Consider the following 166,108-nt stretch of genomic DNA (forward strand, 5'->3'; position numbering starts at 1 on the left):
GGGCGACCAGCGCCGCGGGCGCCGGGCCGCCCCCGCCCGCCACGCCCCCGCCCGCCGCGCCGCGGACCGTCCTCAGCTCCGGGTGAACGTCCGCACCGTGGGCAGGAGCCGGTCGTCGAACCCGAACAGCGCCTGGTTCTCCCAGCCGTTGCCGGAGGAGGGGTCGGCCGGATCCCAGCCGTTGCCGGGCACGCCCGTCCAGGTCGCCTCCCAGTAGAAGACACCCAGGCCCCGGCCGCCGGGGACGGACCGGACGGCCTCGATCACCTGCCGCATCATCGCGGCCTGCCCCTCCGGCGTGGCCGGGTAGCCGGGGTAGGGCTCGGCGGAGGTGACGATGTTCTCCCAGCCGTCGTCGTCGGCGGTGGTGAAGGGGTGGGCCGTCTCCACGACCACGACCGGCTTGGCGTAGCGGGCGGCGACGTCGTGCAGGTTGGCGCGGAACGCCTCCAGGGTCCCGTGCCAGTAGGAGTAGTAGGACAGGCCGATCACGTCGTAGCGCACGCCGTGGGCGGCGGCGGTGTCGAACCACCAGCGGTACAGGTCGTTGTCCGCCCCGTCGGCCAGGTGGAGCACCACCTTCGTCGAGGAGGACACCTCCTTGGCCGCGTCGTGGCCCGCGTTGAGCAGCGCGGCCAGGTTCGGCCAGTTGTCCCAGCGGCCGTCCGGCCAGAGCAGCCCGCCGTTGAGCTCGTTGCCGATCTGCACCATGTCGGCCGGGGTGCCCTGCGCCTTCAGCGCGCCCAGCACGTCACGGGTGTGGGCGGCGACGGCCTGCTTGAGCTCCTCGAACGGCAGGTCGGCCCAGGCGGCGGGCTTGTTCTGCTTGCCGGGGTCGGCCCAGCTGTCGGAGTAGTGGAAGTCGACCAGCAGCCCCATGCCCCGGGCCTTGGCCCGCTTGGCCACGGCCAGGACCTGCGTCTTGGTGTTGTAGCCGTCGGCCGGGTTCACCCACACCTTCAGCCGTACGTAGTTGAGCCCGGCCGAGCCCAGGATGGCCAGCGCGTCGCCGCGCCTGCCGTTCTCGTAGCGGTAGACCCCGCCGAGCGCCTCCGACTTGGCCAGGCTGGAGACGTCGGCGCCCATGATGGGCGGACTGTCGGGGTGCGGGCCGGTCGCGGCGTGCGCCGGCTGCCCGGTGGTGAGGGCGGCGGCGCAGAGCAGCAGCGCCGCGAGAATCCTTCGCATGGTTCCTCCGGTCAGGTGAGGACGGGTGGTGTTCCTGAGGGGTGCACGGCTCCCGCGGCGACGATCGCGGCGGCGCTCGCGGGAACCGTACGGGTCATCGGTGGGCGAACCGGGTCAGCCCACCGGAGGAGTGGTGCGGACAACCCCCGAAGACCCCCGGTGACGCGCCGTGGTCGGGTGGCCGGCGCGGCACCGGGGGAGATCATGCGTCCCCGGCGAGCGCGACGACCGTGACGCCGCCGGCCGGCACGGTCGCCGAGCCCGTGTGCTCGGCACCGTCGAAGACCCCGGTCCCGCGCACGCCGGGAACCGTGACCGGCTCGTCGCCGTGGTTGACGAGGAAGAGGTGGCGGCCTCGCCGGACGAGCTCCAGGGTGTCCGGCAGGCCGCGCGGCCGGGACACACCCGCCCGGTCGAGGGCCGAGCGGAGGACGTCGCGCAGGTCGCCGTGCGACTCCGTGCCCGGTACGCCCGGCTCCGTACCCGACCCCGCGCCCGATTCCGCGCCCGACTCCGCGCCCGACTCCGCGGCCGGCTCCGGGTCCGGGACCGCGCCGGGACGGGCGGCGGCGCGGGCGTCCGGAACGGGGTCGAGGGCGGTCGCGACATACCAGGCGGTTCCCGCGCCGAGATCGTGGCGGGTCACCGCGGGGTGTCCCGCGTCGGGGCCGTCCGCGAAGGTGTGCACGACGCGCGCTCCGGCGAGGCGGACCCGCTCGGACCAGATCCGGCCGGTGAGGCGCCCGCCGCCCAGCGGGACCGTCCCCTTCTCGGGCAGCGGGTGGAACTCCTCCACCGAGATGCCGAGCACGTCGCGCAGCGCTCCCGGGTAGGCGCCCGGGTGGATGGTGTCGTTCTCGTCGACGATGCCGGAGAAGTAGGAGACGACCAGGTGGCCGCCGGCCTCGACGTAGCGGTGCAGGTTCTTGGCGGAGGACTCCGCGAGCAGGTAGGAGCTCGGCACGACGACCATCCTGTACGCCGACAGGTCGGCCGACGGGTGGACGAAGTCGACGGTGACGTGCTCGCGCCAGAGCGCCTCGTAGTAGGCCTCCATCCGCTCGCGGAAGTCCAGGTCCACCGAGGGGTGCCAGCCCAGCCCGAGCGCCCAGAACGACTCCCAGTCCCACACGAGCGCGACCTCGGCCTCGACGCGGGAGCCGCGGACCCCGGCCAGCCCGCGCAGGTCGGCGCCGAGGGCGACCACGTCGCGCCAGAGCTCGGAGCCGGTCCCCGCGTGCGGCACCATCGCCGAGTGGAACTTCTCCGCGCCGTAGCGGGAGGCGCGCCACTGGAAGAACAGCACCGAGTCCGACCCCCGCGCGACGTGGGCCAGGCTGTTGCGCCGCATCTCCCCGGGCCGCTTGGCGAGGTTGCGCGGCTGCCAGTTGACGGCACCGGTCGAGTGCTCCATGAGCATCCACGGCTCGCCGCCGGCGACCGAGCGGGTGAGGTCGGCCGCCATGGCCAGCTCGATGTGGTTGTCGGCCCGCCCGGCGTCGAGGTAGTGGTCGTTGGCGACGACGTCCACCTCGCCCGCCCACCGCCAGTAGTCCATCGGCTCGCAGTTGGGGACCATGAAGTTGGTGGTGACCGGCAGGTCGCTGAAGCGGCGGATGATGTCGCGCTCGCGCCGGAAGTTGGCGATGTGGGCGTCGACGGAGAAGCGCGCGTAGTCGAGCTGGAGGGCCGTGAGCTGCCCCGGCGCGGCCCGCGGGGGCTCCACCTCCTCGAAGGAGCCGTAGGTCAGCCCCCAGAACGTGGTCCCCCAGGCCGCGTTGAGCGTGGCCACGTCGCCGTGGCGCTCGCGCAGCCACTCGCGGAACGCCTCGGCCGACGTCTCGCAGTAGCAGCGCGCGTTCGCCCAGCCGTACTCGTTGTGGACATGCCACATGACGACTGCCGGGTGCCCGGCGTAGCGCTCGGCGATCCGCTCGGCGATCCGGGCGGAGGCGGCGGCGTACTCCGGTGAGCTGGGGCAGAAGCCGTGCCGGGAGCCGCCCCCGACGACCCGGCCCTCGCGGTCGACGACGCGGCTGCCGGGGTAGGCCTTCCGGAACCACGCGGGCGGGGACGAGGTCGGCGTCGCCAGGTCGGCCTTGACGCCCGCGGCGTCGAGCAGGTCGATGATCCTGTCCAGCTTGCCGAAGTCGTACACGCCCTCGGCGGGTTCCAGCAGGCTCCAGTTGAAGATGCCGAGGCTGACCAGGTTGACCCCGGCCTCGCGCATCAGCCGGACGTCCTCGCGCCAGACCTCCTCCGGCCACTGCTCGGGGTTGTAGTCCCCCCCGTACGCGATTCCCTCCGGCAGGGCGGGATATCCAGGCAACAGCTCCCCCTTGGACGAATTCTGTGAACGTGCACAGTAGCGGACGGCACACAGGCGGGGAAGAGCTGCTGTGAGATCACCTCATCTGAGCCATATTTAACGAGAACGTAACGGGCATTGACAGTGCGCTATGCCGGATTTCACTCTGTGAACGCTCACAGAAGTCGTCCACGGGCAGGCCTCGCCCCTTCCCCGCCCTCCCCCGGACTCCGGCATCCACGACACGGAGGAACGCATGCATAAAAACCGGCTCGCAACGGCGGCGGCCGTCCTACTCTCCGCCGCCCTGGCCGCCGGGTGCTCCGGCGCCGCCCAGGAGCCGGCCGCCCCGGCCGCGCAGAACTCCGCCCCCTCGGGGCCGGTCACGTTGACCTACTGGACCTGGGTCCCGAACATGGACAAGGTCGTGGCGGTCTGGAACCAGGCCAACCCCGACATCCGGGTGACGGTCAGCAAACAGGCCGGGGGCGACGACGCGGCCGCCAAGTTCCTGACCGCCGCCAAGGCGGGCAACCCCCCGGACCTGGTCCAGGCCGAGTACCAGATGCTGCCGTCCTTCGTCGCCGCCGACGCGGTGGCCGACCTGAAGAACGAGGTGGGCCAGGCGAAGGCCGAGTTCGGCGAGGGGATCTGGGGGCTGGTCACGCTCGGCACCGACGGCGTCTACGCCGTCCCCCAGGACAGCGGGCCGATGATGCTCTACTACCGCAAGGACCTGTTCGACAAGTACGGCATCGAGGTCCCCAAGACGTGGGACGAGTACGCCGAGGCCGCCCGCACCGTGCACAAGAAGGACCCCAAGGTCTTCCTCGGCACCTTCTCCAGCAAGGACCCGGGCTCCTTCGCGGGCCTCGCCCAGCAGGCCGGCGCCCAGTGGTGGTCCATCAGCGGCGAGGCGTGGAAGGTCGGCGTCGACGACGAGGCCACCAGGAAGGTCGCCGACTACTGGGGCGGCCTCGTCAAGGAGGGCGTCATCGACGACCAGCCGTACTTCACCCCCGAGTGGAACAAGGCACTCAACGACGGCACCCTGCTGACCTGGCCGTCGGCGGTGTGGGGGCCGGGCGTGCTGTCCAGCAACGCGCCCAAGGGCAAGGGGAAGTGGGCCATCGCGCCGCTGCCGCAGTGGAGCGCCGGGGAGAGCACCACCGGCTTCTGGGGCGGCTCGTCCACCGCGATCGCCACGAAGTCCCCCCACAGGGCCGCCGCCGCGAAGTTCGCCACCTGGCTCAACACCGACCCCAAGGCGCTCGGACTGCTGGTCGAGGAGGGCGCGGTCTACCCGGCCGCCACCAAGGGCGCCACCCTGCTCGGCGACGCCCCCGAGTACTTCGCCAACCAGCCCGGCTTCTGGCAGCAGGCCGCCGCGATCTCCGCCACCGCGCGGGGCTTCACGTTCGGTCCCAACGTCAACGTGACCTACAACGCCTTCAAGGACGCCTTCGACAAGGCCGTCCAGAACCGGTCGCCCTTCTCCGACGCCGTCCGCACGATGCAGGAGGCGACCGTCGCCGACATGCAGAAGTCCGGATTCCAGCTCGCCCGATGAGAGTGCGACGCAGCGGCGGCGCCCGCACCGCGGGCGCCGTCCCCTACCTGTTCCTCACCCCGGCCCTGGCGCTGTTCGCGCTCTTCACGGCCGTCCCGATCGTCTACACGGCCTACCTCAGCCTGCGGCGCACCAAGGTCTCCGGGCTGGGCCTGGGCAAGGGCTCGCGCACCGAGGTCTTCGCCGGGCTCGGCAACTACGCCGCCGCGCTCACCGACGGCGAGCTGTGGGCCGGCTGGCTGCGGGTCCTCGGGTACGGCCTGCTGGTGCTGGCGGTCATGCTCGGCCTCGCCCTGCTGTTCGCGCTGCTGCTGGACTCCGCGCACGTGCGGCTGGCGCGCTTCTCCAGGATCTCCGTCTTCCTGCCGTACGCGGTGCCCGGCGTGGCCGCCACCCTGCTCTGGGGCTTCCTCTACCTGCCGAGCCTCAGCCCGATCCGGCAGGTGCTCGACGCCGACCTGCTCGGCCCGGGCACCGTGGTGTTCTCGATGGCGAACGTCGCGGTCTGGGGCGGCGTCGGGTTCAACACGCTGGTGCTCTACACCACGCTGCGGGCCGTGCCCAGGACCTACTACGAGGCCGCCCGGATCGACGGGGCGGGCGAGGTCCGGATCGCGCTGCGGATCAAGATCCCGCTTCTGCTGCCCGCGATCATCCTGACCACGGTGTTCTCGATCATCGCGACGGTCCAGGTGTTCACCGAGCCGACCACCCTGCGGCCGCTGACCAACACGATCAGCTCGACCTGGAGCCCGCTCATGAAGGTCTACCGGGACGCCTTCGTCACCGGCGACCTCTACTCGGCCGCCGCCACCTCGATCGTCATCGCGGTGATCTCCCTGGTCCTGTCGTTCGGATTCCTGCGCGTCGTCCGCGACCGCGCCTTCGGGGAGGGCTGATGACCGGCGTGCCTCTCCCGGCGATCCCCACGGTGCTTCCCGCGGTGCCACCTGCGGTGCCCCTCGCAGTGCCGCCCGCGGTACCTCCCGCAGTGCCACCCGCGGTACCTCCCGCGGTGCCTCCCGCGGTGCCTCCCGCGGTGCCTCCCGCGGTGACCGTCCCGGCGACCTCCGCAGCGATCCTCGCAGTAAGGAGTGCGGCCCGGTGACCGCCACGACCCTGACCGCGACACGCCACCGGGCCGCGCCGCGGCCCCGCCGCCCGCTCGGGATCGCACCGACCGCGATCCTGCTGCTGGGCGCGCTCTACTGCCTGCTGCCGGTCGGCTGGGTGCTGGTGGCCGCCACCAAGTCGAAGGCGGAGCTGTTCTCCACCCCGGCCTTCGCCCCCGGCACCGGGCTGCTGTCCAACATCACCGACCTGGCGCAGTACCGCGGGGGCGTGTTCTGGCTGTGGATGCTGAACACGCTGCTGTACGCGGGCGGCGGGGCGCTGCTGTCCACGGCCGTCTCCGCGGTCTCCGGCTACACCCTGGCCAAATACCGCTTCCCCGGCCGGAACCTGATCTTCAACCTGCTGATCGGCGGCATCCTGGTGCCCGCCGTGGTGCTGGCGATCCCGCAGTACCTGCTGTTCTCGAAGATCGGGCTGGCCGACACCTACTGGTCGGTCCTGCTGCCGCAGATCCTGCACCCGTACAGCATCTACCTCGCGCGCATCTACGCCACCGCCGCCGTCCCCGACGCGCTGCTGGAAGCCGGGCGCATCGACGGGGCCGGGCACTGGCTGCTCCTGCGCCGGGTGGCCCTGCCCCTGATGGTCCCGGGCATGGTGACGATCTTCCTGTTCCAGTTCGTGGCGATCTGGAACAACTTCCTGCTGCCGTTCATCATGCTCGGCGACGACCAGAAGTTCCCGCTGACCGTGGGGCTGTACACGCTGCTCGCGGCGGGGGCCAACCAGCCGTCGCTCTACAACCTGATCCTCACCGGCACGTTCCTGTCGATCATCCCGCTGATCGCGCTGTTCCTCACGATGCAGCGCCACTGGCGGACCGACCTGGCCGGCGGGGCCGTGAAAAGCTAGTGGGCGGGCCGTTCGACGGCCGGCGGACCGCCGGCCGAGGGGACAATGGCAGCATGGCGAAACGTCCGACCATCCACGACGTCGCGGCGGCGGCGGGAGTCTCCCGGGGCACGGTCTCCCGGGTGCTCAACGGCGACCGGTACGTGAGCACCGCGGCGCGGGTGGCCATCGAGCGGGCCATCTCCGAGACCGGCTACGTCGTCAACCGCAACGCCCGGAGCCTGGTCACCCAGCGCTCCGGGTCGGTCGTCATGGTGCTGTCCGAACCCCACGAGAAGGTCTTCGAGGACCCGAACTACAGCACCACCATCCGTGTCGCCATCCGGCGGCTGGCGGTGCGCGACATGTCCATGGTCATCATGCTGGCCGGGGACGACGGCGACCGCGACCGGGTGGTCCGCTACGTGCGCGGCGGCCACGCCGACGGGGTGCTGCTGATGTCCACCCACGCGGGCGACCCGCTGGTGGACGCGCTGGAGACCATGCGCATCCCCGCGGTCGCCTGCGGCGCGGTGATCGGCAAGGAGAACGTGATCCCGTACGCCGCCGCGAACGACCGGGAGGGCGCCCGGCAGATGACCCGCTACCTGGTCGAGCAGGGCCGCAGGCGGATCGCCACCATCACCGGCCCGCTCGACACGCCCGGCGGCGTCCAGCGGCTGGAGGGCTTCGCCGACGTGCTCGGCCGCAAGGCGTCCAAGAAGCTGATCGAGCACGGCGACTGGACCCAGCTGAGCGGGGAGAGCGCCATGGCCCGGCTGCTGGAGCGCGCCCCCGACCTCGACGCGGTCTTCGTCGCCTCCGACCTGATGGCCGCGGGCGCGCTGTCCACCCTGCGCGCGGTCGGACGGCGGGTGCCGGACGACGTCGCGGTGGGCGGGTTCGACGACTCGGCGGTGGCGCTCACCACGCACCCCCCGCTGACGACCATCCGGCAACCCCTGGAACGGGTCGCCGAGGAGACCGTCCGCCTGCTGCTCGCGCGCATCGACGGCACCGAGCACATCGAGCCGGTCGTCCTGCCCACCGACCTCATCGTCCGCGAGTCGGCCTGACCTCCGGGCCGCCGGATCGCCGCGGGGCGCGATCCCGGTGGCCGAACCGCGGGCGGAAACCCCGGGCCGGCGGCCGTCAGCGGCCGGGGGACGAGCCGTTCACGGTGAGGACCTGCTCGGTCTCGATGGCGGGGAAGGTGCCCGTGTCGACGATGCCGTGCTCGTTGTAGGCGGCCTCCAGCAGCGCGTGCGCCTTGGGCTCCAGCTTCCACAACGCCCGGTACTCGCGGGCGGTGGCCAACGAGATGCCGACCTCGTGCGCGATGTCGGCCGCGCGGGGCACGAACTTCCGCTCGATCTGCTTGTCCCAGTACTCCCGCGCGGCACGCATCAGGGCCGCGCGCTGCGCGGTGTCGACGACCGGCGGCGGGGTGTCGTCCACCACGTGCGGCTCATCGTCGTCGTCATCGTCGATCGAGATCGCCACGGACGGGTCGGCGGACACGGCCGGGCGCAGGGGCACGACCCGGCGCGCCGGAGGCTCCTCCCGCTCCGGCTCCCACGGCACCGGCGGGGTCAGGTCGATCAGGGCGGAGGTGTTGTAGAGCGCCCCGATCTGGGAGAGCAGCGCCTCCTGCCGCGCGGAGTCGACCGCGAGCCCGCTGTGCTCCACCGCCTGGTCCATGGCACGATCCAGCTTGGCGAGCGCCGCGCGCATCTTCCGCTCCGAGGCCCCGGAGGCGCGCAGCGCGCGGGCCCGCTTGGCGGCCAGCGCGACCCGGGTCAGCCTGCGGTGGGCGTCGACCTCGCTCGCCGTCCGGTCGCTGACCTCGGCCAGCCCGATGCGGACCAGCGCCCGCTCCGGGGTGATCCGCCAGTTGATGCGGGCCCGCCCCGTGATGCGGTGCCGCTCGATCGCCATGCCCCGCTCCCAGAGCCAGGCCGCCACCAGCGGCGCGGCGAGCCGGAAGACGGCCTCGGCCGGGCTGCGGGCGTCCATGCTCGACAGCACCGCCGTCAGGCCGGTGAGCACCCACACGGCGACCCCGTCGATGCCCGCGGAGAAGTTCTCCCTCATGTTGCGGCGGGCCCGGACGGCGCTGGTGATGACGGCGACCTCGATGAAGGCGAAGAGCAGCAGCCGCAGCGGCCCGTCGAAGCCGAGGACGTCGCTGGAGAAGCGCCACATGCCCTGGGCGGAGACGCCCGTCGCGATGCTCGCGGCGACGATGGTGAGGATGTCCTCCACAGGACGGGGCGCGACGTGGCGCTGGTAGACGTGGACCGCAAGACGCAGGAGCGCGCGGAGCGCGAAGTAGGCCACGGCCATGAGGACCAGGCCGAACACAGCGATGATGATCGTTAAGACCGGCTGGTCCGCGGCGAAGGTAGTGATTTGATCGATGGGGGGCATCAGTCACTGTCCGTCAGTCTCGGTGTCCGACAGATATCCAGCCGATCATTCCAGAATGTCGGCGGCTTGTTTGCGAAACGGACGCTCATTGTGTGACGGGAGTGAACATCCCCACGAGGATGAGATCACCGTAACAGAACGGGACCATCCGATCGTGGCGAGCCTCGCGGCCCCGGGGGGGCAGGAGATCGCTTCTGCCGTTCTGACCTGGTCGGACATCCACGGTCGGCCCTCTCGGCGGTCAGGGGGTGCGGCGCAGCGGTGGACGGCTGACCCAGGTGGCCCAGCGCCAGAGCCATTCCAGGGGGCCCTGACGGTAGCGGCGCAGCCAGAGCGTGGACCCCAGCCACTGGGGGACGAGGATGGCCCCGGCGATCAGGAGCACCGTCCCCGAGGACCAGCCGTCCGGCGAGCCACCGACGAGGCGGGTGGCCACCAGGACGAGGACCGTGGCGGACAGGTAGTTGGTCAGCGCCATTCGGCCCAGCGGCGCGAAAACCCCCTGGAGCACCGGCCGGAGCGGCGTTCTGAGCAGGAGCAGCAGGGCGCACACGTAGGCGCCCGCCATCAGCAGTCCGGCGACGGCGAACCAGGAGCTGAAACCACCCGCGCCGGCGGCCCCGGACTCGACCTGCATCCACAGGGCGGGCACCGCCCCCACCGCGAAGACCGGGCCCAGCACGGCCGGGACGCGGGTGGAGCGCTCGATCCGGTCGATCGCACCGTACCGGGTCAGCACCGAGCCCAGCAGGAACAGCCCGGGCACCAGCGGCACGCCGTTGCTGCCGAGGATCGGCGGCAACGCGATGAGGACCGCGGCGAGCCCCGCGACGGCCCGGCGCGGCAGCCACGTCGAGGGCAGCAGCACCAGCAGGCCGACGACGGCGTAGATGGTCAGGATGTCGCCCCGCCACAGCAGGAACATGTGTGCCAGGCCCAAGGCGAGCAGCGCCAGAAGCCGGCGCAGCAGGAGCAGCCGCGGGTGGGGGACGCGGCCTTCCGCGGAGTCCAGCAGCAGCGAGAAACCGATGCCGAACAGCAGGGAGAAGATCGGGAAGAAGCGCTGGTCGACGAACAGCCCCAGCCAGGCGTCGTCCCGGCCCGTCGTCACCACGGGCTGTGTGGCCGACACGACGTCGCCCATGTGGGCGATCGGTTTGACGTTGGCCAGCAGGATCCCGCACAGGGCGAACCCCCGGATGACGTCGAGTGCGGCGATGCGAGGGCGGGCGGCCGAGCGCGGCTCCCCCGGGGCGGCGGCGTGGTGTCCTGCCCGGGAGGGGGAGGCGTGGTGTCCTGCCCGGGAGGGGGAGGCGGGGCCGGGCAGCTCCGGTACGGGAGCGGCAAGGCTGTCGGGCTCGGGGTGGCCGGGCCGGTGCCGGGCTCGCCGTGCCGGGGGGAATTCCTCACGTGACATGGGGACACATCCTGCGGATCCGGGTCCGGAGCGGCACGGGTCGAAAGCAGGGTTCGCGCCGGGTGAGATCGTACTTTCGGCCGGTTCGAGGACGGGGGCCGACGGCCTAGCCTGAAGCGCGTGAACGGCCGGGATCGACTGGGCGGGCGCCCGGCGGGCGAGACCGGCGCCCGAGGTGCGCGGATGGCGGCCGAGGCCGGGCTCGGGGCCGTGTTCGCCGGTCTGCTGGTCTTCTGGGCCTACCGGGTCGCGGACAGCTGGGGCGGCGGTTACTGGCGGTTCGGGTGCGTGGCCGGGGCGATCGTGTGCGGGCTCGCCCTGGTGCGCCGGCGCGGCCGGGTGTGGGCGGCGCTCGCCGGCCTGGCCGTCGCGGTGGCCGCCAACCTGGTCTCCCGGTTCGCCGACCTGCCGGCCGAACCCGGCCCGGCCATGGCACTGGCCCTGTCCGTGCTGGTCGGGTCGGCGGTCAGAGCGCTCCCGGTCCTCCCGGCCTGCGCCGTCGCGGCCGGTGGGCTGGTGGTGATCGCCTGCGGCCTGCTCACCGCCCGCCCGTCCGCCTCCGCCCTCCCGCCTGTGACAGCGCTGAACGCCGGCGCGTGGCTCGCCGGGGTCGCGATCGGGCTGTGCTCACGGCTGCTGGCCGCCCGCCGCCGGGCCATGGCCGAGGACGTACGCCGCCACGAGCGCCTCCGGCTCGCCAGGGAACTGCACGACGTCGTCGCCCACCATGTCACCGGCATCGTGCTTCAGGCCCAGGCCGCCCAGATCCTCGCCCGCAAGCAGCCGGACCGGCTGGGCGGCTCCCTGTCCGGCATCGAGACCGCCGGCTCCGACGCGCTGGCCGCCACTCGCCGTCTCGTCGGCCTGCTGCGCGAGGCCGCCCCGCCCACGCCGCCTCACGAGAGCCTCACCGACCTGGTCGAGCGCTTCCACGGACCCGAAGTACGCCTGCGCCTGCCCGGCGGTGAGGACGAACCGGCCTGGCCGCCCGAGGTGAGCAGCACCGTCTACCGGGTGGTCCAGGAGTCGCTGACGAACATCTCCCGCCACGCCCCGCGCGCCCGCCGCGTCGAGGTCACCGTCGCCAGGGAGGGCGACACGGTCACGGTGGAGGTCTCCGACGACGCCCTGCCCACCCCGGCACGGCGCCACCGCCGCGGCGGGTACGGCCTGCTCGGCATGCGCGAACGCCTGGAGGCCCTGGGCGGCACACTCCGCGCCGGTCCGCGCCCGGAGCCGGGCGGCTGGTCCGTGCTCGCCACCCTGCCCCTGCCCGCCCGCCCGGTCACCCGCCGGCCCGCCCGGAACGTCGACGACCATCCCGGGGAGCGACTATGACCGTCCCGGAAGGGCCGATGACGACCCGGCGGGGGCGCCCATGACGATCAGCGTCCTGCTGGCCGACGACCAGGCGATGGTACGCGCCAGCCTGCGCGTCATCCTCGAGGACCAGCCCGGCATCGAGGTCGTCGCCGAGGCCGCCGACGGCGACGAGGCGGTCACCCTGGCCCGGCGGCTGCGCCCGGACGTGTGCCTGGTCGACGTCCAGATGCCCCGCCTCGACGGCATCGCGGTCACCCGCGCCCTGGCCGGGCCCGGCGTGCCCGCTCCGCTGCGGGTGGTCGTGGTCACCACGTTCGACCTCGACGAGTACGTCTACGGCGCGCTCCGCGGCGGCGCCGTCGGCTTCGTGCTCAAGGACGCCGGACCGGACCTGCTGGTGGGGGCCGTACGGGCGGCGCACGCCGGGGACGCGCTCATCTCCCCGTCGATCACCCTGCGGCTGCTGCGCCATGTGACGTCCTCCGGCGCCCCGGCCGCCCGCCGGCCCGCGCAGCCGCTGTCGGAGCGGGAGACCGAGGTCGTCCGGGCGATCGCCAGAGGCCGCACCAACCAGGAGATCGCCGCCGAGCTGTTCATCTCGCTCAGCACGGTCAAAGGCCACGTCTCCACCATCATGGCCAAGCTCGGCGTCCGCAACCGGGTCGAGATCGCCTCCTGGGCCTGGGAGAGCGGCCTGATGGGCGCCTGGTGAAAGGCCCCACCGCCCGATGACCCCGGTGTGCCCCGGTGAGGAAAGCTCTTCCCCGCCGGGGCTCCGCCCTGGCGTGCCCCGACCTGCCCGGGACTTCCCCGGGTGCCCCGTCAGGCAAGGCGTCGCCCGTCCGGCGAAGCGTCCGGCGCGCGACGCCCGTACGCGCCCCCGCGGCGCGTACGGGCACCGGAACGCGCACGGACGCCGGAACACGCACCGACACCGGAACAACGTATGGACACCCGGTCAGAACGGCCAACCGGCGCTGCGGCCCGCCTCCAGCAGCGGGATCAGCCGGAACGTCGCGTCGGAGAAGCCGCCGAACTCGTGGCGGTTGCCCGACCCGGTCGGCATCGCCGCGCGCCGGTAGCCCTGCAGGTTGAACCCGTACATCGGCACGTGGCTCGGTGCCGTGTCGGTCACCTCGGCGCCGTAGTAGCCGCTCATGGTCTGCATGTCCGACAGGATGACGACCCGGTCGTGCCCCTCGTAGGTGCGGCGGACGGAGTCCGCGATCTGCGTGCCGTGTCCCACCTCGCCGATCCGCTTGCAGAACCGGTCCATCTCCTCCAGCACCGGCGCCCCGCGGCCGACCTCGTGCCGGAACACGCCGTCGGCGAAGCCGTACAGGTCCACCCGCTCGCCGCGGGCGGCGAGCGCGACGCCGAACAGGGCCGCGGCCTGGGCGGGCGTGACGGTGGAGCGCCTGGAGACCGCGCCGCCCGTCATCGACGACGAGGTGTCGACGAGGACGAGCGTCCGGCCGCCGAACGACGGCACGTTGCCCGTCGCCAGCGTCAGCGCCCTGTCCAGCGCCCGGCTCCAGCGCCCCGACGGCGCGTTCCGGTACGCGGAGTAGAACCGGAACGGCAGCTGCCGCGACCGGGCGACCTGCTCCGGGTCGGCGATCCGGGCCGCGACCCGCTCGGCGACCTCGTCGGAGACGCCCGCCGCGTCGAAGTTCCTCAGGTTGCGGATGAGCGCCATGTAGCCCATCGACGGGATGACCGCCTCCCACGCCTGCCGGTCCATGGGGCCCTGGAGCCACCCGGCGAGCGCCTCCCAGGTCATGCCTGCGGCGGCGAGGCGGCCGGGGTCGGCCAGGACGGCGCGGCGCTCCTCGACCGGCAGTTCCGCCAGCTCGGCGCGGGCCCGCAGCACCGTCAGGGAGTCCGGGATCGGTTTGCCCTCGCGGTCGTGCCTGCGGTCGAGGGCGTGCGCGAACAGCTCGCCCTGCCATGCCTTGTCCGCCGCCGGGGCGGGGTGGACGAGGTCGATGACGTCCGCGAAACGGAAGCCCTTGCTCGCGGTGTCGTACTTGAGCAGGCTGCGCTCGTTGTAGAGGCGCCGGACGGCGTCGGCCAGGCCGCGCTTGACCGGCTTGGGCACCGCGCGGCCGTACCGGGACGTCCAGTACGCGAGCGCCTCGCCCGGCTCGTCGGCGCGCTGCAGGACGCCGTCCACCAGCTGCCGGTTGAGGCCGTGCAGTCCGGCGGCCAGCCGCGCCCTGACGGCCTCCAGGGCGGCGACGACCGGGGCGGTGCGCATGTTCGCCGTCGTCCGCAGCCACGGCAGGAAGCGGGACAGCCACTCGCCGTCCTCGACCGCCACCTGGTGGACGAGGCGCTCGAAGCGGTCGTCGCGGTCGCGTGCCCTCTCGTAGAAGGTGTCCTCGCCGACCATGTTCGACACCGCGAGCAGGAACAGCTCGCCCTTGGCGTCCCGGACGTATCCGGGGGCGCCCTCGTGGGTGACGCCGGACGGCCGGCGCTCGGTCTTCACCGGGCTGGAGCCGGACGCCCGGGAGGCCGTGGTGTTGAACTTGGACATGGACACGGGCCTTTCTCTACGAGTTCCGCGCCCTCCACGGAGGGCGCGGCGAGGGGAGCCCGTCTCCACGTGGGCGTGCCCGAGGTCGAGGGCGCGGAAGGCACATGGCGCTCTGGGCCACTGAGCTACGCGGCCGGAGCCGCGACCGGATTCGAACCGGCGGCCTCCCCGTTGACAGCGGAAGTAGCCCTCCCCTGCGCACCGGGCACGCGCGTGGAGCCGTGCTCCTCCCGAGATCGGAACGACCGCGGTCCGCCCGGCCGATCGGGCGGCGGCCCCGCTGAGAAGGGCCGCCAGGAATCGAACCTGAAGTAACCGCGGTCCGCGCACCGGGAGGCGCGTGGACGTCTTCCGGGACCTCCCCGAGTTCGGAGCCGACGACGGTACAAAGCACGCTGCCGTTACGCCACACCAGCCGGGGCTGGAGCCGGGAGTCGAACCCGGGCCGCTCGATTCGCAATCGAAGTAACCGTTGCCTTCGCACCGGGGAGGTCCCGGTGGATCATGGGCTTCCCCGAGATCGAGATCGGCTGCGGGCATCGACGGTATGTTGCCGTTACCACCACACCGGCCGAGGCCGGAGCCGGGAGTCGAACCCGGGTCACCGTCTGGAAGCATGAAGTATCCGCGGCCTGCGCACCGGGGAAGCGAATATTGAGTTGTCGTCGCCTCCGATTTGCGAAAACGGCTCCGGCCCGCCCTTTTCCGGGGGCGTCATCTCCCGGGAAAGGACCGCCGGGGTCGTCTCCGTCCCCCGAGGCGTCTCTCACTGTAGTGATCACCACCACGCGTCGCATCCCGTTATCCGCACCGGGAGGTCGCCGGGCGGCCCGCCCTCGCTCGGGGCGGGGAATCGTGGGGAACACGTCGCAGTCCGAGCAGGGGCAGCTCTCCGACGTGCGGGGCGGGAACGGTCGGCGTCCCCGAACGGCTCGTCCTGGTGACGACGGCCCCCACCGCGCCGTACCCGGGCCGCTGCTCTCCCTGTGCTCTGACCGTGCGGGCTTGATGTGCCGCAAGTGCGTCCCAATACCCCACAAAAAATCCACAACCAGCTTCAAGTCATCGCCTAAGCAGCCTTACAAGATTGTGCGGCATGAGTGTCAAAAGCATCATGCGATCGGCGGCATTACTCGCCCTGGTAACAGTCCTCACCTTCCCGGCCGGCCAGGCGCAGGCGGCGTCCCCCGAGAACTTCGACTTCAACGGCGACGGCTACAACGACCTCGCGGTGGGCGTTCCCGCAGCCCGCGACTATTCCGGTGCCGGCAACTCGGGTCTGGTCACCGTCCTGTACGGCGGGCCGGGTGGGCTCAGCGGACACCTGATCAGGTCACCCGAGCGCTGCCTCAGCGGATGGGACCCCGAGGGCAACCCGTATCCCTGTACGTCCTGGGGCAGGTCGTTGGCCGCGGCGGACATCGACGCCGACGGCAGGACCGACCTCGTCTTCAGCGGTGAGCGCGACGTGGAGGTCGACTCCTGGAAGTCGGGCGAGGGAACCCCGATCAAGCGCTACATCGACACGCCGACCGGGAAGCGTGGGCTGCGGGCCGGCCAGTTCGACGACCGGCCGGGAGCCGACATCGTCACCTCGTGGCTCGACGGCGCACAGAACAAACTCGCCGGCTGGTACGACGGCGCCGATCCCGTCGCGCATCTCCTGGGCGACGGCACCGCCCAGGTGAAGGAAACCGACGCCGGTGACGTCGACGGCGACGGCAAGCAGGAGCTGGCGGTGATCGCCACCAAGTGGGTCGGCGGCGCCCAGCAGGCTTTCCTGTGGCTCGTCGACGACCCCGGCCAGGCACCGCTGAAGATCAGCGAACTCGGCTCGCCGACCATGTGCACCGCGTCGTCTCCGAACCCACTCGGCTGCCCGAAGCCCGAATCGAACGTCGCCATGGGCGACGTGAACGCCGACGGGCGTCTCGACCTCGTGCTGGCTACCCCGAGCACGGCCACGGTGCAGATCTGGTACGGCTCAGCCTCCGGCCTCTCCCGCGCCCCCAACCGCGCGCTGAAGGACCTCACCTGGCTGTGGCGCCTCCCCGATTCCGGCAGCCTCCTCGCGGTCGGCGACGTCACCGGTGACGGAGCCGCCGAGATCGCCCTCGGCGCCCCCACCGCCACGGTCCACGGTAAGGCGGGAGTCGGCGCGGTCGCGCTGATCCCCGGCTCCCCCGCCGGGCCGGTGGTCTCCGACGTCCGGTTCGTCTCCGAGGACGGCATCGGCCCGGTGGTCGACGGAACTCCCGCCCCGCCGGTCGCCGACCCGCTCAGCGGGCAGGGCAAGGCCGGTGACCGCTTCGGAGAGGCCGTCACGATCATCGACGTCACCGGCGACGGCAAGGGCGAGCTCATCGTCGGCGTGCCCGGCAAGAACAACGCCAACGGCATGGTGGCCGTGCTCCGCGGTTCGGGCACCGGCGTGTCCCCCACCGGCGCCCAGGTCATCGACCTCGGCCAGTTCGGCATCCCGTCGGGCCTCAACCGTTACGGCGCGGTCCTCCTGCGCTGAGACCGGGATCACCGCCACACCTCCCGGCCCGTCCCTTCCGATCTCCGCCTACCGGCGGCCGGCGGGCGGAACACGCCCTGTGACCTGGACGGGTCGCTCCCGGCCGCCGGCTCCGCCATTCCAAAAGATCACGACCTTGCCTGCTTCCTCGCTCGTCGTCGGCGGTGTCGGCGGCGGTGTCGGCGGCGGCGGCGTCAACCTCAGCACCCTGATGGCAGCGGTGGCCGCGAGCCGTTCTCCGGTCGTCGCCGAGCACACCGCCCCCGCGTCGAGATCCTCGACCGGCGCAGGCCCCTCCCGGACCGCGAAGATCGCCTCGCGGATCTTCCGGCACCATGAACTCCGACCCCGGAGACGGGAGCCCGGGCGCCGGGAAATGTCGGTGCCGGGAGCGATGATGGAGGGGTGAACACGGGCTGACCGATCGACGGGGGCGTCGCCGAGGTTCCAGGGCTCGGAGTCCCCGGAAAGGGGCATGCGATGACGACCACGATGAGCGTGTCCGACCTGGCCCGGGTCCTCTTCGCCTCCCCGTTGCAGGCGTCGGAGAACCCCTCGCCCGACCAGGTCCGGGTGATCATCGAAGACCGGATCCGTGCCTGCCACGAAGACCTCTCCGGCTGCACGGCGCTCGTCGCCCAGGAGGCCGGCGACCACCCCGAGGCATACGAGACCCGGATGCGCTGGGCCCTGCGCGAGGCCGACCGGGTCTACCCGGTCCTCGCGTCCGCGACCTGACCCGTGGCCGCCGGGCGGCGCGTGTCCTTCCGCGGCGGTGCTCAGGAGCGGTACGCGCGCCGCAGGTGCTCGACGGCCCGGTCGAGCGTCTCGACCGGGGCGGTGTACGGCACCCGGAGCCAGTCGGCCAGGGTGCCGTCCGGCGAGAACGCCGTCCCCGGGAGCAGGCTGAGCCCCGCCTCGGCCGCCCGCCTGGCCACGGTCTCGCCGGTCACCCCGTTGAGGCGGAGCCACAGCGCCAGGCCGCCCTGCGGGAGGGAGAAGGTCCAGCCGTCGTCCCCGCTCAGGGCGCTCGCCAGGTGGTCGCGCTGGCGCCGCAGCTCGGCCCGGCGCTGGTCCAGCAGCCGGTCGAGGAGGGGAAGGACCTCGCAGGCGACGAGCTGCTCCAGGGGCGGCGGGGTGTGCAGGCCGCTGACCGGGTCGAGGAGCAGTTCACGGACCAGCGCGGCCGGGCCGCGGATCCACCCGACGCGCAGCCCGCCCCACACGGTCTTGCTCATCGACCCGATCGTGACGGCCCGGCCGATGCGGGGCTCGGGCACCGGGTGGTCGCGCAGGTCGATGTCGCGCATCGTCTCGTCCGCGATCACGGTCACCCCGTGCCGGACCGCCAGCTCCGCGACCTCCCGGCGGACCCGCGGGTCCATCAGCGCCCCGGTCGGGTTCTGGAAGTCGGGGACCAGCAGGGCGACTCCCCCGGCGGCCTCGCGGAACGCGGCGGCGAGCCGGCCGGTGTCCCAGCCTCGCGTGGTGACCCGCACCGGGACGGTCCGGGTGCCGGAGCGCCGCAGCGTGGCGAGGGTGTCGAAGAAGCCGGGGCTCTCCACCACCGTCCTGCGCGGGGCGAGATGCGCGACGAGCAGCGCGAGCGCGGCCCGCGCCCCGGAGGTGACCAGGATCTGCTCCGGCCGGGTGGCCAGCCCTTCGGCGGTGTGACGCAGGGCGATCAGCTCCCGCAGCTCGGGCAGGCCCGCCCCGGGCTCGCCGCTCTCCAGGAGCAGCCGGGCCGACCTGCCGAGCGCGCGGGTGACGGCCTCGGTGACGATCGCGCGTGGGGCGGCGGGGACGGCACGGCGCAGGTCGAGGGAGCCCCGCCCGTCCACCGACAGGGGCGCGTAGCGCTCCCCCAGGTCGCGCGGGAGCCGCACCCTGCTGCCGCTGCCGTGCCCCGTCACCAGCCAGCCCTCGTCGCGTAGCGAGGACAGCGCCGCGACGACCGTCCCCCGGCTCACCCCGAGTTCGGCGGCCAGGCGCCGCTCCGAGGGAAGCCGGTCGCCGACGCGCAGGCGCCCGTCGAGCACCGCCTCGCGCACCGCGCCGGCCAGCGCCCCGGCGAGCGGCGCCCCGGGCCGCCGCCAGCCTGCCAGAACATCCGTGAACACTGGTCCAGTTTGCCGCAAGTGGACCAGGACACGGCCACGGTCTGCGCCCTAGCGTCGAAGCATGAACACCCGACCCCACGCCCAGAACACCCAGAACAGCCGGACCGACACCCAGAACAGCCGGACCCCGGAACCGCCGCAGGCCGGAAGCACCCGTGCCCCGGAGCCACCGGCGGCCACGCATATCCCCGCGCCGCACACCGCCGGGCCGGCCGGCACCGCCGCATCACCCGGCCCCGGCCCCCTCGGCCTCGACCGCGCCACCGGATCACCCGGCCCCGGCCCCCTCGATCTCGACCGCGCCACCGGATCACCCGGCGCCGATCTCGTCCGCGTCCCCGAACTCCTGGAGGCCACCCGCGCGTACGCCGTCCGCATCCTGGGCGGGCTCGACGACCGGCCGGTGGCGCAGGCCCCGGTGCGGCCCCGGCCCGTGCCGCTGCCGGAGAGCGGGACCGGCCTGGCGGGGGCGATGGAAGCGTTCGCGCGACGCTGGGAACCGGGGTTCTCGGGTAGCGCGGGCCCCCGTTACCTGGGCTTCGTCACGGGCGGCGCGACCCCGGCGGCGCTGGCCGGCGACTGGCTGACCTCGGTCCTGGACCAGAATCCCACGTCGGCGCTGGACTCGCGCGCCCCCGACCTCGAACGGGAGGCGGTCGCCTGGCTGCGTGAGCTGTTCGGGCTGCCCGCCGAGCACGAGGGCGCCTTCGTCAGCGGGGCGACGATGTCCAATCTCGCGGGCCTGGCGATCGCCCGTGAGTGGGTCGGCGAGTCGCGCGGCGTGTCGGTGGCCGAGGAGGGCGTGGCCGCGCTCGGGCCGGTGCCCGTGCTGTCCGGCAGCCCGCACTCCAGCATCGGCAAGGCGCTGTCCGTGCTCGGCCTGGGCCGCTCGGCGATCCGGTACGTCGACGTCCTGCCGGGGCGCGAGGCGGTGGACGTGGACAAGCTCGCCGGGGAGCTCGACCGCCTGGACGGTGCCCCGGCGATCGTGGTCGCCAACGCCGGCACGGTCAACACGGTCGACTTCGACGACCTGCGCGCCGTCGCCGCCCTGCGCGAGCGATACCCCTTCTGGCTGCACGTGGACGCCGCGTTCGGCGCCTTCGCCGCGCTCTCTCCCGGGCACGCCCACCTCGTCGCCGGGCTGGCCGGGGCCGACTCGGTCTGCGTGGACCTGCACAAGTGGCTGAACGTGCCCTACGACAGCGCGGTCCAGTTCACCCGGCGCCGGGACCTGCAGGCCCGCGTCTTCCAGAACGCGGCCGCCTACCTCGGGCCGCTGGGACCCGACCCCGACTTCGTGCACCTGACCCCGGAGAACTCCCGCCGCCTGCGCGCGCTGCCGGCCTGGTTCACGCTGGCCGCGTACGGGCGCGAGGGGCACGCGGAGGTCGTCCGGCGTGACATCGCCCTCGCCGCCGAGCTGGGCGAGCGGATCGGCGCGATGCCCGCCTACCGGCTGCTCGCCCCCGTCCGGCTCAACGTGGTCTGCTTCACCCTCGCCGGCTCCCCCTCCCCCGAGCGGGTCGGAGAGGTGGTCCGGGCGGTCACCGACTCCGGCGAGGCGTTCCTCACCCCGACCGTCTACGCCGGGGTGCCCGCGCTGCGCGCCGCGTTCAGCAACTGGCGCACCACCGAGGCCGACGTCGACCGCGTCGCGAAGGCCCTCCGGGCGGCCGCCCCACGGTCGTGAGACCGGCCCGGACCTCGGTTCGCCGGACGGGCGGACCGGCATCGTCGGCGTCACACGTTCGCGCGGTCGCGCTGGAACGTGCGCACGCCGGCGACCCCGAGCGGCAGGAACAGCATCGTGAAAGCGGTGCCGATCACGTACGTCAGGTGGATCGGGATGAACGTCATCGCGACGAAGGCGCCGAGGTAGACCGCGGTCAGCCACCAGCCGACGACGCCCGCGCGGGCGAGCCCGACGCAGAGGGCGAGCAGGCCCAGGAAGGCCAGGAGCTCCGTGCCGCTCCACAGGGGCATGAACGACGACGCGTCCACGGTGTCCGAGATCCGCACCGCGGTGTCCAGCGGGAGCTGCCGGCCGGTGACCATCCGCCACCAGTCGTCGCGCACGGCCCCGGACACGTTCAGCATGCCGAGCGCGGCGGCCAACGCGCCGAACACCGCCAGCCCGTGACCCTTCCGGCCCCGGACCAGCCCGGGTACGGTCAGCACGCCGAGCCCACCGGCGATCAGGCCGTAGTGCAGCAGCATCGCCGACAGCTCGGTCAGGAAGGTGTCGCGGGCGAGCGAGGTGATGTAGTCCGCCGCCGAGCCGGAGTCCTGCGGCGGGCAGGCCATCATGCCGGCGAACATCAGCACGGGGCCGGCGATCAGGGCGGCGCCGCCGGCGCGCCGCATGAAACGGCCCGCCCGGTCGGTGTTCTCTGGGTCCACCGCCGGGGTGGCCGTCGGAGTGCGGGTGAGGGGAGTCATGTCGTACCTCCTGGTTGCCTGTCGTTGCGGGCAGAACCCTCCCGCGGGGACGTGCGGCGGCGCGTCAGCCATCGCGCACCGTGATGGGTCCGCGCTCCGGCGGAGCGGATCCCGGTCGGGTCCGCTGTTCGACGGACCCGATGAGCTGCGGGGGTCCCCCATTCGGGGGAGCCGGCGGAGTCCGGGCGCGATTACGATCGGTGGCTATGACGATGACCCGGCTGAGGGACGTGCGCCTCATCCCGCTGGCGTTCGGGCCCCTGATCGGCGCGCTGGCCGTGCTGGAGATCCGGTTCGACGATTTCTTCGGCGCCACCGCCACGGCCGTCTCCTTCTCCGGCGTCGCGATGGGGGCCGGCCTGACGGTCGCGGCCTGGTGGCCGCTGGTCGGCACGGTCATCGCGGCCCTCTGCCTGCCGGTGGGCGTGGTCGTGTTCGGGGCTCCGGGGGTCAGCGGCGCGACGATGATCGGCATGATCGGGGCGGTCGCCTGGGCGGGCTGGCGCGAGCCCCCGCGCCGTTCGGCCGTGGCGCTGTGCGTCGCAGGAGCGTCCTTCGCCGGTACGGCGCTCGTCGGAGCCTCACCGTGGGAGCTGTTCTTCGTGCCGACGATCCTGCTGCCGGGCTGGTCCATGGGGCTGCTGGCCCGGCGCAACGGCGAACGGGCCGTCAAGCTGGCCGAGCTGGCCGCCGCCCTCGACGCGGAGCGCGAGGTCAACGCCCGGGCCGCGGTCGCGCAGGAGCGCACGCGCATCGCCCGGGAGGTGCATGACGCGGTCGCGCACTCGGTCAGCGTGATGACCCTGCAGCTGGGCGGCCTGCGCCGGATGCTCGCCGACCACCCGGCCGAGCGGGAGATCGTGGCCGGGCTGGAACGTCTCGGACGGCAGACGGTGGAGGAGATGCGCGGCCTGGTCGGCATCCTGCGGGAGCGCGCCGACGGCGAGCAGCTCGCCCCCGTGCCGTCGCTGGCCCGGCTCGACGCGCTGATCGCGGATGTCCGCGCCGCCGGTCTCACGGTGACGCTGGACGCCCCGGCCGATCTGCCCCGGTTGCCGCCGGTGCTGGACCTCACCGCCTACCGGGTGCTCCAGGAGGCCCTGACGAACGTGCTGCGGCACGCCGACGCCGCCCCGGCCGCGGTCGCCATCGACTACACCGATCAGGCGCTCACCGTGGAAGTACGCAACGGACCCGGGCCCGCGCCGAGCGAGCCGGCGGGAAAGCGGGCCGGTCACGGCCTGGTCGGCATGCGGGAGCGGCTGGCGATGGTGCACGGCAGCCTGCACGCCGGTCCCGAACCGGACGGCGGTTTCGCCGTCCGCGCCCGATTCCCCATCCCCCGCACCCGGTAGGGACGACAACATGACGATCTCCGTAGCGCTCGTCGACGACGAGGCCATGGTCCGGGTGGGCCTGCGGATGGTGCTCAGCGTCGAGCCCGACATCGAGGTCGTCGGCGAGGCGTCGGACGGGGCCGAGGCCCTCGGCCTCGTCGCGCGCACCCGCCCCGACGTCGTGCTGATCGACGTGCGCATGCCGCACATGGACGGGTTGGAGGCGTCGCGGCGGCTCGTACGCGACCACCCGGACAGCAAGGTCATCGTGCTGACCACGTTCGACGAGGACGCGTACGTCGCCGCCGCGCTCCGCGCGGGAGTCAGCGGCTTCCTGCTGAAGGTCGCCCCGCCGGAGCACCTGGTCGAGGCGGTGCGGACGGTCGCCGCCGGCGGGGGACTGCTCGATCCGGCCGTCACCCTGCGGGTGATCGCCGCGTTCGCCGGGCAGCCGGACCCCGCCCAGGCCACCGGCCGAGCGGCCGAGCTCGACATGCTCACCAGCCGGGAGACGGATGTGCTGAGAATGCTGGCGCAGGGCCTGACCAACACCCAGATCGCCGCCCGGCTCTACCTGGGCGAGGCGACCGTCAAGACCCACCTGTCCCGAATCCTGCTGAAGCTCGGCCTGACCACCCGCGTCCAGGCGGTCGTCTTCGCCTACGAGAGCGGGCTGGTCCGCCCCGGTGAGAGGGAGGTCTAGAGCTGTGTTCCTCGAAGGATGCGGACGAACCGGCGGCGCAGGCGTCGAGGGGCCGGTGGTGGCCGCCCCGAATCCGGGGTAAAGCATCTCTACGCCGTCGCGGTGGCAGAGCTCGTTCTCGCGAGTAGTGATCTACAACCCGTTTCCCAGTGGTCCAGCGGATACCTGGGGGTGCAGTCCGCCAACTGGACGCGGCAGCCGAGGTACAGCGGAGCCGTCCGCCTTGAGGCGCTGGGCTACGGAAACCCGTTCTTCGAGGCCCTGTATCCCATCCGCTGCCAGGGCTCACCCAAGAAGTGATGCTCTTCTGCCCGGTCTGGACGTAGCAGCGCTCGCGCGATCGACCCGATCGAGCGCATGACCCGCGCTCCTGGTCCACCCGCCCATGCCCGGGCATGGGCCTGTCGATCTCCAACCGCATGGCCGCCACCCGGACGGGGCCGATCCGGACCCGCTCGCGCAGCGGCCGGAGCGGATCGGCCCCGTCCGGGCACGTCCTGTCACCGGCGCGGCGGCGACCACCTCGCCGTAGCGTTCCTTACACGCGGCGATCCGTTCCGGCACGCGGTCGCGCCTGCCGGCCGCGTCGCCCTCCGGCACGGCGCCCCGGCTCCCGGAGGCGGGCGGCGCCAGTGCCGCGCCGGTGAACGCCCGGCCACGTGCTGCGACGACCCGGCCAAGGTGACGCATGGCGAGGAAAGACATACGTATGCTCCTCCCGATGACATCGGTGGCGTCACCCGAGCCGGCCGGCCACTACCGCCAGGCGACCAGTTGGAACCAGACGGACTTTCCATAGGGGTTGAGGGTCCAGCCCCAGTCATGGGAGAGGTCCTGGACGATGGCGAGGCCCCGGCCTGACGCTTCCAGGTGGCCGGCTCGTCTCATTCTCGGGATGGCGATGCACGAATCGTAGACGTCCACGGTCAGCAGCTCCCTCTCTCCGCTGACCGTGATGCGGATGGGGATCACGGCGGAACCGTCCCCCGAGCCGTACGCGATGGCGTTGGTGACGAGTTCCGAGGCAAGAAGCTCGGCGATTTCTGGGACGTCTCCCGCCGCGTTCCAGTCGGCGGCGATATCGCGGACGAACCGGCGCGCGGAAGCGACATTTCTCGCCTCGTGCGGTATCCACTTCTCGCCCAGCAGAGAAAGAGCGGGGTTCATCGTGTAACGGCATCCGGTCAGTGCCGCGCCCGCCTTGACGACCTCTTCCATGACTTCTCTTTCCGTCTCGGAATTCGTATGGTCAGCGCGCCGGGACATGGCTACTCTTGGTAGTCGAATGATTACGAAGGTCGCAGGTTGGAGTTCTCCAGCATTTTGTTGAACTCCGGCGAGGAGGGCGTCATGGGCAATCTCTACACACCCCAGGCGATCTGGGGCAGGGAGCTGCGTCACTACCGGAAGGCGGCGGGCCTCACCCAGGGCCAACTGGCGGAAAGGATCCACTTCAGCGAGTCCCTTATCAGCGGAGTGGAGACCGGGCAACTCCCCGCCAGCCCGGAGTTCGCCGAGACTTGCGACAGGATTCTCAACACGGGTGGCGCGCTGTCCAGACTCCTCGACTGGCGGAAAGGGCGCTCTTTCCCCTCCTGGTTCGGAAAGTGGCACGACAAGGAGCAGGTTGCGACTACTCTCCGGACCTATCAACCGTTGGTGATTCCCGGCCTGCTTCAGACCGAGGCGTACGCCCGGGTGGTGCTGCGCGGAGACGAGGCAGCGGTGGAGGCCCGTCTACATCGCCAAACCATCCTCTCCCGTGAGGATCCCCAGCCTCCTACCTACCGATGTGTGATTGACGAAGGAGTTCTCCACCGTCCGATCGGCGGCCCCAAGGTGATGAAAGAGCAGTTGGAGCACCTCGCATCAGTGGTGAACCCACGGCTGAGCGTTCAGGTGATTCCCCATGGAATGCACTCGGGCTTGATGGGCGGGTTCGTGATCGCCACGCTGGACGGAGGAAACGACGTACTGTACGCGGAGACAGCTGTACGAGGGCTCACCACAAGCGATCATGAGGACGTCACGGCGGCCGTGGATCGTTTCGAGGCCATCCGGACCGAGGCGTTGCCGCTGAGTATGTCCGTCGAACTCATTCAGAGAACGGTAGAGGAAAAATGGACCTGACCAACGCCAAGTGGTTCAAGTCAAGCTTCTCCGGAGACAACGGCGGCGACTGTGTCGAGGTCGCGGAGTTGAAGAACACCGCCGACGGCCCCGCCCACAAGGCCGGGCACCCCGATCTGATCGCCGTACGCGACTCCAAGGACCCCGACGGCCCCACGCTCTTCTTCACCCCCGCCGAGTGGGAGGCCTTCGTCAACGGCGTGAAGGCCGCCGAGTTCGACCTCCGCTAGACCGGCAAGGCCCCCGGCCGCCGTGGCAGCCGCCTCGGCGGCCGGTCGCCTTCCTCCCGTGGTCGACACCCTCGAACGCGCCGGGCGGTGGCTACCAGATTCGCGCGGTGCCGCCGGACTCGTCTCGCCGTGACGGCGGGAATCTCATCACGGTCGACGATGTCGTCGTCAATCCGCCCGGCATGGACTGGTTGCGTATCGTGTTCCCGTATCCTCGTCGCTCCCACCGAGGCCGAAGGCCGACCGATGTGACGCAGGACGAAGCCTTCCGCTCCGGCACGGACAAAACAGGAGCCAAGGAAATTTACCTGGCCTGCAGCCGGGTCAGCCACTAAGGTTCCTCCGTGAACACCATAAACACCGGAGGAATATTGGGAATTTTTCCCTTTTCATCTGTTCTGCCATGGTGTGCGGCCACAGAACGATGACCCGTCCCGCTTTTCAGCCGCACTTATGGACATTCCCAGGGCGACCGTAGTACGTCCCTCCATCAACGGATCAGCCGTCGACTCAGTTCAGATCACCGGCGGGCGGCTCACACGAGACGACGGGTTGACCGTAGTCCCATGAGATCGGCTCCTCCCTCCGGCAGCCAGAACAACAAGAAAGCGTGTGACCGATCAGATACCGCGGATGACATAGGGGTGAATCGATGAAGTGCGGTCACTGCAACGAGATCAACCCATCGGGTTCCACAGTCTGCGAGCGCTGCGGACGACACCTCGGAGGTGATACGCCGGCCGGATCCGATGCCGGCCCGAACCCCGTGCCGCAGCCGCGTGCGACCGCGTCCGCCGCCCCTCCGCCTCCCGCGGGCTCCGCCCGGCAACGGCGGGGAGCCACGGACTCCGCGCCGGCCACGCGATCGGCCCTCGACGTGACACGGTATCTCTGCGTGGCCATGCTGCTGGACGGCAAACTCTCCAGTTCCGCCGTCTTCCGCGTCCTCGAGGAGAAGTACCGCGCCGTGGCCACCTCGCCCGGCGTCGACCTGGCCGCCGTCCTCAAATACGCGCTGGCGGCACGGCGGTGGCAACGCGTGCGTGACGGGGTGCTGGCCCTCCTGATCCTGGGGGTGTTCGTCATCCCCTACGGAATACTGGGGCTTCTCATACTGGCCTTCACCGTGGTCGCCGTCGAGATGTATCTGACGTACAAACTAGTGATCTTCCCTCTGCTGAGCCGTGACGCCTTCGACCCCGCCGCCGCGCCCCGGCCCGGTTCCTCCCGCGTGGAGGAACGGATCGCCGACATCGCGTCCAGGGCCCGTGGAAACGTCTCGGTGTTCGCCAACTACCTGCCGTTCACCGGACACGGCGAAGTGATCAACAAATGGTCGTTCGCTCTCAACGTCGCCAAGCCCGAGGAAGGCAAGCAGGTCATCCCCTTCCAGGTGAGCGAGCTGTACGATCACGTGGCCGCGGAGGTCGGCAAGCTCGGGCTGCCGGGGGTCTCGGTCGAGAACAAGCTCTTCGTCAACGGACTCGACCTGCGACACGGACCGGACCCACAGGTGCGGCAGGCGGTCCTTCCCGATCCGATGGCCGCTCCGGTTCCGCAGGTCGACGAGAGTTTCATCAAGGCATTGCGTGACGATCCGGAGAGCCACGCCCGCCCCTACCTCGTCATAAGCGTGATGGGCTGGGACGGAGAGCTCGTCCTGTCCGTCTTCCTCCGGTTCGCGCTTCTTCCCCGCCGGGACCTGCTCTTCGTCGAGGCCGGCTATTCCTTGCTGCCACCATTGCGAGAGCGCTACCGGAAGGTGGACGATCTCGTCAACTGCTCCCCCCTGCGGCAGATCGGCCGGATAGCGCAGCAGGCCGTTCTGCGCACCCCGGTGGCGCTTCTGCTCAGCATTCCCAACACCCTCAACGAGCTCGGCGGCCCGTTACGCCGGAGGCGGAAGAACAAGGAAGACGCCAAAGCCATCAGCGACCGGACGTTCAACTACGGGTCGACCTGGAGCCCGCGGGAATCGGCGGCCGACAACCGCTACCACCGATACTTCCAGCAACTCGACAAGGAGATGTACGTCAAAACGGCCGAGTATCGGATCATGGACGCCGTCGCCGAGTTCATGACCAGCCACAACATAGACGTGAGTGACCTCGTGCAGCGGCAGACGACCATTCTGAACAATGGCATCTACGTCAGCGGCCAAGCGCAGGTCAACGCCCAGAGCATGGCTGCCGGAGTCGGCGCCATGGCGCGCGCCGGGAACATGATGAAGCAGGAAATCGGATAGGCCGAGGGCACCGGAAGATCCAGGAGCGGAGGCGCACCGTGAACGAGAACAGCGGCATCTACATCGGGGGCAACGCGCGCGTCCAGGCAGACGCCATGGCCGCGGGGCCAGGTGCTCGGGCCACTTCGAACAAGAGTGACACCGGCCGGTACGAAGACCTGCACGCGCAACTCGACGCTCTCCTCGTCGAGCTGAGGAAACTCACCGCGGCGGATCCCGGCCTCCAGGAGGCCGTCGACGCCGGCGAGGCCCTCAGCCAAGAGCTTCAGAGCCCGAACCCGGAGACCGGGAGGCTCATCGGGCTGCTGCACCGCCTCGGCGCCGCAGCGGAGAAGGTAGGCCCCCTCGCGACCGCCATCGCATCAATCGCGACAGGCATCAACGCCCTTCCGTAGAGGGCGGCCGGTGCTCGCCCTGGACGGGTCGCACGGCTGTATGAGCCCAAACGCCCGCGGCCACACCTGCTCACGGTGGCCGGACGGCTGGTGCGCGGGGGACGCCGCGTCCGGCTGCGCATCGCCGAACGCCGGCCCCGGGCGATACAGATCGCCGCCGTCACCCGCCCGCAAGCCCTGCCCACACCGACCTGACCAGCGAAAACCCCTGCCCGCGACGAGCGGGAAGGATCCGGCGGGCCAGTGGAATCCCGCCCACCCGGTGCGACAGCCGGGCGGTCATGCCGGCCAGATCGCGGAAACAGACCGTAGCCGCACCGTTCAGCCGACCCGCTGGCTCCCATTAGATCGAGGTCAGGCGATGACGGAGCCGGAATGGCCTGCTCGGAGTGTCAGGCCATTCCGATCCGCGATGACCCGCCGGCGATGGCTCACATAATGAGCGTTATGCGCGTTGATCTCCGGGAGAAGGCAGTCAAGGAGCCGACTCAGCAGAAAATCCGCCCCGGATCGGCGTAAACGCCGATCCGGGGCGGATCTTTCAGCGATTTCTAATAGAAGAGGTAAAGCGCGAAGCGATTACCGGCAAGCTCACACTTGAAATCCTGGACGATGCCGCCACTGGTGATGGCCTGGAACCCGGTCCTGACGCACTCGTTGCGATACTGGTAGTAACCCGCGAGGTGCCATGAGGGGTCAGCCTGTGCGACGGTGGCCGTGGCGGCTACCGCGGGACCGGACGTAACGCCGGCGACAAGTCCACCGGCCATCAGCACCGCTGCGACCAGACGACGAGCTCTCATTTTCTCCGCCCTCCGTGAAAAGCACGTGCCGCACGAACGGCGATTCCGGTGAGAATCGCGCCCCGGGCACGTGGCGTCCTGCCATCAGGGTGCAGGGACGCGCTTGGAATCAACTTGTGGAGTGCCAGGAATGCCGCCAGGAGTGCCGGGGCCGCCGTGCAGCCGCGCGTCGCCGGACGCCGTCGAAGTCCTGCGGCCGGCGCCGGACGTCGGCGACGGCTCGCGGTCAGCGCCGGACGGCGGCGTGGAAGGCGGGGAGCGCGGTCCCGAGTTCGGAGACGCCGATGCTCGTGCTGTTTATCGCCCCGACCGTGCCCTCGTCCGCCCAGACGCAGAGGCCTTCCTCCGACCCCGGCCTCTTGATACCGACGCAGGTGGCATGCCCGGCGGACGACTGCAGCGGGACGTCGAACCTCCGGGTCGGGTCTTCGCCTTTGAGGAGCTGCTTGATGATGTGGTCGACGGCCAACCGCCACCGATTGCTGCCGATCTGCATGGTGTACCCGTAGAAGAACATGGGCCTGGTCCACTTCCCGCCCCGGGACTCAGGGGTCTCCCGGTACCGCGCGTTCACCGCGTCGTGCACGGGGATGGTGCCGGGGAGTTCGTCGATGAACACCCGATTGCGCAGCATCTCCTCCCGGTCGACGAACGGCCACATGCCGTCCTCGTCGAGGACGAAGGATCCCGCTTGCCGGGGCGGCGGGATCACCAGCCCGTGCGCCCGCGGCGTGGGGGACGGCGCCGGGCGGGAGTCCGCCGTACACCCGGAAAGCACCACGACGGCGAGCAGTGCCGCCGCGGCGGCCGACGCGCCGCGGGGGCGCGGCCCGGACGACGGCCGGGACGGGCACGCGGGCCGGCGAAAGAACACGGCCGTCCGGCCGAGCGCTGCCCGGATGAGGACAAGAGCAGACATGGACCATCCTTCGTACGCGTGCGATGCGAGGGGCGGAAGGGGGAACGGGAGGGAGCGGTAGGGGGTGGGAGACGACAGGCCGCCGGCGCCGGGCCCCGGCGGCGTTTCCCGGCGGCGTTTCCCGGCGCGGGTGGCGGGGGCTGGGTCACCCGGTGGGCGAACCGGTCGAACCGGGCGCACACCCGGGCCGGCGACCCCGCCGGCAGCCTTCGCCGGCTCAGGCGGTGAAGGTGAACCAGGAGGAGAAGAAGGCCCAGGCCGGGTTTACGGCGGGGCGCGGAGGCCGTGTCCTGCCCGCCCGGGCCCGGCTCCGGCCCCGCGGCCGGCGTCTTGGCCGGGCTCGCCGCGTTCGCCGGGGCTCCGTCCCGAGCCGGCGCCGGGGTCGCCGAGCAGCCCGCCAGCCCCAGGGTGATCGCCAGCGCGATCGCCACCCGTCGCGTGAACGCGACCGCGGGCCCGCGGCCTTGCCGTTGCCCCGGCCGGGATCCGCGGGAGCCTTCCCCGGGAGCGGACCCCGTACGGGAGAAAGGGATGACAGCCCTTACGCCCCGACCGGTGGTGCGCGGGGACCTCGGCTCCCATGGGCTGGAAACCCGCATCCACTCAAGGCGCCGACCAGCCCTGCCGGCCCTTTCCGGCGTACGCGCTCCGCCTCCGGACAGCGCCACCGACCGCATGATCTTCTTGGCGTTCACGGTCCCTGAGTCTGATGGGCCGGGGCAGGACGGACATCACCCGTAAGGGCGACCGTTCATCCGTTGCGTGACGGACACCGCCAGTTCACGCCGTGGCCGCAGCCGGAAGACCGCCCCGGATCGGAGTGGATACCGCCCGGAGAGGAGGGCCGCCAAAAGTGGCCGGGTCCGCTTGCCGGAACGCCGGGTATTCGGTTACCGGCCCTCGACCCGTTCCGGGGTGACGGTGACGGGAAGGGCCTTTCCCATCCGCGGATTACGGATGGGAAAGGCCCCTGGCGCGGGCGGTGCCGTGGTCCCGGCCCGTTACCGGCGGTGCCGTGGTCCCGGCCCGTTACTGCGGGATCGTGGTCTCGGCCCGTTACTGCGGGATCGTGTCCGCGCCGCCGACCCCGGCGCCCGCGGCCGGCGGGGTGGCGGAGGCGGAACCGGCCGAGTAGCTGTACGGCGGCGGCGCGACGCTGCCGTCGGCGCGCAGCCAGTCCTCCTGGGTCTTGCCACTGTCGTTGGCCCGCCGGATCGTGGCCGGGTCGTAGAAGTTGCTGCTCGTCCACGTCAGCTTCGTGTCGCCGAAGTCCTCGGTGATCGTCTTCGCGCTCTTCACGTGGTTGCTCTCGGCGTAGACTTTGCCGCCCTTGCCCAGGCCGATGAAGTAGTCGTCGACCTCCACGTAGTTGGCGAACACGTGGGCGTACCCGAACCGTACCCGCGGATGGCGGGTGTTGGACCCGTCGAACCAGTTGTGGTGGTACGTGGCCCGCAGGTAGCCCGTGTCCTGGGCGCCGTTGCTGTCGCTGTGCCCCAGCAGCATCGACTTGTCCGTGCCGATGTACCGGTTGTACGAGACGGTCACCAGATCCGATCCGCGCTTGACGTCCACCGAGCCGTCGGCGGACGGGTGGAACGTGTTGTGGTCGATCCACACGTGGTGCGAGTAGCACTGCACGTTGACCGAGTCGTCCGCGGAGTTGGTGAACGTCAGGTTCCGGATGATCACGTTCTGGACGTGGGTGAACCGATCCTTCTCGGCGGGGTCGCAGAGGTCGCCGCCCCACGCGACCTCCTCGGGGCCCCATCCGTTGACGTCGAACCCGAACCCGTTGATCGTCGCGTTCGACCCGACACCGATGATGGTCTTGTTCGACCCGACGTCCAGCATGGCCGCGCCGCCGCTGTTGATCGTGCCCGACACCCGGACGATCCGCGGCGTGTCGTCGGCGACGGCCGCCGCGAGCTGCGCGTAGGTGCTGACGGTCACCGTCTGGCCGCCGGCGCCGCCGTTCGTGCCGGTGCGGCCGTACCCGCTCAGGGTCGCGAAGCCCACCAGGCCGGCGGCGCTGCCCGGGGAGCCGGTCGGCGTCACCGTGGGACTCGCGGTGGGACTCGCGGTGGGACTCGCCGTCGGGGACGAGGTCGGGGTCGGGGTCGCGGAACCGGCCGGGACCAGCCGCCACTGCTTGGTCACCGCCGAGTCGCAGGAGTTCTGCTGGACCAGCGCGCCGGAGGCCGTCGAGTTGTCCTTGGTGTTCAGGCACTTGCCGCCGTTGGCGTTGACCACCCGGTAGTTCGCCCCGGAGGCGGTCAGGCTCCACGTCTGGGAGGCCGCGCCCGTGCAGCTCTCCTGCTGCACGGGCTTGCCCGCGGAGGTGCTCGCGTCCTGGACGCCCGCGCACTTTCCGCTGTGCGCGGCCTTGAGCTGGAACCCGCCGCCGGCGGCGGTCAGGTTCCAGGTCTGCCCGGCGGAGCCGTCGCAGCCGGACTGTGCGAGCTGCACACCGTCGGAGCTGCCGGCTCCGGGCACGCCCAAGCACAGGCCGCTGCCCGCGTTGACGAGTGCGTAGGCGCCGGGTGCCGGATCGGCCGCGGCGGCGGATGCGCCGACCGCCCATCCGGACACGGCGAGGGCGCCGATGACGGCGACCGCGGCGGCCTTCCTGTCGAATCTGCTCTTCACGGGCCGAGCTCCTTGCTGGTCCGGCAGGTCGGGGACCTGCGGTTCCGGATTCCCCCCAGCGAGTGCGCACCGCTCACATCTGTGAACACGTCCGCGTGAGCGGACACTCTCACCATAGGAAAGCGCTTTCCACCTGTCAATGAACCGTGAAACTTTCATTTCGCACCGGCGTAGACGGCTGGAGGTTAACTGAACGGTTCCGCTCGGAATCGTCACAGACCCGGGCGCTTCCCACGCCACGCCCGCAGGCCCGCACGCTCTCCCGGACGGTGGCGCGAGCCTGCGCCAATGGCATGATCAGCCGCCTGCCGACCCGTGAACTGGCAGGTCCGGCCGTCACGGACCGGCGGCCGGCCTTCTACCGTGCTGTCATGAAGACCCCGGAGCCGCTGTCATGAACACTCCTGAGCTGCTCGTCCGGAACGCCACCCTCCGTGGACGCCCCGGCAGGTGGATGCTGGCCGCCGCGAACGGCCTCCTCACCGTCGTCGCGGAGGACGACCCCGACGCCGCCCCGGCGACCGGCGTGACCCTCGACGCCGACGGCGCCCTGGTCACCGAGCCGTTCGTGGACGCCCACCTGCACCTGTGCAAGGTCCACACCCTCGACCGGGCGGGATCGGCCGCGCTGTCGGACTACACGGGGGCCACGATGGGCGCGGCGATGACCGCCATCGAGACGGCCGCCGCCGTCAAGCGCGGCCAGACCGCGGAGGCCGTCCGGGAACGGGCCCGGTCGGTCCTGCTGGAGTCCGTCCGGCACGGTGTGCGGGCCGTGCAGGCGTTCGCGGACGTCGACCCGGAGGCGGGGCTCACCGGCGTCGAGGCGCTGGTGGCGCTCCGCGAGGAGTTCCGCGGCGTCGTCGACGTACGGGTGGTGGCGTTCCCACAGGACGGCCTGCTCCGCGCGCCCGGCACCGAGGAACTGATGGCCGCGGCCGTCCGGCGCGGCGCCGACGTGGTGGGCGGCATCCCGTGGATCGAGTGGACCGACGCCGACGCCGCCGAGCACGTGAACCGGATGACCGATCTCGCGCTCCGGCACGGGCTGCGGGTCGCCATGCTGGTCGACGACGCGGGCGACCCCGGGCTGCGCACCACCGAGATGCTGGCCCGGGCCCTGATCGCCCGCGACATGGTCGGCCGCGGCAGCGCCCAGCACGCCCGGGCGATGGCGCTCTACCCCGAGCCGTACCTGCGCCGGCTGACCGGGCTCTGCCGCGCGGCGGGGCTCGGGTTCGTCAGCGACCCGCACACCGGACCGCTCCACCTGCCCGTCATGCAACTGTCCCGGGCGGGCGTCCCGGTCGCGCTCGGGCAGGACGACGTCGAGGACGCCTACTACCCGTTCGGGCGGCACAACCTGCTGGAGGTGGCCTTCCTCGCCGCGCACCTGCTGGACGCCCGCACCGATCCGGACCTGGAGCGCCTGTACGACATGGTGACCGTGGACGCCGCCCGCGTCGCCGGGCTGCCCGCCCACCGCCTGCGCCCGGGGGCGCCCGCCGACCTCGTCGTCCTGGAGGGACGCACCGTCCGCGAGGCGCTGACCCGGCACGCGCCGCCCCGGCACGTGATCGTCGCGGGCCGGGTGACGGCCTCGTCCACCCGGCGCACCTCCTTCGGCGCGGACGTCCCGCACTGACCTCCGGCACGAACCCGCGAAGCGGCCGTTCGCGCCCGGGGCACCGGGGACCGCCGGGGAAGGCCGGAGACCTCGCCGGCGCGTGCCCGCGCGGGTTCAGCCGGATTCAGCCCTGGTCGCCGACCGGTCCTCCTGCCCCTCCTGCCCTGCCTCTTGCCCCTCTTCCTCCGCCTCTTGCCCCTCTTCCTCCGCCTCTCGCCCTTCCTTCTCCGCCTCGCCCTCCGGTCCGGCGCCGGCCCGCGCGACGCGCGCCCGGAGCACCATGGCCGTCACCAGCATCACGACGCCCAGCACCGCGATACCGGCCCCGCAGAGGATCACAATGTTCGCCACCTCGGGTTCCACCGGTGACGAGCTGCCGTACCTCGCGCTCTTGGAGAGGCCCAGCGCCCTGAGGAGGAGGCTCAGCCCCGGGAGCTGCCTCAGGACGATCAGGATGATGCACAGAATGCCGACGCAGATGGTGGTCACGCCGGCATTGCGGAGCCAGGCGATCGATCGAGGAGTCACCCGAGCGATATTACGGAGGCGCGGCGGTGCACTCCTCGTCATGCACCCGGCCGCCCGTGCACAGGCCCCGGCACAGGACTCTGCCGCCCCTGCCCCCGTCCCGAACTCGAACCCGGGCTCTCACCCGGCCTCGTGCGCGTCAACCAGCCGTTTGGGGGCCGTCAGGCACCACGCCTCGGTGACCAGCTCGAACAGCTCCTCCGCGTCGATCCTCGCGAGGTGCACCACGACCCAGCCGAACCGGCCCGCGGTGAACTGGACCTCGAACACCTCCGGGCGCTCCGCCACCAGCGCGATCTGCTCCTCGATCGTCGCCTTGAGCCCGACCGTCTCGGTCTTCTCCCACAGGTAACCGAACCCCTTGCCCCGCACCTTCAGCGAGACCCAGTCACCGCCGTCGCTCTGCTCGACCTCCGGCAGCTTGTCCAGCATCTCCAGGAACTCATCGACACTCACGCCCATGGCCCACATGTATCAGAGCGTTCCGACACTTTCCGCGTGCGTTCGCGGGGACGGACACACCCGGCCGTCAGGCGGTCCGGCCCGCATCCACCGGTCCGCCGCCGCGCCGGGCCGCGCGACCGGGCTCACTTGTCCTCGCCGGTCTCCCTGACCTCCGGATGATCGAGGACGATGTCGTAGGTCACCGGGATCAGCCGCCGCAGACCGGTGTCCACACCGGGGCCGGGAAGCTCGAACACGATCTTTCCCTCGCGGGTCACGTCCCTGATCCGGTCGACGACGTACTCGTGAACCTGGTCTCCGGCCTCATGGACCGCTTCGGGGGTCTGCAGGCCCTCACGGTCTTCCGGCACGGCGGCCTCCCCTGTCCTGTCTCGAGCACGCCCTGCCCCACGCTAACCCGCGAGCGGCCCGTCGCGACACCACCGGCCGGGTGAGGCGCGCACGCCACGGGTGGGTGCCGTGCTCGGTGACCGGAGCCTCATCGGGCCCGGCCTGGAGAACCGCGTCCAGGCGGCGATCCTCGCTCACGGGGCGGGCCTGCTCGGCAGGTGATCCACCGTCCCGGAACATGGGAAAGCCCTCGACACCGGGGTGCCGAGGGCAGGTGATGCCGCGATCAGGGCATCCGACGCGTGACGGTCAGCATTTCACGAGGTCGGCGCAGGCCGCCTCGTTCGCCAGGCCGCGGAGCTGGGCCTCGGTCGCGAGGTCGCGGAGCTGGTCGGCGAACGCGAGTGCCTGCTCCGGCGTCATGCGAGGCTCGGTGCCGACGTAGAAGACCACGATGTCGCCGCTCGGCGAGGTCATGGCGATGAACGGTAAGGACGGGGAAACGGTCATGATGCGATCATTCTTCCCTGCCCCACCGACAATTCGCACGCCCTTTACCCCCGCCGCGCGGGCCGTACCGATCACGGTCGCGACGCCCGTCGGCGGCATGGTGGCGATGAGGGTCTTCGTCCGGCCGATCCGGTCGTTGGAATGCCCGAAGACGGGCCCGCCGACCGGGTGGGCGGGGAACGCGACGAAGCAGGTGGGGAACGCCGGCGGCATCCCGGCGCTCCGGTCTTGCTCGGGAGAAGGAGACGATCGGGTCCGGACGCCACGGCCCGTTCGCCCCGCTCGGCCTCCCGCACTTCGCCCCGCTCGACCCCGGATCGGCCTCACATACCTCCGCCCCGCTCGGCCTCCAGCACTTCGAGTCGGCGCGACCGGGCGCCGGGGAGCTCGAACCGGAATCGCAACCGCCGCCCCACACCCCCGAGAGATCTTGTCTTTTAGGCAAATTTATTTGCCCTACAGGTTGACCGGTGTCCAACGGTGAACAAAGCTGTGTGCCCATCGGGTGATGCGACCTCGAAAGGACCCCGATCATGGCGACATTCGTTCTCGTTCACGGTTCATGGGCCGGCGGCTGGATGTGGGAGCCCGTCCGTCTCGCCCTGGAGGCCGACGGCCATCGCGTGCTGACCCCCAGCCTGACCGGCATGGCCGAGCGCCACCACCTGGCCGCGCCCGACGTCGGAGTCGCGACGCACGTCCGGGACGTCGCCCGGCTCCTGCAGTACGAGCGGCTGAGCGATGTCATCCTGGTCGGCCACAGCTACGGCGGCATGGTCATCACCGGCGTCGCCGCCGCCGTCCCGGACCGGATCGGTCGCCTGGTCTACGTCGACGCCTTCCTGCCCGATCCCGGCGAACGCGCCTGGGACCTGCTCCCCTGGCAGAAGGACGCCTTCGAGACCCTGCGGCTGCCCGACCGGCCCTGGCTGGTCCGGCCGGTCGAGGCGACCGTCTTCTTTCCCGAGCTCGAAGCCGACTACGACGGCGGGCGCCTGACGCCCATGCCGATCCGCACCCATGAGGAGCCGCTTCCCGCGATGGGAGACTGGGCCGCCGCGGCGTCGATACCGAGCACCTATCTCCACTGCACCGGGGAACCCGCCTACTTCGACGAGGTCGCCGAGCGTGCCCGGACCCGCGGGCACGAGATCGTCACCATCGACGCGGGCCACATGGTCATCGTCAGCCATCCGCATGAGGTCGCGGACCTGCTGCGCCGGGTCGCCGTGCCCACCCCGGCATAAGACTCCCTCAACCCCGGTCCCGGTCCCGGTGTAGAACACCCCCGCACCGTCACCGCCTCACGGCCACTCCGGCGGAGGCGGTGGCGGCCGCCCACCGCGCCGTCTCCGTTCCACACCAAGCATGATCGGATCGATCACGGGTAGTCCCCGCCGACCCCACCGGATCGAAAGGACCCCCATGATCACCCTCATCCTGCTGGTCTTCGCCCTCGCCTGCTTCCTGCTGGCCGCGTTCAACATCGGCGGTGCCCGGATCAACCTCGTCGCGCTCGGTCTGGCCCTGTGGGTCCTGAGCGAGCTGATCCCGCAGATCGGCGACCTCTGACGCGAACGGCGGATATCCCCCACCGGAGACCGGCAAGGGCTCCCTCACCTACCGCAGAGCCAGGCAAGGGCCGCTCTCACCGGCACGCCGATCCGTCACCGCCCTGCCACCGGCGCGGCCCGGCCGCCGGGCAGCCGGAAGACGCGCTGCGCGGTTCCCCCCAGGAAGTCGGCCCGGGCCTCGTCCGCCAAGCCGAGGTGCTCGATCTGCGCGAGAGCGCGATCGTGCGGGAGCTGCGGCCAGTTGGTGCCGAACATGACCTTCCCACGGCCGTAGGTGTTCATGTAGTGCACCAGCTGCGGCGGGTAGTAGCGGGGCAGGTAGGCGGAGGTGTCGATGTAGACGTTGTCGTGTTTCCACGCGACGCCGATCATCTCGTCCGTCCACGGATGCCCGATGTGGCCACCGACGATCACCAGCTCGGGGATGTCCAGCGCCACCCTGTCCAGGTAGGGCACGGGCCGCCCGGTCTCGGAAGGCTTCAGGGGGCCGGTGTGTCCGACCTGGGTGCAGAACGGGATGCCCAGCTCGACGCAGGTGGTGTAGAGGGGATAGTAGAGCCGGTGGTCGGGTGGGAGTTCCCACAGCCAGGGAACCACGCGCAGCCCGACGAAGCCGAGCTCCTCCACCGCGCGGCGCAGCTCCCTGACGGCCCCGACCGGATCGGCCAGATCCACCGAGGCCAGCCCGGCGAACCGGTCGGGGTGGGCCCGGACGAAGACCGCCACGTCATCGTTGCTGATCACCCATCCGCCCGGCCTGTGCCACGCCGACAGCAACAGCACGTCCACCCCGGCCTCATCCATGAGCTCGACGAGCTCGTCGGGACCGACTGGCTTGTCGATCAGCCCGGCGCTCCCCGACTTCTCGAACAGCCGGGTGATCTCGGGCATGGGCAGGCGGCCGGGGCGCCCGCCAGGTGTGGGCTGGGCCCAGACGTCGACTATCACGGATCCACCGTGCACCGCCCCTCCCCGGCGATCAACGCCGGAAAGGGTGGCTATCGTGCAGTGTGGCTCATCAATCGGAGGCGTCGTGGAGCTGGGCGAGATCGAGGCGTTCCTCACCCTGGCCGAGGAGTTGCACTTCGGACGCACCGCGGCGCGGTTGCACATGTCGCAGTCACGGGTCAGCCAGCTCATCAGGTCCCTGGAGCGGCAAGCCGGTGGACCGCTGTTCGAACGCACCAGCCGGCGGGTCGCGCTCACCGCGCTGGGCGAGCAGTTCCGGGAGAGCGCCGCACCCGCCTACAAGGGACTGCGGGACGCGCTGACCAGGGCGCGGGAGACCTCCCGGACCATGAGCGGCGAACTGCGCGTCGGGTACCTGCCGAGTCTCGGGGGCGCTCCGCTCACCGACATCGCCGACGCCTTCCGCCGCGCCCACCCCGGCTGCGCCGTCACCCTGCGGCAGATCACGATGACCGGACTGGCCAGGGCGTGGAACGGCGAGGTGGACATCCAGGCCACCCTGCTCCCGGTCGACGAGCCCGGCCTCACCGTCGGCCCCGCTCTCGGAACCTACGAGCGGCTGCTCGCCGTGGCCGACGACCATCCCCTCGCCGCCGCCGGACAGGTGCGGCTGGAGGACCTGGCCGACTACCACCTGCCGGCCATGCCCCCCGGCATCCCCCCGGCGCTGCACGACTCCTACTGGCCCGCCCGCACGCCGAGCGGTCGGCCCATTCCCCGGATCACCGTGCACGGCACCTACCGCGAGGCCCTCCACCTCGTCGCCCGCGGCCGGATCGTGCTTCCCACCGACAGCGGCACCGCCCGCTTCCGCCGGTACCCGGGGGTGGCCTGGCTGCCCATCGCCGACATGCCCCCGGCCCGCGCCGTACTGACCTGGCGCACCGCGGCGGAGAACGCGAGGATCCACGCCTTCGCCCGGCTCACGGCCGGAATGGTTCAGCCGCGTCCGCAGGTGCGAGGAGGCACTCTGCCTTGAGCCCTTCTCATGTGGACGGGCCGGCGGCCGCGGGTTCAAAGGTCGTCGGCGTCGGCGGGGATCTCACCTTCCCAGCCCCACCATATGTGGCTTCTCAGACCGTCCCGCAGTTCCTCCGCCACCTCCGCCGAACCGGCGGAAGGCAGCGCGCCTTCGATGATGCGGATGGGGGCGGTACCGCGGAGCCAGCGGTCCAGCGAGACGTGCCACTCCTCGCCGTTGTCCATCGTGTGCGGGAAGCACCGGACGAGCTCCTCCGGGGCGACGCAGTGGTCACACGCGACGCTGTCTTCCGGAAGCGGGTAGCGCGAAAAGGTCCCGTAGAGCTTCTCCAGTGCCGCATCAAGATCATACTTTGCGTCCACGGGTCGGAGGGTACTGCTCTCGCCCGTGGGCGGCAGCACGGTTTCCGGACGGGAGCGCGGCGGCCGGCGCCGATACGAAGCACCCGAGGGACTGGTGATCATACGGTGGCCGCGTTGCCCGGGGGCGGAACAGCTCACCACCGGATGTCCGCAGACCGGGCCGGATGCCGTGTTCCCGCGGACGGCCGAGGCATGTGCCCCGTCATCGCCGGATCTTGAGTGGCCACGACGCTCGGACACCGCCGGGTCGCCGTCAACCACCGTCATGATCGAGTGAGGTTCCGCTCGATCGCCTCTCGGGCCACGTCGAGGATCGCGGCCCGGCTGGGGACAGGGGTGGCCGGAGCGGTGTGCGCGGGCGATCCGGCGTCACCGGAGCGGCCCACGGCCGGAGCATCGGGGGCCCGGTCGGCCGCGGCGTCGATCAGTGCCGCCGGCTCGTGGTCGCCGAGTCGGCGCAGCAGGTCGGCGAGGTTCCGCAGGGTGACCCACAGGTGAGTCCAGTTGCCACTACGGGCGAAGTAGTCGATCACGTCGCGGTAGCCGCCCAGCGCCTGGTGGGCACGACCGGCTGCGGCGCGCACCGCGAGAAGACGGTGGTACGCCGCTTCCGCCGCGGCGCCGAGCACCGCGCTCGCACGTGGATGGGTGGCGAGCCCCGGATCATCGGCCAGTTCCTCAGCCCAGCCGCGAATCTCGATGAGGTCGCGGTAGGCGATCGCGTCGAACAGCCCGATGACCATCGCCGCGGCGTCGTCCGACGATCCCCGGCTGCGGGCCAGCCGCCACGCGGCCCGCAGATTCGGCAGCTCACGGCGGAGGACGGCGTCGGCCTCGGGCTCACGTTCGGTGGTCATCGTGGCGCTCAGCCACCCGGTCAGCTCGACGGCCCACCGGAGCATACGCTCGGCGGCGGCCCGGTCCTCCCCGGCCGCCGCCAGCCGGTCCAGACCGAACGCCCGCAGCGTTTCCAGCATGTGGTACCGGGTGCCGCCCTCGAAACGGGCGTCGATCATGGAGGCGTCGACGAGGCGGGCCAGAACGCTTCCGGGATCGCTCTCCAGCCCCAGGTGGGCGGCGAGCCGCTCGGCGGTGTCAAGGTCCACGCCGTCGACGAAGACCGACAGGTGCCGGAACAACCGCCGCTCGTCGTCCGTGAGGAGCCGGTAGGACCACTCGATGGTCGCGCGCAGCGTCCGGTGCCGGGTGTCCCCGCTGGGCCTGCCACCGCCGAGCAGGTCCAGCGCACGGTCGAGCCGGCCGCGCAGGTCGGTCAGGGAGAAGGTGGACAGCCGACCGGCGGCCAGTTCGATGGCCAGCGGCATCCCGTCGAGCCGGCGCACGATATCGGCCACCGTGTGCAGCTCCGCGGGCGTCGGCGGGGAACCCGGACGGACCCGGCCGGCACGATCGAGGAAGAGCGCCACCGACGGAACCTGCGGAAGATCCTGGCCGGTGCGGGGCAGCGGGAGCGGCGCGAGCCGTGAGACGTATTCGGCTGCGAGGCCGAGCGGTTCGCGGCTCGTGGCCAGCACGGACAGTCCGGGACACGAAGCCAGGATCGCGTCGATCGTGTCGCGGACCGTGTCGAGGAGGTGCTCGCAGTCGTCGACCACGAGGAGGCCGGGGCGGTCGCTCAACACGGCGAGGCAGGCCGACAGGACGTCGCCCCGGACGACCTTCAGGTCCAGGGCGGCCGCCAGCGCGTGGGGGACGGCGGCGGGATCGGTGACAGGTGCGAGAAGAAGCACCGTTGCCGCCCCGGACTGTCGCGCGACCTCCAGTGCGACCCGGGTCTTGCCCACGCCGCCCGGCCCGACGAGCGTGACCAGCCGCTCGGCCGTCAGCAGCCGGTGCAGCGCCGCCACCTGCGCCTCACGGCCGAACAGCCGGGTCGTCGGCCGGGCGGGCGCCTCAGGCCGGATGCGCGCCGGGCCGACGACCCCGCTGACGACGTCGCGCTCAAGATCGCCCAGAGCCGGGGACGGATCGAGACCGGTCTCCTCGACCAGCCGGTGCCGGTATTCGCGCGCGACGCGTAGCGCTTCCGGCGCCTGCCCGGTTGCCGCCAGCGCCCGCATCAGCAGTGAGACCGCGGGCTCGCGCAGCGGGTCGGCGGCCAGGGACGCGGCGGCGAGACCCAGAACTCCCTCCGCCTGGCCCGCGGCGATCGCGCTCGCGATCAGCGCGTCAGTCACCTCGCGGTGCACCTGCGCGAGCCCCTCCACCGCCGTGGCGATCGGCATGGTGTCGGTGAGGTCGGCCAGCACCGGCCCCCGCCACAGCCCGTGCGCCTCCCGCAGCGGGGCGGACGCGCCGGCCGGGTCTCGTTGCGCGGTCGTGCGCGCCGTGGCGAGCAGCGCTCGCGCCTGAGCCACATCCAGTTCGTCGCGTCCGAGTGCGAGCCGGTAGCCGTCATGCCGTGTCTCGAGCCGGGCCGAGGTGCGCGCGCAGCCGGGACACGTGGTTGTGCAGGGCCTGACGCCCCGACTCCGGCGCCTCCGCCGGCCACAGCGCGTCCACGAGGCGATCGGCTGTCACGATCCGGCCCTCGGCGAGCGCAAGCAGCGCGAGCACCGCGCGGCGCTTCGGACCGGGTACGTCCACCGGGGCGCCACCGACGAGGAGCCGCAGCGGCCCGAGCACCTCCACCCGGACCGGCGGCGACGCGCGCCCAGCTCCCATCGTGCACCTCCGGTGTACGGCATACCCGCGGCGAAGGCGGAACAGAAGCCTGCCCGCGCTGTCACCGGGACGGGAGCCGCGTGCGACAGCCGTGAGAGGCCTGGCGCCGACTCTGTCTCTGGTGACCGGCGCGAGCCGGCAGGACCCGCCGGCGCGAACCGGCAGGACTCGAAGGAGGCCCTGGATGGACCGGAACAAAGTCACGGAGTTCCTCGGCCAGGTCACGGCGGACCTGGCGGCGACCGACGCCGCCGGCTCGGTGGTGGTCGGGCAGCGGCTGGGACTCTACCGGGAGCTCGCGAAGGGCCCGGCGACCTTCCGGCCCGGCTACGTGGCCGGGCTCGTACCGAGCTGGATCCCCGCCCTGGACGGGGTCGACGCGAAGCTCACCGCCGGCGCCCGGGTGGCCGACGTCGGCTGCGGTCTCGGCTCCTCGTCGATGCTCCTGGCCGAAGCGTACCCACGCGCCACCGTCGTCGGCTCGGACTACCACCCTGAGTCGATCACCCTGGCGCGGGAGCGGGCCGCGGAGGCCGGGTTCACCGGCCGAGTGCGCTTCGAGGTCGCCACCGCGCAGACCTTCACCGGAACGGGCTACGACCTGGTGACGATGTTCGACTGCCTGCACGACATGGGCGACCCGCTCGGAGCCGCCCGGCGGGTGCGGGAAGCGCTGGCTCCGGACGGCACGTGGCTGCTGGTGGAGCCGTTCGCCTCCGACCAGGTCGAGGAGAACTTCACCCCGGTGGGACGCCTGTACTACAGCGCCTCCACGTTCCTCTGCGTGCCCAGTGCCCTGTCGCAGCCGGGAGGCTACGCGCTGGGCGCGCAGGCCGGTGAGGCCTCGATCCGTGAAGTGGCGGCCGCGGCCGGCTTCACCCGATTCCGGCGGGCGGCGCAGGCACCGTTCAACCTGATCTACGAGATCCGGCCGTAGGAACGGTGAGCGGCGGTCGTGGCTCTCCACGGCCGCCGCCGGCCAGCCGTGCGATCACCACCGCGATGCACGCGGCCGCGGTGGTCAGCAGCCAGATCACGAATGTCGGGTAGAGGTAGGCCACCTGGATCCAGGCGGCGTCGCGGCCCCGGGCGAGCAGGCGGAAGATCGGGGTGATCGCCGCGCACAGCGCGAGCGGCGCCAGATAGGGCAGCAGCCGCCACCGCTGCCGTCCCGTACGGCGGGTGGCCCACCGCCGGGCGCGAACCACGCCGCGCACGGCCAGTCCGATGGTCGCCAAGGTCAGCAACGTGAAGAGGAGGTCTGTGACGAGGTAGGGCGACAGCCGGGAGGGGACCTGCGGTGTGCCTCCCTCGATCATGGCGACGACGCCGTCCATGAGGGCGTCGGCGTCGGCGAAGGCCGTGCCGGTGTTGGCCATGACCGCGACACCGTACCCGGATCGCGGCATCAGCAACTGGCCGGCCGTGGAGGTGAAGAGATCACCGTCGTGCTCGACGACGGGGGTGCCGCGCTCGGTCCTGCGGATCGACCAGCCGAGGGCGTAGGTGTCGTTCTGCGCGGAGGGGGTGCGCATCTCCTTGACGCTTCGGGGGGAGAGAATGCCGTTGTTCTGCGCGATCAGCCAGCGGGCCATGTCGTGGGCGGTGCTGAGGACTCCGCCGGAGCCGTTGCCGAACCCGGTGGGCTCCGGCAGGGCGACGGCCTGTCCGAGGATGTACAGATGGCCGCGGGCGCTGCCGGGGAGGTCGCGGTCGGTGTCGATCGTCGTGCTGTTGCGCATGCCGAGCGGCGCGAACACGTGCGCGTGGAGGTAGTCCCGGAACGGCCGGCCGCTCACGACTTCGACAAGCCGCGCGGCGACCTGGTAGTTGGTGTTGTGGTAGCTGAACGCGGTTCCCGGCTCCGCGGCGAGTTCGGCCGTCCTGAGCCGTGCCACCGCGCCTTCGAGCGTGCCGGGCTGGGGCAGGCTCTTTTCGCGGAAGGTCGAATCGGCCATGCCGGATGTCTGGTTGAGCAACTGCCGCACGGTGATCTTCGCCGCTCTGGGGTCCGCCATGGTGAACTCCGGCAGGTACCCGCGCACCGGCCTGTCGAGGTCGATTTCCCCCCGCTCCACCAGTTGCATGACGGCGAGGGAGGTGAAGGACTTGCTGACCGACGCGACGGCCATGGGGGTGTCCGCGGACACGGGGTCACCGGACGCGGTCCTGCCGTACCCGGCGGCGTGGATGACCTGTCTCCCCTTCGTCACCGCGACCGCGACGCCGGGTAGCCCCGTCGCCTCGCGGTATCGCGTGATGAACGCGTCTACCGCCGAAGGCGTGATGTCGGGTGGCGGGATATGAACGAATGAGGGGATAAATGCGAGGCAGACAGCGGCGAGGGCGTTTTTGAGCACCTGCCGACGCTAGTTACGAGCTTCTTCCCGGACCATTGCGGATTTCCCTCGCGTTCCTTACGGGAAACCGCCATGCCGGCCCGCGCCCGCGCGATGTCTAAACTGCGGGCCGTGTCAGGTAACCGAATCGCGCGCACCCTGATCGGGGTAATCGCGGGCATGATCCTCGGTGGCGTCGAACTGGTCTTCCTCAGCGTGGCCTGGCCGGCCCGCCTGATCCCGGCCGCCCGGCCCGTCGCCGACCGGTGCCTGGCCGGGCTGGTGGCGCTTGAGCGGATTCGGCTGGCCACCTGGCTGGACCATGACACGTCGCAGAGCAGCGGCGGTTACGGTTTCCTCACGGCCCGCGCCGCTCTGGGCGTGGTGGGCGGGTACGGCTGCGCGGCCGGCCTGTTCCTCGGCGGGCTGTTGCTGTTCGGCGGGCTGTGGGACCTGCTGCGGGGCGAGTCCGATCCGGTGCCGTTGAACCTGCCCGGCGTGAAGGTGATCACCGACAGCGGGGTGCTCGGGCTGACCAGCGCCGTGGCCGTGCTGGCCGTGGTGACGCTCGGGGTCGTCGCCGTGGGAGCGGCCGAGCGTCGGCTGGCCGACCGGTTGCTCGGGCCGAGCAGCCGGGAGCTGATGCGCAGGCGCATCGCCGAGCTGACCGCGACCCGCTCGGGCATCGTCAAAGCGGTGGACGACGAGCGCCGCCGGATCGAACGCGACCTGCACGACGGCGTGCAGCAACGGGGAGTGGCACTGGCGATGCTGCTCGGCCGCGCCCGGCACAGCCCCGACCCGGTCCGGACCGGTGAGCTGGTCGCCCAGGCCCACACCGAGTCGCGCCGGCTCCTGGACGAGCTGCGCAGCGTGGCCTGGCGGATCTACCCCACCGCACTCGACGAGCTGGGCCTGCGCGCCGCCCTCGCGGGCGTCGCCGAACGCTCCGGCGTCCCGGTCACCGTGCGTTACGGGCTGGCCGAGCGGCCCGTCTCCGAGGTCGAGACCGCCCTGTACTTCGTGGCCCGCGAAGCGATCACCAACGCGATCAAGCACGCGGGGGCACATGACATCCTGGTCGTGTTGACCGAGGACGATCGGACGGTGAGCGCGGTGATCTCAGACAACGGCGAGGGCGGCGCCGACCCCTCGGGCGGCGGACTGTCCGGGCTGGCCAGGCGCGTCCTGGCGCTCGACGGAGTGTTCAGCGTCGACAGCCCGGCAGGCGGCCCCACCACGATCACCGCCACGCTGCCCAAGGACCCGCCGTGCGGTTGATCCTGGCCGACGACTCGGTGCTGCTCCGCGAGGGCCTGATCCGGTTGCTCGACGACGCCGGGCATGAGGTCGTCGCCGCCGTCGGAGACGCGCCGGCCCTGCTCGACTCCGTCGAACGGCACCGGCCCGACGTGGCGGTGGTCGACGTGCGCATGCCGCCGACGCACACCGACGAAGGGCTGCGGGCGGCCGCGGAGATCCGCCGACGCCGGCCCGAGGTCGGCGTGCTCGTCCTGTCCCAGTACGTGGAGAAGACCTACGCCGCCACACTCCTGGCGGGAGACACCAAAGGGCTGGGTTACCTGCTCAAGGACCGGGTCTCGGAGGTGGCCGACTTCCTGGACTCACTGGAGCGGGTGCGCACGGGCGGCACGGTCCTCGATCCCGAAGTGGTCCGCCAACTGCTCGCCCGCACCACCCGCGCCGACTCGCTGAACAGGCTGAGCCCACGCGAGACGGAGGTCCTACGGCACCTCGCGCAGGGCTACGTCAACGCGGCGATCGCCGAACGCCTGCACGTGTCGCTCAGCACCGTCGAAAAGCACGTCAACGCCATCATGGACAAGCTCGACCTGCCCCGCGATCCCAGCTACAGCCGCAGAGTCCTGGCCATCCTGCGCTACCTCGACGACTGATCGCGCACCCGGGACGGGCGCCCCACCGGCCGGCGGGACCTGTGGATCCCAGCCACCGGCCCGAGGAGTCGTCCGAGCTCGCGCGGAGCGGATCAGGACCGTGTGAGCGGAGGGTGGGTGGCGTCGTAGCGACGCCGGTTGTCGTCGATCTCGCGTCGATGCGCGACGGCCCATTCTCCCAGGGCGACGACGGAATCCAGCAGCGTCCCACCGAGTTCAGTGAGGGCGTAGTCCACGCGTGGGGGAACGCTGGGATGGACGGTACGGGTCAGCAGGCCGTCGCGTTCGAGCTGCCGCAGGGTCAGGGTGAGCATGCGCTGGGAGACGCCGGTCACGGCGCGGTGCAGTTCGCCGAAGCGCAGGGTGCGGTCGCGGAGTTTCCCGATGATGAGGATGCTCCATTTGTCGCCGATCAGCGAGAGGATCCGGAGCACCTGCCGACAGGCCTCCTCATCCTGCTCGCCGGGTTCGCCGTCGGCCAGGTCCACCGTGGCGGGTCGCCCGGAATCCGGCTGCTGCGAGGCCGAAGAGATCGTCCTGCGGTGCGGCAAGGGTTACCTCCGTGTGCGTTACTGAGATGAATGTGCCGTCTTGCCACTGTCCTTGCAGTGAAAAATCATGATGTTACGAACAAACAGTAAGTGGTCGTGAGGCCGAGGTGAAGCACCACCGGCCTGATCGCTGTGCTCGGAGAGGACTGCAGTGGGGAAGACACTCGTTGTCGTCGGTGCCGGCCCGGGGTTGGGCATGGGCGTGGCTCGCGCGTTCGGCCGCCACGGTTTCCAGGTCGGGCTGATCGCCCGCACCAGGGAGAGACTGGACACTCTGGTCGGCGAGCTGACCGGGCAGGGCGTCACCGCCGCCGCGTTCACCGCCGACATCCATGACCGTGACGCGCTCGCCACCGCCCTCACCGCGGCGAGGGACACGCTGGGGCCGATCGACGTACTCGAATACAGTCCCAGCCCCACCGGGCCGATCACCAACGCCGCACAGACGACAGTCGAGTCCGCCACCGCGCAGTTCGAGCTGAATGTGCTGGGCGCGGTGAGCACCGTGAGCCAGGTGCTGCCGGACATGCGTGCCCGGGGCGACGGCGCGGTGCTGCTGACCACCGGCGTCTCCTCGACGATTCCCACACCGTTCCTCGCCAACGTGGGTCTCGCCATGGCCGGTTTGCGGAACTGGGCGCACACCCTGCACGCCGAACTCAAGCCTGAGGGGATCTACGTGGGAACGGTGACGATCGCCACCGGTATCGTCCCCGGCGGCGGCGAGGCCGATCCCGATGCCATAGGCGCCCGCTACTACCACATGTACCGGCAGCGAGACCGCGCCGAACAGGTCATCGGCGACCCGGACGCGTTCCGCGCTCTCGTCGCCCGGCACGCGGGCGGGCCCGGTGAAGCGGCCGCCACGTCGGACACCGCCGCCGGCCAAGCGGCTTCCCTCCGGTGACAGCCCGCTCGCCGGGCGATCCGGGCAGGGCCCGGCCAGGACCTGCGGCTACGGCTCCTGACCGTCCGCTGCCGCCCGGCCCCGTCCGTGGTCGTCGCCACCCCCGGCCGGTCACCCGCGGAGTCAGAAGTTCTCGTTCCACAGGTACCAGGGGCCGTAGTAGTGCTCGACGTCGGGCTCGTACTCCTCCTCTTCCGGCAACGGCGGCTCACCGCGCGGGCTCCATATGACGCCATGCTGGTGGATGCCGTTTCCTCCGCCGACCAGCGCGAAGCGCACCGTGTTCCCATGCCGCGCGGCCCAGGAGACGTCAAACAGTCCCAACCTGCCGGGGCCCATCTTCCAGTCGGCGCTTCCCGCCACCGCCGACCGCGCGACCTTCTCGAAGCTCTCCGCGGACAGAGCGAACCTGGACTCCTCCAGCGGCAGCGTCAACGCCAGAATCCCGATGAGCGGCGGTGCCGCCCAGCGCAACAGGTTCCGCCCGACACCCGACCGGCCCGCCGGGTCGACGAGCGCCCTGACGAGGCGGACGAACCAGGCCACACCAAGTCCGAAGAACACCAGGAGGGCGGGCAGCACCCAAAGCGGGCCGATGCCGGGAAAACTCCCCGTGTACAGGAGTAGGAGACCGAGGACCACCAGCGAGCCGATCAGCGGGATACCCGGCGCACCGGTCGAACTCCCCAAGAGCCGCTCTTTCAACATCCCGGTGACTCCCATCGCAGTCGATCAAGGCACCTCATGATCAACGCGAATCCTATCCGCGGATCCCGGCGGGCACAGCGCTCCGGGAAGCGGAACACCTCACGGTCTCCGTCGGATCCGGGGCGGTTCACTCCCTCCTCTGCGGGGGGACGGAACCGTCCGCGCCCGACATCTCCGCGCCGGGACGGTGCTGTCGGTTCCCGTCGGCATCTCACAGCCCTGTGACCGACGAAGCGCTGCCCGAACCCATCGACAAGCGGGGTCATTCTCGCCTACGGAGCCAGGCGACTCGATGGCCGGGCCGGTCCGGGCGACGAAGCCGTCGAGCGTCGGGTGGCGGCACCGGGCCGCCTTCCCAGGTACCAGGGGCCGCGGTGGTGCGCGAAGGCAGGTTCGTGCCCCGCTTCCGCGGGACACCGCGCACCGGACCAAGTGGCCCCAAGCAGTCGACAAGCGAGGGTCGTTAGCCTCCGAGGGGTGAAAAAGCGATCTTCTGCTCTGGCCGTCCTGTCCGCCGCCGCCGTACTGGCCGCTCCCGCCGCGGCCTCGGCCGCCTCGGGGGCGCCGGCGGCCGGGATCTCGGCGGGGCCGTCCGCCTCGGGGACCACGACCCTCTCCTTCCGGGGGATGAACCTGCAGATCCCGTCCACGTGGAAGGTGCACCGTGACGGGGACCAGGTCGTGGTGGCGACCGGCGCGTGCCCCGAGGCTTCCTACTTCATCAACAAGAAGCCCTGCAAGGGGTTCTGGTTGTTCGGCCCCGAGGCGATCAAACGCGGCGACGAGTCCTTCGGCGCCTACACCGGCAAGAAGCCGTTCTATCCCTCGACCGGCGTCCAGTACTGCCCCTTCAACAGCAAGAGCGAGCAACACCTCGGCAAGGCCACCGCGAGAGGGCTGCGGCAGGTCGGGCCCGCGCGCAAGGCCAAGTACACCGCCTGGGCCGGCACGTGCGAGGATCCCACCGGTAACCGGCGGACGGCGACCTACACCCAGCGGGAGTGGTTCCTGCCCGGCTCGAAGATCCTGGTGGTGGACCTGTGGAACCACAAGAGCCTGCCTGACCTGCTCAAGCGCGCCACCTGGAGCTGACCTCGGAGCGCGCTCCGGACCGCGCCCGGTGCGTCCGGCGTGCCGGGCCGGCACGTCCCGCGTGTTGGACCGGCGGCCGGCAGCCCGCGTGCGACAGTCAGGCCGCCCGGGCGCCTCTGACAAGCACCTCCATATCCCCTCCGAGAAACGTTCATGGATGACCGGTCCCCGACGGTCGATCTGGTCGCCGCTCTCGTCTGTTGCCGCCGCCTCGCCGAAGGAGACGGACTCACGGTGGACGTGAGGGTCGGGCCCGGCTTCCGAGCCGGGCGTAGGCCGCGGGTGGCATGCCGACCGCGGCGGTGAAGTCGCGGGTCAGGTGGGCCTGGTCGGTGTAGCCAAGCTCGGCGGCCAGCGTGGCGAGGTCGAGGCCCTGGTAGACCCGCTCCGCGGCCTCGTGCAGCCGGAAGCGGCGGATCACCCACTTGGGACCGACGCCGACATAGTCCCGGAACAGCCGCTGCAGCGTGCGCACCGACCGCCCCGATCTGGCGGCCAGCTCGTCGACCCTGGTCACGGACACATCGCTCTCCGCCATCGCCACCAGCGCCGCGGCCTCTTCCGCCAGCGGGTCCTGCTCCGGCCCCAGACTCAGCAGGAACGTCTCGGTGAGCGCGATGGCGGCCCGGGTGTCGGGCTCGGCCAGGACGCGCTCGACCAGGGTCGCGCCCGCTGCGCCGTACATCGCGCCGATCTCCACGAAGCGGCCGGTCAGCTGGGACACCGGACCGCCGAGGAACGGCCGGAAACCGCCGGGGCGGAAGCGCGTACCGAGCACGCGGCCGCTGCCGCGCATCGTGTAGGAGAACCCGCCTTTGATCACTCCCGCGATCCGGTGGAAGTTCCGGGCGATCGTCATGTTCACGGTGGGGTGGGAGACGATGCGCTGTTCGTACGGCTCGGCGAGGTCGGTCCATGTGACGATCCAGAAGTGCTCCACATACGCCGAAATTTCGGGTGATGGCGCATGACGGGCGAAATCGAAGGCTTTGAGCCCCGCGTACGGGTTGACCCAGCCGCGCTGTCGCGTTTCTACAAGCCGCGCCTCGCGCAGGTGGGGCACGATGGCTGCCATGGAAAACATGATGCCGCTGATGATGCGCGCCACTGAACGGACCGCGGGATTGGTCCGCGCGGTGCGGCAGGAGCAGCTCGGGTTCTCGACGCCGTGCGCGAAGTTCGACGTCAAGGACCTGATCAACCACCTCGAGTGGGTGGCGGAGATGTTCGAGTCGCTGGGGCGTGGGGGGTCGAGCGTCGAGCAGGGACCTTACGCGGGCGACTTCCCCGAGCGGGCGGAGCGCACGCTGGCCGCCTGGTCGCGGCCGGAGGCATGGGAGGGGACCAGCCCCGCCATGGGCCTGCCGATGACCACACTGGCCCACATGTACCTCGTCGACATGGTCGTGCACGGCTGGGACCTGGCCAGAGCCACCGGTCAGGAGTACGAGCCGGACTCTGAGGCCGTCTCGCGGGCGCTGCACTTCACTGACCGGATGGTGGAGACGGGCAGGCAGCGCGGCGCCTTCGGCCCGCCGGTCGCAGTGCCGGACGACGCCCCGCGGTTCGACCGCCTGCTCGGCGTCATCGGCCGGGATCCCGCCTGGACACCGTGATCTGCTCCGGTCCCGGCAAGACCCTTACCGTCCGCGGTGAGCCACCGGCGTCCGGCCCCGTCCGTAGCCGTCGTCACCCAGTCGGTCGCTCAGGAAGCCACTCCCTGAGACGGCCTTACCGCGCCCTGCCGACTGCCGCCCAGCCCATGCTCTGCCCGGATACGCTCATAGTCCTCGGGGGTGTACTCCTGGATGTCGGTCCCGTCGGGAAAGTCGTCGGGGAACAGAGGGCATCGAACCTCGCGACTCATGACTCCCACGATGAAGTCCAGCAGGGAGCCCTGGAAGTGCCACCACGTCGCCCCGTTCGTGATCACGATCGTCCATCTTCCGGGATCGGGATCGGTGAGCCAGAGGAGGTAGTCCCCGTTGTCCGTCGATCCCCAGGGATACACACCGCCCGGTTCGGGATAGATCGGGAAGGGGGGCGCCTCCGTCTCCGCTCCCTCGTCGTCCACCAGATCGATGGTTCCCCACTCCTCCACTAACGGGCGGAGCTGATCCAGCCGGGCGATCGCGTCCCGTCTCTCACCCGGTTCGGGGCGGTTGACATAGAGGAAGCCGTTCAGCCGGATATCCGCGTACCGGGCAGCCCACGCCTTGTAGTCGTCGGGGAAGACCAAACCGGTTTCCGCTTCGAACGCGGCCCAATCCACCACAGACGCGCGTTTGCTCGGAGGGCCAACGATCGCCGTCAGATCAGCGATATCGGCCATGGGTGTCCTTTCCGGCCGAGCAGTCTTGAGACCTGTGGATCGGCCGGGGAGGAGTGTATCTTCCCAGTGATCGTTTAAGGCCTCCGCGCATGGCCGACGCGCCAACGTCGGCCGGGAAGGTCGGAGGGCATACGCTCCGGATTGAGCCGGCTCTCCCGGAGCACCAGCCGTCACGTCCCCGAACCAGGCATCTTGCTCCACACCTGCCCGCCCGCCGCGTCGTCGGGGTTCTCCACGCGCCGGTAACGCGCCCAGTGGCCGGTCACCTCCGGCTCGGCCGTGTCACCGGCCACGAAGACCGTGCATCCCAGGGCGGAGGGCATCAGGCTGGTGGTGGTCAGGGCGGACGGCTCGGCCTCGTCCTCTCCCACGTCGGCGCCGTCGGTGTCGGCGGCGTCGTCCATCAGATCGGGCTCGATCACCTCACCGTCCGGGGCGAGCCTGCCCAGGATGTAACGGTCGGTCGGCCGCTCCCTGAACTCCTCCTCCTCGTCGCCGAAGGGGCCGTGGAGGTCATGGACGACCAGTTTCTCCAACTCGTCCCGGATCCGGGCCTCGTCGGGACGTTCGAGCACCGTCTCACCGCTCATGCCGATCACTGTAGGACCAGACTGCGACGTTCCGCCGGTACGCCAGGAGATCCTCGGCGGCGACGCGGCGGTGCCTTCCCACCATCCGGTAGGGGATCGCGCCGGACTCCAGCAGCCCGATCAGGTGGGGCCGGGACACGTTCAGCAGGTCCGCCGCCTGCTGGGTGGTCAGTTCGGCGTGCGACGGGACGACCGAAACGCCCCGCCCCTCCGCCACCTGGGTCAGGACGTAGGCGAGCAGGCTCACGGCCTCGCGCGGGAGGATCAGGGGTTCCTCGCCGCCTGACTCCCCCATAACCGGAATGACCTGCCCGCCGGGGTGTCTTCTGAGGCATTCCTCGATCCGCCTGGCGGCGCGGGCCGCGACCCGGGCGTCTATCGCTCCCGGTTCGATCGATCGCTTGACGTGAATGGCGGCCACGTCTATCTTCCCCTCGTAATCGCATTATCCGAAGCAGACGAAGTAAACGAAACAGCGGCGACAGGAGTACGGCACGGGCGGGGCCGGGTCTTGTCGACATGAATATTCAGCATTTAGTGTGATATCCGGCTTTTTCGTGCATAACGGGGTTCTGGAGAAGACGGGGGCGGCGTGGCCGAGCGGATGGTGCCCAACCCCCGGCGCGAGCGGCTGAGGCAACTGCTCGTGGAGGCCGAAGACCGGTCCCACGAGATACGGCAGGCCTACCAGCGCGCCTTCGCGGCGATGCGGGCGGGAAAGGTCTGGACCGGGCCGACCGCCGCCGCGTGGACCACCGAGCTGGAAGAGCGACACCACCGGCTGGGACGGCTCGCGCGGCGGGTGGTCGACGCGATCGAGGAGGAGCTGCGCCGGCACCCTCCGCTGGTGACCGAGACCGAGGCGAACGCCATGCGCCGGGAGATGGCCGGGCGTCTGTGACCACCCGGACCACCGGGACCACCGTGACCTCGAAGGGGGACGACACTCCGTGGCACCCACCGGCGAATTCTGCGGGATCGACCCCGGCGAGATGGGACGGCTCGCCGACTCCCTGCGCGGCGCGGCCGACCGGCTGACCTCGTTCAGCAAGGAGTTCGAGGCGAAGCTCGGCCGGCACGGGATCGGCACCCCCGCGCTGCGGGAGATCGCCGACATCGCCGAGTGGGGCAAGACCCAGGTCTCCATGCTCCACGGCCGGGCCGAGCTGATCCAGGCCCTGGACGCGGGAGCCGGACCGGCGTCGGCGGGAGACGGCGCCCAGGGGTTCGTCCGCCTCCCCGACGAGCTGGCGGGCTTCGAGTTCGCCCAGGGCCTGGCCCGGATGTACGGCAACGACATCCTCGTCAACCACAGCGGCGAACTCCAGGCCGCGCTCATCCACGAACACGCCGACGAGATCGCCCAACTGGCGGAGAACCCCCAGGCCGCCGCCGCCTTCTTCGCCCTGCTGCCCTCGAAGGTCCGCGACGCGCTGCCCGCCATCATCGCGAGCACCGGCAGCAAGACCGCCAGGCAGGACCTGGCCGCCTTCAGCAAGGCCCTCGGCGCGGCCCTGCGCGCCCCCACCCTCGTCCCGGCGTTCGCCAAGGTCAGGAACGACCTGGTGAGACCCGTCGAAGGAAAGATCGTCGCGTGGAACCGGCTCGCGCTGCTCAGAGGCGCGAACGCCCCCTCCGGCGTGCGCAGCGCGGCGGCCCGTGCGCTGGTCCTGGACGACTTCCTGAAGAACCCCCGCCAAGACTGGCGCGCCGGGTCCATCGAGTCCCGGACGTACGGCACGCCCCCCGACCTGGTCGCCATGGGGCTGGAGGTGCTCGCCGGCGACGGCGCGGCCGTCCGGGACGCGTTCGCCAAGATGGGCGGGAGCGACCTCAAGCTCAGCCAGACCGAGAAGATGAAGCGGTTCCTCGACCACGCCAAGGGCGCGGGCGGGGACGACGTCGCCGACGCCTTCGGCCGGGCGATGGAGGCGGGCACCGGCGCCACGACCGAGAAGGCCGGACAGCACAGCCCGGAGGCCGCCGCCTTCACCCTCGACCTGATGAAGGTCGCGGGCTCCTTCGGCGCCGACCTGCCGAAACCGGCCAAGGACTCCATGGGCGTGATCGCGAAGTCCTACATCCACGAACTGGCCTCGGGCGCCCGCTTCGACAAGGCCGCCTACCGAACCTCCGGAATGGGACTCCCAGAGAACTGGATCACCCTTCCCGGGGTGACCCCGGCGTTCTACCTCAGTCCAGGTGATACTCATCGCTTCCTCAAGTCCTTCGTCGGGGACAAGCGGCTCACCGACGACTTCGACGCGACCGCGGCCCGGTTCCGCCACGACACGCTGACGGCGGCGGCTCATCTGGACGCGCATACAGATGACGGTTATTTCGAACTCGCTTCGAGCATGTTCGGCGACTTCGCCGGTCTGGAGTTCAAGGCGACGCTGGACGTGCGCGGCGAGCTGGACGCCACCGACGAACTGATCCGTGACATCACCAAGAGCACCCTCGCACTCGGGATCGACCGGATTCCCATCGTGGGCGGAATCAAGGAGGCGGGGTGGGAACTGGCCAAGGCTTACGGCGCGAGCAAACTCCTCGACAACTGGGCCGACAGCTTCGAGACACGGGTCGAGGAAGCCACTGGGAGTCGATCTGACTTCGTCCTACGCCTCAAATACGACACGGCACACCTTCTTCACAGCGCTGGCTATCCGGCGAGTGAGCCGCCTGCGGAGATCATCAGTAGAACCACCGGTGGTCTCCAAACCTATGACGAGCTTGTCTCCGCAGCGAAGAAGGAGACCAGCGGCAGTGGCACAAGATGGGAGCAGGCACTTGGCAAAAAGCTGATCGCCTACGAACGATGGATGGACAGCAACAAAAAGCTGGACATCAAGCTTGAAAACTCTTCCAGGATCCAAGCCAGCGAAACCGCCCAAGAGCAAATACGCGTGTGGGAGTGATTCAACTGTTTCTCACCTGGGCAGACAGCGGGTCTCTGCCTGCAGTCGCCACGTAGGGGCTTCCGGAGTCACATATACCGCAACCACGATGCCGATGTCCTTCTTGACTCCGTAGATGAATCGCCCTACCTCGTCATCGCCCGCAGTGAACGGGGGCTCCAGCTTGTAACCGAGTTCATGGACGAGAGTCCCCGTCATTATCCCTTCAGCCTGATCGAGATGGCCGTCCACATCCGGAGAGTTGTTTTCATCGTCAGCGGTAACCCGCATAACCCTCTTGAATTTTCCCTTGTCGCAGGGGATGTCCTTGTCCGGACGCTGTAGGAAGCGGAGCTTCATCAGCGGGTTCTTAAAGAGGTCGTCGGTCTCCAGCCGCTGCGTGTCCTTCTGAAGCTCTGCCGCCGCGTCCTTCAGTGAAGGCTCGGAAGTGCATCCCGATGTCACCATTACCAGCGCCGCGCCGATGGCCAGTAACCGGATGACGCGCATGCCATACCTCCGAGGGCGATCGACACCGAGATATATCGATCTTCACTCAATCGGCTGGCCGCCGCCACACTCTTCGCGTATCCGCGCGTCAACATTCGGCCACCAGGAACCAGACCGAGCCGCCGGCCTCGCCGTGGTGTGACCCCCACGCGGTCGCGAGCAGGTCCACCAGCCATAGGCCCCGCCCGCCGTCCTCGTCCGGCTCCGGCACGCGCACGGCCGGGGCGCTGACGGCCGACCCGTCGTCGGTCACCTCTACGTGGACGTCGCCGGAGGCACAGGTCACCCGCACCGTCACCCGTCCACCCGCCGTACGCCCCGAGTCCGAGTGTGTGATCGCATTGGTGACCACCTCGCTCAACAGGAGCAGCACGTCGTCGAGGAGCGGGGCGGCGATTCTCCCGGCCAGAAGTTCACGTGCCCATTCGCGGGCGACGGGAACGGATATTTCCTTTCCCGGGAAATCCCGCCGCCAGGTGCCGTGTGACGCGTTCACGGGTGCCTCCCGCGACGGGCCTCCGTGACGACGGATCGGCCCTCGCCCTCTCATTCGCCCACCTCCGCGAGGATGATGTCGGCGGCGTTGTCGGCATGGGCCACCACCCACTTGTCCCGTCGCCATAATCGCGCCCACCACGGACGCCAGGTGAAGACCCAGCCGCAGTAACGCCGTATGACGGTGACGCGGACCTGGACGCCGGACGCCGACCGGATCTCCAGGACCGGCTGCCCGGCCACGGGGAGGACCAGCAACGTGCAGACGCCGAGGCCGTGCAGCGCCCGGCTCAGCCGGACCAGATGGTCGAACCTCTCGTACCGCTCGCGCGCCGTCATGGCTCACCTCCAGGGTGCTTCGCATGCGCGCCACCGAGACATGGAACGGCGTCGCCATATTCACAGGAGGCACCGTTGTCACCGATTAAAAGGGCGGTGACGCGCTTTCTTTATTTCGCTTACCGGATGAGAAGGCGTGCGTTTAGAATGCCCTCCTGGCATCGGTTCGACGACCGGTTCGGCAACCCGGAGCAGAGGAAACGATGACAGCCTCCGGGCTGTCGCGGGCTGAATTCGGTTTCACCGATCGGGCGACAGGTCCGTTTTTTCTAATTCGGGAGGAAATGCGATGGAAGTGGTGCCGTCTCTCGACCCCGGTTCCCCACGCGTGCGGTTCGGCGTCGAGATGCGCCGGCTGCGGGAGGCCGCGCAGCTCTCGCAGGCCGCCGTCGCCTCCCGGCTCGGCTGCACCCAGACCCAGGTGAGCCGCCTGGAGAAAGCCACCCGGACGCCGTCGAAGTCCGACGCCGAGCGGCTGGACCGGCTCTTCGGCACGGCCGACGGCGTCTCCTTCACCCGGCTCTACCAGCGCATCATCGCCCAGCCCGGCGGCCCGGTCTGGTTCCGGAGCTGGGCCGAGGAAATCGAACCCACCGCGCTCGTCCTCCGCTCCTGGGACCCGCTCCTGATTCCGGGCCTCCTCCAAACGGAGTCCTACGCCCGGCATCTCTTCAGCCAAGCTCCACAGATCACTCCCGACGAGGTGGAGGAGCGTGTTCGGGCTCGCATGCGACGCCAAGGAATCCTCGATCGGGACAATCCTCCGCTTGTCCTCGTACTCATCGACGCAGGAGTGCTACGCCGCAAGGTCGGTGGAGCCGAAGTGATGCGTGAACAGCTCAGTCACCTGGTAGAGGTCACACAGAGGCCAACCGTTTACATCCAGATCGTCGACCCGGAATGCCTGACGGGCTTACTGAGCGCATTCATGATCGCTGAGCTTCCGAACGGACAACCCGACGCCGTCCAAGTGGACTCTTCTGCTGTGGGACAAGTTACGACAGAGCATGACATCGTGACCGCAATCTGGAAGCGCTATGAGGCGATTCGCCAGTGGGCCTATCCTGACCCCATGTCCGTCAAGATGATCGAGGATGCGAGGCAGGAATGGACCTGAGCGCTGCGGTATGGCGGAAGTCGTCACGCTCCGGAGATAACGGCGGCCAGTGCGTTGAAGTAGCAGCCAACCTGCCCGGGGTGGTGGCCGTCCGCGACAGCAAGGACCCGGACGGCCCCAAGCTGCTCTTCACCCCCGCCGAGTGGAGAGCGTTCGTCGGCGGCGTCAAGAACGGCGAGTTCGACCGCTGACCTGGTCCGGGCGATCACGGAAAGTCGGTAGCCCGGACCAAAAGGCCAATTCAGCCTGAATCGCCCCAGTTCCGGTGGAGACTTGATCTCTTGAGAGGATCGAGTCCCTGCCAGGCAAGTCTCCCTACCCTGCCGAGCTGCACAGACGAGCGATTCGGATGGCCGCCGAGGTGCGGCCGGATTACCCGACCGAGTGGGCCACGATCAACGCGGTGGCCACCAAGCTCGGTATCGGCACCGCCGAAACGCTGCGCACCCGGGTCCGCCAGGCGCAGGCCGACGAGGGCAGCCGGCCCGGCCGCACCGCTGATGAGTCGGCCGAGCTGAAGCGGCTGCGCCGGGAGAACGCCGCACCGTCACGGAGCCGGACCCGCAGTTCCCAGACCGGCCCTTCGCGATGGTCCGACCATGGACCGCCAAGCTCGGTTCCCTTCTCCGCCAGCAGACCGGCCACTTCGTCAACCTGCTTGAAGTCGCTGTCGCTCAGATCGTCAAGCCACTCTCGGACCTCGGGCTCGATCTCAAAGCCGTACAGCTCACGCGCCCAGGTCTCCTCCCACACACTCATCACTCAGGGTAGCGAGATCTCGCCATCCGTGATGACTACGAAGGCTTGATCCGCCGATGTCCGACCACGTGCAACACGGCATCAGCGTCCCCATTCCGGACGAAGGGCCTTCTCGTGCCGCTCAGCCAGATCAGCGTCACTCTCGGACAAGGTGAAGAGCCGGAGGCTCCGGCTCAGCCCTTTCGCGCTCATCCAGACGACCACAGATCAGCTTCAGCGCCGGAGGCAGCTCCGCCTCCGGCAGCCGGTTCACCAGGCGGTGTGGTCCCTCGCGCATACTGCTCACGCCGACGTCGGGAGGTCTCGCATTGATCAAGTGACGAGACGCCAAGATCGGTTCCCGCGCCACTCCCAGCTCAAGGGCCAACGGCACGGTAATGGCACAGAGCCCCATCCAGGGATCCTGGACGGGGCCATTGTGACTGGTGGGCGCTACCGGGTTCGAACCAGTGACATCTCGCTTGTAAGGCGAGCGCTCTACCGCTGAGCTAAGCGCCCGGGAATCCCGTCGAACAGACGGGATAACACCTTACGCCACGCGGGGGGATTTCAGCACATCGAGAGACCACTCGGTGCCCGCGTCGGTGAATCCGGCGGCGCGCCAGCCGAGGAGGGCGGCGCCGAGCATGCCCGCGTTCACGCCCAGGGCGGCCTGGCGCAGGGGTGGGGCGTCGCGGAAGGTCAGGCGATTCCGGAGGCGTTCGGTGAGGGGAACCGAGAGCAAGGGGCCCGCCTCGGCGAGGCCGCCACCGAGGATGATGGCGGAGGGGTCGAGCAGCAGCGTGTAGGTGGCCAGGGCGAGGGAGAGCGCCTCGACGGCGTCGTCCCACACCTGGCGGGCCACGGGGTCACCGGCGGCGGTCAGCGCGGCGATCCGCTCGGCGGTGGCGGGAGCCGGGGGAACAGCCTCATCGGTGGGAGCGGCCGTGCCGGTCAGAGCGGGGGCGGCGGTCCCGGAAGAAACCGCCGTTCCGGCGGGGGCGGCGGTCCCGGAAGAAGCGGCCGTTCCGGCGGGGACGGTGGTCTCGGGAGAAAAGGCCGTGCCGGTGGCCGTGTTCCCGGAGGAAGCCGCGGCCAGGCGGGCGGCGTAGCGGCGGGCCACGGCGGAGGCCGAGGCGTAGGTCTCCAGGCAGCCGACCTGGCCGCAGGCGCACGGCTCACCCTGCGGGAAGACCGGAATGTGACCGATCTCGCCGCCCCAGCCCGCGGTGCCGCCGTACGGTTCGCCGTTGACGATCACGGCGCCCGCGATGCCGGTGCCGATGGGCAGGAACAGGAAGTCGGACAGTTCTCGGCCGGCGCCGAGGACGCTCTCGGCGAGGCCGCCGGTGCGCACGTCGTGGCCGAGCATGACGGGCACGTCCAGCGGGACGAAGTCCGCCGCGGGGACGCCACGCCAGCCGATGTTGGCCGAGTAGAGCGCCGTGTCGGCGGTGACCAGGCCGGGGACGGCGAGGCCGACTCCTTCGGGGGTGCCGCCACCCGCCGCGGCGAGATCACCGATGAAGGAACGGATCTCCTCCACCACGGCGGCAGGGCCCCTGTCGCGCGGGGTCGCGCGGCGGTCGATGCGGAGGATCTCGCCGGAACGGGCGACGAGGCCGCCCTTCATCGACGTTCCACCGACGTCAAGGGCCACAACGAAGGAGCTCATGCACCTGTCCAGCGGGTCGAGGGAAGCGGGGCCGAGCCCGACCCTAGCGCACGCGGAGATGGCGACATACGCCGATATATGCCGTGATATCGACAGGCCGGTGCGGGGGAACCCTGCGCAGTGTCCTGGCAGGGGTAAGGACGGCAGCGCCGCGGAAATCTTCCGCGGAAAGCGGCGTCAGGGAACCCTGCACAGCACCCTGGCAGGGATAAGGACGGCAGCGCCGCGGAAAGCTCCCACGGAAGACGGTGTCAAAATCTTCCGCGGAAAGCGGCGTCAGGGAACCCTGCGCAGCACCCTGGCCAGGGCGGCCTCCACCTCGTCGGCCAGGCCGGGCGCGCAGGACGGGGGTTGCTCGTCTCCGCCGCGCGCGAGCCACACCGCGCCGCACGAGCGGCACTCGACCTCGCCGAGCCTGCAGATGAGGGCGGCCGAGCTGCAGGAGGAGCAGGTGTCGAGGTCGAGATCGTGCATACGCCGGCAGTCCGGGCAGATGAGCACCTGCGCCTGGTGGCGCACCCCGCGCGTCCACGGACTGGCGCCGCGGACCGGGTCGGTCTGCCTGGCCCCGCAGGAGAAGCAGGGCATGATCGCCTCCTGGAAGGTCGAGCCCGGTGGGCGCCGGGTGGGCGTCCGCCGGATCACCGCTCAGGGAAGGTCGGCGAGCACCTTGCGGTACTCGGCGATGTCTCGTGCCTGCGAGGCCGGGTTCACGACGTTCCAGCGGACCGCGCCCTCACCGTCGATGATGAAGGTGGCCCGCTTCGCGACGCCGTTCTCCTCATCGAACACACCGTACGCCCGCGCGACCTGCCCGTGCGGCCAGAAGTCGGAGAGCAACGAGAAAGCGTATCCCTGCTGGTCCGCCCACGTGCGGAGAGCGAAGGCCGAGTCGACCGAGACGGTCAGCACCTTCACGTCGTCGGGCAGCCCGGCGGTGAACTCGTCGCGGAGGGCGTCGAGCTCACGGCCGCAGACGCCGCTGAAGGCGAGTGGATAGAAGATCAGCACGATCTTTTTACCCCGGTACTGCGAGAGCTTGACCGGGGCGCCGTGCTGGTCCCTCAGCTCGAAGTCCGGGGCCTGGGCCCCCACCTCGACGGCCATACCCGAAGGTCCTTTCCTTGATGGCGGCGGGCACCATCATCCTGCCGTACGGCTCGCCCGAGCCGTACGGCAGGGCGGACCCTTAGCGGCGCGCCCTGGGCGTCGCCAGGCGCGTCCCCGACCAGTCGGGGGCGGCGCTGATACTGCTGGTCTGCGACAGACCCGCGGTCGCGGCGTCCTCCCCGATGTCGCTCGGCTCCACGTGCCCGTCCCGGCCGGCTTTGGGAGTGAGCAGCCATATCTGACCACCGTCGGTCAGGTTGGTCATCACGGTGCTCAGGGTGTCGAACAGATCACCGTCACCATCGCGCCACCACAGCAGCACGACGTCGACGACGTCCTCGAAGTCTTCGTCGACCAGCTCGTTGCCGGTCAGCTCCTCGATGGAGTCGCGCAGATCGTCGTCGGCGTCCTCATCCCAGCCGACCTCCTGCACCACCTGACCCGGCTTGAGGCCGAGTCGTTCGGCCAGGCTGCGTTCGCCCTGCGCCTGACCCGCGGTCGCGCTCACGTTTGTCCCTCCTGCTTGAATGGCCCCGCAATCACACGGTGCTCAGAGTGCTTCGGCACAGTCCACACGCTGTGACCCTCAGTCGTCAACGGTCGCCACGGCAACGACTGGGCTACGTATGAACTAGTCCGACAAAAATGACAAACGGACCTGGCGTTCCCGATTGTCGACGTTGAGATCCACCAGAGCGACGGACTGCCAGGTGCCCAGCGCGAGCCGCCCCGACAGGACCGGGACGGTGGCGTACGGCGGAATGAGGGCGGGCATGACATGTGACCGTCCATGCCCCCTGGAACCGTGCGCATGCTTCCATCTGTCGTCGGCCGGAAGAAGATCTTCCAGGGCCGCGAGCAGGTCGTCGTCGCTGCCCGAACCGAGTTCGAGCAGCGCGACCCCCGCCGTCGCGTGGGGGACGAAGACGTGCAGCAGCCCGTCTCCCCCACATGACCGGACGAAGCTCTCGCACTCGGAGGTGATGTCGTGCACCCGCTCTCGGGCCCCCGTTACCACCTCGATCGTCTGAGATCTCACATACCGATCCTACGATCCATCCTGAGCTGGGACGACGGCCGTGCCCGGTCTGTGACACACGGAGGCCCGCCCTCCGCGAGCCCCGGGGGGCGGGCCTCCCTGGCACAGGGTGCCGGGGAGGAGAGTAGCGCGTTACAGGCATGGAGAGTTTTACGTACATATGGAGAGCTCTGCGCGCACCGGCGAGCTCGGGCGCGCCCGTCGGCGGGCGCGCGGGCGCCTCCACCGGCGCGCGGGGTTTGCCCACCGGCGAAGAGGCGGAGGCCCCGGCGGGTACGCGCACCCGCCGGCGGGTAGGTACGTTTACCGGTGGGCGCGCATACTCACCTGCGGATACACGCGGGTGACGCCCGCGCGTCCGGGCAGGCGCTCGCGGCGTGCGGTTCCTCACCCGCCGTCGGGCCCGGCTTCTTCCCCGTCCCGGCCTCTCGGGACGTGCGGCGGGGGCTCCTGACCAGAGGGGACGAGGGGAGGGAGATTCCCAGGGAGGGGAACTGTAAAAAAGGAGGAACCTCGTTGTAACCTTTGGTGGCAATTCGTCCTACCATCGGTGGTCTAGGCCACTTATATACCCCTGCCAGCAGGGATATCCTGGTTACCGGTCAGTAGAGATGCACTTTCCGGGGTAAGCGACCAGGATGGAAGACGACCTACACCAGACAAAAGTCCATCCTCGGAAGGCGAGACCCAGTGGCTTCCGGACGCCAGCGTTTCTCGATCATCAGCGACGGCCTACCCAGCCAGCTTCCTGATGTCGACCCCAGTGAGACCCAGGAGTGGCTCGAGTCGCTCGACAACGTCGTCAAGACGGAAGGTCGCACCCGCGCCCGCTATCTCATGCTCCGGCTGTTGGAGCGGGCTCGCGAGCACCAGGTCGGCGTGCCCGGCCTGCGCAGCACCGACTACATCAACACCATTCCCCCGGAGCGCGAGCCCTGGTTCCCCGGCGACGAGTACGTCGAGCGCCGGATCCGCGCCTACACCCGGTGGAACGCCGCCGTCATGGTGACCCGGGCCAACGCCCGCACCAACGTCGGCGGGCACATCGCCACCTACGCCTCGGCCGCGTCGCTCTACGAGGTCGGCTTCAACCACTTCTTCCGCGGCAAGGACCACGGCGAGTCCGGAGACCAGGTCTTCATCCAGGGTCACGCGGCTCCGGGCATCTACGCCCGCGCCTTCCTCGAGGGCCGTCTCAACGAGAATCAGCTGGACGCCTTCCGGCAGGAGCTCTCGCACGGCTTCCGCGGGCTGCCCTCCTACCCGCACCCGCGCCTGATGCCGGACTTCTGGGAGTTCCCCACGGTCTCCATGGGCCTCGGCCCGATCGGGGCGATCTACCAGGCCCGGTTCAACCGTTACCTGCTGAACCGGAAGATCAAGGACACCAGCCGCAGCCATGTCTGGTGCTTCCTCGGCGACGGCGAGATGGACGAGCCGGAGTCGCTCGGCGCGATCGGCCTGGCGGCCCGCGAGGAGCTCGACAACCTCACCTTCGTCATCAACTGCAACCTGCAGCGTCTCGACGGCCCGGTACGCGGCAACGGCAAGATCATCCAGGAGCTGGAGTCCTACTTCCGCGGCGCCGGCTGGAACGTCATCAAGGTCGTCTGGGGCCGCGACTGGGACCCGCTGCTGGCGGCCGACGTCGACGGCGTGCTCGTCAACAAGATGAACACCGTTCCCGACGGCCAGTTCCAGACCTACTCCGTCGAGTCGGGCGCGTACATCCGCGAGAACTTCTTCGGCGACGACCCCCGCCTGCGCAAGATGGTCGAGCACCTGTCGGACGAGGACATCCGCAAGCTGTCGCGCGGCGGTCACGACTACCGCAAGGTCTACGCGGCCTACAAGGCGGCCCGCGAGCACGTCGGCCAGCCGACGGTCATCCTCGCCCAGACCATCAAGGGCTGGACGCTCGGCAAGGACTTCGAGGCGCGCAACGCGACGCACCAGATGAAGAAGATGTCCAAGGCCGACCTGAAGGAGTTCCGCGACCGGCTCTATCTGCCGATCCCCGACTCCGCCCTCGAAGGCGACCTGCCGCCCTACTTCCACCCGGGCGAGAACGACCCGGAGATCCAGTACATGAAGGAGCGCCGCGCGGCCCTGGGCGGCTTCCTGCCCAAGCGCGTGGTCCGGGCCAAGCCGCTCGCGCTCCCCGGCGACACGGCCTTCTCGCAGCTGAAGAAGGGCTCCGGCAAGCAGAACGTCGCCACCACCATGGCGTTCGTCCGCCTGCTCAAGGACCTCATGCGCGACAAGGAGATCGGTCACCGCTTCGTGCCGATCATCCCGGACGAGGCGCGCACCTTCGGCCTCGACGCGATCTTCCCGACGGCGAAGATCTACTCGCCGCACGGCCAGACGTACGAGGCGGTCGACCGCGAGCTGCTGCTGTCGTACAAGGAGTCGACCGAGGGTCAGATCCTGCACGAGGGCATCAGCGAGTCGGGCTCGATGGCCTCGACGATCGCGGTCGGCTCGTCGTACGCCACGCACGGCGAGCACATGATCCCGGTCTACATCTTCTACTCGATGTTCGGCTGGCAGCGCACCGCCGACCAGATGTGGCAGCTGGCCGACCAGATGGGCCGCGGCTTCCTGCTCGGCGCCACCGCCGGCCGCACGACGCTGAACGGTGAGGGCCTCCAGCACGAGGACGGCCACACCCCGCTGATCGCCTCGACGAACCCGGCCGCGGTCTCGTACGACCCCTCGTGGGCGTTCGAGGTGGCCCACATCGTCCAGGACGGCCTGCGCAGGATGTACGGCGAGCAGGCGGAGAACGTCTTCTACTACCTGACCGTCTACAACGAGCCCTACGCCCAGCCCGCCGAGCCGGCCGGTCTGGACGTGGACGGCCTGCTCAAGGGCCTGTACCGGTTCGCCCCCGCGCCGCAGATCCAGGGGCCGCGGGCCAACATCCTGGCCTCCGGCGTCGCCGGGCCGTGGGCGATGGAGGCCCAGCGGATGCTGGCCGAAGACTGGGGCGTGGCGGCCGAGGTGTGGTCGGCCACCTCCTGGTCGGAGCTGCGCCGCGAGGCGCTCGCCGCCGAGGAGCACAACCTGCTCAACCCCGAGAGCGAGCAGCGCGTGCCGTACGTGACGCGGGTGCTCTCGGCGGCGCAGGGGCCCTTCGTGGGCGTCAGCGACTACATGCGCGCCGTACAGGACCAGATCGCCCAGTGGGTGCCGGGCGACTGGAGCTCCCTGGGCACCGACGGCTTCGGCCTGTCGGACACGCGGTCGGCGCTGCGCCGCCACTTCCACGTCGACGCGGCCTCGATCACCCTGGCCGTGCTCACCCAGCTGGTCAGGCGGGGCGAGCTGAACGCGGCGGTGCTGAGCGACGCGATCGCCAAGTACCACCTGAAGAACGGCGTGACCGAGGCCGGCGGCGCCGAGAGCAACGACACGCAGTCCATGGGACTCTGACCGTTTCCGGGCGGGCTCTTCTTTGTTTAGAAGAGTCCGCCCGGTTAGTGTGGAATCGCTTCCCCCGGCGACCGAGACCAGGGGAGCAGTTCATGCCCGTGAAGCTGAAGGGGGCCGCGGCGGTCGCGGCCCTGTCCACCGCGCTCGCCGCCTGCGGCGGAGGCACCGGCGGGGGCGGCGTCGTCGCGGACGCCTCCGGACCGGCCGACAGCGGCACCCCGACCACGGCCCCGGCGGCCGGATCCATCGCCTGGGGCCCGTGCACCGACATCAAGCGCCCCGGCGGGCAGACCCCGGCCCAGGGAGAGCCCGCGCCGGAGTGCGGCAAGCTCAAGGTCCCCCTCGACTACACCAAGCCGGACGGCGAATCCGTGGAGATCGCGCTCATCCGCCTGAAGGCCACCGGTCCCGGTGAGCGGATCGGCTCGCTGGTGTTCAACTTCGGCGGTCCCGGCGCCTCGGGAGTCGACACCCTCGCCCAGGCCGGCAAGGTCTTCGGCACCCTGAACGCCCGCTACGACCTGGTCAGCTTCGACCCGCGCGGCGTCGAGCGCAGCTCCGGCGTCCGCTGCGGCGGCACCGCGGTCATGGACAAGTTCACCTCCATGAACACTCCGTCCGTCACGGCGGCCGAACGGTCCGAGACGGTGCGGACCACCCAGGAGTTCGTGACGGCCTGCCGGCAGACGTCAGGCAAGCTCCTCCCCCACGTCGGCACCGTGAACGCCGCCCGTGACATGGACCGCATCCGCGCCGCCCTGGGCGACGCGCGGCTGCACTACTTCGGCATCTCGTACGGCACGCAGCTCGGCGCGGTCTACGCGACCCAGTTCCCCAAGAACGTGGGCCGGTTCGTGCTGGACGCCCCGCTGGACCCGAGCATCACCCTGGAGCAGCGCGCGATCGCCCAGACAAAGGGGTTCCAGCAGGCCTACAGGGCGTTCCTGAAGGACTGCGTGAGCGAGCCCGGGCAGTGCGAGATCGGCAGCGACGTGGACGTCGCGAACAAGAACATCGACCAGCTCCTCGACGATCTGCGGACCGACCCGCTCCGGGTCGGCGACCGCGTGCTGACCCAGGGACTGGCCGGCACCGCCGTCTCCGCCGCGCTGTACTCGAAGCTGACCTGGCCGCTGCTGGACCAGGCGCTCGGCCAGGCGATGAAGCAACGTGACGGGCGGATCCTGCTGGCTCTGGCCGACAACTACAACGGCCGCCAGCCCGACGGCAGCTACACCACCCTGATGAGCAGCTTCCCGGCGATCAGCTGCGTGGACACCGCGGAGCGGCCCACCCGCGCGGAGGTCACCCAGACCGAGACCAGGACGGTGAAGATCTCCCCGCTGTTCGGCGGCTCGGGCATGGGCGGGATCTGCTCGATGTGGCCGGTTCCCGGCAGCGACGAAGCCAGGAGGATCGACGCTTCGGGCTCCGCCCCGATCGTGGTGATCGGCGGCAGCGGCGACCCCGCCACCCCGTACGAGTGGGCGCCCAAGCTGACCGAGCAGCTCAAGACGGGCGTCCTGGTCAGGTACAAGGGTGAGGGGCACGGCGCCTACCTGTCCGGCGACGCGTGCGTCAAGAAGGCCGCCGACGACTACCTCCTCAGCGGTAAGGTCCCGGCGGCGGACACCACCTGCCCCAGCTCGTGACCCGCCCCTGCCGCAAGCCGTGACCTGGCCCCGTCCCGAGCCGTGACCTCGCCATGCCGAACCACGACTCCGCCGTACCGAACCGTGGCCTCGTCGCTCCGCACCCGCGGCGGGGAGCGACGGGGCGGGCCGTCTCTCACCGGGGGGAACGCCTCTCCCGGAAGACCGCTTCCCCCCGCCGGCGCGCGGACATAAAGACAGGTTAAACAAATTCGCTTAAGGAGTTTTTAACAGGGTCTTCGCTATACCTGTTCCCCAGTCGAAGGGAACGGGAATGAGAAGATATTTGGCAGCGGCGGTCGTCTCCCTCGCGGCGCTGACCGCGTGTGGGCAGCCGCAGACCTCCGAGGTCGTCTCCGCCGGAGGGGCGGTCCCCTCGGCCGCGTCATCGCAGGAATCCTCGGAGGAGGATGGCCTGAAGTTCGCCCAGTGCATGCGCGAGCACGGCATCGACATGGCCGATCCCGAGCCCGGCGGCGGCGGCAGCGTCATGATCCGCAGGAAAGCCGATGCGGAGCGGTTGGAGGAGGCCGGAAAGGCCTGCGGAAAATACAGCCCGTTCGGCCCGGAAAGCACATACTCCAACGACCCGGAAATCCAGGATGCGTTTCTCGCGCTGGCCCGGTGCATGCGCGGGCACGGAGTGGACATGCCCGACCCCGACTTCTCCGGTGGCTCGGTCAGGTTCAGCGGCAACGGGGTCGACCCGGACTCCCCGAAGACCGAAAAGGCGCTGGAGGCCTGCCGCGATCACCTGCCCTCACCGGGGAACCTGCCGTGAGGCGCGGCAAGGTCCTCACCGGGACCGCGACCGCCGTCCTGCTCGCCGGCGGCGGTGCGGCGGCCTTCGCCCTGACCGGCCAGGACGGCGGCACCCCCGCGGCCGCCGCCGCGGCGACCGCGGAGATCACCCGCTCCGACCTGGCGGACACCAAGGCCGTCGACGGCACACTCGGCTACTCCGGTCGCCGCGCGCTGCCCAACCACGCCCGGGGCATGGTCAGCCGGGTCCGGAAGGAGGGATCCGTGGTACGGCGGGGCGGCTGGCTCTACCAGGTGGACGGCAGACCGGTGATCCTGATGTACGGCGACATCCCGGTCTACCGCACGCTGTCGGCGTCCGCGAGCGGCCAGGACGTCCGGCAGCTCGAACGCAACCTCAAGGCGCTCGGCTACGACCCCGGAACCGTGGACGGGGACTTCTCCCGGCTGACCGGGCGGGCCGTACGGGAGTGGCAGGACGACGTGGGCCTGGCGAAGACCGGCATGGTCGACGCGAGCCAGGTCGCCGTCGCGTCCGGCCCGGTACGGATCGCCGAGGTCACCGCCGAGCCCGGAACGCCGGCCGGGCAGTCCGCGGTCGTCACGACCGGCACCCGCCGGGTCGTCCACGTCGACCTCGACTCCGCCGACCAGCGGCTCGCGAGGATCGGCGCCCCGGTTACGGTGGAACTGCCGGGCGGTGACGGCGTCAGGGGCCGCATCTCCGCGGTCGGCACGGTCGCGGAGCCCGTCGAGCGGGACGGCCGGTCCACCGGCGAGTCCACGGTCGACCTGGAGGTCACCCTGGCCGCCTCCGCGGACCTCGGCCGCCTCGACCAGGCCCCGGTCACCGTGAACCTCCGCAGCGAGGAGCACAAGGACGTCCTGTCGGTCCCCGTCGAGGCCCTCCTCGCCCTCCGCGAGGGCGGCTACGGCCTCCGCCTGGCCGGCGGCCGGGTCATCGCCGTCGAGACCGGCCTGTTCGCCGCCGGCCGGGTCGAGGTCTCCGGTGACGGCGTCACCGAGGGCGCGAAGGTCGAGGTCCCCGGAACATGACCGCCCACACCAGCGTGATCGAGCTGCGGGGCGCGGAGAAGAGCCACCCGGGCGGGATCCGGGCGCTGCACGGCGTGGACCTGCGGATCGCCGCCGGGGAGATGGTGGCCGTCCTCGGCCCCTCGGGATCGGGGAAGTCGACCATGCTCCATCTGATCGGCACCCTCGACCGCCCCTCGGCCGGGACCGTCCGCATCGCGGGATACGACGTCGGAGAGCTGACCGACCGGGAGCTGTCCGCGCTGCGAGCCCGGCACATCGGGTTCGTCTTCCAGCAGTTCCATCTCGCCGACGGGGTCACCGCCCTCGACAACGTCGCCGACGGCATGCTGTACGGCGGCGTGCCCCGCGGCGAGCGGCGGGAGCGGGCCGCCCGGGCGCTCGAACGGGTCGGGCTCGCCCACCGGCTGGGCCACCGGCCGAACGAACTGTCCGGCGGGGAGCGCCAGCGGGTGGCGGTGGCCAGGGCGGTGGTCGGGGAACCGTCCCTGCTGCTCGCCGACGAGCCGACCGGCAACCTCGACACCGCTTCGGGCCACGACGTGCTGGCCGTCCTGTGCGACCTCAACGCCTCCGGAACCACCGTCGTGATCATCACCCACGACGCCGAGGTCGCTGCCGCGGCCCCCCGCCGGGTCCTGCTCCGCGACGGCCGTATCGTCTCCGACGAGCGGGACCCCGCCGGCGCTGGAGACCGGGCGTCCATCGGCCCCGACGGGCGGGATCTCACCGCTCCCGGGAAACGGGCGTCCACCGGCTCCGGCAGGCCGGCGTCCGCGGGAGGCGCGCTGTGAGCCGGCCGGGCACCGCGTACGGCGACGGCCCCGGTCCGGCGTGCGCCGGGCGGAACCGCGGCCGGCCCGCGCGAGGACTCGCGCCGGCCCGGCTGAGCTGGACCGATCTACTGAGAGTGGGCGCCTGGGGGCTGCGTACCCGGCCGACCCGGGTGGTCCTGTCGGCGCTGGGCGTCGCGATCGGCGTCGCGACCATGATCGCCGTTGTCGGGATCTCGTCCTCCAGCAAGGCACAGCTGCTCGACCAGCTCGACCGGCTCGGCACCGGCCTGCTCACCGTCACCGCCGGCCGGACGCTGTTCGGCGCCGAGGCGAAGCTGCCGAAGGAGTCGGTGGCCATGGCCGCCGGGATCGGCCCGGTGACCGCGACCGGCGCGACCGGCGACACCGGCCGCAACGTCCGGCGCACCGACAAGATCCCCCAGGAACGCACCGGTGGGCTCGTCGTCCGGTCGGCCTCGCTCGACCTGCTCGGCACGCTCCGGATGGAGGTGTCCGCCGGCACCTGGCTCAACGAGGCCACGGCCGGGCAGCGCGCGGTGACGCTCGGCGCGCTGGCGGCCCGGCGGCTGGCCGTGCAGGAGGCGGGCGACCAGGTGTGGATCGACGGCCGGTGGTGGACGGTCACCGGCGTCCTGGCGCCGTCCCCGCTCGCACCGGAGATCGACCGGTCGGTGCTCGTCGGATTCGAGGCGGCCGAGCGGTTCCTGGGCTTCGACGGTCACCCGACCACGATCTACGTCCGCTCCGCCGACGAGGCGGTCGGCGACGTACGGGCGGTGCTTCCACGGACCGTCAACCCGGAGAAGCCGGAGGAGGTCGAGGTCGGCAGGCCGTCCGACGCGTTGGCGGCCAGGGCCGCGGCCGACGGGGCGTTCACCGACCTGCTGCTCGGCGTCGGCGCGGTCGCGCTGCTGGTCGGCGGGGTCGGCGTGGCCAACACCATGGTCATCTCGGTGCTGGAGCGCCGCCGCGAGATCGGCCTGCGCCGTTCCCTCGGCGCCACCCGGGGACAGGTGTGCGGCCAGTTCCTGACCGAGTCGCTGCTCCTGGCCGGCCTGGGCGGCATCGCCGGCGCGGCGCTGGGTTCCCTGGTCACGGCCGGCTACGCGGCCGTGCGGGACCTGCCGGCCGTCGTCCCGATCTGGGCGCCGGCCGGAGGTCTCGCGGCGACCCTGCTGGTGGGGACCGTCGCCGGGATCTACCCCGCGATGCGCGCCGCCCGGATGTCCCCCACCCTCGCCCTCGGCACCCCCTGAAGCCACGCGCGCGAGGGCCGGGGCCTCGACCGGGTCGAGGCCGAAGGCGGTCAGGTCGGCGCGGTGGCCCGGCGCGGACCGATCACCCTTTATCTGGTGTTTAGCCGCCGGAAAGCAGGATGGCGACCATGCGGGTGCTCATTGCGGAGGACGAGCGGGTGCTCGCCGAGATCGTGGCGACCGGCCTGCGGCGGGAGACCATGGCCGTGGACGTGGTCCATGACGGCGACGCGGCCCTGGAACGGGCCGCGGTCAACGACTACGACGTGATCGTGCTGGACCGGGACCTGCCGGTCGTCCACGGCGACGAGGTCTGCCGCCGGCTGGCGACCGGCCGGATCCCGGCCCGGATCATCATGCTGACCGCTGCCGCGGACCTGAAGTCGAAGGTCGAGGGCCTGTCGATCGGGGCCGACGACTACCTGTCCAAGCCCTTCGACTTCCCCGAACTGGTGGCCCGGCTGCGCGCGCTGGCCCGCCGCGCGCCTCAGTCGACGCCTCCGGTGCTCAGCCGCGCGGGCATCACCCTGGACCCCGCCCGCCGCGAGGTGTTCCGGGACGGCCGGTACGTGTCGCTCAGTCCCAAGGAGTTCGCGGTCCTGGAGATCCTGATGCGAGCCGAGGGTACCGTGGTCAGCGCCGAGGAGCTGCTGGAGAAGGCGTGGGACGAAAACATCAGCTACTTCACCAACTCGGTGCGCGTCACGGTGATGACCCTGCGCAAGAAGCTCGGCGCCCCGCAGGTGGTGGAGACGGTGACCGGCTCGGGGTACCGGCTGTGAGTTCCCGGCGGATCACGGTGCGGCTGCGCCTGACGCTCGTCTACGGGAGCCTCTTCTTCCTGGCGGGCGTGGCGCTGGTGGTGGTCAACTACTACGTGGTCCAGCGGACGCTCCACCAGCCTCCGCGAATCGTGCTCGGCGCCCCCCTCACCTCCCATCCGCTCCCCCCGAGCGCGGAGGAGATCACGCGGACCGTCGCCGAGATGAAGGACCAGTACCGGACCACCGTGATGTCGTCGCTGGTCCGGTGGTCGCTGATGGCCGTCGCGATCGTCGGGGTGGCGGGGCTGGCCATCGGGTGGATCGTGGCCCGCCGGGTGCTGGCCCCGCTGCACACGATGACCGAGGCGGCCCGCCGGCTGTCGGAGAGCACCCTGCACGAGCGCATCGCCCTGGACGGCCCGCGCGACGAGCTCCGCGACCTGGCCGACACCTTCGACTCCATGCTGGAACGCCTGGACCGGGCCTTCGACGGCCAGCGCCGCTTCGTCGCCAATGCCTCCCACGAGCTGCGCACCCCGCTGGCCATCAACCGCGCGCTGCTCCAGGTCTCCATGACCGCCCCGGACCTCCCCCCGCGGATCAGGACCGTCGGCACCGAGCTGCTGGCCGCCAACGCCCGCCAGGAACGGCTCATCGAAGGACTGCTCCTGCTGGCGCAGAGCGAACGGGAGCTGACCGAGCGCCGCCCGGTGGACCTGGCGGAACTGGCCGAGATGGCGCTGACCTCCGTACCGGAGGCCGACGCGGACCTGCGCTCCGCCCCCGCGTCGGGCGACCCGGTGCTGCTGGAGCGGATGATCGGCAACCTGCTGGACAACGCCGTGAAGTACAACGACGAGCGCGCCCTGGTCGTCCTACGCACCCTGCGGGACGAGCGGGGAAGCGTCGTCACCGTGGAGAACACCGGCCGCGCCGTTCCCTCGGGCCGGGTCGAGGACCTCTTCGAGCCGTTCCGCCGTCTTGACCGCGACCGCACCGGCTCGGCCGACGGCGCCGGGCTCGGCCTGTCCATCGTCCGGGCGATCGCCCGGGCGCACCGCGGCTCCGCCGAGGCCTGCCCCCGCCCGGGCGGCGGCCTGGTCGTCACCGTGCGCCTGCCCTCCGGCTGACCCGGCCGCTCCCGCCGGGTGGTCCCGCGGCCGGCACCGGGCGAGCGGACGCGGCCCCGGCCGCACGGGCGGGGTCCGAACCGGATGGGGCCGGCACGGCGGACCGGGCGGTCCTGCGACAGAGGGTTCTCGGGCGCGCGCCGCAGGAGGGCGTTCAGGCCGGTGTCGTCTGGAGGGACACCAGCTCGGCGTAGCGCATCCCGCGGGACATCAGCTCGGCGTGGCTCCCCGTCTCCACGATGCGCCCGTCCTCCAGCACGACGATCATGTCGGCGTCCCGGATCGTCGAGAGACGGTGGGCGATCACGATCTGTGTGATGCCGAGACCGGCGAGGTTCCTCCGGATGCGTTCCTCGGTGAGCGCGTCGAGGCTAGACGTCGGCTCGTCGAGCAGCAGGATGCGCGGGCGGCGGGCCAGCGCCCTCGCGAGCGCGAGCCGTTGCCGCTGCCCGCCCGAGAGGCGGCCGCCGCTCTCTCCGATGTGCGTGCCGTAGCCGAGCGGCAGGGCGACGATCTCGTCGTGGACCTCCGCCAGCCGGGCGGCCTCCTCGATCGCGGCCTGCCCGATCGAGTCGTCTCCGAACGCGATCGTCTCGGCCACGGTCCCGGAGAACAGATGCGGCTGCTGCGTGACCACGCCCACCTGCCTGCGCACGTGCCGGGGGTCGAGCCGGCGCAGTGGAACACCGTCGAAACGGACCTCGCCGTCGAGGGGCTCGATCAGGCCCAGCAGGACCCGTCCGAGAGTGGTCTTCCCCGACCCGGACCCGCCCACGACGGCCAGCCGCCGTCCGGGCCGGATCCGCAGGCTGACATCGTGCAGCACCGGGAAACGCGGGTCGTACCCCGCGGACACCCCCGAGACCTCCACCTCGCCCCGGAGCGTCGGGCGCAGGCCTCCGGTGGGCTCCGGGACCGCGTCCAGCAGGTCGGCCACCCGATCCAGGTGGGCGAAGGCCAGATGGATCTGCTGCACGGTGCCGAGCAGCGAGGTCAGCGGCACGAGCGCCGCGTTCGCGAGCGCCGCGAGGGCCAGCAGCTCGCCCAGGCTCGACGGGCCGGGCAGCTGGGACGAGATCACGACGAGCAGGCCGAGGGCGAGAGCCAGCTGGAGGGCGTCGGTGACGGCCTGGGCGCCCACCACCTTGCGGTCCCGCGCGGCCCCCGCTGCCAGTTCCCGCCGGTGGGAGATCCGCCAGCGGTCGAACGCGTGCTCCTCGGTCCCGCTCGCCTTGAGCGTCTCGACCCCGGAGAGGCTCTCCACGAGGCTGGTCTGCGTGGCCGAACCGGCGTGGAGGGCGGCGTAGGCGAGGTGTATCGACGGTCCGGCGTACACCGCGACCGCGATCGCCTGCGCCGCCGCCACGGCGAACGTCAGCAGCGCGAGGTACGGTGCCGTCACCGCCAGGACGACGAGGTACGCGAGGGCGGTCAGCAGGTCGAAGGCCAGAGCCATGGAGCGTTCCGCGATCATGTCGCGTATCCCGGAGACCGCGCTCAGCCTGCTGAGCAGATCGCCGCTCGTCCGGCGCTGGAAGAACCTGAACGGCAGATCGAGGACGTGCCCGACGAGCCGTCGCATCAGTTGGGCGGCCACGCCCGTCTGCAGCCGGATGAGCAGGAACGAGCGTACGCGCGAGGTGACGAGGTAGGCGGTCGCGGCGAACGCGGCGGCGACGGCCAGTGCCTGTGGCCCGTGGGCGTCGCCGTCCACGACGAGCCGGGTGAACAGCGGCACGGCCAGGCCGAACAGCTGTACCCCCAGCGTGGCCAGGATCAGCTTGACGATGAGCCGCTTCTCCGTGAAGGCTGTCCGCAGCAGGGACAGCACGGCGCGGCCCGACGAACGGCCCGGGTCCGCGGGAGCCAGTCGTTCGGGGACTTCCGGCACGAGCGCGATGCCGCCGTAGGCTTCGGCGAACCGTTCCGGCGTGAGCCGGAGGCGGCCGAAGGCCGGGTCCGCCACCGTCGCGCCGCGGGCGTCCACCTGCTCGACGACGACGAAGTGGTGCTGCTCCCAGTGCGCGATGAACGGCGTGGGCAGCCCGCCGACGCGGTCGGCGGCCAGCCGGAAGGCGCGCAGTTTCAGGCCGAACGCGCTCGCGGCGGCGATGAGTTCCCGGAGCGTGGCGCCGTCGGCGTTCTCGGGAACGTGTGCCCAGATCTCGGCGATGCTCGTGCGGCGGCCCAGGGCGCTGAGCACCATGGCCAGGCAGGCGGCGCCGCAGTCGGTCTGCGTCTGCTGCATCCGCAGGGGTACGCGTCGCCGTCTCATAGCCAGTGCCACCGGATGTCCGCGGCCCTGCGGCGCCCGGCCAGCCACGTGGTGTAGGCCGCCTCCGCCGCGGCTGCGAGAACGGCGGGATCGTCCGGGTCGGGAGGGAATCTCCGCAGCACCGCGCCGGCCAGCGGGCCGCCCTCGGACTCCACGGGACCGATCACCCGGCCGGTCGCGGCGGTGCGGAGCGGCGCCGGCAGTTCGGAGCCGAGCGCGGTGGCCATCGTGAGCCGGAGCCGTCCGGTGCCGCCGTGAACCGAGTGCTCCGCGCGGCGCAGCAGCTCGGCGGCCGAGTCCGCCCGGGCGATCTCGCCGATCACCGCCCCGTCGCGGCCGGTGACCCACGCCGCGCGCGTCAGGCAGAAGTCCCTGATGTGGGACTGGAGGTAGGCCCGCGCCGGGGCGCCGGCGAACCGCCTGCGGACGCGGTTCATCCGGGCGGTCGTCTCCATGTGGCCGGCGAAGGCGTCCTCCGTCAGCCCGACCTCGGCGAGCCAGTCGAGTGTCCGTTCCCTGGTGAACAGGCCGCGCCGCCGCCGGAAGTCGTCCACGGCCTCCTGCAGCTCCGTGTCGGTGACCGGGGTGCGGTCCTCGGCGATCTCCGACAGGAGGATCCGGTAGTCCACGAGCTGCTCGTGCACGGTGCGGTCGCGGACGCCGAGGGCGCGCAGCGCGTAGAGCGCGGCCTGGACGGACAGGTCCTTGCCGTCGACGCTCACCACCTGCCCGGCCGCCCAGTGGGTGGCGCGGTCGACGAGCCACGGCACGCCGTCCTCGGTCTGCGCGGAGATCGCCACCGTGCCGCCTTCGGGGTGGGTCAGCAGTAGGTCGTAGCCGACCAGCAGGCTGCCGGGTGGCTCGTCGACGACGAGTTCCGCGTCCAGCCCGGGGTGGTCGGCCGACCACGTGGCGACCTGTTCGCGTGCGTCCTCGGCTTTCTCCGCGCTTCGCGGCAGGGAGCGCAGGAGCTGTACGGCCGAGGCCAGCTCCGCGCCGAACCGGTGGGTCATGGTGTTCCTGTCTGTGTGAGCCAGTCGGCGATGGCGGCGCTGATCGGCAGCCCGGCGAGCAACTCGACGAACGCCCACTGGCCGGTGACGTTGAGGTCGAGGAACACGTACTCCCCGTCGGGCGTGAGGACCAGGTCGACGGCGCCGTAGCTGAGGCCGAAGGAGGCCACCAGACGCAGGCAGCGCTCCTCGACCGCCGGGGGAAGGCGGTGCGGGGCGTAGGCCACGCCGGGATCGTCGTAGTGACGCCAGTCCTGCCGGGTCAGGCGTGAGGACTGGGAGTCGATCTGGGCCGTGAAGACCCGCTCCCCCACGACCGTGACCCTCAGTTCGACGGCCTTGGCCAGGTTGGGCTGGAGGATCACGGGGGCGTGGCGGATCCGGTGGCGTCCGGCCAGGTCCCTCCGGTTCACCTCGGTGGTGTAGATGTGGTGTTCCTCGCCGCGGACGCCGAACGGCCGGTGGTCGAAGGTCTTGGAGATCAGCCGCCCGCCCGCGCGGTGCCAGGCGGGGACGAGCCGCCCGGGATCGTTCCCGGCGACGGTGTCGGGGATCGCGAACCCCAGCTCGGCCGCGCGCCGCAGGTGGAGCAGCTTGTCGTCCACCCTGACCATGTCCTTGGGCCGGGCGGGCATCCAGCGGCGGGCGGGCATCAGGTCGTAGACGCCGTGGAGGAGCCGGCGGGCGGTCTCCTCGGCGTACGCCCGCTGGGTGGGGTCGGTCACCGAGGTCGCCGCGGGCGGGCCGGGACGCCGGTGCCAGACGGCCGTGACCTTCGCGAGGTCGTGGGAGACGCCGCGATGGGTCAGGGTCTGCCGGCAGCGCCCGCCGAGCATCTCCGTGCTCACGGTGGTGCGCTCGGGGAAGTCGGCCTCGTCCCACCAGAGCACGGGCACGCCCCGCCCCTCGATCTTGGACACGACCATGTCCGCGGAGTCGTCCCGGGGGTTGCTGATGATCAACAGCATTGCCGGTCCCTTCGGGGGCGCGGCCGGGGGGCATCCCGGCCGCGCCTCTCGACCTACGCCCAGAAGCAGTCTTGGCGGCCACCGGACAGGGCGCTGCAGACGATGCCGATCTGCGCCGACATCGCACCGGTGACGACGTCCAACTGGTCGTCGGCCAGCTCGTCGGCGTCCGCCGGGAGGTCGACGATCTGAAGGTTCCTCTGCACTGAGGTCGCTCCTCTCGAAATTCCTGTCACCACCGGTCTGTGGTGATGAGAAGAGCCTCGCCGCAGCGGTTTGGTTACGACTTGCAGAGCGTCAGTGCCCTCCTAACCACGATTTGCAGGACGCTAGCGCCCTCCTTGTACCGCAGTGGTGGTTCGCTGCCTCCGAGGTATCCGCGCCGGTGGCGGGCTCGCCGGACGCAGACGCGACAGGTACGGGCCCGACGGGTACGGGCTCGACAGGCGTGGCGGGGTAAGGGGACCAGGTCCGGGACCGGCTCAGCGGGCGGCCGCCGTCGCGGTGCCTGCGGCCCCGGCGAGGTGGGCCGCGGAGCGGGAGAGCCGGTCCAGGGCCCCGGGCAGGCCGGCGTGGAGCAGGCGGCCGGCGCGCTTCACGACGCGGCCCGCGACGATCACGCTGTCCACGTCCGCGGTGCCCGCGGCGGTCACCACGGCGGCCACCGGGTCGTGGGCCGGGGCCATGCCGGGTGAGTCGGCGCGCAGGATCACCAGGTCGGCCTGCTTGCCCGCGCGCAGCGACCCGATCCGGTCGGCCATGCCGAGGACCTCGGCGCCCTCGATCGTGGCCATCCGCAGCACCGCGGCCGCGGTGAGCGGCTCGCCGCGCAGCCGCGCCGCGGCGAAGGCGGCCCGCATGACGGAGAACATGTCGCCCGGCGCGTCGGTGACGGTGTCGACGCCGAGCCCGGTGGGGATCCCGAAGCCGCGGAACCGCCCGGTCTCCGGGTGCCCGTGCCCCATTTGCGCCTCCACCACGGGCGCGACCGAGGCGGTGCCGCCGCTGTCCGCGACGAGCTTCATCGCCTCGTCGGAGAAGCCGTTGCCGTGCACGAACATGACGTCGGGCCCGAGCAGGCCCGCGGCGTGCAGCCGTTCGACGGCGCCGGTCCCGGTGGCGTGCAGGCTGATCCGCAGGCCGAGCTCGCGGGCCAGCCGCCAGTCGGCCTCGGCCGCGCGGACCGACCCGTAGACGGGGCCCCACGCCGCCAGCGCGGGCGTCACGAGCCCGGATCCGGCGAGCGACGCGACGCGACGCACCTCGTCCTCGCGGCGCGCGCCGTCGTCGGCGGCCGGGTGCGCGTAGCCGAACACGGCGCGGATCCCCGTCTCGCGCAGCGCGTCGAGCGCGGCGTCGGTGTGGGCCGGGGTGAGCTGGATGTGCGACCAGTCGTAGACCGTGGTGACGCCGGCGTCGAGCGCCTCCAGCGCGCCCCAGAGATTCGCCGCGTGGACGTCTTCGGCGCGGAAGGCGGGGGCGAACCCGCCCAGGACGAGGGTGAGGTAGTCGCCGAGCGTGGCGTCGGCCGCGACCGAGCGCAGCACGCTCTGCCAGACGTGCCGGTGGGTGTCGACGAGGCCGGGCAGCACGATCCGGCCGGTGCCGTCGACGATCTCGGCCCCGGCCGCGGCGAGCCCGGGACCGACCGCGGTGATGACCCCGTCCTCGACGAGCACGTCGGTCGCGGGCATGACGTGGGGGTCCGGCTCGGTGTCGATCACGGTCGCGTTGGCGATGAGCAGGCGCACAGCGGTTCTCCCTTTTAGCAAAGCAAGTAAAAAAGCTTTCACGAAAGCTATCAAGGGAGAGAGCTATCCTCAAGCCATGGGTCGGCAGGAGGTGGCGCGGCGCGACCGCGTCGACGAGATGATGGACGGCTGGCGGGCGGAGATGCCCGAGGCGGCCACCGTCCAACTGGAGATCATCAAGCGCGCCTCGCGTTTCAAGGCCCTCGTCGAGGAGGTCACCCAGTCCGTGCTCGGCGAGTACGGGCTGACGTACGCGGAGTTCGACGTGCTGGCGACGCTGCGCCGGGCCGGCGCCCCCTACCGGCTCAAGCCCAGCCGGCTCGCCGAGCGCTCGTCGCTCACCACGGGAGGGACGAGCAACATCCTGCAGCGGCTCACGGCCGCCGGCCTGGTCGAACGCGAACCCGACCCCGCCGACGGCCGCAGTTCCTGGGTGCGCCTGACGGATCTCGGCGCGCGGCGGGCCGAGGAGCTGGCCATGGCCACGACCGAGGCCCACAGGGACCTGCTGGCGGGCGTGCCCGACGAGACCGCGCGAACCCTGGCCGACCTGCTGCGCGAGGTGCTCGTCACGCTCGGAGACCGGGCCGCCCCCTCGCCCCGGTCCTGACCCGGGCCCGGGGCGGGATCAGGCCTCGGCGGGCTTCGGCGGGGTGAAGACGCCGAAGAGGTTGCCGGAGGTGTCGCGGAGGTAGGCGAAGTCGGGGCCGTTGGGGTTGTCCAGCAGCTTGAACGTCACCTCCCCGCCCAGGGCCTCGACGCGCGCGCAGGTGGCCGCGGTGTCCGCGACGACGACGGAGAAGACCGCGTGGCCGGGCGCGGCGCCCCCGGTGGCGTAGATGCCGCCCTTGGGACCGTCGGCGCCCGGGCAGCCGATGAGCCGGTAGTCCATTCCCCCCTGTGCCGCGTCCTCGTCGGCGGTGAAGGACCAGCCGAACAGCTCCCCGTAGAACTTCTCCGCGCCCTGCGGGTCGTCAGTGGCGATCTCGAACCAGGCGACGGTGTTGATCATCAAGTGTCTCCCTAACCGGTTTTCTCGAACACGTCTACGATGAACCGGCTCGGCGACAGCCCTATGTCGGTGTTTTCCGCCGGATTCCGACGGCTCTCAGTCGAACTCCGGGCTCCGCATGACCACGTCGGGGAGGTGCGGGGCGAAGCGCTCCGGCGGGTGCTCGGGGGCGGTCTCGTCGGTCTCCTCGGCCCAGCCGATGCGGTCGAGGCGGAAGACCCGGACGTCCTGCCTGAGGCGGCACATCCCCACCAGATACCAGTGGCCGCCCCGGCCGCCGACGAAGATCGCGGGCTCGACCTCGCGGACGGTGGTCCGGCCCTTCTGGTCCTCGTACCGGAGCCGGAGCACGCGGCGGTGGAGCAGCGCCTGCTCGATCACCCGCGACACCCGGGGGTAGGGCTCCGGTTCGACGATCATGTGCACCCGGGCCGCGAGCTCCCTGGCCCTGGCGCCATCGGGCGGCGACATCGCGGCGATCAGCTTGCGCAGCGCCCCGCGGGCGTGGAAGGCGAAGGGGTTGTCGCCCGCGCGGCCGAGCGCCACCGCGACGGCGACCGCCTCGGCGGGGGTGAAGTTGAGCGGGGGCAGGGACATCCTCTTGTCGAGGGCGTAGCCCCCGCGCCTGCCCGGCTCCGCGTATATGGGGACGCCGGACTGCTGGAGCGCGGAGATGTCGCGCTCGACCGTGCGGGGACTGACCTCGAACCTCGCGGCCAGTTCACGCGCCGACTTGCACCGGGGCGCGACGGCGCGAAGCTCCTCGACAATGGCGTAGAGCCGGTCGGTGCGGTTCACACTCGCCACGCTACGCGTCCGTACCGACAATCTCCTCCAAGGGGATCTCACCGGCCGGTTGAACAGACAAAACCGCCCCGATAGCCTGTTGCGACACATCTCATTGGAGCTCGATGGCCGCACGACCGAAACACCCACTGGCCGCACCGCAGAACCAGCCTCGCAAGCTGGCCTCCACGTCCTCGGGCATCAAAGCGTCGCAGGTCGTCACCCTCACCGGCATCGGGGTGGTCGCGCTGCTCCTGGTCGGCTACTGCGCGGCGCAGGGCGACTACGAGGAGGTGGGCGCCGAGTGCGTCGACCTCAACAGCCGCCAGCCGGACGGCACGTACACGATCGTGGACGAGGACTACTGCGACGACGACGACAGTTCCGGCTCCCACTACAGCGGCTCGCGTGGCGCCTACAGCTGGTACTACGGCGGCACCAGGAGCGGCGGCCACATCAGCCGCGGCACGACCGTGCGTCCCGCGGACGTCAGGATCGTCAGCCGCAACGGCACCGTGATCCAGCGAGGCGGCTTCGGCGGCCGCGGCGGATCGGGCAGCGGGAGCTGATCCGGCGCAGATGAGACGCGAGACCGCGCTCCCCCGCGACGGCTGGGAGAGCATCATCGAGAGCCAGGGCCTGGCCTACCACCGTTCGGCCCACCCCGCCGGCCTCGATCGCCCCTACTGGGACGAGGGCGTCCAGTACGTCTTCTCCATGGACGAGATCCTCGACCTGGAGAACCAGGTGGAGGAGCTGCACCGGATGTGCCTGCACGCCGTGGAGCACGTCATCGCGCACGGCCGCTACGCCGACTTCGCCCTTCCCGAGTGGGTGGCGTCGGAGGTCGCCGCCTCCTGGGAGCGCAACGACCCGCACCTGTTCGGCCGCTTCGACCTGCGCTACGACGGCACCGGACCGGCCAAGTTGCTGGAGTACAACGCCGACACCCCCACCAGCCTGCTGGAGAGCTCGGTGGTGCAGTGGTTCTGGCTACGCGACCGCTACCCCGACGACGACCAGTGGAACTCCATCCACGAGCGGCTGATCGCCCGGTGGCAGCAGATCTCGGCCGGCCTGCCCACCGGACCGGCGCACTTCGCCTGGACCAACATGGACTCCTCGGGCGAGGAGGCGATGACCGTCGCCTACCTGCAGGAGACCGCCGAGCAGGCCGGCCTGAAGACCGTCGCGGTGGCCATGGAGGACATCGGCTGGGACGGCCTCAACCTGCGGTTCGTCGACGTCGAGCACCGGGTGATCCGCACGCTCTGCAAGCTCTACCCGTGGGAGTGGGTGATCGCCGACCCGTTCGGCGCGCACGCGGTGCGCCAGCAGGTCTCGATGACCTGGATCGAGCCGCTGTGGAAGATGCTGCTGTCCAACAAGGCGCTGCTGGCGGTGCTCTGGGAGCTGTACCCGGGCCATCCCAACCTGCTGCCCGCCTACCTCGACGGTCCCCGCGACCTGTCCTCCTACATCGTCAAGCCGCTGCTCGGCCGCGAAGGCGCGAGCATGCGGATCGTGACCCCGGGCGACCGCGTCGAGACCCCCGGCGGCTACGGTGCCGAAGGTCACGTCTACCAGGAGTTCCAGGCGCTGCCCGACTTCGACGGCTGGCGTCCCGTGCTCGGCGCATGGGTGATCCACGACGAGGCGGCGGGAGCCGGGATCCGCGAGACCTCCGGGTTGATCACCGATGACACCTCGTCCTTCGTCCCCCATCGCATCGAGCTCTGAACCCTGCACCCCACCGAGCTCTGAGTCCTGGAAAGAGAAACCATGAGTCCCACCCCCGCGCCGGCCCCGTCGCTCCTGCCCCCTGCGGTCGGCACCGAGACGATCTCGCTCGTCGAGACCCTCGGACGCGGCGCGCTGGCCATCGCCGCCTACGCCGCGCTCGGCGTGATCCTGCTGATCATCGGCTTCTACGTGATCGACCTGGCCATTCCCGGCAAGCTCAGCAAGATGATCAAAGAGGACCGCAATCCCAACGCCACCCTGCTGACCGGATCGGGACTGGTCGCCGTCGGGCTGATCGTCGCGGCCTCCATCTGGTCCTCGGGCGGCGCCCTGCACGAGGGTCTGCTCGCGACCCTCGTCTTCGGCCTGGTCGGCATCGGCGTGCAGACCGTGGCGATGATCGCCTTCGACAAGGTGGCGGGGATCTCGGTGCGCGAACTGGTCCGGGAGCCCGACCTCCAGCCGGGCGCCCGGCTCCTGGCAGTCACCCACCTGGCCATCGGCCTGATCACCGCCGTCGCCGTCATCTGAGCGCCGCGGCTGGCGCATCCCGCGCGACCTGGCACCCTTAGGGGCGTGAGGGAACGGAACGAGCCAGTGGTCCGGCACAACGACGTCGTGGCCGGCGCCCGCGCGAAAGATCCCATGCTGGATCAGATCCGCCAGGACACCACGCGGCGACTGGAGCGGGCCATGGGCACACTGGGCACGGCCGCCATGGCCCGGATGGACGAGCGGCTGATGTGGTTCCGTGCCCTGTCCGCCGAGGACAGGTCCTGGGTCGGCCTGGTGGCCCAGGCGGGGATCGCCGCGTTCGTGGAGTGGTTCCAGCACGCCGGCGAGGGGCGCCTGACGCCCAGCATCGAGTTCTTCGGCACCGCGCCCCGGGAGCTGAAGCGCTCCATCTCGCTGCAGCAGACCGTCGACATCGTGCGGGTCGTGGTGGAGGTGGTCGAGGCGCAGACCGGGGAGCTGGCCGCCCCCGGCGGCGAGGACCAGCTGCAGCAGGCCATGCTCCGCTACACCCGCGACGTGGCCTTCGCCGCCGCCCAGGTCTACGCCCGGGAGGCCGAGGCCCGCGGGGCGTGGGACGCCCGGCTGGAGGCGCTGATCGTGGACGCCCTGGTCAGGGGCGAGGTCGACGACGGCCTGCACTCGTGGGCCGCCGCGCTCGGCTGGACGTCCTCCCCCGTCGTGGTGCTGGCCGGGCAGACGCCCGACGACGACGCGCAGGCGGTGATCGACGGGCTGCGCGAACGGGGCCGCAGGTCGGGGCTCGACATGCTGGCCGGGGTGCAGGGCGACCGGCTGATCGTGATCGTGGGCGGGGCCGACAACGTCGCCGCGGCGGCCAGGCACGTGGTGCCGCGCTTCGGGCCGGGGCCGATCGTGATCGGCCCCGAGGTGCCCGACCTGCACGCGGCGGCGAGTTCGGCGCGGGCGGCGATGGCGGGGCTGCGGGCCGCCGCGGGGTGGCCGGACGCTCCCCGGCCGGTCCACGCCGAGGATCTGCTGGCCGAGCGGGCCATCGACGGCGACGCCGACGCCCGGGCCCAGCTGATCGAGAACGTCTACCTGCCGCTGGTCGGCACGCCGCTCCTCGACACGCTCGCGACCTATCTGGAGCAGGGCACGTCACTGGAGGCGACAGCCCGCCTGCTCTTCGTCCACCCCAACACGGTGCGCTACCGCCTGCGGAAGATCACTGAGCTGACCGGCTACCAGCCGACGGAGGGAAGGTCCGCCTTCACCCTGCAGGTAGGGCTCATTCTGGGACGGCTGTCCGAAACAGCCGTAATCTAAGCGCCTTAACGTAATCTTCGCGAAACCCCAGTTGTGGGATTCCCACAAAAAGGTGAGGATAAAGTTCGTCCGGATCTCCAGCCGTGTATCGAACCCCTACAGGGCAGGCTGGGTTTCGTGCTCGTCATCGTCGCTCCGGGCCAAGGCGCCCAGACTCCAGGTTTCCTGAATCCGTGGCTCGAACTACCGGGCCTGGCGGACCGTCTGGCCGCGTGGTCGAATCTCGTCGGGCTCGACCTGGTCGCCTACGGGACCACCGCCGACGCGGACGAGATCCGTGACACCGCCGTCGCGCAGCCTCTGCTCGTGGCCGCCGGGCTCGCGGTCGCCGAGGTCCTCGGCGCCTCCCCCGACATCGTGGCCGGGCACAGCGTCGGTGAGTTCACCGCCGCCGCCCTGGCCGGGGTGCTCACCCCCGAGCAGTCCCTGAGCCTCGTCCGCGAGCGCGGCCAGGCCATGGCCAAGGCCGCCGGGATCACGCAGACCGGCATGTCCGCCGTCCTCGGCGGGGCCGAGGAGGAGGTGCTGGCCGCCATCGCCGAGCACGGTCTCACCCCCGCCAACATCAACGGCGCCGGGCAGATCGTGGCCGGCGGCACGCTGGAGCAGCTGGCGGCCTTCAAGGAGGCGCCGCCCGCACGCGCCCGGGTGATCCCGCTCTCGGTGGCCGGGGCGTTCCACACCGTGCACATGGCCCCGGCCGTCGACCACCTGCGCGAGGCCGCCGCGGGCGTCACCCCCGCCGACCCCACCGTGACCCTGCTGTCCAACACCGACGGCGCGGTGGTCACGAGCGGCGCCGAGTTCCTGCGGCGCCTGGTCTCCCAGGTCGCCAACCCGGTCCGCTGGGACGCCTGCATGGCCACCATGGCCGACCGCGGCGCCACCACGATGATCGAGCTCCTCCCGGGCGGAACGCTCACCGGCCTGGCCAAGCGCGCGCTGCGCGGGGTGACCACGGTCGCCCTGAAGACCCCCGACGACCTGGAGACCGCGCGCCGGGCCATCTCGTCCCACGAGTCCAACGAGGAGCGGTGATCGGCCGATGAAGATCTCTCAGGGAGCTCCGGGCGCGAAGATCCTGGCCTTCGGCCACTACCAGCCCTCCAAGGTGGTCACCAACGACGACCTGTCGGCGACCATGGAGACCAGCGACGAGTGGATCCAGAGTCGCGTCGGCATCAAAGAACGGCGGATCGCCCCGGACAACGAGTCCGAGATCGACCTGGCCGTCCAGGCGGGCGGCAAGGCGCTCGCGGCGAGCGGTCTGTCGGCCTCCGACATCGATCTGGTGATCGTCGCCACCTGCACCCTGGAGGCCCAGATCCCCAACGCCGCCGGCCGGGTGGCCACCCGGCTGGGCATCGACGCCCCCGGCGCGTTCGACGTCAACACCGCCTGCTCCGGCTTCTGCTACGCGCTCGCGGTCGCCAACGACGCGATCCGCGCGGGCTCGGCCACCAACGTGCTGGTCGTCGGCACCGAGAAGCTCTCCCAGTGGATCGACTGGACCGACCGGTCCACCGCGGTGATCTTCGCCGACGGTGCGGGCGCCGCGGTCGTCGGCCCCTCCGAGACCCCCGGGATCGGCCCGGTGGTCTGGGGCAGCGCCGGCGACAAGTTCGACGCGATCATCATCAAGGACCGCGACTCCTTCCTGCACCAGGAAGGTCAGACCGTGTTCCGCTGGGCGACCACCGCGCTCCACCCGGTGGCCAAGGAGATCTGCGAGCGTGCCGGGGTCGACCCCGCCGACCTCGCGGCCTTCGTGCCCCACCAGGCCAACCTGCGCATCATCGAGTCGATCGCCCGCAGGCTCGGCGCCGACAAGGCCGTCGTGGCCAAGGACATCGTCCTGGCGGGCAACACCTCGGCGGCCTCGATCCCCCTGGCCCTGTCGAGGATGATCGAGCGCGGCGAGGTCCAGTCGGGCGGGCTCGCCCTGCTGCTGGGCTTCGGCGCGGGCCTGACCTACGCGGGTCAGGTCATCGAGATCCCCTAGAGCCTCCATCCAGTTCCTCCGCCCGGGTCCCCGGGCGGAACCCGAGAAAACCGATTCCAAGGAGAACACGCGACATGGCTCTCAGCGAGCAGGAGATCCTGGCCGGCATCGGCAAGATCATCAACGAGATCACCGGGATCCCGGCCTCCGAGGTCACCCCGGAGAAGAGCTTCGTCGACGACCTCGACATCGATTCGCTGTCCATGGTCGAGATCGCCGTCGCCGCCCAGGACGAGTTCGGCGTCGAGATCCCCGACGACCAGCTGAAGCACCTGAAGACCGTCAAGGACGTCATCAACTTCATCCAGAACTGAGACGCCCGATCCATTTCCCGCATTGACCCGCGATTCACAAGGAGCGCAGAAGTGAGTACAGACCAGGTACGTGTCGTCGTCACCGGGCTCGGCGCGACGACGCCCCTCGGTGGGGACGCCGCCTCGACCTGGTCGGCGCTCCTCGCCGGTCAGTCCGGGGTCCGCAGCCTCACCGAAGACTGGGTCGACTCCGTCCCGGTGAAGTTCGCCGCAGTCGCCGCCGTCGACCCGGCCGAGGTGCTGCCCCGGCCGGAGGCGCGGCGGCTGGACCGGGCCGAGCAGTTCGCGCTCATCGCGGCTCGCGAGGCCTGGGCCGACGCCGGAATCGAGAAGGTCGACTCCGAGCGCCTCGGCGTCGTCGTGGGCAGCGGTATCGGAGGCATCACCACGATCCTCGCCGCCTACGACACCTTCAAGGAGAAGGGCTGGCAGCGGCTCTCGCCGTTCACCGTGCCCATGCTGATGCCGAACGGCGCCGCGGGCTGGATCGGCATCGAGATCGGCGCGCGCGCCGGCGTCCACGCCACCGTGAGCGCCTGCGCCACCGGCGCCGAGTCGATCGGCTACGCCATCGAGATGATCCGCTCTGGCCGGGCCGACGTGGTCGTGGCCGGTGGCACCGAGGCGGCCATCCACCCGCTGAACATCGGGTCCTTCGCCGCCATGCGCGCCATGTCGACCCGGAACGACGAGCCCGAGCGCGCCTCGCGTCCGTGGGACAAGAACCGCGACGGCTTCGTCCTCGGCGAGGGCGCCGGCATCCTCGTGCTGGAGTCCGAGGAGCACGCCCGCGCCCGCGGCGCCAGGATCTACGCGGTGGCCGCCGGGGTCGGCTACTCGGCCGACGCGCACCACATCGCCCAGCCCGAGCCCACCGGCGCCGGGGTCATGCTGGCCATGCGCCGCGCCCTGGAGAACTCCGGCCTCACCGGTCAGGACGTCAAGCACGTGAACGCGCACTCCACCTCCACCCCCGCGGGCGACGTGGTGGAGACGATGGCGATCCGGGAGGTCGTCGGCAGCCACCCGCTGGTCAGCGGCACCAAGTCGATGACCGGCCACCTGCTCGGCGGCGCCGGCGGCATCGAGTCGGTCTTCACCGTCCTCGCCCTGCACCACCGGCGCGCGCCCGGCACGATCAACGTGGACGACCTCGACGACGGCATCGACGTCGACATCGTGCTCGGTGACGCCCGCGCGCTGCCCGACGGCCAGATCGCCGCGATCAACAACTCCTTCGGGTTCGGCGGACACGACGTCGCCGTGGCCTTCACCAGCGTCTGACAGGGAGCTCATGATGACTGTGCTCGACAACAGGGTGGTGGACGAGGCCTCCGACAAGGAGCCTCTCGATCCCCGTGACCCCCAGACGCGCCTTGCGGCCCTGCTCGACGAGGGCTCGATCCGGCTGATCTCCCCGGTCGACCGCAGCGGCTTCCTCGCCGCGATGGGCCGCGTGGAGGGCGTGCCGGTCGTGGCGTTCGTCAGCGACGCCCGTGTCCAGGGCGGGGCGATGGGCAGCGAGGGCTGCGAGCACATCGTGCACGCCTACGACGTCGCCGTTCGTGAGCGGGTGCCGATCATCGGCGTGTGGCACTCCGGCGGCGCCCGGCTCGCCGAGGGCGTCGAGTCGCTGCACGCGGTCGGTCGCGTCTTCGCCGCGATGACCCGCGCCTCGGGCGTGGTGCCGCAACTGTCGGTGGTGGTCGGCCCCGCGGCCGGCGGCGCCGCGTACGGTCCCGCGCTGACCGACATCGTGATCCTGGCCGACGAGGGCCGCATCTTCGTCACCGGTCCCGATGTGGTCCGCAGCGTCACCGGCGAGCAGATCGACATGGCCGCGCTGGGCGGTCCCGAGCCGCACAGCAAGCGCAGCGGCGTCGTGCACGTGGTCACCAAGACCGAGACCGACGCCTACGTGCAGGCCAGGCGCCTCGCGGTGCTCCTGGGCCACCAGGGCCGGGTCCGCACCGAGGTGGAGGAGGTCGACTTCTCCGGCCTCCTGCCGGAGAACGTGCGCCGCGCCTACGACGTGAAGCCGCTGGTCAAGGGCCTGCTCGACGAGCCCGGCGTGGAGCTGCACGCCAAGTGGGCGCCCAACGTCGTCACCACCCTGGGCCGCCTCGGGGGCCGGACGGTGGGCGTGGTGGCCAACAACCCGATGCGCCTGGGCGGCTGCCTGGACGCCGCGTCGGCGGAGAAGGCCGCACGGTTCGTCCGTATGTGCGATGCCTTCGGGGTGCCGCTCGTCGTCCTGGTGGACGTCCCCGGTTACCTGCCGGGCGTCGGCCAGGAGCACGACGGCGTGGTCCGCCGCGGTGCCAAACTCCTGCACGCCTTCGCCGAGGCCTCGGTACCGCGGGTCACGCTGGTGACCCGCAAGGCCTACGGCGGCGCCTACATCGCCATGAACTCCCGCGCCCTCGGGGCCACCCGGGTCTTCGGCTGGCCGACGACCCAGATCGCGGTCATGGGGGCGGTCGCGGCGGTCCGCATCCTCAAGCGTCGCGAGCTCGCCGCCGCCCCCGAGGAGGAGCGCGCGGCCCTGGAGGCCAAGCTCGCCGAGGAGCACGAGATCCTCGCCGGCGGTCTCGACCGGGCGATCGAGCTCGGCGTGGTGGACGAGGTCATCAAGCCCGAGGAGACCCGTGGCGCCATCGCCAGGGTCCTTGCCACGGCCACCCCCGCCCGGGGCGCCCACGGCAACATCCCGCTGTAGATCCCCGCGATCCGTGGTCTGAGCCCCCGCGGGCCCCGCCGGCGGGGGCTCGTGCGTTTTCCCGCCTCCGCTCCCGGCGCCCGCACGCCGCACCGGAGGCACGGGGTCGCGATCACCGGATCACAGGCCGCCTGCACGGGGCTGAGAGGGCCCTGAGGGGCGCGGGGAACGCGGGGAAGCCCCCTTTCCCCCGGAGACCGGAAAAGGGGACGGAGCGGGCTTTCAGCGCGCGGAGCGCAACGTACCGGATTCCGGGCGGCGGAATCGACGCGCGGGCCGGTGTGGCGACGGGAACGGGTGGGAAAGCACAGACCCAGGAGGCGCTGACCGTCGGGGAAGCGCAGAGCGGTGGGGAGGCACGATCCGGCAGAGGCGGACCCACCGACCGGGAAGACGCAAGCCGGCAGAGCGAGCCGGTGCGGCGAGAAGACGCGGGCCGGTGCGGCGACGGGCCTGCGGGCCGGGAAGGCGCGATCCGGCGGGGCACGGAACGGTGGGGAGGCGCGATCCGGCGGGGCTGGAGCCGGCAGGGGCCGGCCGGCGAGGCGCGGAGCGGTGGGGAGGCGCGATCCGGCGGGGCCCGCGGGAGGCGGGCGGCGCAGGGCACGGCTCAGCGCGACGCGGCGGGAGCCCCGGATCAGACGGCGGCGTGCAGCCAGCGCACCGGGGCGCCCTCACCCGCGTGGCGGAACGACTCGAGTTCGGCGTCCCACTGCTTGCCCAGGAGCCGGTCGAGCTCCTCCTCCAGCACCACGCGGCCCTGGCGGGCCTGCAGCATGACGGAGCGCAACCGGTCTTCGGGGATCAGGATGTCGCCCGAGGCCCCGATCACCGCCGTGAAGGCGCCCAGGGACGGGGTGTAGGCGTGCCGGGACCCGTCGACGCCCGGCGAGGCGTCCTCGGTGATCTCGAAGCGGATCCGTTGCCAGCCCATCAGCGACGAGGTGATGGCCCCCGCGGTCCCCGGCCGGCCCACCCACTCGGCCTGCGCGCGCACGTGACCGGGCGCGGCGGGCTGCGGAGTCCAGGTCAGGTCTACGGGCACGCCAAGAACACCTGCGACCGCCCATTCGATATGAGGGCACAGCGCAGGCTGAGCTGAGTGGACGTAAAGCACGCCACGAGCAGACACCGGACCTCCCGTTTCGTACGAGGTGCGCCTTCCCCAACGGCCTCATACCAGGATGATCACAAGTGACTGAAGGAGAGACTACCGTCGGTTGTGACGCCGCACCAGAGGGGGGTCATACCGAGATGTTGCGACGGGAGCACTTGACCCGCGGCATCCTCGGGAAGGAATCAGGACCCAGCGAGCCGGTGACCGACCCCGGAGGACCAGATGGACGCCGACGTCGAACAGGTGGAACCCGTCCCCGGAGCGCCCGCTCTGATCAGGAGGGGGCAGGTGCTCACCGACGCCTCCGGCGCCGCCGCCCTCGCCCCGTGGACCGTCGCCGTCGTCGAGGTCGAGGGGATCCACCGGGTACGGCTCTCGCCCGGCGTGGACGTCTGCGATCTGGTGGTCACGCTGCGGGAGCGGGGCGTGCGCGCCACCCCCAACCACGTCCTGGCGGGCCAGCCGCTGTTCTTCGGCGGCCCGGCGTCCCGTCCCTTCCCCACCGCGGCTCTCCCCGCGCCCGGGGACGGCAGGGCCGGCGCGGACGGCGTCACGGTCGCCCTGGCCGACACCGGTCTGGCCGACCACCCGTGGTGGCGGAAGAGCCCGTGGTTCCTGGAGCGCGGGCACGACACCGTCGAGGTGCCGGACTCGGACGGCGACGGCGTGCTGGACCCCCAGGCGGGACACGGCACGTTCATCGCCGGGCTGATCGTGCAGTCGGCCCCGGGGGTGCGGATCCGGCCGATCCGCGTGCTGAACGGCCACGGCGTCGGGGACGAGGCCGGGCTGCTGCGGGTCCTGCGCAGGCTCAGGACCGCCCCGCCCCAGGTGCTCAACCTGTCCTTCGGCGGGCACACCTTCGACGACCGCCCCTCCCCGCTGGTCGAGGCGGCGCTGGCGGAGCTGGCCGGCACGGTCACGGTGGCCTGCGCGGGCAACACGGCCTCGGATCGGCCCTTCTGGCCCGCGGCCTCGCCCCAGGTGATCGCGGTCGGGGCGCTCGACGCGGCGGAGCGTGCCGGGGCGCCGTTCTCGGCCTACGGCTCATGGGTCGACGCCTGCGCCCGGGGCGAATGGCTGTCGAGCGCTTTCCCGGAGCACGGCGAGTTCCGCGGCTACGCCCGCTGGAGCGGGACCTCCTTCGCGGCGGCCCTGGTCAGCGGGGCCATCGCCGCGGCGGCGGTGGACCGGCCACCGCGGGAGGCGGCCGAGCACGTGCTCGATCCGGAGAGAGGAAGGCGGATCCCCGATTTGGGAGTCGCGGTGCCCATGCCAGGCTAAAGTCTCACCCAGAGTATTCGGATGAACACGTAAAGTGTTCATGGGGTTCCGGAGGTGCCGGTGAGTGACCAGCGCACGATCGACGGCGTCCTGGCGGGCGACCAGCAGGCCTGGGACGCGCTGGTCGCCCGGTTCACAGGCCCGCTGTGGTCGGTCGTCCGCGCCTACGACCTGAGCCCGGCGGACGCCGCGGACGCGGTCCAGGGCACGTGGCTGCGCCTGGTCGAGAGCCTGCACACCATCCGCGACCCCGACCGGATCGGTCCCTGGCTGTTCACCACGGCCAGGCGGGAGGCCGCGCTGCTGGGCAGGCGTCACCGGGGTGAGCGGCTGGTCGCCGACCCCGCCGATGCCGAGCAGGCCCGCGCCGCGCCGGCCGACCCCTGGCAGTCCCACGGCGATCCGGCGCTGGCCGTGCTGACCGCCGACGAGGGCCGCCGCCTGTGGGAGGCCGTCGACGAGATGCACGAGCCGTGCCGCTCGCTGTTCCGCCTGATGGCCAGTGCCCCCGACGCGGGCGTGCGCCAGCTGGCCGGGCGCCTGGGCATGCCCAGCGGCAGCTACGGCCCCACCCGGGGCCGCTGCCTGAACCGGCTCCGCACCATGCTCACCGCCCAGGAGGCGACACCGTGACCCGACACCCGCCGACGATCGACGATGAGTTCCTGATAGCCGCGCTCCGCCTGGCCTCCGGCAACGACCCGGTGCCCGCCCGGGTGACGGAGGCCGCCCGTGCGGTTTTCGGCCTGCGGCTCCCCGGCGCGACCACGGCCCACCCGGTGGCCACGCCCCTCCCGCAGGGGGTGCGCTCGGCCGGGCGCCCCCGGCTGCTGCGGTTCAGCGCCGGAGAGCTCACGGTGGAGCTGGAGGTGTCGTCCCTGGACGGCCTGGTCGACCTGGCGGGCCAGATCTCCCCCTGCCCGGAAGTGGGCGCGCTGGTCGAGGTCCGCACCCTGCACGTCACCGAGTCACGCCCGCTCTCCCCCACGGGTCAGTTCGCCGTCACCGGTCTGCCCCCCGGCTGGTTCAGCGTGGTGTGCCACCGGCCGGAGCACCCCCCGGTGGCCACCAGCTGGACCCGGATCCGCCCGTAGGTGACCCCCGACGAGGCACTCACCGCCGCCGAGCACGCGGTCGAGCTGTCCGGCAGTGACCCGGCCCGCGCGCTCGCGCTCGCGCGCACCGTGCTGGCCTGCCTGCCCCCGTCCTGCACGGGTACGGCGACCCCCGCCGCGGGTACGGCGGCCCTTTCTCCGGGCGCGGTCGCGACCGTCGCAGGCGCGGCGGGCCCGGCGGCCACCGGCCGCGGGGCCGCCGGCCATGATGCCGGGGGCTCGGGGTGCCGGCGGTGCGAGGCGGCCGCGGTGGGGCACCGGGCCCTGGCGGTGGCGGCGCGGGAGCTGGGTGACCTGCCGCTGGCCGAGGAGCACCTCGGCCTCGCGGTGGATGTGGCGCTCACCGCCGGACTGCCGCACCGGGCGGCCCAGGCGCGCCTCTCACTGGTCCACGTCCGCACCGAGCTCGGGCACCCGGAGCAGGCCCTGGCCGTCGCGGCGGCCGCCGAGCCCGGCCTGACCCCGGCGGAGGCGGGCAAGCTCGACGTGCACCGGGCGGTGGCGCTGACCAGGCTCGGCCGCTACCGCGAGGCCGTCGAGCGCTGCGACCGCGCCACGGACGTGCTCGGCGACGACGTCAGGTTCCTGGCCGGGGCGATGCTGAACCGGGGGCTCGCCCGGGTGTTCCTCGGGGAGTTCGGGACCGCGGAGGCCGACCTGCGCCGGTGCGCGAAGCTGGCCGGGGACGCGGGCCTGGATCACGTGCTCGCGCTGGCCGAGGGCAACCTGCCGTTCCTGGCGGCGCGGCGCGGCGACCTGCCGGCCGCGTTCACCGCCTACCGGCGGGCGGAGGAGACCCTCCTCGGTTACCCGGAGCGTCTGGCCACCGTCCGCTGCGACCTGGCCGAGGCGCTGGTCGCCGCCCACCTGCCCGGCGAGGCGCGAGCGCTGCTTGACATGGCGGTCCCGGAGCTGGCCGCGGCGGGCGCCGAGGCGGCCCTCGCCGAGGCCCGGCTGCTGCTCGCCCAGGTCGAGCTGGACACCGGCGACCCGCGCCGGGCGCGGGAGAACGCGGAGCTGGCCGCGGCGGGCCTGGCGGCCCAGGGCCGGGTGGTCCTGGCGCCCCTGGCCGCCGAGGTCCTGCTGCGCGCCCGGCTCGCGCTGGGCCCGCCCTGCCGGAAGCTGCTCGCCGAGATGCTCTCCTGTGCCGACACCCTCGACAGCGCGGGACACCGGAACGCCTCGGCCGCGCTGAGGCTGACCGCCGCCGAGGTCGCGCTCCGGCTGGAGGACCGGGCGGCCGCCGACCGGCAGTTGGCCCGTCTCATCCGCTCCGCGCCCGGAAGCGTGGCCCGCCAGGCGACGGCGCTGCGGCGGGCGCTGGCGGGAGACCGGCGCGGGGCGCTCGCCGCGGTACGCGCCGGCCTGGCGCGGGTGGGCGCCGACACGAGGGCGCTGGAGGACCCCGTGGTCCGCGCGCACGCCGTCAGGGCCGGTGAACCGCTGGCCGCGCTGGGGCTGGCCCTGGCCGTGGAGACCGGGCGGGGCCGTACGGTGCTGGCCTGGGCCGAGCGGTGGCGGGCGGTCGCCGGGGGCGGGCGGCCCGTCGCGCCCGCGCTGGCCGCGCTCCGGGCCGCGCTCGGGGAGTCGGCGCTGGTGGAGTTCGCCCGCCACGCCGGTGAGCTGATCGCCGTAGCGGTCACCCCGGCTCGCGTGGCGCTGCGCCGGCTGGGCCCGTTCGAGCCCGTCGCCGAGGCCACGGTCCGCCTCCGGTACGGCCTGCGCCGGGCTCACCTGCTCGACGGGACGGTCATCCGGCCCGGCGCGGAGGTCGGGGTGGAGGCCGCCGAGCTGGAGCGCCTCCTCTTCGGCCCGCTACGCGGCCTGGTGGGCGACCGCGCGCTGGTGGTCGTGCCGACGGGGTCGCTGCACACGCTGCCCTGGCCGCTCCTGCCGATGAACGCCGACCGGCCGGTGACCGTGGCGGCGAGCGCCGCGGCCTGGCTGGCGGCCCACCCGGCACCGCCCCCGCCCTCTTCCCGGCCCGCGGAAGGCGTACGGAACACCGGGAGCGGGAAAGGCGCGGGGAGTGCGCAGGGCGCGGAGGCCACGCGAAGCGCGCGGGGGGTGCGGACAGCGCGGGACGCACGGCGTGCGGAGGGCGTACGGGGCGCGCGGTGCGCGGAGACCGTGCGGCCCGCGCGGGTGGTGGCGGTGGCCGGCCCCGGGTTGCGGTGCGCCGGCGCCGAGGCGGACGCGGTCGGCGCGTGCCACCCGGGAACGGAGCGGGTGGCCGCGCGGCGGGCAGAGGTGCTGGCGGCGCTGGAGCGAGCCGACGTCGCGCACCTGGCGGCGCACGGGATCTTCTCCCCGCGCAGCCCGCTGCTGTCGAGCATCGGCCTCGACGACGGCTCGCTGATGGCCTACGACCTGCTGCGGCTGCGCACCCCGCCCGAGTTGGTGGTGCTGTCGGCCTGCGACGCGGGGATGGCGCACGCCCCGGCCGACGGGGCGCCGCTGGGGCTGGCGGGCACGTTCCTCTCGCTGGGCACGCGGTGCGTGATCGCCAGCCTGGTGCCGGTGCGTGACGAGGAGACCCTGACCCTGATGACGGCCTTCCACGAGGCGCTGGCCGCGGGCGACCCGCCCGCCCTGGCGCTGGCCGCCGCGGGCGGCAAGACCGGCGTGGCGGGTTTCGCCTGCTTCGGGTACGGGGATCAGCCGGTGGCGACCGGCCGGGAGGGGTCGCCCACCCAGTCGGACCACGATCCGGCGTAGAGGGCGGCGGGGATGCCGGCCACCTCCAGGGCCAGCACCTGGTGGGCGGCCGTCACCCCGGAGCCGCAGTAGGCGCCGACCTCCACGCCGGGGACGGCACCCAGGGTGTTGAACCGCTCGCGCAGGAAGTCGGGCAGGTGGAAACGGCCGGAGGGGTCGACGTTCTCCCCCGTGGGCGCGCTCACCGCGCCGGGGATGTGCCCGGCGACCGGGTCGACCGGCTCGACCTCACCGCGGTAGCGTTCGGCCGCCCGGGCGTCCAGAAGCACCCCGTCGGCGGCGAGCCTGCCGGCCTGATCGGCGTCGAGCACGGGCATCCCGCCGGGGCGGGCGGTGAAGTCACCGGGTTCGGCGGTCTCCTCCCCCGCGGCGAGCGGCCTGCCCTCGGCGGCCCACGCGCGCAGGCCGCCGTCGAGGACGCGCACGTCGGGGTGGCCGAAGTGGCGCAGGGTCCACCAGGCGCGGGCGGCGGCGGTGGAGTCGGCGGCGTCGTAGACGACGACGGGCCGGGAGCCGGAGACCCCGAGGCGGCGCATCGCCTCCTGGAACGCCTCCGCCGAGGGGAGCGGGTGGCGGCCGCCCCGCCCGGGGGGCGCGGCCAGGTCGGTCTCCAGGTCGCAGAAGACCGCGCCGGGGATGTGCCCCTCGCGGTAGGAGTCGATCCCGGGCGGCCCGCCGAGCTTCCACCGCACGTCGAGAACGGTGGCCTCGGCCAGACCTGCCAGTTCGGCAGGAGTGATCAGCGGACTCAACGGGTGCTCACCTCCAGGAGCGGCACGTACTGTTCTGCGGGTGTGAGCGAGCCGTGACAGCCGATGAACGATGATTGGCGCGGCTCGGCGACCGAGGCGACGATGGCGGTGTCCGCGTACGGCACGGCGACGACGTCACCGATCCTCGGCAGCCACTCGGGGCGGACGCGGGGCCCGAACCAGCCGGAGTCGACCGCCTCCTCCCGGGAGACCACCCAGGCCCTGCCGGCGAGGACGCCGCGCCAGGTGTCGAGGACGGCTCCGGCCCGGCCCGGTTCGGCGTAGACGTGCCGGGCCCTGGCCTCGCCGCCCAGCAGGGCGACGCCCTCGCGCAGCGCCGGGACGGCGTCCACGTCGATCCGGTCGGCGACGTTGACCATGCCGTGGTCCGCGGTGACGTACATCGCCGAGCCGGGCGGGAGCGTCTCGGCCAGGCGCTCGGCCATCCGGTCGACCAGGGCGAGCTGGTCGAGCCAGGCGGGGCTGCCCCAGCCGTCCCGGTGACCGGTGGAGTCGAGGTCGCCGTAGTAGACCGAGACGTGGGCGCGGGGCTCGGCCAGCGCGTGGCGGACCGCGGCGATCCGCTCGTCGATCTCGTCGGCGCCGACGAAGGTGACGCCTCGGTAGACGGCCCTGTTGAAGCCGGTGGTCTCGAACCTGGCGGGGCCGACGTAGCTGATGGGGACGCCGGCCGCCGCGGCGCGCTCGTAGACGGTCGGGACGGGCTGCCACTCGGCGGGCTCGACCGGCGGGCCCGCGCCGGTCCAGCTCAGGCAGTTGAACAGGTAGCCGGCACCGGGCACGGCGAGCTGGTAGCCGAGCATGCCGTGCTCGCCCGGCGGCATGCCGGTGCCGAGGGTGCCCAGGCTGGTCGCGGTGGTGGCGGGGAAGCCGGCGGTGAGCACCCTGCCGAGCCGGGACGAGAGGAACGGCGCCGTCTGCGGATGGGCCCGGAGCAGCTCGGCGCCCATGCCATCGACGAGGAAGAGCAGGACGCGCTTGGCCGGGGCGAGACCGAGGGGGTTGGCCTCGCCCATCCCGACCACGGCGAGCAGCGAGGAGGACAGGTCCGCGAGGGAGGCCGCGCCGTACGCGGGGACGAGAGGCGTCATGAGGCGGCGCGGGCCGTGGCCTCCGACAGTGCCTTGGCGAAGGCCAGCACGTGGGAGACCGCCTCGGGGCCGTCGGCCGCCTCGCTCACCCGCAGGGAGAGGTCGTCGGCCGTGACGGCGCCGGTGTATCCGTGGTCGGCCTCGCAGTTCTCGTCGCCGCAGGTGGCCGGCTCCAGGTCGACATGGGAGATGGCGCCCCAGCCGATGGTCAGCGTGACCTCCGTGGGCGGCACGCCCGGCACGTACGAGGCGGGATCGGGGACGACCCGGGTGACCGCGACCGACTGGATCCGGCTCAGGCGCACGGCCTCGGTGGTGGTGGACGCGTGGGAGGCGGCTCCCTCCGCGGGCGGGTGCTCGTCGGTGTGGCAGACGAGCAGCCGGGTGGGCGAGAGCACCAGCACCGTGACGTGCCTGCGGACCTCCATGGCCGGGTCGAAGGTCGCCTCGTGGTGCACGACGTAGGCGTTCACCTGCTCCTTGCCCAGGGCGGATTCGACCGCGTCGGCGACCAGGTCGGGGTAGTAGCCGCTGCGGTCGATGGCCTCGCGCAGACCGGTGGACGAGAGTCGGGTTTCCCTCATGGGTCCATCCTGCCCTGTCCGGGGCAGCGCTTTCACCCTGAGCGGGCCGGGCCGGGCCCGTGGTGCGAATCGTGATCGTTCCGCGCCGCCGCCCCGTCTCAGGACGGAGATCACCACCCCGTCTCGCAACGGAGGCCGGGCGACCCGTCCCCGCGGGCCGGTGCCGGGGTGGCGGGGACGGACGGCGGAGCGGGGCGGTCAGCGCAGGCGGCGGGGACCACCGTCGGGGCGGGGGCCTTCGGGGCTGCGGAGCACGGCGCGGGCGCCCAGCACGATCACCTCGTCCTCCCCCACCAGCACCGGGTCGAGGTCGAGTCGCGCCACCTCGGGCAGGTCGTCGGCCAGCCGGCCGAGGCGGATCAGCAGCGTCTCCAGTGCCCCGACCGCCACCGGCGGGTAGCCGTACTCGCCGAAGAGCAGGGGGGCCGTGCGCGGCGACCTGACCAGGGCCGCCGCGTCCTCGCGGGTCAGCGGCGCCAGCCGGTACGCCTCGTCGCGCAGCAACCGCGCGGTCACCTCGCCGAGCCCGAAGGAGACCACGGCGCCGAACGCGGGATCCTCCATCACGCTGGCCAGGGCGGGCACCGCGGGCTGCGGCGCCATCCGCTGCACCGCGAGCACCACGTCGGGCCCGAGCTGGCGGGTCAGATCGGCGAAGGCGTCGCGTACCCCGTCGGGGCCGGCCAGCCCCAGTCGCACGGTCCCGGCGCGCTTGGCCGCCTCCGGGTCGGCGGCCTTCAGCACGACCGGCCAGCCGAGCCCGGCCGCCGCGGCGACGGCCTCCTCGGGCGAGGCCACCACCGTGGACGGCCAGACGTCCACCCCGTAGCAGGCGAGCAGCTCCGAGGCGTCGACCTCGGTCGGGGCCTCGCCGAGCCGGGCGAGGACGAAGTCCCGGGCCGCGGCGGCGTCGATGCCCTCGATCTCCTCGGGCAGGCCCGGGGGCCGCTCCAGCCAGCGCGCGTACCGCACGACGTGGGCGAGCGCGCGTACCGCCTCCTCGGGCGCCGCGTAGGAGGGGATCGATCCCCGCTCGGGGGCGGTGCCGACCCGCAGCTCCCGGAGCATGCCGATCCTGCCCTCGAACGTGGTCAGCACCGGCTTGCCGGAGCCGTGGGAGACCCGCAGCAACTCGGCGGCGACCTCGTCGGCCCGCCCGGGAATGGGCGGCATGTAGATGGCGACCACCGCGTCCACGTCCGGGATCACCGCGGTCAGAGCCTCGCCGAACTCCGCCGCGCCCGCCCGGGCGCCGAGGTTGATCGGCGCCTGGGGTTCCAGACCGGCGCGCACGCAGGCGTCGGCCGCGAGCAGCGCCAGCGCGTCGGAGTTGCTCACCAGGCCGACCCTGGGCCCGGCGGGCAGCGGCTGGTAGGCCAGGAGCTGGGCCACGTCGAACTGCTGGATCAGGTCGTCCACCCTGATCACCCCGGCCTGCTCGAACAGGGCGCTGAGGGCGCTGTCGGGCAGGCCGAGGATGGGGGCGGCGTGGCCGGTGGGGACGTTCTGGGTGGCGCTGCCGCTCTTGATGACCACGATCGGTTTGCGCCGCGAGATGCGCCGGGCCAGGCGGGCGAACTTGCGCGGGTTCCCCAGCGACTCCAGGTAGAGCAGGATCACGTCGGTGTTCGGGTCCTCCTCCCAGTACTGGAGCAGGTCGTTGCCGGAGACGTCGGCGCGGTTGCCCGCGGACACGAACGAGGAGATGCCCATGCCGCGCTCCGCCACCCGCTGCAGCAGCGCGGTGCCCAGGGCGCCGGACTGGCTGAAGAAGCCGACCCGCCCGCGCCCCGGGACGGTCGCGGCGAGCGTGGCGTTCAGCCGGACCGACGGGTCGGTGTTGGCGATGCCGAGGCAGTTGGGGCCGACGACGCGCAACCCGTACGCGTGGGCGATGCGCACCAGCTCGTCCTGCCTGGCCCGCCCCTCGGGCCCGGTCTCGCCGAACCCGGAGGAGACCACGATCAGCCCGCGCACGCCTTTCTGCGCGCACTCCTTCACCACGTCGATCACGCCTTCGGCCGGTACGGCGAGCACGGCGAGGTCGACCTCGCCGTCGATGGCCGTCACGCTCGGGTAGGCCCGTACCCCGGCGACCGCCCGCGCCTCACGGTGCACCGGGTAGACCGGGCCGGTGAAGTCGGCGGCGAGCAGGTTGCGCAGCACGGTCTGGCCGACGCCGCCCGGCTCGCGGCCCGCGCCGACGACCGCCACCGAGCCCGGGGAGAGCAGCCGCTCGATGGAGCGGGCCTCGGCGCGGTGCTCGCGGGAGGCGGTCACCTCCTGGGCGGTCTCGGTCGGGGTGAGGTCGAGGGTCATCCGGACGACGCCGTCGGCGAAGCGGCTCTGCGCGGTGTAGCCGGCCTGTTTGAGCACCGCCATCATCTTCTGGTTGGCGGGCAGCACGTCGGCGATGAAGCGGGCGATCCCCCGCTCCCGCGCGGTCGCGGCCAGGTGTTCGAGCAGCACCGAGGCGACCCCCCGGCCCTGGTGGGCGTCCTCGACGAGGAACGCCACCTCCGCCTCCGCCGGCTCGATCCGGTCGTAGCGGATCACCGCCACCATCTCGGTGCCGATCGTCGCGATCAGCGCCACCCGGTCGACGTAGTCGACGTTGGTGAACCAGGTGATCTCCCGGTCCGAGAGCCGGGGTCTGGGCCCGAAGAAACGGAAGTAGATCGACTCATCGGACAGCCGGCTGTAGAAGGAACGCAGCCGATCGGCGTCGGCGGGCCGGATCGGGCGTACATGCGCGGTTCCGCCGTCCGACAGGACGACGTCCGCCTCCCAGTGAGCGGGGTACTGTGCAGCCTCCACAGTCCCGAGAGTAGACGTGAATCCCACATGACGGACGAACCGGTCGAATTCACGCAACGCTTGTGCATCGACTATGGTCCGGTCTCCGTTCAAGACCCCATACGCTGGCCGGAAGCTGTTAAGTTTTTCGCGGCTACAGGCATGTCCACAAGGCACGTAGGCATCGAAGGCAGCAAGGTGGTGACATCATGACGCGGGTGGTCGTGGTGGGCGATCTCATGACCGACGCGGTCGCGCGGGCCCGCTACCCACTGGCCAGGGCCAGTGACACACCGGCGATCGTCACCATGCACGGCGGCGGCTCGGGGGCCAACATCGCCTCCTGGCTCGCCGTGGAGGGCACCGAGGTCGCCTTCATCGGCCGCCGCGGCGCCGACATCACCGGCCGCAACCGCGACATGGAGCTGATGGGTTACGGCGTCGACGCCCGCCTCGTCATGGATCCCGAGCGCCCGACCGGCACCTGCGTCGTGCTCATCACCCACAAGGGCGAGCGCACCATGCTGTCCGACCCCGGCGCCAACGCCGCGCTCTCGCCCGAGGACCTGCCCCGCGACCTGTTCACCCAGGGTGCCCACCTGCACCTGTCCGGCTACACGCTGATCAACGAGGGGTCCCGCGAGGCGGGCCTCGCCGCCCTGGAGATGGCCCACCGCGCGGGAATGTCCATCTCGGTCGACTGCTCCTCCTCGGCTCCGCTGGAGCGCACCGGGGCCGAGCCGTTCCTGGAGTGGACCCAGAGCGCCAAGCTGCTGTTCGCCAACGCCGACCAGGCCAAGGTCCTGACCGGTCGCGACGACGCCGCCGCGGCGGCCAAGGTGCTCACCGCCTGGTTCCCGCAGGTCGTCGTCAAGCTCGGCGACGAGGGCGCGCTGTGGTACAGCAACAACCGCCCGGAGCCGGTGAAGGCGCCCGCCGACGCCGTGGAGCGTGTGGTCGACGGCACCGGCGCGGGCGACGCCTTCACCGCCGGGTTCCTGCCGGCCTGGCTGGGCGGCAAGCCCCCGGCCGAGGCGCTGGCCGCCGGCTGCCACCTGGCCGCCAGGGCCATCTCCCACCTGGGCGCCCGCCCCCGCCTCTGACCGGGTGAGGCGAGGGGGCCTCCCGGCCGGGCCCGCTTGATCCGGTAAGGCCGCCGCGCCCCTGTCTCCGGCTTTCCGGCCGGGGTCCGGGTGCGGGAGGGCGAGTCTCCGAGGGGCACTTCCCGTGCCCGGCTCCACCTGCGCGCTGCGCGGCCGGACCTCCGCACGGGATCGAGCCGGAGTCCGACTTAAGGCCCTATAAAGGGTTTAAAGGGCAGAAAGAAACGCTGAACAGCTCTCTGCGCCGTTCAACCTGTCTAAGTTTTTTTCGTCGGGGATGAAACAACCCGTGGCGTCCGGACACGTAAGGAGGGAAAGAGTCCCCGACGAGAGGGAACAGCGTGGGCCCCCCTGACCTCAGCAACGCTTCGAGGAGATCTACACCGCGCACTACCCCGACATCCTCGCCTACGTCCGGCGGCGCACCGACTCCCCCGCCGACGCCGACGCCGCCGACGCCGCCGACGCCCGGCTGGAGCACGCGGTCCTGTTGGACACGCTGTTCGTCTTCCTGATCGTCGCCGGGCTCACCACGCTCATGTGGTCGCCCCGGCTCCCGACACGGGCCGCCACGGGGGCGGGCCCGCTGTTCGCGGCGGCGACGCTCACCCGGACGATCGCGCTGCCGCTGCTCGCGGTGGTCCTGCTCGTCCTGGCAGTCCGGCGGATCGGCCCGCGGCAGCTGGCCGCGGCGGCCCTGGCCGGGACGCTGCCCCTGGCCGCCGCCCTCGCCCTGCACGCGTTCCCACGCCCCGGGCTTCTCTCCCGGGGGTGAGGCGGCGCGGGATCTCGGAGCCGGCTCGCTAACCGGTGACGGCCAGGGCGAGGGGCAGCACGGCCGGGGCCCCGGCGTGACGGAGCATGGCGGCCCCCAGGGTCATCGTCCAGCCCGTGTCGACGAGGTCGTCGACCAGCAGGACCGGCCCGCCGGTCGAGGCCACGGCCGCGCCCAGGGCCGCCGGCATGGCGAGGGTGGCCCGGACGGCCTGGACCCGCTGCGCGCTGTTGAACTGCCGTCCCGGCGGGCCCGAGCGGTAGCCGAGGTCACCCAGGTAGGCCAGGCGGCCCACCTGGGCCAGCCGCTCGGCCAGGCTGCGGACCAGCTGGGGCCGGGTGGCCGAGGGCACCGCGACCACGCCGGACGGGCGCTGCGCCCAGTCCCACGACGAGAGCACCTTGACCACGGCGGCGAAGACGTCGTCGGGGACCGGCCCGTCGGGCGCCCCGGCGGCGAACAGGCCGCGCAGCCGGTTGCCCCAGCCGATGTCGGTGAGCCGGCCCAGCGCCCGGCCCGTCTCGGCGCCCAGCTCCGGCTTGATCCGGCCCCTGAGGTCGGCGAGCCCGGTCGGCCACTGCCGGCGCGGCTCGATCTCCACACCGGGCCTGCGCAGCCGGTCGGCCGCGGACCGCACCGCCCCCTCCTCCACCTCGGGCGAGCGGTGCGCGCCGGTGCAGTTGTCGCAGCGCCCGCACGGGGTGGCCGCGGCGTCGTCGAGGCGGCGGCGCAGGAACTCCTCGCGACACCCGGTGGTGTCGAGATACTCGAGCATGGCCCGCTGCTCGGCCTCGCGCTCGGCGGCGACCCGGGCGTAGCGCTCGGCGTCGTAGGCCCACGGCTCGCCGGTGGACTCCCAGCCGCCCTTCACCCGGCGCACCGCGCCGTCGACGTCGAGGACCTTCAGCATGGTCTCCAGCCGGCTCCTACTGAGGTCCACCCGGTTCTCCAGGGCCGCGGTGGACATCACCCCGCCCTCCTCCAGCGCGGCGAGCACGGCCCGCACGACCGGCTCGGGGGGAAAGGCCAGGGAGGCGAAGTAGGCCCAGATGTCGCGGTCTTCCGCGCCGGGGAGCAGGATCACCTCGGCCCGCTCCACGCCGCGGCCGGCCCGGCCGACCTGCTGGTAGTACGCCACCGGCGACGGCGGCGCGCCGACGTGCACGACGAAGCCGAGGTCGGGCTTGTCGTAGCCCATGCCCAGCGCGGACGTGGCGACCAGCGCCTTGATCTTGTTGTCGAGCAGCGCCTGTTCGGCGGCGAGTCGCTCGGCCTGCTCGGTCTGCCCGGAGTAGGCGATCACCTCGTGCCCCTGCTCGCGGAGGTAGGCGGCGATCTCCTGGGCGGCGGCCACGGTGAGGGTGTAGACGATGCCGGAGCCGGGGAGCTCGTGCAGCGTCCGGGCGAGCCAGGCCAGGCGCTGCTCGGCGCCGCGCAGGCGCACCACCGACAGGTGGAGGCTCTCGCGCTCCAGGGGCCCGCGCAGCACCAGGGTCTCCTCGCCCATCTGCTCGGCGACGTCACGGGTGACCCGGGCGTTGGCCGTGGCGGTGGTGGCCAGGACCGGCACGCCCTCGGGAAGGTCGTCGAACAGGGTGCGCAGCCGCCGGTAGTCGGGGCGGAAGTCGTGACCCCAGTCGGAGATGCAGTGCGCCTCGTCGACCACGACCAGGCCCGCGCTCTCGGCCAGCTCGGGCAGCACCTGGTCGCGGAAGTCGGGGTTGTTGAGCCGCTCGGGGCTGACCAGCAACACGTCGACCAGGCCCTCGGCGACCTGGCCGTAGACCTGCTCCCACTCCTCCGGGTTGGCCGAGTTGACCGTGACCGCGTGGATCCCGGCGCGCTCGGCGGCGGCGATCTGGTTGCGCATCAGGGCCAGCAGCGGCGACACGATGACGGTCGGCCCCTCGCCGAGCTCGCGCAGGAGCGCGGTGGCGATGAAGTAGACCGCCGACTTGCCCCAGCCGGTGCGCTGCACCACGAGCACCCGGCGCCGGTCCATGACCAGCGCCTTGATGGCGGCCCACTGGTCGTCGCGCAGCCGGGCGTGCTCCCCGGCGAGCGCCCGCAGCCGCTCCTCGGCCTCTTCCCGCAGCATCAACTCTTCGCTCACCCGGTCATTGGTACCAGGTCCGGGTGACTGTTCGCCTCGGTACGGGACGAGGGCCCGCCCGGCTCCGGCACGGTGCGCGATGCCGCCGCCGACGGCGTACGTACCGGAGGGGCGGACCGGCGCCGGAGGAGAGATCTCGTACCGGAGGCGCGCAGGCCGTACCGGAGGCGCGGGCCCGCCTCCGGAGGAGCGCGGGCCGTACCGGGAGAGCGGGCGTCCACGCCGGGACCGGGCCCGGTGCCGAGGCGCGGATCTCCGCGGCGGGGGAGCGGGTCCGCCGCTACGCGTCCCGGTGCTCCGGGAAGGCGTTGATCGTCACCCGGTGCATGCGGCGCCGTTCGGTGTAGTCGGCCACCGCGTAGTGCTGGGTGCTGCGGTTGTCCCAGAACGCCAGGGTGCCGGGGCGCCAGGTGAGCCGGACCTGGTACTCGGGCGAGCGGATGTGGTCGACCAGGTACGGCAGCAGGGCCTCGTTCTCCCGGTCGGACAGCTGCACCAGCCGGGTGGTCGAGGCACGGTTGACGAAGAGCGCCTTCCGCCCGGTCTCCGCGTGCACGCGCACCACCGGGCGCTCGATCGGCGGCCACTTGGCCTGGATCTCCGCCAGGTCGAAGTCGTGCCCCTTGGAGATGGCCTTCTTCATCGAGGCGGTGATGTCGTGGATGGCGGTGAGCTCCTCGCACAGCCGCCGGATGGGCGGTGAGAGGGTCTCGTAGGCCAGCTGGGCGTTGGCCCAGAGGGTGTCGCCGCCGACGCTGGGCAGCTGCACGCAGCGCAGCAGCGAGCCCATGGGCGGGACCGGCTCGAAGGTGTTGTCGCTGTGCCACTCGTCGCCGCCCTCGCCCTTGGGGTCGGTCTGGTCGAGGACGTGGATGGCGGTGCTCCCGTCCTTCTTGAAGGCGGGGTGGTTGATCGTGCCGAAGTTCTCCGCGAAGCGGATGTGTTCCTCGTCGGTGATGTGCTGGTCGCGGAAGAAGAGGACCTTGTACTCCAGCCAGCCCCGGCGGATCTGCAGGACCTCGTCCTCCGACAGTGGCTTGCGCAGGTCGACACCGCTCACCTCGGCGCCGATGTGCCTGGTCACGGGCTTGAACTCGATCATCTTCGGACGCCCTCCATCGGTGGCCGCACGCTGGGCGGAAGGGTTAGGGCAGCCTTACCCCGCCTCTTCTCCGAGCCTAACCCGGTCACCGAAATCAAGCAACCGCTTGGTCAAGTAAGCATTCCGGCACACGGGGCGGGGAGGACGGGACGGGGCATGTTCCACATCGTGGTTTGATGCACTCACTATGGACGTCACCACCTGGTATCTCGAACAGACCTCACGCGCGGACCTGATCGACGCCAAGGCGCCGTCGATCGAGATCGACACCCTGCGCGCGGAAGTGCCCTCGCCCGAGTTCAACCGCTTCCTGTACACGGCCGTCGGCGGCGACTGGAGCTGGACCGAGCGGCTGCCGTGGACGTGGCGGCAGTGGGCCGACTGGCTGGACGGCGGTGTGGAGACCTGGGTGGCCTACCACCGCGGCACCCCGGCCGGTTACGTCGAGCTCGTCCCGCAGGAGAACGCGACCGTGGAGATCACCTCCTTCGGGCTCCTGCCGTGGGCGATCGGCAAGGGCGTCGGCGGGCACCTGCTCCAGGTCGGCACGGCCCGCGCCTGGGACATCGCCGACCGGCAGCCGGAGCGCGAGCCCACCCGGCGGGTGTGGCTGCACACCTGTTCCCTGGACGGCCCGGCCGCGCTCGCGAACTACCGGGCGCGCGGCTTCCGCCTCTACGACACCAGGCTCAACGTGCCCGGTGACGAGTACGAAGGCGACCCGCCGGGCCCGTGGCCCGGCGCCGGGCCCCGCGCGCACGACGCCGGCTCCGCCGGTCCCGAATAGCCCTCGCGGGCGGGGCCCCGTGGCCTGTCCGCGATCAGGCTTCGCGAACAGGCCGCGGAAGGCCCGGAAGTGTCGGGTGAGCTGGGTATGGTATCGAGTCTCGGCGCGATGTCCGGCCATCCCCTCACCGGCCTCCCGCCACGCACCCCGGCCGGGGGCTCTCCCAGCGAGCCGACGGCCACGGACACACACGAAGACGAAAAGGAGGATGCGCTCCCCCTCGGTCTGATGGCCGAGGCGTCCGCGCAGGAAATCAGATGGCTCGACGGACGACCACACCCCCGACCGACGAGGGCTTCGAGGAGCGGATCGTCGACATCGACGTTTCCACCGAGATGCGCACCAGCTTCCTCGAATACGCATACTCGGTGATCTACCAGCGTGCGCTGCCCGACGCCCGAGACGGCCTCAAGCCGGTCCAGCGCCGCATCCTCTACTCGATGAGCGAGATGGGCCTGCGGCCCGACCGGGGCCACGTCAAGTCGTCACGGGTCGTCGGCGACGTGATGGGCAAGCTCCACCCGCACGGCGACACCGCCATCTACGACGCGCTGGTCCGCATGGCCCAGCCGTTCTCGATGCGCCTGCCGCTGGTCGACGGGCACGGCAACTTCGGCTCCCCCGACGACCTGCCCGCCGCGATGCGCTACACCGAGGCCCGCCTGGGCGCGGCGGCCATGGCGATGGTGCAGTCGATCGACGAGGACACGGTCGACTTCAAACCCAACTACGACGGCCAGGAGACCGAGCCCACGGTCATGCCGTCGGCCTTCCCGAACCTGCTGGTGAACGGGGCCACCGGCATCGCGGTCGGCATGGCCACCAACATGGCGCCGCACAACCTGGTCGAGGTCGTCGCGGCGGCCCGCCACCTGATCAAGAAGCCCGACGCGACCCTCGACGAGCTGATGCGGTTCGTCCCTGGCCCCGACCTGCCGACCGGCGGCACGATCATCGGCCTCGACGGCATCCGCGACGCGTACGCCAAGGGCCGGGGCACCTTCCGGATGCGCGCCAGGTGCGCCATCGAACAGGTCAGCCCCCGCCGCAAGGGCATCGTCGTCACCGAGCTGCCGTTCAACGTCGGCCCGGAGCGCGTGGTGACCAAGATCAAGGAGCTGGTCACCGCCAAGAAGCTCCAGGGCATCTCCGACCTGAAGGACCTCAGCGACCGTCACAAGGGCCTCAACCTGGTCATCGAGATCAAGAACGGCTTCATCCCCGAGGCCGTGCTGGAGGAGCTCTACCGGCTCACTCCGATGGAGGAGACCTTCGGCATCAACAACGTCGCGCTGGTCGACGGCCAGCCCCGCACCCTGGGCCTGCGCGAGCTGCTCCAGGTCTACGTCGACCACCGCATCGACGTGGTCCGCCGCCGCTCGGAGCACCGCCGCCGCAAGCGCGAGGAGCGACTGCACCTCGTCGAGGGCCTCATCGTCGCCCTGCTCAACATCGACGAGGTCATCCAGGTCATCCGCTCCTCCGACGACTCCGCCCAGGCCCGTGAACGCCTGACGCAGGTCTTCGAGCTGACCGAGATCCAGGCCAACTACATCCTCGACACCCCGCTGCGCCGCCTGACCCGCTACGACAAGCTGGAACTGGAGCGCGAGGGCCAGACCCTGCGCGACGAGATCGCCGAGCTGACCGCGATCCTGTCCTCCGACGCCAAGCTCCGCAAGGTCGTCTCCGACGAGCTCGCCCAGGTCTCCAAGACCTTCGGCACGCCCCGCCGCACGGTGCTGCTGGAGTCCTCCGGCGTCACACGGAACGTCTCGGTCCCGCTGGAGGTGGCCGACGACCCCTGCCTGGTGCTGTACTCCTCGACCGGCCTGCTGGCCCGCACCCCCGACGCGACCCCGCTGCCCGGCGACGGTAACCGGTCGGCCCACGACGTGCTGATATCCGTCGTCAGGAGCACGGTGCGAGGCGAGGTCGGCGTGGTGACCAACCAGGGACGGATGATCCGCGTCCAGGTGGTCGACCTGCCGACGCTGCCGCCCTCCGCCAACCCGCCGTCGCTGTCCGGCGGTCACCCGGTCTCGGAGTACGTCACCTTCAACCCGGGCGAGACGGTCGTCGGCATCGGCTCGCTCGACCCGGACGGGCCGGGCCTGGCGCTCGGCACCGCGCAGGGCGTGGTCAAGCGGGTCGTCCCCGACTACCCGGCCAACCGCGACGACTTCGAGGTGATCGGGCTCAAGGAGGGCGACACCGTGGTGGGAGCGGTGGAGCTGACGAGCGAGGACCACGACCTGGTCTTCATCACCTCCGACGCCCAGCTGCTGCGCTACCCGGCCTCGGTGGTCCGCCCGCAGGGCCGCCCGGCGGGCGGCATGGCCGGCATCCGGCTCGACGGCGGCGCCTCGGTGATCTGGTTCGGCGCGGTCGACCCGGCGCGCGAGTCGCGCGTCGTGACGATCGCGGGCTCTTCCACCGCGCTGCCCGGCACCCAGACGGGCGGGGCCAAGGTCTCCGACTTCGCCGAATATCCGCCCAAGGGCCGCGGCACCGGCGGCGTCCGCGTCCAGCGGTTCCTCAAGGGTGAAGACGTGCTGCTGCTCGCCTGGGCCGGGCCGGCCCCGGCCCGCGCGGTCTCGGCCGTCGGCAAGCCCGTGCCGCTCCCCGAGGAGCTCGGCCGCCGCGACGGCTCGGGTGTCCGGCTCACTCACAGCGTGGCGGCGGTGGGTGGCGCCCTCGGTGCCGACCCGGGGCCGGCCTCCGGGACCGCCCCGGACGCCTCCGCGTCCGCCGAGGAGTGACGGAGAAAACGCGGCCGGACGCGGGCCCCGGCCTCCTTCGCCGGTGTGCGGGCCCGCGGTGAAAGCACCCGGTCGGACACGGGCCCCCGCCACCCCGGCGGGGGCCCGCGCGTTTCCCGGCCCCCGGCTCACGAGGCGCCGCTCCCGGCCTCTCCGGGCCTCACGAGGCGCCGCTCCCGGCCTCTCCGGGCCATGAGGCGCCACCGAGACGCCCCGTACGCGCGGGAGCGGGCCGCGCGTGACCGCACACGGCCCTGAGCGGGCTCAGGACGCCGAATCGACGCAGAGGCAGAACGGATGCCCGGCGGGGTCGAGATAGACCCGGAAACTGTCGTCCTCGCTCGGCTGGTGGGGATGCTTGAGCGCGCCGAGCGTGAGCGCGCTCGCCTCGGCCTCGCCGAGGTCGTCCACCGTCAGGTCAAGATGGAGTTGCTGGGGCCGTTCCGCGCCCGGCCACTCGGGCGGCCGGTAGTCGGGCACCATCTGGAAGCAGAGCCGCACCGGTGCGCCGTCGGTGACCACCACCCAGTCGGGCTCGACGCTGGTGATCTGCCAGCCCAGCAGGGCACTGTAGAAATCGGCCAGCTGCTTGGGGTCGGGACAGTCGAGAACGACCGACCTCATCCGCGCGATTGCCATGGTTCCTCCTGATATGACACCAGTGAAAATACTATGGAGGTGTCACCGGAACCTCAACGACCCCTGGCGCCGATCAGACCGGCGCCCCCTGGAGCGCGGACCGGATCGACATCAGCAACTGCCAGGGCTCACCCGACTCCCAGGAGCGGACGACCCCGGTCACCTCCCCGGTCGGCCGGAACTCCCCGCACCCGTACGGGCCGAAACACCCCGCCTCGACGAGAGCGAGCAGGAGCGGGTCGTCGTCCTCCAGTGAGCGGGTGTAGACGGCCGCGTCGAGCAGGGCCAGCGCGGAGCGGGCGTTGCGCCCCCCGTCCCGGACCTCGACCCGGTCCAGCTTCCGCCTACCCTGGTCACGAAGGTATTCGGCCAGCGATTCACTCCTGCTCATAACCCTCTCCACATTTCCACACTCTGCGTCACGACATCATCACGTATAGTCAGGGAAGATTGTGGGACCTTCGCCAAGTCGCGACGCGATGAGGACCCGGAAACGTTCGTGAAACGGGCATGAAGCATGATTAATCTCGCTGGTTCCACCGACTGAGGGGCTTGACGTGACTGCCTTTGACGACCTGCTGGCCGCCAACGAGGAGTTCTCCGCCACGTTCTCCGACGCCGCACTGACCGGTAGGGCCGCGCGTGGCCTCGCCGTGGTCACCTGCATGGACTCGCGGATCGACCCGCTGGGCGTGTTCGGCCTGAAGCCCGGGGACGCCAAGATCCTGCGCAACGCCGGGGCCCGAGTCACCGACGACGTGCTGCGCACGCTCGTGCTGGCGGTCTACCTGCTGGGGGTCGAGCGGGTGATGGTCATGCCGCACACGGACTGCGGCATGAACAAGGTGACCGACGACGACGTGCACGCGATCGCCGCCGGGCGCGGGGTGGACACCCGGAGCCTGGACTTCCACACGGTCCCCGACCAGGACGCGGCGCTGCGCCACGATCTCACCAAGATCAAGACCAGCCCGTTCCTCCCCCCGGGCATGCCGGTCGGCGGCGCCATCTACGACGTCCGCACCGGGAAGCTGACCCCGATCGAACTCTGAGATCCACACGGCCCCGGCGACCGCGCGGGAACCCTGTCCGAGCAAGGGTCCTGTGGTCGGCGCAGGCCCCTGTGCCTTGTGGGTCTTTGTGGTCCGCGCGGATCCCTGTGCCTCATGGGTCTTTGTGGTCCGCGCGGATCCCTGTGCCGCTGTGACCTGCACGGGGGCCTCTGCGATCCGCGCGAGGACGCCCCGAAGGCCGCCCGCGCGTCATGGCGCGCGGGCCGGACGGGTCCCGGGAAGCGCGGTGATCGCGCCGAAGGCGCGGGTCAGCCGGGTTCCGGAGCGCGGGCCCGTCCCGTCCGCAGACCCCCCGCCCGGCGCGGGCCGGAGCGGGGTCGGCCCCGGCCGCAACTCCTCACCTCTTGTGCACCGGAGCGGGGGCCGGACACGTCCGCAGACCCCCGCCCGTCATGTTCCGGAGCGCGGGCCGGCCACCGTCACCCGGTGGCCGGCCCGCCCCGTCAGGCGTCGATGTGGTCGCGGTCGACCTCGGCCGCGTTGCCCACGATGAACTCCCGGCGCGGGGCCACGTCGCTGCCCATCAGGAGGTCGAAGATGCTCTCGGCCGCCTCGGCGTCCTCGATCCGGACCCGGCGCAGGGTGCGGTGGCGGGGCTCCATGGTCGTCTCGGCCAGCTGGTCGGCGTCCATCTCGCCGAGACCCTTGTAACGCTGGACCGGGTCCTTCCAGCGCTTGCCGCGGCGCTGCAGGTCGGCCAGGACCCGGTGCAGCTCGGCGTCGGAGTAGCAGTAGACGTACTTGCTCTGGCCGCGACCGGGGTTGGTGATCTCAATGCGGTGGAGCGGCGGGACCGCGGCGAAGACCCGCCCGGCCTCGATCATCGGCCGCATGTAGCGGTGGAACAGGGTCAGCAGCAGGCAGCGGATATGCGCGCCGTCGACGTCGGCGTCGGCCATCAGGATGACCTTGCCGTAGCGGGCGGCCTCGATGTCGAAGGACCGGCCGGAGCCCGCCCCGATGACCTGGATGATCGCGGCGCACTCGGCGTTCTTCAGCATGTCGGCGACGGACGCCTTCTGCACGTTCAGGATCTTGCCGCGGATCGGCAGCAGCGCCTGGAACTCCGAGTCCCGGGCCGCGCGGGCGGTGCCCAGCGCCGAGTCGCCCTCGACGATGAACAGCTCGCTGCGGTCGACCTCGTCACTGCGGCAGTCGACCAGCTTGGCCGGGAGCGCCGAGTTCTCCAGGGCGGTCTTGCGGCGCTGGTTGTCGCGGTGCTCGCGGGCGGCGATGCGGGCCTTGGCCGCCGCGACGATCTTCTCCAGGACCGCGCGGAGCTGCTGCTTGGCCCCGCGCGACGCGTTGGCGAAGACCTCCTTCAGCTCCCGCGAGACGACGTGGGCAACGATCCGGGAGGCCGCGGAGGTGCCCAGCACCTCCTTGGTCTGCCCCTCGAACTGCGGCTCGGGCACCCGGACGGTCACCACGGCGGTGAGGCCCTCCATGATGTCCTCGCGGGTGACGGGGGCATCGCCGTTCTTGAGCAGGCGGGTCTCGCGCAACTGCTCGTTGAGCGTGCGGACCAGGGCCCGCTCGAAGCCGTTGACGTGGGTGCCGCCCTTGGGGGTGGCGATCACGTTGACGAAGGAGCGCACGGTGGAGTCGTAGCCCTTGCCCCAGCGCAGCGCCACGTCGACGGTGAGCTCGCGCTGGACCTCGGTGGGGGTCATGTGCCCCTGGTCGTCGAGGACCGGCACGGTCTCGTGGAAGTGACCCACGCCCTGCAGGCGCAGCACGTCGCAGACGGACTCGTCGCGGGCGAGGAACTCGGTGAACTCCGAGATCCCGCCGTCGAAACGGAACTCGTCCTCGGTGACCTCCTCGCCGCGGCTGTCGCGCACGGCCAGGGTCAGGCCGGGGACCAGGAACGCGGTCTGGCGCAGGCGCACGTGGATCTCGTCGAGGGAGACCTCGGCGTCGGGCAGGAAGATCTGGTGGTCGAGCCAGAAGCGGACGCGGGTGCCGGTGACGCCGGGGGCGACGGGGCCGCCGTCGCGCAGGCCGGACTTCTTCTTGAACTTGGCCCGCGGGCCGTCGCCGTCGAAGACACCGGGGACACCGCGGCGGAAGCTGATCTCGTGGACCCTGCCGTCGCGGTCGACCTCGACGTCCAGCCGCGAGGACAGGGCGTTGACCACAGAGGCGCCGACGCCGTGCAGGCCGCCGGAGGCGCTGTAGGAACCGCCACCGAACTTGCCGCCCGCGTGGAGCTTGGTGTAGACGAGCTCCACGCCCGCCAGGCCGCTCTTGGGCTCGATGTCGACGGGGATGCCTCGGCCGTTGTCACGGACCTCGATGGAGCCGTCAGCGTGGAGCTCGACCTCGATGCGGGTGCAGTAGCCCGCCAGCGCCTCGTCGACCCCGTTGTCCACGATCTCCCAGAGGCAGTGCATGAGACCGCGACTGTCGGTGGACCCGATGTACATGCCGGGACGCTTGCGAACGGCTTCGAGACCCTCCAGCACCGACAGATGGCGGGCCGTATAACCCGTCTCCGCCCTAACTGCGGTCACACCCACTCCCACTCTGATCGAACACGTGTGCGCAGCTTACCGTTCTTCCCACTGCGGCGGGTACCAGCTTGCCATCGGGTGGATATCAGTGTTACCTCCGGCGTCATCATCGTTACTTCCGGCCACTTTCCGCTCTCGGCGTAGCAGGGGGTCGGTTGGGAACGTTCGTATCGGGTTAGATGTTCTCTCAAGTGACTGACGCCAGATCCTCCACCTCAGGGGATGACCTGAAAGGCGATACGTGACTGGAACCCTCGCCCCCGCCAAGCAGCTGACGGCCGCGGACCGCTGTGACCGGTGCGGCGCCCAGGCTTACATCCGCGCCACCCTGCCCGTCGGTGGGGAGTTGCTGTTCTGCGCCCACCACGGGCGGCAGCACGTGGCCGTGCTGAGAGACAAGGGTGCCCACATTCAGGACGAGTCGGCGCGTCTCAGCGACACCCCGAAGACCGCCCGCGACGACGAACGATGATCCCGCGGTGGGGTCATCGGATCCGATAGTGATAACGGCCCGCCACCGTGAAGCCCTGTCGCTCGTAAAGCGACCTGGCCGCGGTGTTCGACTCCACCACGACCAAATATGCCCATCTCGTGCCCTGCTTGCGCGCATGTGAGAGCAGGGCACGCAAAACCCTCCGGCCGAGCCCCGCACGCCGCGCGTGCGGCACCACGGCCATGGAATAGACACCGAACCACTCGCCCTGGACCACGCCCCGCCCGACGGCCTGCCGGCCGAGCGAGGCGTACGTGGCGGGCACGCCGGTGAGGATCCGCGCGGCGGTCGCCAGGCCGTCGTCACCGAACCTCCCGTCCACGCTCCACCAGACGTCGAGCCACGGCTGGGATGGAGCGTCAGCGAGCTCGACACCGTCCTCCTCCTCCAGCGCGCCGTCCAACGGCGCCGTCATCACCAGCGTGGGGTCGGCCACGCGGTAGCCGCGCGCCTCCAGCACCTCGTCCAAGCCGGGCGCGGCACCGCCACCGACGGAGAACACGCACGGCAGGCCCCGGTCGGCATAGAACTTCTCCGCCTCCTCGACGGCCGCCACCAGATCCTCCCGAGCGCCCAGCGGCAGCACCGAGTTGGCCCGTTTGGTCACCCCGGCCGCGGCGCGCAGGGTCCAGCCCCCGGCGTCAACGCGGTCGATCGCCGGCCATGCGCGGTCGACGAGCCGGTCGAAGCCCTCGTTGATCATGCCTAGGGATCCTAACTCTCCGATCGCCGCACTACGCTCGGCGACTGTGCTGATTCTGCTGCCTCCGTCCGAGGGGAAGGCCGCGCGAGGCGACGGCCCGCCCCTCGACCCGTCCCGCCTGAGCTTCCCGTCGTTGAACGCGTCCCGGGAGACCGTGCTCTCCGCCCTCACCGCGCTCTGCGAGGGTCCCGACGCGCAGGCGGTGCTCGGGCTGTCCCCGGGGCAGCTCGGCGAGATCGGAAAGAACCGGGCCCTGCGGACCGCCCCCACCCTGACGGCCGGTGAGCTCTACACCGGCGTGCTCTACGAGAATCTCGGCCTCGCCTCGCTGCCGCCCGAGGCCGCCGCGCGGGCGGCGGAGAGCCTGGTGATCTTCTCGGGGCTGTGGGGGCTGCTGCGCGTCACCGACCGCGTACCACCGTACCGGCTCTCGATGGGGGTGCGACTGCCCCCGCTGGGCGGGTTGGGGACCTTCTGGCGGCGGTCCGTCACACCGGTGCTGGACACCGAACCCGGCCTGGTCGTCGACCTGCGCTCGGGCACCTACGGGACGGCCTGGCAGCCCGGCGGCCGGGCCGTGGCCGTGCGGGTGCTCAAGGACGGCAAGGTGGTCAGCCACATGGCCAAGGCCACCCGCGGCGCGGTGGCCCGTTCCCTGCTGCGGGACGGGTCCGACCCGCAGACTCCCGAGGAACTCGCCAAGACCCTGGACCACCTGGGTCATGCCGTGACTCTTGGTGACCGGCCGCGCGGCAGGGGATCCTGGACACTCGACGTCTCGGTGTGACATTTCCCACACCTTCCGTTCCCGGCCGGGCGGCGTTCAGGCCGGGACGAGATGAAGTCGGCCGCAGGCCCGCTGGAACTGCTGGGCCGGATCACCCAGATAGGACCAGGGCAGCCGGCTGACCCTGCCCCCGGTCCGCATGAGGTGCCCGCGTGCGGGTCGGCGCAGGTCGGCCAGGTAGAAGGCGGCCCCGAAGACGTTGTGCGCCTCCACCGCCCGCGGGTGCGCCTCGCGGCCCAGCCATCGGCCGGCGTGCGCGACGACCTCGCGCAGCGCCTCGTCCGAGAACCAGCCGCCCCGCGATATCGGGGAGCGCTCGGCGGCGACCTGCTCGAAGTGGGCCAGCGGGAGCAGGGCGTGGATCGGATCGCCGTCGTACGCCCGCGCCGCGGCGGCCCTGGCGAACTCCAGCATCTCCTGGGCGCTGCCGCCCCAGGCGGGCGAGAGCGTCATGAGGCGGGCGACATTGGCCGGGAAGAGCGTCGGATGGCGCCGGGCGGCCTCGTACCAGACGGCGTCCTTCTCCTGGCGGGGCCGGTCGAGACCCAGACAGAGCCAGATCATCGACTCCCAGGGCGCCGGGTCGGCCGGGGCGAGCGCCGCCGCGGTCAGCAGAGGCTGCCGGGCGGATTCCATGGCCGCGTGGAAGGCCTGCAGGCGCTGTGCCTGCACCGCCCGAGCCCGGACATCCGGTTTGACCGCCCAGGCCTCCTCGATGCGGGTGCGCCCCAGCCAGAGCCAGAGATCGGGGTTGGCCCGATCGTGGACCGCCAGCGCCTCGATGCTGCTGCTGTGGCCCACGGCGGCCTTGGCCAGCGCCTCCACCCGGAGCACACGCCGCTCCGGGTCACCGCGAGCGGCGCCCAGCACGACCGTGCCCGCCTCGAACACCTTCCGGTGCACGGCGACGACCGCGTCATCGAGCACCGCATCCGCCCACGGACGATCGACGATCACCCGCAGCCCCCGGGCGCGAGTCCTGTCCACTCCGGCCACACCCATGAGGCGCGAGCCTAAAAGGCCGCCGCACATGCCGTGCTACCGGGCTGTTACGGACGTGTTAACGACAGAGGACCCCCACCGGGCGGTGCGGGCCCTCTGCCAGGACCTCAGTCGAGGTAGTCGCGCAGGACCTGCGACCGGGACGGGTGACGGAGCTTGGACATGGTCTTGGACTCGATCTGCCGGATGCGCTCGCGCGTCACCCCGTAGACCTTGCCGATCTCGTCCAGGGTCTTCGGCTGGCCGTCGGTCAGGCCGAAGCGCATGGAGACCACGCCCGCCTCCCGCTCGGACAGGGTGTCCAGCACCGAGTGGAGCTGCTCCTGCAGGAGCGTGAAGCTGACCGCGTCGGCGGGGACGATCGCCTCGGAGTCTTCGATGAGGTCACCGAACTCGCTGTCGCCCTCCTCGCCCAGCGGGGTGTGCAGGGAGATCGGCTCGCGACCGTACTTCTGGACCTCGACGACCTTCTCCGGGGTCATGTCGAGCTCGCGGGCCAGTTCCTCGGGGGTGGGCTCGCGGCCCAGGTCCTGGAGCATCTGGCGCTGGACGCGGGCCAGCTTGTTGATCACTTCGACCATGTGGACCGGGATGCGGATGGTCCGCGCCTGGTCGGCCATGGCCCGGGTGATCGCCTGCCGGATCCACCACGTGGCGTACGTGGAGAACTTGTAACCCTTGGTGTAGTCGAACTTCTCGACGGCGCGGATCAGACCGAGGTTGCCCTCCTGGATCAGGTCCAGGAAGAGCATGCCGCGGCCGGTGTAGCGCTTGGCCAGTGAGACCACGAGACGGAGGTTGGCCTCCAGCAGGTGGTTCTTGGCCCGGCGGCCGTCCTCGGCGATCCACTCCAGCTCGGCGCGGACGTCGACCGGGAGCTTCTCGCCGTCGGTGCCGAGCTGCTCCTCGGCGAACAGGCCGGCCTCGATGCGCTTGGCCAGCTCGACCTCCTGCTCGGCGTTGAGCAGGGGGACCTTGCCGATCTGCTTGAGGTAGTCCTTGACCGGGTCGGCGGTGGCGCCGGCGGCGGCGACCTGCGGCACCGGGGCGTCGTCGTCGTCATCGGAGAGGATGAGGACCTCGTCCTCGTTGATCTCGACGGACTCGGCCTTGGGCTCCTCCTCGGCCTCGATCTCGGCCTCGGCCTCCACCTCGACCTCGACCTCGACCTCGACGGACTCCAGGTCGAAGTCCTCGATCTCGACGTCTTCGAGGTCGATGTCCTCGTCGTCATCGGCGACGACCGGCTTCGGCTTGAGCTCGGGCGCGGGAGCGGGCGCGGGGACGACGGCCTCCGGCCCGGCCTTCTTCGGCGGGGCGGGGACCGGCTTCTTGGCGGCCGGGGCGGCCTTCTTGACCGGAGCCGCCGGCTTGGGGGCCGTCGGCTTCTTGGCGGCGGGCGCCGGCTCGGAGCCGCCGACGACCGCGGTGACGGTCTCCGGCTGTTCCTTGGCCGCGGCGGCGGTCTTGGTCTTCCTGACGGTGGTGGGAGCAGCGGGGGTAGTGCGGCGTTTGGCGGAAGTGCGGGACTTCTTAGGGGCCGCGGAGTCCTCAGCGGTCAGCCGTACGGTGATGCCCTCTTTGCTGAGGCTGCGCAGGATCCCAGCGACCTGCGCCATCGGAATGTCCGCTTCCTCGACGGCCTTGCGGACATCCTCGGACTCGAGGAACCCCTGCGAGCGTCCCCGCTCCATCAGCTGCTGAATGACGGGCTCGTTCAGCTCGGATGGCTTCGAGCGAGTCGAACTTGCAGGCGACACGAACACCTCTCGAAGGAAAGCGTGACGAGAATGGACCCAGATGCCCAACTAGGGGCGGTTACCTCTAGTTGTGATTAGCGAGGCCGCGCGGACCGCGACGCACCTGCCCAGCATTGTGGCATGACACCGTGATCCATACGGCCGCCTCCTGGCGGTTGACCTCCACCCTAGGCCGACCGAGAGAGTAGTGCGTACGGAAGCGAGGCACCGATACCCGAAAGCAACCCTTATGACTGTTTCATTCAGTCACTCTTCGTGGCGGCGGGAACGTGAATCGCGAGCACCGTGACGTCGTCGTCCTGCTCATATCCGGACAGCATGCGGTCTACGAGGAAATCTAGCAACATGTGCGGGCTCGCGACGACTTCGGGTGGCGCTTCGGTCACAACAGAGCAAAGATCGGCGAGACCGGCGTCCAACCCGCGCTTCCGGTTCTCCACCAGACCGTCCGAGTACAAAACGGCGGTGTGACCCGGCGGGACGCAGAACCGGAACTGCCTGCGGCTGGTCGGCCAGCCCAGCGGGGTGCCCGGCTCGCCCTCGACCAGCAGCGGCACGCCCTGCGGCGAGACCAGCAGGGGCGGCGGGTGACCCGCGAGCGCCAGCGTGCCCTCCCCGGTGCCGGGCTCGACCACCATGTAGGCCAGGGTCGTGACCTGCTCCTCCTCTTCGGTGGCCTCGAAGACCCGGTCCAGGCCGGTGAGGACCGCCGCGGGCGGCGGGTTGGTCAGCGCCAGGGCCCGCATGGCGTTGCGGATGCGGCCCATCCCGGCCGCGGCCTTGACGCCCTTGCCCATGACGTCGCCGACCACCGCCGCGACCCGGCCGTCCTGGAGCACGAACGCGTCGTACCAGTCGCCGCCGACCTGCACGTGGCGGCTGCCGGAGCGGAACCGCTGGGCGAGCACCAGGCCGCGGACCACCGGCAGGCGGTCCGGCAGCAGGCTGCGCTGGAGCGTCTCGGCGGTGCGGTGCTCGCGCTCGAACAGGGTGGCCCGCTCCACGGCGAGGGCGCACTGCCCGGCGAGCGCCTCCAGGAACACCCCGTCTTCTTGGGAGATTTTTTGCGGGCGGGTGAAGGAGAAGCGCAGTGCCCCGAGCGCGCGCCCGGCGGCCAGCAGCGGCAGGCCCACCCAGGCCCGCTCGTCGCTGTGGGCGAGAAAGTCCGTGATGACCTCCTCGTCGCCTCCGGCGTCGACCAGCTGCGACCGCAGGCTCTCCGGCGACTCGGCGAAGACCGGGCGCCTGCTGTTGACGGCCATGGTCATCACGCTGGAGTGGGACAGCGGGATCTCCTCGCCGGGCGCGCCCGGGATGTCGGGGATCCCGCCGTTGTTGACGAGCTTGAGAACGGCCCGGTCGACGTCGAGCAGCGCCACGGCCGACCGGTCGGCGGCCAGGGCCGTACGCCCCACGTCGATGATGACCTGGACGACCTGCTCGACCGTGAGCGCCTCGGCGAGGATCGCGGTGGCGCCCTGCAGGCGCGCGGTGCGCAGGGCCGCGGCGCCGAGCTGGTCGGTCAGGCGGCCACGCATCTCCTCGGCCTCACGCTGCGGGGTGACGTCGGTGTTGGCGCCCACCCACTCCACCACCCGCCCGTGCCGGATGATCGGCACGGCGCGCACCTCGAAGTGGCGGTAACCGCTGGCCCGGGTGCGGACCCGGTAACTCCACTCGAACATCGTCCGGCCGCGCAGAGCCTCGCGCCACGCCTCCTCGGTGTGCGGGCGGTCGTCGGGGTGGACGGCCTCCAGCCAGCCGTGGGCGAGGTACTCCTCCAGACCCTGGCCGGTGATGGCGCGCCACTGCGGCGCGTCCTCGAGGACGACGCCGTTGGGCGCGGTGATCCACACGAGCTGGGACTGGGCCTCGACCAGCGAGCGGTAGCGCTCCTCGCTGCGCCGCAGGTCCTCCTCGACCTGCTTGCTCCCGGTGACGTCGACGCCCACCAGGCAGACCGCGCGCAGGACGCCGTCGTCGTCGTGGACCGGGGAGAAGGTCAGCGACCAGTGGTGGGTCCGGCCGTCGTCGGTGCGCACGCGGATCCGCTGGTCGCCATCGACCTCGGCCTCCTCGATGATGCCGCGGACGCAGCTCTCGATGAGCGCGGTGAGGTCGGCGGAGAGCACATCGCCGGGAGCCCGGCCGACCAGCTGGTCGACGGGGAAACCGACCAGGTCGGCGAAGACCTCGTCGACCCGCTGGAAACGGCCCTCGGGATCGAGGAACGCGAAGGCGAACGGCGACTGCGACAGCAGGCCCTGCAGCAGGCCGGAGTCTGAGATGTCCACACCCGACTCCCGGGGACGGGGCACGGAGGTTTCGGCGCTCATGGTCGGCACCTCCGTCGCGTGCCAGGGTCTCCCACGAGGCACATCTCCAAACTTGCGAATTGGCGTAGCGCGGCTCCGGGGGACCGGACCCTGCAGTACATCATCGGCGATGGGCAGGTGCGGACGGAAGCCCCGCCCAGGATGCGGTCCGCCCATCCCGCGAACGACCCTGGTCCGGTGGCCGGGATCCGCACGGTAGCGCGTGGGCCGGCCCACGCGGGCGCCGACCGGCCGGCATGGCGCCTTCGAACGTTTGCGGCCAGGACCCTAGCAGGATCGGACCGGACCGTCCGGGCAACCGCGCACCTCGTCTTCGTCAGGGCCTCGGGCGAGATCGGGTCACCGGCCCGTCGCCCGTCTGGCTTTCCCTTCGGCCACACCCGCTTACTCCCGAGTTGAAGCTTTCGGTCAAGACATGGGGTCAGCTTTCCATATCACAGGTCTGAGGGTTGACACTCACGAGATAAGTTGTGGAATGAGAACGCACATCCCCGCCGACCATCCGGGGGATGACCCCCCGGAAAAACCGGAGGAATGCGAAATCCATGCCCACTCTTGCCACACACCGCCTCACCCGCCCGCCGAGGACATTCCACGAGCCCGTGAGCGCCCGCCTGTCCGCCGAGTTCCTGACCGTTCCCGTGGAGACCGTGGACAGATGTGTGGCGGAGGTGCGGGCCTGCGCCGAACACCTCGGCATCAAGCCGACACCCGAGGTCGTCGAGCGTGTCGCCCGTGAGCGTCTGCTCGCCCTTGTGAACTCCGCGCCGCCGCCCCGTAGTCCCCGGTAACATCGGGGGCACCCGGCCGTCTTCTACGCACCGTTTGGCCCGGGAATGCGAGAAGGTCGGGACGTGAGCGAGCGAAGCGAGCGGGCCAGCCAGCGCGCCGGGACCGGCCGCGGCGATTTCACGCGCCGGCCGGGGGAGGCTGAGACCGCGTGAGCCGGCGACACCGTCGAGACCCCCGGGAGAGCCAGTCCCCCGACGCGGTCTTCTCCGAGATGCTGATCGCCGCCCGGGAACTGCTGGCCGTGCGCAGCCCCCTCGACGCCGAGCTCATGGTCTCCGACATGGTCGGAGCCTGGTGGGGGCGCCGCCTGCGAGACGGGGACGCCGAGCAGGTCCTCGGCGAGGGCCTGGTCGACTACGCGGCCAAGGCCGGCTCCCCGGCGGCCCTCACCCTGCTGATCGCGCTGGCCTACCTCGGCACCGCCCGCCAGGCCGCCAAAGCGGAGGGCGCGGCCCTGGCCCTGATGGAGCGCGGCGTGGCCAGACCCCTGTGGGCGGAGCGGCTGGGCGCGGTCAAGCCGACCGGCTGCTACGTCTCCCGCGACGCCTACGGCGACCAGGACACCGTGGTGTGCACCTTCGCCTACCGGGGCTCCGACAGCGGCGAGGACCGCCACGCGCTGGTCGTGATCGTCGACTACAACATGCGGGGCATCGCCCGCGACGCCTGGGTCTCCTCGCACGTCGACAAGCTGCTGGAGCAGGCCAGGGCCGAGGCCGAGGGCAACCGGATGCTCGTGTTCGGCGAGATCGAGCCGGAACAGGCCAGGGCGCTCCTGGAGTCGGCGATGAAGGCCACCGTGGAGTACGGCCACCGCCGGGTCGCGGCGCCCGTCAGCGACAGCTACAGCGCCTACCACGCCTTCGCCAGGGCCCGCATCAAGGCGCTGCCGCCCGGCCGCAAGCGCCCGGCCCCGCTGCACAGCGAGGCGCCCTACAGCCGCGACCGCCGGGCGATGCTGGCCGCCGAGTTCCTCGCCTCGGACGCGGCCGAGCACCTGTCGGACCCGTCGGCCGCCTCCCGGTGCGCCGACCACATCATCGACTACGGCTGTGACCAGGATTTCGGACGCCCATTGCGGGTAAGTCCGACGAAGTGCGAGACATTCCTCCTTGACTGGCTGCCGCGCAAGGTGATGCTCAACGCCGCCGAGCAGGAGGCGGTGCCACACGTGCTGGGCGCGTGGGCACGCTTCGCCGCGGGCCGGACCGGGCTGCCGGAGGAGGGCCTGCGCGCCACGCTCGACGCGATCTGGGAGGCGACGGGCAAGTTCGCCGAGGCCTACCGGGACCCGACGGCCTTCGGAGTCGACCGGGCCCTGCTCGACCGGCTGCTGCCGGACGGCGACCTGTCGGCGCTGGCCCGGCGGGTGTTCGCCTTCCCCTTCCTGGAGGGCACGCACGGCGAGATCAAACTCGACCTGCTCAACCCGGCCGACGACACCGACCGCCGGATCCTGCTGGGCATCGACCACGGCCACGAGTTCAACCGGCCCGACTACGACGAGCACCTGGCCTGGCACGAGGAGATCGCCGGGCGGCTCTGGGAGGGCGACCCGCCGCAGCTCTGGGAGGCCGCCCAGCGGCTGCTGGACCTCGGCCACGACCGCCACGACGTGCTGCACGTGCTGATCGAGATCATCGAGCGGATCGGCGACGACCCCGAGGAACTGGCCATCGCCCTTGATGACATCGCGGATATTCCGGACGAGCCCCCTGTGTAGGTGAGCCATGGTGATCGATCTCAACGCCGACCTGGGCGAGGGTTTCGGCGTCTGGCGGCTGGGTGACGACGAGGCCCTCCTCGACGTGGTCACCAGCGCGAACATCGCCTGCGGGTTCCACGCCGGTGACCCGCTGACCATCCGCCGCACGTGCGCGGCGGCGGTCGACCGGGGCGTGGCGATCGGCGCCCAGGTGTCCTACCGCGACCTCGTCGGGTTCGGCCGCCGCGAGATGGACGTCGACGCGGAGGAGCTCTGCGCCGAGGTGCTGTACCAGGTGGGGGCGGTCGACGGCATCGCCAGGGCGATGGGCGGCCGGGTCTCCTACGTCAAGCCGCACGGCGCGCTGTACAACCGGATCTGCCGCGACCCCGAGCAGGCCGAGGCCGTCGTGGCCGCGGTCGCCGACTACGACCGCGACCTGCCGGTGCTGACCCTGCCCGGCTCGGTCGTCCACGAGATCGCCGCCCGGGAGGGGGTCACCACCGTCGTCGAGGCCTTCGCCGACCGCGCCTACACCGGGGCGGGCACGCTGGTCTCGCGCCGCTTCCCCGACGCGGTGCTGCACGACCCCGGCACGGTCGCCGCCCGAGCCGTGCGCATGGCGACCGACCGGCTGGTCGACGCGGTCGACGGCACCCAGGTCACCGTGGACGCGCGCTCGATCTGCGTGCACGGCGACACCCAGGGCGCCGTGGCGCTGGCCCGGGCCGTCCGCGAGGGCCTGGTCGCCGCCGGGGTGACCCTGAAGTCCTTCACCTGAGACCCCACCGTGACCGGCGACGACATCGGGACGGCGACCCACGGGCCGCTCCGCGAGAACGCGGCGGGCGGGCCGGAGAACCCCCCGCGCGGTCCGGGCCCGGCGGGCGAGGGCTCCGCGCGGGCGGGGAAGCATGCGGGGCCGGGCGGGGATCCCGCGCGGGCGGGGGAACACGGGGTGCCGGGCGAGGGCTCCGCGGCCGTCCGGCGGGCCGGGGAGCACGGGCTGCTGGTGGAGACCGGGTCGCTGGAGGTCTCGCACCGACTGGACGCCCTGCTGAGGTCCGACCGCCCCGCCGGGGTGGTGGAGATCGTGCCCGGCCCCGCGACCGTGCTCGTCACCGCGCCGGACACCGAGATGTCCCGCCTGCGCGCGCTGCTCTCCCGGCTGCTGGACGCGGCGCGCGACGGCGGGCCGGGCGGCGGGACGACGGCCCGGACGGTGACCGTACCGGTGATCTACGACGGTGCCGACCTCCACGACGTGGCCGCCCTGTGCGGGCTCTCCGCCGGGGAGGTGGTCGCCCGGCACACCCGGCGGGAGCTGGTGGTGGGCTGGCTGGGGTTCGCGCCCGGGTTCGCCTACCTCACCGGACTCGACCCGGTGCTGCACGTGCCACGGCTGGACACCCCCAGGACCGCGGTGCCCGCCGGCGCGGTGGCGGTCGCCGGCCCCTACTCCGCGATCTACCCCTCGGCCTCCCCCGGCGGATGGCGGCTGCTCGGCCGCTCCCCCATGACGGTCTGGGACGCGGCCGCCGACCCGCCCGCCCTGCTCACCCCGGGCACCCGGGTGCGTTTCCAGGAGGTCTCCGGCCCATGATCGAGGTGATCGTGCCGGGGCCGTACGCCACCGTCCAGGACCTCGGCCGGCCGGGATACGGCCATCTCGGGGTGCCCCGCTCCGGCGCCGCCGACGCGCCCAGCCTGCGGCTGGCCAACCGCCTGGTGGGCAACCCGGAGGGCGCCGCCGGGGTGGAACTGACCTTCGGCGGAGCCAGGCTGCGCTTCACCGCCGGAGCCTGGGCGGTCGTCACGGGGGCGGCCTGCGGGCTGGAGCTCGCCGGGACCGGTGGGAGGGGCACGGCGGCGCCCGCGATGTGCGCGCCGTTCTGGGTGCCCGTGGGCGGCGAACTGCGCGTGGGGACGCCCTCCTCCGGGCTGCGGACCTACGTGGCGGTCCGGGGCGGCATCGACACGCCCGTCACGATGGGCAGCCGGTCGACCGACTCGCTCTCCGGCCTCGGCCCCGCCCCGCTCCGCCCCGGCGCGACGCTCCCCGTGGGCCCCACCGGAGCGCTGCCACCGATCACCGTGGACGCCGCCCCGCAGCCGACCCCCGTCTCGGACGTCCTGCACGTCCTGCCGGGACCCCGGGACGACTGGTTCGTCCCCGACGCCCTCGCGGTGCTGTGCGCCGGGCCGTACGAGGTCAGCCCGAACAGCAACCGGGTGGGCGTGCGGCTGCGCGGGGCCGGCCTGGAGCGGGCCCGCGGGGGGGAGCTGCCGAGCGAGGGCATGGTGGCCGGAGCCGTCCAGGTGCCGCCCGGCGGCCAGCCGATCGTCTTCCTCGCCGACCACCCGCCGACCGGCGGCTATCCGGTCATCGCCGTCCTGACCGCCGCCTCCCTCGCCGGGGCCGCCCAGCTCCGCCCCGGCGACCGGGTCCGCTTCCGCCGCGACTGACCCGCCCAGCCCGGCGACCCGATCCGCTTCCGCCGCGACCGACCGGCCCGGGGGCGGCTCCGGTCCGGGGCCGCGCGGGCGGGGCGGTCGCTCCGGGCCGGGGAGTCCGGGCGGGTCACCCGATGAAGCCGATGTCCTGGTAACGCAGGTCGTAGAAACCCCGGGCGCCGAGGTTGGCGACCGTCTCCTTGACCGCGACGTTCTGCGGGCGCTGGTAGAGGGTGACCACGTTCACCGCCTCCCAGATGAGCTTGTCGGCGGCGTTGGTGGCGGCGACGGCCCGGGCGGCGTCGAGGTCGGCGGTCGCCCTGTCCATGGCGGCGTCGATCTCCGGGGAGCCGATACGGCCGAGGTTGGCGTTCCACTGCCTGGTGCCGTCCGCGCCGCGGGTGGCGTCGACGTACTGACCGTAGGCGCTGGAGACCGGGAAGGGCGTGCCCATGTACGCGAACGCGGTGATGTCGTAGTTGCCGGGAATGATGTATTTCGTGAAGTAGTCGTCGCCGGGCACCGCCTGGAGGGTGACCTTGACGCCGATCCTGGCGAGCATGCTCTGGACCAACTCGGCCTCGGACTTGGTGAGCTGCAGCCCGGACGGCATGACGAAACGCAGGACCAGCTCCCTCCCGCCCTTTCTGCGGGTCTGGCCCGCCGGCAGCCAGCCGGCGGCGTCCAGCAGTCTCCGGGCCCGGTCGGGGTCGTGGGTGCCGACCTCCCCGGCGTTGTCCCGGTAGCCCTCCTGGGTGTTCATGAAGAAGTGGTTGTTCAGCAGGACGATCGGCCAGTCGAGGCCCTGCAGGTCGGACTGGGCGATGGCCTGGCGGTCGATGCCCATCGCGACGGCCCGGCGGACCCGAGGATCGGAGAGCACGGCGCTCTCGCCGTTCATGGTGATCTGCCGGAAGTCGGGACCGGCCGCCTGGCGCACGACGGCGCCCGGGGTGCTCTTGGCCCGCGCGTAGTCGGGCGCGGACGGACCGATGTCGAAGATGTCGAGCTCACCGTTGCTGAAGGCGCCGACGAGCGCGTCGCTCTCCAGCGTGCGAAAGATGATCTGGTCCAGTTTGGCCCGGTCGCCCCACCAGGCGTCGTCCCTCTCGATGGTGACGGTCTTGGCGGTCGGGTCGAAGGCGACGAACGCGAACGGACCGGCGGTGACCGGAATCCGGTTCAACCAGGCGGTGTTGAACGCCTCCGGGGTGGCGTTGGTGGACTCGGGGTACAGCGGGGAGAACAGCGACTGCCAGTCGCCGAAGGGCTTGGCGAAGGTGATCACGACCTGGTGGTCGTCCCTGCCCCGGGCGACGCTCCGGATGTCCTGGTAGCCGGTGGTGCCGGCGACCCGGTAGCGGGTGTCGCGGCCGCTCATCGCCCGCCACTGGGCGCGGTAGTCCCTCCAGGTGATCGGCCTGCCGTCGGACCACCGGGCCCGCGGGTTGAGCGTCAGCGTGACGACCTGCCGGGGTGAGGTCGCCGTGACCTCACCCCGGGACAGGTAGTCGGCGTTGACGGTGATCTCTCCCTTCTCGTTGGAACGGAAGGGCGAGGGCATGAGCGCGTCGACGACCTTCTTGACCGTCTCCAGGTTGCCGTCGACGTGGTTGCGGTTCCAGTTGGCCGGATACTCGTTGAGGCCCCAGCGGAGCACCCCGCCGTCCCCGATCCGGTCACGGGCGACCGGGTTGATGTCGTACGCCTTGATCGCCGAGGCCGCACCGGCCCCGGCCGGCGCCCCGTTCCCGCCGCCCACGTCCTGCCCGCAGCCGGTCAGGGCCGGTGCGACGGCCACGGCCAGCGCGACGGCGAGCGCGCCCGCGCGCCGGATTGCTCTCACTGTTCCTCCCGGGTCATACGACGTCGAGCTTCTCGGCGAAGTGGCATGAGACACCGTGGTCGTCTCCGACCGGCCGCACCTGCGGCTCCTGCCGCTCGCACCGCCACCTGTCGCCCTCGCCGAGCGCCGCGAACAGGGGGCAGCGGGTGCGGAAGCGGCAGCCGGAGGGGGGGTCGGCCGGGCTGGGGAGGTCTCCGTCGAGGAGGACACGCCTCCTGGCACGCTCCCTCCGCGGGTCGGGCAGCGGGACGGCCGAGAGCAGCGCCCGCGTGTAGGGGTGCATCGGAACCCGGTAGACCCGGTCCGCCCGGCCGATCTCGGCGATCCTGCCGAGATACATGACCGCGACGCGATCGGCGATGTGCCGGACCACGGCGAGGTCGTGCGCCACGAACAGGTACGACAGGCCCAGGCGGCCCCGCAGCTCCGTGAGCAGGTTGATCACCCCCGCCTGCACGGACACGTCGAGCGCCGAGACCGGCTCGTCCAGCACGACCAGCCTCGGTTCCAGTGCGAGCGCCCGGGCGATGCCGACCCGCTGACGCTGGCCGCCGGAGAAGTCCTGCGGGTAGCGGGCGGCGTGGCCGGGCTCCAGGCCGACCAGGCCGAGCAGCTCGCGCACCCGCGGCCCGGGGTCCCTGACGCCGTGGGTACGCAGTGGCTCGGCGAGGATGTCGTAGACGGTCATCCTCGGATCGAGAGAGGCCATCGGGTCCTGGAAGACCACCTGCATGTCGCGCCGGACGGCCATCCGCTCGCGGGCCCCCATCCGCGCGGTGTCGCGGCCCAGCACCGTGATCCTGCCGCGCTGCGGCGCGACCAGCTCCAGGATCTCCATCAGCGTGGTGGTCTTGCCGCACCCCGACTCGCCGACCAGCCCCAGCGTCTCCCCCTCGCGGACGTCGAAGCTGACGCCGTCCACCGCGCGGACCGTGCCGACGCGGCGCCGCAGCAGCGTCCCCCTCGTCACAGGGTGGTGCCTGACCAGGTCCTCCACCGAGAGAACCACCTCCCGCTCCTCCCGAGGCGGGCGCGGCGGCACCCGCGGGGCGGCGGGCGCGGGCGCCGGGGCACGTACGCCGTAGAGCTGGGCGGGCGTCCAGCCGGCCGCCTCGATCTCGCCGGCGCGCGCACACGCCACCCGGTGGCCGGGCACGCCCACCGGCAGCAGCGCGGGCTCCGCCTCGACGCAGGCCGGGAGGGCGACCGGGCAGCGTGGCGCGAACGGGCAGCCGGGCGGGAGCGCCGCCGGAGACGGCGGGCTCCCCTCGATCGGCACCAGCGGCTGCTCCCGCCCGCGGTCCAGGCGCGGGATCGAGCCGAGCAGGCCCATGGTGTACGGCATGCGGGGGCGGTGGAAGACGTCGTCCACCGAACCGACCTCGACGGGCCGCCCGGCGTACATGACCAGGACACGGTCGGCGAACCCGGCCACCACCGCCAGGTCGTGGGTGATGATCACGATCGCCGCGCCGGTCTCCCGCTGAGCCTTCTTCAACACCTCCAGCACCTGCGCCTGGACGGTCACGTCGAGGGCGGTGGTCGGCTCGTCGCAGAGGATCACGTCGGGGTCGTTGGCGATCGCCATCGCGATCATCACGCGCTGGCGCATACCGCCGGAGAACTCGTGCGGGAAGGCCCGGGCACGCCGTACGGGGTCGGGGATGCCGACCAGGTCGAGGAGTTCGACGGCGCGCCGGGCGGCCTGCGCGGCGCCGATCCGCTGGTGGATCCGCACCGCCTCGGCGATCTGGTCGCCCACCCGGTAGACCGGGGTGAGGGCGGAGAGCGGATCCTGGAAGACCATCGAGACGGTCCTGCCGCGCAACGCGGCGAGAGCCTTCTCCGTGGCCCCCAGGATCTCCCGGCCCGCCAGCCGCACCGATCCGGTGACGCGGGCGTGCGGCGGGAGCAGACCCATCACGGCCAGCGCGGTGACGGACTTGCCGGAGCCCGACTCGCCGACGATGCCGAGCACCTCGCCGGGGTGAACCGCGTAGCCCATCCCCCGGACGGCGTGCACCGCCCCCGGGCCGGAGCCGAAGACGACGTCGAGGTCGCCCACCTCCAGGACGGGGGCGGGCCCGCGGGAACGCCCGGCGACCCCGTCGGCCCCGGCGGTCCGGGGCCGCCCGCCCGCGGCGTTCCCGCTCATCCGGCCGACCTCCGGGACGCGGGGTCGAAGGCGTCGCGCAGGGCGTCGCCGACCAGGTTCACCGCGAGCACGGTGACGACCAGCAGCCCGGCGCAGAACCAGAACGTCCAGGGGGCGTAGACGGCCGTCCCGGCCCCGTCGGCGATCAAACTGCCCAGCGAGACGTCGGGCGGCCGGATGCCGAACCCGAAATAGGACAGCGAGGTCTCGGTGAGGATCGCCACGCTGACGTTCAGCGTGGCGTCGACGACCAGCAGCGAGGACATGTTGGGGAGGATGTGCCGGAAGATGATCGTCGTCGGCGGCACCCCCATGAACCTGGCCGCCTTGACGAATTCCCGTTCCTTGAGCGACACGGTCATGCTGCGAACGATCTTCGAGGTGACCATCCACAGGAACAGGGCGAGCACCAGCACGAACAGCGGCCACCGGCCCTCCGGGAAGAGCGGTGAGACGATCGCCAGGATCAGGAAGGCCGGAAGCACCAGGAGCAGGTCGGTCACCCAGGTCAGCGAGCGGTCGGTCCAGCCGCCGAAGTATCCGGCGAAGGCGCCGACCACAGCCGCGAGCGCGGTGCCGGCCACCGCGGCGAGCAGCCCGACGACCAACGACTTCTGCATGCCGCGCAGCGTGACCGCGTAGACGTCGGCGCCGGTCTGGAGCGTCCCCCACCAGTGCCGGGCGGAGGGCGGCTGGAGGAAGGCCGTGAAGTCCTTGTCCGCGTACGTCCAGCGGGTGAGGTAGGGCCCGGCGAAGGCCAGCAGGAAGACCAGTGTCAGCAGTGCGAACCCGATCCGGCCCTGGGCCGAGCCGAAGAAGCGGCCCGCGACCACCCGCAGCCGTGAGGGCGTCTCGATCCTGTCGACGGCCGCCCGCTGCTCGGCGAGCTCCTCGTCGGCGATGCTCATCGGATCACCCCACCCGGACGCGCGGGTCGAGGACGGCGTGCAGCACGTCGAAGGCCAGCGAGGCCGCCAGCACCGCCAGCGCGGCCAGGCAGCTGATCGCCGCGACGGTGTTGACGTCGTTGGTGGAGACGGAGTCGACGAGCTGCTCGCCCATGCCGTGCCAACCGAAGATCTTCTCGGTGAAGGTGGTGCCCACCAGGAGCATGCCGAAGGTGAAGGCGAAGTAGGTGACCACGGGGATGAGCGCGGTGCGCAGCGCGTGCCGGGCGAGCGCGGTGCGGCGGCGCAGACCCTTGGCCATGGCCGTGCGGACGAAGTCGGCGCCGAGCACGTCGAGCATCATGTTGCGCTGGTAGCGGCTGTAGACGGCGACCAGGCCGAGCGAGAGCGACAGCGTGGGCAGCACCAGGTGCTGGAGCCGGTCGACCGCGTGGCGGACCGGGCCGCCCGTGAGGCCGGGGGTCGCCTCGCCGCTGACGAGGAAGATCTGCGCGCCGACCAGCCCGTTGAACCAGACCGCGCCGATGATCAGGATGTTGGCCAGCACCACCGTGGGCACCGCGAGGACGGCGAAGGAGGCGGCGGTCGTGAGCCGGTCGAACACCCCGTACTGCCGGACCGCGGCGCAGGCTCCGACGAGCACGCCCGTGACGCTGCCCAGGACCAGCCCGATCGTGATCAGCCGCAGTGTGACGCCGATCCGCCGCCCGAGGTCCTCACCGACCGAGCCGCCGGTCACGGTCTTGCCGAAGTCACCGCGGGCGACGCCGCAGGCCCAGGTCAGGTAGCGCTCCAGCAGCGGGATGCGGTCGTTGAGGTTGAGCTCGGTCAGGCGCGCGTCGATGACCGCCGGTGGGATCGGGGGGTTGCGGCCCTCGTAGTTGGCGCGCGGGTTGAGCGCGACGGCCGCCAGCATGTAGGCCATGCTCGTCGCCACGATGATCAGAACCAGGTAGTTCAGCAGCCTGCGGGCAAGGAACCCCGCCATCGTCCCTCCTCCGGCAGCCTCCTGCCGCCGATGGCCATCCTGCTACAGAAAGACACCGGTCGGCTGCATAGAGTACCGGATCGGAATACGAGATCTGGGGCAAGAGGCGACGCCCGCCGGATCCGATCCGTGTCACCGCCCGCGGACGAGCCCCGCGCGCCGGGGAACGCGCCCCCGCGAACAGACCCTCACACCGGGGAACGCACCCCCGCGAACAGACCCTCACACCGGAGAACGCACCCCCGCGAACGGGCCCTCACGCGTCCGGGTGGGCCCCGCCCGCCGACGGCTCCACGCCCGGCGGGCCCGGAACCCCGCAGGTCTCAGGCCCCGGCGAGCTCGTCCACCGCGGCGCGCAGGTCGGCGCTCGTGATGGTCGTCAGGTCGTCGGCGGTGGCGGTCGCGCCGCTCTGGGCGGCCAGGCGGACGTCCCTGCGCATGGCGGCGCGCTCGAACAGCGAGCGCGCGAAGCGGCCGTTGCCGAGGCCGTCGATCAGGCCTTCCTGGCACACCCAGGTGAAGACCTCGGTCAGGTCACGCCGGGCGGCGTCGTCGAACCGGTCGCCCGAGCCCTCGGCGAGCAGCACCGCGATCTCGGCGAGCTCGTGCGGAGCGTAGGAGGGGAACAGCACCCGCTGGTTGAACCGGCTGCCCAGGCCGGGGTTGGAGGCCAGGAAGGCGTCCATCTCCCGTTCGTACCCGGCAAGGATGATCACCAGCCGGTCGCGGTCGTCCTCGGCGCGCTTGAGCAGCGTCTGCACGGCCTCGGTACCGAAGGCGTCGCCACCCGAGTAACCGGAGTTGATCAGACTGTACGCCTCGTCGACGAACAGCACCCCGCCGAGCGCCCGGTCGACGAGCTCGTTCGTCTTGATCGCGGTCGCCCCGAGGTGCTGGCCGACCAGGTCGGCGCGCTGGGCCTCCACCACGTCGGGCTGGGCGAGCAGGCCCAGCGCGGCGAAGATGCGGCCCAGGATGCGGGCCACGGTGGTCTTGCCGGTGCCCGGCGGTCCGGCGAAGATGAAATGCCGCATCTGCGGCGGGGTGGGCAGACCGCGCTCCTGCCGCATCTTGGCCACCCGCAGTTGCGCGGCGATCGCGTGGACCTGCCGTTTGACGGGCTCCAGGCCGGCCATCCGGTCCAGGTCGGCGAGCGCCTCCTCCAGGGACGGGGTCTCCTGGTAACCCCGGTATCGGGCGGTGAGCTCGTCGAACGCCTTGACGACGTCGTGCTCGACCGTGGTCACCAGGTCCTCCGTGGTGGGCGAGCCGCCCGCCCCGACCACCCGGACGTCCCTGGCCTGGGCGGCCGCCTCCACCAGGCTGCGGACGAACCGGGCGTTGCCCAGCTCGTCGACCAGCGCGCGCCGGTGGACGTCGTCGAACCTGGCCAGCAGCGCGGACCTGGCGCCACCGGTCATCCGGTCGCCGCGCCGCGACTGCAGCAGCTCGGTGATCTCCAGCAGCTCCCCCGGAGCGTAGCTGGGGAAGCGCACCCGGGTGGAGAAGCGGCTGGACAGGCCGGGGTTGGAGGTCAGGAAGGCGCCCATCTCCTTCTCGTATCCGGCCAGGATGATGATCAGCCGGTCGCGGTCGTCCTCGGCGCGCTTGAGCAGCGTCTGCACGGCCTCCGCGCCGAAGCGGTCGGGCTGGCCGTCGCCGGAGTTGATCAGGCTGTACGCCTCGTCGACGAACAGCACCCCGCCGAGCGCCCGGTCGATCAGCTCGTTCGTCTTGATCGCGGTCGCCCCGAGGAACTCTCCCACCAGGTCGGCCCGCTGGGCCTCCACCACGTAGGGGGTCTCCAGCAGACCGAACGCGTAGAAGATCTTCGCGACGGTCCTGGCGACGCTGGTCTTGCCGGTGCCGGGCGGGCCGACGAAGACGAAGTGGCGCATGGGCGGCTCGGTGGCGTACCCCGCCTCCCTGCGCAGCCTGGCCGCCTCGATCGAGGCGGCGATCGAGCGGACCTGCTCCTTCACCGGGACCAGGCCGATCATGGCGTCCAGCTCGCCGAGCGCCTCCTCCACCGAGATCGGCGGCGGCCCGGCGCGCTCGCCGGAGCCCGGGGCCGGGGACGCGTGCCCGCCCTCGCGGACCCGGTGCCCGGCCTGCTGCTGCTCCCCCGCGACCACCGCGGCCCGCACCCGGCGCGCCTGGAGGAAGCGGTGGACGAGCACGGCGGCGGCCGCGGCGTACGCGACCCAGATGGCGACGGCCGGCGCCGACGCGGCGAAGAGCGCGCCGAGCACGGCGGCCGCCAGGCCCGCGGGCGCCAGTGCCATGGCGGTGGTCGACCACGGGGGGACCCAGCGGATGAGATGCGCGGCCACGCCGGCCAGGGGGCCGAGGACCATCAGCGCGGTGATGATCGGCGAACTCCAGCCGTACCCGTTCCGCAGGAGTGTGAGCGCCGCGAGCCAGGTGAACACCACCAGCACGGTGGCGGCGGCCCGGGGGAAGCGCAGGGTCAGCGCCGCGAAGGAGAGAAGCGTCAGGGTGACGAAGAACGTGGCGAGGGGCGACCAGCCCGCGCCGAACGCCAGCACGACCGCTGCGATCAGCACCCCGACGTAGATCAGCCTGCGCAGGGGCGGAGAGAGCCGGAAGTAGCCCAGTCGCACCTGCTCGAACAGATCCCGTGCCGCCGCGCGCCCCGCCGGCCGGGCCCTGCCGGATTCCCGCATCACGCCTCCCCGGTCCGCCCCCGGTTATACCGCACCGGGAAGTCGATTGCGCGTGCCTGAGCGCCGCGCCACGCCGTTGCGCGACCATGATCCGATATATGGAAGAGATGGATGAACGTCACCATCCAGGCAGCAACCTCCGGTCCGGCGTTCCGCCGCCCGCCGGGCGCTTCCCGGCACCGCGACCTCTGCCCTCCGCCGGGGCGGCCGACCGGCCCGGCAGGGGAATGTCACCGCCGGGCAAGGCCGTCCCGGAAAGCCCTCACCGGGCACCGGACCGGCGCAGAACGAGACCGATCAGAGCAGGAAGATCGGAGCAGGACGGCGCAGAGCGAGACCACCCGGAGCGGTGTATGACGCTTCAGGAGCTTCCGGGCGGTCCGGAGGCGGTTCAGCGGCGGTTCAGCGGCGGCGGGAGCGGCCCTGGTGGCGACCGGGGTAGTCGCCGACCACGACCTCCTTGGGGGTGATCCGCAGCAGGTCGGCCTCGGTGTCGCCGACGGCGATGCCGCGAACCTCGGCCCAGAAACGGCGGCCCCTCGGGTCGGCGACGAACACCGCCACCCTCGGGTCCCGCTCGACGGCCGCCCAGGCGTCGGAGGCGGCGATCAGACGTAGCTCGCCGTTCGGAGCGACCGAGCTGACGGCGCCGACGGCCAGCGCGCGCGGCCCGGTGGGGTCGGCGTAGGCGAGGACCACTCCCCGCCCGTGGGTGAAGGCCGCGCGTACCTCGCCGCTGAGCCCCACCGGCGGTCCCGCGTCGCCCGGCAGGCGGTCCCCGCAGCTCTCGCACATGACGAGAGACGCGCGCCACGGTCCCGGAGCGCCCCGCCACCAGGCCCGTACCGACCTGACCGCGAACACCCCCACCGGCACGGCCGGCAGCACGGTTCCGGCCCGCCAGGCCCACTCACCGGCGGACGAACCGATCCCGGACGCGGAGAGAACGGCCGCCGCGCCGAGCAGGAGCGCCGACGCGACCGGCAGGGCGAGCGCCACGGCCAGCCCGCGATCCGCGGCCAGCGCCTCGACGGCCATGGGGACCGCCCCGTCCAGTCCGCGGAGACGGGCGAACACCCAGCCGAGGGCGAACGGCGTGGCCAGCGCGGCCACGGCCCAGCGCCGGTCGTCCAGGACGAGGGCGGCGCACGCGGCCACCGCGGGCACCGACCAGGCCCGGCCCGCCACCAGCCAGAGCGTGACGTCGGTGTCGCGCCGGGCCGTGCGGTCGCCGCGGACGGCGGCGAAATGGCCCAGCGCCCTGACCGGCCGCCCGCACCAGGCCTCGGCCAGCACCCGCAGCACGAGCACGGCGACGCCGTTGAAGAGCACCGACCCGGCGAGGGCCGCCCAGACCCCGCCCGGCGGGCCGGGCACCGGGCCGGGGGCGAGCGACGGGAACGCCGGGGGCAGGGTCGCGATCGCCGCGACATACGCGGCCACGGAGACCAGGCTGACCGACACCGACACGGCGAGCCACAGGTCTCGGGTGAACATGCCGGGCACGTACGGCCAGAGCCTGACCCGGTGCGACTGCCTCAGGGTGATCACCAGGACGGCGACGAGCGCCAGCCCCCCGCCGATCCTCGCCTCGGCGGCCAGGCCGGCCCCGAAGGCCGCCGCGCAGACCGCGACCAGCGCCGCGGCGAGCAGGACGCGGGTCTGCCGGGACCACGCCTCCAGGGCGTGTCTGGTCCGGCCCGTCTCGCGGGGGTCGACCGGCCAGGCGGGGTCGTGGTGGCCGCGCGGGCGCCTCCAGCGCAGCGCGACCAGGCCGAGGTTGATCCTGGCACCGGGATGGTCCGGCGTGCGGCGCAGCGCGTCGCGGTAGGCGGCCTCCGCGTGCCGGTACTCGCCGCGCAGCAGCGCGAGGTCCCCGACGAGGACATGCGGATCGGGCTCCTCGGGCGCGTAGCGGACGGCCCTGGCCGCCTGGGCCCGTGACTCGCGCCAGCGTCCCGGCACCCGGCGCAGGGCCGTCCCCAGGCGCATCCGCGCGGCCCACGACCCCGGCGCCAGCCGCACGGCCTCCTCGGCGGCCGCCACGGCCTCGGCGTCACGGCCGAGCCGTTCGAAGGCGAGGCTGGCCAGGCGGTACCCCCAGTCGGCCCCGATCTCGGCCCGCGGATCGAGGTCCACCGCCCTGCGGGCGGCCTCCAGCGCGGCCTCCGGCTGACCGTCCCCGAGCCGGGCGGCGGCGACGGCGCACCAGTACCGGGGACCGCCGGGATCATGCGGGGGATCCTCGGAGCCGTCCGGACCCCGGGAGGGCCTGCCGAGGCCGCCCGGGTCACGGGGAGACCCCGGGGAGTCGCCACCTCCCCGCACAGGCCGCCGAGGGCCGCCCGAGTCGTGCCGGGACTCCCGGGGGTCGTCATACCTCCGCGGAAGCTCCCGGGAATCGCCGGATCCGCGCGCGGATCGCGCGGGACCGCCCGAGTCGTGCCGGGGCGGGATCCACCCGGGACCCGGCCCGTCGGGCCCGCTCACCACCGTGGCTCACGGGCCTCGCGCTGACTCCCCACGACCGCAATGGTGGGTGTGAGGTCACCGTTTTGCCTAGACGGCGGTATAGGGCTGTATCTCTCTAGAGAGGTCGCGCGCGAGATCGCGGGGTTCGCATGCCGGATCGGGCGAATCGCCCCATGCGGGCCCATCCGGTGCCGGACTTCGCCTAAGCTGCGACGCATGTCCGTCCAGGCCGGAGATTTCTGAGCTCTTATGATCACTGTCGGTGTCGCGGCCGGAGCCAGGCGTGCCGAAGACGATCCGCGGGCGTACGGGGCCGGCCGGTGGTCGATCCTGGCCCTCCTCTGCTTCAGCCTGCTGCTGATCACGGTGGACGCCACGGTGCTGCACATCGCGGTGCCCGCGCTGACCGCGGCGCTCGAACCGTCGTCGGTGGAGCTTCTGTGGATCATCGACGTCTACTCGCTGGTGGTCGCCCCGCTGCTGCTGACCTTCGGCACGCTCGGCGACCGCTACGGGCGAAAACGCCTGGTCCTGGCCGGTTACCTGGTGTTCGGCGCCGCCTCGGCGGCGGCCGCGTTTGCCCCCTCGCCCTCGGCGTTGATCGTCGCACGCGCGTTCCTGGGCGTCGGCGGAGCGATGATCATGCCGGCCACCCTGTCCATCATCCGGCAGGTCTTCACCGACCGGCGGGAACGCGCGTTCGCGCTGGGAGTGTGGAGCGCGGTGGCGGCGGCCGGCGCGGCGGTCGGGCCGATCGTCGGCGGGCTGCTCGTCGAGCACGCCTGGTGGGGCGCCGTCTTCCTGGTCAACATCCCCATCCTGCTGGTCCTGCTGCCCGCCGGGGCCGGGATCCTGCCCGACTGCCGCGAGCGCGCCGTCCACCCGTGGGACGCCCCGAGCGCGCTGCTGTCCGTCCTCGGGATTCTGGGTGTGGCCTTCGGCCTGAAAGAGGCGGGGTCCGGGCACCCCGGCGGAGCGGTCGTGCTGCTGTGCGGGGCCGGGCTGCTCGCCTGGTTCGTCCGCAGGCAGCGGCGGCTGGCCTTCCCCCTGCTCGACCTCGGCCTGTTCCGGCGGCGGGCGTTCTGCGCCGGGGTCGGCGGCGTGCTGCTGACGGTCTTCTCCCTGGTCGGGCTGGAGCTCATGCTGGCCCAGTACCTGCAGCTGGTGCTCGGTGACAGTCCGCTCCAGGCCGCGGTGCGCATGCTGCCGCTGATGGTCGCCGCGGTAGCGGGCGGTCTGGCCGGCGCGCGGCTGCTGCGCCGGTTCGGGCTGCGGGCCACGATGTCGGGCGGCCTGGCGCTGACCGCCCTGTCACTGGCCCCCACCCTGACCTGGGGCACCGAGTGCCACCCCGTGGCGCTGGCCCTGTGCTTCATCGGGATCGGTTTCGGCATCCAGGTGACCCTGCTGGCCGCCTCCGACACGATCATGTCCTCCGTCCCCGAGTCCCGCGCGGGCGGCGCCGCCGCGATCGAGGAGACCTCCTACGAGCTCGGCGCCGGGCTCGGGGTCGCGGTGCTCGGCACGATCACCGCGGTCGTGTACGCGCCCGCGCTGGCCCCGGTCCGGGGAGTCCCGGCCGCGGAGATGACGCAGGCCCGCCAGTCCCTCGCCGGCGCCGCGCACGCCGCCCAGGAGGTCGGCGGACCTGCCGGGAGAGCCCTGCTGGAGGCGGCCCGGGTGGCGTTCGTCAGCGGTCTGCACTCGACCATCCTGGTCAGCGTGTTCCTGCTCGGCGCCACCGCGGCGGCCGTGGCCCTGCTGGTCCCCCGCCGGTCCGGCCCCGACGGGGGCGGCTCGCCGCACGAGAACGCGGCGGAGGCCGCCCTCCGCGAGAGGTGACCCTCCCGGCCGTGAAACGGCCCGGAGCCGGGTGGTCCGCCACCCCGCCTGACACCGGCCCACCGCCCCGCCTGACGGCCGGGGGAAGCGCTCCGGCCACCCACCGTGGAAGGTTTGGGCGGTCCGCGTTCGGTCATCTATCGGTCGAGCGTGGGTAAAAAACGGGGGATCTCATCAGAATGAGGAACCGTGCGACGAACCCTTCATGATCTTTCCTCCCTGGCCGCGAGGCTGGGTGTGGGCGGGATCTTCTTCGCCAACGGCTGGCACAAGCTCGAAGCGGGCCTGACCGCCACCGCCGGGCAGTTCGCCGCGCTGGAGGCCCCCGCTCCCGGTGTGTGGGCCGCCGTCACGATGCTGACGGAGCTGATCGGTGGAGCGCTGCTGGTGGCCGGGTTCGCCGTCCCCGTGTGCGGGCTGCTGCTGTTCGCCGAGGCGCTCGCCGTGTTCGTCGTGGCCAGCGGCGAGGCGGGCCTGCCGCTGACCGGGGGCGACGTCAAGCTGATCGTGGCGCTCGGCGCGGCCTCCATCCTGCTCGCGGTCGGCGGCGCCGGCCGCCTGTCGGTCGACCACATGGTGGTGATCAAGCGCCGCGAGGCCGAGGCCGCCGAGGACTTCGCCGCCGAGGCCGAGGCCGACGACGTCATCGCCGCGCTCCGCGAGCCGGAGACCACCGCGCCGCCCGCCCCCGGGAGGACCGCCGGCGCGGAGAAACCCGCGCGTCCCGCCCCACCGTCCACGGGGGGATCCCCGAAGCCACCTGCCACTCCGAGGACGCCGGGCACCTCGGACGCCCCGGAGACCTCGACGGCCTCGAAGAACCCAGAGGGCGCCCTGAATCCGGAGAGCACCGTCGACACCGCGGAGTTCCCGCCCGTCCTCCGTCCCGAGGCCCGTACCCGCCGCGGCGCGGCCCCCGCGCGGGCCGCCGTCCCGAAGCCCGGCAAGACGAGTGACACCCTTGTGGCGGGCAAGAAAGACAATCCGCCCCAGAGCTAGACGATCCGCCCTACGCCGGATTGCGCGGTTCCACCAGGCGCGGTCCGCCCGTACGACGCGGTGGCAGGACCGCCCGGTATGCCGCGGCGGCGTGCGGGAGCTTCCGGTCTTGACGGGACACCGAACGCCCTCTTAACTTTTCCTCGATTCGACCTGTTAGCGCTCACACGCCCCCCCGACCGCTCACACGCCCCCCACCACCTCGGTTCACCCTCTTCCTCGCACATCACCGCCTCACCCTCCCTCAAATTGTTAGCGTTAACATTGGAGGCCCCCCGTGAGACGACACTGGCCGCTGCTCATGGCGGCGACCCTGGTCGCGAGCCTGCTCGCCGGGCAGCCCGCGCTGGCCGCGGACGGCGATCCGATACCACCTGGCGCGACGGTCGAGCAGTTCGACCGCGACACCCTGGGTCCGGGCTGGGAGGTCCTGGCCCAGGACGCGGAGCACTGGTCGCTGACCGAGCGGCCCGGCACGCTCCGCGTCCGTTCCCTGACCGGTGACACCTGGCAGAACACCAACACCGCCAAGAACCTCTTCATGACCGACATCCCCACCGGCGACTTCGAGGTGGTCACGAAGGTCACCGCGCCCGTCGCGCTCGACTTCCAGAGCGCGGGCATCCTGGCCTGGCAGGACTGGGACAACTACGTCCGGGCCGGGCTGGCGCACGTCGGGTCGTCCGGGGGTGTCGTCATCGAGACGGACACCGAGGTCGGGGCCGCGTTCACCGCGAAGTTCGCGGCCCGGACCGGTTCCACGGGTGAGATCCTCAAGCTCGCCAGGACCGGCGACACCTTCACCTCCTCCTACTGGGACGGCTCGGCGTGGGTGCAGGCCTCCCAGGTCAGCGCGGACATCGACGTCAAGCAGGTCGGCCTGTTCGCCCTGTCCGCGCAGAACGGCACATCCGTCACGGCCGACTTCGACTACGTCGCCGTGCGCGCCGCGAAGGGCGAGGCGGTCGTTCCCGAGGGACGCTTCACGCTGCGGCCCGCGGCCGGGGACCCGTACCTCACGACCGGCAAGGGCGGCGTGGTGCGGACCGCGCCCGTGGTTGCGACGAGCCTGGCGGTGACCGCGGAGAGGCGCGGCGAGGGTGTCGCCCTCAAGGACGCCTCCGGCGGCTACCTGCATGTGACCGGGGACGGCACCCTGCGGGTGGGTGCCGCGGGCTCCGGGGACGAGGTCTTCCGGCTCCTGGACGCCGGGGGCGGCAAGGTCCGCCTCGCCTCGGGTGAGCGGTACGCGACGGTCCGCGACGGCGTGCTGGCCGTCACCGCCACGGCGCCGGGCGAGGCCGCGCGCTTCCGCGTCGAGCGCTACGCCGCGGACGACGGCACGCTCAAGGTCGACACCCGCGCCGCGGGCACCAAGGTCAGCGAGAACCTGTACGGCGTGTTCTACGAGGACATCAACCACGCCGCCGACGGCGGGCTCTACGCCGAACTCGTGGAGAACCGGTCCTTCGAGTTCGACGCGACGGACAACCGGAGCTACACCGGCCTGACCGCCTGGAGCAAGGCCGAGCGCGGGGGCGCCACGGGGACGATCGCCGTGAGCGGGACGGAGCCGCTCAACGAGAACAACCGCAACCACCTGGCGATCGAGATCACCTCGGCGGGTACCGGCGAGGCGGCGGGCGTGGGCGTCCGCAACGACGGCTTCAACCGCGGCATCCCCCTGAAGAAGGGGAAGAAGTATGACTTCTCCTTCTGGGCGCGGCGCACCGAGAGCCACGGCGCCCCGGTGACCGTCTCGGTGGAGAGCGCCGACGGCACGACCGTGTACGGCGGCGCGCGCGTGAAGATCGCCTCGAACTCCTGGGCGAAGTACACCGCCACGATCACCGCGCGTGAGACGACCGACGCCGGGCGCCTGGCCGTGCTGGCGGGCGGCACCGGCCGCGTGTCCATGGACATGATCTCGCTGTTCCCGCGTGACACGTTCAAGGGCCGTGAGAACGGCATGCGCAAGGACCTCGCGGAGACGATCGCCGAGCTGAAGCCGCGGTTCCTGCGCTTCCCCGGCGGCTGCGTCACCAACGTCGGCACCTACGACCCGTACTCCGACAAGCAGGACCGGCGCCGCATCTACCAGTGGAAGGAGACCATCGGCCCGGTCGAGGAGCGGCCGACCAACTTCAACTTCTGGGGCTACAACCAGTCGTACGGCATCGGGTACTACGAGTACTTCCAGTTCGCCGAGGACCTGGGGGCCGAGCCGCTGCCCGTGGTCTCGGTCGGCGTCAACGGCTGCGGCGAGAACCGGCCGCTGACCGACGGGACCAAGCTGGCCCGCTGGGTGCAGGACACCCTCGATCTCATCGAGTTCGCCAACGGCGACGTGAAGACGACCTGGGGCGCCAGGCGTGCCGCGCTGGGCCACCCGAAGCCGTTCGGGCTCGACTACATCGGCCTCGGCAACGAGGAGATCTACGAGGAGTTCTTCACCAACTATCCGAAGTTCGCCTCGGCGATCCGGGCGAAGTACCCGGACATCAAGATCATCAGCAACTCGGGGCAGACCTCGCAGGGCGCCTGGTTCGACCGCATGTGGGAGTTCTCCCGGCAGCAGGGCGCCGACCTGGTCGACGAGCACTACTACAACAACCCCGACTGGTTCCTGGCCAACGACCGGCGTTACGACTCCTACGACCGCAACGGGCCGAAGGTGTTCGTCGGCGAGTACGCCTCGCGGGGCAACACCTTCTACAACGCGCTCACCGAGGCCGCCTACCTGACCGGCGTCGAGCGCAACTCCGACGTCGTCGAGCTCGCCTCGTACGCGCCGCTGCTCGCCAACGTCGACTACGTCGACTGGAGCCCCGACCTGATCTGGTTCGACAACGACCAGCTCTACGGCTCCCCCAGCTACCACGTCCAGCGGATGTTCTCCCGGAACGTGGGCGACACCGTGCTGCCCAGTACCTACGACGGGGACGCGTCGCCGGTGGCGGACATCACGGGCGGCATCGGCCTCGGCTCGTGGAACACCCAGGTCCGCTACGACGACGTCAAGGTGACCGACGCCTCCGGGAACGTCCTGTTCGGCGACGACTTCTCGGCCGGCGCGGGCAGGTGGACGCCGGGGGCGGCGGGCACCTGGAAGGTCGAGGACGGCGCCTACGTCCAGTCGGCCACCGTCGAGGACGCCCGGTCGACGGCGGGCTCGGCCGACTGGTCGAACTACACGCTGGAGGCCACCGCCCGCAAGATCGGCGGCTCCGAGGGCTTCCTGGTGATGTTCGGCGTCAAGGGCACCGGCGACTACTACTGGTGGAACCTGGGCGGCTGGAACAACACCCAGTCGGCGGTGGAGAAGGCGACGGGCGGTGCCAAGTCCAGCATCGCGACGAGCGCCACGACGATCGAGACCGGCCGCGACTACCGCATCAAGATCCAGGTGAGCGGGCGGAAGATCACCACCTGGCTGGACGGCCGGAAGGTCAACGAGTTCACCGACGTCTCCGGCCGCGTCGCGCCGCTCTACCAGGTGGTCACCCGGGACGACGGCACCGGGGACGTCGTGCTGAAGGTCGTCAACGCCCGGCCCGAGACCGTGCGCACCACGGTCGACCTGGGCGGGACCGGCGTCTCCGGCAAGGCCACCGTCACCTCCCTCACCTCGGGGGCCCTGACGGACGTCAACTCGCTCGGCGAGCCCGACAAGGTCGCGCCGGTCGAACGGTCCCTGACCGGCTTCGGGCCGTCGTTCGCCTACGACTTCCCGGCGCACTCGGTGACCTTCGTCCGGCTCGGCACCGAGGAGCGGGCCAGGACCACCGTCACCGCCAAGGCGTCGCCGTCGCAGGCGGAGCCCGGCGAGAAGATCACGGTGCGCGCCGAGGTCGACGGGGCCGGGAAGCGCCCCGGGGCCGGGCCATCGGGCCTGGTGAGCGTCCTGGCCGACGGCGTCGCCCTCGGGGAGGGCACCCTGGACCGCCGGGGCCGGGCCGAGGTCGCCGTCGGCGAGCTGCCGGCCGGTCGCCACACCCTCACGGTCTCGTACGCCGGGGACCGTTCCTTCGCCGGGAGCAGCACCACCGTGACGGTGGTGGTCAAGCCCGGGTGAGCCCGGCGGCCTGATCGGGGCCGCGGGCGGTGTGATCGTTTCTTTTCCGCTCCCGTCGGGTAAGGAGAACGGACCGGACCGCCCGGCCCCGGCCGGCGCGGACCCGGTACGGTGCGCGGGCGACCGGCGATCCCGGGAGGCCGCCGTCCGGGCCGGACGAGACCACCGTGTCGTCGCGGTCCCGGCGGGAGCCGTCATCTACGCTCTGCGCATGATCCACTGAAGATAGGGGGCTTCCGTGGCGGAGGAACTGGCCGGACTTACGGGCCTGCTGTACGAGATCGGCCTGCTCAAGCGGTACAAGCGCACGGGCTGGCTGATCGCGGGGGTCCGGGATCCGGAGAGCATCGCCGATCACTCGTTCCGGACGGCGATCATCGCGAGCGTGATCGCGGCCCTGGAGGGCGGCAATCCCGAACGGGCGGCCTTCATGAGCCTGTTCCACGACACCCAGGAGACGCGGATCACCGACATTCCCTACCTTGGCAAGCTCTATCTGAAGCCGGCCCCGAACGAGGAGGTCACCGCCGAGCAGGTGCGCGACCTGCCGGAGCGCGTGGCGGAGATGGTGAGCGGCGCGGTCGGCGAGTACGAGGAGAAGGCGAGCCTCGAAGCCGTCTGCGCCCGCGACGCCGACAAGCTGGAGTGCCTGATCCAGGCCGTCGAGTACCGCGAGCAGGGCCATCAGAACGTCCAGCCGTGGATCGACAGCTCCCTGGCCGCGCTGCGGACCCCGTCCGCCAAGCGCCTCGCGGACGAGGTGCTCCACACGGGCTCGCTGGAATGGGTGGCCCGCGTCCTCAACGGCGACCGGGAAGACTGACGGGGCAGGCAGGGCAGGCGCCACACGCTCCGGGCTCCGGTGAGCGAGCCGTCCACGTCCCCGGTGCCCGAGCCGGACGCGCCCGCACGCGTCCGGCCGCGGCGTCCCGGGCGCGGACCCCGGCGGACCCGCGGGGCACCGCACCTGTCCGGAACCGCACGTCGCCGCGCGCGTCCGGGACCGGCCGGCGGCCACCGCCCGGGGCTCTGCGGCGCTCACACCTCGAAGCGGGCCACGCGGCGGAGCCTGTTCATCGCGTCCAGGACGGCGACCTTGTACGACGACGGAGTGCCCCGTCCCGTTGAGCACCGCCACGTGGTTGCGCGAACTGGCCGCGGATCACGTCGATCTCCCGGCCGATCACGTGCTGGGTGCGGATCCCCAGGCCGGTCGCGGTGATCTCGTCCTTGACCCGGTAGCTCTGGCCGTACCTACCGCGCCGGTTGAGGCCGGTCAGGTGGAGAACGGCCTCGCGCAGCGTCTTGGAGGGGATGGTGCCGGTGTTGATGCGCACCCCACCGATCATGTTGCGCCGCTCGACGAGCGCGGCGCGCCGTTCGAGTTTCGCCGCGGCGATCGCGGCCTTCCGCCCGCCCGGCCCAGAACCCAGAACAAGGACGTGAAAATCCCACATGAGGCCCGGTCTGAACGCCGGGGGCGTTCCCGGCCGGATGCGTGCCGGTCCGGGTGCCGGCGGTTCGCGTTCCGTCTTGTTACCGGTGTCTCACACGCTCATCCCGACCCGGTCCACGATCGCGTTCGCACCCTCCTGGCGGGCGCAGTGCGCACAGCAGTACCAACGCCGGTCGGCCTCGACGCCGTGCCCGACGATCCGGACCCCGCAGTGCTCGCAGATCGGCGCCATCAGCTGGATGGCGCACTCGAAGCTGTCGAAGACGTGCACCTTCCCCTGGGCGTGCACCTCGAAGCTCATGTCGTAGTCGTTGCCGCAGACCTCACACTGAGCCATGTTCTCCCCCGAAGGACGTCGGTGTCGGCGGGCCGGCCCCCGGCCCGCCAGGGGGGTTGTTCACTACCCTGACCTGTGAAAGGACGATTAGGTCCTTTCAGTAGTCTCCCACGGTCCTTTCTCCGCAACCGTAAGGCTCGCCAGTTTCCGGGCGGCGGCCACCACCCGGCGGGCGGTCACCCGCTCCGGCCACCGGCCACGGGCAGCCGCCCGTGGCCGGAAGCGCGAGAGCGGCGGAACCCGCTCAGGACAGCACCGCGAAGACGATCACAGCGGCCAGCAGGGCGGACACCGCCACGGCGGCCAGGGTGAACGGGATCGGCCGGCGGCGCGGCCCGCGTGCCACGAGGAGGTGGCGGTTGTCCTCGATCCACCGGCCCAGCCTCGGCCAGGCGTACGGGAGCGCCGGATGGGCCAGGCCCACCTCGTCTCCCCGCCGGACGATCAGGGGGCCGAACGCCTCGACGATCCGGTCCTCGGGGATCCTGGCCCGCCGGAGCGCGAACCCGCCGTCGGCGGCCAGGGTGACGAGCCGGAGGAACACCCGGGACGCGAGTTCGCGCCCGGCCGGGTCGAGCGCCGCGTAGGCCTCCTCGGCCACGGCGCCCAGCCCGGGGTCGTCGCACGGCGTGCGCAGCCGCGCCGCCACGTCGCCGCCCGCGGCGAGCAGGGTGTCCACGCCTGGCGCCCCGCCCGGCCCGTCCCCCGGAAGCCGGCGCTCCGCGTCCCCCGCGGGCAGTGCGTCCGCGGCGGGCGCCCCGCCCGGCCCGTCCCCCGGAAGCCGGGGTTCCGCGTCCCCCGCGAGCAGGGTGCTCAGCAGGTCGCGGGCGGTGGGCCGGGCGTGGGGGTCCTTGGCCAGCGCGGCGGAGACCAGGGAGCGGAGCGGGCCGGGGAGCGGGCTCAGGTCGGGGTCGACGGACAGGACGCGGTGCATGACGGCGCCCAGGCTCGGCGCCGCGAACGCGTCCTCGCCGGTCGCGGCGTAGAGCACGACCGCACCCCAGGCGAACACGTCGGCCGCGGCGTCCCCCGGCTCCCCGGTGAACACCTCGGGTGCCGTGTAGGCGGCGGTGCCGGCTCTGAAACGCGGCGAGACCGGTACCGCCGCCAGGACGGACGCCATCCCGAACCCGGTCACCCGGGGACCGTCGGGCCCGAGCAGCACGGTGTCCGGCGTGAGGTCGCGGTGGACCACGCCCGCGCCGTGGATCGCGGCCAGCGCGGTGACCACGGCGGTGGCCAGGTGGCGCAGGTCGTCGCCCCGGAAGGTCCGGTCGGCCCGGCGCAGGCTGGGCCCCGGCACGTACTCGCTGACGATGTACGGCCGGGGTCCCCCGAAGTCGGCGTCGAGCACGCCCGCCGTGCAGGCGGGCGGGACGCGACGGGCGGCGGCGACCTCCCGGCGGCACCGCTCGCGTAGCACCGGGTCGCCGGAGAGCGGCACCCTCGCCGGGCCGCGCCACAGGTCACCGTGCAATGTCTTCAGCGCCACCCGCCGCCCGGCGGCGTCGTAGGCCTCGTAGACCACGCCCCGCCGGCCTGTCCCCAGGCGGCCGGCGAGCCGGTACGGACCCAGCCGCCACGGATCGCCCTCGATCAGTACCTCCACCACTCTCATGCGGTGTTGGATGCGGATCTGCGAGAAAAGGTTGTTTTTAACCAGGACAAACGTTGCGATACGGAAGGTCGTTCAGGTAGGTGCGCCACTCCTGCCGCGACAGGGTACGGCCCGCACGCTCACAGACCGCCCGGGCGATCACCTCCGGCTGGATCGGATACTCCGTCAGGGTGCCGGCCGAGTCCACGACGACCAGCCGGGACCCGTCGGCGCTGAAGGCCAGGGACCGGAAGTCACCGGTCTGGGTCGCGATCGCCGGGCCGAGGCGCTGCCCGGTCGCGACGTCCCACAGGGCCACCGACCGGTCGCCGACGGCGGCGGCGATCACGTCGCCGCGGGGCGAGTAGGCCAGGCCGGGCTTGGTGGTCATCCCGCCCCGGATGAGGGAGCCCACCCGGGTCCTGTCGCCCGTCTCGAAGACGGACATCCGTCCGACCTGGTCGACGGTGGCGAAGCGGGCACCGTCCTTGCTGAAGGCGATCGCGACGGTCGGGATGCTGACGGTGGGCGAGCCGTAGGTGTCGCCGAACGGTTCCCCGGTGGAGGCGTCCAGCAGCCGGTGCTCTCCTCCGGCGACCGCGATGGACCTGCCGTCCGGGCTGAAGACCAGCGCCTCGACGGGGTCCTGGGGCCGGGACCAGCGCAGCCGGCCGCTGGGCACGTCCCAGACGTGGATCTCCCCGCCGGGTTCGACGTCGACGTCGTGGTAGAGGGTGTAGGTGGCCAGCGCGGTGCCGTCGGGGCTGATCCCCGCGGCGGTCGTCGTGCCCTCGCGGCGGGTGGCGACGGCGGTGACCTGCTTGAAGGTGGAGAGGTCCCAGACGGTCAGCCGGGAGCTCTCCACGCCGCCGTTGACCACCAGCTGGCGGCCGTCGGCGCTGAAGGCCATGTCGAAGTAGTAGTCGGCACCACCGGGACCGGTGTCCAGGGAGGCCAGGCGGGTGCGCCGCCGCACGTCCCGGATCACGACCTCGTCCGCCCCGGCTTCCCGGGAGGCCAGCAGGCGCCCGTCGGGGCTGAGCTGCGCCCAGCGGGTGCCGGGCCCCTTCAGGGTGACCGGCATGGTCAGCGTGGTGATGTCGAGGGTCGTCACCGAATCCTCGGTCAGGTAGCGCAGTGTGCGCCCGTCCGGGTCGAAGGCCACGACGGGCAGGAACGCGTCGATCTTCTGGGTGAGCAGGATCCGGCCGTCCGCGACCCGCCAGACCCGCAGGGCCGTGTCGGTCGCCGAGGCCAGGAAGAGCCCGTCGGGGCTGAAGACGAGGTCCTCGACGGGGGCCTCCTCGAAGGTGCGGCCGAGGTTCGCCCCGGTGACGGCGTCGCGCAGCTCCAGTTTCCTGCCGCGCGCGACCACGACGGTCTTGCTGTCCGGGCTGTAGGCGACGCGCAGCCCGCAGCTGCCGCAGCGGGCGCCCAGCGGGGTCTTGCGCATGTCGTCCAGGGTGTAGGCGACCGGATCCCCCTCCAGGTCACCGACGGCGAGGGCACGCCCGTCGGCCGAGACGTCGAAGTGGGAGCCCGCGACGGACGGGAACCGGGTCGTGCCGGTGGTGAGGTTCCAGACCGTGAGGCTCTGCCCCTGGGTGACCATGAGCCAGTCCTCCGACTGGCCGAAGAACGCCTCGGTGTCGCCGCCCGAGTTGCGCCCCTGGACGGTGAGGACGTCGCCGGTGGGCTTGCCCGTCGACACGTCCCAAACCTTCAGCTCCGTGTCGGCGATCACCGCGAGGAGCTTGCCGCTCGGGCTCAGCGCGACCGAGCGCAGGTCGTCGCCGAGACCGCCGAAGCCGCCGACGCGCTTGCCGGTCCGCACGTCCCAGACGCGCGCCTGGCCGTCGCTCGCGCTGACGAGCGTGCGCCCGTCGCGGCTGAGCGCCCGGAGAATCTGTATCCCGGCGGCCGGATCGTGGAAGGTCGCCGTCTCCCGTTGGGTCAGCGACCCGGTCAGGCTCGCCCTGGCCTCGGTCACCGGGGCCAGCCGCCAGGCGGCGACGCTGAGCAGCATGGCCGTGACCGGCTCGGAGATCCGCAACGTGTCGGCGGTCGCGGCGAGCCGGCCGGCCGCCGCTTGGTCCCGCTGGGAGGCGATGGTGGCGTTGCGCGCCTCGGCCACCCTGCTCTGCTGCACCGCGAACGTCCCGGCGAGCAGCGCGGCCACCAGCAGCACGGCCAGCGTGGCGGAGAGCAGCCGGCCGCGGCGGGCACGGCGCCGGGTGAGGGCGGCGCCCGCCTCCAGGAAGTCGCGCTCGACCGGGCTGAGCGTGATGTTGCGGCGGCCGGTGGCCGCCCACCGCATGGCGTGCTCCAGGCTGCTGCCCTGGAACAGGTCGCCGTCCCTGCGGCCCTGCGCCTGCCAGCGCCGCGCGGCGGTGAGGATGGACCGGTGGACGGCCAGGCCGTCCCGGTTGGCCCGGACCCAGGCGCGCAGCCGCGGCCACGCCTGCGGCAGCGCGGGCCGCGAGAGCCAGACCTCCCGGTCGTCATGGGCGACCAGGTACGCGAAGACCTGGAACAGGCGCCGGACGGCGGCCGTCTCGTTCTCCCGGCGGCCGTCGAGGAACTCGGCCCACTGCGCGCGCCGCATGACCAGCTCGCCGTCGTCGGTCACCGTGACCAGCCGCAGGAAGACCTCGGGAGCCAGCTCGCGCTCGTCCGGGCCGAGCGCGGCGTAGGCGTCCTCGGCGAGGGTGCCCAGCGCGGGATCGGCGGAGGCGGCGCGGACGCGGGACCCGGCGTCGCTGCCGGCCGCCAGCAGCCGCGGGGTGTCGATGCCGCCGTCCCCGCTGACCAGGGCGAGCAGCAGGTCCCTGGCCGTGGGCCTGGCCTCGGGGTCCTTGGCGAGCGAGGCGGCGACGAACGGCCGCAGGTGCTCGGGCAGCATGTCCAGCTGCGGCTGGACGGACAGCACCCGGTGCATGATCCCGCCCAGGCTCTCCGCCCGGAACGGGTCGGCCCCGGTCGCGGCGAAGACCATGATCCCGCCCCAGGCGAAGATGTCCACGGCCGAGGTCGCCCGCTCGCCCATGAAGATCTCCGGGGCCATGTAGGTGGGGGTGCCGGCCACCATGCCGGTCGCGGTCAGCGACATGTCCTCGGTCCGGGCGACACCGAAGTCGATCACGCGCGGGCCGTCGGGCCCCAGGAGCACGTTGTCGGGCTTCAGATCGCGGTGGACCACCCCGGCCTCGTGGATGGCGGTCAGCGCGGTGGCCACCGCGGTCGCCAGGCGGTGCAGGTCGCCCCCGGTGAAACGGCGCCCCTCGGTGACGGCCCTGCGCAGGCTGGGGCCCTCCACGTACTCGGAGACGATGTACGGCCTGGGCCCGTCCAGGTCGGCGTCCAGCACGCCCGCGATGCAGAAGGAGGCGACGCGGCGGGCGGCGGCGGCCTCGCGGCCGAACCGGTCGCGCAGCTCGGGGTCGGTCGCCGCGTCGCCGTGCAGCACCTTCACCGCCACCCGCCGGCCCTCGGCGTCGTACGCCTCGTAGACCACACCCTGGCCGCCCGCACCCAGCCGCCCGGACAGCCAGTAGCCGCCCAGCCGCTGCGGATCCCCATCGATCAGTCCAGTGCTCAACCTCACACTCCGTTCGACGGCATGTTGGACGCACCGGAGGACGGCGGGGTTCGGGGGATGTCACACACTCGGGCCATGTCTCGTCCTCCTTACGTGAACAGCGATGAAGATCTCGCAGCCGAGTTCGGCGCCATCCGGCCCCGGCTCGTGGGCGTGGCCTACGGCCTGCTGGGCAGCCTCGACGAGGCCGAGGACGTCGTCCAGGATGCCTGGTTCCGGCTGGGCAGGGCGGACCGTTCGGCGATCGAGGACGTCACGGGCTGGCTGGTGGTCACAGTATCGAGGCTGGCGCTGGACGTGCTGCGTTCGGCGCGCGTGCGTCGCGAGGAGTACGTCGGGCCGTGGCTGCCCGAGCCGGTGGTGACCGGGGGCGACCCGGCCGACCGGGTGACGCTGGACGAGTCGATGAACCTGGCGATGCTGGTCGTCCTGGAGTCGCTGAGCCCTGCCGAGCGCACCGCGTTCGTGCTGCACGACGTGTTCGGGCTGCCGTTCGAGGAGGTGGCGCAGGCGGTGGGGCGCACCCCCGCCGCCTGCAGCCAGCTCGCCGCCCGCGCCCGCAAGCGCGTCGCGGCGCGGGCGCCGCGGTTCGAGGTGGACGCGGCCGAGCACCGCAGGGTGGTCGAGGCGTTCACCCGGGCCGCCCAGGGCCGGGACGTCGACGCCCTGCTCGCGCTGCTCGACCCCGACGTGGTGCTGCGCAGCGACGGCGGCGGGGTGGTACGGGCGGCGCGGCGGCCCGTCCACGGCGCGACACGGGTGGCCCGCTTCCTGGTGGGGGTCGCCGAGCGGTTCGGCGGCGGCGGGCGGCTGGTCCCCGCCACGGTCAACGGCCTGGCCGGGCTGCTGTGGTCGCGGGACGACGGCGCGGTCGGCGGCGTCTACGGGCTGTCCGTCTCCGCCGGCCGGATCACCGAGATCAACGTCGTGGTGAACCCGGAGAAACTGAGGAGTGTCCGATGAAAGAGCGCATCAACGTGGCCCAGCTCGCCCCCGAGGCGTACCGGGCGATGCTGGGGCTGGAGAAGTTCCTGGCCGGCAGCAAGCTGCCGCACATCACGAAGGAGCTGGTGAAGCTGCGGGTCAGCCAGATCAACGGCTGCGCCTTCTGCGTGGACCTGCACAGTCATGACCTGAAGGAGGCCGGGGAGAGTGACGAGCGCCTGTTCGCGGTGACGGTCTGGCGGGAGGCGCCGTTCTTCACCGACGCCGAGCGGGCGGCGCTCGCCCTGGCCGAGGAGGCCACCCGGCTCGCCGACCGCGGGGAGGCCGTGCCGGACCACGTCTGGGAGGAGGCAGCCGCGCACTACGAGCCGGAGACGCTGGCCGCGCTGGTGGTCGCGATCTCGACGATCAACGCGTGGAACCGGATCGGGGTCACCACGCGTATGGTTCCGGGTTCCCTCCGTCAGCAGAAGGGTTGATACGCGGAGGCGGTGAGGGCCGGGCCGGCCCGCGCGGAGGTCCGCGCGGGCCGGCCTGCAAGCGTCCGACAACCGGCTGTCAAGCGAGGCGGAGCACAGTGAGCTCAAGGAAAGGGGGCAGAAATGCGACGCATCAGGATCAGCCAGCAGAGCCCACGCCGTCCCGCCCGTCCTGCCGAGTTGGACCTGCGGTCTCCGGCGGGTCGTTCGCTTCCCTATTGATCGACTCTTTACACCGGTTTTATGCGGCGATCTGTAGATATTTCGTATAACGGAACCATCACGCCGGGGGGGCTCGATGAAGAGACTTATGGCTGTGCCGCCATCCGTCGCGCGGCTCAAGATCAGAGACATCCGTTCCGCGACGCGCCGCGGTATGAGCCGGGTGGCCAATGACGCCAAGGTCATCGACCTGCGCGCCTACGCCGGGCGGAACGTCCTGCGGTTCCCGCGCACGAGCGGTCCCACCTCCGCCGCCTGACCCTCTTTCCCGGGAAAAGACCCGCGCCGCGGGTCTTTTCCCGTTTCCGGGCGCGGTTCCGTTTCCGGATACCGGCCCCTCCCGGCACTCGGCCCCTCCCGCCCCCTCCGGGCGCGCCGCCTTCCCAGCCCCTCCGGGCACACCCCCCGGCCGGACCGTGCCGTCGCCGCACGCCCGACCAGCCCAACCGCACCCGGCGGGATCTCCGGCTGATTGAATGTCGCCCTATGAGCGAGTTATCCGCAACGGAGCGCACCCGGCACCGGCGCCTCCGCGAGAAGGGCCGGACCGACCGGGCCGCCCTCTACGAGGTGCTGCGCGCCGGGTTCGTCTGCCACCTGGGCGTGATCTCCGACGGCGTCCCCATGGTGGTCCCCACGGTGTACGGCTTCGACGCCGACCACCTCTACGTGCACGGCTCGGTCGCCAGCAGGAGCCTCGCCGGACGCGAGACCGCCGGGCGGCGCACGACCGCGGAGACCGGCTCACGACCGGAGGCGGATACGGAGGCGGATACGGACGCCGAGGCGGGTGCGGAGGCGGACGCCGGCCCGGACGGGAGGACCGCCCCGGGGACGGTCTGCGTGACGGTCACCCACGTGGACGGCCTGATCCTGGCCAGATCGGTGTTCGAGCACGGGGTCCACTACCGCTCCGCCATGATCTACGGTGTGCCCAGGAAACTGGAGGGCGAGGAGAAACTGGCCGCGCTGCGGATTCTGACCGAGCACGCGGCCCCCGGGCAGTGGGACTACGCCAGACGGCCCAGCCGCAAGGAGCTGGCGGCGACGACCATCCTCGCGATCCCCCTGGCCGAGGCGTCGGTCAAGGTGAGCGCGGGGCCGCCGGACGACGGCGACGGGTCCGACGCCGAGCTGGGGCTGTGGGCGGGCGTGCTGCCACTGGCCACCACCTGGCTGGAGCCGGTGCCCGACCCGGTGCTGCCCGAGGGGATCCCCCTTCCCGCCCATATCGCCGGGCGCGCGGGCACACCGTTCCCCTGACGGCGCCGCCGGACCCGACAGGACCGCCGGCACACCGGGCGGGGACTCAGCCCTTCGGCCCCGAGCGGATCACCGCGGCACCGCGTGGCACCACGCGGTCCCGCGCACCGGCTGCCCGCAGCACCGCGGCCAGTTCCCCGGGGTGTGTGAGCTGGGGATAGTGCCCGGCACCCGGTATCACGACGGCGGTCCTGTCCACGGTCAGCGGGTCGGACGACCCGGTGACGATCGTCACCGGCACCTCCACCCGGTCGAGCAGCCCGCGGAGCCCGTCCCGGGCGGCGTGTGCCGCGCGCATCGCACCGACCACCCGGCGCGCCGCCCCCGGCCGCCGCAGGTCCGCGACCGCGTCCGCCGGGATTCCGAGCCTCGCGCCCAGGCGCTCCCTCGGCATCCGGCGCAGCATCGGCACGGCCGTACCCGACCGGAGGAACCGGGGCGAGGGCGCCTGGAGGAAGGCCGGCGCGACGAGGACCACGGCGGCCACCCTGCCGGGGTGGGCGGCGGCGTAACGCAGCACGGGCCCGCAGCCGAAGGAGTGCCCGACCAGCACCGGTTCCGTCCTGACCGGCGCCATGAGAGCCTCCGTCCAGCCGTCCGGCGAGCGATCGGATCCCGGGCCTCCCGAACCCGGCAGGTCGCCGGAACGGCCCAGGCCCGGCAGGTCGCCGGAACGGCCCAGGCCCGGCAGGTCGGCGGTCAGAGCGGGGGCGTCCAGGTGGCCGAGCACGGCCTCCCAGGAGTCGGCGTCGAGCGGCAGCCCGTGCAGCAGCACGTACTCGGGGTTCTCCCGCTCGCCCGCCAGCCAGGTCCGGCTCCCCGCGACGTCCCGGAAACCGTGCGGCTCGCGGGGCGGGGTGCCCGTGCCGAAGCGGGCGCCGACCAGCCCGTCGGCCCAGTCGCGGAGCACCTGCCCGACCGGGGGCATGCGGAGGCCGGCCCGCTCGGCGAAGGCCAGGGCAGGAGCGGTGTCGTAGCGGTCGGCGGACATGAACGACAGCGTCTCGGGGTCGGCCCCGGTGAGCGCGCGGGGCAGCCGCCGCACCACCCCGACCGGGATCGTCCGGCGGGGCGCGGGCACCCCCAGGTGCCCGGCGACCAGCCCGACCAGTTCCGGCAGGTTGGGCGTCGCGTCGTCGAGAACCCAGTACGCCTGCCCCGAGGTCTCCTCGTGTTCGGGCAGGGCGGCCATGAACCGGGCGAGATAGTCACCGTCCACCACCGGCAGGAAGACGTCCGGGCCACCGGGCAGGGCGGGCAGCCGACCGTTCCAGAGAGCGTGGATCACCGAGGCCAGGCCGATGAACTGGCCGGGGCCGACCACGGTGCTGGGGTTGACGACCGTCAGCGGCACGCCCAGCTCGTGGGCCCTGGCCCGCACCGCCGCGTCGGCCTCCCGTTTGGACGCCTCGTAGGCGCCGTCCCGGCGGTAGTCCCACGGGCCGCCGCTCACGCGGTAGCCGCTGATGTGCACCAGGCGGCGCAGGCCGGGCCGGGCGGCCGCCCAGCCGACCACGTTGAGCGCGCCGGTCACGTTGACCGCCCTGGCCTCCTCGGCGCTCAGGCCGAAGGCGAAACGGGCCGCGGCGTTGTAGACGTCGCGTACCCCGTCCATGCCGTCCCCGCCGTCCCCGCCGTCCACGACTGTGACGCCTTCGACGCCCCCGACGCCGAGACCGGGCCGGGTGATGTCGGCGGAGACGACGGTCAATCCGCTCGTGTCCACCCGCCGCCGGGCGAGCCAGGGTGTGAGCCGGTCTCCCGGTCCGCGCACGGCGGCGGCCACGCCTCGGCCCTGGCGGAGCAGCTCCGCGACCAGGGAGCGTCCGACGAATCCCGTAGCACCGAAGACGATGGAGTCGGGGGCCACATGATCACCTCATAATAGATCGGTCTACATATTTAATGGGCACGCGGAAGCACAGGACAGGGCATGCGAGCACCTGGGGTGGCCCGGGGTACCACCCGGCGTGGGCCGCCGGTTGGGGCGCCGGGTGGGCCGCCCTTCCCGTTCGTGGCGGTTTCACCGTGAGGCCCCGGCCGGGAACCCCTCCCCGCACTCGGCGAGGGTTCGACCGGGCCTCCGGGGCCCGCCGGGAGGCCGCTCAGAGCAGCGTCGCGATCCTCCGGGCCACCCGGTCGAGCGGCTCCCGGCTGCGGTGGGCCCGCGCCAGCAGCAGCGCCCCCTCGATCAGGGCGAGGACGGTGACCGCCAGGTCGGCGGCGTCGGGATGCCCGTCGGCCGCCAGCCGCTCGCGCAGCACGTTCTCCCAGGAGCCGTAGACCTCGGAGCAGACCTGCTGCAGCGGGTCGTTGACGGCCGCCATCTCCAGCGCGACCGTGGCCACCGGGCAGCCCTTGCGCCACCCGGAGGCCTCCAGCCTGTCGCCGAGCAGCGCCAGCACGCCGTTCACCAGGCTCGCGGTGCCGGGCGCGGTCTCGGCCAGGTCCTGCACGGCCCGGCCGACCTCGCGACCGGCCCGGCGCACGGACTCCCCGACGAGCTGGTCCTTGCCGCCGGGGAAATGGAAGTAGAGCGAGCCGCGCGGGGCCCCGCTGACCGCGATCACCTGATTCAGCCCGGCGCCGAAGTAACCGCCGCCTTCGATCAGGTCCTGCGTCGCGTCCAGCAGCCGGCCGCGTGTCTCGTCACCCTTCTGTCCCATGCCTAAAAAATAGACCGGTCTTCTTATTATTTGCAACCCTCCCGGACAGGAACAGCAGAACCAAGGGGGTCACCACGCAAAGGGCGAGCGTGACGGCCTGGCCCACGGCGTCCACCGGCGCGAAATGACCCAGGTGCCCCAGATGGAAGGCGAGGTGCGGCACCGCGAAGACCAGGTAGCCGCCGAGCACCGTGCGGACCAGCAGCCGGTCGAGCGTCACCGCCGCGACCGCGAGCATCAGGCCGAAGCCGAGGTTCAGCCCGCCGAAGTCCAGCACCATGTGCTCGTTGTACGGCGGCAGCAGCGCCACCCAGGGGTGACCCGGCAACGGGAAGTCCTCGAAGAACCCGCGCGGGGAGATCGACGCCCACGCCCCGATGACCGCCTGCGTGACCGCCAGCCCGGCGAGCCCGGCCCGCAGCCACCCCCGGGCCGCACCGCCCGGGGCCCGGCCGGGCGCGCCGCCACGGGTCCGCGCCTCCGCGAAGATCCCGCTCATCGGCTCACCGCCCGCGCGCCGTACCCGGTCCTGCCCTCGGTCTCCGCCAGGAACTCCGCGAAGGTCTTCCGCCCGTCGGCGTGGCCGGGCGCGAGGTGGACGCCCCGCCGGAAGGCGGCGAACGCCCTGCCCGGCAGGGGCAGCGGCAGGATGAGCCGGTTCCGGCCCGTGGCCCGCAGGTAGGCGCGGGCCAGCTCGGCCGCGCCGAGCACCTGGGGACCGCCCATGTCGGGCACCCGCCCGGCGGGGGCGTCGAGCGCCAGGCCGACCAGCCGCTCGGCGACCTCGTCCGCGTCGACGGGCTGGAAGGCCGTGCCCGCCGGGACGGGCATGATGGGCGACCTGGCCGACGCGGCCATCATGAACAGCACCAGGTCGTGGAACTGCGTGGTCCGCAGGATGGTGTACGGCAGGCCGGAGTTCTCGACCAGCCTCTCCACCTCGAACTTGGTGCGGTAGTACGAGTACGGGTGCCGGTCGACGCCGACGATGGAGATGTGGACCAGGTGCGCCCCCTCGGGCGCGGCGGCGATCAGCCGCCGGGTGCCCTCGACGTCCGTCGCGGCGTCGCGGGGGTCGCTGGCCAGGTGGATAATCGTGCGGACTCCGTCGAGGGCGGGGCCGAGCCCGGCCCCCGTTCGCAGGTCGCCGAGGTACGGTTCCCGGGTGCGGCTCAGCACGCGGGCGGGGTGACCGGCCGCGGCGAGCCGGTCGACGACATGGCGGCCGAGGGTACCCGTACCTCCGGTGACCAGGATTTTCTCTGTCATGCCCCTACGAACCGGCGAGCCCCCGGAAATGTGACAGTTTTTCTGGATTGAGGATGAAGTGCAGCCCGACGATCATTCCGCCGGACACCTCCGCCACGAAGACGGTGATGAGCTCGCCGTCGCGCCAGGCGAGGATCGCGTCCTGACCGTTGACGTCGGCGTGGCCCAGCTCCACCCCGGCCGCGAACCGGGCGGCGATCCCGGCGAGGTAGCGGACGACCTTCTCCCGGCCGGTCACCGGCCGCAGCGCGGCGCTGACCTTCCCGCCGCCGTCGGCCCAGGCGACCACGTCGGCGGCGAGCAGGTGTTCCAGCCCGGCGAGGTCACCGCCCCGGGCCGCCGCCAGGAAACGTTCCACGACCTCGCGCCGCTGCTCACCCGGCGCGTCGAACCTGCGGCGCTCGCCGACCCGTTTGCGGGCCCGGCCATGGAGCTGGCGGCAGTTGGCCTCCGACAGGTCGAGCACCTCCGCGATCTCCCGGTAGCCGTACGAGAACGCCTCGCGCAGCACGAACACGGCGCGTTCGGCCGGGGTGAGCCGCTCCAGCAGGACCAGGAAGGCGATGGACACCGAGTCGCGCTGCTCGGCGGTCTCCAGCGGGCCGAGCGCGCCGGTCGGCGCGGGTTCGGGGAGCCAGAAGCCGACGTAGCGCTCGCGGGTGGCGCGGGCGGCGGTCAGCCGGTTGAGGCAGAGGTTGGTGACCACCTTGGCCAGCCAGGCCCCCGGCGATCCGATGTTCTCCCGCTCGGCGCGGCCCCAGCGCAGGTAGGCGTCCTGGACGACGTCCTCGGCCTCGGCGGTCGAGCCGAGCATCCGGTAGGCCAGGCCGAACATCCTCGGACGTTCCGCTTCGAACTCCTCAACGTCCTCCGTCACCCGACCAGGGTGGCAGAGAATCCGCGACTCCGAAAAATTAGAACGGAATAGTACGTTCCGAGAGTTATGGTGAGGACATGGAGACGACCAGTACGGCGCCGCTGAACGGCCGGAAGGCCCAGGCGGCACGTAACGACCACGTGATCCTCCAGGCCGCGCGAGCGGTCTTCGTCGGCGACCCCGGGGCCCCGATCGCCGCCGTGGCCGAGCGCGCGGGGGTGGGCATCAGCGCCCTCTACCGCCGCTACCCCGGCAAGGAGGACCTGCTCCGCAAGCTCTGCTCCGACGGGCTCAAACTGTACATCTCCGAGGCCGAGGCGGCCCTGGCCGACGACGGCGACCCGTGGCAGGCCTTCGCCGGGTTCATGCGCCGCGTCGTGGACGCCGACACGCACTCGCTGACGATCAACCTGGCCGGGACCTTCACCCCCGACGAGAGCCTGCACCGCGACTCCGCCCACGCGAACGAGCTCACCGTACGGATCTTCGAACGGGCCCGGGACGCGGGAGTCCTCCGCCCCGGCCTGGACGTCGCCGACCTGTCGATGGTCTTCGAACAGATCGCGAGCCTCCATCTCGGCGACGAGACCAGAACCGCCCAGATCAGGCACCGCTACCTGGCACTGGCCCTCGACGGCCTGCGCCTCGGCTCGGCCGACCCCCTGCCCGGACCGCCGCCGAGCGCCGAGGAGATCGACCGCCGCTGGGCGGCCGAACAACGGCCCAGGTAGCGGCTCAGGCGTTCGGCGAGAACAGGTCGACGCCGTTGCCGTCCGGGTCGTGGATCACGGCGTACCGCTGCCCCCAGAACGCGTCCCACGGTTCCTTGACGCCCTCGTACCCGAGGGAGACCAGTTCCCGGTACGCCTCGTCCACCTCGGCGGGGGTGTCGAACCGGAACGCCAGCGACATCCCCTCCTGTCCGTCACCGGGTCGCCACTCGGGGTGGAACGAGCGGATGGTCTCGACCGTGTCCCAGGCGAGGCGCAGGCCGCCGGGCAGGGTGACCTCGACGTGCGGCTGCCCGTCGGCCTCCGGCGGCACGTCCAGGCCGAGCAACCGGTAGAAGGCCAGCGACCGGCCCATGTCCTTGACGACCAGGCCGATGACGTCCAGCTGCGCTTTCATGGCGAATGCCTCCGATCAGAGCGTGAACGACGGGATGGCGTGACCGGCCGGCGAGGACGGCCCCGTCCCGTCCGTACGGTTCAACCTAGCCACGCCCCCGACCGCGGTCTTGCAGGAAACGGACGCACCGCCGGGGCACGGGCCCCGGCCACCCCCGGCCATCCGCCGGACGCGTCAGGAGAGCGCCGGTCACCGCGGTCACGTCGCCGACGGGAGACACACCGGCCGGAGCGGGGACCGGCCTTCGGCCGGTCCCCGCTCCGGCCGGGGATCTCAATCTTCGGCAGCGCTCACGATCAGCTGCAGCCGCTGGTGGAGCCGCAGCCCTCGCAGACGTAGCAGCTGCCGGCCGGGCGCATCTTGGTGCCGCAGGTCATGCAGAGCGGCGCGTCGGCGGTGCGGCCCTGGTGGGACTCCAGGGAGCCGGCCCGCTGCGTGACCTCCACGGTGACGGGCTCGGACCGGGGCTTGTGCGGCGCCTCGATGGGAGCCGAGGTGGCGAGCTCGGCGATGACCTGGTCGGTATTGGCCGGGGCCGGGTCCTCCCCGCGCTGCTGGGCGGCGCGCTCGGAGGCGGAGAAGATGCCCAGGGCGGCGCGCTCCTCGTAGGGCAGGTGGTCCAGGGCCAGCCGGCGGAAGATGTAGTCCATCACCGAGGCGGCCATGCGGATGTCCGGGTCGTCGGTCATGCCGGCCGGGTCGAAGCGCATGTTGACGAACTTGCCGACGTAGGTCTCCAGCGGCACGCCGTACTGCAGGCCGATGGAGATGGCCACGGAGAAGGCGTCCATGACGCCCGCGAGGGTCGAACCCTGCTTGGACATCTTCAGGAAGACCTCGCCCAGACCGTCGTCGGGGTAGGACGAGGCGGTCATGTAGCCCTTGGCGCCGCCCACGGTGAAGCGGGTGGTGGTGCTGGGACGCTGGTTCGGCAAGCGGCGGCGGGTCGGGCGGCTGATCTCCACGACCTGGATCTCGGGCTCCGCGACCGGCTTCTCCTCGGACTTCTCGTCGGCCTTCTTGCCGGCCGCGGAGAGCGGCTGGCCGACCTTGCAGTTGTCGCGGTAGACGGCCAGGGCCTTCAGGCCGAGCTTCCAGCCCTCCAGGTAGACCTGCTCGATGTCCTCGACCGTCGCGGACTCGGGCAGGTTGACCGTCTTGGAGATGGCCCCGGACAGGAACGGCTGGACCGCGGCCATCATGCGGACGTGGCCCATGGGCGCGATCGCCCGCTCGCCCATGGCGCAGTCGAACACCTCGTAGTGCTCGGCCCGCAGGCCGGGGGCGTCGACGACGTGGCCGTGCTCGGCGATGTACTCGACGATCGCCTCGACCTGCTCCTCCTGGTAGCCGAGCCGCCGCAGGGCGCGCGGGATCGTCTGGTTGACGATCTGCATGGAGCCGCCGCCGACGAGCTTCTTGAACTTGACCAGGGCGAGGTCGGGCTCGATGCCGGTGGTGTCGCAGTCCATCATCAGGCCGATGGTGCCGGTCGGGGCGAGCAGCGAGGCCTGGGCGTTGCGGTAGCCGTTCTTCTCGCCGAGCTTGAGGCACTCGGCCCACTGCCTGGTGGCCTCGCGGTGGATGGCCTCGTCCATCGCCTCGAACGTGTGCAGGGTGTCGTTGGCGTCGCTGTGCTTGCGCATGACCCGCTTGTGGGCCTCGGCGTTGCGGGCGTACCCCTCGTACGGGCCGACGGCCGCGGCCAGTTCGGCGCTGCGGCGGTAGGAGGCGCCGGTCATCAGCGAGGTGATGGCGCCGGCGATGGCCCGGCCGCCGTCGGAATCGTAGGCGTGGCCGGTGGCCATGAGCAGCGCGCCCAGGTTGGCGTAGCCGATGCCGAGCTGGCGGTAGGCCCGGGTGGTCCGGTCGATCTTCTCGGTCGGGAAGTCGGCGAAGGTGATGGAGACGTCCATCGCGGTGATGATCAGCTCGGTGATCTTCACGAAGTTCGCGACGTCGAAGGAGTCGTCGTCCTTCAGGAACTTCAGCAGGTTGATGCTCGCCAGGTTGCACGAGGAGTTGTCCAGGTGCATGTACTCCGAGCAGGGGTTGCTGGCGGTGATGCGGCCGGTCTCCGGGCTGGTGTGCCAGTCGTTGATCGTGTCGTCGTACTGGATGCCGGGGTCGGCGCACTCCCAGGCGGCCTTGGCCATCTTGTGGAACAGGTCCCTGGCGTCGATCTTCTCGATGATCTCGCCGGTGAGGCGGGCGCGCAGGCCGAAGTCACCGCCCTGCTCCACCGCGCGCATGAACTCGTCGGAGACGCGCACGGAGTTGTTGGCGTTCTGGTATTGGACGGAGACGATGTCCTTGCCGCCCAGGTCCATGTCGAACCCGGCGTCGCGGAGGGCGCGGATCTTGTCCTCCTCACGCGCCTTCGTCTCGATGAACTCCTCGATGTCGGGGTGGTCGACGTCCAGGACGACCATCTTGGCGGCGCGCCGGGTGGCGCCACCGGACTTGATCGTGCCCGCGGAGGCGTCGGCGCCGCGCATGAAGGAGACCGGGCCGCTGGCCGTGCCGCCGCTGGAGAGCAGCTCCTTGGAGGAGCGGATCCGGGAGAGGTTGACGCCGGAGCCCGAACCGCCCTTGAAGATCACACCCTCTTCCTTGTACCAGTCGAGGATGGACTCCATCTGATCGTCGACGGAGAGGATGAAGCACGCGCTGACCTGCTGCGGCGAGGCGGTGCCGACGTTGAACCAGACCGGCGAGTTGAAGCTGAAGACCTGGTTGACCAGGGCGTACTTGAGCTCGTGGTCGAAGATCTCGGCGTCCTCGTCGGTGGCGAAGTAGCCGTGCTCGACCGCGGTCCTGGTGTAGACGCCCACGACGCGGTCGACGAGCTGCTTGAGGCTCCACTCGCGCTGCGGGGTGCCGACCGCACCGCGGAAATACTTGGTCGTCACGATGTTGGCGGCGTTGACCGACCACGACTCGGGGAACTCGACCCCGCGCTGCTCGAAGTTGATCGATCCGTCGCGCCAGTTGGTCATGACGACGTCACGGCGCTCCCACGACACCTGGTCGTAGGGGTGCACACCCGGCGTGGTGAAGATGCGCTTCATCTTCAAGCCCCTGCGCACCCGCTTGCCGCCACGTGAAACTGCGCCACTGACGGTCTCCGTCATGACTTCCCCCTCCTGGGGCCCCATAGAACCCTCGAATCGGACCACATCGACGCGCCGCTTCACCCCCGGCGCCCGGGGTCTGCCTTCAGCCCTGCTTTTCGGAGCGCTCCGCCCGGAGCTGCTTGATCTCGGCCTCGAAGTCGGCCAGGGTCTCGAACCCCCGGTAGACGGAGGCGAAGCGCAGGTAGGCCACCTCGTCCAGCTCGCGGAGCGGGCCCAGGATCGCCAGCCCGACCTCGTGAGCGGGGATCTCCGCGCACCCGGTCGCCCGGATGCTCTCCTCGACCCGCTGGCCCAGCTGCGCCAGGGAGTCTTCACCGACCGGCCGGCCCTGGCAGGCCCGCCGGACACCCGCGATCACCTTCTCCCGGGAGAACGGCTCGGTCACGCCGCTGCGCTTGCTCACCATGAGCAGGACGGTCTCCTGCGTGGTGAACCTGCGCCCGCATTCCGGACATGTACGGCGACGCCGGATGGCGCTGCCGTCGTCGGTGGACCGGCTGTCGATGACCCGGGTATCCGGATGACGACAGAACGGACAGTGCACGCGCGTCGCCTCCTTGAGCTGCCGAGCGGCTCACCCGTCTCATCTACCCCACAACATGTGCGCCGGGACGCTCGCACACGCCCCTCAAATAGTCGAGGTGCGGTAATGGAAACACAATTTGTGGGGTAGCGCTCTGATGAAGCCACTAGATGTTGTGGTCCAACCGTAGAAGTGCGCGACCATGAACGCAAGTTGGCAGGAGCCCGCCGCACGAAGTCGCTGATCAGCCCACGCGCCCCGGCGTGTCGCCCCCGCGCCTCACATCGCGGACGTCTCTTCTGTTGTCCCGGGCCCCACGGGCATCGCGCCCGTACGCCCCGGGCCCTCCGGCTACCCCGGGAAGGACCCCCCGAACACCGGCGGGAGGACCGGTCGAGACACCCTCGGCGGAGCCGCGGGACGTGCACGGGCGCGCCCTCCGGGATCCGGCGAACGCGCCACCTCCCCGGCCCCGCGACCGCGCACGGGGAGCGGGAGCGCGCTCCCGCAGACCTCCACGGAGCGGCCGGAGAAGCCGACCGGAATCCGGAAGGCGGCCCACGGGCCGGACTCCGCCGGACGCCCCGGGACACCCGATGGAGCGCCCTTCGGGAGCGGCTCCGGGAAACCAGCCGCGGTGCGCCTGCGGGGCGGCACGGGAAGGGATCCCCGGAACCCGGGAAGCTGTGACCTCTGGGATCCTAGGGACTTCGGGGACCGGCCGCGACGGCGCCCCCGGAGGAACGCCCCTCGCGGGACGCACCGCGGGACCCGCCGGAGGACGGCTCGGGGAAAGGCTGTCGTTCACGAGAACGGCCGCCTCGGGAGAACCGCCGTTTCAAGGAAACCGCCGCCCGGGAGCCGCCGGCTCGAGGGAGCGGCTTCTCGGGGAAACCTTCGTCCCAGGGGACGGCCGTTTCAAGAAAACGGCCGGGAAAGGGCCTCGGCGGCGATTGTTCGCGATTCTCGGATTTCCAGGAATGCCCAAGACCGCGGGCGGTGGCAGCGGGGGTCGACCACCCGCGGCGCACGGTCCTCCCGGCCGCGCTCAGAAAGCCGTGCCGACGAACGGGTACGGCCGGGAGCCGGGCCGGGGCACCGCGCCGGGCAGGCCGCCGGCGTTCGTGATCCGGTGGGCCACCGGGCCGGGATTCCCCTCCCCCGCCGGCACGCCGGCGGTCTCCCCCGGCGTGTCGCCCCCGTGCACCGCGGTCCGCGGCAGGCCGTCACGGCCCGCCCGCTCACCCGCCCGGCCGGCGTCGATCCACCCGCCCATCCACAGCACCCCCAGGGTGAGCAGCACGAGCGCCGCCACCACCACGTGAAGTCGGATCGTAGCCATGTCGTTCTGTGGGCCAAGGAGTTGGCTATGATGGTTGTCTTTCTAAGAACTC

147 protein-coding genes, 1 tRNA gene and 1 pseudogene are annotated in these 166,108 nt (G+C 71.8%); 75 read left to right on the forward strand and 74 right to left on the reverse strand.

Going from position 1 to position 166,108, the window contains the following annotated elements; translation table 11 throughout:
• Nucleotides 1-72 precede the first annotated feature (72 nt).
• Together ABD841_RS08085 and ABD841_RS08090 are read right to left on the reverse strand one after the other, a co-directional pair.
• Nucleotides 73-1,188, reverse strand: a complete 1,116-nt coding sequence (locus tag ABD841_RS08085; RefSeq protein WP_344969406.1) for a glycoside hydrolase family 53 protein — start codon at nt 1,186-1,188, stop codon at nt 73-75.
• A gap of 202 nt (nt 1,189-1,390) precedes the next feature.
• Nucleotides 1,391-3,517 (reverse strand): beta-galactosidase, encoded by a 2,127-nt coding sequence (locus ABD841_RS08090; RefSeq protein ID WP_344969408.1) that lies wholly within the window; start codon nt 3,515-3,517, stop codon nt 1,391-1,393.
• Between the two features lie 235 nt (nt 3,518-3,752).
• Between ABD841_RS08090 and ABD841_RS08095 the strand changes: the two genes are divergently transcribed.
• The 4 genes from ABD841_RS08095 (at nt 3,753) to ABD841_RS08110 (ending at nt 8,107) form a co-directional block, all read left to right on the forward strand.
• The gene (locus tag ABD841_RS08095; RefSeq protein WP_344969409.1) at nt 3,753-5,066 is read left to right on the forward strand and encodes an ABC transporter substrate-binding protein; all 1,314 of its coding nucleotides are present in this window, start codon (nt 3,753-3,755) and stop codon (nt 5,064-5,066) included.
• Nucleotides 5,063-5,965: a carbohydrate ABC transporter permease gene (locus ABD841_RS08100; protein WP_344969410.1), complete on the forward strand. Its 903-nt coding sequence runs from the start codon at nt 5,063-5,065 to the stop codon at nt 5,963-5,965. The genes ABD841_RS08095 and ABD841_RS08100 overlap by 4 nt, the downstream gene beginning before the upstream one ends.
• A 205-nt stretch (nt 5,966-6,170) precedes the next feature.
• Nucleotides 6,171-7,052: a carbohydrate ABC transporter permease gene (locus tag ABD841_RS08105; RefSeq protein WP_344969412.1), complete on the forward strand. Its 882-nt coding sequence runs from the start codon at nt 6,171-6,173 to the stop codon at nt 7,050-7,052.
• Nucleotides 7,053-7,105: 53 nt separating this feature from the next.
• Entirely contained in the window at nt 7,106-8,107 is a 1,002-nt protein-coding gene (locus ABD841_RS08110) for a LacI family DNA-binding transcriptional regulator (protein ID WP_344969413.1), read from the forward strand.
• Between the two features lie 76 nt (nt 8,108-8,183).
• Here ABD841_RS08110 and ABD841_RS08115 read toward each other — a convergent pair whose 3' ends face one another.
• Entirely contained in the window at nt 8,184-9,461 is a 1,278-nt protein-coding gene (locus ABD841_RS08115; RefSeq protein ID WP_344969414.1) for a hypothetical protein, read from the reverse strand.
• Between the two features lie 241 nt (nt 9,462-9,702).
• Complete coding sequence (locus ABD841_RS08120; RefSeq protein ID WP_344969416.1) at nt 9,703-10,878, reverse strand: DUF418 domain-containing protein; 1,176 nt, start codon at nt 10,876-10,878, stop codon at nt 9,703-9,705.
• Nucleotides 10,879-10,998: 120 nt separating this feature from the next.
• On the opposite strand from ABD841_RS08120, the gene ABD841_RS08125 reads away from it, so the two are divergent.
• Both ABD841_RS08125 and ABD841_RS08130 read left to right on the forward strand, forming a co-directional pair.
• Nucleotides 10,999-12,216 carry a sensor histidine kinase gene (locus ABD841_RS08125; RefSeq protein ID WP_344969418.1) on the forward strand — a complete coding sequence of 406 codons (1,218 nt, stop codon included), beginning with the start codon at nt 10,999-11,001 and terminating at the stop codon, nt 12,214-12,216.
• A 40-nt stretch (nt 12,217-12,256) separates the two neighbouring features.
• On the forward strand, nt 12,257-12,913 hold the full coding sequence (locus tag ABD841_RS08130; RefSeq protein ID WP_344969420.1) for a response regulator: 657 nt from the start codon (nt 12,257-12,259) through the stop codon (nt 12,911-12,913).
• A 246-nt stretch (nt 12,914-13,159) separates the two neighbouring features.
• Here the strand turns inward: ABD841_RS08130 and ABD841_RS08135 are convergent, their stop codons facing one another.
• A complete protein-coding gene (locus ABD841_RS08135; protein ID WP_344969629.1) occupies nt 13,160-14,743 on the reverse strand; it encodes a TROVE domain-containing protein in 1,584 nt (527 codons plus the stop codon).
• Nucleotides 14,744-15,839: 1,096 nt separating this feature from the next.
• Here ABD841_RS08135 and ABD841_RS08140 point away from each other — a divergent pair.
• The 3 genes from ABD841_RS08140 to ABD841_RS08150 all read left to right on the forward strand — a co-directional run bounded on the left by ABD841_RS08140 (nt 15,840) and on the right by ABD841_RS08150 (nt 18,002).
• Nucleotides 15,840-17,264: a VCBS repeat-containing protein gene (locus tag ABD841_RS08140; RefSeq protein ID WP_344969422.1), complete on the forward strand. Its 1,425-nt coding sequence runs from the start codon at nt 15,840-15,842 to the stop codon at nt 17,262-17,264.
• Nucleotides 17,265-17,400: 136 nt separating this feature from the next.
• Nucleotides 17,401-17,673, forward strand: a complete 273-nt coding sequence (locus ABD841_RS08145; RefSeq protein ID WP_344969424.1) for a hypothetical protein — start codon at nt 17,401-17,403, stop codon at nt 17,671-17,673.
• A gap of 71 nt (nt 17,674-17,744) precedes the next feature.
• Nucleotides 17,745-18,002: a hypothetical protein gene (locus ABD841_RS08150; RefSeq protein ID WP_344969426.1), complete on the forward strand. Its 258-nt coding sequence runs from the start codon at nt 17,745-17,747 to the stop codon at nt 18,000-18,002.
• 41 nt (nt 18,003-18,043) lie between these two features.
• On the opposite strand, the gene ABD841_RS08155 is transcribed toward ABD841_RS08150, so the two are convergent.
• Nucleotides 18,044-19,384, reverse strand: a complete 1,341-nt coding sequence (locus ABD841_RS08155) for an aminotransferase-like domain-containing protein (RefSeq protein ID WP_344969428.1) — start codon at nt 19,382-19,384, stop codon at nt 18,044-18,046.
• A gap of 61 nt (nt 19,385-19,445) precedes the next feature.
• On the opposite strand from ABD841_RS08155, the gene ABD841_RS08160 reads away from it, so the two are divergent.
• Nucleotides 19,446-21,077 carry a pyridoxal phosphate-dependent decarboxylase family protein gene (locus ABD841_RS08160; RefSeq protein ID WP_344969429.1) on the forward strand — a complete coding sequence of 544 codons (1,632 nt, stop codon included), beginning with the start codon at nt 19,446-19,448 and terminating at the stop codon, nt 21,075-21,077.
• A 50-nt stretch (nt 21,078-21,127) separates the two neighbouring features.
• Here the strand turns inward: ABD841_RS08160 and ABD841_RS08165 are convergent, their stop codons facing one another.
• Nucleotides 21,128-21,826 carry a hypothetical protein gene (locus ABD841_RS08165; protein WP_344969430.1) on the reverse strand — a complete coding sequence of 233 codons (699 nt, stop codon included), beginning with the start codon at nt 21,824-21,826 and terminating at the stop codon, nt 21,128-21,130.
• 206 nt (nt 21,827-22,032) lie between these two features.
• Between ABD841_RS08165 and ABD841_RS08170 the strand changes: the two genes are divergently transcribed.
• The 3 genes from ABD841_RS08170 (at nt 22,033) to ABD841_RS08180 (ending at nt 24,166) form a co-directional block, all read left to right on the forward strand.
• Complete coding sequence (locus tag ABD841_RS08170; RefSeq protein WP_344969432.1) at nt 22,033-23,181, forward strand: sensor histidine kinase; 1,149 nt, start codon at nt 22,033-22,035, stop codon at nt 23,179-23,181.
• Between the two features lie 10 nt (nt 23,182-23,191).
• On the forward strand, nt 23,192-23,866 hold the full coding sequence (locus tag ABD841_RS08175) for a response regulator (protein WP_344969433.1): 675 nt from the start codon (nt 23,192-23,194) through the stop codon (nt 23,864-23,866).
• A 102-nt stretch (nt 23,867-23,968) separates the two neighbouring features.
• Nucleotides 23,969-24,166: a hypothetical protein gene (locus ABD841_RS08180; protein WP_344969435.1), complete on the forward strand. Its 198-nt coding sequence runs from the start codon at nt 23,969-23,971 to the stop codon at nt 24,164-24,166.
• 456 nt (nt 24,167-24,622) lie between these two features.
• Here ABD841_RS08180 and ABD841_RS08185 read toward each other — a convergent pair whose 3' ends face one another.
• Entirely contained in the window at nt 24,623-25,084 is a 462-nt protein-coding gene (locus ABD841_RS08185; protein ID WP_344969437.1) for an ATP-binding protein, read from the reverse strand.
• Nucleotides 25,085-25,216: 132 nt separating this feature from the next.
• Between ABD841_RS08185 and ABD841_RS08190 the strand changes: the two genes are divergently transcribed.
• The 4 genes from ABD841_RS08190 to ABD841_RS08205 all read left to right on the forward strand — a co-directional run bounded on the left by ABD841_RS08190 (nt 25,217) and on the right by ABD841_RS08205 (nt 28,866).
• Nucleotides 25,217-25,996, forward strand: coding sequence for a helix-turn-helix domain-containing protein (locus ABD841_RS08190; RefSeq protein ID WP_344969438.1), 780 nt, complete (start codon nt 25,217-25,219; stop codon nt 25,994-25,996).
• Nucleotides 25,987-26,226 carry a DUF397 domain-containing protein gene (locus ABD841_RS08195; RefSeq protein ID WP_344969440.1) on the forward strand — a complete coding sequence of 80 codons (240 nt, stop codon included), beginning with the start codon at nt 25,987-25,989 and terminating at the stop codon, nt 26,224-26,226. The genes ABD841_RS08190 and ABD841_RS08195 overlap by 10 nt, the downstream gene beginning before the upstream one ends.
• A gap of 895 nt (nt 26,227-27,121) precedes the next feature.
• Complete coding sequence (locus tag ABD841_RS08200) at nt 27,122-28,471, forward strand: hypothetical protein (RefSeq protein WP_344969441.1); 1,350 nt, start codon at nt 27,122-27,124, stop codon at nt 28,469-28,471.
• Between the two features lie 38 nt (nt 28,472-28,509).
• A complete protein-coding gene (locus ABD841_RS08205; protein WP_344969442.1) occupies nt 28,510-28,866 on the forward strand; it encodes a hypothetical protein in 357 nt (118 codons plus the stop codon).
• 551 nt (nt 28,867-29,417) lie between these two features.
• Here the strand turns inward: ABD841_RS08205 and ABD841_RS08210 are convergent.
• The 3 genes from ABD841_RS08210 to ABD841_RS08220 form a co-directional block, all read right to left on the reverse strand.
• Nucleotides 29,418-29,669 (reverse strand): hypothetical protein, encoded by a 252-nt coding sequence (locus ABD841_RS08210; RefSeq protein ID WP_344969444.1) that lies wholly within the window; start codon nt 29,667-29,669, stop codon nt 29,418-29,420.
• Between the two features lie 226 nt (nt 29,670-29,895).
• The gene (locus tag ABD841_RS08215) at nt 29,896-30,588 is read right to left on the reverse strand and encodes a hypothetical protein (RefSeq protein ID WP_344969446.1); all 693 of its coding nucleotides are present in this window, start codon (nt 30,586-30,588) and stop codon (nt 29,896-29,898) included.
• A 1,056-nt stretch (nt 30,589-31,644) separates the two neighbouring features.
• Nucleotides 31,645-33,237 (reverse strand): RICIN domain-containing protein, encoded by a 1,593-nt coding sequence (locus ABD841_RS08220; protein WP_344969448.1) that lies wholly within the window; start codon nt 33,235-33,237, stop codon nt 31,645-31,647.
• Nucleotides 33,238-33,631: 394 nt separating this feature from the next.
• Here ABD841_RS08220 and ABD841_RS08225 point away from each other — a divergent pair, with 394 nt between their 5' ends.
• Entirely contained in the window at nt 33,632-34,882 is a 1,251-nt protein-coding gene (locus ABD841_RS08225; protein ID WP_344969450.1) for an amidohydrolase family protein, read from the forward strand.
• 96 nt (nt 34,883-34,978) lie between these two features.
• Here ABD841_RS08225 and ABD841_RS08230 read toward each other — a convergent pair whose 3' ends face one another.
• From ABD841_RS08230 to ABD841_RS08245, 4 genes are all read right to left on the reverse strand, one after another.
• Nucleotides 34,979-35,353: a hypothetical protein gene (locus ABD841_RS08230; protein WP_344969452.1), complete on the reverse strand. Its 375-nt coding sequence runs from the start codon at nt 35,351-35,353 to the stop codon at nt 34,979-34,981.
• Between the two features lie 159 nt (nt 35,354-35,512).
• Nucleotides 35,513-35,854: an MmcQ/YjbR family DNA-binding protein gene (locus ABD841_RS08235; protein WP_344969454.1), complete on the reverse strand. Its 342-nt coding sequence runs from the start codon at nt 35,852-35,854 to the stop codon at nt 35,513-35,515.
• Nucleotides 35,855-35,979: 125 nt separating this feature from the next.
• Nucleotides 35,980-36,207 (reverse strand): hypothetical protein, encoded by a 228-nt coding sequence (locus tag ABD841_RS08240; RefSeq protein WP_344969456.1) that lies wholly within the window; start codon nt 36,205-36,207, stop codon nt 35,980-35,982.
• Between the two features lie 289 nt (nt 36,208-36,496).
• A complete protein-coding gene (locus tag ABD841_RS08245; protein ID WP_344969457.1) occupies nt 36,497-36,910 on the reverse strand; it encodes a hypothetical protein in 414 nt (137 codons plus the stop codon).
• A 320-nt stretch (nt 36,911-37,230) separates the two neighbouring features.
• On the opposite strand from ABD841_RS08245, the gene ABD841_RS08250 reads away from it, so the two are divergent.
• Complete coding sequence (locus tag ABD841_RS08250; RefSeq protein ID WP_344969459.1) at nt 37,231-37,944, forward strand: alpha/beta fold hydrolase; 714 nt, start codon at nt 37,231-37,233, stop codon at nt 37,942-37,944.
• Nucleotides 37,945-38,122: 178 nt separating this feature from the next.
• Complete coding sequence (locus ABD841_RS08255; protein ID WP_344969460.1) at nt 38,123-38,269, forward strand: hypothetical protein; 147 nt, start codon at nt 38,123-38,125, stop codon at nt 38,267-38,269.
• Between the two features lie 95 nt (nt 38,270-38,364).
• Here the strand turns inward: ABD841_RS08255 and ABD841_RS08260 are convergent, their stop codons facing one another.
• A complete protein-coding gene (locus ABD841_RS08260) occupies nt 38,365-39,219 on the reverse strand; it encodes an amidohydrolase family protein (protein ID WP_344969462.1) in 855 nt (284 codons plus the stop codon).
• 85 nt (nt 39,220-39,304) lie between these two features.
• On the opposite strand from ABD841_RS08260, the gene ABD841_RS08265 reads away from it, so the two are divergent.
• Nucleotides 39,305-40,219 carry a LysR family transcriptional regulator gene (locus ABD841_RS08265; protein WP_344969464.1) on the forward strand — a complete coding sequence of 305 codons (915 nt, stop codon included), beginning with the start codon at nt 39,305-39,307 and terminating at the stop codon, nt 40,217-40,219.
• A 35-nt stretch (nt 40,220-40,254) separates the two neighbouring features.
• On the opposite strand, the gene ABD841_RS08270 is transcribed toward ABD841_RS08265, so the two are convergent.
• The 3 genes from ABD841_RS08270 to ABD841_RS08280 all read right to left on the reverse strand — a co-directional run bounded on the left by ABD841_RS08270 (nt 40,255) and on the right by ABD841_RS08280 (nt 43,269).
• Nucleotides 40,255-40,584, reverse strand: a complete 330-nt coding sequence (locus ABD841_RS08270) for a hypothetical protein (RefSeq protein ID WP_344969466.1) — start codon at nt 40,582-40,584, stop codon at nt 40,255-40,257.
• 263 nt (nt 40,585-40,847) lie between these two features.
• Nucleotides 40,848-42,962 carry an ATP-binding protein gene (locus tag ABD841_RS08275; protein ID WP_344969467.1) on the reverse strand — a complete coding sequence of 705 codons (2,115 nt, stop codon included), beginning with the start codon at nt 42,960-42,962 and terminating at the stop codon, nt 40,848-40,850.
• A gap of 37 nt (nt 42,963-42,999) precedes the next feature.
• The gene (locus tag ABD841_RS08280; RefSeq protein WP_344969469.1) at nt 43,000-43,269 is read right to left on the reverse strand and encodes an AfsR/SARP family transcriptional regulator; all 270 of its coding nucleotides are present in this window, start codon (nt 43,267-43,269) and stop codon (nt 43,000-43,002) included.
• Nucleotides 43,270-43,453: 184 nt separating this feature from the next.
• On the opposite strand from ABD841_RS08280, the gene ABD841_RS08285 reads away from it, so the two are divergent.
• Nucleotides 43,454-44,206 carry a class I SAM-dependent methyltransferase gene (locus ABD841_RS08285; protein WP_344969470.1) on the forward strand — a complete coding sequence of 251 codons (753 nt, stop codon included), beginning with the start codon at nt 43,454-43,456 and terminating at the stop codon, nt 44,204-44,206.
• Here the strand turns inward: ABD841_RS08285 and ABD841_RS08290 are convergent.
• A complete protein-coding gene (locus ABD841_RS08290) occupies nt 44,178-45,629 on the reverse strand; it encodes a serine hydrolase domain-containing protein (RefSeq protein ID WP_344969472.1) in 1,452 nt (483 codons plus the stop codon). The genes ABD841_RS08285 and ABD841_RS08290 overlap by 29 nt on opposite strands.
• Nucleotides 45,630-45,740: 111 nt before the next feature.
• Here ABD841_RS08290 and ABD841_RS08295 point away from each other — a divergent pair, with 111 nt between their 5' ends.
• Together ABD841_RS08295 and ABD841_RS08300 are read left to right on the forward strand one after the other, a co-directional pair.
• Entirely contained in the window at nt 45,741-46,889 is a 1,149-nt protein-coding gene (locus ABD841_RS08295) for a sensor histidine kinase (protein ID WP_344969473.1), read from the forward strand.
• Entirely contained in the window at nt 46,880-47,524 is a 645-nt protein-coding gene (locus ABD841_RS08300) for a response regulator transcription factor (RefSeq protein WP_344969475.1), read from the forward strand. The genes ABD841_RS08295 and ABD841_RS08300 overlap by 10 nt, the downstream gene beginning before the upstream one ends.
• Before the next feature lie 92 nt (nt 47,525-47,616).
• Here ABD841_RS08300 and ABD841_RS08305 read toward each other — a convergent pair whose 3' ends face one another.
• A complete protein-coding gene (locus tag ABD841_RS08305) occupies nt 47,617-48,075 on the reverse strand; it encodes a winged helix-turn-helix transcriptional regulator (protein WP_344969477.1) in 459 nt (152 codons plus the stop codon).
• Between the two features lie 151 nt (nt 48,076-48,226).
• Here ABD841_RS08305 and ABD841_RS08310 point away from each other — a divergent pair, with 151 nt between their 5' ends.
• Nucleotides 48,227-48,982, forward strand: a complete 756-nt coding sequence (locus ABD841_RS08310; RefSeq protein ID WP_344969478.1) for an SDR family NAD(P)-dependent oxidoreductase — start codon at nt 48,227-48,229, stop codon at nt 48,980-48,982.
• Nucleotides 48,983-49,105: 123 nt separating this feature from the next.
• Here ABD841_RS08310 and ABD841_RS08315 read toward each other — a convergent pair whose 3' ends face one another.
• Nucleotides 49,106-49,672: a hypothetical protein gene (locus ABD841_RS08315; RefSeq protein ID WP_344969480.1), complete on the reverse strand. Its 567-nt coding sequence runs from the start codon at nt 49,670-49,672 to the stop codon at nt 49,106-49,108.
• A 495-nt stretch (nt 49,673-50,167) separates the two neighbouring features.
• On the opposite strand from ABD841_RS08315, the gene ABD841_RS08320 reads away from it, so the two are divergent.
• Entirely contained in the window at nt 50,168-50,782 is a 615-nt protein-coding gene (locus ABD841_RS08320) for a hypothetical protein (RefSeq protein WP_344969481.1), read from the forward strand.
• Between the two features lie 229 nt (nt 50,783-51,011).
• On the opposite strand, the gene ABD841_RS08325 is transcribed toward ABD841_RS08320, so the two are convergent.
• On the reverse strand, nt 51,012-51,857 hold the full coding sequence (locus ABD841_RS08325) for a DUF6597 domain-containing transcriptional factor (RefSeq protein ID WP_344969483.1): 846 nt from the start codon (nt 51,855-51,857) through the stop codon (nt 51,012-51,014).
• Here ABD841_RS08325 and ABD841_RS08330 point away from each other — a divergent pair.
• Nucleotides 51,847-52,398, forward strand: coding sequence for a TIGR03086 family metal-binding protein (locus ABD841_RS08330; protein WP_344969485.1), 552 nt, complete (start codon nt 51,847-51,849; stop codon nt 52,396-52,398). The genes ABD841_RS08325 and ABD841_RS08330 overlap by 11 nt on opposite strands.
• Before the next feature lie 89 nt (nt 52,399-52,487).
• On the opposite strand, the gene ABD841_RS08335 is transcribed toward ABD841_RS08330, so the two are convergent.
• The 3 genes from ABD841_RS08335 to ABD841_RS08345 form a co-directional block, all read right to left on the reverse strand.
• A complete protein-coding gene (locus tag ABD841_RS08335) occupies nt 52,488-53,114 on the reverse strand; it encodes an SMI1/KNR4 family protein (protein WP_344969486.1) in 627 nt (208 codons plus the stop codon).
• A gap of 170 nt (nt 53,115-53,284) precedes the next feature.
• Nucleotides 53,285-53,704, reverse strand: coding sequence for a hypothetical protein (locus ABD841_RS08340; RefSeq protein WP_344969488.1), 420 nt, complete (start codon nt 53,702-53,704; stop codon nt 53,285-53,287).
• On the reverse strand, nt 53,694-53,999 hold the full coding sequence (locus ABD841_RS08345) for a helix-turn-helix domain-containing protein (protein WP_344969489.1): 306 nt from the start codon (nt 53,997-53,999) through the stop codon (nt 53,694-53,696). The genes ABD841_RS08340 and ABD841_RS08345 overlap by 11 nt, the downstream gene beginning before the upstream one ends.
• Nucleotides 54,000-54,296: 297 nt before the next feature.
• On the opposite strand from ABD841_RS08345, the gene ABD841_RS08350 reads away from it, so the two are divergent.
• Together ABD841_RS08350 and ABD841_RS08355 are read left to right on the forward strand one after the other, a co-directional pair.
• The gene (locus ABD841_RS08350; RefSeq protein ID WP_344969491.1) at nt 54,297-54,605 is read left to right on the forward strand and encodes a hypothetical protein; all 309 of its coding nucleotides are present in this window, start codon (nt 54,297-54,299) and stop codon (nt 54,603-54,605) included.
• Nucleotides 54,606-54,654: 49 nt separating this feature from the next.
• Nucleotides 54,655-56,622 carry a hypothetical protein gene (locus tag ABD841_RS08355; protein WP_344969493.1) on the forward strand — a complete coding sequence of 656 codons (1,968 nt, stop codon included), beginning with the start codon at nt 54,655-54,657 and terminating at the stop codon, nt 56,620-56,622.
• A gap of 12 nt (nt 56,623-56,634) precedes the next feature.
• On the opposite strand, the gene ABD841_RS08360 is transcribed toward ABD841_RS08355, so the two are convergent.
• From ABD841_RS08360 to ABD841_RS08370, 3 genes are all read right to left on the reverse strand, one after another.
• Entirely contained in the window at nt 56,635-57,111 is a 477-nt protein-coding gene (locus ABD841_RS08360) for a hypothetical protein (RefSeq protein WP_344969494.1), read from the reverse strand.
• A gap of 88 nt (nt 57,112-57,199) precedes the next feature.
• Complete coding sequence (locus ABD841_RS08365; protein ID WP_344969495.1) at nt 57,200-57,607, reverse strand: ATP-binding protein; 408 nt, start codon at nt 57,605-57,607, stop codon at nt 57,200-57,202.
• A gap of 50 nt (nt 57,608-57,657) precedes the next feature.
• Nucleotides 57,658-57,945: a hypothetical protein gene (locus ABD841_RS08370; RefSeq protein WP_344969496.1), complete on the reverse strand. Its 288-nt coding sequence runs from the start codon at nt 57,943-57,945 to the stop codon at nt 57,658-57,660.
• Nucleotides 57,946-58,234: 289 nt separating this feature from the next.
• Here ABD841_RS08370 and ABD841_RS08375 point away from each other — a divergent pair, with 289 nt between their 5' ends.
• From ABD841_RS08375 to ABD841_RS08385, 3 genes and pseudogenes are all read left to right on the forward strand, one after another.
• On the forward strand, nt 58,235-59,062 hold the full coding sequence (locus tag ABD841_RS08375; RefSeq protein WP_344969497.1) for a helix-turn-helix domain-containing protein: 828 nt from the start codon (nt 58,235-58,237) through the stop codon (nt 59,060-59,062).
• The gene (locus ABD841_RS08380; RefSeq protein WP_344969498.1) at nt 59,053-59,253 is read left to right on the forward strand and encodes a DUF397 domain-containing protein; all 201 of its coding nucleotides are present in this window, start codon (nt 59,053-59,055) and stop codon (nt 59,251-59,253) included. Before ABD841_RS08375 ends, ABD841_RS08380 begins: the two co-directional genes overlap by 10 nt.
• 158 nt (nt 59,254-59,411) lie before the next feature.
• Nucleotides 59,412-59,618, forward strand: a pseudogene (locus tag ABD841_RS08385) (transposase); the annotation flags it as partial.
• A gap of 626 nt (nt 59,619-60,244) precedes the next feature.
• Here ABD841_RS08385 and ABD841_RS08390 read toward each other — a convergent pair.
• The 6 genes from ABD841_RS08390 to ABD841_RS08415 all read right to left on the reverse strand — a co-directional run bounded on the left by ABD841_RS08390 (nt 60,245) and on the right by ABD841_RS08415 (nt 63,624).
• Nucleotides 60,245-60,319 (reverse strand) — tRNA-Val (locus ABD841_RS08390).
• Nucleotides 60,320-60,350: 31 nt separating this feature from the next.
• Nucleotides 60,351-61,475 (reverse strand): ROK family protein, encoded by a 1,125-nt coding sequence (locus ABD841_RS08395; protein WP_344969499.1) that lies wholly within the window; start codon nt 61,473-61,475, stop codon nt 60,351-60,353.
• 276 nt (nt 61,476-61,751) lie between these two features.
• Entirely contained in the window at nt 61,752-62,063 is a 312-nt protein-coding gene (locus ABD841_RS08400) for a hypothetical protein (protein WP_344969500.1), read from the reverse strand.
• Nucleotides 62,064-62,123: 60 nt separating this feature from the next.
• Nucleotides 62,124-62,582 (reverse strand): peroxiredoxin, encoded by a 459-nt coding sequence (locus ABD841_RS08405; protein WP_344969501.1) that lies wholly within the window; start codon nt 62,580-62,582, stop codon nt 62,124-62,126.
• Between the two features lie 82 nt (nt 62,583-62,664).
• Nucleotides 62,665-63,093, reverse strand: coding sequence for a DUF3052 domain-containing protein (locus ABD841_RS08410; RefSeq protein WP_344969502.1), 429 nt, complete (start codon nt 63,091-63,093; stop codon nt 62,665-62,667).
• A 123-nt stretch (nt 63,094-63,216) separates the two neighbouring features.
• Complete coding sequence (locus ABD841_RS08415) at nt 63,217-63,624, reverse strand: secondary thiamine-phosphate synthase enzyme YjbQ (RefSeq protein WP_344969504.1); 408 nt, start codon at nt 63,622-63,624, stop codon at nt 63,217-63,219.
• 690 nt (nt 63,625-64,314) lie between these two features.
• Here ABD841_RS08415 and aceE point away from each other — a divergent pair.
• The 8 genes from aceE to ABD841_RS08455 all read left to right on the forward strand — a co-directional run bounded on the left by aceE (nt 64,315) and on the right by ABD841_RS08455 (nt 74,479).
• Nucleotides 64,315-67,062, forward strand: coding sequence for a pyruvate dehydrogenase (acetyl-transferring), homodimeric type (aceE, locus tag ABD841_RS08420; protein WP_344969505.1), 2,748 nt, complete (start codon nt 64,315-64,317; stop codon nt 67,060-67,062).
• 92 nt (nt 67,063-67,154) lie between these two features.
• Entirely contained in the window at nt 67,155-68,714 is a 1,560-nt protein-coding gene (locus ABD841_RS08425; protein ID WP_344969507.1) for an alpha/beta hydrolase, read from the forward strand.
• A gap of 274 nt (nt 68,715-68,988) precedes the next feature.
• Nucleotides 68,989-69,495 carry a hypothetical protein gene (locus tag ABD841_RS08430; RefSeq protein ID WP_344969509.1) on the forward strand — a complete coding sequence of 169 codons (507 nt, stop codon included), beginning with the start codon at nt 68,989-68,991 and terminating at the stop codon, nt 69,493-69,495.
• Nucleotides 69,492-70,532 (forward strand): peptidoglycan-binding protein, encoded by a 1,041-nt coding sequence (locus ABD841_RS08435; protein ID WP_344969511.1) that lies wholly within the window; start codon nt 69,492-69,494, stop codon nt 70,530-70,532. Before ABD841_RS08430 ends, ABD841_RS08435 begins: the two co-directional genes overlap by 4 nt.
• On the forward strand, nt 70,529-71,326 hold the full coding sequence (locus tag ABD841_RS08440) for an ABC transporter ATP-binding protein (protein WP_344969513.1): 798 nt from the start codon (nt 70,529-70,531) through the stop codon (nt 71,324-71,326). The genes ABD841_RS08435 and ABD841_RS08440 overlap by 4 nt, the downstream gene beginning before the upstream one ends.
• On the forward strand, nt 71,323-72,585 hold the full coding sequence (locus tag ABD841_RS08445; protein ID WP_344969515.1) for an ABC transporter permease: 1,263 nt from the start codon (nt 71,323-71,325) through the stop codon (nt 72,583-72,585). Before ABD841_RS08440 ends, ABD841_RS08445 begins: the two co-directional genes overlap by 4 nt.
• 128 nt (nt 72,586-72,713) lie before the next feature.
• Nucleotides 72,714-73,367 carry a response regulator transcription factor gene (locus ABD841_RS08450; RefSeq protein WP_344969516.1) on the forward strand — a complete coding sequence of 218 codons (654 nt, stop codon included), beginning with the start codon at nt 72,714-72,716 and terminating at the stop codon, nt 73,365-73,367.
• Nucleotides 73,364-74,479 (forward strand): sensor histidine kinase, encoded by a 1,116-nt coding sequence (locus tag ABD841_RS08455; RefSeq protein WP_344969518.1) that lies wholly within the window; start codon nt 73,364-73,366, stop codon nt 74,477-74,479. The genes ABD841_RS08450 and ABD841_RS08455 overlap by 4 nt, the downstream gene beginning before the upstream one ends.
• Before the next feature lie 154 nt (nt 74,480-74,633).
• Here the strand turns inward: ABD841_RS08455 and ABD841_RS08460 are convergent, their stop codons facing one another.
• From ABD841_RS08460 to ABD841_RS08480, 5 genes are all read right to left on the reverse strand, one after another.
• A complete protein-coding gene (locus ABD841_RS08460) occupies nt 74,634-76,727 on the reverse strand; it encodes a peptidase domain-containing ABC transporter (RefSeq protein ID WP_344969520.1) in 2,094 nt (697 codons plus the stop codon).
• A 23-nt stretch (nt 76,728-76,750) separates the two neighbouring features.
• Nucleotides 76,751-77,767 carry a TIGR04500 family putative peptide maturation system protein gene (locus tag ABD841_RS08465; protein ID WP_344969521.1) on the reverse strand — a complete coding sequence of 339 codons (1,017 nt, stop codon included), beginning with the start codon at nt 77,765-77,767 and terminating at the stop codon, nt 76,751-76,753.
• Nucleotides 77,764-78,735: an MvdC/MvdD family ATP grasp protein gene (locus ABD841_RS08470; RefSeq protein ID WP_344969523.1), complete on the reverse strand. Its 972-nt coding sequence runs from the start codon at nt 78,733-78,735 to the stop codon at nt 77,764-77,766. Before ABD841_RS08470 ends, ABD841_RS08465 begins: the two co-directional genes overlap by 4 nt.
• A gap of 53 nt (nt 78,736-78,788) precedes the next feature.
• The gene (locus ABD841_RS08475; RefSeq protein WP_344969525.1) at nt 78,789-78,941 is read right to left on the reverse strand and encodes a hypothetical protein; all 153 of its coding nucleotides are present in this window, start codon (nt 78,939-78,941) and stop codon (nt 78,789-78,791) included.
• A 276-nt stretch (nt 78,942-79,217) separates the two neighbouring features.
• Entirely contained in the window at nt 79,218-80,486 is a 1,269-nt protein-coding gene (locus ABD841_RS08480; RefSeq protein WP_344969526.1) for an amidohydrolase family protein, read from the reverse strand.
• Nucleotides 80,487-80,562: 76 nt separating this feature from the next.
• On the opposite strand from ABD841_RS08480, the gene ABD841_RS08485 reads away from it, so the two are divergent.
• Nucleotides 80,563-81,096 carry a MarR family winged helix-turn-helix transcriptional regulator gene (locus ABD841_RS08485; RefSeq protein WP_344969528.1) on the forward strand — a complete coding sequence of 178 codons (534 nt, stop codon included), beginning with the start codon at nt 80,563-80,565 and terminating at the stop codon, nt 81,094-81,096.
• 18 nt (nt 81,097-81,114) lie between these two features.
• On the opposite strand, the gene ABD841_RS08490 is transcribed toward ABD841_RS08485, so the two are convergent.
• Both ABD841_RS08490 and ABD841_RS08495 read right to left on the reverse strand, forming a co-directional pair.
• The gene (locus tag ABD841_RS08490) at nt 81,115-81,498 is read right to left on the reverse strand and encodes a VOC family protein (RefSeq protein WP_344969529.1); all 384 of its coding nucleotides are present in this window, start codon (nt 81,496-81,498) and stop codon (nt 81,115-81,117) included.
• Between the two features lie 96 nt (nt 81,499-81,594).
• Complete coding sequence (locus ABD841_RS08495) at nt 81,595-82,296, reverse strand: helix-turn-helix transcriptional regulator (protein ID WP_344969531.1); 702 nt, start codon at nt 82,294-82,296, stop codon at nt 81,595-81,597.
• A 113-nt stretch (nt 82,297-82,409) separates the two neighbouring features.
• Between ABD841_RS08495 and ABD841_RS08500 the strand changes: the two genes are divergently transcribed.
• From ABD841_RS08500 to ABD841_RS08540, 9 genes are all read left to right on the forward strand, one after another.
• A complete protein-coding gene (locus tag ABD841_RS08500) occupies nt 82,410-82,853 on the forward strand; it encodes a hypothetical protein (protein ID WP_344969532.1) in 444 nt (147 codons plus the stop codon).
• 10 nt (nt 82,854-82,863) lie between these two features.
• Nucleotides 82,864-84,024, forward strand: coding sequence for a glutathionylspermidine synthase family protein (locus ABD841_RS08505; RefSeq protein WP_344969534.1), 1,161 nt, complete (start codon nt 82,864-82,866; stop codon nt 84,022-84,024).
• Nucleotides 84,025-84,066: 42 nt separating this feature from the next.
• Nucleotides 84,067-84,558, forward strand: a complete 492-nt coding sequence (locus ABD841_RS08510; RefSeq protein ID WP_344969536.1) for a DUF350 domain-containing protein — start codon at nt 84,067-84,069, stop codon at nt 84,556-84,558.
• 114 nt (nt 84,559-84,672) lie between these two features.
• Nucleotides 84,673-85,830 (forward strand): PucR family transcriptional regulator, encoded by a 1,158-nt coding sequence (locus ABD841_RS08515; protein ID WP_344969631.1) that lies wholly within the window; start codon nt 84,673-84,675, stop codon nt 85,828-85,830.
• 117 nt (nt 85,831-85,947) lie between these two features.
• Nucleotides 85,948-86,868: an ACP S-malonyltransferase gene (locus ABD841_RS08520; RefSeq protein ID WP_344969537.1), complete on the forward strand. Its 921-nt coding sequence runs from the start codon at nt 85,948-85,950 to the stop codon at nt 86,866-86,868.
• 7 nt (nt 86,869-86,875) lie between these two features.
• Nucleotides 86,876-87,832, forward strand: coding sequence for a beta-ketoacyl-ACP synthase III (locus ABD841_RS08525; RefSeq protein ID WP_344969539.1), 957 nt, complete (start codon nt 86,876-86,878; stop codon nt 87,830-87,832).
• Between the two features lie 74 nt (nt 87,833-87,906).
• The gene (locus tag ABD841_RS08530; protein ID WP_344969540.1) at nt 87,907-88,146 is read left to right on the forward strand and encodes an acyl carrier protein; all 240 of its coding nucleotides are present in this window, start codon (nt 87,907-87,909) and stop codon (nt 88,144-88,146) included.
• 51 nt (nt 88,147-88,197) lie between these two features.
• On the forward strand, nt 88,198-89,430 hold the full coding sequence (gene fabF / locus ABD841_RS08535; protein WP_344969542.1) for a beta-ketoacyl-ACP synthase II: 1,233 nt from the start codon (nt 88,198-88,200) through the stop codon (nt 89,428-89,430).
• A gap of 13 nt (nt 89,431-89,443) precedes the next feature.
• The gene (locus tag ABD841_RS08540; RefSeq protein ID WP_344969543.1) at nt 89,444-90,865 is read left to right on the forward strand and encodes an acyl-CoA carboxylase subunit beta; all 1,422 of its coding nucleotides are present in this window, start codon (nt 89,444-89,446) and stop codon (nt 90,863-90,865) included.
• A gap of 637 nt (nt 90,866-91,502) precedes the next feature.
• On the opposite strand, the gene ABD841_RS08545 is transcribed toward ABD841_RS08540, so the two are convergent.
• Nucleotides 91,503-91,997: a DUF3145 domain-containing protein gene (locus ABD841_RS08545; protein ID WP_344969545.1), complete on the reverse strand. Its 495-nt coding sequence runs from the start codon at nt 91,995-91,997 to the stop codon at nt 91,503-91,505.
• Between the two features lie 207 nt (nt 91,998-92,204).
• On the opposite strand from ABD841_RS08545, the gene ABD841_RS08550 reads away from it, so the two are divergent.
• Genes ABD841_RS08550 through ABD841_RS08565 form a run of 4 tightly spaced genes read left to right on the forward strand, consistent with a single transcriptional unit; the run spans nt 92,205 to nt 97,099 of the window.
• Nucleotides 92,205-93,266 (forward strand): S8 family peptidase, encoded by a 1,062-nt coding sequence (locus tag ABD841_RS08550; protein WP_344969546.1) that lies wholly within the window; start codon nt 92,205-92,207, stop codon nt 93,264-93,266.
• A gap of 60 nt (nt 93,267-93,326) precedes the next feature.
• Nucleotides 93,327-93,899, forward strand: a complete 573-nt coding sequence (locus ABD841_RS08555; protein WP_344969547.1) for an RNA polymerase sigma factor — start codon at nt 93,327-93,329, stop codon at nt 93,897-93,899.
• Nucleotides 93,896-94,360: a hypothetical protein gene (locus ABD841_RS08560; protein WP_344969549.1), complete on the forward strand. Its 465-nt coding sequence runs from the start codon at nt 93,896-93,898 to the stop codon at nt 94,358-94,360. Before ABD841_RS08555 ends, ABD841_RS08560 begins: the two co-directional genes overlap by 4 nt.
• Nucleotides 94,361-97,099: a CHAT domain-containing protein gene (locus ABD841_RS08565; RefSeq protein ID WP_344969550.1), complete on the forward strand. Its 2,739-nt coding sequence runs from the start codon at nt 94,361-94,363 to the stop codon at nt 97,097-97,099.
• Here ABD841_RS08565 and ABD841_RS08570 read toward each other — a convergent pair.
• The 4 genes from ABD841_RS08570 to ABD841_RS08585 all read right to left on the reverse strand — a co-directional run bounded on the left by ABD841_RS08570 (nt 97,039) and on the right by ABD841_RS08585 (nt 102,364).
• Complete coding sequence (locus ABD841_RS08570) at nt 97,039-97,851, reverse strand: sulfurtransferase (protein WP_344969551.1); 813 nt, start codon at nt 97,849-97,851, stop codon at nt 97,039-97,041. The genes ABD841_RS08565 and ABD841_RS08570 overlap by 61 nt on opposite strands.
• Complete coding sequence (locus tag ABD841_RS08575; protein WP_344969553.1) at nt 97,848-98,963, reverse strand: alkaline phosphatase family protein; 1,116 nt, start codon at nt 98,961-98,963, stop codon at nt 97,848-97,850. The genes ABD841_RS08570 and ABD841_RS08575 overlap by 4 nt, the downstream gene beginning before the upstream one ends.
• Entirely contained in the window at nt 98,960-99,547 is a 588-nt protein-coding gene (locus tag ABD841_RS08580) for a DUF5998 family protein (RefSeq protein ID WP_344969554.1), read from the reverse strand. Before ABD841_RS08580 ends, ABD841_RS08575 begins: the two co-directional genes overlap by 4 nt.
• A 198-nt stretch (nt 99,548-99,745) precedes the next feature.
• On the reverse strand, nt 99,746-102,364 hold the full coding sequence (locus ABD841_RS08585; protein WP_344969555.1) for a bifunctional acetate--CoA ligase family protein/GNAT family N-acetyltransferase: 2,619 nt from the start codon (nt 102,362-102,364) through the stop codon (nt 99,746-99,748).
• A 188-nt stretch (nt 102,365-102,552) separates the two neighbouring features.
• On the opposite strand from ABD841_RS08585, the gene ABD841_RS08590 reads away from it, so the two are divergent.
• Together ABD841_RS08590 and ABD841_RS08595 are read left to right on the forward strand one after the other, a co-directional pair.
• Complete coding sequence (locus ABD841_RS08590; RefSeq protein ID WP_344969557.1) at nt 102,553-103,446, forward strand: carbohydrate kinase family protein; 894 nt, start codon at nt 102,553-102,555, stop codon at nt 103,444-103,446.
• Between the two features lie 490 nt (nt 103,447-103,936).
• The gene (locus ABD841_RS08595; protein WP_344969558.1) at nt 103,937-104,221 is read left to right on the forward strand and encodes a hypothetical protein; all 285 of its coding nucleotides are present in this window, start codon (nt 103,937-103,939) and stop codon (nt 104,219-104,221) included.
• 28 nt (nt 104,222-104,249) lie between these two features.
• On the opposite strand, the gene ABD841_RS08600 is transcribed toward ABD841_RS08595, so the two are convergent.
• Complete coding sequence (locus tag ABD841_RS08600) at nt 104,250-106,319, reverse strand: RecQ family ATP-dependent DNA helicase (protein ID WP_344969633.1); 2,070 nt, start codon at nt 106,317-106,319, stop codon at nt 104,250-104,252.
• 295 nt (nt 106,320-106,614) lie between these two features.
• Complete coding sequence (locus ABD841_RS08605; protein ID WP_344969559.1) at nt 106,615-107,436, reverse strand: TauD/TfdA dioxygenase family protein; 822 nt, start codon at nt 107,434-107,436, stop codon at nt 106,615-106,617.
• Nucleotides 107,437-107,623: 187 nt separating this feature from the next.
• Here ABD841_RS08605 and ABD841_RS08610 point away from each other — a divergent pair, with 187 nt between their 5' ends.
• The gene (locus tag ABD841_RS08610) at nt 107,624-108,223 is read left to right on the forward strand and encodes a GNAT family N-acetyltransferase (protein WP_344969561.1); all 600 of its coding nucleotides are present in this window, start codon (nt 107,624-107,626) and stop codon (nt 108,221-108,223) included.
• A gap of 257 nt (nt 108,224-108,480) precedes the next feature.
• A complete protein-coding gene (locus tag ABD841_RS08615; protein ID WP_344969562.1) occupies nt 108,481-110,985 on the forward strand; it encodes a DNA gyrase/topoisomerase IV subunit A in 2,505 nt (834 codons plus the stop codon).
• Nucleotides 110,986-111,249: 264 nt separating this feature from the next.
• On the opposite strand, the gene ABD841_RS08620 is transcribed toward ABD841_RS08615, so the two are convergent.
• Together ABD841_RS08620 and ABD841_RS08625 are read right to left on the reverse strand one after the other, a co-directional pair.
• A complete protein-coding gene (locus ABD841_RS08620; RefSeq protein ID WP_344969563.1) occupies nt 111,250-111,624 on the reverse strand; it encodes a VOC family protein in 375 nt (124 codons plus the stop codon).
• A gap of 73 nt (nt 111,625-111,697) precedes the next feature.
• Nucleotides 111,698-112,015, reverse strand: a complete 318-nt coding sequence (locus ABD841_RS08625; RefSeq protein ID WP_344969565.1) for a hypothetical protein — start codon at nt 112,013-112,015, stop codon at nt 111,698-111,700.
• Nucleotides 112,016-112,181: 166 nt separating this feature from the next.
• Here ABD841_RS08625 and ABD841_RS08630 point away from each other — a divergent pair, with 166 nt between their 5' ends.
• A complete protein-coding gene (locus ABD841_RS08630; protein WP_344969566.1) occupies nt 112,182-112,676 on the forward strand; it encodes a beta-class carbonic anhydrase in 495 nt (164 codons plus the stop codon).
• A gap of 464 nt (nt 112,677-113,140) precedes the next feature.
• Here ABD841_RS08630 and ABD841_RS08635 read toward each other — a convergent pair whose 3' ends face one another.
• Nucleotides 113,141-115,213, reverse strand: a complete 2,073-nt coding sequence (locus ABD841_RS08635; protein WP_344969568.1) for a DNA gyrase/topoisomerase IV subunit B — start codon at nt 115,211-115,213, stop codon at nt 113,141-113,143.
• 241 nt (nt 115,214-115,454) lie between these two features.
• Here ABD841_RS08635 and ABD841_RS08640 point away from each other — a divergent pair, with 241 nt between their 5' ends.
• Complete coding sequence (locus ABD841_RS08640) at nt 115,455-115,685, forward strand: DUF7455 domain-containing protein (RefSeq protein ID WP_344969570.1); 231 nt, start codon at nt 115,455-115,457, stop codon at nt 115,683-115,685.
• Nucleotides 115,686-115,698: 13 nt separating this feature from the next.
• Here the strand turns inward: ABD841_RS08640 and ABD841_RS08645 are convergent, their stop codons facing one another.
• The gene (locus ABD841_RS08645; RefSeq protein ID WP_344969571.1) at nt 115,699-116,409 is read right to left on the reverse strand and encodes a GNAT family N-acetyltransferase; all 711 of its coding nucleotides are present in this window, start codon (nt 116,407-116,409) and stop codon (nt 115,699-115,701) included.
• A gap of 46 nt (nt 116,410-116,455) precedes the next feature.
• On the opposite strand from ABD841_RS08645, the gene ABD841_RS08650 reads away from it, so the two are divergent.
• Nucleotides 116,456-117,196 carry a YaaA family protein gene (locus ABD841_RS08650; RefSeq protein WP_344969572.1) on the forward strand — a complete coding sequence of 247 codons (741 nt, stop codon included), beginning with the start codon at nt 116,456-116,458 and terminating at the stop codon, nt 117,194-117,196.
• A 36-nt stretch (nt 117,197-117,232) separates the two neighbouring features.
• Here ABD841_RS08650 and ABD841_RS08655 read toward each other — a convergent pair whose 3' ends face one another.
• The 3 genes from ABD841_RS08655 to ABD841_RS08665 all read right to left on the reverse strand — a co-directional run bounded on the left by ABD841_RS08655 (nt 117,233) and on the right by ABD841_RS08665 (nt 122,294).
• Nucleotides 117,233-118,198 carry a hypothetical protein gene (locus ABD841_RS08655; protein ID WP_344969574.1) on the reverse strand — a complete coding sequence of 322 codons (966 nt, stop codon included), beginning with the start codon at nt 118,196-118,198 and terminating at the stop codon, nt 117,233-117,235.
• A gap of 107 nt (nt 118,199-118,305) precedes the next feature.
• Nucleotides 118,306-119,958, reverse strand: a complete 1,653-nt coding sequence (locus tag ABD841_RS08660) for an RNA polymerase sigma factor (RefSeq protein WP_344969575.1) — start codon at nt 119,956-119,958, stop codon at nt 118,306-118,308.
• A 242-nt stretch (nt 119,959-120,200) separates the two neighbouring features.
• Nucleotides 120,201-122,294 carry a SpoIIE family protein phosphatase gene (locus tag ABD841_RS08665; protein ID WP_344969577.1) on the reverse strand — a complete coding sequence of 698 codons (2,094 nt, stop codon included), beginning with the start codon at nt 122,292-122,294 and terminating at the stop codon, nt 120,201-120,203.
• Between the two features lie 545 nt (nt 122,295-122,839).
• On the opposite strand from ABD841_RS08665, the gene ABD841_RS08670 reads away from it, so the two are divergent.
• The 5 genes from ABD841_RS08670 to ABD841_RS08690 all read left to right on the forward strand — a co-directional run bounded on the left by ABD841_RS08670 (nt 122,840) and on the right by ABD841_RS08690 (nt 127,257).
• Complete coding sequence (locus ABD841_RS08670) at nt 122,840-123,085, forward strand: hypothetical protein (RefSeq protein ID WP_344969579.1); 246 nt, start codon at nt 122,840-122,842, stop codon at nt 123,083-123,085.
• A 212-nt stretch (nt 123,086-123,297) separates the two neighbouring features.
• The gene (locus ABD841_RS08675; protein WP_344969635.1) at nt 123,298-124,809 is read left to right on the forward strand and encodes a hypothetical protein; all 1,512 of its coding nucleotides are present in this window, start codon (nt 123,298-123,300) and stop codon (nt 124,807-124,809) included.
• A 7-nt stretch (nt 124,810-124,816) separates the two neighbouring features.
• On the forward strand, nt 124,817-125,572 hold the full coding sequence (locus tag ABD841_RS08680) for a LamB/YcsF family protein (RefSeq protein ID WP_344969580.1): 756 nt from the start codon (nt 124,817-124,819) through the stop codon (nt 125,570-125,572).
• Nucleotides 125,573-125,581: 9 nt separating this feature from the next.
• Nucleotides 125,582-126,394 carry a 5-oxoprolinase subunit B family protein gene (locus tag ABD841_RS08685; protein WP_344969582.1) on the forward strand — a complete coding sequence of 271 codons (813 nt, stop codon included), beginning with the start codon at nt 125,582-125,584 and terminating at the stop codon, nt 126,392-126,394.
• Nucleotides 126,391-127,257: a 5-oxoprolinase subunit C family protein gene (locus ABD841_RS08690; protein WP_344969584.1), complete on the forward strand. Its 867-nt coding sequence runs from the start codon at nt 126,391-126,393 to the stop codon at nt 127,255-127,257. Before ABD841_RS08685 ends, ABD841_RS08690 begins: the two co-directional genes overlap by 4 nt.
• 115 nt (nt 127,258-127,372) lie before the next feature.
• Here the strand turns inward: ABD841_RS08690 and ABD841_RS08695 are convergent, their stop codons facing one another.
• The 6 genes from ABD841_RS08695 to ABD841_RS08720 all read right to left on the reverse strand — a co-directional run bounded on the left by ABD841_RS08695 (nt 127,373) and on the right by ABD841_RS08720 (nt 138,157).
• Nucleotides 127,373-129,091, reverse strand: a complete 1,719-nt coding sequence (locus ABD841_RS08695; protein ID WP_344969585.1) for an ABC transporter family substrate-binding protein — start codon at nt 129,089-129,091, stop codon at nt 127,373-127,375.
• Between the two features lie 13 nt (nt 129,092-129,104).
• Nucleotides 129,105-131,246, reverse strand: coding sequence for a dipeptide ABC transporter ATP-binding protein (locus ABD841_RS08700; RefSeq protein ID WP_344969587.1), 2,142 nt, complete (start codon nt 131,244-131,246; stop codon nt 129,105-129,107).
• Nucleotides 131,243-132,154, reverse strand: a complete 912-nt coding sequence (locus ABD841_RS08705; RefSeq protein WP_344969589.1) for an ABC transporter permease — start codon at nt 132,152-132,154, stop codon at nt 131,243-131,245. The genes ABD841_RS08700 and ABD841_RS08705 overlap by 4 nt, the downstream gene beginning before the upstream one ends.
• Nucleotides 132,155-132,158: 4 nt before the next feature.
• Complete coding sequence (locus tag ABD841_RS08710) at nt 132,159-133,142, reverse strand: ABC transporter permease (RefSeq protein WP_344969590.1); 984 nt, start codon at nt 133,140-133,142, stop codon at nt 132,159-132,161.
• Nucleotides 133,143-133,465: 323 nt separating this feature from the next.
• On the reverse strand, nt 133,466-135,829 hold the full coding sequence (locus tag ABD841_RS08715; protein WP_344969592.1) for an AAA family ATPase: 2,364 nt from the start codon (nt 135,827-135,829) through the stop codon (nt 133,466-133,468).
• Between the two features lie 402 nt (nt 135,830-136,231).
• Entirely contained in the window at nt 136,232-138,157 is a 1,926-nt protein-coding gene (locus ABD841_RS08720) for a tetratricopeptide repeat protein (protein ID WP_344969594.1), read from the reverse strand.
• A 393-nt stretch (nt 138,158-138,550) separates the two neighbouring features.
• On the opposite strand from ABD841_RS08720, the gene ABD841_RS08725 reads away from it, so the two are divergent.
• The 4 genes from ABD841_RS08725 (at nt 138,551) to ABD841_RS08740 (ending at nt 146,040) form a co-directional block, all read left to right on the forward strand.
• Complete coding sequence (locus ABD841_RS08725; protein WP_344969595.1) at nt 138,551-140,143, forward strand: MFS transporter; 1,593 nt, start codon at nt 138,551-138,553, stop codon at nt 140,141-140,143.
• 189 nt (nt 140,144-140,332) lie between these two features.
• Nucleotides 140,333-141,142, forward strand: a complete 810-nt coding sequence (locus tag ABD841_RS08730; protein WP_344969597.1) for a DoxX family protein — start codon at nt 140,333-140,335, stop codon at nt 141,140-141,142.
• 277 nt (nt 141,143-141,419) lie between these two features.
• A complete protein-coding gene (locus ABD841_RS08735) occupies nt 141,420-145,217 on the forward strand; it encodes an alpha-L-arabinofuranosidase C-terminal domain-containing protein (RefSeq protein ID WP_344969598.1) in 3,798 nt (1,265 codons plus the stop codon).
• A gap of 238 nt (nt 145,218-145,455) precedes the next feature.
• Nucleotides 145,456-146,040 (forward strand): HD domain-containing protein, encoded by a 585-nt coding sequence (locus tag ABD841_RS08740; protein ID WP_344969600.1) that lies wholly within the window; start codon nt 145,456-145,458, stop codon nt 146,038-146,040.
• A 250-nt stretch (nt 146,041-146,290) separates the two neighbouring features.
• On the opposite strand, the gene ABD841_RS08745 is transcribed toward ABD841_RS08740, so the two are convergent.
• The 4 genes from ABD841_RS08745 to ABD841_RS08760 form a co-directional block, all read right to left on the reverse strand.
• The gene (locus ABD841_RS08745) at nt 146,291-146,674 is read right to left on the reverse strand and encodes an FAD-dependent oxidoreductase (RefSeq protein ID WP_344969602.1); all 384 of its coding nucleotides are present in this window, start codon (nt 146,672-146,674) and stop codon (nt 146,291-146,293) included.
• Nucleotides 146,675-146,764: 90 nt separating this feature from the next.
• Nucleotides 146,765-147,010: a hypothetical protein gene (locus tag ABD841_RS08750; protein WP_344969603.1), complete on the reverse strand. Its 246-nt coding sequence runs from the start codon at nt 147,008-147,010 to the stop codon at nt 146,765-146,767.
• Nucleotides 147,011-147,254: 244 nt separating this feature from the next.
• Nucleotides 147,255-148,628 carry a serine/threonine-protein kinase gene (locus ABD841_RS08755; RefSeq protein ID WP_344969605.1) on the reverse strand — a complete coding sequence of 458 codons (1,374 nt, stop codon included), beginning with the start codon at nt 148,626-148,628 and terminating at the stop codon, nt 147,255-147,257.
• A gap of 37 nt (nt 148,629-148,665) precedes the next feature.
• Nucleotides 148,666-152,205: a protein kinase domain-containing protein gene (locus ABD841_RS08760; RefSeq protein WP_344969607.1), complete on the reverse strand. Its 3,540-nt coding sequence runs from the start codon at nt 152,203-152,205 to the stop codon at nt 148,666-148,668.
• 75 nt (nt 152,206-152,280) lie between these two features.
• Here ABD841_RS08760 and sigJ point away from each other — a divergent pair, with 75 nt between their 5' ends.
• The 4 genes from sigJ to ABD841_RS08780 all read left to right on the forward strand — a co-directional run bounded on the left by sigJ (nt 152,281) and on the right by ABD841_RS08780 (nt 155,114).
• Nucleotides 152,281-153,168: an RNA polymerase sigma factor SigJ gene (sigJ, locus tag ABD841_RS08765; RefSeq protein ID WP_344969608.1), complete on the forward strand. Its 888-nt coding sequence runs from the start codon at nt 152,281-152,283 to the stop codon at nt 153,166-153,168.
• The gene (locus ABD841_RS08770) at nt 153,165-153,629 is read left to right on the forward strand and encodes a carboxymuconolactone decarboxylase family protein (protein WP_344969609.1); all 465 of its coding nucleotides are present in this window, start codon (nt 153,165-153,167) and stop codon (nt 153,627-153,629) included. Before sigJ ends, ABD841_RS08770 begins: the two co-directional genes overlap by 4 nt.
• Nucleotides 153,630-153,939: 310 nt before the next feature.
• Nucleotides 153,940-154,110, forward strand: coding sequence for a hypothetical protein (locus tag ABD841_RS08775; RefSeq protein ID WP_344969611.1), 171 nt, complete (start codon nt 153,940-153,942; stop codon nt 154,108-154,110).
• A 227-nt stretch (nt 154,111-154,337) separates the two neighbouring features.
• Nucleotides 154,338-155,114: a pyridoxamine 5'-phosphate oxidase family protein gene (locus tag ABD841_RS08780; protein ID WP_344969612.1), complete on the forward strand. Its 777-nt coding sequence runs from the start codon at nt 154,338-154,340 to the stop codon at nt 155,112-155,114.
• A 46-nt stretch (nt 155,115-155,160) separates the two neighbouring features.
• Here the strand turns inward: ABD841_RS08780 and ABD841_RS08785 are convergent, their stop codons facing one another.
• From ABD841_RS08785 to ABD841_RS08805, 5 genes are all read right to left on the reverse strand, one after another.
• Complete coding sequence (locus tag ABD841_RS08785) at nt 155,161-156,984, reverse strand: alpha/beta fold hydrolase (protein ID WP_344969614.1); 1,824 nt, start codon at nt 156,982-156,984, stop codon at nt 155,161-155,163.
• Between the two features lie 235 nt (nt 156,985-157,219).
• Nucleotides 157,220-157,780, reverse strand: coding sequence for a TetR/AcrR family transcriptional regulator (locus tag ABD841_RS08790; RefSeq protein ID WP_344969615.1), 561 nt, complete (start codon nt 157,778-157,780; stop codon nt 157,220-157,222).
• Entirely contained in the window at nt 157,764-158,279 is a 516-nt protein-coding gene (locus ABD841_RS08795) for a hypothetical protein (protein WP_344969617.1), read from the reverse strand. Before ABD841_RS08795 ends, ABD841_RS08790 begins: the two co-directional genes overlap by 17 nt.
• The gene (locus ABD841_RS08800) at nt 158,276-159,049 is read right to left on the reverse strand and encodes an SDR family oxidoreductase (protein ID WP_344969618.1); all 774 of its coding nucleotides are present in this window, start codon (nt 159,047-159,049) and stop codon (nt 158,276-158,278) included. The genes ABD841_RS08795 and ABD841_RS08800 overlap by 4 nt, the downstream gene beginning before the upstream one ends.
• A gap of 4 nt (nt 159,050-159,053) precedes the next feature.
• Entirely contained in the window at nt 159,054-159,926 is an 873-nt protein-coding gene (locus ABD841_RS08805) for an RNA polymerase sigma-70 factor (protein ID WP_344969620.1), read from the reverse strand.
• Nucleotides 159,927-160,003: 77 nt separating this feature from the next.
• Here ABD841_RS08805 and ABD841_RS08810 point away from each other — a divergent pair, with 77 nt between their 5' ends.
• Nucleotides 160,004-160,657 carry a TetR/AcrR family transcriptional regulator gene (locus tag ABD841_RS08810; protein WP_344969621.1) on the forward strand — a complete coding sequence of 218 codons (654 nt, stop codon included), beginning with the start codon at nt 160,004-160,006 and terminating at the stop codon, nt 160,655-160,657.
• Between the two features lie 4 nt (nt 160,658-160,661).
• On the opposite strand, the gene ABD841_RS08815 is transcribed toward ABD841_RS08810, so the two are convergent.
• The 3 genes from ABD841_RS08815 to nrdR all read right to left on the reverse strand — a co-directional run bounded on the left by ABD841_RS08815 (nt 160,662) and on the right by nrdR (nt 164,735).
• Entirely contained in the window at nt 160,662-161,054 is a 393-nt protein-coding gene (locus ABD841_RS08815; protein WP_344969623.1) for a VOC family protein, read from the reverse strand.
• Between the two features lie 296 nt (nt 161,055-161,350).
• Nucleotides 161,351-164,188 carry a vitamin B12-dependent ribonucleotide reductase gene (locus ABD841_RS08820; RefSeq protein ID WP_344969624.1) on the reverse strand — a complete coding sequence of 946 codons (2,838 nt, stop codon included), beginning with the start codon at nt 164,186-164,188 and terminating at the stop codon, nt 161,351-161,353.
• A gap of 85 nt (nt 164,189-164,273) precedes the next feature.
• Entirely contained in the window at nt 164,274-164,735 is a 462-nt protein-coding gene (nrdR, locus tag ABD841_RS08825; RefSeq protein WP_344969626.1) for a transcriptional regulator NrdR, read from the reverse strand.
• Between the last annotated feature and the right edge of the window lie 1,373 nt (nt 164,736-166,108).

This window comes from Streptosporangium fragile (genome assembly GCF_039534445.1).
GTDB classification, from domain to species: domain Bacteria; phylum Actinomycetota; class Actinomycetes; order Streptosporangiales; family Streptosporangiaceae; genus Streptosporangium; species Streptosporangium fragile.

What these genes read in the sequence shown, in the direction of transcription:
- ABD841_RS08085 (WP_344969406.1), bottom strand. Translation starts at nt 1,188, where the DNA reads ATGCGAAGGATTCTCGCGGCGCTGCTGCTCTGCGCCGCCGCCCTCACC.
- ABD841_RS08095 (WP_344969409.1), top strand. Translation starts at nt 3,753, where the DNA reads ATGCATAAAAACCGGCTCGCAACGGCGGCGGCCGTCCTACTCTCCGCC.
- ABD841_RS08100 (WP_344969410.1), top strand. Translation starts at nt 5,063, where the DNA reads ATGAGAGTGCGACGCAGCGGCGGCGCCCGCACCGCGGGCGCCGTCCCC.
- ABD841_RS08110 (WP_344969413.1), top strand. Translation starts at nt 7,106, where the DNA reads ATGGCGAAACGTCCGACCATCCACGACGTCGCGGCGGCGGCGGGAGTC.
- ABD841_RS08115 (WP_344969414.1), bottom strand. Translation starts at nt 9,461, where the DNA reads ATGCCCCCCATCGATCAAATCACTACCTTCGCCGCGGACCAGCCGGTC.
- ABD841_RS08120 (WP_344969416.1), bottom strand. Translation starts at nt 10,878, where the DNA reads ATGTCACGTGAGGAATTCCCCCCGGCACGGCGAGCCCGGCACCGGCCC.
- ABD841_RS08130 (WP_344969420.1), top strand. Translation starts at nt 12,257, where the DNA reads ATGACGATCAGCGTCCTGCTGGCCGACGACCAGGCGATGGTACGCGCC.
- ABD841_RS08135 (WP_344969629.1), bottom strand. Translation starts at nt 14,743, where the DNA reads ATGTCCAAGTTCAACACCACGGCCTCCCGGGCGTCCGGCTCCAGCCCG.
- ABD841_RS08140 (WP_344969422.1), top strand. Translation starts at nt 15,840, where the DNA reads ATGAGTGTCAAAAGCATCATGCGATCGGCGGCATTACTCGCCCTGGTA.
- ABD841_RS08150 (WP_344969426.1), top strand. Translation starts at nt 17,745, where the DNA reads ATGACGACCACGATGAGCGTGTCCGACCTGGCCCGGGTCCTCTTCGCC.
- ABD841_RS08160 (WP_344969429.1), top strand. Translation starts at nt 19,446, where the DNA reads ATGAACACCCGACCCCACGCCCAGAACACCCAGAACAGCCGGACCGAC.
- ABD841_RS08165 (WP_344969430.1), bottom strand. Translation starts at nt 21,826, where the DNA reads ATGACTCCCCTCACCCGCACTCCGACGGCCACCCCGGCGGTGGACCCA.
- ABD841_RS08170 (WP_344969432.1), top strand. Translation starts at nt 22,033, where the DNA reads ATGACGATGACCCGGCTGAGGGACGTGCGCCTCATCCCGCTGGCGTTC.
- ABD841_RS08175 (WP_344969433.1), top strand. Translation starts at nt 23,192, where the DNA reads ATGACGATCTCCGTAGCGCTCGTCGACGACGAGGCCATGGTCCGGGTG.
- ABD841_RS08185 (WP_344969437.1), bottom strand. Translation starts at nt 25,084, where the DNA reads ATGGAAGAGGTCGTCAAGGCGGGCGCGGCACTGACCGGATGCCGTTAC.
- ABD841_RS08190 (WP_344969438.1), top strand. Translation starts at nt 25,217, where the DNA reads ATGGGCAATCTCTACACACCCCAGGCGATCTGGGGCAGGGAGCTGCGT.
- ABD841_RS08195 (WP_344969440.1), top strand. Translation starts at nt 25,987, where the DNA reads ATGGACCTGACCAACGCCAAGTGGTTCAAGTCAAGCTTCTCCGGAGAC.
- ABD841_RS08210 (WP_344969444.1), bottom strand. Translation starts at nt 29,669, where the DNA reads ATGAGAGCTCGTCGTCTGGTCGCAGCGGTGCTGATGGCCGGTGGACTT.
- ABD841_RS08215 (WP_344969446.1), bottom strand. Translation starts at nt 30,588, where the DNA reads ATGTCTGCTCTTGTCCTCATCCGGGCAGCGCTCGGCCGGACGGCCGTG.
- ABD841_RS08225 (WP_344969450.1), top strand. Translation starts at nt 33,632, where the DNA reads ATGAACACTCCTGAGCTGCTCGTCCGGAACGCCACCCTCCGTGGACGC.
- ABD841_RS08235 (WP_344969454.1), bottom strand. Translation starts at nt 35,854, where the DNA reads ATGGGCGTGAGTGTCGATGAGTTCCTGGAGATGCTGGACAAGCTGCCG.
- ABD841_RS08245 (WP_344969457.1), bottom strand. Translation starts at nt 36,910, where the DNA reads ATGCCGCCGGCGTTCCCCACCTGCTTCGTCGCGTTCCCCGCCCACCCG.
- ABD841_RS08250 (WP_344969459.1), top strand. Translation starts at nt 37,231, where the DNA reads ATGGCGACATTCGTTCTCGTTCACGGTTCATGGGCCGGCGGCTGGATG.
- ABD841_RS08255 (WP_344969460.1), top strand. Translation starts at nt 38,123, where the DNA reads ATGATCACCCTCATCCTGCTGGTCTTCGCCCTCGCCTGCTTCCTGCTG.
- ABD841_RS08280 (WP_344969469.1), bottom strand. Translation starts at nt 43,269, where the DNA reads ATGGGAGCTGGGCGCGCGTCGCCGCCGGTCCGGGTGGAGGTGCTCGGG.
- ABD841_RS08285 (WP_344969470.1), top strand. Translation starts at nt 43,454, where the DNA reads ATGGACCGGAACAAAGTCACGGAGTTCCTCGGCCAGGTCACGGCGGAC.
- ABD841_RS08330 (WP_344969485.1), top strand. Translation starts at nt 51,847, where the DNA reads ATGGCTGCCATGGAAAACATGATGCCGCTGATGATGCGCGCCACTGAA.
- ABD841_RS08325 (WP_344969483.1), bottom strand. Translation starts at nt 51,857, where the DNA reads ATGGCAGCCATCGTGCCCCACCTGCGCGAGGCGCGGCTTGTAGAAACG.
- ABD841_RS08335 (WP_344969486.1), bottom strand. Translation starts at nt 53,114, where the DNA reads ATGGCCGATATCGCTGATCTGACGGCGATCGTTGGCCCTCCGAGCAAA.
- ABD841_RS08340 (WP_344969488.1), bottom strand. Translation starts at nt 53,704, where the DNA reads ATGAGCGGTGAGACGGTGCTCGAACGTCCCGACGAGGCCCGGATCCGG.
- ABD841_RS08345 (WP_344969489.1), bottom strand. Translation starts at nt 53,999, where the DNA reads ATGGGGGAGTCAGGCGGCGAGGAACCCCTGATCCTCCCGCGCGAGGCC.
- ABD841_RS08360 (WP_344969494.1), bottom strand. Translation starts at nt 57,111, where the DNA reads ATGCGCGTCATCCGGTTACTGGCCATCGGCGCGGCGCTGGTAATGGTG.
- ABD841_RS08370 (WP_344969496.1), bottom strand. Translation starts at nt 57,945, where the DNA reads ATGACGGCGCGCGAGCGGTACGAGAGGTTCGACCATCTGGTCCGGCTG.
- ABD841_RS08375 (WP_344969497.1), top strand. Translation starts at nt 58,235, where the DNA reads ATGGAAGTGGTGCCGTCTCTCGACCCCGGTTCCCCACGCGTGCGGTTC.
- ABD841_RS08380 (WP_344969498.1), top strand. Translation starts at nt 59,053, where the DNA reads ATGGACCTGAGCGCTGCGGTATGGCGGAAGTCGTCACGCTCCGGAGAT.
- ABD841_RS08395 (WP_344969499.1), bottom strand. Translation starts at nt 61,475, where the DNA reads ATGAGCTCCTTCGTTGTGGCCCTTGACGTCGGTGGAACGTCGATGAAG.
- ABD841_RS08400 (WP_344969500.1), bottom strand. Translation starts at nt 62,063, where the DNA reads ATGCCCTGCTTCTCCTGCGGGGCCAGGCAGACCGACCCGGTCCGCGGC.
- ABD841_RS08405 (WP_344969501.1), bottom strand. Translation starts at nt 62,582, where the DNA reads ATGGCCGTCGAGGTGGGGGCCCAGGCCCCGGACTTCGAGCTGAGGGAC.
- ABD841_RS08425 (WP_344969507.1), top strand. Translation starts at nt 67,155, where the DNA reads ATGCCCGTGAAGCTGAAGGGGGCCGCGGCGGTCGCGGCCCTGTCCACC.
- ABD841_RS08430 (WP_344969509.1), top strand. Translation starts at nt 68,989, where the DNA reads ATGAGAAGATATTTGGCAGCGGCGGTCGTCTCCCTCGCGGCGCTGACC.
- ABD841_RS08440 (WP_344969513.1), top strand. Translation starts at nt 70,529, where the DNA reads ATGACCGCCCACACCAGCGTGATCGAGCTGCGGGGCGCGGAGAAGAGC.
- ABD841_RS08450 (WP_344969516.1), top strand. Translation starts at nt 72,714, where the DNA reads ATGCGGGTGCTCATTGCGGAGGACGAGCGGGTGCTCGCCGAGATCGTG.
- ABD841_RS08460 (WP_344969520.1), bottom strand. Translation starts at nt 76,727, where the DNA reads ATGCAGCAGACGCAGACCGACTGCGGCGCCGCCTGCCTGGCCATGGTG.
- ABD841_RS08465 (WP_344969521.1), bottom strand. Translation starts at nt 77,767, where the DNA reads ATGACCCACCGGTTCGGCGCGGAGCTGGCCTCGGCCGTACAGCTCCTG.
- ABD841_RS08470 (WP_344969523.1), bottom strand. Translation starts at nt 78,735, where the DNA reads ATGCTGTTGATCATCAGCAACCCCCGGGACGACTCCGCGGACATGGTC.
- ABD841_RS08485 (WP_344969528.1), top strand. Translation starts at nt 80,563, where the DNA reads ATGGGTCGGCAGGAGGTGGCGCGGCGCGACCGCGTCGACGAGATGATG.
- ABD841_RS08490 (WP_344969529.1), bottom strand. Translation starts at nt 81,498, where the DNA reads ATGATCAACACCGTCGCCTGGTTCGAGATCGCCACTGACGACCCGCAG.
- ABD841_RS08500 (WP_344969532.1), top strand. Translation starts at nt 82,410, where the DNA reads ATGGCCGCACGACCGAAACACCCACTGGCCGCACCGCAGAACCAGCCT.
- ABD841_RS08505 (WP_344969534.1), top strand. Translation starts at nt 82,864, where the DNA reads ATGAGACGCGAGACCGCGCTCCCCCGCGACGGCTGGGAGAGCATCATC.
- ABD841_RS08510 (WP_344969536.1), top strand. Translation starts at nt 84,067, where the DNA reads ATGAGTCCCACCCCCGCGCCGGCCCCGTCGCTCCTGCCCCCTGCGGTC.
- ABD841_RS08515 (WP_344969631.1), top strand. Translation starts at nt 84,673, where the DNA reads ATGCTGGATCAGATCCGCCAGGACACCACGCGGCGACTGGAGCGGGCC.
- ABD841_RS08525 (WP_344969539.1), top strand. Translation starts at nt 86,876, where the DNA reads ATGAAGATCTCTCAGGGAGCTCCGGGCGCGAAGATCCTGGCCTTCGGC.
- ABD841_RS08530 (WP_344969540.1), top strand. Translation starts at nt 87,907, where the DNA reads ATGGCTCTCAGCGAGCAGGAGATCCTGGCCGGCATCGGCAAGATCATC.
- ABD841_RS08540 (WP_344969543.1), top strand. Translation starts at nt 89,444, where the DNA reads ATGACTGTGCTCGACAACAGGGTGGTGGACGAGGCCTCCGACAAGGAG.
- ABD841_RS08550 (WP_344969546.1), top strand. Translation starts at nt 92,205, where the DNA reads ATGGACGCCGACGTCGAACAGGTGGAACCCGTCCCCGGAGCGCCCGCT.
- ABD841_RS08575 (WP_344969553.1), bottom strand. Translation starts at nt 98,963, where the DNA reads ATGACGCCTCTCGTCCCCGCGTACGGCGCGGCCTCCCTCGCGGACCTG.
- ABD841_RS08580 (WP_344969554.1), bottom strand. Translation starts at nt 99,547, where the DNA reads ATGAGGGAAACCCGACTCTCGTCCACCGGTCTGCGCGAGGCCATCGAC.
- ABD841_RS08590 (WP_344969557.1), top strand. Translation starts at nt 102,553, where the DNA reads ATGACGCGGGTGGTCGTGGTGGGCGATCTCATGACCGACGCGGTCGCG.
- ABD841_RS08600 (WP_344969633.1), bottom strand. Translation starts at nt 106,319, where the DNA reads ATGCTGCGGGAAGAGGCCGAGGAGCGGCTGCGGGCGCTCGCCGGGGAG.
- ABD841_RS08605 (WP_344969559.1), bottom strand. Translation starts at nt 107,436, where the DNA reads ATGATCGAGTTCAAGCCCGTGACCAGGCACATCGGCGCCGAGGTGAGC.
- ABD841_RS08610 (WP_344969561.1), top strand. Translation starts at nt 107,624, where the DNA reads ATGGACGTCACCACCTGGTATCTCGAACAGACCTCACGCGCGGACCTG.
- ABD841_RS08615 (WP_344969562.1), top strand. Translation starts at nt 108,481, where the DNA reads ATGGCTCGACGGACGACCACACCCCCGACCGACGAGGGCTTCGAGGAG.
- ABD841_RS08620 (WP_344969563.1), bottom strand. Translation starts at nt 111,624, where the DNA reads ATGGCAATCGCGCGGATGAGGTCGGTCGTTCTCGACTGTCCCGACCCC.
- ABD841_RS08625 (WP_344969565.1), bottom strand. Translation starts at nt 112,015, where the DNA reads ATGAGCAGGAGTGAATCGCTGGCCGAATACCTTCGTGACCAGGGTAGG.
- ABD841_RS08645 (WP_344969571.1), bottom strand. Translation starts at nt 116,409, where the DNA reads ATGATCAACGAGGGCTTCGACCGGCTCGTCGACCGCGCATGGCCGGCG.
- ABD841_RS08655 (WP_344969574.1), bottom strand. Translation starts at nt 118,198, where the DNA reads ATGGGTGTGGCCGGAGTGGACAGGACTCGCGCCCGGGGGCTGCGGGTG.
- ABD841_RS08665 (WP_344969577.1), bottom strand. Translation starts at nt 122,294, where the DNA reads ATGAGCGCCGAAACCTCCGTGCCCCGTCCCCGGGAGTCGGGTGTGGAC.
- ABD841_RS08670 (WP_344969579.1), top strand. Translation starts at nt 122,840, where the DNA reads ATGCCCACTCTTGCCACACACCGCCTCACCCGCCCGCCGAGGACATTC.
- ABD841_RS08675 (WP_344969635.1), top strand. Translation starts at nt 123,298, where the DNA reads ATGCTGATCGCCGCCCGGGAACTGCTGGCCGTGCGCAGCCCCCTCGAC.
- ABD841_RS08680 (WP_344969580.1), top strand. Translation starts at nt 124,817, where the DNA reads ATGGTGATCGATCTCAACGCCGACCTGGGCGAGGGTTTCGGCGTCTGG.
- ABD841_RS08690 (WP_344969584.1), top strand. Translation starts at nt 126,391, where the DNA reads ATGATCGAGGTGATCGTGCCGGGGCCGTACGCCACCGTCCAGGACCTC.
- ABD841_RS08700 (WP_344969587.1), bottom strand. Translation starts at nt 131,246, where the DNA reads ATGAGCGGGAACGCCGCGGGCGGGCGGCCCCGGACCGCCGGGGCCGAC.
- ABD841_RS08705 (WP_344969589.1), bottom strand. Translation starts at nt 132,154, where the DNA reads ATGAGCATCGCCGACGAGGAGCTCGCCGAGCAGCGGGCGGCCGTCGAC.
- ABD841_RS08710 (WP_344969590.1), bottom strand. Translation starts at nt 133,142, where the DNA reads ATGGCGGGGTTCCTTGCCCGCAGGCTGCTGAACTACCTGGTTCTGATC.
- ABD841_RS08715 (WP_344969592.1), bottom strand. Translation starts at nt 135,829, where the DNA reads ATGCGGGAATCCGGCAGGGCCCGGCCGGCGGGGCGCGCGGCGGCACGG.
- ABD841_RS08725 (WP_344969595.1), top strand. Translation starts at nt 138,551, where the DNA reads ATGATCACTGTCGGTGTCGCGGCCGGAGCCAGGCGTGCCGAAGACGAT.
- ABD841_RS08745 (WP_344969602.1), bottom strand. Translation starts at nt 146,674, where the DNA reads ATGTGGGATTTTCACGTCCTTGTTCTGGGTTCTGGGCCGGGCGGGCGG.
- ABD841_RS08750 (WP_344969603.1), bottom strand. Translation starts at nt 147,010, where the DNA reads ATGGCTCAGTGTGAGGTCTGCGGCAACGACTACGACATGAGCTTCGAG.
- ABD841_RS08755 (WP_344969605.1), bottom strand. Translation starts at nt 148,628, where the DNA reads ATGAGAGTGGTGGAGGTACTGATCGAGGGCGATCCGTGGCGGCTGGGT.
- sigJ (WP_344969608.1), top strand. Translation starts at nt 152,281, where the DNA reads ATGTCTCGTCCTCCTTACGTGAACAGCGATGAAGATCTCGCAGCCGAG.
- ABD841_RS08770 (WP_344969609.1), top strand. Translation starts at nt 153,165, where the DNA reads ATGAAAGAGCGCATCAACGTGGCCCAGCTCGCCCCCGAGGCGTACCGG.
- ABD841_RS08775 (WP_344969611.1), top strand. Translation starts at nt 153,940, where the DNA reads ATGGCTGTGCCGCCATCCGTCGCGCGGCTCAAGATCAGAGACATCCGT.
- ABD841_RS08780 (WP_344969612.1), top strand. Translation starts at nt 154,338, where the DNA reads ATGAGCGAGTTATCCGCAACGGAGCGCACCCGGCACCGGCGCCTCCGC.
- ABD841_RS08790 (WP_344969615.1), bottom strand. Translation starts at nt 157,780, where the DNA reads ATGGGACAGAAGGGTGACGAGACACGCGGCCGGCTGCTGGACGCGACG.
- ABD841_RS08795 (WP_344969617.1), bottom strand. Translation starts at nt 158,279, where the DNA reads ATGAGCGGGATCTTCGCGGAGGCGCGGACCCGTGGCGGCGCGCCCGGC.
- ABD841_RS08800 (WP_344969618.1), bottom strand. Translation starts at nt 159,049, where the DNA reads ATGACAGAGAAAATCCTGGTCACCGGAGGTACGGGTACCCTCGGCCGC.
- ABD841_RS08810 (WP_344969621.1), top strand. Translation starts at nt 160,004, where the DNA reads ATGGAGACGACCAGTACGGCGCCGCTGAACGGCCGGAAGGCCCAGGCG.
- ABD841_RS08815 (WP_344969623.1), bottom strand. Translation starts at nt 161,054, where the DNA reads ATGAAAGCGCAGCTGGACGTCATCGGCCTGGTCGTCAAGGACATGGGC.
- ABD841_RS08820 (WP_344969624.1), bottom strand. Translation starts at nt 164,188, where the DNA reads ATGACGGAGACCGTCAGTGGCGCAGTTTCACGTGGCGGCAAGCGGGTG.